Annotated in this window: 208 protein-coding genes, 2 tRNA genes and 6 pseudogenes (2 of these 216 only partly in view); 96 read left to right on the top strand and 120 right to left on the bottom strand. The window is 70.3% G+C overall.

All coding sequences use genetic code 11. The features are described 5' to 3' along the window. Positions 1-752, top strand: partial view of an RNA polymerase factor sigma-32 gene (locus ACYQPG_RS07480; RefSeq protein WP_007559662.1) — the 3' portion only. The gene continues 124 nt to the left of window position 1, outside the view; 752 of the gene's 876 nt are visible here — the last part of the coding sequence; its start codon lies off the left edge, out of view; the stop codon is at positions 750-752. A 101-nt stretch (positions 753-853) separates the two neighbouring features. Here the strand turns inward: ACYQPG_RS07480 and ACYQPG_RS07475 are convergent, their stop codons facing one another. Continuing rightward, positions 854-2,086, bottom strand: a complete 1,233-nt coding sequence (locus ACYQPG_RS07475; RefSeq protein WP_461230650.1) for an MFS transporter — start codon at positions 2,084-2,086, stop codon at positions 854-856. Positions 2,087-2,654: 568 nt separating this feature from the next. Next, on the bottom strand, positions 2,655-3,155 hold the full coding sequence (secB, locus tag ACYQPG_RS07470) for a protein-export chaperone SecB (RefSeq protein ID WP_147857047.1): 501 nt from the start codon (positions 3,153-3,155) through the stop codon (positions 2,655-2,657). Here secB and ACYQPG_RS07465 point away from each other — a divergent pair. From ACYQPG_RS07465 to mltG, 6 genes are all read left to right on the top strand, one after another. Beyond that, positions 3,154-3,333: a hypothetical protein gene (locus ACYQPG_RS07465; RefSeq protein WP_147957908.1), complete on the top strand. Its 180-nt coding sequence runs from the start codon at positions 3,154-3,156 to the stop codon at positions 3,331-3,333. The genes secB and ACYQPG_RS07465 overlap by 2 nt on opposite strands. 161 nt (positions 3,334-3,494) lie before the next feature. Beyond that, positions 3,495-4,211 (top strand): Tim44/TimA family putative adaptor protein, encoded by a 717-nt coding sequence (locus ACYQPG_RS07460; RefSeq protein WP_461230649.1) that lies wholly within the window; start codon positions 3,495-3,497, stop codon positions 4,209-4,211. Positions 4,212-4,229: 18 nt separating this feature from the next. Further along, a complete protein-coding gene (gene mltA / locus ACYQPG_RS07455; protein WP_461230648.1) occupies positions 4,230-5,423 on the top strand; it encodes a murein transglycosylase A in 1,194 nt (397 codons plus the stop codon). Next, complete coding sequence (locus tag ACYQPG_RS07450) at positions 5,420-6,067, top strand: Smr/MutS family protein (protein WP_147906306.1); 648 nt, start codon at positions 5,420-5,422, stop codon at positions 6,065-6,067. The genes mltA and ACYQPG_RS07450 overlap by 4 nt, the downstream gene beginning before the upstream one ends. Before the next feature lie 120 nt (positions 6,068-6,187). After that, a complete protein-coding gene (gene mutM / locus ACYQPG_RS07445) occupies positions 6,188-7,078 on the top strand; it encodes a bifunctional DNA-formamidopyrimidine glycosylase/DNA-(apurinic or apyrimidinic site) lyase (RefSeq protein WP_461230647.1) in 891 nt (296 codons plus the stop codon). Between the two features lie 258 nt (positions 7,079-7,336). Next, the gene (gene mltG, locus ACYQPG_RS07440; RefSeq protein ID WP_147906304.1) at positions 7,337-8,737 is read left to right on the top strand and encodes an endolytic transglycosylase MltG; all 1,401 of its coding nucleotides are present in this window, start codon (positions 7,337-7,339) and stop codon (positions 8,735-8,737) included. Positions 8,738-9,182: 445 nt separating this feature from the next. On the opposite strand, the gene ACYQPG_RS07435 is transcribed toward mltG, so the two are convergent. Both ACYQPG_RS07435 and ACYQPG_RS07430 read right to left on the bottom strand, forming a co-directional pair. Continuing rightward, positions 9,183-10,175, bottom strand: coding sequence for a zinc-dependent alcohol dehydrogenase family protein (locus ACYQPG_RS07435; RefSeq protein ID WP_461230646.1), 993 nt, complete (start codon positions 10,173-10,175; stop codon positions 9,183-9,185). A gap of 35 nt (positions 10,176-10,210) precedes the next feature. After that, positions 10,211-10,957: an NADPH-dependent F420 reductase gene (locus ACYQPG_RS07430; RefSeq protein WP_147906302.1), complete on the bottom strand. Its 747-nt coding sequence runs from the start codon at positions 10,955-10,957 to the stop codon at positions 10,211-10,213. Between the two features lie 105 nt (positions 10,958-11,062). Between ACYQPG_RS07430 and ACYQPG_RS07425 the strand changes: the two genes are divergently transcribed. From ACYQPG_RS07425 to gmk, 3 genes are all read left to right on the top strand, one after another. Then, positions 11,063-11,449, top strand: a complete 387-nt coding sequence (locus ACYQPG_RS07425; protein ID WP_419829082.1) for a winged helix-turn-helix transcriptional regulator — start codon at positions 11,063-11,065, stop codon at positions 11,447-11,449. 496 nt (positions 11,450-11,945) lie between these two features. Further along, positions 11,946-12,809: a YicC/YloC family endoribonuclease gene (locus tag ACYQPG_RS07420; protein WP_147939068.1), complete on the top strand. Its 864-nt coding sequence runs from the start codon at positions 11,946-11,948 to the stop codon at positions 12,807-12,809. A 50-nt stretch (positions 12,810-12,859) separates the two neighbouring features. Next, positions 12,860-13,525: a guanylate kinase gene (gmk, locus tag ACYQPG_RS07415; protein WP_461230645.1), complete on the top strand. Its 666-nt coding sequence runs from the start codon at positions 12,860-12,862 to the stop codon at positions 13,523-13,525. Between the two features lie 28 nt (positions 13,526-13,553). On the opposite strand, the gene ACYQPG_RS07410 is transcribed toward gmk, so the two are convergent. The 9 genes from ACYQPG_RS07410 to ACYQPG_RS07370 form a co-directional block, all read right to left on the bottom strand. Continuing rightward, positions 13,554-16,169 (bottom strand): histidine kinase dimerization/phosphoacceptor domain -containing protein, encoded by a 2,616-nt coding sequence (locus ACYQPG_RS07410; protein WP_461230644.1) that lies wholly within the window; start codon positions 16,167-16,169, stop codon positions 13,554-13,556. 109 nt (positions 16,170-16,278) lie between these two features. Beyond that, positions 16,279-17,673 carry a dihydrolipoyl dehydrogenase gene (locus tag ACYQPG_RS07405; RefSeq protein WP_461230643.1) on the bottom strand — a complete coding sequence of 465 codons (1,395 nt, stop codon included), beginning with the start codon at positions 17,671-17,673 and terminating at the stop codon, positions 16,279-16,281. A gap of 555 nt (positions 17,674-18,228) precedes the next feature. Continuing rightward, positions 18,229-19,260, bottom strand: coding sequence for a tRNA pseudouridine(55) synthase TruB (gene truB / locus ACYQPG_RS07400; RefSeq protein ID WP_147910547.1), 1,032 nt, complete (start codon positions 19,258-19,260; stop codon positions 18,229-18,231). A 54-nt stretch (positions 19,261-19,314) separates the two neighbouring features. Then, positions 19,315-19,758 carry a 30S ribosome-binding factor RbfA gene (gene rbfA / locus ACYQPG_RS07395; RefSeq protein ID WP_147910546.1) on the bottom strand — a complete coding sequence of 148 codons (444 nt, stop codon included), beginning with the start codon at positions 19,756-19,758 and terminating at the stop codon, positions 19,315-19,317. Positions 19,759-19,906: 148 nt separating this feature from the next. Continuing rightward, entirely contained in the window at positions 19,907-22,855 is a 2,949-nt protein-coding gene (infB, locus tag ACYQPG_RS07390; RefSeq protein WP_461230642.1) for a translation initiation factor IF-2, read from the bottom strand. A 79-nt stretch (positions 22,856-22,934) separates the two neighbouring features. Further along, positions 22,935-23,669, bottom strand: a complete 735-nt coding sequence (locus tag ACYQPG_RS07385) for an RNA-binding protein (protein ID WP_461230641.1) — start codon at positions 23,667-23,669, stop codon at positions 22,935-22,937. A gap of 24 nt (positions 23,670-23,693) precedes the next feature. Next, entirely contained in the window at positions 23,694-25,331 is a 1,638-nt protein-coding gene (gene nusA, locus ACYQPG_RS07380; protein ID WP_461230640.1) for a transcription termination factor NusA, read from the bottom strand. A 75-nt stretch (positions 25,332-25,406) separates the two neighbouring features. Continuing rightward, the gene (gene rimP / locus ACYQPG_RS07375) at positions 25,407-26,231 is read right to left on the bottom strand and encodes a ribosome maturation factor RimP (RefSeq protein WP_147941300.1); all 825 of its coding nucleotides are present in this window, start codon (positions 26,229-26,231) and stop codon (positions 25,407-25,409) included. A gap of 372 nt (positions 26,232-26,603) precedes the next feature. Then, positions 26,604-27,614, bottom strand: coding sequence for an aldo/keto reductase (locus ACYQPG_RS07370; RefSeq protein WP_147910730.1), 1,011 nt, complete (start codon positions 27,612-27,614; stop codon positions 26,604-26,606). Between the two features lie 197 nt (positions 27,615-27,811). Between ACYQPG_RS07370 and ACYQPG_RS07365 the strand changes: the two genes are divergently transcribed. From ACYQPG_RS07365 to ACYQPG_RS07355, 3 genes are all read left to right on the top strand, one after another. Then, positions 27,812-28,759: a protein-methionine-sulfoxide reductase heme-binding subunit MsrQ gene (locus ACYQPG_RS07365; RefSeq protein ID WP_461230639.1), complete on the top strand. Its 948-nt coding sequence runs from the start codon at positions 27,812-27,814 to the stop codon at positions 28,757-28,759. A 52-nt stretch (positions 28,760-28,811) separates the two neighbouring features. Continuing rightward, complete coding sequence (locus ACYQPG_RS07360; RefSeq protein WP_461230638.1) at positions 28,812-29,201, top strand: hypothetical protein; 390 nt, start codon at positions 28,812-28,814, stop codon at positions 29,199-29,201. Between the two features lie 129 nt (positions 29,202-29,330). Then, positions 29,331-29,702 (top strand): hypothetical protein, encoded by a 372-nt coding sequence (locus ACYQPG_RS07355; protein WP_461230637.1) that lies wholly within the window; start codon positions 29,331-29,333, stop codon positions 29,700-29,702. Positions 29,703-29,716: 14 nt separating this feature from the next. Here ACYQPG_RS07355 and ACYQPG_RS07350 read toward each other — a convergent pair whose 3' ends face one another. Next, positions 29,717-29,893 carry a hypothetical protein gene (locus ACYQPG_RS07350; protein WP_007569379.1) on the bottom strand — a complete coding sequence of 59 codons (177 nt, stop codon included), beginning with the start codon at positions 29,891-29,893 and terminating at the stop codon, positions 29,717-29,719. Between the two features lie 149 nt (positions 29,894-30,042). Further along, positions 30,043-30,438: a DUF4174 domain-containing protein gene (locus ACYQPG_RS07345; protein ID WP_461230636.1), complete on the bottom strand. Its 396-nt coding sequence runs from the start codon at positions 30,436-30,438 to the stop codon at positions 30,043-30,045. 108 nt (positions 30,439-30,546) lie between these two features. Here ACYQPG_RS07345 and ACYQPG_RS07340 point away from each other — a divergent pair, with 108 nt between their 5' ends. The 4 genes from ACYQPG_RS07340 (at position 30,547) to ACYQPG_RS07325 (ending at position 33,909) form a co-directional block, all read left to right on the top strand. Continuing rightward, entirely contained in the window at positions 30,547-31,563 is a 1,017-nt protein-coding gene (locus ACYQPG_RS07340; protein ID WP_461230635.1) for an NADP-dependent oxidoreductase, read from the top strand. 168 nt (positions 31,564-31,731) lie between these two features. Beyond that, a complete protein-coding gene (gene ssb / locus ACYQPG_RS07335; protein WP_147910717.1) occupies positions 31,732-32,310 on the top strand; it encodes a single-stranded DNA-binding protein in 579 nt (192 codons plus the stop codon). Between the two features lie 732 nt (positions 32,311-33,042). Further along, positions 33,043-33,345, top strand: coding sequence for a hypothetical protein (locus tag ACYQPG_RS07330; protein WP_147941294.1), 303 nt, complete (start codon positions 33,043-33,045; stop codon positions 33,343-33,345). A gap of 72 nt (positions 33,346-33,417) precedes the next feature. Then, complete coding sequence (locus tag ACYQPG_RS07325; RefSeq protein ID WP_419829068.1) at positions 33,418-33,909, top strand: cache domain-containing protein; 492 nt, start codon at positions 33,418-33,420, stop codon at positions 33,907-33,909. Between the two features lie 10 nt (positions 33,910-33,919). Here the strand turns inward: ACYQPG_RS07325 and ACYQPG_RS07320 are convergent, their stop codons facing one another. From ACYQPG_RS07320 to ACYQPG_RS07305, 4 genes are all read right to left on the bottom strand, one after another. Beyond that, positions 33,920-34,798 carry an SDR family oxidoreductase gene (locus ACYQPG_RS07320; protein ID WP_419829067.1) on the bottom strand — a complete coding sequence of 293 codons (879 nt, stop codon included), beginning with the start codon at positions 34,796-34,798 and terminating at the stop codon, positions 33,920-33,922. A 347-nt stretch (positions 34,799-35,145) separates the two neighbouring features. Continuing rightward, positions 35,146-35,955, bottom strand: a complete 810-nt coding sequence (gene xth / locus ACYQPG_RS07315) for an exodeoxyribonuclease III (protein WP_419829066.1) — start codon at positions 35,953-35,955, stop codon at positions 35,146-35,148. A 27-nt stretch (positions 35,956-35,982) separates the two neighbouring features. Further along, complete coding sequence (locus ACYQPG_RS07310; protein WP_419829065.1) at positions 35,983-36,897, bottom strand: LolA family protein; 915 nt, start codon at positions 36,895-36,897, stop codon at positions 35,983-35,985. Positions 36,898-37,097: 200 nt separating this feature from the next. Next, positions 37,098-40,589, bottom strand: a complete 3,492-nt coding sequence (locus tag ACYQPG_RS07305; RefSeq protein WP_461230634.1) for a DNA translocase FtsK — start codon at positions 40,587-40,589, stop codon at positions 37,098-37,100. Positions 40,590-40,828: 239 nt separating this feature from the next. Here ACYQPG_RS07305 and ACYQPG_RS07300 point away from each other — a divergent pair, with 239 nt between their 5' ends. The 3 genes from ACYQPG_RS07300 (at position 40,829) to ACYQPG_RS07290 (ending at position 43,682) form a co-directional block, all read left to right on the top strand. Next, entirely contained in the window at positions 40,829-42,904 is a 2,076-nt protein-coding gene (locus tag ACYQPG_RS07300; protein WP_461230633.1) for an NAD(+) synthase, read from the top strand. Positions 42,905-43,020: 116 nt separating this feature from the next. Further along, complete coding sequence (locus ACYQPG_RS07295) at positions 43,021-43,251, top strand: hypothetical protein (protein WP_147910161.1); 231 nt, start codon at positions 43,021-43,023, stop codon at positions 43,249-43,251. A 71-nt stretch (positions 43,252-43,322) separates the two neighbouring features. Next, entirely contained in the window at positions 43,323-43,682 is a 360-nt protein-coding gene (locus tag ACYQPG_RS07290; RefSeq protein ID WP_147910160.1) for a PilZ domain-containing protein, read from the top strand. Between the two features lie 66 nt (positions 43,683-43,748). Here the strand turns inward: ACYQPG_RS07290 and ACYQPG_RS07285 are convergent, their stop codons facing one another. Then, positions 43,749-44,186 carry an HIT family protein gene (locus ACYQPG_RS07285; protein ID WP_419829062.1) on the bottom strand — a complete coding sequence of 146 codons (438 nt, stop codon included), beginning with the start codon at positions 44,184-44,186 and terminating at the stop codon, positions 43,749-43,751. A 139-nt stretch (positions 44,187-44,325) separates the two neighbouring features. Between ACYQPG_RS07285 and ACYQPG_RS07280 the strand changes: the two genes are divergently transcribed. From ACYQPG_RS07280 to ACYQPG_RS07270, 3 genes are all read left to right on the top strand, one after another. Next, the gene (locus tag ACYQPG_RS07280) at positions 44,326-45,285 is read left to right on the top strand and encodes a cation diffusion facilitator family transporter (RefSeq protein WP_147910158.1); all 960 of its coding nucleotides are present in this window, start codon (positions 44,326-44,328) and stop codon (positions 45,283-45,285) included. A 180-nt stretch (positions 45,286-45,465) separates the two neighbouring features. After that, positions 45,466-45,789, top strand: a complete 324-nt coding sequence (locus tag ACYQPG_RS07275; protein ID WP_461230632.1) for a DUF6894 family protein — start codon at positions 45,466-45,468, stop codon at positions 45,787-45,789. Positions 45,790-45,885: 96 nt separating this feature from the next. Next, positions 45,886-46,629, top strand: a complete 744-nt coding sequence (locus tag ACYQPG_RS07270) for a Crp/Fnr family transcriptional regulator (protein ID WP_419829060.1) — start codon at positions 45,886-45,888, stop codon at positions 46,627-46,629. Positions 46,630-46,811: 182 nt separating this feature from the next. On the opposite strand, the gene ACYQPG_RS07265 is transcribed toward ACYQPG_RS07270, so the two are convergent. The 4 genes from ACYQPG_RS07265 to ACYQPG_RS07250 all read right to left on the bottom strand — a co-directional run bounded on the left by ACYQPG_RS07265 (position 46,812) and on the right by ACYQPG_RS07250 (position 50,950). Beyond that, complete coding sequence (locus ACYQPG_RS07265; RefSeq protein WP_461232432.1) at positions 46,812-47,666, bottom strand: SDR family oxidoreductase; 855 nt, start codon at positions 47,664-47,666, stop codon at positions 46,812-46,814. A gap of 17 nt (positions 47,667-47,683) precedes the next feature. Beyond that, positions 47,684-47,863 carry a DUF1328 domain-containing protein gene (locus tag ACYQPG_RS07260; protein ID WP_007566531.1) on the bottom strand — a complete coding sequence of 60 codons (180 nt, stop codon included), beginning with the start codon at positions 47,861-47,863 and terminating at the stop codon, positions 47,684-47,686. A 123-nt stretch (positions 47,864-47,986) separates the two neighbouring features. After that, on the bottom strand, positions 47,987-49,360 hold the full coding sequence (locus ACYQPG_RS07255) for a chloride channel protein (RefSeq protein WP_461232431.1): 1,374 nt from the start codon (positions 49,358-49,360) through the stop codon (positions 47,987-47,989). A gap of 201 nt (positions 49,361-49,561) precedes the next feature. Then, a complete protein-coding gene (locus ACYQPG_RS07250; protein WP_461230630.1) occupies positions 49,562-50,950 on the bottom strand; it encodes a deoxyribodipyrimidine photo-lyase in 1,389 nt (462 codons plus the stop codon). Between the two features lie 529 nt (positions 50,951-51,479). Between ACYQPG_RS07250 and ACYQPG_RS07245 the strand changes: the two genes are divergently transcribed. Then, complete coding sequence (locus ACYQPG_RS07245) at positions 51,480-52,604, top strand: NHL repeat-containing protein (protein ID WP_461230629.1); 1,125 nt, start codon at positions 51,480-51,482, stop codon at positions 52,602-52,604. Further along, positions 52,601-53,584 (top strand): NAD(P)H-binding protein, encoded by a 984-nt coding sequence (locus tag ACYQPG_RS07240; protein ID WP_461230628.1) that lies wholly within the window; start codon positions 52,601-52,603, stop codon positions 53,582-53,584. Before ACYQPG_RS07245 ends, ACYQPG_RS07240 begins: the two co-directional genes overlap by 4 nt. Before the next feature lie 20 nt (positions 53,585-53,604). On the opposite strand, the gene ACYQPG_RS07235 is transcribed toward ACYQPG_RS07240, so the two are convergent. Both ACYQPG_RS07235 and ACYQPG_RS07230 read right to left on the bottom strand, forming a co-directional pair. Further along, positions 53,605-55,017 carry a phosphatase PAP2 family protein gene (locus ACYQPG_RS07235; RefSeq protein ID WP_461230627.1) on the bottom strand — a complete coding sequence of 471 codons (1,413 nt, stop codon included), beginning with the start codon at positions 55,015-55,017 and terminating at the stop codon, positions 53,605-53,607. 160 nt (positions 55,018-55,177) lie between these two features. Then, the gene (locus ACYQPG_RS07230) at positions 55,178-56,308 is read right to left on the bottom strand and encodes a TRAP transporter substrate-binding protein (RefSeq protein ID WP_147910152.1); all 1,131 of its coding nucleotides are present in this window, start codon (positions 56,306-56,308) and stop codon (positions 55,178-55,180) included. Positions 56,309-56,478: 170 nt separating this feature from the next. Here ACYQPG_RS07230 and ACYQPG_RS07225 point away from each other — a divergent pair, with 170 nt between their 5' ends. From ACYQPG_RS07225 to ACYQPG_RS07215, 3 genes are all read left to right on the top strand, one after another. After that, positions 56,479-57,060 carry a protein-tyrosine-phosphatase gene (locus ACYQPG_RS07225; RefSeq protein WP_187278941.1) on the top strand — a complete coding sequence of 194 codons (582 nt, stop codon included), beginning with the start codon at positions 56,479-56,481 and terminating at the stop codon, positions 57,058-57,060. A gap of 202 nt (positions 57,061-57,262) precedes the next feature. Continuing rightward, complete coding sequence (locus ACYQPG_RS07220; protein WP_419829055.1) at positions 57,263-57,472, top strand: type II toxin-antitoxin system HicA family toxin; 210 nt, start codon at positions 57,263-57,265, stop codon at positions 57,470-57,472. A gap of 71 nt (positions 57,473-57,543) precedes the next feature. Then, positions 57,544-57,948, top strand: a complete 405-nt coding sequence (locus ACYQPG_RS07215; RefSeq protein WP_419829054.1) for a type II toxin-antitoxin system HicB family antitoxin — start codon at positions 57,544-57,546, stop codon at positions 57,946-57,948. A gap of 10 nt (positions 57,949-57,958) precedes the next feature. On the opposite strand, the gene ACYQPG_RS07210 is transcribed toward ACYQPG_RS07215, so the two are convergent. The 4 genes from ACYQPG_RS07210 to ACYQPG_RS07195 form a co-directional block, all read right to left on the bottom strand. Next, positions 57,959-59,095, bottom strand: coding sequence for a branched-chain amino acid ABC transporter substrate-binding protein (locus ACYQPG_RS07210; RefSeq protein ID WP_419829053.1), 1,137 nt, complete (start codon positions 59,093-59,095; stop codon positions 57,959-57,961). A 162-nt stretch (positions 59,096-59,257) separates the two neighbouring features. After that, positions 59,258-60,427 carry a polysaccharide biosynthesis/export family protein gene (locus ACYQPG_RS07205; RefSeq protein WP_147957905.1) on the bottom strand — a complete coding sequence of 390 codons (1,170 nt, stop codon included), beginning with the start codon at positions 60,425-60,427 and terminating at the stop codon, positions 59,258-59,260. A 179-nt stretch (positions 60,428-60,606) separates the two neighbouring features. Beyond that, a complete protein-coding gene (locus tag ACYQPG_RS07200; RefSeq protein ID WP_147910919.1) occupies positions 60,607-60,849 on the bottom strand; it encodes a Flp family type IVb pilin in 243 nt (80 codons plus the stop codon). 316 nt (positions 60,850-61,165) lie between these two features. Next, positions 61,166-61,417 carry a DUF3072 domain-containing protein gene (locus ACYQPG_RS07195; RefSeq protein WP_147910920.1) on the bottom strand — a complete coding sequence of 84 codons (252 nt, stop codon included), beginning with the start codon at positions 61,415-61,417 and terminating at the stop codon, positions 61,166-61,168. Between the two features lie 195 nt (positions 61,418-61,612). On the opposite strand from ACYQPG_RS07195, the gene ACYQPG_RS07190 reads away from it, so the two are divergent. The 8 genes and pseudogenes from ACYQPG_RS07190 to ACYQPG_RS07155 all read left to right on the top strand — a co-directional run bounded on the left by ACYQPG_RS07190 (position 61,613) and on the right by ACYQPG_RS07155 (position 67,787). Further along, positions 61,613-62,170 carry a gluconokinase gene (locus tag ACYQPG_RS07190; protein WP_419829052.1) on the top strand — a complete coding sequence of 186 codons (558 nt, stop codon included), beginning with the start codon at positions 61,613-61,615 and terminating at the stop codon, positions 62,168-62,170. Positions 62,171-62,173: 3 nt separating this feature from the next. Continuing rightward, on the top strand, positions 62,174-62,995 hold the full coding sequence (locus tag ACYQPG_RS07185) for a Cof-type HAD-IIB family hydrolase (protein ID WP_147941882.1): 822 nt from the start codon (positions 62,174-62,176) through the stop codon (positions 62,993-62,995). A 183-nt stretch (positions 62,996-63,178) separates the two neighbouring features. Further along, a complete protein-coding gene (locus ACYQPG_RS07180) occupies positions 63,179-64,144 on the top strand; it encodes a lytic transglycosylase domain-containing protein (protein ID WP_419829051.1) in 966 nt (321 codons plus the stop codon). Positions 64,145-64,467: 323 nt separating this feature from the next. Continuing rightward, a pseudogene (locus ACYQPG_RS07175) lies at positions 64,468-65,364 on the top strand (helix-turn-helix transcriptional regulator); the annotation flags it as partial. Positions 65,365-65,701: 337 nt separating this feature from the next. Continuing rightward, complete coding sequence (gene cysE / locus ACYQPG_RS07170) at positions 65,702-66,565, top strand: serine O-acetyltransferase (protein WP_461230626.1); 864 nt, start codon at positions 65,702-65,704, stop codon at positions 66,563-66,565. 104 nt (positions 66,566-66,669) lie between these two features. After that, on the top strand, positions 66,670-66,885 hold the full coding sequence (locus tag ACYQPG_RS07165) for a DUF3126 family protein (RefSeq protein WP_147909246.1): 216 nt from the start codon (positions 66,670-66,672) through the stop codon (positions 66,883-66,885). 128 nt (positions 66,886-67,013) lie between these two features. Further along, on the top strand, positions 67,014-67,343 hold the full coding sequence (locus ACYQPG_RS07160; RefSeq protein ID WP_147909247.1) for a DUF6949 family protein: 330 nt from the start codon (positions 67,014-67,016) through the stop codon (positions 67,341-67,343). A 171-nt stretch (positions 67,344-67,514) separates the two neighbouring features. Continuing rightward, positions 67,515-67,787: a type 2 periplasmic-binding domain-containing protein gene (locus ACYQPG_RS07155; protein WP_461230625.1), complete on the top strand. Its 273-nt coding sequence runs from the start codon at positions 67,515-67,517 to the stop codon at positions 67,785-67,787. A 94-nt stretch (positions 67,788-67,881) separates the two neighbouring features. Here ACYQPG_RS07155 and ACYQPG_RS07150 read toward each other — a convergent pair whose 3' ends face one another. Beyond that, positions 67,882-68,589, bottom strand: a complete 708-nt coding sequence (locus ACYQPG_RS07150; protein ID WP_147909249.1) for a transglutaminase-like cysteine peptidase — start codon at positions 68,587-68,589, stop codon at positions 67,882-67,884. A gap of 299 nt (positions 68,590-68,888) precedes the next feature. Between ACYQPG_RS07150 and ACYQPG_RS07145 the strand changes: the two genes are divergently transcribed. After that, on the top strand, positions 68,889-69,167 hold the full coding sequence (locus ACYQPG_RS07145) for a hypothetical protein (RefSeq protein WP_246692847.1): 279 nt from the start codon (positions 68,889-68,891) through the stop codon (positions 69,165-69,167). A 389-nt stretch (positions 69,168-69,556) separates the two neighbouring features. Here ACYQPG_RS07145 and ACYQPG_RS07140 read toward each other — a convergent pair whose 3' ends face one another. The 8 genes from ACYQPG_RS07140 to ACYQPG_RS07105 all read right to left on the bottom strand — a co-directional run bounded on the left by ACYQPG_RS07140 (position 69,557) and on the right by ACYQPG_RS07105 (position 78,415). Further along, complete coding sequence (locus ACYQPG_RS07140; protein WP_147909250.1) at positions 69,557-70,189, bottom strand: transglutaminase-like cysteine peptidase; 633 nt, start codon at positions 70,187-70,189, stop codon at positions 69,557-69,559. A gap of 208 nt (positions 70,190-70,397) precedes the next feature. Continuing rightward, positions 70,398-72,131: an AMP-binding protein gene (locus ACYQPG_RS07135; RefSeq protein ID WP_461230624.1), complete on the bottom strand. Its 1,734-nt coding sequence runs from the start codon at positions 72,129-72,131 to the stop codon at positions 70,398-70,400. Between the two features lie 54 nt (positions 72,132-72,185). Continuing rightward, positions 72,186-72,623, bottom strand: a complete 438-nt coding sequence (locus ACYQPG_RS07130; protein WP_461230623.1) for a hypothetical protein — start codon at positions 72,621-72,623, stop codon at positions 72,186-72,188. A gap of 13 nt (positions 72,624-72,636) precedes the next feature. After that, on the bottom strand, positions 72,637-73,413 hold the full coding sequence (locus ACYQPG_RS07125; protein ID WP_461230622.1) for an enoyl-CoA hydratase: 777 nt from the start codon (positions 73,411-73,413) through the stop codon (positions 72,637-72,639). Then, positions 73,413-74,306: a 3-hydroxyisobutyrate dehydrogenase gene (gene mmsB, locus ACYQPG_RS07120; protein WP_461230621.1), complete on the bottom strand. Its 894-nt coding sequence runs from the start codon at positions 74,304-74,306 to the stop codon at positions 73,413-73,415. Before mmsB ends, ACYQPG_RS07125 begins: the two co-directional genes overlap by 1 nt. Positions 74,307-74,494: 188 nt before the next feature. Beyond that, entirely contained in the window at positions 74,495-75,556 is a 1,062-nt protein-coding gene (locus ACYQPG_RS07115; protein ID WP_461230620.1) for an enoyl-CoA hydratase/isomerase family protein, read from the bottom strand. After that, on the bottom strand, positions 75,556-76,698 hold the full coding sequence (locus tag ACYQPG_RS07110; RefSeq protein WP_461230619.1) for an isobutyryl-CoA dehydrogenase: 1,143 nt from the start codon (positions 76,696-76,698) through the stop codon (positions 75,556-75,558). The genes ACYQPG_RS07115 and ACYQPG_RS07110 overlap by 1 nt, the downstream gene beginning before the upstream one ends. A gap of 220 nt (positions 76,699-76,918) precedes the next feature. After that, entirely contained in the window at positions 76,919-78,415 is a 1,497-nt protein-coding gene (locus tag ACYQPG_RS07105; RefSeq protein WP_147909257.1) for a CoA-acylating methylmalonate-semialdehyde dehydrogenase, read from the bottom strand. Between the two features lie 119 nt (positions 78,416-78,534). Here ACYQPG_RS07105 and ACYQPG_RS07100 point away from each other — a divergent pair, with 119 nt between their 5' ends. Further along, the gene (locus ACYQPG_RS07100; RefSeq protein ID WP_461230618.1) at positions 78,535-79,446 is read left to right on the top strand and encodes a LysR family transcriptional regulator; all 912 of its coding nucleotides are present in this window, start codon (positions 78,535-78,537) and stop codon (positions 79,444-79,446) included. Between the two features lie 88 nt (positions 79,447-79,534). After that, positions 79,535-80,698, top strand: a complete 1,164-nt coding sequence (locus ACYQPG_RS07095; protein WP_461230617.1) for an iron-containing alcohol dehydrogenase — start codon at positions 79,535-79,537, stop codon at positions 80,696-80,698. A gap of 411 nt (positions 80,699-81,109) precedes the next feature. On the opposite strand, the gene ACYQPG_RS07090 is transcribed toward ACYQPG_RS07095, so the two are convergent. After that, a complete protein-coding gene (locus ACYQPG_RS07090) occupies positions 81,110-82,321 on the bottom strand; it encodes an ABC transporter substrate-binding protein (RefSeq protein ID WP_461232430.1) in 1,212 nt (403 codons plus the stop codon). Between the two features lie 296 nt (positions 82,322-82,617). Between ACYQPG_RS07090 and cpaB the strand changes: the two genes are divergently transcribed. The 7 genes from cpaB (at position 82,618) to ACYQPG_RS07055 (ending at position 90,545) form a co-directional block, all read left to right on the top strand. Continuing rightward, complete coding sequence (gene cpaB, locus ACYQPG_RS07085) at positions 82,618-83,448, top strand: Flp pilus assembly protein CpaB (protein ID WP_461230616.1); 831 nt, start codon at positions 82,618-82,620, stop codon at positions 83,446-83,448. A gap of 5 nt (positions 83,449-83,453) precedes the next feature. Further along, the gene (locus tag ACYQPG_RS07080) at positions 83,454-84,977 is read left to right on the top strand and encodes a type II and III secretion system protein family protein (RefSeq protein ID WP_461230615.1); all 1,524 of its coding nucleotides are present in this window, start codon (positions 83,454-83,456) and stop codon (positions 84,975-84,977) included. 24 nt (positions 84,978-85,001) lie between these two features. Further along, positions 85,002-85,748 (top strand): CpaD family pilus assembly protein, encoded by a 747-nt coding sequence (locus tag ACYQPG_RS07075; protein ID WP_147940651.1) that lies wholly within the window; start codon positions 85,002-85,004, stop codon positions 85,746-85,748. A 65-nt stretch (positions 85,749-85,813) separates the two neighbouring features. Beyond that, the gene (locus tag ACYQPG_RS07070; RefSeq protein ID WP_147909263.1) at positions 85,814-87,058 is read left to right on the top strand and encodes an AAA family ATPase; all 1,245 of its coding nucleotides are present in this window, start codon (positions 85,814-85,816) and stop codon (positions 87,056-87,058) included. Positions 87,059-87,112: 54 nt separating this feature from the next. After that, positions 87,113-88,558: a CpaF family protein gene (locus ACYQPG_RS07065; RefSeq protein WP_461230614.1), complete on the top strand. Its 1,446-nt coding sequence runs from the start codon at positions 87,113-87,115 to the stop codon at positions 88,556-88,558. 2 nt (positions 88,559-88,560) lie between these two features. After that, on the top strand, positions 88,561-89,538 hold the full coding sequence (locus ACYQPG_RS07060; RefSeq protein WP_147940653.1) for a type II secretion system F family protein: 978 nt from the start codon (positions 88,561-88,563) through the stop codon (positions 89,536-89,538). Positions 89,539-89,564: 26 nt separating this feature from the next. Then, entirely contained in the window at positions 89,565-90,545 is a 981-nt protein-coding gene (locus tag ACYQPG_RS07055) for a type II secretion system F family protein (protein WP_147909266.1), read from the top strand. Positions 90,546-90,576: 31 nt separating this feature from the next. On the opposite strand, the gene ACYQPG_RS07050 is transcribed toward ACYQPG_RS07055, so the two are convergent. Continuing rightward, positions 90,577-90,810 carry a GcrA family cell cycle regulator gene (locus ACYQPG_RS07050; protein ID WP_147856381.1) on the bottom strand — a complete coding sequence of 78 codons (234 nt, stop codon included), beginning with the start codon at positions 90,808-90,810 and terminating at the stop codon, positions 90,577-90,579. Positions 90,811-91,228: 418 nt separating this feature from the next. Here ACYQPG_RS07050 and sseA point away from each other — a divergent pair, with 418 nt between their 5' ends. After that, positions 91,229-92,074, top strand: a complete 846-nt coding sequence (gene sseA / locus ACYQPG_RS07045; RefSeq protein WP_461230613.1) for a 3-mercaptopyruvate sulfurtransferase — start codon at positions 91,229-91,231, stop codon at positions 92,072-92,074. Between the two features lie 114 nt (positions 92,075-92,188). Here sseA and ACYQPG_RS07040 read toward each other — a convergent pair whose 3' ends face one another. From ACYQPG_RS07040 to ACYQPG_RS07025, 4 genes are read right to left on the bottom strand one after another with little or no spacing between them, the layout of a single operon-like run. Continuing rightward, positions 92,189-93,013, bottom strand: a complete 825-nt coding sequence (locus tag ACYQPG_RS07040; protein ID WP_147854223.1) for an FTR1 family iron permease — start codon at positions 93,011-93,013, stop codon at positions 92,189-92,191. Between the two features lie 30 nt (positions 93,014-93,043). Beyond that, entirely contained in the window at positions 93,044-94,462 is a 1,419-nt protein-coding gene (locus ACYQPG_RS07035) for a 4Fe-4S binding protein (RefSeq protein WP_461230612.1), read from the bottom strand. Positions 94,463-94,472: 10 nt separating this feature from the next. After that, positions 94,473-94,817, bottom strand: a complete 345-nt coding sequence (locus tag ACYQPG_RS07030) for a cupredoxin domain-containing protein (protein ID WP_461230610.1) — start codon at positions 94,815-94,817, stop codon at positions 94,473-94,475. A 34-nt stretch (positions 94,818-94,851) separates the two neighbouring features. Next, a complete protein-coding gene (locus ACYQPG_RS07025) occupies positions 94,852-95,415 on the bottom strand; it encodes an iron transporter (RefSeq protein WP_210248937.1) in 564 nt (187 codons plus the stop codon). Between the two features lie 350 nt (positions 95,416-95,765). On the opposite strand from ACYQPG_RS07025, the gene ACYQPG_RS07020 reads away from it, so the two are divergent. Then, positions 95,766-97,892, top strand: coding sequence for a carbohydrate porin (locus ACYQPG_RS07020; RefSeq protein ID WP_461230608.1), 2,127 nt, complete (start codon positions 95,766-95,768; stop codon positions 97,890-97,892). A 10-nt stretch (positions 97,893-97,902) separates the two neighbouring features. On the opposite strand, the gene lipB is transcribed toward ACYQPG_RS07020, so the two are convergent. Continuing rightward, positions 97,903-98,622, bottom strand: a complete 720-nt coding sequence (gene lipB, locus ACYQPG_RS07015) for a lipoyl(octanoyl) transferase LipB (protein ID WP_461230607.1) — start codon at positions 98,620-98,622, stop codon at positions 97,903-97,905. A gap of 103 nt (positions 98,623-98,725) precedes the next feature. On the opposite strand from lipB, the gene ACYQPG_RS07010 reads away from it, so the two are divergent. After that, positions 98,726-99,031: a FliM/FliN family flagellar motor switch protein gene (locus ACYQPG_RS07010; protein ID WP_147910664.1), complete on the top strand. Its 306-nt coding sequence runs from the start codon at positions 98,726-98,728 to the stop codon at positions 99,029-99,031. A 122-nt stretch (positions 99,032-99,153) separates the two neighbouring features. Next, positions 99,154-99,238: transfer RNA gene (locus tag ACYQPG_RS07005), tRNA-Leu, on the top strand. A 178-nt stretch (positions 99,239-99,416) separates the two neighbouring features. Here ACYQPG_RS07005 and ACYQPG_RS07000 read toward each other — a convergent pair. Further along, positions 99,417-99,740, bottom strand: a complete 324-nt coding sequence (locus tag ACYQPG_RS07000; RefSeq protein ID WP_461230606.1) for a DUF6429 family protein — start codon at positions 99,738-99,740, stop codon at positions 99,417-99,419. Between the two features lie 102 nt (positions 99,741-99,842). Here ACYQPG_RS07000 and ACYQPG_RS06995 point away from each other — a divergent pair, with 102 nt between their 5' ends. The 6 genes from ACYQPG_RS06995 to ACYQPG_RS06970 all read left to right on the top strand — a co-directional run bounded on the left by ACYQPG_RS06995 (position 99,843) and on the right by ACYQPG_RS06970 (position 105,336). Then, positions 99,843-101,789 carry an OPT family oligopeptide transporter gene (locus ACYQPG_RS06995; protein WP_461230605.1) on the top strand — a complete coding sequence of 649 codons (1,947 nt, stop codon included), beginning with the start codon at positions 99,843-99,845 and terminating at the stop codon, positions 101,787-101,789. Positions 101,790-102,159: 370 nt separating this feature from the next. Next, positions 102,160-103,713 carry a DEAD/DEAH box helicase gene (locus ACYQPG_RS06990; protein ID WP_419829036.1) on the top strand — a complete coding sequence of 518 codons (1,554 nt, stop codon included), beginning with the start codon at positions 102,160-102,162 and terminating at the stop codon, positions 103,711-103,713. A 191-nt stretch (positions 103,714-103,904) separates the two neighbouring features. Further along, complete coding sequence (locus tag ACYQPG_RS06985) at positions 103,905-104,090, top strand: YegP family protein (RefSeq protein ID WP_147857947.1); 186 nt, start codon at positions 103,905-103,907, stop codon at positions 104,088-104,090. A 208-nt stretch (positions 104,091-104,298) separates the two neighbouring features. Next, positions 104,299-104,568, top strand: coding sequence for a hypothetical protein (locus tag ACYQPG_RS06980; RefSeq protein WP_007566004.1), 270 nt, complete (start codon positions 104,299-104,301; stop codon positions 104,566-104,568). A gap of 149 nt (positions 104,569-104,717) precedes the next feature. Then, on the top strand, positions 104,718-104,855 hold the full coding sequence (locus ACYQPG_RS06975; protein ID WP_187193523.1) for a hypothetical protein: 138 nt from the start codon (positions 104,718-104,720) through the stop codon (positions 104,853-104,855). 28 nt (positions 104,856-104,883) lie between these two features. Next, the gene (locus ACYQPG_RS06970) at positions 104,884-105,336 is read left to right on the top strand and encodes an acyl-CoA thioesterase (RefSeq protein WP_461230604.1); all 453 of its coding nucleotides are present in this window, start codon (positions 104,884-104,886) and stop codon (positions 105,334-105,336) included. 58 nt (positions 105,337-105,394) lie between these two features. Here the strand turns inward: ACYQPG_RS06970 and ACYQPG_RS06965 are convergent, their stop codons facing one another. Further along, positions 105,395-105,928 carry a superoxide dismutase family protein gene (locus ACYQPG_RS06965; RefSeq protein ID WP_147897397.1) on the bottom strand — a complete coding sequence of 178 codons (534 nt, stop codon included), beginning with the start codon at positions 105,926-105,928 and terminating at the stop codon, positions 105,395-105,397. Positions 105,929-106,038: 110 nt separating this feature from the next. Between ACYQPG_RS06965 and ACYQPG_RS06960 the strand changes: the two genes are divergently transcribed. The 5 genes from ACYQPG_RS06960 to ACYQPG_RS06940 all read left to right on the top strand — a co-directional run bounded on the left by ACYQPG_RS06960 (position 106,039) and on the right by ACYQPG_RS06940 (position 111,409). Next, complete coding sequence (locus ACYQPG_RS06960; protein ID WP_246692742.1) at positions 106,039-106,821, top strand: TlyA family RNA methyltransferase; 783 nt, start codon at positions 106,039-106,041, stop codon at positions 106,819-106,821. Continuing rightward, on the top strand, positions 106,818-108,056 hold the full coding sequence (locus tag ACYQPG_RS06955; protein ID WP_147939716.1) for a class I SAM-dependent RNA methyltransferase: 1,239 nt from the start codon (positions 106,818-106,820) through the stop codon (positions 108,054-108,056). The genes ACYQPG_RS06960 and ACYQPG_RS06955 overlap by 4 nt, the downstream gene beginning before the upstream one ends. A gap of 115 nt (positions 108,057-108,171) precedes the next feature. Continuing rightward, positions 108,172-108,459 carry a hypothetical protein gene (locus tag ACYQPG_RS06950; protein ID WP_419829034.1) on the top strand — a complete coding sequence of 96 codons (288 nt, stop codon included), beginning with the start codon at positions 108,172-108,174 and terminating at the stop codon, positions 108,457-108,459. Positions 108,460-108,623: 164 nt separating this feature from the next. Beyond that, on the top strand, positions 108,624-109,628 hold the full coding sequence (locus tag ACYQPG_RS06945) for a magnesium transporter CorA family protein (RefSeq protein ID WP_147853632.1): 1,005 nt from the start codon (positions 108,624-108,626) through the stop codon (positions 109,626-109,628). A gap of 95 nt (positions 109,629-109,723) precedes the next feature. Beyond that, positions 109,724-111,409: a methyl-accepting chemotaxis protein gene (locus ACYQPG_RS06940; RefSeq protein ID WP_147908985.1), complete on the top strand. Its 1,686-nt coding sequence runs from the start codon at positions 109,724-109,726 to the stop codon at positions 111,407-111,409. 15 nt (positions 111,410-111,424) lie between these two features. Here ACYQPG_RS06940 and ACYQPG_RS06935 read toward each other — a convergent pair whose 3' ends face one another. The 4 genes from ACYQPG_RS06935 to ACYQPG_RS06920 form a co-directional block, all read right to left on the bottom strand. Further along, positions 111,425-113,113 (bottom strand): B12-binding domain-containing radical SAM protein, encoded by a 1,689-nt coding sequence (locus ACYQPG_RS06935; RefSeq protein ID WP_419829033.1) that lies wholly within the window; start codon positions 113,111-113,113, stop codon positions 111,425-111,427. 137 nt (positions 113,114-113,250) lie between these two features. Beyond that, positions 113,251-114,096: an SDR family NAD(P)-dependent oxidoreductase gene (locus ACYQPG_RS06930; protein WP_187193521.1), complete on the bottom strand. Its 846-nt coding sequence runs from the start codon at positions 114,094-114,096 to the stop codon at positions 113,251-113,253. After that, positions 114,093-114,860 carry an enoyl-CoA hydratase-related protein gene (locus ACYQPG_RS06925; RefSeq protein ID WP_147908987.1) on the bottom strand — a complete coding sequence of 256 codons (768 nt, stop codon included), beginning with the start codon at positions 114,858-114,860 and terminating at the stop codon, positions 114,093-114,095. The genes ACYQPG_RS06930 and ACYQPG_RS06925 overlap by 4 nt, the downstream gene beginning before the upstream one ends. Before the next feature lie 10 nt (positions 114,861-114,870). Continuing rightward, positions 114,871-116,610: an acyl-CoA dehydrogenase gene (locus tag ACYQPG_RS06920; protein WP_147939720.1), complete on the bottom strand. Its 1,740-nt coding sequence runs from the start codon at positions 116,608-116,610 to the stop codon at positions 114,871-114,873. Positions 116,611-116,745: 135 nt separating this feature from the next. On the opposite strand from ACYQPG_RS06920, the gene ACYQPG_RS06915 reads away from it, so the two are divergent. Next, on the top strand, positions 116,746-117,744 hold the full coding sequence (locus ACYQPG_RS06915; RefSeq protein WP_461230603.1) for an L-threonylcarbamoyladenylate synthase: 999 nt from the start codon (positions 116,746-116,748) through the stop codon (positions 117,742-117,744). Between the two features lie 142 nt (positions 117,745-117,886). On the opposite strand, the gene wrbA is transcribed toward ACYQPG_RS06915, so the two are convergent. Further along, entirely contained in the window at positions 117,887-118,483 is a 597-nt protein-coding gene (gene wrbA, locus ACYQPG_RS06910) for an NAD(P)H:quinone oxidoreductase (RefSeq protein WP_419829030.1), read from the bottom strand. Between the two features lie 140 nt (positions 118,484-118,623). Between wrbA and ACYQPG_RS06905 the strand changes: the two genes are divergently transcribed. After that, complete coding sequence (locus tag ACYQPG_RS06905) at positions 118,624-119,496, top strand: LysR family transcriptional regulator (RefSeq protein WP_461230602.1); 873 nt, start codon at positions 118,624-118,626, stop codon at positions 119,494-119,496. 3 nt (positions 119,497-119,499) lie between these two features. Here the strand turns inward: ACYQPG_RS06905 and greA are convergent, their stop codons facing one another. The 5 genes and pseudogenes from greA to ACYQPG_RS06880 form a co-directional block, all read right to left on the bottom strand. After that, the gene (gene greA, locus ACYQPG_RS06900) at positions 119,500-119,976 is read right to left on the bottom strand and encodes a transcription elongation factor GreA (protein WP_147908992.1); all 477 of its coding nucleotides are present in this window, start codon (positions 119,974-119,976) and stop codon (positions 119,500-119,502) included. A 45-nt stretch (positions 119,977-120,021) separates the two neighbouring features. Then, positions 120,022-121,008, bottom strand: coding sequence for an acrylyl-CoA reductase (NADPH) (gene acuI, locus ACYQPG_RS06895; RefSeq protein WP_461230601.1), 987 nt, complete (start codon positions 121,006-121,008; stop codon positions 120,022-120,024). A gap of 121 nt (positions 121,009-121,129) precedes the next feature. Continuing rightward, positions 121,130-121,729, bottom strand: coding sequence for a hypothetical protein (locus ACYQPG_RS06890; protein WP_461230600.1), 600 nt, complete (start codon positions 121,727-121,729; stop codon positions 121,130-121,132). A gap of 314 nt (positions 121,730-122,043) precedes the next feature. After that, complete coding sequence (locus tag ACYQPG_RS06885) at positions 122,044-123,144, bottom strand: cell wall hydrolase (protein WP_147909002.1); 1,101 nt, start codon at positions 123,142-123,144, stop codon at positions 122,044-122,046. Positions 123,145-123,370: 226 nt separating this feature from the next. Further along, positions 123,371-123,940 (bottom strand): annotated as a pseudogene (locus ACYQPG_RS06880) (MOSC domain-containing protein); the annotation flags it as partial. Between ACYQPG_RS06880 and ACYQPG_RS06875 the strand changes: the two are divergent. Beyond that, positions 123,925-124,047: pseudogene (locus ACYQPG_RS06875) on the top strand (helix-turn-helix domain-containing protein); the annotation flags it as partial. The pseudogenes ACYQPG_RS06880 and ACYQPG_RS06875 sit on opposite strands and share 16 nt — an antisense overlap. A 278-nt stretch (positions 124,048-124,325) precedes the next feature. Here the strand turns inward: ACYQPG_RS06875 and rpoC are convergent. The 11 genes from rpoC to tuf all read right to left on the bottom strand — a co-directional run bounded on the left by rpoC (position 124,326) and on the right by tuf (position 140,749). Further along, positions 124,326-128,534 carry a DNA-directed RNA polymerase subunit beta' gene (rpoC, locus tag ACYQPG_RS06870; protein ID WP_147908996.1) on the bottom strand — a complete coding sequence of 1,403 codons (4,209 nt, stop codon included), beginning with the start codon at positions 128,532-128,534 and terminating at the stop codon, positions 124,326-124,328. 172 nt (positions 128,535-128,706) lie between these two features. Next, positions 128,707-132,831 carry a DNA-directed RNA polymerase subunit beta gene (gene rpoB, locus ACYQPG_RS06865; RefSeq protein WP_147908997.1) on the bottom strand — a complete coding sequence of 1,375 codons (4,125 nt, stop codon included), beginning with the start codon at positions 132,829-132,831 and terminating at the stop codon, positions 128,707-128,709. 243 nt (positions 132,832-133,074) lie between these two features. Next, entirely contained in the window at positions 133,075-133,452 is a 378-nt protein-coding gene (gene rplL, locus ACYQPG_RS06860) for a 50S ribosomal protein L7/L12 (RefSeq protein WP_147897404.1), read from the bottom strand. Between the two features lie 49 nt (positions 133,453-133,501). Continuing rightward, positions 133,502-134,020 carry a 50S ribosomal protein L10 gene (gene rplJ, locus ACYQPG_RS06855; RefSeq protein WP_007566048.1) on the bottom strand — a complete coding sequence of 173 codons (519 nt, stop codon included), beginning with the start codon at positions 134,018-134,020 and terminating at the stop codon, positions 133,502-133,504. An 884-nt stretch (positions 134,021-134,904) separates the two neighbouring features. Beyond that, entirely contained in the window at positions 134,905-136,548 is a 1,644-nt protein-coding gene (locus ACYQPG_RS06850; protein ID WP_461230599.1) for a B12-binding domain-containing radical SAM protein, read from the bottom strand. Between the two features lie 250 nt (positions 136,549-136,798). After that, positions 136,799-137,497, bottom strand: coding sequence for a 50S ribosomal protein L1 (gene rplA / locus ACYQPG_RS06845; RefSeq protein ID WP_007566052.1), 699 nt, complete (start codon positions 137,495-137,497; stop codon positions 136,799-136,801). Between the two features lie 11 nt (positions 137,498-137,508). After that, on the bottom strand, positions 137,509-137,958 hold the full coding sequence (rplK, locus tag ACYQPG_RS06840) for a 50S ribosomal protein L11 (RefSeq protein ID WP_147908999.1): 450 nt from the start codon (positions 137,956-137,958) through the stop codon (positions 137,509-137,511). A gap of 223 nt (positions 137,959-138,181) precedes the next feature. After that, the gene (gene nusG, locus ACYQPG_RS06835) at positions 138,182-138,715 is read right to left on the bottom strand and encodes a transcription termination/antitermination protein NusG (protein ID WP_007566056.1); all 534 of its coding nucleotides are present in this window, start codon (positions 138,713-138,715) and stop codon (positions 138,182-138,184) included. A gap of 54 nt (positions 138,716-138,769) precedes the next feature. Then, positions 138,770-139,066, bottom strand: coding sequence for a preprotein translocase subunit SecE (gene secE, locus ACYQPG_RS06830; protein WP_147897407.1), 297 nt, complete (start codon positions 139,064-139,066; stop codon positions 138,770-138,772). Between the two features lie 184 nt (positions 139,067-139,250). Then, positions 139,251-139,327 (bottom strand) — tRNA-Trp (locus tag ACYQPG_RS06825). 231 nt (positions 139,328-139,558) lie between these two features. After that, entirely contained in the window at positions 139,559-140,749 is a 1,191-nt protein-coding gene (gene tuf, locus ACYQPG_RS06820; protein WP_147853161.1) for an elongation factor Tu, read from the bottom strand. Positions 140,750-141,059: 310 nt separating this feature from the next. Here tuf and ACYQPG_RS06815 point away from each other — a divergent pair, with 310 nt between their 5' ends. Then, positions 141,060-141,923 (top strand): outer membrane protein, encoded by an 864-nt coding sequence (locus ACYQPG_RS06815; RefSeq protein ID WP_147909785.1) that lies wholly within the window; start codon positions 141,060-141,062, stop codon positions 141,921-141,923. A 215-nt stretch (positions 141,924-142,138) separates the two neighbouring features. On the opposite strand, the gene phnN is transcribed toward ACYQPG_RS06815, so the two are convergent. From phnN to phnG, 8 genes are read right to left on the bottom strand one after another with little or no spacing between them, the layout of a single operon-like run. Then, positions 142,139-142,669: a phosphonate metabolism protein/1,5-bisphosphokinase (PRPP-forming) PhnN gene (gene phnN / locus ACYQPG_RS06810; protein WP_419829026.1), complete on the bottom strand. Its 531-nt coding sequence runs from the start codon at positions 142,667-142,669 to the stop codon at positions 142,139-142,141. Further along, positions 142,669-143,805 carry an alpha-D-ribose 1-methylphosphonate 5-triphosphate diphosphatase gene (locus ACYQPG_RS06805; RefSeq protein WP_461230597.1) on the bottom strand — a complete coding sequence of 379 codons (1,137 nt, stop codon included), beginning with the start codon at positions 143,803-143,805 and terminating at the stop codon, positions 142,669-142,671. The genes phnN and ACYQPG_RS06805 overlap by 1 nt, the downstream gene beginning before the upstream one ends. Positions 143,806-143,814: 9 nt before the next feature. Next, positions 143,815-144,519, bottom strand: coding sequence for a phosphonate C-P lyase system protein PhnL (phnL, locus tag ACYQPG_RS06800; RefSeq protein ID WP_147909788.1), 705 nt, complete (start codon positions 144,517-144,519; stop codon positions 143,815-143,817). Further along, positions 144,516-145,289: a phosphonate C-P lyase system protein PhnK gene (phnK, locus tag ACYQPG_RS06795; RefSeq protein WP_147897533.1), complete on the bottom strand. Its 774-nt coding sequence runs from the start codon at positions 145,287-145,289 to the stop codon at positions 144,516-144,518. The genes phnL and phnK overlap by 4 nt, the downstream gene beginning before the upstream one ends. Continuing rightward, on the bottom strand, positions 145,286-146,158 hold the full coding sequence (locus ACYQPG_RS06790; protein WP_187193519.1) for an alpha-D-ribose 1-methylphosphonate 5-phosphate C-P-lyase PhnJ: 873 nt from the start codon (positions 146,156-146,158) through the stop codon (positions 145,286-145,288). Before ACYQPG_RS06790 ends, phnK begins: the two co-directional genes overlap by 4 nt. Next, positions 146,155-147,255 carry a carbon-phosphorus lyase complex subunit gene (locus ACYQPG_RS06785; protein WP_461230596.1) on the bottom strand — a complete coding sequence of 367 codons (1,101 nt, stop codon included), beginning with the start codon at positions 147,253-147,255 and terminating at the stop codon, positions 146,155-146,157. Before ACYQPG_RS06785 ends, ACYQPG_RS06790 begins: the two co-directional genes overlap by 4 nt. A 3-nt stretch (positions 147,256-147,258) precedes the next feature. After that, entirely contained in the window at positions 147,259-147,846 is a 588-nt protein-coding gene (gene phnH, locus ACYQPG_RS06780) for a phosphonate C-P lyase system protein PhnH (RefSeq protein ID WP_147909791.1), read from the bottom strand. A 2-nt stretch (positions 147,847-147,848) separates the two neighbouring features. Next, positions 147,849-148,316, bottom strand: coding sequence for a phosphonate C-P lyase system protein PhnG (phnG, locus tag ACYQPG_RS06775; RefSeq protein ID WP_147909792.1), 468 nt, complete (start codon positions 148,314-148,316; stop codon positions 147,849-147,851). A gap of 79 nt (positions 148,317-148,395) precedes the next feature. On the opposite strand from phnG, the gene phnF reads away from it, so the two are divergent. Further along, entirely contained in the window at positions 148,396-149,139 is a 744-nt protein-coding gene (gene phnF, locus ACYQPG_RS06770) for a phosphonate metabolism transcriptional regulator PhnF (protein ID WP_461230595.1), read from the top strand. Between the two features lie 26 nt (positions 149,140-149,165). On the opposite strand, the gene phnE (ACYQPG_RS06765) is transcribed toward phnF, so the two are convergent. The 8 genes from phnE (ACYQPG_RS06765) to ACYQPG_RS06730 form a co-directional block, all read right to left on the bottom strand. After that, positions 149,166-150,035 (bottom strand): phosphonate ABC transporter, permease protein PhnE, encoded by an 870-nt coding sequence (gene phnE, locus ACYQPG_RS06765; protein WP_147909794.1) that lies wholly within the window; start codon positions 150,033-150,035, stop codon positions 149,166-149,168. Next, positions 150,032-150,913 carry a phosphonate ABC transporter, permease protein PhnE gene (phnE, locus tag ACYQPG_RS06760; protein ID WP_461230594.1) on the bottom strand — a complete coding sequence of 294 codons (882 nt, stop codon included), beginning with the start codon at positions 150,911-150,913 and terminating at the stop codon, positions 150,032-150,034. Before phnE (ACYQPG_RS06760) ends, phnE (ACYQPG_RS06765) begins: the two co-directional genes overlap by 4 nt. A gap of 25 nt (positions 150,914-150,938) precedes the next feature. Next, positions 150,939-151,868, bottom strand: coding sequence for a phosphonate ABC transporter substrate-binding protein (gene phnD, locus ACYQPG_RS06755; RefSeq protein WP_461230593.1), 930 nt, complete (start codon positions 151,866-151,868; stop codon positions 150,939-150,941). Between the two features lie 127 nt (positions 151,869-151,995). After that, positions 151,996-152,844 carry a phosphonate ABC transporter ATP-binding protein gene (phnC, locus tag ACYQPG_RS06750; protein ID WP_147909797.1) on the bottom strand — a complete coding sequence of 283 codons (849 nt, stop codon included), beginning with the start codon at positions 152,842-152,844 and terminating at the stop codon, positions 151,996-151,998. 123 nt (positions 152,845-152,967) lie between these two features. Next, the gene (locus tag ACYQPG_RS06745; RefSeq protein WP_461230592.1) at positions 152,968-153,597 is read right to left on the bottom strand and encodes an LbetaH domain-containing protein; all 630 of its coding nucleotides are present in this window, start codon (positions 153,595-153,597) and stop codon (positions 152,968-152,970) included. After that, complete coding sequence (locus ACYQPG_RS06740; protein ID WP_461230591.1) at positions 153,590-154,276, bottom strand: DUF1045 domain-containing protein; 687 nt, start codon at positions 154,274-154,276, stop codon at positions 153,590-153,592. The genes ACYQPG_RS06745 and ACYQPG_RS06740 overlap by 8 nt, the downstream gene beginning before the upstream one ends. Positions 154,277-154,301: 25 nt before the next feature. Further along, positions 154,302-155,450, bottom strand: coding sequence for a ceramide glucosyltransferase (locus ACYQPG_RS06735; RefSeq protein ID WP_419829018.1), 1,149 nt, complete (start codon positions 155,448-155,450; stop codon positions 154,302-154,304). A 132-nt stretch (positions 155,451-155,582) separates the two neighbouring features. Further along, positions 155,583-158,777, bottom strand: coding sequence for an autotransporter family protein (locus ACYQPG_RS06730; protein ID WP_461230590.1), 3,195 nt, complete (start codon positions 158,775-158,777; stop codon positions 155,583-155,585). Positions 158,778-159,267: 490 nt separating this feature from the next. Between ACYQPG_RS06730 and ACYQPG_RS06725 the strand changes: the two genes are divergently transcribed. After that, positions 159,268-160,896, top strand: a complete 1,629-nt coding sequence (locus tag ACYQPG_RS06725) for an inorganic phosphate transporter (protein ID WP_147940829.1) — start codon at positions 159,268-159,270, stop codon at positions 160,894-160,896. Positions 160,897-161,016: 120 nt separating this feature from the next. Here the strand turns inward: ACYQPG_RS06725 and ACYQPG_RS06720 are convergent, their stop codons facing one another. Both ACYQPG_RS06720 and ACYQPG_RS06715 read right to left on the bottom strand, forming a co-directional pair. Beyond that, positions 161,017-161,244, bottom strand: a complete 228-nt coding sequence (locus ACYQPG_RS06720; protein ID WP_246692155.1) for a hypothetical protein — start codon at positions 161,242-161,244, stop codon at positions 161,017-161,019. A gap of 15 nt (positions 161,245-161,259) precedes the next feature. Next, a complete protein-coding gene (locus tag ACYQPG_RS06715; protein WP_147909804.1) occupies positions 161,260-161,673 on the bottom strand; it encodes a Ros/MucR family transcriptional regulator in 414 nt (137 codons plus the stop codon). A 252-nt stretch (positions 161,674-161,925) separates the two neighbouring features. On the opposite strand from ACYQPG_RS06715, the pseudogene ACYQPG_RS06710 reads away from it, so the two are divergent. From ACYQPG_RS06710 to ACYQPG_RS06700, 3 genes and pseudogenes are all read left to right on the top strand, one after another. Then, a pseudogene (locus tag ACYQPG_RS06710) lies at positions 161,926-162,885 on the top strand (helix-turn-helix domain-containing protein). Positions 162,886-162,923: 38 nt separating this feature from the next. After that, positions 162,924-163,883 carry a helix-turn-helix domain-containing protein gene (locus tag ACYQPG_RS06705; RefSeq protein WP_147957904.1) on the top strand — a complete coding sequence of 320 codons (960 nt, stop codon included), beginning with the start codon at positions 162,924-162,926 and terminating at the stop codon, positions 163,881-163,883. Between the two features lie 340 nt (positions 163,884-164,223). Continuing rightward, positions 164,224-165,183: a helix-turn-helix domain-containing protein gene (locus ACYQPG_RS06700; RefSeq protein WP_461230589.1), complete on the top strand. Its 960-nt coding sequence runs from the start codon at positions 164,224-164,226 to the stop codon at positions 165,181-165,183. 16 nt (positions 165,184-165,199) lie between these two features. On the opposite strand, the gene ACYQPG_RS06695 is transcribed toward ACYQPG_RS06700, so the two are convergent. From ACYQPG_RS06695 to ACYQPG_RS06675, 5 genes are all read right to left on the bottom strand, one after another. Beyond that, on the bottom strand, positions 165,200-166,522 hold the full coding sequence (locus ACYQPG_RS06695; protein ID WP_147909674.1) for an MFS transporter: 1,323 nt from the start codon (positions 166,520-166,522) through the stop codon (positions 165,200-165,202). 100 nt (positions 166,523-166,622) lie between these two features. Continuing rightward, complete coding sequence (locus tag ACYQPG_RS06690; RefSeq protein WP_147909673.1) at positions 166,623-167,546, bottom strand: hydroxymethylglutaryl-CoA lyase; 924 nt, start codon at positions 167,544-167,546, stop codon at positions 166,623-166,625. Next, complete coding sequence (locus ACYQPG_RS06685; RefSeq protein WP_461230588.1) at positions 167,543-168,736, bottom strand: CaiB/BaiF CoA transferase family protein; 1,194 nt, start codon at positions 168,734-168,736, stop codon at positions 167,543-167,545. Before ACYQPG_RS06685 ends, ACYQPG_RS06690 begins: the two co-directional genes overlap by 4 nt. Positions 168,737-168,841: 105 nt before the next feature. Next, positions 168,842-169,732, bottom strand: a complete 891-nt coding sequence (locus ACYQPG_RS06680) for a LysR family transcriptional regulator (protein ID WP_246692154.1) — start codon at positions 169,730-169,732, stop codon at positions 168,842-168,844. 32 nt (positions 169,733-169,764) lie between these two features. Continuing rightward, entirely contained in the window at positions 169,765-170,175 is a 411-nt protein-coding gene (locus tag ACYQPG_RS06675) for a hypothetical protein (protein WP_461232429.1), read from the bottom strand. Between the two features lie 195 nt (positions 170,176-170,370). Here ACYQPG_RS06675 and ACYQPG_RS06670 point away from each other — a divergent pair, with 195 nt between their 5' ends. From ACYQPG_RS06670 to ACYQPG_RS06660, 3 genes are read left to right on the top strand one after another with little or no spacing between them, the layout of a single operon-like run. Beyond that, positions 170,371-171,006, top strand: a complete 636-nt coding sequence (locus ACYQPG_RS06670; protein ID WP_147853989.1) for a LemA family protein — start codon at positions 170,371-170,373, stop codon at positions 171,004-171,006. 19 nt (positions 171,007-171,025) lie between these two features. Beyond that, a complete protein-coding gene (locus tag ACYQPG_RS06665) occupies positions 171,026-171,829 on the top strand; it encodes a TPM domain-containing protein (RefSeq protein WP_147853988.1) in 804 nt (267 codons plus the stop codon). Further along, positions 171,819-172,451: a TPM domain-containing protein gene (locus ACYQPG_RS06660; protein WP_461230587.1), complete on the top strand. Its 633-nt coding sequence runs from the start codon at positions 171,819-171,821 to the stop codon at positions 172,449-172,451. Before ACYQPG_RS06665 ends, ACYQPG_RS06660 begins: the two co-directional genes overlap by 11 nt. Positions 172,452-172,682: 231 nt before the next feature. On the opposite strand, the gene ACYQPG_RS06655 is transcribed toward ACYQPG_RS06660, so the two are convergent. The 3 genes from ACYQPG_RS06655 to ACYQPG_RS06645 are packed head-to-tail and all read right to left on the bottom strand — an operon-like array spanning position 172,683 to position 174,638. Continuing rightward, positions 172,683-173,177, bottom strand: a complete 495-nt coding sequence (locus ACYQPG_RS06655; protein ID WP_419829011.1) for a hypothetical protein — start codon at positions 173,175-173,177, stop codon at positions 172,683-172,685. Continuing rightward, on the bottom strand, positions 173,174-174,046 hold the full coding sequence (locus ACYQPG_RS06650; protein WP_419829010.1) for a hypothetical protein: 873 nt from the start codon (positions 174,044-174,046) through the stop codon (positions 173,174-173,176). Before ACYQPG_RS06650 ends, ACYQPG_RS06655 begins: the two co-directional genes overlap by 4 nt. Before the next feature lie 10 nt (positions 174,047-174,056). Continuing rightward, positions 174,057-174,638 carry a hypothetical protein gene (locus ACYQPG_RS06645; protein WP_419829009.1) on the bottom strand — a complete coding sequence of 194 codons (582 nt, stop codon included), beginning with the start codon at positions 174,636-174,638 and terminating at the stop codon, positions 174,057-174,059. 474 nt (positions 174,639-175,112) lie between these two features. Here ACYQPG_RS06645 and ACYQPG_RS06640 point away from each other — a divergent pair, with 474 nt between their 5' ends. From ACYQPG_RS06640 to ACYQPG_RS06625, 4 genes are read left to right on the top strand one after another with little or no spacing between them, the layout of a single operon-like run. After that, the gene (locus ACYQPG_RS06640; protein ID WP_419829008.1) at positions 175,113-176,435 is read left to right on the top strand and encodes a nucleotide disphospho-sugar-binding domain-containing protein; all 1,323 of its coding nucleotides are present in this window, start codon (positions 175,113-175,115) and stop codon (positions 176,433-176,435) included. Between the two features lie 23 nt (positions 176,436-176,458). Beyond that, positions 176,459-176,671 (top strand): ferredoxin, encoded by a 213-nt coding sequence (locus tag ACYQPG_RS06635; protein ID WP_147857393.1) that lies wholly within the window; start codon positions 176,459-176,461, stop codon positions 176,669-176,671. Continuing rightward, the gene (locus ACYQPG_RS06630; RefSeq protein WP_419829007.1) at positions 176,668-177,975 is read left to right on the top strand and encodes an NAD(P)/FAD-dependent oxidoreductase; all 1,308 of its coding nucleotides are present in this window, start codon (positions 176,668-176,670) and stop codon (positions 177,973-177,975) included. Before ACYQPG_RS06635 ends, ACYQPG_RS06630 begins: the two co-directional genes overlap by 4 nt. 4 nt (positions 177,976-177,979) lie before the next feature. After that, positions 177,980-179,221 carry a cytochrome P450 gene (locus ACYQPG_RS06625; protein WP_461232428.1) on the top strand — a complete coding sequence of 414 codons (1,242 nt, stop codon included), beginning with the start codon at positions 177,980-177,982 and terminating at the stop codon, positions 179,219-179,221. A gap of 128 nt (positions 179,222-179,349) precedes the next feature. Here the strand turns inward: ACYQPG_RS06625 and ACYQPG_RS06620 are convergent, their stop codons facing one another. Further along, positions 179,350-180,462, bottom strand: coding sequence for an alkene reductase (locus ACYQPG_RS06620; protein ID WP_461230586.1), 1,113 nt, complete (start codon positions 180,460-180,462; stop codon positions 179,350-179,352). A gap of 308 nt (positions 180,463-180,770) precedes the next feature. Here ACYQPG_RS06620 and ACYQPG_RS06615 point away from each other — a divergent pair, with 308 nt between their 5' ends. From ACYQPG_RS06615 to ACYQPG_RS06600, 4 genes and pseudogenes are all read left to right on the top strand, one after another. Further along, positions 180,771-181,946 carry a zinc-dependent alcohol dehydrogenase gene (locus ACYQPG_RS06615; RefSeq protein WP_461230585.1) on the top strand — a complete coding sequence of 392 codons (1,176 nt, stop codon included), beginning with the start codon at positions 180,771-180,773 and terminating at the stop codon, positions 181,944-181,946. A gap of 91 nt (positions 181,947-182,037) precedes the next feature. Continuing rightward, a complete protein-coding gene (locus tag ACYQPG_RS06610) occupies positions 182,038-183,219 on the top strand; it encodes an SMP-30/gluconolactonase/LRE family protein (protein WP_461230584.1) in 1,182 nt (393 codons plus the stop codon). Positions 183,220-183,662: 443 nt separating this feature from the next. Next, positions 183,663-184,016, top strand: a pseudogene (locus ACYQPG_RS06605) (PAS domain-containing protein); the annotation flags it as partial. A gap of 732 nt (positions 184,017-184,748) precedes the next feature. Next, positions 184,749-185,423 (top strand): SOS response-associated peptidase, encoded by a 675-nt coding sequence (locus tag ACYQPG_RS06600; RefSeq protein WP_147909660.1) that lies wholly within the window; start codon positions 184,749-184,751, stop codon positions 185,421-185,423. 21 nt (positions 185,424-185,444) lie between these two features. Here the strand turns inward: ACYQPG_RS06600 and ACYQPG_RS06595 are convergent, their stop codons facing one another. The 4 genes from ACYQPG_RS06595 to ACYQPG_RS06580 all read right to left on the bottom strand — a co-directional run bounded on the left by ACYQPG_RS06595 (position 185,445) and on the right by ACYQPG_RS06580 (position 188,116). Then, a complete protein-coding gene (locus ACYQPG_RS06595) occupies positions 185,445-185,705 on the bottom strand; it encodes a hypothetical protein (protein WP_147939507.1) in 261 nt (86 codons plus the stop codon). 106 nt (positions 185,706-185,811) lie between these two features. After that, complete coding sequence (locus tag ACYQPG_RS06590; RefSeq protein WP_461230583.1) at positions 185,812-186,123, bottom strand: hypothetical protein; 312 nt, start codon at positions 186,121-186,123, stop codon at positions 185,812-185,814. Between the two features lie 97 nt (positions 186,124-186,220). Next, complete coding sequence (locus ACYQPG_RS06585) at positions 186,221-186,853, bottom strand: pyridoxamine 5'-phosphate oxidase family protein (RefSeq protein ID WP_461230582.1); 633 nt, start codon at positions 186,851-186,853, stop codon at positions 186,221-186,223. Positions 186,854-186,961: 108 nt separating this feature from the next. Next, positions 186,962-188,116, bottom strand: a complete 1,155-nt coding sequence (locus ACYQPG_RS06580; RefSeq protein ID WP_461230581.1) for a hypothetical protein — start codon at positions 188,114-188,116, stop codon at positions 186,962-186,964. Between the two features lie 214 nt (positions 188,117-188,330). On the opposite strand from ACYQPG_RS06580, the gene ACYQPG_RS06575 reads away from it, so the two are divergent. The 3 genes from ACYQPG_RS06575 to der all read left to right on the top strand — a co-directional run bounded on the left by ACYQPG_RS06575 (position 188,331) and on the right by der (position 191,135). Beyond that, entirely contained in the window at positions 188,331-188,939 is a 609-nt protein-coding gene (locus tag ACYQPG_RS06575; protein ID WP_147939503.1) for an NnrU family protein, read from the top strand. 107 nt (positions 188,940-189,046) lie between these two features. Further along, positions 189,047-189,757 carry a tetratricopeptide repeat protein gene (locus ACYQPG_RS06570; protein ID WP_461230580.1) on the top strand — a complete coding sequence of 237 codons (711 nt, stop codon included), beginning with the start codon at positions 189,047-189,049 and terminating at the stop codon, positions 189,755-189,757. 31 nt (positions 189,758-189,788) lie between these two features. Next, positions 189,789-191,135, top strand: coding sequence for a ribosome biogenesis GTPase Der (gene der / locus ACYQPG_RS06565; RefSeq protein WP_147939502.1), 1,347 nt, complete (start codon positions 189,789-189,791; stop codon positions 191,133-191,135). A 9-nt stretch (positions 191,136-191,144) separates the two neighbouring features. Here der and ACYQPG_RS06560 read toward each other — a convergent pair whose 3' ends face one another. From ACYQPG_RS06560 to ACYQPG_RS06535, 6 genes are all read right to left on the bottom strand, one after another. After that, positions 191,145-192,263: a carboxylate-amine ligase gene (locus ACYQPG_RS06560; RefSeq protein WP_461230579.1), complete on the bottom strand. Its 1,119-nt coding sequence runs from the start codon at positions 192,261-192,263 to the stop codon at positions 191,145-191,147. Positions 192,264-192,324: 61 nt separating this feature from the next. Continuing rightward, positions 192,325-192,732, bottom strand: coding sequence for a dihydrofolate reductase (locus ACYQPG_RS06555; RefSeq protein WP_461230578.1), 408 nt, complete (start codon positions 192,730-192,732; stop codon positions 192,325-192,327). Between the two features lie 63 nt (positions 192,733-192,795). Further along, complete coding sequence (locus ACYQPG_RS06550) at positions 192,796-193,545, bottom strand: SDR family NAD(P)-dependent oxidoreductase (protein WP_147909599.1); 750 nt, start codon at positions 193,543-193,545, stop codon at positions 192,796-192,798. Positions 193,546-193,702: 157 nt separating this feature from the next. Further along, positions 193,703-195,172, bottom strand: coding sequence for an amidophosphoribosyltransferase (gene purF, locus ACYQPG_RS06545; RefSeq protein WP_147909600.1), 1,470 nt, complete (start codon positions 195,170-195,172; stop codon positions 193,703-193,705). Between the two features lie 132 nt (positions 195,173-195,304). Further along, positions 195,305-195,913, bottom strand: a complete 609-nt coding sequence (locus ACYQPG_RS06540) for a CvpA family protein (protein ID WP_147909601.1) — start codon at positions 195,911-195,913, stop codon at positions 195,305-195,307. A gap of 259 nt (positions 195,914-196,172) precedes the next feature. Then, a complete protein-coding gene (locus ACYQPG_RS06535) occupies positions 196,173-196,508 on the bottom strand; it encodes a DUF6968 family protein (RefSeq protein ID WP_461230577.1) in 336 nt (111 codons plus the stop codon). Positions 196,509-197,213: 705 nt separating this feature from the next. Between ACYQPG_RS06535 and alr the strand changes: the two genes are divergently transcribed. Then, positions 197,214-198,296 (top strand): alanine racemase, encoded by a 1,083-nt coding sequence (alr, locus tag ACYQPG_RS06530; RefSeq protein ID WP_461230575.1) that lies wholly within the window; start codon positions 197,214-197,216, stop codon positions 198,294-198,296. 46 nt (positions 198,297-198,342) lie between these two features. Continuing rightward, a complete protein-coding gene (gene radA, locus ACYQPG_RS06525; RefSeq protein WP_147909603.1) occupies positions 198,343-199,779 on the top strand; it encodes a DNA repair protein RadA in 1,437 nt (478 codons plus the stop codon). Between the two features lie 6 nt (positions 199,780-199,785). Here the strand turns inward: radA and moaA are convergent, their stop codons facing one another. Next, positions 199,786-200,844: a GTP 3',8-cyclase MoaA gene (gene moaA / locus ACYQPG_RS06520; RefSeq protein ID WP_419828995.1), complete on the bottom strand. Its 1,059-nt coding sequence runs from the start codon at positions 200,842-200,844 to the stop codon at positions 199,786-199,788. Between the two features lie 81 nt (positions 200,845-200,925). On the opposite strand from moaA, the gene ACYQPG_RS06515 reads away from it, so the two are divergent. The 4 genes from ACYQPG_RS06515 to ACYQPG_RS06500 all read left to right on the top strand — a co-directional run bounded on the left by ACYQPG_RS06515 (position 200,926) and on the right by ACYQPG_RS06500 (position 202,384). Next, a complete protein-coding gene (locus ACYQPG_RS06515; RefSeq protein ID WP_147909604.1) occupies positions 200,926-201,348 on the top strand; it encodes a gamma-butyrobetaine hydroxylase family protein in 423 nt (140 codons plus the stop codon). A gap of 78 nt (positions 201,349-201,426) precedes the next feature. After that, complete coding sequence (locus ACYQPG_RS06510) at positions 201,427-201,654, top strand: hypothetical protein (RefSeq protein WP_147909605.1); 228 nt, start codon at positions 201,427-201,429, stop codon at positions 201,652-201,654. 41 nt (positions 201,655-201,695) lie between these two features. After that, on the top strand, positions 201,696-201,977 hold the full coding sequence (locus tag ACYQPG_RS06505) for a hypothetical protein (RefSeq protein WP_461230574.1): 282 nt from the start codon (positions 201,696-201,698) through the stop codon (positions 201,975-201,977). 80 nt (positions 201,978-202,057) lie between these two features. After that, complete coding sequence (locus ACYQPG_RS06500; RefSeq protein ID WP_147909606.1) at positions 202,058-202,384, top strand: cupin domain-containing protein; 327 nt, start codon at positions 202,058-202,060, stop codon at positions 202,382-202,384. 51 nt (positions 202,385-202,435) lie between these two features. Here the strand turns inward: ACYQPG_RS06500 and ACYQPG_RS06495 are convergent, their stop codons facing one another. Further along, the gene (locus ACYQPG_RS06495) at positions 202,436-203,095 is read right to left on the bottom strand and encodes a L,D-transpeptidase (protein ID WP_147939494.1); all 660 of its coding nucleotides are present in this window, start codon (positions 203,093-203,095) and stop codon (positions 202,436-202,438) included. 237 nt (positions 203,096-203,332) lie between these two features. Then, a complete protein-coding gene (mdoH, locus tag ACYQPG_RS06490) occupies positions 203,333-205,303 on the bottom strand; it encodes a glucans biosynthesis glucosyltransferase MdoH (RefSeq protein WP_461230573.1) in 1,971 nt (656 codons plus the stop codon). Positions 205,304-205,598: 295 nt separating this feature from the next. Here mdoH and ACYQPG_RS06485 point away from each other — a divergent pair, with 295 nt between their 5' ends. Then, entirely contained in the window at positions 205,599-207,107 is a 1,509-nt protein-coding gene (locus ACYQPG_RS06485; protein WP_461230572.1) for an OpgD/OpgG family glucan biosynthesis protein, read from the top strand. 10 nt (positions 207,108-207,117) lie between these two features. On the opposite strand, the gene ACYQPG_RS06480 is transcribed toward ACYQPG_RS06485, so the two are convergent. From ACYQPG_RS06480 to dnaK, 5 genes are all read right to left on the bottom strand, one after another. Next, positions 207,118-207,297, bottom strand: coding sequence for a hypothetical protein (locus ACYQPG_RS06480; RefSeq protein ID WP_419829988.1), 180 nt, complete (start codon positions 207,295-207,297; stop codon positions 207,118-207,120). 142 nt (positions 207,298-207,439) lie between these two features. Continuing rightward, complete coding sequence (gene zwf / locus ACYQPG_RS06475) at positions 207,440-208,912, bottom strand: glucose-6-phosphate dehydrogenase (RefSeq protein ID WP_147909611.1); 1,473 nt, start codon at positions 208,910-208,912, stop codon at positions 207,440-207,442. A gap of 251 nt (positions 208,913-209,163) precedes the next feature. Next, a complete protein-coding gene (locus ACYQPG_RS06470; protein WP_147909612.1) occupies positions 209,164-209,802 on the bottom strand; it encodes a class I SAM-dependent methyltransferase in 639 nt (212 codons plus the stop codon). A 201-nt stretch (positions 209,803-210,003) separates the two neighbouring features. Then, entirely contained in the window at positions 210,004-211,146 is a 1,143-nt protein-coding gene (gene dnaJ / locus ACYQPG_RS06465) for a molecular chaperone DnaJ (RefSeq protein WP_147909613.1), read from the bottom strand. A gap of 277 nt (positions 211,147-211,423) precedes the next feature. After that, on the bottom strand, positions 211,424-213,343 hold the full coding sequence (dnaK, locus tag ACYQPG_RS06460) for a molecular chaperone DnaK (RefSeq protein WP_147909614.1): 1,920 nt from the start codon (positions 213,341-213,343) through the stop codon (positions 211,424-211,426). A gap of 389 nt (positions 213,344-213,732) precedes the next feature. Here dnaK and ACYQPG_RS06455 point away from each other — a divergent pair, with 389 nt between their 5' ends. Then, on the top strand, positions 213,733-214,740 hold the full coding sequence (locus ACYQPG_RS06455; RefSeq protein ID WP_461230571.1) for a hypothetical protein: 1,008 nt from the start codon (positions 213,733-213,735) through the stop codon (positions 214,738-214,740). A 140-nt stretch (positions 214,741-214,880) separates the two neighbouring features. Here ACYQPG_RS06455 and ACYQPG_RS06450 read toward each other — a convergent pair. Together ACYQPG_RS06450 and ACYQPG_RS06445 are read right to left on the bottom strand one after the other, a co-directional pair. After that, positions 214,881-215,255: pseudogene (locus ACYQPG_RS06450) on the bottom strand (tautomerase family protein). Positions 215,256-215,313: 58 nt separating this feature from the next. Continuing rightward, complete coding sequence (locus ACYQPG_RS06445) at positions 215,314-216,012, bottom strand: glutathione S-transferase family protein (RefSeq protein WP_461230570.1); 699 nt, start codon at positions 216,010-216,012, stop codon at positions 215,314-215,316. Between the two features lie 114 nt (positions 216,013-216,126). On the opposite strand from ACYQPG_RS06445, the gene ACYQPG_RS06440 reads away from it, so the two are divergent. Further along, complete coding sequence (locus ACYQPG_RS06440) at positions 216,127-216,702, top strand: TetR/AcrR family transcriptional regulator (RefSeq protein ID WP_461230569.1); 576 nt, start codon at positions 216,127-216,129, stop codon at positions 216,700-216,702. A 216-nt stretch (positions 216,703-216,918) separates the two neighbouring features. Here the strand turns inward: ACYQPG_RS06440 and ACYQPG_RS06435 are convergent, their stop codons facing one another. Beyond that, on the bottom strand, positions 216,919-217,539 hold the full coding sequence (locus tag ACYQPG_RS06435) for a YqgE/AlgH family protein (protein ID WP_461230568.1): 621 nt from the start codon (positions 217,537-217,539) through the stop codon (positions 216,919-216,921). Between the two features lie 172 nt (positions 217,540-217,711). Here ACYQPG_RS06435 and ACYQPG_RS06430 point away from each other — a divergent pair, with 172 nt between their 5' ends. Together ACYQPG_RS06430 and ACYQPG_RS06425 are read left to right on the top strand one after the other, a co-directional pair. Further along, a complete protein-coding gene (locus tag ACYQPG_RS06430) occupies positions 217,712-217,990 on the top strand; it encodes a hypothetical protein (protein WP_461230567.1) in 279 nt (92 codons plus the stop codon). A 103-nt stretch (positions 217,991-218,093) separates the two neighbouring features. Continuing rightward, positions 218,094-218,573 (top strand): peroxiredoxin, encoded by a 480-nt coding sequence (locus ACYQPG_RS06425; protein WP_147910519.1) that lies wholly within the window; start codon positions 218,094-218,096, stop codon positions 218,571-218,573. Positions 218,574-218,646: 73 nt separating this feature from the next. Here ACYQPG_RS06425 and ACYQPG_RS06420 read toward each other — a convergent pair whose 3' ends face one another. Both ACYQPG_RS06420 and ACYQPG_RS06415 read right to left on the bottom strand, forming a co-directional pair. Then, positions 218,647-219,405, bottom strand: a complete 759-nt coding sequence (locus ACYQPG_RS06420; protein ID WP_147941467.1) for a restriction endonuclease — start codon at positions 219,403-219,405, stop codon at positions 218,647-218,649. A gap of 97 nt (positions 219,406-219,502) precedes the next feature. Continuing rightward, on the bottom strand, positions 219,503-219,925 hold the full coding sequence (locus ACYQPG_RS06415; RefSeq protein ID WP_147941466.1) for a Ros/MucR family transcriptional regulator: 423 nt from the start codon (positions 219,923-219,925) through the stop codon (positions 219,503-219,505). 374 nt (positions 219,926-220,299) lie between these two features. Between ACYQPG_RS06415 and ACYQPG_RS06410 the strand changes: the two genes are divergently transcribed. After that, positions 220,300-222,975 (top strand): bifunctional acetate--CoA ligase family protein/GNAT family N-acetyltransferase, encoded by a 2,676-nt coding sequence (locus ACYQPG_RS06410; RefSeq protein ID WP_461230565.1) that lies wholly within the window; start codon positions 220,300-220,302, stop codon positions 222,973-222,975. Positions 222,976-223,222: 247 nt separating this feature from the next. Here the strand turns inward: ACYQPG_RS06410 and ACYQPG_RS06405 are convergent, their stop codons facing one another. Continuing rightward, positions 223,223-224,035: the end of a L,D-transpeptidase family protein gene (locus ACYQPG_RS06405; RefSeq protein WP_461230564.1), read on the bottom strand. It continues 864 nt past the right edge of the window; the window shows 813 of its 1,677 coding nt (coding positions 865-1,677); its start codon lies beyond the right edge, outside the window; its stop codon occupies positions 223,223-223,225.

The following is a 224,035-nucleotide window of genomic DNA, read 5'->3' as shown; positions in this document are numbered from 1 at the left end:
TGCACCGTCTGATTTCAGCCCATATGCGCCTCGTCATCGCCCTGGCGGGGCGTTTTCGTCACTACGGGCTGCCGATGGCAGACCTGGTGCAGGAGGGACATGTCGGCCTCATGGAGGCCGCGGCGCGGTTCGAGCCGGAGAGGGACGTCAGGTTCTCGACTTACGCGACGTGGTGGATCCGCGCATCGATCCAGGACTATATCCTGCGCAACTGGTCGATTGTGCGCGGGGGAACGTCCTCGGCTCAGAAAGCGCTGTTCTTCAACCTGCGCCGGCTGCGTGCCCGGTTGATGCAATCCACTGAGGAGCATGTCGGCGACGAGATCCATCGCCGCATCGCGACCGCCATCGGCGTCTCGCGCGACGACGTGGCTCTGATGGATGCCCGCCTTTCAGGTCCCGACATGTCGCTGAACGCCCCCGTCGGCGAGGACAACGACGCCTCCTCCGAGCGCATGGACTTTTTGGTCGACGGTGCGGCGCTTCCGGACGAGACCGTGAGCGCGACGGTCGACGGCGAACGGCGCCTCAGCTGGCTGCAACAGGCCCTGACGGTCCTGTCCGAGCGCGAGCTGCGCATCCTGCGTGAGCGGCGCCTCGCTGAGGATCAGGCGACCCTCGAAGCCCTGGGTCAGCGCCTAGGCATCTCGAAGGAGCGGGTCCGCCAGATCGAGAACCGCGCCCTGGAAAAACTCCGTCGCGCCCTGGCTGACAGGTTCCCGGCCGCGACCGGGAGCCCGCATATCGGCTGATCCTTCCGACAGGAGCAACCGATCTTTTGAACAAGCCCGGCCTCTCGGCCGGGCTTTTTGCGTTTCCCGCAGGGGGTCCCGAACCTGATAGGCAAGAGTTTTTACGCTCCCTGGCCCGCCGTGCGTCGCCGCTCCCTCCCACGCCTGCGCCGACCGGGCTCCGGCGTCGCGTCGAGCCATATCACCAGCACCAGGGCGATAAGGGCCGGTACGCCGAGGGCGAGGAACGCGCCGGTCCAGCCGAACAATCCGTAGGACAAGCCACCATACCAGCCCGACAGGGCGCCGCCGACGCCCTGCACGGCGTTGACGCTGCCGAGCGCTGTCTGGGTACGCCCGGACCCCCAGGTCAGGTCCGCCACGATCACCGGCACGGCCACGCCGACGATGCCGGAGGCGACACCGTCCAGGACTTCCGCCGTGATGAGCCAGACCGGATCGTCAATCAGACCCGACAGGACGGCCCGCACCGGCAGTACCGCGAACGCCACCATCAGGAGCTGGCGTCGTCCGCGCCGATCCGCCAGGGAGCCGGCGAACAGGGCCACTGGCACCATCACGAGCTGTGCCACCATCACGTAGCGGGCCGTCCATGTCGTCGCGTCGGCGGCGGTGGCCACCAGTTTCTGTCCGAGCAGGGACAGCATGCCGCCATTGCCAAGGTTGAACAGCGTCAGCGCCACGGTGAGCACCAGCAGACGCCGGTTGCCGAGGACCTGACGAATGCCGCTGCGCTGCGGCTCGTCGTCCGCGTCCTCCTCCCAACCGACCGCGCGACGTCGACTCCAGGCGCCGGCCGGGGTCGTTAGCGTCGCGACGATCGCGGCGACCGCCATACCGCCCAGCACCCAGAAGGCGATCGCCGGACCGAATGTTCCAGTGCCGAGGCTGATGCCGCCGGCGGCGATCAGGATGCCAACATGGTTGAACGCCTGGTTGCGGCCCTGTTGTTTAGGGAACCCGTCCTTCCCGACGATCCCGAGGGTCAGCGCGGCGACCGCCGGCAGCAACAGGGTACCTCCCGCCGCGGCGAGCAGCTGCGCCACCAGGACCGCCGGGAAGCTGCGCGCCGGGAGAAGCAGGAGCGTGCCCGCCAGGATCGCCGCGCAGGCGAGCGCCACCAGGAGACGCGGACGTGTAAAGCGGTCGACCATGGCCCCGAACGGGCCGCTCAAGAATAGCGTCGCGATGCCCACTAGGGTGATGACAAAGCCCACCCGCGCCGGACTCCAGGACGCAGCCTGCGCCAGCCACGTCCCCAGGAAGGGGCCGAGGCCACCCTGGATGTCTCCGGTGAACAGGTTGATCAGGGCAAGGTGTGCGGTGGGGCTCATGCGATCCAGGTCTGGCAATGGGCCCCGGACCTGAACGCCGTCCCTCGTACGGTCAAGCCCGGCAGCGAGCGTCCGCCCCCTGCGGCCGCGCCGGCCGGGCGGGCCGTACGGCGTGAGCCCGTCGCCGAACGACCCGTTCTCTGGCGCGACCTCGACCGAGTTCACGAACACGTCTGCTGGCGTCACCCCCGGCTCGCGCCCGAGGGCTATGTCGGCGACTGCTTTTGTGCCGTGGTCCGTGTGGCGTTGCAGGTGATCTGGATGATGACCAGCCCACCACCGCGATGGCTGTCGAGATGGTCAGCCCCGAAGTGGGAGTTCGCCGAGCTACGGATTTCGAAGATGCATGGGCGGGACGAGATCGTGCTGATAGAGGAGAGCCTGCGCTGGTTCCTAGCCCCGGACTTCCCGATCCCACCAGCGGGCGAGCCGTTCCGTCTGTCCAGCTAATCGGGGCCCTGCAACGTCCTGGCGGCGACTGAGCGGGCGCCCTGTAGAAGCGCTGCGAACGCTGGCTGCGGCCTATCGCGGTCCCGGCGGCCACTGACCGCCGGGACGGTTCAGCGCCTCAGGAAGCGAGCGGACCGCTGGCGCCCTGGGCCTCCATCGCCTTCTGGCGGTAGAGCGCAACGAAATCGATCGGATCGATGTACAGGGGCGGGAAGCCGCCGTTGCGCACCGCCTCGGCCACGATCTGCCGAGCGAACGGGAACAGCAGGCGCGGGCACTCGATCATCACCGCGGGATGAAGCTGGTCGGCCGGGATGTTGACCATGCGGAAGACGCCCGCGTACTTCACGTCGAAGGCGAACAGCACTTCGGCCTGGATCTTGGCGTCGCCCTCCAGGGTCAGCTCGACCTCGAAATCGGTGTCGGAGAGCTGCTGCGCGCTGACATTCACCTGAATGTTGATCTGCGGACCCTGACCTTCCTTGGGCTGGAGAGAGCGTGGCGCGTTCGGGTTCTCGAAGGAGAGGTCCTTCGTGTACTGAGCCAGCGCATTGATGGTCGGCGCGTCGCCCTGCGGCATGCCGCCGCCGTTGCCGTTGGCTGCCGGAGAGTCGGCCATGCGGATCATCCTTCTCGATCGGCCGGCAGGGCCGGCCCGGGTTGTCGCGGCGCGAGCCGCGGAACGGCACCGCGATGCGGCCCGGAAGGCAGCGCCGCTAACACGCGCGTCGGAGACGGACAAGCAGCGGGCTGGCGTGGCGCTGGCGGCAGCGGTGTTCGAGACCCATATCGGTTGACGCATGGGGATCGCGGCGTTCCGCATCGGTATAACCGGCTCGCTCCTTGCGCGTTGGTCAGTTATGAGTCGCCTAGACCCGCGAGCGCTTTGCCGGCGCCGCACCGCGCACGACCTCGGCACGGGGCACGAGGTCCCGCCGCGGCCACCATCGGATCGGTGATGCAGGACAGTTTCGACATTACGACGATCATCTTCCTCGCACTCGCAGTCTTCGTGATCTGGCGCCTGCGCTCGGTGCTCGGCCAGAAGACCGGTGCCGAGCGCTCGCCGTTCAAGCCGGTGGATCGAAGCCGTACCGAGCCGCAGGCCCGATCTGAGGGCGACAACGTCGTTCGGTTGCCCGGTGCCGACCGGGTTCAGCCCGCGTCGGCCACAGCGTCTGCGGCGGTACGTGACTGGCGCGGCATCGCGGAGCCCGGCTCCGAGATCGCCCGCGGGCTCGAAGCGGCCGTTCAGGCGGAGCCGAGTTTCGACCCTCGCACGTTCATCGAGGGGGCCAAGTCGGCCTACGAGACGATCATGATCGCCTTCGCAAAGGGCGACCGGAAAACCCTGCGGGGGCTCCTGTCGAAAGAGGTCGGCGAAGCTTTCGAGCGGGCCATCGTCGAGCGTGAGCGCAACCGACAGACCTTGGAAACCACCTTCGTGTCGATCGACAAGGCCGAGATCGTCGCCATCGAGGTGCGTAACCGTGTCGCGCAGATCACCGTGCGGTTCCTGTCGAACCTGATCACCGCCACCCGCAACGCCGAGGGCAAGGTCGTCGACGGCAGCGCCGAGACGGTTGTCGAGGTGCCGGACGTCTGGACTTTCGCGCGCACCCTCGGCTCGCGGGACCCGAACTGGCAGCTCGTGGCCACCGAGGCCGGCGCCTGATTTCGTGACCCCGTTGCCGTGCCAAACTTGCGTGCCTGGTCCGGAGGTATCCCGACCGTCCTCATCCCCGCCCTCTACGCGACGTTCCTAGCCGGCTCGTCCATGGCCGCCTCCGCCGAGGTCGGCGGGGCGGTCCTGACACCCGTGGCGTTCGCAGCACTGCCGGGCTTTCCCGGCCCCGATCCGGCCGCTTCACTCGACGCGTTCCGGAGGGTCTGCGCCGCGCCCCAGCCCGCTACGCCACAGCCGGCGGGGGTCGCTGGCGATCCGGCGGACCTGTCGGCGGCTTGCGCGGCTGCGGTGGGGGTGACGCGCGAGGCGGCAGCCACGTTCTTTCAGGATCGGTTCGAGGCCTACCGGGTGGTGCGGCCAGATGCAGAGCGCCCGGGCTTCCTGACGGGCTACTTCGAGCCGGAGCTGGACGGCTCTCTCACGCAGGGTCCGGACTTCCCGACGCCGGTTCTCGCCCGACCTGACGACCTCGTCTCGCTGGCCCCTGGCGAGACCCGCCCCGGTCTCGACCCGGTCCTGCGCGCCGCCCGCGCCACCGCGGATGGGTTCGGACCCTATCCGGACCGAGCGGCGATCGAGGACGGGGCGCTGGGCGCCCAGGCGCGGCCGATCCTATGGCTGCGCGACGGGGTCGATCTCCTGGTCCTGCAAGTCCAGGGCTCCGGACGCGTCCGCCTGCCCGACGGCCGGGCCGTCCGAGTGTTGTATGACGGCCGCAACGGCCGGCCCTACACGGCCGTGGCCAAGCTGATCGTGCAGGAGGGCCACCTGCCTTTGGAAGGCCTCACGCTGGCCCGTTGGACGACCTGGCTGCGCGCCCATCCCGAGAGTGCGCGACGGCTGATCCGCACCAATGCCTCCTACATCTTCTTCCGCCTGGCCCCGGTGGAGAATCCGGCGCTCGGTCCGCCGGGTGCCGCCAATGCGCCGCTGACGCCGGGGCGTAGCCTCGCGGTGGATAGCGGACTGTGGCGTTACGGCCTGCCGTTCTGGCTGGACGGGCCGTTGCCGGGCGGCGTGCCGGGCGACACCGGACGCCTGGTCATCGCCGCCGACACGGGGTCGGCAATCGTCGGCCCGGCCCGGGGCGATTTGTTCGTCGGGACCGGGGCGCAGGCCGGGGTCGCGGCCGGAAACCTACGCGATTCCATAGGCTTCGTCGTGCTGCTGCCCAAGCCCGCCCGCGGGGTCGCGCCGTGAGGCCGCCGCGCCGCACGCGCCGGCTGAGCGCCGGGGAGGCCCGGCTCTGGGGTGAGATCGCCAAGCTCGTGACACCGCTGACCGGCCGGGCGACGCTGCCGCAGCCCGAGGTCGCGCCGGCGCCGCCGACCGCCACCATGCCGCCGCTGACGGCGCCGATCCTGAAGCCGACCGCGCCTCCGGTGGCCAAGAAAGCGCGCCTGAAACCGCCGCCCAAGCCGGCTGCCGCCCTGCCCCAGAAGGTCACCGCTGCGCCCTATCAGGCGCCGCTCCAGAGCCACGCTGCCCCGTCGGGGCTGGAGCGGCAGGCCAAGGTCGGGCTGCGCCGGGGGCGTCTGGCCGTGGAGGCGCGGATCGACCTGCACGGGATGGTGCAGGCGCAAGCCCATGCTGCGCTGACAGGATTCCTTCTGCGGTGCCGGGCCGCCGGGCATGCCTACGTACTGGTGGTGACCGGCAAAGGGGGCCAGGAGAGAGGAGGCTCGTCCTATCCCGATGCCTTCGCGGAGCGGGGGGTGCTCCGGCGCAGCGTGCCGCACTGGCTGCGCGGCGCCGAGCTGCGCGGCATCGTGCTGGGCTTCGAGGAAGCGTCGCGGCACCATGGCGGCGGCGGCGCGCTCTACGTCAGACTTCGCCGTCGCTGAGCGCCAGCCTTCGCGCGCTCTTCGCGGGCCAGGGCGGCAAACCGCGCCGTTGCCGACTTCTTCGAAGAACTCGATATCCTCAACGCGCGCTCGCGTGGTCGAACGAAAAGTCCGAAAACAATGCCGGAGCTTCCCGAGGTCGAGACGGTGCGGCGCGGCCTGGTGCCCGCGATGGTCGGCGCCCGGTTCAGCCGCGTCACCCTGCGCCGGCCGAACCTGCGCTTTCCGTTCCCGGAGCGATTCGCGGCGCGGCTGGAGGGTCGGACCGTGACCGACCTCACCCGCCGGGCGAAGTACCTCACCGCCGGGCTCGATTCGGGCGAGACCCTGATCATGCATCTCGGCATGAGCGGCCGGTTCGACGTGGCCCTCCCCGACGGGAGCAACCTCTCCCCCGGGGATTTCTACCTGGAGGGGGCGCAGGGCACGCCGAAGCACGACCACGTCGTGATGGCGATGAGCACCGGGGCCACGATCACCTACAACGACGCCCGCCGCTTCGGCTTCATGGACCTCGTCCCGAGCGAGACCCTCGCGACCAGCCGCCACTTCGCCCGGATGGGGATCGAACCGCTCGACGGGCTGACCGGGGCGGTGATCGCCGGCCTGTTCCGGCACAAGATCACGCCGCTGAAGGCCGCGCTGCTCGACCAGAGCCTGATCGCGGGCCTGGGCAACATCTACGTCTGCGAGGCCCTGCACCGGGCCCGCCTCCACCCGGAGACCCCCGCCGGCCTGCTGATCAAGCCCGACGGGCGCCCGACGCCCAAGGCCAACGCGCTCGCCAAGGCGATCGTGCAGGTGCTGCAGGAGGCCGTGAAGGCCGGCGGCTCGACCCTGCGCGACTACGCCCACACCGACGGCAGCGCGGGCGCCTTCCAGCACGCCTTCCGGGTCTACGACCGGGTCGGCGAGCCGTGCCGCCACCCGGGCTGCCGCGGCTCGGTCACCCGGATCGTGCAGGCCAACCGCTCGACCTTCTTCTGCGCGACCTGCCAGCCGCCGGTCTGACCCATCGCCCCGATCGGCCCGCTCTCGCGGCGCGAAACGGCATTTTCGCCACAAACCCGACTAGGGTCGCGGATCTCGACGCGCACACCGGGTTGCGGGCTGCCGGTCCCGGCCCGCGGCGCGGGATCGGTCGCGCGGGCCTGACGCGTCGTCCCGGAAGTCGGATCCGGGACGACGCGTCAGGCCGCTGGTTTTGCATCCTCGTCGTCCCGAAGGCCGCGTGCCGGCGTTCGGGATGATGCTCGTGACAGGAACGCGATGTTCTTCCGCCGCTCAAAGACGCCCGCGCCCGAGACCATCGCGCAGGATCCGACGGAGGGCCCCGCGCTGCCGCAGCGGCTGTCGCCGCGCTCGCCGGGCGAGGCGATCAAGCCGACCGCCGCGCCGCCGCCGCCGGAGAAGCCGGTGCGCGAGCGCAGCGGTCTCGTCGGCATCATCAGCGGCGCCCTCACCTTCGCGGTGGTGATCGCCATCGCGGCGATGATCGGGATCACCCTGTTCCAGCGCCAGGTGCGCGAGCCGGGGCCGCTCGTCGCCGACAAGGTCGTGGTGATCCCGACCCACAGCGGCACGGGCGAGATCGCCGAGACCCTCAAGCGCGAGGGCGTGATCGACCATACCGGCCTGTTCGAGTTCGCCGCCCGCTTCGGCGGACGGCCGGCGCTCCGGGCCGGCGAGTACATCTTCAAGGCGCATGCGAGCATCGCCGACGCCCTCGACACGGTGACCACCGGCCGGCAGGTCCAGCACGCGATCACGTTCCCCGAGGGTCTCACCTCCGAGCAGATCGTCACGCGGCTCAACGACAACGACATCCTCTCGGGCGAGATCAACGAGATTCCCCCGGAGGGCTCACTCCTGCCCGACACCTACAAGTTCGAGCGCGGCGCCACCCGCCAGCAGATCGTGAACCTGATGCGGGCCAAGCAGCGCGAGGTGCTGAACCAGATCTGGCTCCGCCGCAGCGCCGACGTGCCGGTGCGGACGCCGGCTGAGATGGTCACCCTGGCCTCGATCGTCGAGAAGGAGACCGGCCGGGCCGACGAGCGGCCGCGGGTCGCCGGCGTGTTCATCAACCGCCTCAACAAGCGGATGAAGCTGCAATCGGACCCGACCATCGTGTACGGGCTGGTGGGCGGGCGCGGCACCCTCGGGCGCGGCATCCTGCGCTCCGAGATCGACCGGGCGACGCCCTATAACACCTACGCGATCGAGGGCCTGCCCCCGGGGCCGATCGCCAATCCCGGCCGCGCCGCCCTGGAGGCGGTGGCCAACCCGTCCCGCACCAAGGACCTGTACTTCGTGGCGGACGGCAGCGGCGGCCACGCCTTCGCCGACTCGCTCGAAGGCCACCAGCGCAACGTCGCCCGCTGGCGCGCGGTCGAGAAGAGCCGCCAGGCGCCGCCGGACGCGGTCGACAAGGTCGAGCCGGGCCCCGACCCGAGCGTCCCCGGCCGGGCCTCGGCCTTCGCACCGGGCAACGCCCCGAACACCAACGCGGCCTTCGCCCTCGATTCCGGCACGCCGGGCACCCGCGCCTTCGACGCCTCCGAGGGCACCCGCCTCGATCCGCTGAAGAACCGCAGCTACGATCTCGGCTCGCCCAAGACCGTCCCGGCGCTGGCCGACCCGACGCCGGCCCCGCGCGGGCGGCGGTAGGCTGGGAGGCGCCGGGCTCCGCTGAAGCGCGGCGCTTTCCAGAACCAGAACGGATCCACTGCAAATCCACGCGGTGCGTGGGCCTTCTGTCCGCTGCGTCGCCGACGGCTCTCCGTCATGGCGCGTGCAGCGAGCCTGGCGGTGAGAATCCGACGGGTGGAACGCGTGCCGTGGGTCCGCTTCCGACCCTACGGACCTTCGGAATGTCCGCTTCGCAGCAGCATGGCGGAGGATGACCTCCGACTGGGTTGGGTGGATTTCCGCCGGTCCGGTTCCAGGCGGCGCAGGTATCGAAGCGGACATCGCTGTTCCGCCCGTTCTCGGCTCATTACAGAAGCCGGGAACGTACGCTGCCGGGCAGATCGTTCCGCAAGCAGACGGTGCGCCAGCGGAACGCTGTCAGGTGATGTCATGCCGGACCCTGGAGAGCCCAGCATCCTCACCATCAATCGAGCGTAAGGACGATCTTGCCGATCTGCTCGTTGGACTCAAGGAATTGGGTCGCTTCCCGGATCTGGTCGAACGGGAAGGTCCGCGACACCAGTGGATTGAGCTTGCCGCTTTCCAGTCCCTCGATGATGAATGCCTTCGCACGGGCAAGCGCCTCATCATCGCTGACGATCTCGGTGTAGAGGTATCCCTTCAGGGTCAGGCTCTTGCCGAGCACGGCGAACTGCGGGAATGGCCCCTCGTCCGGGCTGAGGGCGCCATACTCCAGGAGAATGCCGCCCACGGCCATGACTTCGGCAAACTGCGCGATGGCAGGGCCACCGATTGGATCGAACACGACGCGGGCCCCCTTGCCCCCGGTGATGTTCTTCACGCGCGCCGCCAGGTCGCCCTCGTCCGTGGCGATCACGTGATGCGCACCGGCATCGATCAGCGCCTGCGCCTTGGCGTTCGTGCGGGTGGTTGCGATCACCGTCGCCCCGACGCTGCGGGCGATCTGGAACGCAGCGATGCCGACGCTGCTCGACGCGGCCGACACGATGACGAAATCGTTGGCGGTGAGTTTGGCCTGGTCGATCAGAGCCCCCCAGGCGGTGACGTACTGCATCCAGGATGCGGCTGCCTTCTCGAACGAAAGGGCGGCCGGATGCTTCACGACGGAGCGGACGGGAATGTTGATGACCTCGCCATAGGTGGGCCAACGCGACATATCGAGCGTCGGGATGACGCTGACGGCGTCGCCCTTGGCGAACCCGGACACATCGCGGCCCGTCGCCTTGACCGTACCGGCTGCTTCGTAGCCGAGCTGCGAGGGGAAGTTCGCTTCCTGCAGGTAAGCGCCCTTGCGGAACATCACCTCCGCACGGTTGAGGCCGATTGCTCGAACCGCAATCTGCACTTCATCGGCGGCAGGCCCGGGAACCTCGATGTCCTCGATGCGCAGCACATCTGCGGAGCCGTATTCGTGAAAGCGGACAACGCGGGTCATCGGTCGTTTCCTTTCGTGAGTGCCGAGGTCAGGCGTCAAAGGCAGATCGTACGCGCGACGCGAACGCCGAACTCGGCGTCCGGATTGGTCTTGCCGTCGCCGACGCGCTCCTGCACCACCGCGACCACGAGGTCGCGCCGCTTGGGCAGGCGGGCCCTGTCGGCTGCCGCGAGTGCGCCCGGCATCTCCTCGCGCGTCAGATCCGTGCAGTAGCCCGGCGCACCGGGTTGTTGGCGCCACGACTCAGCGAGAGACCCCGCATCGAAGGCGTCGAAGCCGGTATCTTCAACCAAACGCATGCCCACGCGACGATCCTCCTCGCGATCGGCCGCAATCGGAATGGCGATGCGTCCCGGCTTACCGGATGGTGAACCCTTCTCGGCCAGCGAGCCCGAACCGATGGCGTTCCAGGCCTTGACGATGGGCCGGCCCAGTTGCTCGGAGACCCACAGGCTCTCGACCTGACCGGCCTCGATGGCGTCGATTGTCCCGTCGCGCATCGGGTAGTAGTTCGAGGTGTCGATGACGATGGTCTTCTCGGAGATCGCCCGGATCAGAGGGGCGATCTTCTGAATGCCGGTCGGCGGGATGGAGAGGATGACGACGTCGACATTCGAGGCCGCATCCTGTGCCGTGACGGCGCGGGCGCCCCACGACAGCACGTCGGCCCCGATGGTTTCAGGACCGCGAGAGTTGGCAACCTTCACATCGTGACCGGCCGCGCTGAGCTTCGTGGCCAGGGACTTGCCGATGTGCCCGGTGCCGATGATGCCGATTTTCATGCCCTGTTCCCCAACCCCGTCAGTTGCGATGCAGCGGGAAATATGGGTAGCTAGAAGTATCAGCAAGAACCTACCAAAAGGTGGGTAGCTTACCTGGAGGTAAGTATGGGTCAGGGGCGCGATTGGTTCTGCGAAGACCCAAAGCAGCAGCTCGTTTGGGCGGCGGCGACCAGCGAGACCCTTCGGGTGCTGGAGGGCAAGTGGAAGATCGTCATCATCGTCCAGCTCTTCGCCGCGAAGGTGCCGCTACGGTTCTCGGAGCTGGAGAAGCGGATCGAGGGCGTGAACCAGAAGATGCTGATCCAGCAGCTCAAGGAGTTGGAGAAGGACGGCATCGTCACCCGGACGGTCTACCCCCAGGTGCCGCCGAAGGTTGAGTATGCGCTCAGCGAGATGGGCGTCGCGCTCGGGCCATCCATCGAGGCACTGATCGACTGGGCCTTCGCCCGCCGGGAGGCCATGGGTGGCGAATCCGTAGACGTCGCCGGATGATGCATTTGGTTCGAGGGCGGAATGTCCGCTTCAGGACGAAGGGCCAGGGTCCTACCTCCACCCCGAGCCGAATTTGCCGGACGGTCGACGGATGACCGCCTACGGGATGCCTCCATGGTAAGCCGGGCGAGCAGGTTGGGTTGGGGCAGGAACGTCCGCTCCAGGGGGAAGGGTCAGGGTCCGCCTGCCAGCCTTCCCGGACTGTTCGGCTGAGGACCACCCGACCGGCGTCATCACGTGGGCTGCGGGATCCCGGGCCGTCACGGATCGCCGGGTCGCGGCGCTGCGTGCACGAGGGCGCCGCGGCAAGGACGTCGCAGCAAGGACCCCGCAGCAAGGACGCCGCGGATCAGCAGCCCCGAAACCTCGGGGCCGTCCGAAATGAACCCCGATCCGGCATCCCCCCTGCCCGTCCGCCCCTTCCCCCCGAAGCGATCCGTGCTACAGGCCCCGATCTTCTTGAGGACGGGGGGTCGGCTTGGCCCAGATCGCGAGCATGACCGGGTTCGCCCGGGCGGCGGGCACCACCGGGGCGGTGCAATGGGCCTGGGAGGTCCGCAGCGTCAACGGGCGCGGGCTCGACGTGCGCGTCCGGGTGCCAGCCGGCTATGACGGGCTCGGCGAGACCGCGCGCGCGGCCCTGCAGAAGACCCTGTCCCGGGGGCAGTGCCAGCTTACCCTGACGCTGACCAAGCCGGACACGACGGCCCGCGTGCGGATCAACGAAGCCCTGTTGGCGAGCCTCGCGCAGGCGGTCGCCCGGGTGCCGCGGCCCGATGGCGTGGCGCCCGCGACCCTGGACGGGCTGCTCGGCGTGCGCGGGGTGATCGAGAGCGACGACGAGGCGGCATCGCCGGAGACGGAGGCGGTCGCCCGGGACCTCGCCGAGGGCGTGGTCCAGGTGGTCGCCGACCTGGTCGAGGCTCGCCGGGCCGAAGGGCGCCAGCTCGCCGACATCGTCACCGCGCAGGTCGACCGGATCGCGGCGCTGACCCAGGCCGCCGAGGACAACCCGGCGCGCAAGCCCGAGGCGGTGCGGGCCCGGCTGGCGGCCTCCATCGCGGCTCTGGGCGGGGCCGGCCTCGATCCCGACCGCCTGCACCAGGAGGCGATGCTGCTCGCCGGCAAGGCGGATGTGCGCGAGGAGCTGGACCGGCTGCACGCCCACGTGGCCAGCGCCCGGGAGCTGCTCGCGGCGGGCGGCGCGATCGGCCGGCGGCTGGATTTCCTGGCCCAGGAGTTCGGCCGCGAGGCCAATACCCTGGGCGCCAAGGCCAACGACATCAGCCTGTCGCGGATCGGCCTCGACCTCAAGGCCGTGGTCGAGCAGTTCCGCGAGCAGGTGCAGAACATCGAATGAGTTTTCGGGACCTGAGGGATGCGGATGGATATCGCGACGGAGCCACGCGGATGAGCGGACCGGCCAACAACGTCTCCGACACGATCGCGCGGCGGGGCTTGATCCTGATCCTGTCGTCGCCCTCCGGGGCGGGCAAGACCACGCTGACGCGGGCGGTCGCGCAGGACCCGGCCTGGGCGCTCGACCTGTCGATCTCGGTCACCACCCGGTCGCGCCGCCCCTCCGAGATCGACGGGCGGCACTACCACTTCATCGACCGGGAGGCGTTCGAGGACCTGCGCAGCCGGGACGACCTGCTCGAATGGGCCGAGGTCCACGGCAACTATTACGGCACGCCCCGCCGGCCGGTGGAGAAGGTCCTGGGTTCGGGCCAGGACATGATCTTCGACATCGACTACCAGGGCACCCGCCAGGTCCGGGCCAAGCTGGCCCAGGACGTCGTGACGGTGTTCATCCTGCCGCCAAGCATGGCCGAGCTGCGCCAGCGCCTGGAGCGCCGCGCCGAGGATTCGGCCGAGACGATCGAGAAGCGCCTGGCCAACGCCCGGACCGAGATCCAGCGCTGGAGCGAGTACGACTACGTCATCGTCAACGAGGACCTGCAGGACGCCTTCCGGGCGCTCCAGGGCATCCTGTCCGCCGAGCGGTTGAAGCGGGCGCGCCGGACGGGTCTGGCGCAGTTCGTGGACGGGCTGCTGGCGGAGGCGGACGCCTGAGGGATCGCGATGGCGGTGGCGATACCGCTCACGCCGTGATCGTGAAGCACGCGCCCGGGTTGTTGGCCACGTCGAGCCGGGCGTTGATCTGGTCGAGCATCGCCCGGATCAGCTTCATCCCGAGGCCCGTGCCCCTGCCGCGCACCTTGGCGTCGGCCCAGTCGTCGGGCAGGCCGGAGCCGTCGTCGCAGACCCGGAGCTGGACCTCGCCGGGGCCGGAGGCCGAGACGCTGACCTCGACGCGGCCGCCGCCGGCGGGGTTGGCGGCGTACTTGAAGGCGTTGGTGACGAGTTCGGTGGCGATCAGCGAGAGCGCCACCGCCTTGCGGTAGGGCACCATCAGGCCGGGCTCGGCCGAGAGGTCCACGGCGTGGCCCTCGCCGGCCAGCCCCGCCAAATCGTTGCACAGGTTCTCGATGGTCTGACCGAGATCGACCTCGTCGAAGCGCTCGGCCTGGTACAGGCTGTCGTGCACGCGGGCGACGCTCATCACCCGGGCGGAGGTGTCCGCGAAGGCCTGGCGGGCGTCGGGGTCGGCGATCTGCCGGCGCTGCATCTGCAGGAAGGCCGAGACGATCTGCAGGGAGTTCTTCACCCGGTGGTCGATCTCCCGGGTCAGCAGGTCCTTCTGCTCGAGCAGGCGCTCCTTCTCGGCGAGCAGGCTGGTCAGCTCGTCGATCTTGCGGCGTTGGCGCAGCACCACGCCCTCGACCGCCTCGGCGAGCGAGCGGGAGAGATGGACCTGCCACGCGGCCCAGGCCGTGGCGTAGCCGGTGCGCTCCTCGACCCAGCGCTCGAACGAGCGACGCGGCAGGAGGGCCACCGGACCGCTGCCGGCGAGCACCGGTTTGCGCGGGTCGCCGCCCCAGGTCACCGTGCTGGGCACCTCAGGCCGGAACCAGATCAGCAGGGTCTCGCGCGACTCGTCCACGAAGGCGGCGAGCACGCCGCTGGCGATCTCCCGGTACGGGGCCGCCTCCAGGTATTCCGCGGTGAAGCTGCTGCTGCTGTAGTCGGTTTCGCCCGGTTGCAGCCCGGTCCGCAGCCAGCGGGCGATCCGGGCGACCACCGCGGGGGGCGGCGCCTGCCCGATGAGGGTGACCCGCTCGCCCGCCACGATGCCGGCGCCGGTGGCGCTGAACAGGTCGAGCAGGGTCGTGGTGCCGCCGGTGAGCGCGGCCACGAAGTCGTCGGACCGGGTCAGGCCGCGGACCAGGCGGCCCTCGACGTCGAGATGGGTCTGCCGCTCCTCCCAGAGCCGGCGCGACTCGATCTCCTGCACCCGCATGGCGAAGGCGTCGGTGAGCACGGTAGCGGCCGAGCGCGTCTCGGGCGTGACATAGTGCGGGCGGCGGTGATGGCCGATCATCAGGCCCCAGAGCCGGCCCTCGACCATGATCGAGATCGACATGGAGCCGTTCACGCCCAGGTTGCGCTGGTACTCCAGGTGGATCGGCGACAGCGTGCGGTGCTGCGCGAAGGTCAGGTCGATCGGGCCGTTGCCGGCGCCGGGGGCCGCGACCAGGCCGACCGGCACGCTGTCCCGGTCGATCACGAAACGGTTCTTGGCCCGGGTGTAGAGGGCGCGGGCCTGCGCGGGGATGTCGGAAGCCGGGAAGCGCAGGCCGAGCAGGCTGCGTGACCAGTTCGGAACCTTGTCCTCGGCCACCGCCTCGCCGTTCCAGTCCGCGTCGAACCGGTAGACCAGCACGGCCTCGAAGCCGGTGAACGCCCGGATCTCCAGGGCGGCGATGCGGGCGGCCTCGGCCAGGGTGTCGGCCTCGCGCAGGCGCCCGACCGCGAGCTCGGTGTCGACCTGGCTGGCGGTGGGGAAGTCGTCGGCGGATTCGGGCTCGAGCTCCAGCTCGACGATCACCCGGCCGGCATGGGCGTGGGCGACCACGTAATAGGGTGCGGCGCGGCCGGTCAGGGTCAGCCGGCGGCGGACGGACAGGCCGTCCGACAGGGTGCCGGCCGAAAGCCGCGCGCGGACCGCCGCGACGAAGTCCCGGGGCAGCACCTCCTCCAGGGGACGGCCGGCGAGCGGCGGATCCACGGGATCCACGATCTCGTCGACATTGGCCGAGTAGGCCAGGACCTGGAGGGTCCCGGCGTCGGCCGCGATCATGACCGCGTTGGGCTGGATCGAGCCCGGGATGTGGATCGGCTCGCGCTCGCAGTGGCTGGCATCCACCGGCTCGGCCCGGGCCCGCCGGCCGATCGCCGCCATGACGGCCTCACGGGACAGGCCGGCGCCGAGGCTCTCCAGCGGATCGATGGTCAGCCACGTGACCGGCCCGGCCTCCGCGGCCTTGCCGTGGCGCATGTGGACCCGCGCGCGCAGGGGCTGGGGCAGCCGGCCGAACACGTAGTCGAAGCTCTCGTCCAGGGCGCCCCTGCGGGTTCCGGAGAGGAAGCGGCCGCGGAAACTCGGCACGTTCGTGCCCGGCATCACCTCGCGGAAATAGTTGCGGCCCAGAACTGATTCGCGCGAGAGGCCCGAGAGGGTGCTCGCGCCCTCGCTGAAGACCACGACCGTGCCGTCCGCGTCGAGGCCGATCACGCCCTCGTCGAGGCGGTCCAGCGCGTCGGACGCGAGCGTATCCAGGTCGGGGCCGCCTTGGGGGGCCTGTTTCGGCGGCATCAGGAAAGCACCCCGCTCATCCGGTCTGATATGACCGGGGGCGCAGTGAAGTGCAATGCTTCCTCAGACACCAAGATGAAACCGGAATCACGATGCCGTTGAACGCAGACTAAGACCGGCAGATCGTGTGTGTGATTTCAGACAATGCCGTCGAAAATCCCTCCTCAACTGTAGGGTGGTATATGGGCTGGTTCAGGACAGTTGCGGCGGTCTTTCCGTCCGCGATCGCGTGGGTCAGCAGATGCGCCAGATGCTCGACCGCGGGTCCGATCATTTCGCTCCCCAGGAGCGTACCGTCCCGGTCGGCCCAGATCCGCAGGCCGCCGCGATTCGCGCCGTCGACCCGGGCGCGGCCCTGGTCGGCGAACTCGACGGTGCCGGTCACGCGGCCGGGGGCGTCGGCCTCGTAGGGCGCGCCGACCACCGCGACCTGCGGATCGGTGAACACCATGGCGAGGCTGGTCCAGGGTTCCGGCTTCGCCACGGCGCAGGACGCAGCCAGCGCCGCCGCGTTGGCGCCGGCGATCCCGCCCTGGCGGCTGGCCTCGTGCAGCACAGGCCGCCAGCCATCGGCGTCACCGGCGATCAGGATCGGGGCGCCCGCACAAACGAGACTGCGCCGGTCGAAATCCGGCACGCCGTCGTCGCCGAGGCGCAGGCCTGCGGCGTCCAGCCCGAGTCCGTCGAGGTTCGGCGCGCGGCCGGTGGCGGCGAGCACCCGCTCGGCCCGCGTCACCTGCGCGTGCCCGTGCCGGTCTGTCCAGGCGAGGCGCACGCCGTCGCCGTCGCGCGTCGCCGATTCGAGCGTCGCGCCGAGATGCAGGTCCAGCTCCGCCCCGAAGATCGCGGCGGCCTGTCGGGCGAGGTCCGGCTGGGACAGCCCGGCGACCGTGTCGCCCGTATCGAGCACCGTGACCCGGACGCCGAGGCGCGTCATCGCCTGGGCGATCTCGATCCCCACCGCGCCGGCGCCGAGCACGGCGAGAGAGCCCGGGAGATCGGGGATCTCGAACAGGGTGTCGGTGGTGAGAAGCCGGTCGCCGAGCCCGTGGAGCGGCTTCGGGATGTTCGGGCTCGATCCCGTGGCGATCACGGCGGCCTTGAAGGCGATGCGCGTGTGGGCATCGACCGTCAGGCTGCGGCCATCCTCAAACCGGGCGGTGCCGGCGATGCGCGCGCTCTCGGGCAGCCCGTCGAGACCGTCGAGAACACTGTCGACGAACCGGTCCCGCTCGGCACGGACGCGTTCGAGCACCGCGCGCCCATCCACCGCGACGCCGGACACCCGGATGCCGAACGGATCGGCGCTCCGGGCCGCGTGGGCGGCCTTGGCTGCCGCGATCAGCAGCTTCGAGGGCATGCAGCCGACCCGGGCGCAGGTCGTCCCCCCCGGGCCGCGCTCGATCAGCACGGCGCTGGCCCCGGCGTCGGTGGCGGCCCGATAGGCGGCGATGCCGGCGGTCCCGGCCCCGATCACCGCCACATCGCACGCGTGTTCGTTCATCGTATTCCCAGGCCGGTTGCCGGGGCCAAAGTCCGCCCGCCCCGGTTCGTTCCGCCTGCGCGGACGCGCCTCAGGTGTAGGGCTGGCGGGTTTGGACGGGATGGGTGCGAAGGAGATCCGGCTGGGATGCGGCCGGCAACCGCCGCCCCCCCCTTGTTTCCGAATGCGCCGCAGGTCGCCGCCCCCGCGCGGATGACGACGGTCACACGCCGTCGTCCGCGCGGGGGCACGAGGCGCTCTCCTACCCTTGTGACACCGGGTCGGACAGGTTGGAATTTTGATCGCTGTTCAGGGCGGAAGGCTCAGTCTTTTCCGCCTTGAGGCTCCGTCGAAAAAGCCACCCGCCGTCATCCCGGGCTCGCCTGCGGCGCCCCGGGATGACGGCGCGGGTCCCCTCTTCGGTACGGGAGAGGGGGTTCGTCGCGCCCTGTGAGCGCCGATGCGTGAACATCCAAACCACGAGGGGGAGGAGAAACGCGTTGTGTTCGAAAGACTTGCGCTGAAAAACCCGAACCGTCGATCCGGCAGCCCACGTCGGTGAAGGTAGGACGGCCGTTACCCGGCGTTGCGCCCCGGCGCCGTGCCGCCGAGGTGGAACACCCGGTGCGGCACCAGTTCGCCGCGCTCGACGTCGCCCACCGCGACCAGGATGCCGCCGCAGGTCGCGAAGGCCTTGCCCTCCACGGGGGCGTCGCGGCCGCGCAGGATGACAGACTGGCCGCGCATCAGGCGCAGGCCCAGGTCGCGCGAGACCGTCACCTCGGGGATCGCGTCCAGCGCGGTCTCGACCGGCCGGAGATGCGCGAGTGCGGCTTCCGGGCCGCCCTCGGTCAAGCCGGCGGCGGAGCACGATTCGGCTTCCGAGAACGGCCCGACGCGGGTGCGGCGCAGGGCCGAGACATGGCCGTAGCAGCCGAGCATACGGCCGAGGTCGCGGGCCAGGGCACGGACATAGGTGCCCTTGCCGCACTCGGCCTCGATCACGGTGCGCTCGCCGTCATGCTCCACCACCGCGAGGCGGTCGATCTGCACCGGCCGGGCCACCAGTTCCACGATCTCGCCCTCGCGGGCCAGGTCGTAGGCGCGCTCGCCCTGGATCTTGATCGCGGAATAGCGCGGCGGGACCTGCTCGATCGCCCCCACGAAGGTCGGCAAGGCCGCCTCCACGGCGGCGCGCTCCGGGCGGGCCTCGCTGGTCGCCACGGCCCGGCCCTCGGCGTCATCGGTGTCGGTCTCGACACCCCACTGCACGGTGAACCGGTAGGCCTTGCGACCGTCCATGACGAACGGGACGGTCTTGGTCGCTTCACCGAGGGCGATCGGCAGGATGCCCGACGCCAGCGGATCGAGGGTCCCGGCATGGCCGGCCTTCTTGGCGTTGAAGGCGCGCTTCACCACCGCGACGGCGTGGGTCGAGGTCATGCCGACGGGCTTGTCGAGGATGACCCAGCCCGACACGTCCCGGCGCTTGGGCCGGTCGGGACGCGGCCCGCGCTGCGGGCGGCGCTCCTCCGGGCCCCGGCGCTCGGCGCCGGGACCGGGTACCGCGCGCTCGGCCGGCGGATGATCTTCGATGGAAACGGTCATAGCCTCGTGTCCCCCGGGGTCGTTGCCCCGTTCCTGTCCGTGTGCCGTCGGGGATCAATGCCCCCGACCGGTCTCCGGTTCGTCGTCCTCATGCCCGTCGCCGTCCCGCTCCGGGACGAGGTCGCGCTGCACCCGCTCGTCGCGGAGCAGCTTGTCGATGCGTGCCGCCTCGTCGAAGGTCTCGTCGCGGAGGAAGCGCAGCTCGGGCGCGAATTTCAGGTTCACTCGGCGCGCCACCTCCTGGCGCAGCACCTTGCGGTGGCGGTCCAGGGCGGCGATCACCGGCGCCTCGTCGACACCGCCGAGCGGCATCACGTAGGCGGTGGCGAGCTTCAGGTCCGGAGACATCCGCACCTCCGGCACGGTCACGACATGCGTGTTGAGCACCGGATCCTGGATGTCGCCGCGCTGGAGCACCTCCGCGAGGGCGTGGCGCACGAGTTCGGCCACGCGCTGCTGGCGCTGCGAGGGGCCGCTGGAGGTTGGTTTCTGGGCCATTCTGTCTCGGGCCGGCGGCGCAGGGCGGCCGGTTCACGTCCAAGAGGGATCACGTCCAAGAGGGGCGCGGTGCGCGAAACGACGCGCGAAACGAAAAGACGGCCGCGGCTGACGCCGCGACCGCCCTGTCCGGATCGGGTCCGGGCTCTCAGAGCGTGCGGCGGATCTCTTCGACCCGGTAGCACTCGATCACATCGCCTGCGCGCATGTTCTCGAAGTTCTCGAAGGCCATGCCGCACTCCTGGCCGGAGGTGACTTCCTTCGCGTCGTCCTTGAACCGCTTCAGGGTCTTGAGCTTGCCCTCGTGGATCACGACGCTGTCGCGGATGAGGCGGACATGCGCGCCACGCTCCACGATGCCGTCCTGCACGCGGCAACCCGCGACCTTGCCGACCTTCGAGACCTCGAAGACCTCCTGGATGGTCGCCTCGCCGAGGCGCTCCTCCCGCAGGGTGGGCGGCAGCATCCCCGACAGCGTGGCTTTGATGTCGTCCACGAGGTCGTAGATGATGTTGTAGTAGCGGATATCGATCCCCGCCCGCTCGGCGGCCTCGCGGGCCTCCTTGAGGGCGCGCACGTTGAAGCCGATCACCACCGCCTTCGACGCCTGAGCCAGGGTGATGTCCGACTCGGTGATGCCGCCGACGCCCGACAGGAGGATGCGGGCCGCGACCTCGCCGTTGCCGAGCTTCTCGAGGGCGCCCGAGATCGCCTCGACCGAACCCTGCACGTCGCCCTTGATGACGACCGGCAGCTCCTTGCGGCCGGCGCCTTCCTTGAGGTCGCGCATCATGTCGACCAGCGAGCGGTTGGCACCGCCGGCGCGGGCATTCTGGCGCTCCCGCTTCTGGCGGGCGCGATACTCGGTGACCTCGCGGGCCCGGGCTTCGCTCGGCACCACGGTCACGCGGTCGCCGGCATCGGGGGTGCCGTTGAAGCCGAGGACCTCCACGGGCACCGACGGGCCGGCGTACTGCACGTTCTCGCCGAGGTCGTCGACCAGGGCGCGCACGCGGCCCCACTCGGCGCCGGCCACGACGATGTCGCCGGTGAACAGGGTGCCGCGCTGGACCAGCACGGTCGCCACCGGGCCGCGGCCGCGGTCGAGCTGGGCCTCGATGACCGTACCCTCGCCGTCGCGCTTCTCGTTGGCGCGCAGGTTCATGATCTCGGCCTGGATCTGGATGCCCTCCAGCAGCTCGGGCAGACCGTCGCCGGTCTTGGCCGAAACCTCGAACTCCAGGGTCTCGCCGCCCATCGACTCGACCTGGATGTCGTGCTGCAGCAGCTCCGTGCGGACCCGCTGGGGGTTCGCGTCCGGCTTGTCGATCTTGTTGACCGCGATGATCATCGGGACGCCCGCCGCCTTGGCGTGCTGGATCGCCTCGATGGTCTGCGGCATCACGCCGTCGTCGGCCGCCACCACGACCACCACGATGTCGGTGACCTTGGCGCCGCGGGCGCGCATCGACGTGAACGCCGCGTGGCCCGGGGTATCGATGAAGGTGATCATCTCGCCGGACGGCGAGGCGACCTGATAGGCGCCGATGTGCTGGGTGATGCCGCCGGCTTCGCCCTCCACCACGTTCGCCTTGCGGATCGCGTCGAGCAGCGAGGTCTTGCCGTGATCGACGTGGCCCATGATGGTGACCACCGGCGGACGGGGATCGAGATCCTCCTCCAGATCCGGCTCGTCGGAGGACAGGCCCTCTTCCACGTCGGACTCGGCGACGCGGCGCACGGTGTGGCCGAGCTCCTCGGCGATGAGCTGGGCGGTGTCCGAATCGATCACGTCGGTGATCTTGTGGATCTCGCCCTGCTTCATCAGCAGGCGGATCACGTCCACGGCCCGCTCCGACATGCGGTTGGCGAGTTCCTGGATGGTGATCGTCTCGGGGATCGTCACCTCGCGGGACAGCTTCTCCTTCTGCTCGACCTGCCCGCGGCCGCTCATGCGCTGCTGGCGGCGGCGGAACGAGGCCACCGAGCGGGTCCGCTCGTCCTCACCGGACGTCGCCGTCGCGATGGTGAGGCGGCCGCGGTTGCGGTCACCGCCCGGCGACTTCGGCGTCTTCGGGGGCGCGATGATCTTGAGCGGCATGCCGGGACGGCGGATGACCCGCTTGGTCTCGGACTCGTCCTCGTTGGTCTGGGCACCGCGGCCGGCGGGACGCGCTGCAGCGGTCGCACCGGCGGGGCGGGCGGCCGTGGTCGGCGTCGCGCTCTTCTCGGGCTCGGGCGCCGGGGCGGGCCGCGCCATGAAGTTGAGGTCGCGGGGCTTGCGCGAATCCGCCGTGATGGTCTTGCGCGGCTCGCCGGTGGCGGGACGGGCGGTCAGCGGCGGACGCGCCGCGGGGGCGGCCGGCGCCGAGGCGGCCGGACGCGCGGGGGCTGCCGCCGGACGGGCACCCTCGGGCTGACGGCCTGAAACGGTGGTCGGACGTGCCGGCATCGGACGCGTCGCCCCGGCCGGACGGGCGGGGGCGGCAGCCGGAGCGGCGGCCGTGGGCGCAGCAGCGGCGGCGGGGGCATCCGGCGCGGCGGCCGGAGCCTCGGCGGCGGCAGCGGCGTTCGCGGCGGCGGCGGCCTTGGCGGCCTCCTCGGCGGCGCGGGCGGCCTCGGCGGCGGCGGCCTTGCGGGCCTCCTCCTCACGACGGCGGGCCTCGGCCTCCTCGCGCTCGCGGCGGACCTGCTCCTCGGCTTCCTTGCGGCGCGCCTCGGCTTCGGCCTCGACCTTCTGGCGGGCTTCGGCCTCGCGGCGCTTCGCGTCGGCCAGGGCGGCGGCGCGGGCCGCGCTCTCCTGCTCGCTCAGCGTGCGCAGCACCACACCCGATGCCGAGCGCTGGGCCGGGCGCGGCGGCGGGGTGGTGGTGGCAGCAGGGGCCGGGCGCGGGGCGGGCGCAGGCTCACGGGCAGGGGCGGCCGGCGCCGCGCCGATGACGCCACGGCGCTTGACCGTCTCGACCACGACCTGCTTGGAGCGGCCATGGGAGAAGCTCTGCCGTACGGTACCCGCCTCGATCGGCCGCTTGAGGGAGAGCGGCTTCGGAGAAGTCCTGTTCAGAGTCTTGTCGCCCGGGTTGTTCGTGTCGCTCATTCAGCCTGAACCCTGAGGGTTTCCATCGTCCCGTGAACCGACGCCCGGTGGCGCCAGCCAAATTCGTCCTGGTGCGTCGTCAACGTGAGGCTTCGTCGATCCCGCCGATTCGGGCTGGACCGGGCTCCTCGGTCGCCGCGGCGGCGCCCTCGAAGGAGCGTAGCCGACGCCAACGCGACAGGCAGCCGGCAGCTCCGGCTCCTGCGACGAGCGCAGCGTGTATCACATGATCCCGACCTAAGGCCATGTCCAATTCATCTTCGGACAGGTCGTCGATGATCGGTATCCTTGACATGGCCTCGCCGTGCCGTCGGTACAAGGCCGCGGCGATCTTGCGCCGGCCGTCCGGACTGGCTTCCGCGGCGTGGATCAGCGCCACCGCGCCGGGCTGGCCGCCGATCGCCGCCTCGACCTTCGAGAAGCCCGCGACCACGCAGCCCGCCTTGTTGGCCATGGCGATCGCCTGCCGCAGATCCTCGCGCAGGCCTGTGACGATCCGGTCCGGGAGGTCGGGGCCGGCCTGGGCCGGTCCCTTGAACGCCCGCGCGAACAGGTTCTTGCGGACCGCCGTCGCGACGGCATCCCGCTTCGCGCTGATCCAGGCGCCGCGCCCGGGGAGCTTGGCCCGCAGGTCCGGCACCACGGCGCCATCCGGGCCGCGCACGAACCGGATCATCGCCTCGGGCGGCTGGACGACGCGCGTGACGATGCAGGTCCGCTGCGGCACGCGCCGGCCGGGGCCACTGTCGAGCCCCCCGGCTTCCAGCGCGTCCTGCGGCCCCTCGTCGGGCAGAGTCTCGCCGACCTCGGCCATGAGCGCGTCCGCCGCGGCCTCCGCTCAGGCCTCGGCCGGGGTGGCGGCGGCCGGCTCGGGCGCCTCGTCGCCCTCGGCGGCCTCTGCACCCTCCTCGGCCTCCGGCTCGGGCAGCGCCTCGATCCAGCCGGCCTTCAGGCGGGCGGCCATGATCAGGCCCTCGGCCTCGGTGCGGGACAGCTCGAAGCCGTCGAGATAGCCTGCGTGGCGCACGGCGTCGGGGCCGCGGCCCTCGGTGTAGCCGACCAGATCGTCGGTGGCGCAGCCGGCCAGGTCCTCGACGGTTTTCACGTCGTTCTCGCCGAGCGCGACCATCATGGGCGTGGTGATGCCCTCGATCTCGCGCAGCTCGTCGGCGACGCCGAGTTCGGTGCGGCGGGTGTCGTGCTCCTGCTCGATCCGGGCGAGGTGATCCTGGGCGCGGGCCTGGATCTCGGCGCCGGTCTCGTCGTCGAGCCCCTGGATGCCGGACAGCTCCTGGATGTCGACGTAGGCGATCTCCTCGACGTTGCGGAAGCCTTCGGCCGCCAGCAGCTGTCCGACGGTCTCGTCGACGTCGAGGGCTTCCATGAACACCTGGGTCCGCTCGGCGAACTCCTTCTGGCGCCGCTCGGATTCCTCGGCCTCGGTCAGGATGTCGATGTCCCAGCCGGTGAGCTGCGAGGCGAGCCGCACGTTCTGGCCGCGGCGGCCGATGGCCAGCGACAGCTGGTCGTCGGGCACCACCACCTCGATGCGGTCGGCCTCCTCGTCGAGCACGACCTTCACGACCTCGGCCGGCTGGAGCGCGTTGACGATGAACGTCGCCTCGTCCTCGGACCACGGGATGATGTCGATCTTCTCGCCCTGGAGCTCGCCGACCACCGCCTGGACGCGCGAGCCGCGCATGCCGACGCAGGCGCCGACCGGGTCGATGCTGCCGTCGCGGGAGATCACGGCGATCTTGGCGCGCGAGCCCGGATCGCGGGCCACGGCCTTCACCTCGACGATGCCGTCATAGATCTCGGGGACTTCCTGGCCGAACAGCTTGGCCATGAATTGCGGGTGCGAGCGCGACAGGAAGATCTGCGGCCCGCGCACTTCCGAGCGCACGTCGAACAGGTAGGAGCGGATCCGGTCGCCCGGCCGGAAGGTCTCGCGCGGGATCATCTCGTCCCGGCGCACGATGCCCTCGCCCCGGCCCAGATCGACGATGACGTTGCCGTACTCGACCCGCTTGACGATGCCGTTGAGGATCTCGCCGATGCGGTCCTTGTACTCGTCGAACTGCCGGGCGCGCTCGGCGTCGCGCACCTTCTGGACGATGACCTGCTTGGCCGACTGGGCGGCGACGCGACCGAAATCGAACGGCGGCAGGGTGTCGGAGATCACGTCGCCCACGAGCGCGCCGGGATTGTAGCGGCGGGCCTGGTCCAGGGTGATCTCGCGGGCATCGTTCTCGACCTGATCGACCACCAGGAGGTGCCGCGACAGGCGCAGCGCCCCGGTCTTGTTGTCGATCTCGGCGTGCACGTCCGTCTCCGCGCCGTAGCGGGAGCGGGCCGCCTTGGCGATCGCCTCCTCCATCGCGTCGATCACGATGGAGCGATCGATCACCTTCTCGCGGGCGACCGCGTCGGCGATCTGGAGGAGTTCGAGCCTGTTGGCGCTGACGACGGCCATCGGTGTCGGTCCTTCTCTTCCGTCAAGTCCTGGTGCCGGGCGCCCGGAGGCGGCCGGCCCAAACCTCAATTCACGTCAATGCAGGTCGTCGCGGCTCTTGAGCCGGGACGCCTTGGACACGACCGGCTTCTTGGGACCGGTGCGCGGCGGTTTCTTGTCTTTCGCGGCCTTCGGGGCCGGCTTGCCGCCGACCTTGGCGGCCTTGACGGCCTTGGCCTTCGGACCCTGCGGCCGGGGCGCCGGCCGGGCCGGGACCGCCGGCGCGTCGTCCGCGTCCTCGTCCTCGTCCTCGTCCTCAGCCGCGTCGTCCTCATCCAGGGCCTCCGCGTCGTCGGCGGGCGGGCCGCCGCGGCGGAGGGATTCGCGAATCAGCTCGTCGGTGAGGACGAGATGCGCCTCGGCCAGATCCCGCAGCGGCAGGTCGACCCGGCTCGGCAGGCCTTCCTTCACGTCGGGCAGATCGATCGGGACGGTCAGCGCCTCCGGGTCCGGAGCGCCGAGGATCCCGCGAAACCGCTTGCGGCCATCGAGCGGCGGGCTCAGTTCGACCTTGACCTCGTAGCCGATCCAGCGGGCGAAATCCGAGACCCGCACCAGCGGCCGGTCGATCCCCGGGGAGGAGATCTCCAGGTTGTAGGCGGTGCCGACCGGATCATCGACGTCGAGGACCGGCGAGATCGCGCGGCTGACCGCCTCGCAATCGTCGATCGAGAAGGTGCCGTCGGGCCGCTCCGCCATGATCTGGACGGTGCAGCCGTTGGTGTTGGTGACCTTGACCCGGACCAGCCGGAACCCGAGGCCCTGGACCGGCCCCTCGATCACCTGCACCACGCGCGCGGCGACCCCGGTCTCTCGGACCAGGCGCTTCTCGGACAGATCCGCTTCGATCTCGGACGACATGGATGGGGGCGTAATACCTTCGCGGCGTCCCGGGTGGCACGTCCCGGCCTGCGGCCTCGCGCATCGAACCCGATGCGGCGAAAAAAAAGAGCGGACCCGGTGGGGCCCACTCCCGAACCGCAGCCTTGCGACTGCCATCAGAACTGTTGGTTGGATAGATAGCCGCGGTCGGTCGTGAGCGCAAGGTGGATCGGGGCTTGTCGTGTCGGCACATCTGTTACGGGACGCCGGCCTCCGAGGTGGGCCCGTTCGTCGTGGGCGTGGCAGCACGACCACGGATCCAGATTGAAGTCCTTCCGCCCATCCCGTCATTCCGGGGCGCCGCAGGTGGGCCCGGGATGACGGGGTGGAAGCCTCAGCCCCAGTCGGGAATCAACGGCCGCGCGGCACCCGTCCCTCCAGCGGATAGGCCGGGTCGTTGTAGCCCGGGGTGGTCGGATGCCCGGCCGCCACGAAGCCGTCCACCAGCGCCTCGTCCTCCGGGGTGAAGGCGTAGTCGAGGGCGCCGAGATATTCCTGCCACTGCGCCTCGGTGCGCGGCCCGGCGATGACGCCGGTGATCAGGCGGTTGTTCAGAACCCAGGCGGTGGCGAATTGCCCGGCCGTGATGCCGCGGGCCTCGGCATGCTCCCTCAAGGTGCGGGCGATGCGCAGGGATTCCGGGCGCCACTCGGTCTGCATCATCCGGGTGTCCTGGCGGCCGGCGCGGGATTCGGCCGGCGGCGGGGCGTCCGGGTCGTACTTGCCGGTCAGCACGCCGCGGGCGAGCGGCGAATACGGGACGACGCCGAGCCCGTAATGGGCGCAGGCCGGCAGGTGCTCGGTCTCGGGCATCCGGTTGAAGGCGTTGTAATAGGGCTGGCTCACCACCGGCCGGTCGATGCCGGCCTCGTCGCAGAGCCGGCAGATCTCGGCGACCCGCCAGGAGCGATGGTTCGAGACGCCGAAATGGCGAATCTTGCCCGCCCGCACCAGGTCGGCCATCGCCCGCACGGTCTCCGCGAGCGGCGTGTCGTGGTCCTCCTTGTGCAGGTAGTAGATGTCGATGAACGGCGTCCCGAGCCGGCGCAGGCTGTCCTCGGCGGCCTTCATCACGTGGACCCGCGACAGGCCGCGGTCGTTGACGCCGGGGCCGGTCGGGTTGGCGACCTTGGTGGCCAGGATCCAGGCGTCGCGCTCGCCCTTGATCGCCCGCCCGGTGATCTCCTCCGAGCGGCCGTCGGTATAGACGTTGGCCGTGTCGATGAAGTTGATGCCCGCCTCCCGGGCGCTGCCGACGATGCGGCCGGCCGTGGCCTCGTCGGTGGGGCCGCCGAACATCATCGTGCCGAGGCAGATCGGCGAGACCTTGAGGCCGGAGCGGCCGAGATTGCGGTACTGCATGGGATCCATCCGGTGTCCGTCCGCCCGCAATTTCGGCGCTTGGGCGGCGAGGTCAACCGTGCCGGCGTAACACCGGAGACATCCGCGACGAACCGACCCGCGCGGGGAGCGATCCCCACGAGCGCCGGTTTCGCACCCTGAGACCCTGGCCCGAGGGCCACGCCGGTTCCGATATTCAGAACGCCGAGTCCGAAAGAATGATCGACCGCCTGGCTGTTCCCCTCGGTATCCCCCTCCCCTGGCTCGACCGGGCCGGACGCCTCTCGTGGCTGAAGCTCACGGTGTTCCTGGCCTGCATCGCGCCGGCCCTGTACCTGGCGGGCGCCTACCGGCTCGACGCGCTGGGCGCCAAGCCGATCACCGCGCTGATCCACGCCACCGGCGAGTGGGCGGTGCGCTTCCTGCTGTTCTCGCTCGCGATCTCGCCGCTGCGCCGGATCGCCGACTGGGCGAAGGTGCTGGTGGTCCGGCGCATGCTCGGGGTCACCGTGATGGCCTACGCGGTGGCGCACCTCACCCTCTACGCGGTCGACCAGAACCTGATTCTGACCAAGGTCGTCAGCGAGATCGCCCTGCGGCTCTACCTCACGATCGGCTTCGTGGCGCTGATCGGCCTGATCGCCCTGGGGCTGACCTCCACGGACGCGGCGATCCGCAACCTCGGCCCGAACTGGCACCGGTTGCACCGGCTCGTCTACACGATCGCGGTGCTGGCGCTCGTCCACTATTTTCTGCAATCGAAGATCGACGTCAGCGATCCGGTCTTCTCGGCCGGGCTGTTCCTGCTGCTGATGGGCTGGCGGGCGATGCGGCGGTTCAAGCTGCCGGAGCGGCCGTGGTCGCTGCTGCTGCTGGCGATCCTCGGCGGCCTCGCCACCGCGGGCCTTGAAGCGGCGTGGTACGGACTGGTCAGCGGCGTCCCGGCGAACCTCGTGCTGGCGGCCAACCTGGATTTCTCCGGCCCGATCCGGCCCGCCTGGTGGGTCGTGGCGACCGGGCTGCTGATGCCTGCGATCGCGCTCCTGCGCGGCGGGCGCACCGCCGGCAGAGCCGCCAAACCGGGGGCCGGCCGGGACCGCGTGGCCGCGCCGCGCGGGACGGGCCCCCGTGCGGGTGCCGCGCAACCCTTGTCGCCGCCCGCCTGATGCCGCAGAACCCGCGGCCGGCGGATCTCGCCGCAGCGGAGTGACCTGGGCTATGCGCGGCACGCTTCTCCTCATCGCGGGTCTGCTCGCCCCGGCCGTCGCCCTGGCGGCGCCCGCCAAGCCCGCACCCGCCAAGCCGACCCCGGACAAGGCCGCGCCGGCCGCCGCCGGCCCGACGGTCACCGCCTGCAAGCCCCCGGAGGCGCCGCCGGCGGCTTTGCGCCCGACCAAGCCCGTGCTCCCCGAGAAGCCGGCCTGCCTCGACGCCAAGGACGGCTGCCCCGGCTGGGAGGCCTACAGCTTCAACGACGCGGTGAAGGCCTACAATCTGCAGGCGCAGGCGTTCCGGCCGATCGCCGAGTCCTACGCGCAGAAGCTCAACGCCTACGTCAAGGCGAGCGCGGATTACGCGCAGTGCGAGATCAACGCGATGCAGAACTGACGCGCGCTGCGGAACGGAGCCGGCTGAACGGCGGCCAACGGGGGGCGCGGCGGAGGTTCAGCCTGCGCGGCGCAGTCTCCGGCATCGATGGCTGCGATCCCCGCCGCCGCTTCCTGCCGAGGCCGACCAGTGCCCTTCCGTCATACCATCGGGCGCGCCGGATTCTGCGCCCTGCTGTTCGCCGCCGGACCGGCGCTGGCCGCCGACTTCGACGGCCCGCCTCCACCGCACGGCTATGGCGGCCCGGCCGAGGGCTACGAGCAGCGCGACCGGCGGCCCCCGCCTCCGCCCCCGCCGCCGGAACCGGAGTTCCGCAGGCCCCGCTTCTCGGCGGCGCCGCCCGAGGCGTGCCGAGAGTTCGTCCGGCGCCGGTTCGATCCGGACGGCGCGCCGGTGCTGCGCCGGGTCCGGGTTTGCGACGAGCCCGCCTTCGACCGCGGGCCGCCCCCGCCCCCGCCGGAGGACGTTCCGCCCCGCCGCTGGGGCGGGCCCCGCTGGTAGGGCGGCGACCCGGATCAGATCCGGGCCGGGGCCTTCTTGAGGGCGGCCGCGAAGGCCTTGAGCTGGCGGTTCAGATCCGCCAGCTCGTTCAGCGCGATGGTCTTGTGACCGTCGCGGACCGCGCGCTCGATATCCTCGACCTGGAGGCTGACGACGCGGCGGATGGCAGTGGCGACTTGTTCTCGGGTCATCGATGCGAGGGTCTCGTTCGCGCGTCCTGGCGGGCCACAACGGACGGCCGGACCACGGCCGCCGACACCGCCCGGTGATAGGCCGGTAGGCTTAACCGTTGGTGTCCGGAGGCCCCGCCATCCCCGGAAACCGGGTCCGCCGCAGCCCGTCAGCGGCCTCGGATCTCGCCCCGCCGCATCGGCATCGCGTCGATCGTGGCGAACAGTTTTTGGGGCGGGATCGGCGCCGCCTCCGTAAGCTTGGCGCCGCCGTCCTTGCCGACCAGGACCGCCCGGAATTCGCCCGCCGGCAGGGACAGGTGCGCGCGCAAGGCCCGGGCCGCGGCGCCGTCCCCGACCGCCTCCAGCACCACGAGGTCGCGCTCGGCCGCCCCGCCCCGCATCGGGCCGAGCGCCGCCCGTTGCGCCCGCAGGGCCGCGTCGTCCGGATCGGGGGCCGACAGCACCAGCACCCGGGAGCGCCAGCGATAGGCGTCGAGCGGTCCGGCCGTCGCGGCGCCCGCCGTCAGGGCGGCCAAGCCTAAGCCGATCAGGGTCGCGCGCATCGAGCCTCCTTGCCCGCCGATCCCGGTCAACGCGCGGGGCGCCCCATTGGCCGCCGCCGCCTCGCGCCCCAGATCGGGGGTCGCAGGCAGAACACCCGGGAGCCTTTCATGAACGCCGTGAACCGCCGCATCGTCCTGGCGTCGCGCCCGCACGGGGAGCCGAAACCCGAAAACTTCCGCCTGGAGGAGGGGCCGGTGCCGGAGATCGGGCCGGGCCAGATCCTGCTGCGCACGCGCTGGCTGTCGCTCGACCCGTACATGCGCGGCCGGATGAGCGACGCGAAATCCTACGCGACCCCAGTGCAGATCGGCGAGCCGATCACCGCCGAGGTGGTCGGCGAGGTCGTCGCGTCGAAGCATCCGGACATCCCGGTCGGGGAGCTGCGAACGGCCTTCGCGGGCTGGCAGGAATACTTCGCCAGCGACGGCAAGGGCACCCGCCGGGTCGATCCCGACGCCGCCCCGCCCTCGACGGCGGTCGGCGTCCTCGGGATGCCCGGCATGACCGCCTATACCGGCCTGCTCAACATCGGCCGGCCCAAGCCCGGCGAGACCGTGGTGGTGGCCGCCGCCGCCGGGCCGGTGGGCTCGCTGGTCGGGCAGATCGCCAGGCTGAAGGGGGCCCGCGCTGTCGGGATCGCGGGCGGGCCGGACAAGTGCCGCTACCTCACCGAGGAGCTCGGCTTCGACGCGGCGGTGGACCATCGCGGGGCCGACCTGCCGGGGGCGCTGGCCGAGGCCTGCCCCAAGGGCATCGACGTGTACTTCGAGAATGTCGGCGGCGCGGTTTTTTCGGCCGTGATGCCGCTGCTCAACCCGTTTGCCCGGATCCCGGTCTGCGGCCTGGTCTCCGCCTACAACGCCACCGAGGCGCCCGCCGGGCCGGACCGGCTGCCCGGCCTGATGCGCTCGGTGCTCACCAACCGCCTGCACATCCAGGGCTTCATCGTCTGGGATTTCGCCGACCAGGCCGAGACCTTCCGGACCGAGGTCGGGGCATGGATCCGGGAGGGCAAGGTCCGCTACCGGGAGGACGTGGTCGAGGGCCTCGAGAACGCACCCGACGCGTTCATCGGCCTGCTGAAAGGTCGGAATTTCGGCAAGCTGGTCGTGCATATCCCGTGAGCGCGGCTTGCCGCCGGATTGGAACAGAGATAGAACATTGAGGTTCGACAGCATGCGGATAGCGGGCACAAGCCCGCACCGCAGGTTGCCGCCTCGACGGCCCGGGCGCATGAGTCCCCGGCCGCCGGGTGATGAGCCCAGTGAGATCCGTACGGTAAGGAGAGAGCGATGGCGGGCAGCGTCAACAAGGTGATTCTGGTGGGCAACCTCGGGCGCGACCCGGAGATGCGCCGCCTGGGCTCGGGCGACCCGGTCTGCAACCTGCGGCTGGCGACGTCCGAGTCGTGGAAAGACAAGGCCTCCGGCGAGCGCAAGGAGAAGACCGAGTGGCACTCGGTCGTGATCTACAACGACAACCTCGCCCGGGTGGCCGAGCAGTACCTGCGCAAGGGCTCGAAGGTCTACATCGAGGGCCAGCTCCAGACCCGGAAGTGGACCGACAATTCCGGCGTCGAGAAGTACACCACCGAGGTGGTGCTCCAGCGCTTCCGCGGCGAGATGACGATCCTCGACGGCCGCAGCGGCGGCGGCGGCGGCGACTTCGCGGGCGAGGACGAGGGCGGCGGCCAGATCAGCCGCGGCGGCGAGTCCGGCGGCGGCCGGGGTGGCGACCGCGGCGGTGATTTCGGCGGCGGCCGCGCCCAGGGCGGCGGCGGCGGACGTCCGGCCCCGGCTTCATCCGGCAGCGGTGGCGGCGGCGGTGGCGCCCGCGGCGGGTACGACCTGGACGACGATATCCCGTTCTAGGGTTTTCGGGATTTCTTAGACCCGCCGCTCACCGCGGCGGGTTTTTTCTGCGTGATTGTGTAGTTTGCAAACCGACGCACGGTTGCTTGCTCTGGATTGCATCAGGTTCTCCACACGCCCCCGACCCATCCAATCGAAGCCAACCAGGGAAACGCCTCGTCCCGAGATCGCACGCCGCCTTGGGTCGCTTCGCTGTGCTCGCAATGTCGGGTGAGCGGCCGACTGATGGCGATCTACGCCGCTCCCCGTATCGGCGCGCCGCCTGTGACCGGCGCCGCGGCCCCTGCCCTCCCGGGAGCTTCCGCCGCAGCGACACGCCGCCGGTCCCGCCGACCGTCAGGACGACCGGGCGCGGGCCGGCATCGGGGTCGCCCCCATCCTCCAGCCAGGCCAGCCCCTGCCGGAAGGCCCGCCCGGGCGGCGCGCGCTTGGCAGCGCGACGAATTCCATCGACCGCGGCATGCGACATGGATCTACTGTCGGCTACATGGTATATCCGTCCACTCAGCGACGTTCGGCGGCGTTCGCGCTATTTTTTTCGCATGAATATTGAATATTATCCGGCCTATCGATTGCAAAATCGACGACACCGGGATTAAACCTGGGTCCGGACAGGTCCTCGCTCTCGGAGAGGTACCTGCGACGCAAAAAGAACCGCGCGGGGAGACCCGTCGATGCCCGATGTCTAAGCCTGCCAGCGTCGATATCTCCATCGTATCCGGGAGCCGGAAGATGTCAGATCTCTGTGCGATCGAAGATTTCATCACCGAGGCCGAACACCACATCCGACATGCGGAAGCACTGCTGGCTGACCTCGAAGCGATGCGGTCGAGCGAGGGCCGGCGCCTGCGGGCTTGCATGTATCTCACCGCGCTGCAGCGGCTGAAGCGCATGATCGAAACCCACCATCCCGCGGAGGCGGCGGACGATGCCCCGCTTCCGGCCGCCATCCTGGCCGGGCCGAAGCGGCCGCGCTGGTGGCCGGTGCCGCGGATGGCGATCGAGACCGGTTTCTTCCGGCGCCGCGCCGGCTGATGCTCCGGTGATCGACGCCCCCGACCGGGACCGCGATCACCGAACCGAAGGGGGACCGTCAGGGGGGCGACCATGCCCAAGCGAGCGCTGATCGTCAGCCTGCCGATCCTGGTCCTGTTCGTGGTCCTGCCGCTGCGGCGGGTGGCCGGGCGGGATCAGCGCGGCCCGGTCCACCAGGCGGCGGAGATCGAGGCCCTCGTCAACAAAGCGGCCGACCTGATCGAGGGCGAGGGCCGCACCGCCTTCACGGCGTTCCGGCGCAAGAACAGCCCGTGGCGCTACGGCGACGTCTACCTGTTCGTCGTCGACATGCACGGGACCGTGCTGTTCAACGCCGCCCATCCGAACCGCGAGGGCCGCGACCTGCTCCAGGAGCACGACGCGGCCGGCAAGCAGTTCCACAAGGACTTCATCGGGATCGTGCGGGAGTCCGGGTCCGGCTGGGTCGACTACATGTTCCCGCGGCCCCGGCGCAGCACGCCCGAGGTGAAGTGGAGCTACGTCTGCGCCACGACGGTCGAGGACGTCCCGGCGCTGGTGGGCGCGGGCGTCTACGTCGAGTGAGGCCCCGCCCTCACAGCATCGGGATGCCGCCGGTCACCGGCACGAGGGCGCCCGACATGAAGCTGCCCTCGCGCGAGGCGAGCAGGACGTAGGCGCCGGCGAGTTCCGCGGGCTGGCCGGCGCGGCCCAGCGGGGTCTGGGTGCCGAGCTCTTCCAGCTCCTCGGGGCTCTTCACGATCGGCTGAATCGGGGTCCAGACCGGGCCGGGCGCCACGCAATTCACCCGGATGCCCTGGGGCGCGAGCAGGTTCGACAGGCCGATGGTCAGGCTGGCGATGGCCCCCTTGGTGGCGGCGTAGATCAGCATGTTCGCGCCCGCGACCTTGGCCTGGACGCTGGTGCTGTTCACGATTGCGCCGCCCGGCTTCATGTGCGGCACCGCGGCCTGGGCGAGGTAGTACATCGCGAACACGTTGGCCCGGAACGAGCCCTCGATGTCGGCGGCCTTGAGGTCGTCGAGCCCCGCGTTCACCACCTGGGCGGCGGCGTTGTTGACCAGGATGTCGAGCCGCCCGAACGCCGCCATCGTCCGGTCCACCAGCGCCCGGCACTGGGCCTCGTCGCGGATGTCGCCCGGCAGGAGCAGGCAGCGGCGGCCGGCCTTCTCGACCCAGGCCTTGGTGTCCTCCGCGTCCGACTGCTCGACCTCCAGGTAGGAGATCGCCACGTCGGCGCCCTCACGGGCATACGCGATCGCCACGGCCCGGCCGATGCCGGAATCGCCGCCGGTGATCAGCGCCGCCTGCCCGGTGAGCAGGCCCTTGCCGACGTAGCTCTCCTCGCCATGGTCGGGGCGCGGCGTCATCTTCGAGGTGAGGCCGGGCCGCTCCTGTTGCTGGTTGCCGGGAAAGGGCGGCCGGGGACCTGCCTCGCGGGGATCGTCGGTCATCGGGCGCGGAATCCTGAAGGGCGGGGGATCTCATGCGCGCTCCGCTCGGCCATGGCCGCCGGGCGGGCTGCGCAGCGCCGTCGCGAGCGCACGCAGAACAACCGCCCCTCGCCCTGATCCGAGCCGGATGAGGGGAGAGGTCGGTGCGCGTGGATTCGAAGGATGGTCGTGCGGGACGTCAGAACGCCCGGTCGCGGGCGGTGTGCGGGCCGCCGTAGCGGCGGCGCAGGAAGGAGACGACCTTGGGAAGCAGAAGGGCGATCAGGATCTTGCGCATCGGGCGGGCTCGCATCGCAGGTTCGTGATCCGCCAATGCGCCGTGGTCACCGCAGTTCCGTGACGCGCCGTCACAGCTCCAGGGTCAGGGTCACCGGGGCGTGGTCGGAGGGCCGCTCCCAGCCGCGGGCGTCGCGCAGGACCTCCACCGAGCGGACCGTGCCGGCCAGCTCCGGCGAGACCCAGGCATGGTCGAGGCGCCGGCCCTTGTTGGCCCCCGACCAGTCCGGGGAGCGGTAGCTCCACCAGGTGTAGATCTTCTCCGGCTCGGGGGTGAGATGCCGCGCCGCATCGATCCAGCCGGCCTCGCCGCGCAGCAGTTCCAGCGCCTCGGTCTCCACGGGGGTATGGCTCACCACGTCGAGGAGTTGCTTGTGCGACCAGACATCGTGCTCCAGCGGCGCCACATTGAGGTCGCCGACCAGGATCGCCGGGCCGGAGACGCGCTTGCCGCCCCAGGCACGCAGCTCACCCAGGAAATCGAGCTTGTGGGCGAACTTCGGATTCAGCGCGCGGTCGGGCACGTCGCCGCCGGCCGGGACGTAGAAATCGTGCAGCACGATGCCGGCGGCGGCCCCCGCCTCCGGCCCGAGCACCGCCGAGATGTGCCGGGCATCCGGCTTCTCGCAGAAGCCCATCACGCCGCGGGTGTGCAGGGGGAAGCGCGACAGGATCGCGACGCCGTTATAGCCCTTCTGGCCGGCGAACATCACGTGCTCGTACCCTGAGCCGCGCAGGGCCTTGAGCGGAAACGCGTCGTCCGGGCACTTGGTCTCCTGGAGGCAGAGCACGTCCGGCTTGTGCTCGGACAGGAAGCGCAGGACCAGGTCGATGCGCAGCCGCACCGAGTTGATGTTCCAGGTGGTGACGGACAGGCGCACGGGCGAGGTCTCGGGTTACGTGTTCGATCAGTTGGGCTGCGATTGCTGGATCTGCTGCTGCATCGCCTTGTCCTCGGCGCGCCCGTAATTGATGAAGAACAGGCTCGCATCGACACTCTTGGGCCGCTGCAGGTTCGAGAGCTGCACCGTGGTGATGTAGCCCTGCGGGTCGGTGATCCGCCATTGCGACAGGGTCTTCATCTCGGCATCGAAGAACAGCTGGATCTTCGAGGTGCCACCCAAGGTCGCCCGGTCCTCCATGCTGATGCGCACGCCGCCCGGATCGTTGGCGACGTCGGTGACCGAGAGGTCGCGGGCGAGGTCGATCTTCTCGCGCAGCAGGAATTTCAGGGGCGTCTGGGCGATGAAGTAGAGGTCCTGGGTGGCGAGCTTGCGGTCGCGCACCGCCACGGAGGTGCCGTCGGCCACCACCTCCAGCGGCGAGGGCTGATCGTAGTCGAAGCGCAGGCGGCCGGGCTTTGCCAGCGTCAGCTTGCCGCCGATCCGGCGCCCGTCGGCGCCGATCTGCATGAAGCTGCCCGTCAGGGTGTTCATGGCGTTGAAGTAGGCGTTGGCTTGGGCCAGCACCGTCGCGGCGTCGGCCGGCTCGGACGGGGCGAGCGCCGTGGGCGTGCCCACCGCGGCGACCTTGGGCTCGGCGGCCTTGTGGTCCGCCTTGTCGGACGTCTTGGTGCCGGCCTTGGGGCTGCCGGCCTTCGGCGCCTCCTTGGCCGCGGACTCCTTGGCGGGCTTGGCCGCCGGCTTCCGGGGCGCGGGCGCAGGCGCCGCCGGGGCGGCTTCGGGGGCGGGTGCGGGCTCCTCCTTGCGGCCGAACAGGCTGTCGATGAACGCGCCGACCTGTGCCTGCGCCGGGGCGGCGGGGGCGAGCCACAGCCCGGCGGCGATCAGGGAGCCGGCTGTGCGGGTGCGGCGGCCGATCATCGGCAGAACCTCCTGGGCGCCCGGGCGGGCGATCCGGCAGAAACGGGATGGGCGGGCCCGGGATCCGGCCCGCGATGTGACGCGCGCGCTGACGCCGAACCGGCGTCCAATTCGGCGGCGCGCGCTTTAGACCTCCGCCCTGTGGCGAAGATGCGACGCGAGAGGGCCGCGACCGATCGGATCGCGGCCCTGCGGCGGCCTCACTCGTCGTCGTACATCCCGCTCGAGGCGTGGGGCGCCCCGGCGACCAGGATATCGCGCTTGCCGGCATGGTTGGCCGGGCCGACGATGCCCTCGATCTCCATCCGCTCCATGATCGAGGCGGCGCGGTTGTAGCCGATCTGCAGCCGGCGCTGGATGTAGCTGGTCGAGGCCTTCTGGTCCCGCAGCACCACCTCGATCGCCTGCTTGTACAGGTCGTCCGACTCGCCGCCGGTCGCCGCCGCGAAGGCGCCGATGTCGAAGACCGGAGCCTCCTCGTCGGAATCCTCGGAGCGCTCGACCTTCTCGGCTTTGGCGCCGCGACCGGACTTGCCCTCCTTGGCCGGCTCCTCCGGCGAGTCGTCGGTGGTGACGGCGTCGAGGTAGCTCGGGCGGCCCTGGCGCTTGAGGTGGGCGACCACGCTCTCGACCTCGCTGTCCGAGCAGAACGGCCCGTGCACCCGGGTCGTGCGCCCGCCGCCGGCCATGAACAGCATGTCGCCCTGGCCGAGCAGCTGCTCGGCGCCCATCTCGCCCAGGATCGTGCGGCTGTCGATCTTGCTGGTGACCTGGAAGGAGATCCGGGTCGGGAAGTTCGCCTTGATCGTGCCGGTGATCACGTCCACCGACGGGCGCTGCGTCGCCATGATCAGGTGGATGCCGGCCGCGCGCGCCATCTGGGCCAGCCGCTGGATCGCCCCCTCGATGTCCTTGCCCGCCACCATCATCAGATCGGCCATCTCGTCGACCACGATCACGATGTAGGGGAGCGCCGACAGGTCCATCGCCTCCTGCTCGAACACCGCCTCGCCGGTCTCGCGGTTGAACCCGGTCTGGACCGTGCGGGTGATGACCTCGCCGCGCTCGCGGGCCTCCTTCATCCGGGCGTTGTAGCCGTCGATGTTGCGGACCGCGATCTTGGACATCTTCTTGTAGCGCTCCTCCATCTCGCGCACGGCCCATTTGAGGGCGATCACCGCCTTCTTGGGGTCGGTCACGACCGGGGAGAGCAGGTGCGGGATGCCGTCGTAGACCGACAGCTCCAGCATCTTGGGATCGACCATGATCAGCCGGCACTCCTCCGGCTTCAGCCGGTAGAGCAGCGACAGGATCATGGTGTTGATCGCCACCGACTTGCCCGAGCCGGTGGTGCCGGCAACGAGCAGGTGCGGCATCCGGGCGAGGTCGGCGATGATCGGCTCGCCGCCGATGTTCTTGCCGAGGCAGAGGGCGAGCTTGTGCTTGCTCTCATAGAAATCCGGCACCGAGAGCAGCTCCCGGAGATAGACCGTCTCGCGGGTCTCGTTCGGCAGTTCGATACCGATCACGTTGCGGCCGGGGACCACCGCCACCCGGGCCGAGACCGCCGACATCGAGCGGGCGATGTCGTCCGACAGGCCGATGACGCGGCTGGACTTGGTGCCGGGTGCGGGCTCCAGCTCGTAGAGCGTGACGACCGGGCCGGGGCGCACCGCCAGGATGTCGCCGCGCACACCGAAATCCTGCACCGTCTGCTGGAGGTTGAGCGCGTTCTGCTCCAGCACGTCGGCGTCGACTTCCTCGGCGCCGCTCTCGTCCGGCAGGGCGAGCAGGCCGAGCGAGGGCAGCTCGTAATCGGCGTTCTCGACGCTGGCGATCTCCAGGTGACGGCCGGCCGGGATCAGGTGCGCCCGGGGCGCGACCAGCGGCAGGGCGGGGGCGGCGGGCACTGCGGCCAGCTGGGCGGCCGGCGCCTCGACCGGCTCCGGGGCAGCTTCGGCAGAGACGGGCTCGGCGTGAACCGGCTCGGGCTCGGCGGCAACGGGCTCGGCGGCTGGCTCGGGCTGCGGCGCCATCTTGCCGCGCAGCAGCACGGTGCGCGGGGTCATCGGGATCACCACCCGGTCGGCGTCCGAGGGAACCCGGACCGGATCGGCGGACGCAGGCGTCATCGTGTCCGAGACCGGCCGGTGCTCGGGCAGATGCTCGGGCAGATCCTCGGGCTTGGCCACAGGGGCAGCCACGACCGGTTGGCCGGCGGCGCGGATCGCCGCCCGGGCCGCCATGGCGCAGAGCGCGGGGGCGCGGCGGGGCGCCTCGGTGGCGGCGCTGCCGGGACCGAACACCAGCGCGAGGGCGGGCTTGGCCGGCAGGAACGCGTCCCGGATCGCCGCCGTCTCCGCATTCTGCGGGTCGGCCGGCCGATCGTGATCCCGAACGGTGTCCTGCGTGCCCTCGCGCCCGTTGTCCTGGCCGTCCGCCGGACGCGGGGGCTGATCGAACCGCACCAGCCGGTCGAGAACGTAGACCGGGCGCGGCGGCTGCGGGTGCGCGGCCTCGTACAGCGGCTCGGCCACCGGCAGGTCGGGCACCGCGTTGACCGCCGCGATCACCGGAACGGCCGCGACCGCCGCCTCCAGGCCGGCCGCCATGGGCTGGGTCGCCAGCGCGGCCCAGGCCTCCACGGACGACCCGTCGCCGGCATTCCAATCGCTGCCGTCGAACCAGGGCTGGACCTCGGACCAGTCCGGCAGGTCGGACCAGTCGCGCGCCGGCGCCTCGGCGGCAACCTCGGGCATGGCCGGCTCCGGCACAAGAGCCTGGACCGGGACTGGGCCCTGGACCGGCATGGGTTCCAGGACGGGGGCGATCGCCGCCGTCGAGGTGGACAGCTCGACGCTCGGCCGAACCGGGCGCCGGTCGGGGGTACGGAAATAGCGGACGCCCGGGGGCGCCACGAAGGGCTGGCGCCACAGCGGCACCACACCGCCATCCTCGGCGAACTCGGTCGGCACGATCTCGGGCATGGCGGAAAGGGTCGCGACCCGCGCCTGCTCGGCCTGCTCCCGCTCGGCCTGCTCCCGCTCGGCCAGATCCCGGGCCTCCTGCTCGCGGGCTTTGCGCTCGGTCTCGACGGCCTGCGCGGCCGCATGGGCCTCGGCGCGGGCACGCTCCAGGGCGACCCGCTCGGCCTCCAGGGCCCGCTGGCGACGCTCCTGCAGCACCGAATCGGGCGTCCGGGTCCAGCGCGCCGCCGGGGCGGCGGCGGCCTGGACCGGAGACGCGGGGTGCGAATCCTCCGGGGCGATCGAGGCGGGCCGGCGCGGCTGGCGCACCAGCACGCCCGGGGTCGAGGCGCTGCGGTCGATCCGGCTCTCGAAGCGCGGCTCGTCGAGCGCGTCGAGGCTCGCCCGGTCGTCGAAGACCTGGTCCGGCCAGACGTGCTCGGGGGGCGCCGAGGCGCCGGCGCGCGGGCCGCGCTCGAAGCCGTCCCGTCCGACCATGGCGGCCGGGGCGGTCAGCCAGCTCGGCTCCGCGCGGCGGCCGGGGATACCGTAGGCCGGGCGGGCGGGCAGCCCGGCCGGAGTGCCGGACAGGCGGCGGGCGAGGCTCGCCCGCAAAGCCATCAGCCGGTGCGCCAGGGCGCCGAGCGACAGGCCCGAACGGTCGCCGCCGCGGACGGGGCGGGCAGGGTCACGGTGAGAGTACGGAGGCCGTCCCGATGCGCGCATGGGTTCTCGAACGATACTCGAAACAGGGATCCGCCGGTGGCCGGCGGGCTGCCCCGAGTTAGGCCAATTGTCGTTAACGGAGGCTTGTCGGCCCCCCTCGGGCCGGACACCACGATGGGATTTTCGGCCTGTGGCGCGGGGCGAGCGAATGCGGCATTGCAGTGGAGGGATGCGCGTCGCCGGGGCGTGGCCGCGCTCCATATGATACCGGCAGCCACCCCTCACCCGGACAGGCGCCCGTGACCCAGCCGACTTCCGCCTCCCCCACCGATCCGACGGCGCGCTTCCGGTCCCTGTACCGCCACGGCTTCGCCCGGGTGGCGGCCTGCACCGGGCGCAGCCATCCCGGCGATCCCCCCCGCAACGCCGACACGGTGCTCGACCTCGCCCGGACCTGCCACGAGGCCGGGGCGGCGCTCGCGGTCTTCACCGAGCTCGGGCTTTCGGCCTACGCGATCGAGGACCTGCTGCTGCAGCAGACCCTGCTCGACGCGGTCGAGGCCGCCGCCGCCCGGGTGGTCGCCGGATCGGCCGCCTTACGCCCGCTGCTGCTGGTCGGCGCGCCCCTGCGCTGGCGCCACCGGATCTACAATTGCGCGCTGGCGATCCAGGGCGGCCGGCTGCTCGGCGTGATCCCGAAGACGTTCCTGCCGAACTACCGGGAGTTCTACGAGAAGCGCCACTTCGCCTCCGGCGCCGGGATCGTAGGGGAGACCATCCGGGTCGCGGGCCACGACGCGCCGTTCGGCACCGACCTGCTGTTCCCGGCCGAGGACCTGCCCGGCCTCGTGGTCGGGGTCGAGATCTGCGAGGACCTGTGGGTGCCGGAATCCCCCGGCATGCGGGCCGCGCTCGCGGGCGCCACGGTGCTGGCCAACCTCTCGGGCAGCCCGATCACCGTGGGCCGGGCCGAGTCGCGGGCGCTGCTGTCCCGCGCGGCCTCGATGCGGGGCGCCTGCGCCTACGTGTACGCCGCCGCCGGCCAGGGCGAATCGACCACCGACCTGTCCTGGGACGGCCAGACCAGCGTGGACGAGCTGGGGGTGCGGCTGGCCGAGGGCCAGCGCTTCCCCACCGGCCCGGTGGCGACGCTCGCCGACATCGACCTCGACCTGATCGCGCAGGACCGTCTCCAGGCCGGCAGCTTCGACGACAACGTGCCGGGCAGCCCCCTCCCCTACCGGCGGATCGGTTTCCGGCTCGATCCGCCGGCCGACGATCTCGGCTTGATCCGGCGGATCGAGCGCTTCCCGTTCGTGCCCGCCGACCCGTCCCGCCTCGCCCAGGATTGCTACGAGGCCTACAATATCCAGGTCGCCGGGCTCGCCCAGCGGCTGGAGGCCACCGGCACCCGCAAGGCGGTGATCGGCGTCTCCGGCGGCCTCGATTCGACCCACGCGCTGATCGTGATCGCCAAGGCGTTCGACCGCCTGGGCTATCCCCGCTCGGACATCCTGGCCTACACGCTGCCGGGCTTCGCCACCTCGAACGCCACCAAGACCAACGCCCACGCGCTGATGAAGGCGCTCGGCTGCACCGCGGCCGAGATCGACATCCGGCCGGCGGCCAAGCAGATGCTCGCCGACATGGGCCACCCGTTCGCCCGGGGCGAGGCGGTCTACGACGTGACCTTCGAGAACGTGCAGGCGGGCTTGCGCACCGATTACCTGTTCCGTCTCGCCAACCAGGCGGGCGGGCTGGTGATCGGCACCGGCGACCTCTCGGAGCTGGCGCTCGGCTGGTGCACCTACGGCGTCGGCGACCAGATGAGCCACTACGCGGTCAACACCGGCGTGCCCAAGACCCTGATCCAGCACCTGATCCGCTGGGTGATCGGCAACGGCGAGGTCGATCCCGGGGCGAGCCACACCCTCCAGGCGATCCTCGACACCGAGATCTCCCCCGAGCTGGTGCCGGTGGACCAGGACGACAGCCCGCAGAGCACCGAGGCCACGATCGGCCCCTACGCGCTCCAGGACTTCAACCTGTTCTACACGCTGCGCTACGGGTTCCGGCCGTCGAAGATCGCCTTCCTGGCGCTGCACGCCTGGGGCGACAAGGCGCGCGGCCACTGGGCGCCGGACTTCCCCGAGACCAAGCGGGTCGCCTACGACCTGCCCGAGATCCGGCGCTGGCTCGGGGTGTTCCTGAAGCGGTTCTTCGGCTTCAGCCAGTTCAAGCGCTCGGCCCTGCCCAACGGCCCGAAGGTGTCGGCGGGGGGCTCGCTGTCGCCCCGGGGCGACTGGCGTGCGCCGTCCGATGGCTCGGCGCGGATCTGGATCGCGGAGCTGGAGCGAAACGTCCCTGAAACTTGACCGTCACAAACTCGACCGATTGTGCCATTATGAGCACGGTCAAGCCGAATCTATCCAGTCTTCGATCTGGTATTGGATGCATTCGGCAGGCGGGGCGGCCAAGCGGAGGGACTCCGATGCGAAGCTACAACCTGTTCCAGCTAAAGGCCGTCGAGGGCCTGTGCTGCGCGGTGCCGGAGGCCAGCACCGTGCCGCCGTTCATCGGTGCCGGCCGCTGGACCTTCGGAGGCAAGCTCGACGGCGCCAGCCGGCCGCCCCTGGATTTCGACGACCGGGCCGCCGACACCGCCGTGCGCTTCAACGGCTTCTACCTGTTCCAGACGGTGGACCGGCGCTTCATCGCGTGATCCTCGGGAATAGGCGCCAAGACCGTATTGCAGCCAGGAATCCTTAAGGGCTGGCCGGCAGACTGGCCCGCATGACGGATCATCGCAAAGAGACGCGCCAGCGGGTCTTCCTCAAGGGGCGCATCGTCTTCAACAACGGCTCGTCGAGCTTCGACTGCCTGGTGCGCGACCTCTCGGCCTCGGGCGCCCGGCTGGTCCTGAGCGACGCCACGACCCTGCCGCAGGTGTTCGACCTCTACATCCCGCAGCGGGACCGGACCTACCGGGCCAGCCTGTGCTGGCGCCGGGAGGACGGAATCGGCGTCGTGTTCGAGGAGCCGGCCCGGGCGGCCCCGTCCGCCCTCGATACCGAGGCCGCCCTGCGGCAGCGGATCAGCGAACTCGAGGCCGAGAACGCCGCCCTGCGCCGGCTCATCGCCAGCGCGGCCTGAACCGGGTTCCCGAAGGGCGCCACCCTGCACCCGCGAGAGGTCACGGACCTGTCGAACCCGGCAATCTCAGCGACCGGCCTGCAACGCCGTCCGGATGCGCGCGGCGTGCTCGGCCAGCACCGCGTTGTCGGCCATCCCGCCCTCGTGGCGCTTCAGCGGAACGCCCTCGAACCGGGGGATGACGTGGACGTGCAGGTGGAACACGGTCTGCCCGCCCGCCGGCTCGTTGAACTGGAACACCGTCAGGCCGTCCGCCTCGAACGCCGCCTTCACGGCCCGGGCCACCGTCTGGACGCTCGCCATCAGGGTCGCCAGGGCGGCCGGGTCGGCATCGAGCAACCCGCGGGACGGCGCCTTGGGGATCACCAGGGTGTGCCCCTCGCCCTGGGGCATCACGTCCATGAAGGCCAGCGTGTCCGCATCCTCGTGGACGCGGTGGCACGGGATCTCGCCCCGCAGGATCTTGGCGAAAATGTTGTCGGGATCGTACTGCGCGTCGGCCATGCGTGCTCCAAGGCGTCCTGATCGATCTCAGCTTGCACGGGGCACCACCACGCGTCCACACGGGAACCGGTGCCGCACGGCAACGCTTGGGGGGCGAGGCTTGGGCGGCGAGGCTTGGGCGGCGGACACGGAGGCCGGGATGGCGCACGAGAGCACGGGAGCGATCTACGCGGCGGCGGGGGCGAACCTCGCCATCGCGGCGGCGAAGTTCGTCGGCGGCGCGCTCACCGGCTCGACCGCGATGCTCGCCGAGGGCGTGCACTCGGTGGTCGACACGGCCAACCAGGTGCTGCTGCTCGTCGGGATGAAGCGGGCCAAGCGGCCGGCCGATGCCCGGCACCCGTTCGGCTACGGGCGCGAGATCTATTTCTACGCCTTCGTGGTCGCGCTGATGATCTTTCTCGGTGGCGGCGTCTTCGCGGTCTACGAGGGTGTCGAGCGGATCCGCCACCCCTCGCCGGACGCGGACGCGCACCTGTTCGGCTACACCCTGCCGGGGATCTGGGTGAACGTCGCGATCCTCGGCTTCGCCATCGTGGCCGAGGGGATCTCGTGGTTCGTGGCGATGCGCCAGTTCTGGGCCGAGAAGGGCAAGCACTCGGCGATGCGGGCGATCCGCCGCAGCAAGGATCCGACCCTGTTCACGATCCTGGCCGAGGACACCGCGGCGCTGATCGGCCTGCTGATCGCCCTGGCGGGCGTCGTCCTGGCCCATTGGCTCGATAGGCCGAGCCTCGACGGCTGGGCCTCGGTGGGGATCGGCCTGGTACTGGTCGGGATGGCGGTGTTTCTGATGATCGAGACCCACGGCCTGCTGATCGGCGAGGCCGCCGACCCCGCCGTAGTGGCGGCGATCTCGGACCTCGTGCGCGCCGAGCCCGGCGTGCTCCACCTCAACGAGGTGCTGACCCAGCATCTCGGGCCGACCGACATCCTGGTGAATGTCAGCATCGACATGGCCGACGACCTCAGCGCCGGGGAGGTCGAGGGCCTCGTCACCCGCCTCGACAAAGCGCTGAAGCAGCGCAACCCGCAGGTCACGCGGGTGTTCATCGAGATCCAGCCCCAGGCCGACCACGCGGTGCGGGCGGCGGCGTGACGCGGGCGTGACCGCCCAACCGACCCGCCTCGCCGTCGGGACCGAGCCCGCGAGTCGACGCGTTCATTGGCGCCGTCCCGGCATCTCCTTCGGTGATGGCGGCTCTAACGTGCGTTGTTGCGGGTAAATTCGCCCACCAGCAAAACGTTTACAGGCCTCGCTACTTCTTCGACATCTATAATGGCGGTTTGGCCCGCGCATTATGGCCGCGATGACGAAGGCACCGCGCTCGAGGACCTCCCGGCCGTCCGCCAGCACGTCTTGCGCCTGCTGCCGGACATCGCGCGCCACGAGGTGCCGGACGACGGCGACCGCCGCGCGTTCTCGGTGGTCGTGACGGACGAGGACGGCAAGCCGATCTACACCGCCACCTTGAACTGGACTGGCCTGTGGCTGCTCCGCCGAAGCGGTCCCCGTTCTCGGGCACTGGCTGGCGCCGACCCGGTATCGGCGTCGGGCGCTCCAAGCCCGTGCGCAAAAATCGCTTTCACGGGGTCGAGTTGATCTATGTGAATTTCTCTCCCGAAGCTTCCGCTCAAGCTCAGACCTCGATGACTGGCAGAGGCGTGCGCTTCCGTCGAGCAGACGTGACGGGGCGAGATGCAGCTTACGACGACCCATCCGCTTGCGACGCTCGTGGCGCGGCTGTCCCGGGACATGCCGATCTCCGATGAGGCGCAGCGCGCCATCATGGCGCTGCCGGTCTCCGTGCAGGCGCTGGAGCCGAACACCGACCTGATCCATCCCGGTGATCGCTCGGCGAGCTGCTGCTTCGTCCTGAGCGGCTGGATGGGGCGCTTCAAGCTGCTGCAGAAAGGGGAGCGTCAGTTCCTGGCGTTCCACATCGCGGGCGACATCCCCGACCTGCAGAGCCTGCATCTGCCCACCGCCGACCTGGGCATCGGCGCCTTCACACAGGTGACCGTCGCCCTGATCCCGCACGGCGCCCTCCACGACCTGATGGTGCACTACCCAGATGTCACGGCGGCGCTCTGGCGCGAGGTGCTGGTGACCGCCTCGATCACCAACGAGTGGATGATCGGGCTCGGCCGCCGGTCCGGTCCCAGGCGCTTGGCGCACCTGTTCTGCGAACTGTACGTCCGGCAGAAGGCGGCGGGCCTGGTCAAGGAGGAAGGACGCTGCCCCCTCCCGATCACCCAGACGGTCATGGCCGACGCGCTGGGCCTCACCCCCGTGCACGTCAACCGAATCCTGAGGGACCTGCGTGCCGAGAAGATGATCCAGCATCGACAGCGCACGCTGACGATCCTGGACTGGGGGCGCTTGAAGGTCTTCGCGGAGTTCGATGCGCACTACCTGCACGTTGAGCCGCAGCTGATGTGAGGGACGCCCGTCGGAACCGCGCATCCCGACGATGCGGCGCCGGGCCATGTGCAGCACCGGAGCGCGAACCCCCGGATCCCCCGCCGCGCGCCGTCCCGCCATTTTGACCTTGGCCACGACCGAGGCGGCCGGCCTGACCCTGCAGAGCGGAGCACGCCCCCGGCCGGCGCCTCGAAGGCTGCTCAGCCGCCCCGCCCGACCTGCGCGAGGCTCAGCGCCCAGACGCGCTCCTGAACGGCTTCGTCGCGGCTCTCGGCCGACGAGGTCTTTGGCCGGGACCGTGAAAAGTAGCGGCCGGTGACGCCGTCGAGTTCGGGGGCGGTCGCCACGTGGAGCGAGGTCTCGGCGCCCTTTTCGGGCCTGGCTAGGAACGGGCGCATCAGCGACCACGCGGTGCCGAACAGGCCGCCGGTGTTCTTGGCGAAGCCGGTGTCGATCACCCCGGGATGCAGGGCGTTGACCGTGATGCCGTCGGCCCGCACCCGCCGGGCCAGCGCGTAGGTGAACAGCACGTTGCCAAGCTTGGCCTGGGAATAGGCCCGCATCGCGCCGTAGCGCCGGGCGCCCTCGATGTCGGCGAAGTCGACATGCCCGCGTTCATGGGCCGCCGAGGCGACGTTGACGATGCGCGGGCCAGCCCCGGCGGACGCCGAGGCCTTCAGGGTGTCGAGGAGTTCCACCGTTAGCAGCACGTAGCCGAGATGGTCGAGCGCCCAGGTGCGCTCGATGCCGTCGACCGTGAGGACGCGCCGGTCGAAGATCGCACCGGCATTGTTCACCAGCACGTCGAGGCGGGGATACGTCGCGCGAAGGGACTCGGCGAGCCGCCGGATCTCCCCCTGGCTGGACAGGTCCGCGACGTGCGGGTCCACGACGGCGCCCGGGACCGCCGAACGGATCCGCTCCGCGCAGGCCCGCGTCTTGTCGGCATCGCGGCCGACGATGGCGACCCGGGCGCCATCGCGCGCGAGCCCCAGGGCCGTCTCGTAGCCGATGCCGTTGGTCGCCCCGGTGACGAGGCAGACCCTGTCCCGCATCGCGTCCGCCATGCGGCTTAGAACACCGCTTGGCCGACCGCGAAGGCGATGACTACGATCACGATGGCGACCAGCAGGAACAGGCCGAACAGGATGCGCGCCAGCGAGCCGGCGCCCGAGGCGATGCCGGTAAAGCCGAGGCCGCCCGCGATCAGCGAGATCACGAAGCAGATGAGGGCCCATTTCAGCAAGGTCATCGCGTCACTCCGGATGCGCCCGAGACACGGGCGAACTACAATCGATCCCTCAACCGGCCGCAAGCGAGACCGTTCCGCGCGCGCGCGATTCCGACAGCCTTTTAGTCTCAGGCTTTTTCAGCCTCACGCAGTCTTGGCCACCGGCTGGGCCGGTACGTCGGCACGCTCCAGCATCATCTCGGCCAGCGTGTGATAGAGCCCGCCCCGGCAGATCGCCTTCGAGGCGGCGTCGGCGATGACGGCCGCGATCATCAGCGGGATCATCATCGTGTGGTTCTGGGTCATCTCGGTGACGATGACGAAGCTGGTGATCGGCGCCTGAAGCACGCCGGTCAGGTAGGCGACCATCCCGATCAGCACGAGGGCGCCCACCGGCATGTCCGGCAGAAGGCCGTGCACCGTTCCGCCGATCCCGGCCCCGACCGCAAGCGAGGGCGCGAACAGGCCGCCCGGGATGCCGCTGATCGAGCTGAGCACCGTGGCGGCGAATTTCAGCGGCGCGTAGGTCCAGGACGTGGCCGCATCGCCGTGCAGGAACGCCCGGGCCTCCTCGTAGCCGGTGCCGTACGCCGTGCCGTTCGAGGCCAGCCCGCACAGGGCGACGCACAGGCCGCAGAGCGCCGCGAAGACCACCGGCCGCGCCCCGATCAGGCGCCCGGCCGCCCCCGGCAGGCCGCGGGCGAACAGGATGATCAACCGGCTGAACACCCCGCCCGCGAAGCCGCCCAACGCGGCCAGCAGCGGCACGATCCAGCTGGCCGCCAGGGGCAGATCCGCCTGGCTGGTGCCGAAATACGTGTAGTTGCCGAGCAGCCAGAGGGAGGTGAGGCCCGCGGCCACGATCCCGGCGACGATCAGGCCGGACGAGCGGGCCTCGTAGGCCCGGCCCAGCTCCTCGATGCCGAACACGATGCCGGCGAGCGGCGTGTTGAACGCCGCCGCGACCCCGGCCGCGCCGCCCGCGAGCAACAGCCCCGGCAGGCGGTCCGGCGTCAGGCGGCCGAAGGCGGCCATGATCGCGGCGCCGACCTGCACGGTCGGCCCCTCGCGGCCCGCGGAGGCGCCGCAGAGGAGGCCCAGGAACAGGACCAGCACCTTTCCGCACGCCACCCGGGGGGAGATCAGCGAGAACCGGAAGCGCGCGTCCCGGGCGTGCCGGGCCGCGATCACCTGCGGGATGCCCGAGCCTTGGGAGTTCGGGAACACCGTCCGGGCGAGCAGGGCCGCGAGCGCGAAGCCCGCCGGCGTGAGCACCAGCGCGATCAGCGGCGAGGGCGCGGTGAGCCGCCGGAACCCGTCCTGCGCGAGGTCGGCGCCCTTGGCCATCAGCACCGCGGCCAGGCCGACGCAGATGCCGCCCGCGAGGAACAGCAGCCGCCCCCGCCAGAGCGGATAAGCCTCCCGCGACGCCGAGCGCAGGCGCGTGATCGAGCGGCGGTAGCGGGAGCGTTTCGGGCCCGACGCGGCCGGCTCCCTGGTCGTCGGTGCGTCCCGCATCTCGGTCATGAAAAGGCACTTCGTCCGCGCAGCCGGAGCCTGCGGTATAGCGTGGCTTGCGGGGAATGGGGGATCGCCGAGCAGACACAGTCGATCGGCAGATGTCCAAATCGCCCCCTCATCCCGAGGTGCTGCGTATCAGCCTCGCTCAGACCTCAGGATGAGGCAGAGGATGGGACTGCACCGGAGCGAGCAGGCCCCTCACCCCTCGGCCTCGCACAGCCGCTCGACCGCCTTCACGTAGGCCTTCGCGTCGAACTTCTTCAGCGAGTTCTCGCTCTGGTAGCGGACCGTGCCGAAGATCGGGCGGCGCTGCCAGGGGCGGTCATGGAGGCCGTACACCCAGGCGACGTTGGTGAAGGAGTTCGCGTCGCGCCCGTCCAAGAAATAACGGTTGTTGAGCCGCAGCGTCCGGGCAAAACCCTCCTTCGGCGAGGGCGACCATTCCAGGATCTTCTTGCCCCAGTACATGCGCAGCTGGTTGTGCATGTAACCGGTCTCGCGCATCTCGCGCATCGCGGCGTTCCAATAGAGGTCGTGGGTCTCGCCGGCCGCGAGCTGGTCCTCCGAATAGAGGTTCGGTCGCTCGTCCTCGGCCTGCTCGGAGAGCGTCTTGCGCGCCCAGTCCGGCACCGCCGTGTCGTAGTCGTCGTAGCCCTCCGTGAAGAACACGTGGTTCATCGCGAGCTCGCGCCGGACGATCAGCTCCTCCAGGTAGGCGCCGCGGTCGTCGTCGTCGCCGGCCTTGGCCTCCCGCACCGCCAGGGCGATCTCCACGGGCGAGATCTGGCCGAAATGCAGGAACGGGCTCATGTGCGAGGCGGCCGCCGCCTCCGGCATGTTGCGCCCGGCGCCGTAGCCTTCGAACCCGTCCTTCAGGAACGCCTTGAGCCGCTTGCGCGCCTCGGTCTCGCCGCCGACGAAGCGCTTCACCGGGCCGACCTCCCGGTCGAGGCTCATGCCGGCGAGCACCGCCTCCGGATCCGAGACGTCGATCTCACCGTCGGGCGTCGCGCCTTTGGCCGCATGCTTGGGCTTGCGCGGCTTCAGGTCGGCGATGAACGGGTCCCAGAGCCGGTTCAGCTTCGGCCGGAGCGTGCGGGCGGCGAATTCGTGCTTGTTCGACGCCGTCTCGACGGGGACGACCACGTCGCCTTCGACCTGGACGATCCGGGTCTTCACCGCTTTCGCGATCTCCCGGTACCAGCCCTTCTGGATCGCAAGGTAACCCCGGTCCAGCACCAGCAGCGCGGCCTCGGCGGCCAGGTCGATGGCGATCCTGGCGGGCGAGCACTTGCGCATCACGAACCCGATGCCGCGCTTCTCCAGCCCGGCCTTCGCATCCGCGAGACCCTGGAGCAGGAAGGCGTAGTGCCGGGCGTTGGCCTCCGGGAAACCGCTGGCGCCGTCGAGCAGGCCGAAGCAGGCGACCACCGGCAGGCCCAGGCGGTTCGCCTCCTCGATGGCGAGTTCCAGGGCCGGGTTGAACTGGGCGCGGTTGGCCTGCTGGAGGAGATACAGGACATAACGCCCGTCCTTGGCCGGCTCCACGTCGTTGAGAACCCGGATCCGCTCGTCCTGGATCGCCATACCCGCTCGCAGTCCTTCTTTGTCCGTCCCAACGGAGACTTGGCCGGACAGCTAGCGCGGGTAACGAATTCGTCCCTTCACGCGGCCGTCATGAATTGCCGCAGTGGAACGGGATCGCGGGGCCGCGGTTCCGCGCGGCGAAATCCGTGTTTCTCAACGGTTTACGGTGCGCTTTGCCGTCCGGCACCGCGGGAAGTCTGTCCCGCCGGGCCCCGATGCGAATGCGACATTTTCGACACAGCCGGATCGCGATGCGTGTGCGGCCGCACGAAAGGCCAGCCTTTCCGCCCCGACGGGCTTGTAATTTTTCGCGGCGCGAGCAGATTGTGCAGCGCGGGATGGCGATGGCGTCGCGATCCCGCTGCCCTTCTTGGGCGTTTCCTCCCTAGACTTCGGGCCGCTCCTTCGGGAGTGGCCTTTTTTCTGTTCGGTCCCCGGTGTCACCGAACCGGGGCGGGAGCGCTGGCCCCCGGCCGCGCGGGACGCCATGCTGCCTGCGAGCGCCGGGACAGGCGCCGGAGGACACGCCATGAGGATGCTTTCCACCGCGCTGCCGGCTTTGGCCTGCCTGCTCGCCCTCGCAGGGGCCGGGGCGGCCGCGGCGGCCGAGGCGCCGCAGTTCCAGGTCGACCCGTCCTGGCCGAAGCCGCTGCCGAACGACTGGATCCTGGGCCAGGCCGCGGGCGTCGCGGTCGACGCGCAGGACCATGTCTGGGTGGTCCAGCGGCCCCGCACCCTCACCGACGACGAGAAGGCCGCAAGCCTCGATCCGCCGCGCAGCAAGTGCTGCAAGCCGGCCCCGCCGGTGCTGGAATTTTCGCAGGACGGAACCCTGCTGCGCAGCTGGGGCGGCCCCGGCGAGGGCTACGACTGGCCGACCAACGAGCACGGCATCCAGATCGACGGCCAGGGCTTCGTCTGGATCGCCGGCAACGGCGACCAGGACGGCCAGCTCCTCAAGTTCACGGCCGACGGCAAGTTCGTCCTGCAGATCGGCAAGTCCGGGCCGCAGACTGACAGCCAGGACACCAGCCGCCTGGGCAAGCCCGCCAACGTCGATTTCGACATGGCAGCCAACGAGGTCTACGTGGCGGACGGCTACTACAACCACCGCATCATCGTGTTCGACCGGGAGACCGGGGCGTTCAAGCGGATGTGGGGCGCCTACGGCAAGCCGCCCACCGACGACAAGCTCGGCCCCTATGACCCGGCCGCCGCCCCGCGCCAGCAATTCGCCAACCCGGTCCATTGCGTGCGCATCGCCCGGGACGGGCTGGTCTACGTCTGCGACCGCACCAACAACCGCATCCAGGTGTTCCGGAAGGACGGCAGCTTCGTGAAGGAGTTCGTCGTCGAGAAGAACACCCGGGCCAACGGCTCAGTCTGGGAGCTGGCCCTGTGGCCTGACGCCGACGAGACCTTTTTGCTCAACGCCGACGGCGCCAACAACGAGGTCCGCACCCTCGACCGCGCCACCGGCGCGACGGTGGGCGCCTTCGGCCGGAACGGCCGCATGGCGGGCCAGTTCCACTGGGTCCACAACCTCGCGGTCGATTCCAAGGGCAACGTGTTCACCACCGAGGTCGACACCGGCAAGCGGGCGCAGAAATTCCTGGCGGTGGGGAATTTCGTGCTGCTCAAGCGGGTGCCGTGACGGCGGATCGGCCGAACGGCCCGGTCCCGCGGCGCGTCCTCGTCCTCGGCGGCACCGGCACGATCGGCCGCGCGACGGTTCGGGCGTTGGTGTCGCGCGGGCACGCGGTCGTCGTCTGCCTGGTCAGGCGGCCCGCCCCGTTGCCCGCGGGCGCCACCGCCCGGGTCGCGGACGTGACCGACCCGGCCGCGCTCGCCCGCGACGGCATCCGGGGCGAGACGTTCGACGTCCTGGTCTCGTGCCTCGCCTCGCGCACCGGATTGCCCGACGATGCCTGGGCGATCGACTATCAGGCGCAGCTGAACGCGCTGGAGGCCGCAAAGGCGGCCGGCATCACGCAGGTCGTCCTGCTCTCGGCGATCTGCGTCCAGAAGCCGGTCCTCGCGTTCCAGCATGCCAAGCTGGCGTTCGAGCAGGCGCTGATCGGGTCGGGCCTCGCATACACGATCGTGCGGCCGACCGCCTTCTTCAAATCGCTCTCGGGGCAGATCGACCGCGTGAGGCGCGGCAAGCCGTTCCTGGTCTTCGGCGACGGCCTGCTGACCGCCTGCAAGCCGATCAGCGACGACGATCTCGGCCAGTACCTCGCCGACTGCATCGACGACGAAGGCCGGCGCAACCGCGTGCTCCCGATTGGGGGGCCGGGCTCGGCGATCACCCCCAGGGCGCAGGGCGAGCACCTGTTCGCGCTGCTCGGGCGCGAGCCACGCTTCCGGCACGTGCCGGTGGCGCTGCTGGACGCGATCATCGCCGTCCTGGCCACGCTCGGGCGCTCGGTCCCGGCGCTCGCCGCCAAGGCCGAGCTCGCCCGCATCGGGCGCTACTACGCCACGGAGTCGATGCTCGTCCTGGATCCGGCCACGGGCCGCTACGATGCGCAGGCCACGCCGTCGACGGGGTCGGAAACCCTGTTCGCCTACTATGGGCGTCTGGTCCGGGGCGAGGCCGTGGCCGAGCGCGGCGACCACGCCGTGTTCTGACGCCCCTCAGTCGCACCCCGTCAGCGCGTAGCGCTCGCCCCCGCCCGGCTCGCCGCCAGCGCCGCCGCCTTGCCGGAAGCCGCGTAGAGGTTGATCCGCGAATAGACCCCGAACTCCGAGCCGTCGTCGAGGAAGCCGCCGCCGGGGCCCTGCGTCTCGGTCAGGATCGCGTTCGCCTCCGCGAGCGTGAGCGTCGGGAAGGCCGCGGTCAGCAGGTGGCCGGCCTCCGGGGCGATCGTGCCGACATCCTCCCGGGCGTTGGCGGTGGCGTCGTGCACGACCGGCAACCCGTAGGTCTGCGTCGCCTCGTAGAAGGCCGCGTTGGCGGCCGGGTCCTTGAACCGGCCGGTATCCTGCGCCGCGCAGGCCGCCACCGTGCCGCCGCAGCCGGCCGCGAGGGCTTCGGTCATCGCGGCGCGCGCCTCCGTCAGGAGCGCCCGGTAATCGGTGACGCCGACGCGCTTGTCCGCGTCGGCCGCGTTCGCGTCGATCACCGCCGGGTTCCTGCGGATCTGGCCGACATAGGCCGGATCGTTGGCGAGCAGATGCGCCACCGCGTGCAGCGAGGTCGTGCGCCCGCCGATCACGTCCATGGCGTAATGCGCGCCGACGATGATCCGGTCGTTGCCGTATTCGGCCGCGCGGGCGACCATCTGCTGGTAGCGCTCCGGCACCAGCAGGGCGAGGATCAGCGACTCGGTGTAACCGTAGGTCGTGTGCCCGCTGGGATAGGACGGGCTGTCGACGAGATCCTGCTTGGGACCGCGCAGCCAGTCGAACGAGTGGGACGCCGCGCCGAAATAATCCGCGGCGCGATAGGCCTGGAGATGCGGCAGGGTCTGGAACGGGCGCGAATTGCCGAACCGGTCGGCCCCCGGGCTGCCCGCCGGCCGGCCGTAGGCCTTGCCGAACACGTCGGTGACGGTGCCGTCCGTGAGCAGCGCGGCGGCCTCGGCCGAGACCGCGTGCGTGCCGTGGATCGTGCCGTTGGCGAAGAAGTACTTGCCGGAATTCGAGTCCGACTTGGTGACGTTGTTGGTGTAGCCGATCAGGTCGGCCACCGGCTGCGCGACGCTGGTGAAGGTCTTGGAGTCGCTGTAGCGCGCCCGGCCCTGATAGGCGGTGGCGAGCGCCGTGCCGAGGCCGTCGGCGAGGCCCGAGGCGTTGCCGTCGGTGATGAAGCAGTCCCGCAGCGCCAGTTGCTGCTGCTCGGGGAACGGCAGCAGGGTCGGCTGCTTGAGGGCACCAGTCTGGATGTCCCCGGTCACCCGCAGGTTGGCGTCGAGCGCCGCCTTGCCGGCCGGGCTCCCCTGAAGCCGGGCCACCGGGGCCAGCCCGCGCAGGGCGGTGAGGTTGGCGGGCGATTGCGCCAGCGCCGGGAGCGGCAGCGCTGCTCCGAGCAGCGCCAGGCCGAGTCTCAAGGTCCCCATCATGCCGTCTCCTCCCCTGGTCGGCGCGCCCGGATAGCAACAGCAAAGGCCGGGTTTCCAAAGGGCTCAGCCCTTTGGCAGGGTTTGGGGCGGAGCCCCGAAGAAGGAAGGGCTGCGCCCTTCGCCCGCAAAAGGTCGACGACCTTTTGAAACCGAGATTTCGCTATCCTCGGGCCCGGGCCCGAATCATGAAGTTATCGTAGGTGTATTCGGCGACCTGGAACCAGAGATATTCTTCGTTCCGGAAGGTCCGCATCGCCTCGTAGACCCGGCGGAAATCGGCGTTCTTGGCGGCGATCTCGGCATAGACGTCGTTGGCGTTCTTGAGCGCGCCCTCCATCACGTCCTGCGGGAACGGCCGCAGCTGCGCGCCGCCGGCGACCAGCCGGCGCAGGGCCTGCGGGTTGCGCGCATCGTACTTGGCCTGGACCTCGGCCCCGACCTCGGCGGCGGCGGAGCGCAGGATCGCCTGATAGGCTTTCGGCAGGGCCTTCCACTTCTCGGCATTGAACCAGAAGTGCAGCATCGCACCGCCCTCCCAGAAGCCGGGATAATGGTAGACCGGGGCGACCTTCTGCAGTCCGAGCCGTTCGTCGTCGTAGGGGCCGATCCACTCGGCGGCGTCGAGCTTCTTGGTCTCGAGGGCCTGGTAGATCTCGGGGCCGGGGATCGCCTGCGGCTGGACGCCGAACTTCGTCAGCACCTGCCCACCCATGCCGCCGATGCGGAACTTGAGGCCCTGGAGGTCGGCCACGCTCTTGATCTCGCGCCGGAACCAGCCGCCCATCTGCGCGCCGGTATTGCCGCCGGGCAGGCAGACCAGGCCGGACTTCGCGAAGACCTCGGCGAACAGCTCCGCCGCGCCCCCCGCCAGCCACCAGGCGGCGGCGCCCCGTGCGTTGAGGCCGAATGGAATCGCGGTGGCGAGCGCGAAGGTCGGGTCCTTGGCCTGGCCGAGGGTCGCCGGTCCGTGGCCCATCTCGACCGTGCCGGCCGACACGGCATCGAGCAGGGTCTCGGCCGGGACCGGCTCGCCGGGGCCGAGCACCTGGATCTGGAACCGCCCGTCGGTGGCCTCGGCGACGATCCGGCTGAGCGCCTCGGGGGCGCCGAACAGGATGTCGAGGCTCTTGGCGTAGGCCGAGGACAGGCGCCAGCGCAGCTCGGGAGCGCCCTGGGCCAGGGCCGGCGCCGCCAGCGGCGCGGCGATCGCCGCGCCGAGGCCGGCGGTCAGGACCGCGCGGCGGGTTCCGGCGGTACGGGAGGGCGCATCATGGGGCTCGTCCAACGGCATCTCGTCTCAGCGTGTCCAATCCGGCCGGCGGAAGGTCGGCGCGCAGGTAGCACGTCCGCGGCCGTTCTCGAAAGCACCCGCGGCATGCGGAGCTGCCGCCGTGGCGCCATGGCGCCTCGAAACCGCACCGCCCCCGTGATAGGCGCCCGACCATGCGAGCCGATCCCGACATGCCACTCCCCGATATGCCCCTCCCCGACGTCACCCTGCACACCGTGTGCGGCCTGGAGGAGCTGGCCGGGCACGGCGCGAGCGGGGTCAGCCACGTCCTGTCGCTGCTCGATCCCGGCACGCCCGAGCCGGAGGCGTTCGCCGCCTACGGCGCCCATGCCCGCACGACCCTGCACTTCCACGATTGCCTCGGCCCCGGCGACGGCCTCGTGCCGCCCGAGCCCGAACATATCGCGGCGATCCTCGGCTTCGGGCGCGACCTCGACGGTGCCGGCCACCTCCTGGTCCATTGCCATTACGGCCTGTCGCGCTCCACCGCGGCGCTGCTGATGCTGTTCGCCCAGGCCGAACCCGACGTTTCCGCCGAGGCCCTGGTCGCCCGCCTGCACGCCCTGCGCGAGCCGGCCTGGCCCAACGCCCGGATGATTGGCTTCGCGGATGAGAGGCTCGGCCGCGAGGGCCGGCTCAGCGAGGCGGTCCGCCAGCTCCACGCGCTGCAGCTGCGGGTGCGGCCGCACCTGGCCGAGCTTCTGCGCGGGCTCGGGCGCGGTGCGGAGGTCGATGCCGCCGAGCGGGGGTAGGAGGCTCCCCACCTCGGATTGATCGCAGGCTGATGCCAATCGCTATCGTCACGTTCAGCCAGAACGGCTCAAACTCGTTGCGCACACATACACACGTCTGTTGCGCTGCGCGGTGCGTTGTGTAATCTTGTGCCTGTCGGAACTATGAGAGTCCCCTCCTGTCGCAGCAAGCGCGGCGGGAGGGGCGGAGAGTGTTCCAGGCATGTCGAAGAAGGTGCGTGACCGCACAACACGCGGGGTGATCGCGGCGCTTCAGAGGGACGGTTGGTTCGTCGCTCGGAAGGGACCCGGCGATCACGTCCAGTTCAAGCATCCGAGAAAGCCTGGAAAAGTCACAGTCGATACCGGCGAGCCGGAAATACCGACTGGAACCCTACGTAGTATCTATCGGCAGGCTGGATGGACTTGGTGACAGATCAGGCCGCGACCTCTCGGGACCTGCGGCCTGATCCCTCGATGGTGATAGCGACCGAGATGGCGGAAATGGCTCACGTTGTCATGCTGGTGCACCAGGAGGACGGCCGGTTCGGCGCCTCCTTCCCGGACTTCCCGGGAGCGACGACGGTCGCGGGCGATCTCGACACGCTCTATCGGAAGGCCGCCGAGATGTTGGCCTTCCACGTCGCCGGAATGGCGGAGGACGGTGAAGAGATCCCGCGCTTGCGGGCACTGGAGGAATTGCGCGGCGACCCGGGCTTTTGCGAGGACAGCGCCGACGCGATGGTCGCGCTCATGCAGGTCGAGCTTCCAGGCCGGGCCGTGCGCGTCAACATCTCAATGGAGGAAGGCCTCCTCCGACGGATCGACCGGGCCGCCGAGGCGACCGGCGAGAGCCGATCCGCCTTTCTGGCTCAAGCCGCGAAGGCGCGGCTATCGGCCGGGGCTTGAGAGCGAGAACTCACTTCCCGGCGGGCGTGAAGCTGCCGTCCTTCCAGACGTAGAGGACATAGCCCTGGGCGGTGACGTCGCCCTTGGAATCGAACCCGACCGTGCCGAGCACGACGTCGAACCGCTCCGTGTGGAGCGCCTGGGCGATCGGCCTCGGCTCGACCGAATGGGCGAAGTTGCCGGCCGCGACCAGCGCCTGCAGGGCCGCGTAGCCGTAGACGGTCGAGCCGGTGGGATCGACGCCCTCGGCCTTGAACGCCTTCACGACGGCGGCGGCGGCGGGCTGGCGGCTCGGGTCGAGGTAGAAGGTCATCAGCACGCCGTTGCTGGCCGAGCCCGCGACCTTGGCGAAGTCCGGCGTCGCGATCGCCGAGGTGCCGAACCATTGCGGGCGGTAGCCGCGATCGGCGGCGACCTTCACGAGGCGGCCCATCTCGGCGGCGTCGCCGCCGTAATACACCACCTCGATCCCCGCGCCCTTGAGCCGGTCCACCAGGGCGGCGTCGTCGGCGTCGCTCGGCGCGAACGACAGGGACAGGGCCTCGTTGATGCCGATCCGGTTGAGGTTGTCCTTGGTGGCGGCCGCCAGCGTCCGGGAGGCCGGGGTCTGGTCCTGGATCAGCGCGATCTTACGGTCGCGGAACCGCTCGGCGAGCACCGCGGCGGAGAGCCGGGCCTGGTCGTCGTCGCGCCCGCAGACCCGGAAGACGTTCGGCAGGCCCCGGTCCGTGAGCCGGGCCGAGACTGAGGCCGCGCTGATCATCACAATGCCGTTCTGGGCGTAGATGTCGGAGGCCGCGATCGAGGCGTTCGAGCAGACATGGCCGACCACGAGGCGCACGTTGGAGCGCACGAAGTGGTTGGCGACCGCGGTGGCGGTGTTCGAGTCGCAGGCATCGTCCTGCACGTCGAGGGTGACGGGCTGCCCGTCGAGCCCGCCCATGGCGTTGGCATCCCGGGCCGAGGCCTCGACGCCGCGCAGCACCTGCTCGCCCACCGCCACGTAGGGGCCCGAGCGCGGAACCGCGACGCCGACCACGACATCGGCCGCCGCCGGCCCGGCCGACAGGAGCGCGAGACACAGGCTCAAGGGGAACAGCGTGGGCCGGAACAGCCCGCGGGCGGAGACGACGCGTCCGATCTTCATCGGGCTCTTCTAGGCATCCTTGCGCGAGGCAGCCACCGGCGCGGGTGGGTCGCGGCTTCGTCCGGGCGCTCCCGCGCCGCACCAAACCGCACGGGAAGCCCATACGCGAGGACGCGGCGGAACGCGATTGTTTTCCGCCGACGCGTGAAAGTCGTCCCGCGCTTACTTCGCGTAATAGTAAGCGGTCGCCACCGAGGAGACCGGGCCGGTAACGGAGGTGAAGACCGACAGCACCTTCGAGACCTCGGTGAACGGGGCGTTCGAGACGTAGATCAGGTCGCGGTTGCGCATGCGGAACGCCTGGGTGGTGAACAGGCTGTTGGGGTCGCGCATGTTGATCCGGTACACCACCGGCACCAGCGGGGTGCCGGTGAGCTTGGTGGCCGGGTTGAGGCGGCGCACCACGCTGGCGGGCTCGAACCGGAAGATGAAGGTGCCGGCCGGGTCGGCGGCGAAGTCCGACAGGCCGCGCGCCTTGGCGAGCGCCTGGGCCAGGGTGATCCCGTCGGCCTGGAACGGCAGCTCGGTCGCCTGGCCGAGCGCGCCCACCGCCAGGAAGGTCTGCGGATCGCGCACCAGGGTCAGCACGTCGTTGGGCCGCAGGTAGATGTTCTCCTTGGGGTTCGACACCACCGTGGTCAGCGGCACCGTGGCGGTGACCGGCCCGCGCGACAGGCGCACGAAGGTCTCCGAGACCGGCGAGCGGTTGCCGCCCGCCGACGCGATGACGTCGAGGATGCGGTCGCCGTGGCCCGACAGCGGCAGGCGCGCGCCGGCGGCGCCCTCGCCGGTGACGGTCACCGCCTGGCTGATCGGCCGGGTGACCGAGACCAGCACCTGCGGCTGGATCGCCTTGCCGGCGAGCTCGTTCTCGATCAGGCCCTGGACGTCCTGGGGCCGGCGGCCGGCGACCTTGATGCGCCCGGCATAGGGCACCGAGATCGCGCCGTCGCGGCCGACCGGCTGCTCGGGGATGAGGGCGGACTTGGAGCCGGCGGAGAAGCGGTCGGCCACCAGCGGGCCGGAGAACAGGCCGCCGGAACCGGCCTCCCAGACCGAGACCGAGACCATGTCGCCGATGCCGATCACCGGCTCGGTGGAGGGGCGGTGGTCACCGAAGGAGGCGAGCAGGCTGTCGAGGGGCCGGCCGCGCAGGGCCTCGACCACGGATGGGGTGACGTCGATGATTTCGTAGCGGGCGAGCACGCCGCCGTCGGCGGTGGCGACTTCCGCGCCGGCCTGGATCGCGCTCGCCGTCGGACCCGCCGAAGGCAGATACGAGCAGCCCGACATCGCCGTCGCGGCGAGCAGAGCGAGGGAAAGTTTGCGCATCCAGATGTTGCCCATCGGTTTTGCCGAGCCCGTGCCTAGCCCATAGCGGCCGGGGTGTCCGTAGCGGGTGGGCCACACTGCGCCCGCGACGGCCGAGCGGGCGGTTTCATCCTCACTAAGCACAGCTTTTTCGGGGCAGACGGACGAAAACTTTACGGCCGGGGCCGGAACGGCGCCCCTCAATTGGCCTGGCTCACCGTCGTGCTGATGCGCTCGTAGATCGGGGTCATCCGGGAGCCGTAATACCGGATGCTGCCGGCCGCGACGATGAAGATCAGCGCGCCGATCAGGGCGTACTCCATGGCGGTGGACCCGCGCGCGTTCGCGGCAAAGCGCGACAACGCCTGCCGGGCGAGGTCGGCCCCACGGAGGCGGGATCGTCCGGAAGCCGCCCTCGATCCCTCGCAGCTCGGCTCCGCCATCCGTGACTCCGACTTCCGCTGCGCCCGGAACCGCACCCGATCGTATCGCGATCGGGCCCGCCTCCAGGCCCCTGGTTCGACGCGCTTGCGCACGCATCCACCGGTATCCGCGCCGACGTTGAGCGCTCTCGTCGCCCGGCGCGATGGGAACGTCTAACCGGGCTCCCATTGCCGCCGGCTTAATAGTGTCTTCGAAACATCGCCTTCGAGACGTGGGTCCGAACGCCGAAAGGCCGGCGCCCGTGACGGCACCGACCTTTCGACATGTCCGATGACGCGGCCCGGCTTGGTCCAGGACGCGGTGTGCCCGGGTCGCTCAGGCGTGGCCGGCCTTGTGGCGCAGGTCGTCGATCCGCTTGGACGCCTCGGCCTTGTCGATGTCCGAGTCGAAGGCCTCCGGCTCCTTGGCCTCTTCCGACAAGGTCTTGAGATACGAAGCCTGCGCCCCGGTCATCGGCTCACCGCCGGTGGTCCACTGATCCGGATCCTTGATCTGGTTCGAGACGTCCTTCGGATCGGTCTTCGGGTTTTCCTGGGTCGCGTCGTGCTTGTCGGCTGCCTTGGCCATGGGACCCTCGTTCCTGAAATGTTCTGCCGTCGCCGGGGAGAACGTGCCGCCCCATCCGGGGTTCCACGGGATGTCGGCGCATTGCCCCCTGTTCCCCAGAAACCTTTCCTTCCCGCCCGCCGAGCCTATTGATGAAGCCCACGGCGCAGGGTTGCGCCCCGGAGCGGCATGGTCCGGATGAGCTCGGATGGGCGGATGCAGAACGAAGCCGGAGCGGCCGCGCGGGCGGCGCAGGTCCTGGTGGTCATGGGTGTCTCGGGCTCGGGCAAGAGCACCGTCGGCGCGCTGATCGCCGAGCGGCTCGGCTGGATCTTCGTGGACGGCGACAGCTTCCACACCCCCGAGCACGTGGCCAAGATGCATGCGGGCCACGCGCTGGACGACGAGGACCGCGCGCCGTGGCTCGCCCGGATCGCGGTCTGGATCCAGCATCGGCTGGAGGCCGGCGAATCCGGCGTGGTGGTCTGCTCGGCCCTGCGCCGGGCGTACCGGGACGTGCTCACCCGCGGGAGCCGGCGCGTCCGGATCGTCTACCTGGACGGCGACAGGGCCCTCGTGTCCGAGCGCCTCGCCGAGCGCCATGGCCACTTCATGTCGCCCCGGCTGCTGGACAGCCAGTTCGCCACCCTGGAAATCCCCGGCCCCGACGAGCAGCCGATCATCGTGGGGATCGACGCGGCGCCGGTGACCGTCGCCGACCGTGTCGTGGCGCAGCTCGCCGCGGAGGCCCCCCTCCCCGCCGGAAGGACCTGAGCGATGGCGTCCGACGCACCCAAGGCGAGCGGCATCGCCCTGGTGATCTCCGATGTCGACGGCACGCTGGTGACCGACGACAAGCAGCTCGCCCCCTCGACGATCGCGGCGGTGAAGCGCCTGCGCGCGGCCGGGATCGGATTCAGCATCGCGTCGGCCCGGCCGCCTTTGGGCCTGCGGGGCCTCGTCGACGCCCTCGGCCTCGACCTACCGATGGGGGCGTTCAATGGCGCCAGCGTGGTCCGGCCCGATCTCTCGACCCTCGCGGAGCGGCTGATCCCGGAAGCCGCCGCGCGGGCGGCGCTGGAACGCCTTCAGGCCGAGGGTCTCGACGTCTGGGTCTTCGCCGAGGGGGCCTGGTGCCTGCGCGACCCGGAGGGCCCCTACACGGATCTCGAGCGCCGGACGATCGGCGCCGAGCCGCGCGTGGTGGCCGATCTCGGCAGCCTGATGGGGGCAGCCTCGAAGATCGTCGGGGTCAGCCGGGACCACGCGCACCTGGCCGATTGCGAGACCCGGATCGGGACCGCGCTGGCCGGGCGCGCCACGGTGCACCGCTCCCAGGCCTACTATCTCGACGTGACGCCGCCCGGGCTCGACAAGGGGCAGTTCGTGGCCTGGATGAGCGCGCATCTGCGCATCCCGCCCGAGCGGATCGCCACCTTCGGGGATGCCGGGAACGACCAGCCGATGTTCGCCCGCAGCGGATTCTCGGTGGCGATGGGCAATGCCGACCCGGGTGTGAAGGCGGCCGCCAGCGCCGTGACGGACGGCAACGGCGCGGACGGGTTCGCCCACGGGGTCGCGCGCTTCATTTTGCCCTGACTGTCCAGGCCCGCACGCTGTGGATAACCGGGATGGTTAACCGACGGCGCCGCCCTGTGACCGACAAGGCACAGGGGTGCCCGACACTCCACGCGCCCACAGGCTGCCGGATCCGGGCCCCTTTACGGCCTCATTTCCCCGCGACCTAGCTTGACCACAGAACAAGCAGGACCGGGTCTCGGAATGCATCGCCTCTTCCTGGCTGCCGCTCTCGCGGTCGTGCCCGTGGCCGCCTTCGGGCAGGGCGCGCGCGACAACATCGATGCGCTGATCGAGCAGCAGGCCAAGGCGAACGGCGTCCCGGCGAGCTTCGTCCACGCGGTGGTGAAGCGCGAGAGCAATTACAACCCGAAGGCCAAGGGCGGCAGCGCCCTCGGGCTGATGCAGATCAAGCACGCGACGGCGCGCAGCCTCGGCTACACCGGCGACGCGGCGGGCCTCTACGATCCGGCGACCAACCTGCGCTACGGCGTCGCCTACCTGGCGGGCGCCTATCGCACCGCCCAAGGCAACGTCAGCCAAGCCTACCAGTACTACAACCGCGGCTATTACTACGCGGCCAAGCGCCAGGGCATCTCCACCGAGGTCGCCGCGGTGGTGGCCCCCGTCGCGGCCTCGGCCAGCGCGTTGGCGAGCCTGTTCGGCGGCGGCGTCACGGATCCCGGCGCCGCCTCGGGGGCCCTGGCCTACGCCCCCACCGCGGCCGCCGTCGCGGCGGTGCCGAGCGAGACGGTCGAGGTCCCGCTCCCGCCCCGGCGTCCGGACGCCCTCAGCGGCTCCGTCACGTATGCAAGCCTGTCCGTCGAGCCCGCCGCCGCGGGTGCCGCGCCGGCCGCCGCCGTGCAGGTGGCCGCGGTCGAGACCGTGGAGGTTCCGCTTCCGCCGCGCCGCCCGGCAGGCCTTGGCAGCGCGGAGGCCGCGCCGGCCCAGCTCGCCGAATTGCGCCTCTCACCGCAGGCCGAGCCGGCCGGAGCGTTCCAGGGCGCCGCGATGACGCAAGCGGCGGCGACCAGCGGGGTGACCGAGACCGTCGACGTGCCGCTGCCGCCGCGCCGCCCGTCGATCCAGCTGCTGGCCGCCGCCACGCCGCGCCGCGCGCCGCCCGCGGCGGCACCCGTCCGCGAGGCCACGGCCATCCCGGTCGAGTGAGGCGGAGCCGGTCCGATCGGGGCCGGACAACCACTGCTTGTCCAAAATCTGCCCACACGAGGATCCTGCTCAAGGCTTGACCACTGGGCCGATCCGCAACACATAGACGATACGCCAGCAACAGGGTCGGGCCGGTGCGGCCATGGCCCGTGGACCGGTCGAAGCGGCCGGATACAGGCGGCGCAATACAGACTTCAGGGTAGGGTACGCCAGGCTTCGCACGAACGGTCGAGCAAGCACCCGCTCGATCCTAGGTTGCGAATCACAATGCATCTTGAAGTGGCAGACATGCAGGGCAAGCACTCTGCTTTCGGGCTGGCAGGAAAGCGGACGACGCCATGAGCGGCGTGTTGGAACAGGAATCGCTCTTTCTCACGGATCTCGGGCGCCGCGTCAGGCACGCGCGCACCGTGCGTGGCTTGTCGCGCAAGGTGCTGTCCCAGACCTCGGGCCTCTCCGAGCGCTACATCGCGCAGCTCGAGGGCGGACAGGGCAACGTCTCGATCATCCTGCTGCGGCGGGTCGCCAACGCCATGGGCGTGCGCCTCGACGATTTGATCACCGGCAATGACGGCCTGCCCGACTGGCCCGTGGTGCGCGACCTGCTCGGCCAGGCGAATCCGGCCCAGATCGCCGCCGCCAAGGAGGCGCTCTCCGGCGGCAGCCGCTCCGAATCGAGCGGGCGCCTGCGCGTCGCGGTGATCGGACTGCGCGGCGCCGGCAAGTCGACGCTCGGCAAGCTCGCGGCCGAGCGCCTGGGCTGGACTTTCGTGGAGTTGAACGCCGAGATCGAGCGGGAGAACGCGCTCTCGGTGCAGGAGATCTTCGCGATCTACGGCCAGGAGGGCTACCGCCGCCTGGAGCAGGCGGCCCTGCGCCGCCTCACCGAGCATCCCGGCCCGCTGATCCTGGCGACGAGCGGCGGCATCGTGGCCGAGCCGCTGACCTACGACCTGCTGCTCCAGGCGTTCTACACGGTCTGGCTCCGCGCCCGGCCGGAGGAGCACATGAGCCGCGTGCGCGAGCAGGGGCACCTCGCCACCACCGGCGACCATGCCTCGGCGATGCAGGAGCTGCGGGCGGTGCTGGCGAGCCGGGAGCCGCTCTACGCCCGGGCCTCGGCCACGGTCGACACCTCCGACATCCCGCTCCAGACCATGGTCGACCGCCTCGTTTCGACGATCGAGGCGCGGTTCGGCGAAGTGGCCGTCGCCGGCTGAAACAAGCCCGCGCCCGCGACGGAACCGCTGACAGCGACAAAGGCGCGGCCTCTCCCGCACGCCTGCCACCCTTGATCGCTGCGCTGCGGCGCACCACGCTATGGTAGGCGCCGTCACGGGCGGCCACTTGCCGGAACGCACGATGCCCCAGACCAAGCGCCCCGCGCATAGCTCACCCTGTAGGACGACGTGCTAGGATGACCCGCAACGGCGCGGTCGTTCACCGCGTCGGCCGGGATGCCGGAGCTTCGCCGCAGCGCCCGGCTCCACCCGGCCATGAGGCCGGATCCGCGGCAGCGAAGCGCGCACCAGACACCTCGATCGCGAGCCACCGTTCATGAGTGCCAGTCCAGCCCTCAGCCCAGCCTTCGGCCGCGACGCAGGGGACCTCGCCGTCTGCGATCCGGTCTGGTCGCGGCTGCGCGCCGAGGCCGAGGACGTCTTGCGCACGGAGCCGCAGCTCGCCTCGTTCATCGTCGCGACCATCCTGAATCACGCCACCTTGGAGGGCGCGGTCGGCCACCGGGTCGCGGCCCGGCTCGGGCACCCGTCGCTGCCCGCCGAACTGGTCGCGCACGCGTTCCACGAGGCGATCGCGGCCGACCCGACCATCGGAGACGCGTTTCGCGCCGATATCGGGGCCGTGATCGACCGGGATCCCGCGACGCTGCGGGCCCTGGAGCCCGTCCTGTACTTCAAGGGCTTCCACGCGCTCCAGGCCTACCGCCTCGCCCACCACGTCTGGACCCGGGGGCGGCGCGACCTCGCGCTCTACCTGCAGAGCCGGGTCTCCGAGGTGTTCCAGTGCGACATCCACCCGGCCGCCCGCATCGGCCGGGGCGTGTTCCTCGACCACGCCACCGGCCTCGTGGTCGGCTCGACCGCGGTGGTCGAGGACGACGTCTCGATCCTCCACGGGGTGACGCTGGGCGGCACCGGCAAGCAGCGCGGCGACCGCCACCCCAAGATCCGCCGCGGCGTGATGATCGGCGCCGGCGCCAAGATCCTGGGCAATATCGAGGTCGGCGCCTGCGCCCGGGTCGCGGCCGGCTCCGTGGTCCTGCGGCCGGTCCCGGCCAACACCACGGTGGTGGGTGTGCCGGCCCGCGTCGTCGGCACCGCCGGCTGCGACGATCCGGCCCGGGCCATGGACCAGCTGGTCGCCCTCGATCAGTTCATCCACGTGGGCGACGGCATCTGACCCACCGTCGCCGCGCTCGGCCGATGCGCTTGCTGCTCCGCCGCGGGCGTGGCAAGCCCTCCGCCGATCCGGGGCGCCAACGCCGACAGGGGAGGCAAGACAGCGTGACCAAAGCCGAGACCGCGAAGCTGCAGGATTACCTGCGCCGCAAGTTCGCCAACAACAACATCCGCCTGACCGCGATGAAGACGGGCGATACCGCCGAGGTGTTCATCGGCGAGGAGTCGATCGGCGTGATCGCCGACGACAAGGAGGACGGCGACGATTCCTTCGTCTTCCGCATGGCGATCCTCGACATCGATCTCGAGGACGAGGCCTGAGGCACGGCCCGCGGGCCGGGTTCCACCGGCCCGCGCCTGTACACAGGTTAACGCTAACCCGGGCGATTGCTTAACATCCGGTAAATCGTATGGCTAAACTCCGCGCAACCTGTTTAGGAGCGCGAATAATGGTCCTCACGCCCGCCGCCCTGGAGTCGATCCGGACGCTGTGCATCGGCCTGGCGCTGTCCGGGCTGATCGCCAGCGCCTTCGAGTTGTTCGCGGCGCGGCGGGCGAGTTTCAGCCTGCTGGAGCGGGGCGGCCTGCCCGCGGTGGCGGCCCTGCCGATGCTAGCCTTCTCGGCCCCCTTCATCATCCTGCGCAACACCGTGCGCGGCCGGAGGATCGAGGGCCGCCCGATGCCGTTCGTGATGCTGGCGACCGTGATCGCCTGCGGCTGGGGCCTGCTCTCGGGCCGGGTCGCCCTCGATCTGGCGGCGATGCTGGTCGGGGCGTGAGACCGCGGCAGACCGGGGCCGCACGCGGGCGTCCAGCCGCTTGAAAGCCCGGACGCGTCCGATGGCGGGCCCCTGTGGAACGGAGCCGGAGGCGAGCCGCTGCCGCTCATCGCCCTCGAGGCACCCTGCCTGCTGCGCACGCTCGCCTGCGAGCACCTGGACAGGCACGGATTGAGCTGGCGTATCGCCTTCGTCAGTCCGAGCCTCGGAGGCCTCTGGGCGGCCACGGTGGCCGGCCTGGGAATCGCTGTGCGGACCCCGATCGGCCTGCCCTCCTCGGTCGCCATGCTCGAGGCCGCCGGGCATGGTCTTCCATCCTCGCCGTCCCTGGGCCTCATGCTCCGCCGGTCCGACCGGGGAGCCAGCCCGCGCGTCGACGATCTCGCCGCCGCCATCCGGCAGGCCCTGCGCGAGGCTCGCGACGACGCCTGGCTGCCGCCCTGACGCGCCGGGGTCGGCCCCCATGTCCGGCGGTTTTCCCGATGGGTCGGGTCGACTCGCTGGGGTGGACTGCCCTCCGCCTCGGCGAGCGCGCGGTTCACGGCTCCGCGGTGGCCACCTGGGCGGCGCCCTCCTTGCCCTCCAGCGAGACCCAGGCCTGACCGTCCTGGCCCGCGCGCTTGATGAAGCTGTAGCCGGTGCGCCGCCACGGGCGGATCGCGTCGGTCTTGTTGTCGAGGATGAAGTCGCCGTGGTCGGTGCGCACCGTCAGCACCGCGTGGCCGGCATTGGTCTCGTCGATCACGACGGTCATCAGCAGGGCCCGCCGCGAGAGGCCGCGCTCGGCCAGCATCCGGCGCTTCAACAGCTGGTAATCCTCGCAGTCGCCGAAGCCGTCGTCCGGGAAGTCCCAGCGATCGACGACGCCCCAATGCGCCTGATCGGTGATCGGCCGGATGCGCGCGTTGACCCGGCGGTTGACGCTCCGGAGGGTCCGCCACACCGCCACGGTGAGCGGGATTGCGGCGGGCTGCGCGACATCGAGGGTACATTCCTCCGGCAGGCGCCGGCAGAACTCCGTCCAGCCCGCGATCGCACCGACCGGGCCGCTGGCTTCGGGAGCCGGAGTGCCATCGGGGAGGTTCAAGCGGGCATGGGCGCGGGTGTTGGCGCCCCCGAGCATCAGGATCGTGCCCACCAGAGCGAGGCTCGCGGCCTGCCGGGCTCGGCGCAGCGGAGCGGACCATCCGCGCCAGTGGGGCGCCAGGAACGCGAGAGCCGGAATCCCACCATCCGCGTGCCGCATGGATCACGCCCCATCGCCCGATGATGACGGGAGGGTGACACGCGGGCGTGCAACGCACAATGGTTAAAGACGAGGCGATAAACGCGCGAGCCTTCGGATCGGTTCCCATTGAGGGCTGTGTAGCATCCGCGTTGCTGCAGCCCGGAGCATGCGCTGGCGGAATGGCCGCCCTGCTCCCCTCTGGAAAGCCTTGATTCGACCGAGCTTTGCCGGCTTGAGACAGGGGTGGCCCGCGGCGAGATTCGCGGGCGGATCGATCACCTCGCAAGAACCCAGCCATCCCCCAATGGGATCGCCCCATGCCAGAGAAGGATTTCACGATGCAGCCCGCCATCCAGCAGGTGATCAGAGCGCTCGCCGAGGATGGTCGGGCCGGTGCCATCGGCATCGCCGAGCACGCCGTGGAAGCCTACCTGGCCGGCTCGCCCACCGAGGGCGACCGTGCCCTGTCGCGCGACATCCTGGTCCGCGACCTCGCCAGCCTTCGGGGCATCGCCCCGCACCTCGCCGGCTTCATCGGCCGGGTCGAGACCTTCGTGGCCACCCTTGCTCAGCCGTCGCTGAGCCGCGCCGCCTGAACGGGCTCTTTCGAATCTAGGTTTCGAGGTCCGGGGCTCGGGTGTTCCGGGTCCCGAGGGCGGGCAGCGCACTGTCGGACACGCCTTACGGCGCGTAGCCGGTGCATGCAGGCCCTCGATACAATTCCGTCATCCCGGGGCCGCGAAGCGGAGCCCGGGACCCAGACCCGCCGTAACATCCGGATTTTTCGCCGTCGGCGGCTCTAAATCCTAGGCTCGCCTCCGACGCCGCGGGATGACGGAGTGCTGTTTCTGCCTTGGACGTCGGGCAGCCGTGGCGGGACGGTCGCATTGCCACGCGTTTCCCGATCCCGCGTCGCCGCCCCTGAACCTCGCCACAGGGCCGAGCCTTCTGGGCAACCGCGACCGGCTGGAGATCGAAATCCCGATCAGCGGTTGGCGGTGGTGACCGGCGAGGTGACGCCGCCGAGCGAGACCCACGCCGTCGCATCCTGGCTCTCGCGCTTGATGAACACGTAGCCGGTCTTGTGCCAGGCCTCGATCACGCTGGTCTTGTTGTCGAGGATCAGGTCGCCGCGGTCGGTGATCAGGGTCAGGACGGCGTGGCCCTCACCCTTCTCGTCGATCACCACGGTCATGCGCATCGCCCGGCGGGGCAGCCCGGCCTCGGCCAGCAGGTGGCGCTTGAGCAGCTGGAAGTCTTCGCAGTCGCCGATGCCGTCCTCGGCCAGGTCCCAGCGGTCGGCGACATGGAGATGATCCATGTCGGTCATCGGCTCGACCGTCCTGTTCACCCGGCGGTTGACCGAGACGATGGTGGCCCAGACCGCCGGGGTCAGGGTGATGCGCGCCGGCTCGCTCCGGTCCACGGCGCATTCCGCCGCGTAGGACTGGCAGAACGTCACCCAGGCCGCGATCGGCCGCGCGTCGCTGAGCACCTTCGCGCCGGATTCCACCGGGAGGCTCGCCAGGGTCTGGGCCTCCGCGGTGGCCGCGAGGCCGAGCAGCACCAGCGCGCCGGCGAGCGTCACCCGAACCGTCTTGAGAAGCCCCGCGCCCATCGAACCCGTCCTCGTTGTTGAAGACAGGATTGCGCCGCAGAGCCTCCGCGGGGCTGAAGCGGATCCGCGCAATTTTATCGATTCGCCCGCCGCGGCGGGCTCTAGCGCGACAACGTCGACGGGGGACTTGGGAACATCGGCAAATCCGTGGCTTCCGGTTCGGAAACCGGAAACCTTGAGGGCCCCTTACGGCCCCGGCACCCCCGAATCACCCCGCCGTCTGGTCGAGCTTGCGTTCCGTCTCGCCCTTCAGCTCGGGAAAATCCGCCTGCGTATAGGCCCGGCCCCGGTGCGGGTCCTCGGTGACGCCGTCATGCTCCAGCCGGCGCAGCTGAACCCGGCGGATCTTGCCCGAGATGGTCTTCGGCAGCTCGGTGACGAATTCGAGACCGCGCAGGCGCTTGAACGTCGCCAGCCGGGCATTGGTGAAGCGGAAGATGTCCAGCGCCGTCTCCGGGCCGGCCGAGGCGCCCGCCACCAGCGAGACGTAGGCCTTCGGGATCGTGTGGCGCATCGGATCAGGGATCGGCACCACCGCGGCCTCGGCCACGGCCGGATGCTCGATCAGCACGCTCTCCAGCTCGAACGGGCTGATGCGGTACCCCGACGACTTGAACACGTCGTCGGCCCGGCCCACGAACGTGTAGCAGCCCTGGTCGTCCACGAAGGCGACGTCGCCGGTGCGGTAGAGCGCGCCCTCGGCCCCCGACAGGGTGCCGGTGCCGTCGTCGTAGCCCTGCATCAGGCCGGCGGGGCGGTGCGTCCCGAGTTCGAGGCAGACCTCGCCTTCGCTGGCCGGCGCGCCGTCGGCGTCGAGCACACGCACGCGATAGCCGGGCAGCGGCCGGCCGAGGGCGCCTGGCACCACCGGCTGGCCGGGGGTGTTGGCCATCAGGGCCGTGGTCTCGGTCTGGCCGTAGCCGTCGCGGATCGTGACGCCCCAGGCGTCCTTCACCCGCTCGATCACCTCGGGGTTCAGCGGCTCGCCGGCGGCGCAGACCTCGCGCAAAGCCAGCGTCCGGCCGGTCAGGTCCTCCTGGATGATCATCCGCCAGACGGTGGGCGGCGCGCAGAGCGTGGTGGCGCCGGTGCGCTCCAGCTGCGCGAGCAGGGCGGAGGCGTTGAACGGGGCCTGGTTGATCACCAGGATGGTCGCGCCGGCATTCCACGGTGCGAAGAACGACGACCACGCGTGCTTGGCCCAGCCGGGCGAGGACACGTTGCAATGCACGTCCCCGGGCTTGAGCCCGAGCCAGTACATCGTCGAGAGCGCTCCGACCGGATAGGAGCGGTGACTGTGGCGGACCAGCTTCGGCTTCGCGGTAGTGCCGGAGGTGAAGTAGAGCAGCAGCGGGTCGTCGGCCGCGGTGGGCCCGTCGGGCGTGAAGGTCTCGGGTGCGCCGGACGCGTCGTCGAAGGCGCTCCAGCCCGCCGTCGCCGCGCCGGTGACGATGCGGATCGCCTCGCCGGTCTCCAGCCCGGCGAAGCGCCCGAGCTGCTCCGGCCCGGCCACGATCGCCCGGGGCCGGCCGCGGGCCAGGCGGTCGGCGAGTTCGTCCGCCGTGAGCAGGGTGGTGGCCGGGATGACCACGGCCCCGAGCTTCATCGCGGCCAGCATGGTCTCCCACAGGGCCGGGACGTTGCCGAGCAGCAGGAGCAGGTGGTCGCCGCGCTTGAGCCCGAGCCCGCGCAGGTGGTTGGCGACCTGGTTGGACCGGCGCGCCATCTGCCCGAAGGTCAGGCTCTGCTCGGCGCCGCCGGCGGCCTCGACGATGTGGAGCGCGCTGCGGTCGCGGCTCTCGGGGGCTGCGAGCTCGGCGTCGAACCAGTCGAGCGCCCAGTTGAACGGCACCGGGTCCGGCCAGGCGAAGGCCGAAACCGCCGCCGCGTAGTCGGTGCGATGGGCCAGCAACAGATCGCGGGCCTCCCGGAAGCTGGGCATGGTCGTTCCCCCCGTCGTTCTTGTTCGGCCGGCAGATCCGGCCGCATCCCGCCCTCAGGCGGGAATCAGGTCCTCGCCGGCCTGGCCGCGCGCGAGGCGCTGCACCATGCCGGCGTGGAAATGGCGGATCTCCTCGGCGATCGCCTCCACCGCGCGGCCGTTGCGGGGAAAGTCGTCGGCGTTGAGCCCGATCAGGCCGGCCGTGTAGCCGGTCTCGTTGTTCTCGAACGGGTCGGCATAGAGCCAGGTCCACCAGTCCCGCGCCGGGACGAGGCTCGCGCCGGGCTTGACCCGCAGCGCCGCCAGGAACCGGAAGTGCCGGACCAGCTCCTTGCGCCAGACCGCCCGGGTCTCCGGAGCCACGTCGAAGGCCAACAGCTTCACGAGATGCTCGTTGATGGTCTCCTCGCGCCCGCGCACCTTCTGGGCAACGATCGCGCGTGGGAACGCCATCTCGAAGCGCGCTTCGCTATCGCGGTCCAGGACGTCCATCGCCCATCCTCGCTCAGGTGTTCTCGAACCGGGCCGGCCGCTTCTCCACGAAGGCAGCCATGCCCTCCTTCTGGTCCTGGGTGGCGAACATCGCGTGGAAGACCCGGCGCTCGAAGCGCACGCCCTCGGTCAGCGTGGTCTCGTACGAGCGGTTGACCGCCTCCTTGGTCATCATGGCGATCGGCAGCGACATGGACGCGATGATCTCGGCCGCCTTGAGCGCCTCGTCGAGCAGCCGGTCCGCCGGGACCACCCGCGAGACCAGGCCGGCGCGCTCGGCCTCGGCGGCATCCATCATCCGGCCGGTCAGGCACATCTCCATGGCCTTCGACTTGCCGACGAACCGCGTGAGCCGCTGGCTGCCGCCGATCCCCGGCATGACGCCGAGCTTGATCTCGGGCTGGCCGAACTGCGCCGTGTCGGCGGCCAGGATGAAGTCGCACATCATGGCGAGTTCGCAGCCGCCGCCGAGCGCGTAGCCCGCCACCGCGGCGACGATCGGCGTGCGCACGGACGTGAACCGCTCCCAGTCGGCGAAGCGGTCCTGCGCATACATCTCGGCGTAGGTCGCGTGCTGCATCTCCTTGATGTCGGCCCCCGCCGCGAAGGCCTTGGCCGATCCGGTGATGACGATGCAGCCGACGCCCGGATCGGCATCCGCCTCGGTCGCGGCCCGGATCACCTCACGGGTGAGCTGCGCGTTGATGGCGTTGAGCGCCTTCGGGCGGTTGAGGGTGATGAGCAGGACCCGCCCGCGCGTCTCCGTCAGGATCGTCTCGTACGCGTCCATCACGACTCACTCCCCGATCCGCGAAGCATACGGATGATCGCGGAAAAGTCCTCTCCCCCGTGGCCCAGGCCCTCGAACAGCCCGTAGATCTGCGCGGCCTCCGCCCCCAGCGGCGTCGCGGCCCCCGACGCGAGGGCGGCGGCCTGCGCCAGCCGGAGATCCTTGAGCATCAGCGCGGCGGCGAAGCCCGGCTTGTAGCCGGAATTCGCCGGCGAGGTCGGCACCGGGCCCGGGACCGGGCAATAGGTGGTCAGCGACCAGCACTGGCCGGAGGAGACCGAGGCGACGTCGTAGAGCGCCTGATGCGACAGCCCGAGCTTCTCGCCCAGCGCGAAAGCCTCGCTGACGCCGATCATCGAGATCCCGAGGATCATGTTGTTGCAGATCTTGGCCGCCTGCCCGGCGCCGGCCGCGCCGCAATGGAACACGTTCTTGCCCATGGCCTTGAGCAGCGGCTCGGCACGTCCGAAGGCGTCCTCGCTGCCGCCGGCCATGAAGGTCAGCGTCCCGGCCTTGGCGCCCCCGGTGCCGCCGGAGACCGGCGCATCCACGGAGAGGCAGCCGCGCGCCTCGGCGAGGCCGTGGGCCTTGCGCGAACTCTCGACGTCCACGGTCGAGGAATCGATCAGCAGGGTGCCGGCCGGCAGGGCGTCGGCGAGCTGGGTCCAGACCTCGACCACGTGACGCCCGGCGGGCAGCATGGTGACCACCACCTCCGCGCCCTCGGCGGCCTCCAGGGCCGAGCCCGCCACCGCGACCCCCGCGGCACGGGCCGCCTCCAGGGAGGCCGGCGCGAGGTCGAACCCGCGCACCGCGTGCCCCGCCTTCACGAGGTTGGCCGCCATGGGGCCGCCCATGTTGCCGAGACCGATGAACCCGATGGTCTGTGCCATCATACCCCTCCCGTTCGCTTGTTACTGCCCCCCCAACCATCCCCTCATCCTGAGGTGCGGCGAAGCCGCCTCGAAGGAGGGCTCCAGGGATCGCGCGGCGACTGGAGGGCTCCTTCGAGGCCCGGCGATCCTATGGATCGCTGGGCACCTTAAGGGTGAGGTGGGTGGTGGCAGAGGCCGCGCTCACATCACACCGGCCCCGTGCGCGAGCCCGGAAAAACCGGGTCCGCCCGCGTCTCCAGCCAGCGGGCGATGCAGGCCGGATCGACCGCGTCGAGGCGCGGCGGGTTCCAGCGTGGAGACTTGTCCTTGTCGATCACCGCGGCGCGGATGCCCTCGCGGAAATCGCCCTCCTCCAGCAGCGCCAGCGAGGCGTGGAACTCGCGCTCCAGACAGGCTTCGAGGTTGGGCGAGCGCCGGCCGAGGCGCAGCAGGCAGAGCGTCAGGACCAGGCTCGACGGGGACTTGGCCAGCAGGGTCTTCCGGGCCGCCGCCGCGAAATACGAGCCGTCCGCCGCCAGGGCAGACAGGATCTCGTCGACCATGTCGAAGGCGAAGCACCGGTCGATGAGTGCGCGATGCTGCGCCAGGGGCGGTTCGCCGGGGTCGCGCGCCAACCGGCCGAGCACGTCGCGCACGCCCGCGTCGCCGGCCTCGGGCTGCAGAGCCGACAGCGCGTCGATCAGGTCGGGCAGCGCCTGCACGGGCACCAGCAGGTCGGCGAGCCCGCAGTAAATCGTATCGGCGGCGCCGACCGGCTCTCCGGTCAGGCCGAGATAGGTGCCGACCTGTCCGGGCGCCCGGGGCAGCAGCCAAGTGCCGCCGACATCCGGCAGGTAGCCGATGCCGGTCTCCGGCATGGCCACGCGCGAGCGCTCGGTGACGATCCGGTGGGCGGCATGCCCCGCGAGGCCGACGCCGCCGCCCATGGTGATGCCGTCCATCACCGCCACGAACGGTTTTTCATAGGCGGCGATGCGGGAATCCAGCCGGTACTCGTCCCGCCAGAAGGCTTCGGCGAAGGCGGTGCCGGCGTTATCGTAGAGGCCGCGCAGGTCGCCGCCGGCACACAGACCGCGCTCGCCCTCGCCGGTGAGCAGCACCGCGGCGATGCCGGGATCGGCGGAGAACTGGTTCATGGCGGCGTCGATCTCCAGGACCATGCCGTGGGTCAGGGCGTTCAGGGCCTTCGGCCGGTCGAGGCGCAGGCGCCCCAGCGCGCCGACGCGCTCGACGATCACATCGCTCATCAGCGTCCCCCGGTCAGCGCGCGGGCGATGATCACCCGCATGATCTCGTTGGTGCCTTCGAGGATCTGGTGCACCCGCAGGTCGCGGACGATCTTCTCGATGCCGTACTCGGCGAGATAGCCGTAACCGCCGTGGAGCTGCAGGGCCTGGTTCGCGACCTCGAAGGCGGCGTCGGTGACGTGGCGCTTGGCCATGGCGCAGAGCTGCGTGGCGGCCGGATCCTTGGCGTCGAGCGCCGCGGCGGCGTGGCGCAGGAAGGTGCGCGACACCTCCAGGGACGTGGCCATGTCGGCCAGCAGGAACTGGAGCGCCTGGAAATCCGTGAGCTTCGCCCCGAAGGCGCGCCGGTCGGCCATGTAGGCCAGGCTCTTGTCGAGGGCCGACTGGGCGCCGCCCAGGGCGCAGGCGGCGATGTTGAGCCGGCCGCCGTCGAGGCCGCTCATGGCGATCCGGAAGCCCTGGCCCTCCGCGCCCAGGCGGTTGGCGACCGGGACCCGGCAGCCGTCGAACCGCACGGCCCGGGTCGGCTGGGCGTTCCAGCCCATCTTGCGCTCCTCCGCGCCGAAGGAGAGGCCGGGCATCCCCTTCTCGACCACGATTGCCGAGATGCCCTTCGGCCCCGCCTCGCCGGTGCGGACCATGCAGACGTAGAGGTCGCTGACGCCGGCGCCCGAGATGAACTGCTTCTCGCCGGTCAGCACGTAATCGTCGCCGTCCCGCTCGGCGCGGGTGCGCAGCGCCGCCGCGTCCGAGCCCGAGCCCGGCTCGGTCAGGCAGTAGCTGGCGATCGTCTCCATGCCCATCAGGCCCGGGATCCAGCGCCGGCGCTGGTCCGCGTCGCCGTAGGCGTCGATCATCCAGGCGCACATGTTGTGGATCGACAGGAACGCCGCCACGGTCGGGCAGCCGGTGCTCAGCGCCTCGAAGATCAGGGCGGCGTCGAGCCGCGACAGGCCCGAGCCGCCGACATCCTCGCGGACGTAGATGCCGGCCATGCCGAGCGCCGCGGCGGCCCGCAGGGTCTCGACCGGGAAGGTCTTGTCCCTGTCCCAGTCCAGGGCATGCGGCGCGATGTGCTCGGCCGCGAAGCCGAGCGCCATCTCGCGGATCGCGGTCCGGTCCTCATCGAGCCCGAAACTCATGGGCATCACTCCAATAGGTCAGAACGGACGCTTCCCTCCCCCTCTGCGGGGGAAGATGGCCCCTGCGTCAGCAGGGGTCGGGACGAAGTCCCGCAAGAGGGGAGCGACGTTTCCGGACAGGTCGCGACGGGCGCGAGATCCTGCACCGTCGCGTTGCCCCTCTCCCGCCGCGCCTCCGCGCGGCACCCTCCCCCGCAGAGGGGGGAGGGTTGAAATGCCCCTACCGCATCGTCGGGATGGAGAACTCTGCCCCGCTCTTGATGCCGCTCGGCCAGCGCTGCGTGACGGTCTTGGTTTTGGTGTAGAAGCGGATCGAGTCCGGCCCATGCTGGTTCAGGTCGCCGAAGCCCGAGCGCTTCCAGCCGCCGAAGGTGTGGTAGGCGATCGGGACCGGGATCGGCACGTTGACGCCGACCATGCCGACGTTCACCCGGGCGGTGAAGTCGCGCGCCGCGTCGCCGTCCTGGGTGAAGATCGCGACGCCGTTGCCGTACTGGTGGGTCGAGGGCAGCGCCAGCGCCTCCTCGTAGTTCTGCGCCCGCACCACCGAGAGGACCGGACCGAAGATCTCCTCCTTGTAGATCGTCATGTCGGGGGTGACGCGGTCGAACAGCGAGCCGCCCATGTAGAAGCCGTTCTCGTAGCCCTGGAGCTTGAAGCCGCGGCCGTCGACGGCCAGATGCGCGCCCTCGGCGACGCCCTGGTCGATGTATCCCGCGACCTTCCGGACCGCCTCGGCTGTGACCAGCGGGCCGTAATCGGCCGAGCCGTCATGCGACGGGCCGATCTTGAGTGACTCGACCCGCGGGATCAGCTTCTCCATCAGGCGGTCGGCGGTGGCCTCGCCCACCGGCACCGCCACCGAGATCGCCATGCAGCGCTCGCCGGCCGAGCCGTAGCCGGCGCCGATCAGCGCATCGACCGCCTGGCCCATGTCGGCGTCCGGCATGATGATCATGTGGTTCTTGGCGCCGCCGAAGCACTGGGCGCGCTTCCCCGTCTGGGCGGAGCGGACGTAGATGTACTCGGCGATCTGCGAGGAGCCGACGAAGCCCACCGCGCGGATGTCCTCGTCGTCGAGGATCGCGTCGACCGCTTCCTTGTCGCCGTTGACGACGTTGAGGATGCCCGGCGGCAGCCCGGCCTCCAGGAAGATCTCGGCGATGCGCAGCGGCACGCTCGGGTCGCGCTCGGACGGCTTCAGGATGAAGGCGTTGCCGCACGCGATGGCGGGGGCGCATTTCCACAGCGGGATCATCGCCGGGAAGTTGAACGGCGTGATGCCGGCCACGACGCCGAGCGGCTGGCGCAGGGAGTAGACGTCGATGCCCGGGCCGGCGCCCTCGGTGTACTCGCCCTTGAGCAGGTGCGGGATGCCGCAGGCGAACTCGACCACCTCGACACCGCGCTGGATGTCGCCCTTGGCGTCGGGGACGGTCTTGCCGTGCTCGGAGGCGAGCAGCTCCGCCAGCGCGTCGTGCTCGCCGCGGATCAGCTCCAGGAAGCGCATCATCACCCGGGCGCGCTTCTGCGGGTTGGTGGCCGCCCAGGCCGGCTGAGCCGCCGCGGCGTTCTCGATGGCGGCCCGCATCTCGGCCTTGCTGGCCAGCGCGACCTGGGCCTGGACCTCCCCGGTCGAGGGGTGGAACACGTCGGCGAATCGCCCGCTCTCGCCGCCCACGGTACGGCCGCCGATGAAGTGCCCGATCTTGCGCATGCGCGCCTCCCTGATGTCGTGTTGGGTTTGGTTTTGGCGCAGCCTAGCAGGATCGCTTGAACGATAAAGCCGGATGCGCTTACATCCGTCGTGCATCGATGCACAGCGGGTTTGCGACCATGAGCCGGGCCGGACGCAACTGGGACGATCTGCGCTTCTTCCTGGCGGTGGCGCGCACCGGCACCCTGAGCGCCGCCGCGACCCGGACCGGCACCGAGCACACCACCGTGGGGCGTCGGATCCGCGCGCTGGAGGAAGGCCTCGGCGCCCGCCTGTTCCACCGCAGCAACGTCGGCTACGCGCTCACCGAGGACGGCGCCAACCTGATGGCCGTGGCCGAGGCCATGGAGAGCGCCTTCCTGTCCGCCAGCGCCGCCACGGAGGCCGGCGCGCAATCCGTCTCCGGCACCGTGCGGATCGGGGCCCCGGACGGGTTCGGCAGCGTGTTCCTGGCCTCGCGGATGCACCGGCTGACCGAGCGTCACCCGGGGCTGGAGGTCGAGATCATGGCCACAGCCCGGATCTTCAGCCTGTCGAAGCGCGAGGCCGACATCGTCATCGGGCTGTCGACCCCGCAGCAGGCCCGGGTGGTGGCGCGCCGCCTCACCGATTACCGGCTGTTCGTCTACGGATCCGAGGCTTACCTCACGGCAGCGCCCGCGATCGCCGGCATCCCGGACCTCACGGCGCATCCGTTCGTCGGCTATATCGAGGACATGCTGTTCGCGCGCGAGCTGAACTATCTCGGCGCGCTCGAGACGGCGGTCTCGGCGCGGCTGCGCTCGACCAACCTGCTCGCCCAGGTCCACGCGACGCTGAACGGCGCCGGCTTGTGCATCCTGCCGGCCTTCATCGCGGCGGCCCATCCCGGGCTGGCGCCGGTCCTGCCCGGGGCGGTGTCGCTGACCCGCTCGTTCCACATGCACATCCACGAGGACCACCGGAAGGCGGCCCATATCCGGGCGGTGGCGGGCTTCATCGCCGGCGAGGTCGAGGCGGCGGGCGCGCTGTTCGCCGGGCCGTCCGTGTAAGCGCCGGCGGTTTCGCGGCGGCGGCCCAAGTCCTAAGATCGACAGTTACCGGAAGGCCCGAACCGTCTCTAAGCCAAGGATCAATAACATGGTTGCCTCGATCGCCCTGCCGCGGCTGATGCGCATCGGCGCCGGCGCCTCGCGGCTGCTGCCGGAGATCCTGGGCCAGCTCGGCCTGTCCCGCCCCTTCGTGGTCACCGACCCCTATCTCGTCAGCAGCGGCCGCACCGACACGCTGCTCGAACGGCTCGCCAGCGCGGGTGCCCGCGGAACGATCTTCTCCGAGACCGTGCCGGACCCGACCGTGGCTTCCGTGGAGGCGGCGCTCGCCGCGCTCAAGGCCGGCGACTTCGACTGCGTGGTCGGCTTCGGCGGCGGCAGCCCGATGGACACCGCGAAGGCGGTGGCGGTGCTCGCCCGCCATGGGGGCCACATGCGCGACTACAAGGCGCCCCGCCTGCAGGATGAGCCCGGCCTGCCGATCGTGGCGATCCCCACCACGGCCGGCACCGGCTCGGAGGCGACCCGCTTCACCATCGTCACCGACGAGACCTCGGACGAGAAGATGCTCTGCATCGGGCTGGCCTACCTGCCGGTGGCCGCGCTGGTCGACTACGAACTGACCCTGACCAAGCCCAAGCGCCTCTCCGCCGACACCGGCATCGATGCGCTGACCCACGCCATCGAGGCCTACGTCTCGCGCAAATCCAACCTGTTCTCGGACGGGCTCGCGCTCCAGGCGATGCGCCTGATCGCGCCGAACCTGCGCCGGGTCTGGACCGACCCCAGCGACCGGGCGGCCCGGGAGGCGATGATGCTCGGCGCGACCCAGGCCGGCATCGCCTTCTCGAACGCGTCGGTGGCGCTGGTCCACGGCATGAGCCGGCCGATCGGCGCACATTTCCACGTGGCCCACGGGCTCTCGAACGCGATGCTGCTGCCGGTGGTGACGGCCTTCTCGGCCCCCGCCGCGGTGGCGCGCTACGCCGCCTGCGCCCGGGCCATGGGCATCCCCGGCCTCGACGGCGACGACCGGGCCGCCGTCAACGCCCTGGTGGCGGAACTCGAAGCCCTTAACGACGACCTCGACGTGCCCGGACCCCGGGAATACGGGATCGACCCGGCCCGCTGGGAGGCCCTGATCCCGACCATGGCCGCGCAGGCGCTCGCCTCCGGGTCCCCCGCCAACAACCCGGTCGAGCCGAGCGCGGAGGAGATCCAGGCGCTGTACCGGCGGGTCTGGGCGGCCTAATCGTCGCTGGTGAAAAGCGCTGGTCTCCTCGCCCGTACGAGCTTGTGGATTCACACATCGGGTCGGCAGAACACACGGGAGACACCGCGGCTCCCCCTCCCCCTTTGCGGGGGAGGGTGGCCCCCGAAGGGGGTCGGGAGAGGGGAGCGACGGTGCAGGAGAAAGCGCCGGCCTTCACCCCTGCGCGGCCTTCTTCCGGAAGCCGGGTTCCCCTCTCCCGACCCGGCCTGACGGCCGGCCCACCCTCCCCCGCAGAGGGGGGAGGGAGACGCGTCTGGGGTTAGCCTTGGCCCAAATCCGGCAGCGATGTGAGAATATCGTAGCCCGTGCGGGGAAGGGAGCGCGTCGCGTTCTGCAAGAGCAAGGGCCTTCAAATCCTTGACGGCCCTCGCCTCACGATAAGAGCGCCTATTACTTTGCCGCCGCCGTCAGCGGGCAGCCGCTCTCGGCCGGGCTCGCGTAGGCTTCCTTGCCCGGGATGGTCGCGAGTTGCTTGTAGAGGTCCCACGGGCCCTTCGACTCGGCCGGCTTCTTGACCTCGAACAGGTACATGTCGTGCACCATGCGGCCGTTCGGCTGCACCGTGCCGCCGTGGGCGAACACGTCGTCCACCGGGAGCGCCTTGAGCTTGGCGTTGACCGCCTCGGTCTCGTCGGTGCCGGCGGCCTTGACGGCCTTCAGGTAGGACAGCACGGCCGAGTAGGTGCCGGCCTGGATCATGTTGGGCATCCGGCCGGTGCGCTTCATGTAGCGCTGGCCGAAGGCGCGGGTCTCGTCGTTGGCATCCCAGTACCAGCCCTCGGTCAGGGTCAGGCCCTGCGCGACCTTGAGGCCGAGCCCCTCCACCTCCGAGAGGGTGAACAGCAGGGCCGCGAGCTTCTGGCCGCCCTCGACGATGCCGTACTCGGCCGCCTGCTTGATCGCGTTGGAGGTGTCCAGCCCGGCATTGGCGAGCCCGATCACCTTGGCCTTCGAGCCCTGCGCCTGAAGCAGGAACGAGGAGAAGTCCTGGTTCGAGAGCGGGTGGCGGACGCTGCCTAGCACCTTGCCGTTGTTGGCCAGCACGACGCGGCTGGTATCGGCCTCCAGAGCCGAGCCGAAGGCGTAGTCGGCGGTGAGGAAGAACCAGGTGTCGCCGCCGGCCCGGGTCAGCGCGCCGCCTGTGCCGACCGCCAGCGCCCGGGTGTCGTAGGCCCAGTGGTAGCCGTAGGGCGTGCACGCCTTGCCGGTGAGGTCGCTGGAGGCCGCCCCGGTGGTGATCGTGATCTTCTTCTTCTCGCGGGACAGGCCCTGGACCGCCAGCGCCACCGACGAGGTGGTCAATTCCATGATCGCGTCGACGCCGTCGCGGTCGTACCATTGCCGGGCGATGCCCGAGGCGATGTCCGGCTTGTTCTGGTGGTCGGCCGCGAGGATCTCGATCGGCACGCCGTCGATCTTGCCGCCGAAATCCTCCACCGCCATGCGGGCGGCCTCCACGGAGCCCTGGCCGCCGAACTGGGCATAGAGGCCGGACTGATCGTTGAGCACGCCGATGCGCAGCGCGTTGCCCGAGAAGGCGCCGGCCGCGGCACCCTGGGCGGCCGCCGGGCCCGAGCCCAGAGCCAGGGCGGTGACCAGCACCGCACCGCCAAATGTCCTGATCATGTCACTCCCCGGCATGTTTTGCCCGGATGATCCGAGCACCCGATTCTGACGCGGGTTCGGGCGAAGACTATTGCAGCCGCGGATGCTGCGCCACGGCCAGGATTGGGCCGCAGGTGAGAGATCGCGCCGGTTGTGACAGGCCCGGCAACCGCCCCGTTTCCGGACCGTATCCGACCGGCGCAGTTATAATACCTTAACCATAAGTACACGAATGGCCCCCCAGGGTCCGGGGATGGACGGCAATTCGGCCGTCTCCGGCGCGTGGCGATGCGATGAATCCAGCCCGTCTCGCCGTCCTCGGCATCGCCCTCGCAGCGGGCAGCGGGGCGGCCTTCCTGATGAGCGGCGGCGACCCGCCTCCGCCGCCGCCGGCCCCGAAGGCCGAGCAACCGCCGCCGGCCCCGACGACCGAGGTGCTGGTGGCCGCCGCCGACATGCCCATGGGCCAGGTGCTGCGGGCCGCGGACCTGCGCTGGCAGCCCTGGCCGGATGCCGCCATGACGACCGGCTACATCAGCCGCAAGGACAACGCGAAGGCGCTGGACGAGACGGTCGGCGCCTCCGTGCGTTCGGGCTTCCTCGCCGGCGAGCCGATCCGGGCGCAGAAGCTGGTCCGGCCCGACAGCGGGTTCATGGCCGCGATCCTGCCCTCCGGGATGCGCGCGGTCGCCATCGTCACCGACAGCCGCGGCACCAACTCCGCCGGCGGCTTCATCCTGCCCAACGACCGCATCGACGTGATCCGCACCTTTCGCGACGACGCGAACTCGCGCGCCAACAACAGCGAGGTGCAGCTCTCCCAGACGATCCTGACCGATATCCGCGTCCTCGCGATCGGTCAGCTGATCCAGGAGAAGAACGGCACCAACGTCGTCACCGGCGAGACCGCCACGCTCGCCGTCACCCCCGCCCAGGCCGAGACGCTGACGCTCGCCCAGAAGGTCGGCACGCTGTCGCTGTCGCTGCGCAGCCTCGCGGATGCGGGACGCCCCCCCGAGGCCCAGCCGGTCGAAGCCCATCCGGGCGAGGCCGCGATGGCGCAGACGCCCGAACCCGGATTGACCGTCGTGCGCTTCGGCGTCGCGCGGCAGCAGACGCCGTGACCCCCATGACCGACCTGCCGACCCTCCTCCGCCCGGCGCGCGTCCTCGCGCTGCTCGCCCTGGTGGCCGGGGGCCCCGCCCTCGGGCAGGGGCGGCCGACGCTCGGGCCCGCGCCGGTGCTCACCGTCGGGTCGGCGGAGGCCGCCTCGTCCCGCCGGGTCGAGCTGACCGCGGGCCGCTCGGTGATCGTCGACCTGCCGCGGGACGCCAAGGAGGTGTTCGTCGCCAACCCGGCGGTGGCCAACGCGGTGGTCCGCTCGACCCGGAAGGTGTTCGTGATCGGCATGGCCGACGGCGCGACCTCGATCTTCATCCTCGACGTCGAGGGCCGCCAGATCGCCGCCCTCGACGTGACCGTGGCCCGGGACCTGAACCTCGGGACTTTGCGCGAACTGCTCGGCCAGAGCATCCCGGGCGGTCGCTTCGACGTGCGCTCGTCGGGCGCCTCGGTGCTGCTGTCGGGCTCGGTCAACTCCTCCTCGGACGCCCAGCAGGCGATCGACATCGCCAACGCCTTCGTCGGCCTGGGCGGGGCCGCGGCCGCCACCGGTGCGCCGAGCGGCGGCGTCTCGGCCGGGGCGCGGGGCGCGGTGATCAACAACCTGACGATCCGCAACAAGGACCAGGTGATGCTGCGCGTCACCGTGGTCGAGGTGTCCCGCACCGTACTGAAGCAGTTCGGGATCAACATGACCGGCAATTGGTCGGCGTTGAATCCGCTCGGCTCGGCGGCGTCGCCGGCCCTGACCAACAACCTGCCATTCCCGATCACGGGCGGAACGACACCCACCGGCAACCAGATCCAGGCCTCGGTCCAAGGCGCCGGCTTCTCGCTGCAGGCAACCCTCAAGGCCTTCGAGCAGGCCGGTGTCTCACGGGTTCTGGCGGAGCCCACGCTGACCGCGATCTCCGGTGAGGCGGCGAAGTTCTTGGCCGGCGGCGAGTTTCCGGTACCCTCCGCGGCATCGAGCTGTGTCGGCGGCATCTGTTCTGCGCCGGGGATCACCTTCAAGCCCTACGGTGTGGCGTTGAGCTTCACCCCCGTTGTTCTGGCCGACAACCGCATATCGATCCGCGTCGCCACCGATGTGACCGAGATCGATCCACAGAACAGCTTCAACTACACGAACGACGGCGTCACCACCGCCATCCCGGGCACCCGGGTGCGCCGCTCCGAGACCACGGTCGAGCTGCCGTCGGGCGGCGTGATGATGACCGCCGGCCTGATCCAGCAGGTCAACAAGCAGGCGATCACCGGCCTGCCCGGCCTGGTGAACTTGCCGATCCTCGGCGCGCTGTTCCGGTCCCGGGACTACCAGCGCATGGAGACCGAGCTGATGATCATGTGCACCCCGTTCATCGCCCGAGCGATGGAGCCCAAGCAGGTGACCCGGCCCGACGACAACTTCGTCGACGCCACCGACGGGCAGGCGGTGCTGCTCGGGCAGGTCAACCGCCTCTACGGCAAGGTCGGCGCCGCCCCTCTCGGGCGCACCTATCGTGGCCGCGTCGGCTTCATCGTCGAGTAGCGCCCCGCTTCCAGGACCGGATCCATGACCCGACGTTCCCTGCCCCGACGTTCCCTGCCCGCCCAGTCCAACCTCCTGGCCGCCTGCGCGCTCGGATTGCTGGCCGCCGCCTGCAAGGGCGAGCCCGCCACCACCGGGGGTATCGACCTGTCGGATTACCGGGCGCGCCACCCGATCGTCCTGGCCGACGGCACCCGCAGTCTCGACGTGTTCGCCACCGGGCCGGGCCATCTCGACCCGCGCCAGGCCGGCGACATCGACGCCTTCATGCTGGAATACCGCCGCTACGGCCGCGGCGGGATCCTGATGGAGGTGCCCCGGGGCCTGCCGCCGGCGCAGGCCGCCGCCGTGGAGCGCACGGCCGCGGCCTTGAGCCGGCGCGGCACCGAGGACGGCGTCGGCGCCCGCGAGGTCACCCTGTCGGCCTATCCGGTCGCGGCCCCCGGCCTCGCCGCGCCGATCCGCCTAAGCTTCCAGCGCATGCAGGCCAAGGTCGCCGACCAGTGCGGATTATGGCCCCAGGATCTCGGCACCTCGAACTTCGCGTCCGATTACGGCAACCGCCCGAGCTGGAATCTCGGTTGCGCCACCCAGGCCACGCTCGCCGCCCAGGTGGCCGATCCCGTCGACTTGGTGCGCGGCCGGCCGGAGGGCCGGATCGACACGGTCAAGCGCGTCCGGGACATCGGCCAGTTGCGGGAAGGCAAGGATCCGTCAACCACATGGCGGCAAGATGGGACCAACGCCGTCAAGTCCCAAGTCACCAACTAGGACGAACGGTGCGCGCCCCCTGGTCCCCGACGCCGCGACTCGACCACGAACCCGAAAGTGCCGTCATGGCGGACCCGTCCGAGACATCCGAGCGCACGATCGCCCCGGTGCCCCGGATCACGATCCAGGCCTTCTGCGAGACCGGCGAGACCGCCGCGATGATCGAGGGCGCAGCCCTCGACCGGCGCATGCAGAAGGCCCAGGTCAAGGTCCGCATGGGCGGCGGTGCCGCCGCGATCGAGGCCTACCGGCACGCGCCGACCCCCAACGTCGTCGTCATCGAGACGCAGGGCGTGCGCTCGAAGCCGGTCGAGTGCCTCGATGCCCTGGCCGAAGTCTGCGACGAGGGCACCCGCGTCCTGGTGATCGGCCACGTCAACGACGTGACCCTGTACCGGCAGCTGATCCAGCGCGGCGTCTCCGACTACCTGATGGCGCCGGTGGATCCGCTGACCCTGATCGCGGCGATCTCCGACCTGTTCACGGCGCCGGGCGTCAAACCGGTGGGCCGCACCGTGGCGGTCTACGGCGTCAAGGGCGGCATCGGGGCCTCCACGGTGGCGCACAACTTCGCCTGGTCGGTCGCCCGCAACCAGGGCGTCCAGACCGTAATCGCCGACCTCGACATCGCCTTCGGCACCGCCTCGCTCAACTTCAACCAGGACCCGCCGCAGGGCATCGCCGAGGCGGTATTCGCCCCCGAGCGCCTGGATTCAGCCCTGGTCGAGCGGCTGCTGTCGAAGTGCAGCGACAACCTGAGCCTGCTCTCGGCCCCGGCGAGCCTCGACCGGACCATCGACCTGTCCGAGCCGGCCTTCGATTCCCTGATCGAGTACCTGCGCGCCAGCGTGCCCTGCGTCGTCCTCGACATCCCGCACCAGTGGAACGCGTGGTCGAAGCGCGTGCTCACCGCGGCCGACGAGATCCTGATCGTCGCCGGGCCCGACCTCGCCTGCCTGCGCAACGCCAAGAACCTGCTCGGGGCGCTCAAGCACGGTCGCCCGAACGACCAGCCGCCCCGGATCCTGCTCAACGGCGTCGGCATGGCCAAGCGGCCGGAGATCGGCACGGCCGAGTTCGCCAAGGCCCTGGACGCGCCGATCGCGGCCACGATCCCGTTTGAGCCGACCCTGTTCGGCACCGCTGCCAACAACGGCCAGATGATCGCCGAGATCCAGGCCGGCTCGAAGGTGGCGGAGCTGTTCAACGACCTGGCGGCGGTCACCCTCGGGCGCCCGGAGACCCGGCGCAGCAAGTCGAGCCTGCTGGAGCCGCTGCTGGCCAAGCTCGCCGGCCGCAAGGCCTCGTGATGCGCGAGACCGTCGCCGGGACGATGCCACGCGCGGGCGCCTTGGAGCTGACCCATGTTTGGTAGGCGACAATCCGGAGCCGCCCCGACGGCGCCCGCACCGGTCCCGCACGCGCGGGCCGCCGTGCCGACGGCGCCGGTGCTGCGCGACTCCGCCCCGCCGCCCAAGCCGCCGCCCAAGCCCGCCGCCCCGGTGGCGGTCGAGAACCCGCGCTCCGAGGATTATTACCGGACCAAGAGCCTGATCTTCGGCGCCCTGATCGAGGCGATCGACCTCACGCAGCTCTCGCGCCTCGACGCCGAGACCGCCCGTGAGGAGATCCGCGACATCGTCACGGAGATCATCGGGCTCAAGAACATCGTCCTGTCGATCGCCGAGCAGGAAGAGTTGCTCGACGACATCTGCAACGACGTGCTCGGCTACGGCCCGCTGGAGCCGCTGCTCGCCCGCGACGATATCGCCGACATCATGGTCAACGGCGCCAACCGGACCTTCATCGAGGTCGACGGCAAGATCCAGCTGACCAATGTCCGCTTCCGCGACAACCAGCAGCTGATGAACATCTGCCAGCGGATCGTCAGCCAAGTCGGCCGCCGGGTCGACGACGCCTCGCCGATCTGCGACGCGCGCCTGCCGGACGGCTCCCGCGTCAACGTCATCGCACCGCCGCTGTCCATCGACGGACCGGCGCTCACGATCCGCAAGTTCAAGAAGGACAAGCTGACCCTCGAACAGCTCGTGCGCTTCGGGGCGATCTCCCCGGAGGGTGCCGAGGTCCTGAAGATCATCGGCCAGTCGCGCTGCAACGTGGTCATCTCGGGTGGCACCGGCTCGGGCAAGACCACGCTGCTGAACTGCCTCACGGCCTTCATCGAGCACGACGAGCGGGTCATCACCTGCGAGGACGCGGCGGAGCTGCAGCTCCAGCAGCCCCACGTCGTCCGCCTGGAGACGCGCCCGCCCAACATGGAGGGCCAGGGACAGGTCACCATGCGCGACCTCGTCAAGAACTGCCTGCGCATGCGGCCCGAGCGGATCATCGTCGGCGAGGTCCGCGGCCCCGAGGCCTTCGACCTGCTGCAGGCGATGAACACCGGCCATGACGGCTCGATGGGCACGCTCCACGCCAACAGCCCGCGCGAATGCCTGTCGCGCATCGAGTCGATGATCTCGATGGGCGGGTTCACGCTGCCGTCGAAGACCCTGCGCGAGATGATCTGCGGCTCGATCGACGTGGTAATCCAGGCCATGCGCCTGCGCGACGGCTCCCGCCGCATCACCCACATCACCGAGGTGCTGGGGATGGAGGGCGACGTCATCACCACGCAGGACATCTTCCTCTACGACATCGTCGGCGAGGACCCGAACGGCAAGCTGATCGGGCGCCATCGCTCCACCGGCGTCGGCCGGCCGAAATTCTGGGAGCGCGCCCGCTACTACGGCCTCGACCGCCGGCTCGGTGAGGCGCTCGACGCCGCCGAGATCGTCGACGGGGCGTGACCATGGCGGATTCGTCCCAGCTCCCGCTCGCCGCCGGCCTGATCGGCATCGCCGTGGCCGCCGTGGCCTACGTGGCGGTGCTGCCGCTGCTCGGCGGTCAGCGCCGGGCGAGCAAGCGGTTGAAGTCGATCGGCGTCACGGCCTCCGGGGCGGCGGTGCGCGGGGTCGCGGTCAACCGGCGGGAGCAGGTCGCCAAGACGCTGAGCGAGATCGAGGCGAAGGCCAAGAACGCCAACACGGCGACGCTGGAGCTGAAGCTCGCCCGCGCCGGCCTGAGCTGGACCAAGCGGACCTTCTACACGGTCTCGGGGGGCTGCGCCGCGATCCTCGGCCTGCTGCTGTTCATCGTCACGGACAGCCCGGTGGCGGCGGCCGGCGCTGCCTTCGCGGGGGGCTTCGGCGTCCCCGCCTGGCTGCTGCGCCACCTGCGGCTCCGGCGCATCGCGAAGTTCAACAAGGAGTTGCCCAACGCGGTGGACGTGGTGGTGCGCGGCATCCGCACCGGCATCCCCGTCGGCGACTGCTTCCGCATGGTCTCGCGCGAGGCCGAGGAGCCAGTGCGCAGCGAGTTCCGGACGGTGATCGAGACCCAGGCGATGGGTCTCTCGCTCGGCGAGGCGGTCTCGCGCCTGTTCGAGCGGGTGCCGACCGCCGAGGTCAACTTCTTCGCGATCGTGATCAACATCCAGCAGCAATCGGGCGGCAACCTGTCGGAGGCGTTGAACAACCTCTCGGTGGTGCTGCGCGACCGGGCCAAGATGCGCGGCAAGGTCCAGGCGATGAGCATGGAAGCCAAGGCCTCGGCCTCGATCATCGCGTGCCTGCCCTTCGGCGTGGCGGGCATCACCACGCTCACCAGCCCGGATTACATCTCGCTGCTCTGGACGACGGATGTCGGCACGATCGCGCTGGTGGGGGCGGCGATCTGGATGTCGATCGGCGTCTTCACGATCAAGAAGATGATCGCCTTCGACTTCTGAGCCCCGTTGGATCCGGATCCCGTCCCATGATCGACGCCATCGCGGAGAAGCTGTTCGATCCCCGCTTCATGGGCACGCTGCTGACCGCCGTCGCGGCGGGCGCGACCGCCTTCGCGGTGGCACAGCCCTTCTTCGAGTCGGACAAGCTCGCCAAGCGGATGAAGATCGTCAGCGACGAGCGCGAGCTCATCCGGCGGCGGGAGCGCCAGGCGGACCGGGCCCGGCCGAACGACCGGGCGACCCTGCGCGTGGCGCCCAAGGCCTACATGAAGTCCATCGTCGACCGGTATCAGCTGCACCGCTGGCTCGGCACCGATACCGCCAAGCGCAAGCTGATGATGGCGGGCTATCGCGGCCAGGGCGCCGAGACGACGTTCCTGTTCTTCCGCCTGATCGTCCCGGTGGCCTCGGTGATCGCGGCCGTATTCTACCTGTTCGTGCTCGAGGCGATCGACGCCACCTACCTGATGCGGATCGGGATGGTGATCGGCGCGGCCTATATCGGCATCAAGGCGCCGGAGCTGTTCCTGGTCAACACCGCCAAGAAGCGGCAGGCCGAGATCAAGCGGGCCTGGCCGGATGCCCTCGACCTGACGCTGATCTGCGTCGAATCGGGGATGGCGGTCGAGAACGCGTTCCGGAAGGTCAGCACCGAGATCGCCACGTCCTCGGTGGTGCTGGCCGAGGAACTCGCCCTGATGACGGCCGAGATGTCGTTCCTGCCCGACAGGCGGCAGGCCTACGAGAACCTGTCGCTGCGCACCGGGCTGGAGCCGGTCAAGTCGGTCGCGACCGCCCTGATCCAGGCCGAGCGCTACGGCACGCCGATCGGCCAGGCGCTCCGAGTGCTGAGCCAGGAGAGCCGCGACCAGCGCATGAACGACGCGGAGAAGAAGGCGGCCAGCCTGCCACCCAAGCTGACTGTGCCGATGATCCTGTTCTTCCTGCCGGTGCTGTTCGTCGTCATCATCACGCCCGCCGTCATCCAGGTCATGCGGACGCAGTGACGGCCAGCGCGGAACCTGATCGATCAGACGCTCAGCGGATACGGCCGGGACGGGTCGGCTCGAACACGATGCGCCGGTGGAACGCGCACCAGCTCTTGCCGTCTGAGACCGGCGCGCCGCAGCAGACGGCGCGGTCGTTCGGCTCGCCGATGATGTACTTGCACACGAAGGCACCGGATTGCGCGAAGGGCACGCGCAGGTCCGCCGACGGCTCCTGGACGCCCTCGGCATCACCGATCTGAGACATGCGGACGAGTTGATTCATGGGGGTGATCGGCTCAATAAGCAGGCTGCACGGTCGGCGCGGGCGCCTCGGCAGAGAGGGAGGATCGAACGCTCCTCCTTCAGGCGGCGGCCCCGTCTCGCGTGTCCGGGACTGGCGTCTCGCGGAACGGCATCGGGGGCGACCCGCCCGAGCCGGCCTCGACGGCTGGCGCGGTGAGCGTCATCGTGTTGTCGTAACTGGGGTTACAACGATTGAAAACAAGACCAGCGTGCATTCGCTGCATCGGACCACGGTGCCGGGTGCGTAGCTGGCCGCGGGATTGCGGCCCCGCGCCGGTCCCCCCGGGGGCCTGACGAAACCGTCCGACCGCGAAGTCTCCGGCCGGCGACCGGGCGTGCAACAGGCTCCGGCCTGTGGTTTGGTGGCCCCTCGCGCGAACAGAGCCGGATAACGGATTATGGCCCACCCGCCCCTCGTCACCCCCGAATGGCTGCACGAGCGCCTCGCGGCGCCCGACATCGTGGTGCTCGACGCCTCGTGGTACCTGCCCGCCGCCGGTCGCGACGCCGCGGCCGAGTATCGGGCCGCGCACATCCCGGGGGCTCTGCGCTTCGACCTCGACGCCATGAGCGACACCGAATCCAGCCTGCCGCACATGCTGCCGCGCTCCGACGTGTTCGCCTCGCGGATGCGGGCGCTGGGCGTCGGCGACGGCATGCAGATCGTCGTCTATGACGGCCAGGGCCTGTTCTCGGCGCCGCGGGTCTGGTGGATGCTCAAGACCTACGGGGTGCGCGACGCGCTGGTGCTGGATGGCGGCCTGCCGGCCTGGATCGCCGCGGGCTACGCCCCCGAGGACGGCGACCCGGCCCCGCGCGAGCGGCGCCACTTCACCGCCCGGCTCGACCACGGCGCCGTGGCGGACGCCAACGACGTCGCCCGGGCCCTGGAGACCGGCTCGGCCCAGGTGGTCGACGCCCGCTCGGCCACCCGCTTCCGCGGCGAGGAGCCGGAACCGCGGCCGGGCGTACGGCCCGGGCACATGCCCGGCGCGCACAACCTGCACTACGCGTCGCTTCAACGGGACGGCCGGCTGAAGAGCCCGGAGGAATTGGAGAACGTGTTCGCAGAGGCCGGCATCGATCCCGACCGGCCGATCGTGACCACCTGCGGTTCCGGCGTGACCGCGGCGATCATCGCACTGGCACTGGAGACCCTGGGCCAGCCCGCCCGGGGCCTCTACGACGGCTCCTGGTCCGAATGGGGCGCCGACACGGCACGCCCGGTAGCGACGGGCGCCTGATCGCGGTTTCGAAAGGTCGGGACCTTTTGCGGGTCGAGGGCGGAGCCCTGGTCTATCAACAGGGCTCTGCCCTGACGACCCGCCAAAGGGCTGAGCCCTTTGGGAACCCGGACATCAGGCGGTGCGCACCGTCCGGCGCTTGTCGGCGGAACTCCACTGCATCAGCCCGACCATCACCGCGATGGTGCCGAGATAGACCAGCCCCTGCAGGGCGGTCGGCCGGTCGGTGTAGCCGACCAGGGCGTGCAGCACCCGGCCCGGCCAGGAATTCTCCGCGATCACCCCGGAGCTGTTCCACAGGGTCTGGCCGAGGACATCCACCACACCGGCATTGGCCAGGAACTGGGCCGCCTGCGCGGCGAGCCCTGCGGCGAGGAAGATGATCAGCACGCTGGTGATCGAGAACACGTAGCGGCTCGGGATCGCGGCGAGGCCGAGATAGGTCACCGCGGAGAGGAGGATCCCGGCGCCGATGCCGGCGAAGGCGCCGAACTGGATGTCCGCGCCCGAGGTGCCCGACGCCACGAGGCCGTAGAGGAACAGCACGAGTTCGGCGCCCTCGCGCAGGATCGCGGCGCCGACGACGATCGAGAGCGCGGCCGCCTCGCGCTCGCCCGAGCGCACCGCAGCGCCGGCCGCCCGCAATTCGCCCGCGAGCTCCTTCCCGTGCTTGCTCATCCAGGTGTTGTGCCAGATCAGCAGCAGCACCGCGACGATCAGCACCGCGGCGTTGAGGATGTCCTGGCCGCTGCCCTCGAAGGCGTCGGAGATCTTTTCCGCGAACAGCGCCACGAGGCCGGCCCCGGCGAGGCCGCCGACGACGCCCAGCAGGACCCAGCGCATCCGCCCGGGGATGCCCCGCGTGGCCGCCAGCACGATCGAGATGATCAGGCCCGCCTCGATGACTTCGCGGAAGGCGATGATGAACGCGCCGATCATGGCGTTCTCCTCAGTTGAACGCGGACCGCGCTACCAGACCCAGAACAGAAGCACCCAGTTGGCGACCGAGAGGGTCACCGCGGAGGCGATGCAGGCCGTGGCCGCGGCCCGCTGAAGGCCACCCGCCCCGAGGCCGGCGACCCGCCAGGCCAGCCACACGCTCCAGAGGCCGGCCCCGATCAGCATGGCGGCCCGGATTTCCGACACGTACGGGATCACGATGCCGTCGCCGCGCAGGAACGTGACGGTCAGCGCCGAGAGGCCCAGGAAGACGCCGCAGCCCGCCACCGGGATCAGCGTCTGCGTCAGGTGATGGAAGCGCCGGAGCGACCATCCACCGAGCGCCACGGTCGCGAGCGCCACGATCCCCGACACCGCAAGGCCGAGAAACACGGTCGCGGCGCCGATGTAGGCCAGGAGCAACCCGCCGTCGAGGAGGGTCATCACGTCGCTGTGGTCGGGGTAGTTCGTCAGGATGAACCACGGCGCGGACATCTCCAGCGGCCATGTCGTCCCGTGCTCGATCAGCCAGGTGGCGGCCAGCTGCTTGGCCTCGACGAACCACGGGCTCGACGACCATTGGAACGCGCCCACCGCGAGGGCCAGCATGCCGAACAGGATCAGCACGGTCTGTTCCAGGCTCGGCTCGCTCCCGGCGACGTGGACGATCTCGTGGTTGGGCGAACGCAGGGCCAAGCGCACCGCGCCGCGATGGCCGCTGCAGCGGCCGCACATGTGGCAGGAGCCCGCGCCGCGCATGACCTTGACCGGAACCAGCGGGGCGCAGTTGAACGTCTCGGCGCCCTGTGCGGGCTTGGGCGAGGCGGCCCAGGCGGCGCGGTCGACCTGGAAGCTCACCGGCGCCAGCTTCGAGAGCACGGCGAAGACGCCGTTGACCGGGCAGAGGTAGCGGCACCAGACCCGCTTGTTGCGGCCGTAGAGCAGGCCCACGACGATCGCCGCGACGGTCGAGCCGCCGAGCACGGCCAGCACCGGCTTCGGATAGCCGTAGACGCTGGTCATCTGCCCGTAGACCGTGGTGCCGGCGAACGCCAGGAACGGCCAGCCCTGCCACGTGATCCAGCGCGGCACGGCGTAGCCCCGGCTCCAGCGGCTGGCGAACTCGCTCAGGGCGCCCTCGGGGCAGAGCACGCCGCACCAGGCCCGGCCGACCAGCACCATGCTCAGGAGCACGAACGGCCACCAGATGCCCCAGAACGCGAACTGCGCGGCCAGCGTCAGGTTGGTCCAGATATGCGCGGTGTTGTCGGGCAGCGGCAGCAGCGCGGGCACGATCACCAGCACCCCGTAGACGCCGACGATCACCCACTGCACGGCCCGGATCATCCAACCGTGCTGCCGCAGCCAGTCGCCGAAGCGGGCGAGCCGCTCGTCGAGCAGGTCCCGGCGCGAGGGCGCCTCCGCGAGGAGGGTCGGGGCAGTCACCATCGGGACCCGCTCACTTGGCCACCAGGGTGGCCTTCGCCTCGGGATGGAAGTCGTCGAACACCTGGTAGGTGCCGGGATCGAGGGTGCGGAACACGATCGACGAGGTCGAGCCGGCGGCCAGAGCCTTCTCGCGCTTGAGCTCCGTGCTCTCGAACTCCACCGGCGACTGCCCGGTATTCGAGATCTCCAGCTTGAACCGGGTGTTGGCCGGAACCTCGATGGTCGCCGGCAGGATCACGCCGTCGCGCATCTCCACCTTGATGACCGGCATGTCCTCGGCGCGCACGGGGAGAGCCGCGCAGGAGACGGCGAGGAACGCGGCGGCGAAGCGGACGGGGCGCGACGAGCGTGACACGGATATCCTTACGGTTCAGGAGGCGCCCGCCTTGTCAGTAGGCGCCCTTCTTGCCGACGCCGGCGAAGGTGAAGTCCTGGGTCACGTCGAAGGGCTCGAACCAGGGGCCGACCCCGGTCTCCTTGTCGACGTGGCGGCCGAAGTGACTGTCCTTGCCGGGGGGGGCCACCGTGACCGTCAGGCGGTAGCGGCCGGGACCGAACAGCTTGACGTTGTCGCCGTAATGCGGGCCGTCGTTGGCGACCATCGGCATCAGCTGGCCCGCGACCTTCTGGTCCGTGGGCTTGTCGCCGTCGAGCTTCACCGCCTCGAACCGGACGTCGAGGGCCGGCACCCAATCGCCCTCCGCGAAACCGTTCCGGTTGTCCTTGGCGGCGCGGATGTCGGTCTCGAGATGCAGGTCCGACTGCGCGGCTTGGCGCATCATGCCGGGCGGGTCCATCTCGATCGGCTGCAGGTAGACGGCCGCGACCTCGAGGCCGTTCTTGGTCACGTGCGGACCGATCGGCACCTCCTTGGCCGCGGCGGCCCCCGCCGTCGCCAGGAGGGCACCCGCAGCCAGGCCGCGGAGAATCGGGAAGAGAGTCGGAGCGCGCATGCCGATGCACATAACGCTCCCACGAGGCATTTCAAAGAGGCAAACCGGCACAGATCAAATGATAACAATTCTAATCTGACGCCATTACAGCGCTGACGAGTGATAGTTCTTGGTCTTTACCTGTAGACGTATCAAGTTTCTGCGCGTGGAGCGAAGTTATTCCGCCGGCTGTGTCCGCGCGTATCTTGACCGCCGGAGAGATGTGGAGATCGTCACGGCACTGCCATGCACGGCATCGACAATACGACGCGGGACGAGAAACGATGTGGCCTGTGGTCGAGGCGACCCGAAACGGCTTGCATGTCCGCGAACCTCATTATAGCAAGTGCTATATCTTGTCTGCGAGTCCGATGTCGCCCCGTCCCGCGCCCCTCCTCCGTGCCGCCGCCCTCGTCTTGGCCGCGCCCCTGATCGCGTCCGTTCCGGCGGCCGCGGCCGACCTCGCCGGGCGCCGCCCGGCGCCCGACCTGCCCGCCTATACCGACTGGTCGGGGGGCTATATCGGCCTCCAGGGCAGCGCGGGCGGGTCCTACGGAGCCTATAATTTCGGGCCGACGGCGATCGGGAACCGTGCGGTCCCGGCGTTCAAGAGCGGCGATTCCACCGGCCGCAGCGACCAGGGCCGCAACGCCACCACGGCGGTCGGGGGCCTGTTCGGCGGCTGGAACTGGCAGGCCGGCCCCTGGGTCTACGGAGCCGAGGCGACCCTCGACGTGGCGAACCTGAAGCGGCCGGTGCCCTCGACCATCACGTGCTTCGGGTACGAGGACGCCGACCAGCCCTTCAACATCGTGCGCGCCAAGACCGACCTGTACGGCACCCTCCGGGCCCGGATCGGCTACAGCTTCGACCGGTACCTCGTCTACGGGTCGTTCGGGCTCGCCGGCGCCAACGCGCGGTTCCTGGCGAACTACCCGGATCTCGACGCGGGCGGCCAGAACACGGCGCGTCGCGAACTCGGCTATCTCGGCTTCACCCTGGGCGCGGGCATCCAGTACGCGATCAGCGATTCGCTCGCCCTGGGGATCGACTACCGCTACATCGACCTCGGCGGCAGCCGGCGCTTCTCGCTGGGCAGCGTACCGGGGGACGACGGCGGTCCGGTCACGTCCCGGGCGCGCTTCACCTCGAACCAGCTGTTCGCGCGGCTGATGTGGTTCCCGGGCGGCCTGAAGGCTCCGCCCGATCCGGACGAGACCGCACCGCACGATCCCGACAACGGCGAGACCGGGCGCTTCTCGCTGCACGGGCAGACGACGCTGATCGCCCAGGGGGTGCCGGGCTTCCGCTCGCCCTACGAGGGTGCGCAGAGCCTGATCCCGCACCAGGCCCGGCAGACCACCACGGCCACCATCTTCCTCGGGCTCAAGCTCACCGACAGCACCGAGCTCTACTACAACCCCGAGTTCAGCCAGGGCTTCGGCCTGTCGCGGACGCTGGGCGTCGCGGGCTTCGTCAACGGAGAGGCGCAGAAGGCCGGCGCCCCGTTCCCGAAGCTGCGCTCGAACCGCTATTACGTGAAGCAGACGATCGGCCTCGGCGGCGAGACCGTGGAGGTGCCGGACGGGCCGAACCAGGTCGCCACCCGGTACGATGCGGAGCGGATCACCCTGATCGCCGGCAAGTTCGCCCTGGGCGACTTCTTCGACGGCAACGTCTACGCCCACGACCCGCGGGTCGACTTCTTCAACTGGTCGCTGTGGGGGGCTTCGGCCTGGGACTTCCCGGCCAACCTCCCGGGTTTCACGCAAGGGGTCTACGCCGAATACAACCGGCCGGAGTTCGCGATCCGCGCCGCCTACACGCAGGTGCCCAAGGAGCCGTCGAGCGACGTGCTCGATCCGCGGGTGTTCCGGCGCGCCGGCCTGAACGCCGAGTTCGAGGAGCGCCACGTGCTCCCGTGGCTCGAGCAGCCCGGCAAGATCCGCATCGGCCTGTTCTCGAATGTCGGGGTTTCGGCCAACAACCGCGAGCTCGTCACCCTCACGCAACTCGGCCTGTTCGACAACGGCAGCGATGCCGCCCTCGCGACCCGCAAGCCGCGCCGGAAGACCGGCGGCTACATCAACCTCGAGCAGGCGCTGACGCCCGAACTCGGCCTGTTCGCCCGGGCCAGCCTGAACGACGGGCGCACGGAGAACATCTCCTTCACCGACATCGACCAGAGCTTCTCCGGCGGCCTGTCGCTGAAGGGCAAGGCCTGGGACCGGCCGGACGACACGGTCGCCATCGGCACGGCGATGAACCGGCTCTCGCCCTCTCACCGCGCCGCCTTCGCGGCCGGCTATTACGGCCTGCTGGTCGGGGACGGGCGGCTCAACTACGGCAGCGAGCGGGCGCTGGAGACCTACTACGCCCTGAACCTGACCAAGTTCGTGACCCTGACCTTCGACTACCAGTTCGTGAACAACCCCGGCTACAACCGCGACCGCGGGCCGGCGCACTTCTTCGCGTCGCGATTGCACGCGGATTTCTGATCGCCGGTAGCTACTCCGCCGCCTCGCTCACCGTGGCCCCAAAAATCCCTTCGAACGCGGCGCGCAGCTGCATGTCCACCTCCGCCAGGCTCACGGGCAGGCCGAGATCGACCAAGCTCGTCACCCCGTGCTCGCGCACGCCGCACGGCACGATGCCGGCGAAGTGCGACAGGTCCGGCTCGACGTTCAGGCTGATCCCGTGGAAGCTGACCCAGCGGCGCACCCGGATGCCGATGGCCGCGATCTTGTCCTCCACCCCCGGCCCCTTCTCGGGGCGGCGCACCCAGACGCCGACCCGGTCCTCCCGGCGCTCGGCCCGGACGTTGAAGGCCGCCAGCGTCTCGATCAGCCAGCCCTCCAGGCTCGCCACGTAGGCGCGCAGGTCCCGGCTCCGGCGGTCGAGGTCCAGCATCACGTAGGCGACCCGCTGACCCGGGCCGTGATAGGTGTACTGGCCGCCCCGGCCCGTGGCGTGGACCGGGAACCGATCGGGCGCCACGAGGTCCTCGGACCGCGCCGAGGTGCCCGCCGTGTAAAGCGGCGGGTGCTCGAGCAGCCAGACGCATTCGGGCGCCGCGCCCCGGGCGATCCGCTCGACGCGCGCCTCCATCCAGGCCACCGCGTCCGCGTAGCCCACGGGCGCGTCGCTCACGCGCCAGCCCACCGGATCCGAGCCGGGCCGCGTCGGGAAGGCATGGGGCGAGACCGTGAGACGGGGCGCGTTTACCAAGGGTTCACCATCCTGCGTCGATGGTCGAAGCCTTCAACATCCGCGGCCGGCGGTTGCAAGCTTTGGGTGCACCAGGTCGGCGGCGAGACGGGATGGGCGAGCGGTGGCGGTCTTCGAGACCCTGAAGGTCGATCTGACGGTGGTGCTGGGCCGGGCCCGGATGCCGCTGCACATGCTCCTGCGCATGGGCCGCGGCGCGGTGATCGAGCTGGAATCCAGCGACAGCGACATGGTCGAGATCCTGGCCAACGACCACCCGATCGCCCGCGGCCAGATCGTGGTCACCGGCGACCGCATCTCCGTCGAGGTGACCGAGCTGATCCGCAAAGCGGCGGCGATCATCGAGCCCGGCACCACGATCGGCGACAGCGCGACGCCGTTCCTGGACGACAACTACGCGTCCGTTTGAGCGCGGCGCTTGTCGGCGGCGGATCGATCTGTTATCCGCTGCGCCGCCCGACATGACGGCGGCCCGAGGGTTTCCCCGGAGGTCGCATCGGTCGGGCGAACGGGCGGATCTTCGCGTCCGATGCGGCCATGGCGGAATTGGTAGACGCGCTAGCTTGAGGTGCTAGTCCCGCGAGGGGTGGAGGTTCGAGTCCTCTTGGCCGCACCACACGTTTGTTGTAGTGTTTTTTCTCCGATCGCTCGGCGCTCCGTCGGGTTCACGGCTTCAGCCGTTGATTGTGTCGGACCTTCGTTTTGCGGCCAGCAGCCCTGCGCTCGGCCGCAGGGGCGAACCGTTCAATCGTTGCGGGTGAACAGCGCTTCGGATCGGCGCAGGCCTTCCCCAGTCAGAACCACGCCAGCACCACGGACTTGGCCCGGCCGACCGGATCGGCGCTCGGCCCCTTCGCGTGCAGGCGGCAGAGCGACTCACAGTCGAACCCTTTCCTGGCCCGGCATCCGTGGTGGAACGTCAACCACAGACGGGCGGACACCGCCTCGGCAAGGCGCTCGTCATCGCCCGGCAGTCTCGACGCTCCGACCACGCCCACGGTGCGGGGCGTTCGTGCGAGGCTAGATGTTCGATCGCATAAAACATTGATCGTCCAATATCGGAACCATAATTTTTGTCTTCCGGCGTATTTTTTGATGTTGCTGATATAAATAATCACATCGATATCGGATAAATGCTTACACGGACACGGGAAGGACGGTTGCATCTCTCAGCCGCCTATCGATAAAATCGGGACCTTGGCTTCCGGAACCCGATTCGCATGTCCAGCGGCGCTCAACCGGCCGAACTGACCTGGCGCGGCCTCCTGCTCGGCGGCGCGCTGACGCTGCTGTTCACCGCCGCCAACGTCTATCTCGGCCTCAAAATCGGGCTCACCTTCGCCACATCGATCCCGGCCGCGGTCATCTCCATGGCGGTGCTGCGGCACCTGCCCGGCGCGACGGTGCTGGAGAACAACATCGTCCAGACTGTCGCCTCGGCGGCCGGCACGCTCTCGTGCATCATCTTCGTGCTGCCGGGCCTGGTGATGATCGGCTTGTGGCACGGGTTCCCGTGGCTCACCACTGCGGGGATCACCGCCACGGGCGGGATCCTGGGCGTGATGCTGTCCGTGCCGCTGCGCCGCGCCCTCGTGGTCGATTCGGACCTCCCCTACCCCGAGGGGCGGGCCGCCGCGGAGGTGCTGGCGCTCGGCACCCAGGGCGCCGCCGGGCAGGCGGACAGCGCGCTGGGCCTGCGCATCCTGGTCTGGAACAGCCTGGCCTCGGCCGGCTTCGCGGCGCTGGCGCAGACCCGGCTGGTGCTCGACAGCGCCGCGCTCTGGTTCCGCGTCGGCGCGGGCGCGACCGGGATCGCCGGCAACCTGTCCCTCGCGCTGCTGGGCGTCGGCCATTTGGTCGGCCTGTCGGTGGGGGCCGCGATGGCGCTCGGGCTGGCGATCGGCTGGGCCGTGCTGGTCCCGATCCTGACCGCGCAGCAGCCGATGCCGGACGTCAGTATCGAGGCCTGGGTCGGCGCGGCGTTCCGGCAGGAGGTGCGGTTCTTCGGCGCCGGCGTGATGGGCGTGGCCGCGCTCTGGACGCTGATCCGGATCGCGCGCCCGGTGCTGGGCGGCATCCGCTCGGCCTTCGCGACCGGGCGGGCGCGCCACGCCGGCGCGACGCTGGCGCTCGAGGAGCGCGACCTGCCGATCGCGGTCGTCCTCGTGGTCTCGGCGAGCCTTCTGCTGCCGATCGGCTGGCTGCTGTGGGACGTCCTCGCCGGCACGAGCCTGGAGCGCTATGGCGTCCTGCTAGTCGCGGGCGGCCTGCTGTTCGTCCTGGTGATCGGGCTCGTGGTGGCCGCCGTGACCGGCTACATGGCCGGGCTGATCGGCTCGTCCAACTCGCCCCTCTCGGGGATCGGCATCCTGGCCGCGCTGGCGAGCTCGGCGATGCTGCTGGGGCTGCTCGGCCGCGACGGGGATGCGCAGAGCGGCGGGGCGCTCGTCGCCTACGTGCTGACCGTCACCGGCATCGTGTTCAGCATCTGCGCCATCGCGAACGACAACCTGCAGGATCTCAAGACCGGCCAATTGGTCGGGGCCACGCCGTGGAAGCAGCAGGCGGCGCTGGTCGTCGGGGTGGTGTTCGGGTCGGCGATCATCCCGCCGGTACTCAACGTGCTGGCGACGAGTTTCGGCTTCGTAGGGACGCCCGGGGCCGGGCCGAACGCGCTGGCCGCGCCGCAGGCCGGCCTGATCTCGACCCTGGCCAAGGGCGTGCTATCGGGCGAGGGCAACTGGCGCATGCTGGGCTGGGGCGCGGCCGCCGGCCTGGGGCTGGTCGCGCTGGACGAGACCCTCGGCCGGCTGAAGCGTCTCCGCCTGCCCCCGCTGGCCACCGCCTTCGGGATCTACCTGCCCATGACGCTGGTCGTGCCCCTGGTGGCCGGCGCGGTGATCGGCACGGTCTACGAGCGCTGGGCGCGCCGCCGGGCCGATCCGGAGCGGGCGGTCCGGCTGGGCATCCTGACGGCGACCGGCCTGATCGTCGGCGAGAGCCTGTGGGGCGTCGCCTTCGCGCTGATCGTCTACATCGCGGGCAACGATGCCGTCCTGGCGCTGGCGGGCGATGGGTTCGCGGGCCCCGCGCTGATCGGCGGCCTGGTGCTGTTCGCGGGTCTGACGGTGGGCCTCTACCATCAGACGCGGCGCAAAGCGGCCTGAGCCTGCCCGGCATTGCGGGATCCGGCAGCGATCGCGCGAGCGATCCACCTCGGACAGGCCTAGCGGCGGCGCCGAGCCGTGCACCCAGGCGATCGGTGCCATGTCATCCCGCGCCAAGCGATGCATTGACTTCGCAGGCGCACACCCGCATATCGGCGGTGCAGCGTCAGCGGCCGTCATGGCCCGCTTGAGGGGGCTGCGTGACGGATCGGGCGCCTTCCGGCGTGATCCGGCCCCCCTCTTCATAACGTGCATGCACCCGGGCCGCCCCATCACGCGGGCTGCCCCCTGCCAACGGACCGACCAGATTTCTGCGCTGCTCGCACCGAACGCGAAGCGCCCGGCCGGCCCTGCTGCATCGGATATTTCTTTGACCCAATTCACCGATTTCGGCCTTGCCCAGCCCGTGCTGCGGGCGCTCGGCGAGGCTGGCTACGTCACGCCGACCCCGATCCAGGCCCAGGCGATCCCGCCGGCCATGGAGGGCCGCGACCTCTGCGGCATCGCCCAGACCGGCACCGGCAAGACCGCGGCCTTCGCGCTGCCGATCCTGCACCGCCTCTCGCTCTCGGACCGCCGGGCCCCGCGCCGCGGCTGCCGGGTGCTGGTGCTCTCGCCGACCCGCGAGCTCGCCAACCAGATCGCCGAGTCCTTCTCGGATTACGGGCGCCACCTGTCCTACACCACCACGGTGGTGTTCGGCGGCGTCACCATCAGCCGCCAGGAGCGGGCGCTGGCTCCGGGCGTCGACATCCTGGTCGCCACCCCGGGCCGCCTGATCGACCTGATCGAGCGCCGCTCCCTGACCCTCGAGGGCGTCGAGATCCTGGTCCTCGACGAGGCCGACCAGATGCTCGACCTCGGCTTCATCCACGCCCTCAAGCGCATCGTGAAGCTGCTGCCGGCCCAGCGCCAGAGCCTGTTCTTCTCGGCGACCATGCCGAAGAACATCGCCGGGCTCGCCAGCCAATACCTGAAGGATCCGGTGCAGGTCGCCGTGACCCCGGTCGCCACCACGGCCGAGCGCGTCGAGCAGACGGTCATCTTCGCCCATACCGGCGCGAAGCAGGCGCTGCTCGCCCACATCCTACGGGATCCGGCCATCGACCGCGTCCTGGTCTTCACCCGCACCAAGCATGGCGCGGATCGGGTCGTGCGCGGCCTCGACAAGGCCGGCATCGCCGGCGCCGCGATCCACGGCAACAAGAGCCAGCCGCAGCGCGAGCGGGCGCTTCAGGCCTTCCGGGACGGCGATTGCCGGGTTCTGGTGGCCACCGACATCGCGGCCCGCGGCATCGATGTCGACGGCGTCAGCCACGTAATCAACTTCGATCTGCCGAACGTGCCGGAGAGCTACGTCCACCGCATCGGCCGCACCGCGCGCGCCGGGGCGACCGGTCTGGCGATCTCGTTCTGCAACGACGAGGAGCGGGCCTACCTGCGCGACATCGAGCGGCTGACCCGCCAGAGCGTGCCGGTCGCCGGCTTCCCCGAGGGCTTCTCGCCGCCGTCCCGTCAGGAAGCGGCCGAGATCGCCCGCGAGGAGGAGCGTCGGCCCGAGCGCCAGCAGCAGCGTCCGGCCGGTGGCCGTCCGGGTCAGCGGTCCCGTCCGCAGCAGGGCCGTCCCCAGCAGGGCCGTCCGGAAGGCGGCCGCGGCTTCGGCGGCGGCGGCCAGGGTCAGGGTGCGCCGCGCCAGGGCCGTCCGGAAGGCGGCCGCGGCGACGGTCGCGGTCCCGCCCCGCAGGGACGCGAGGCCCGTTCGGACCGGCCCGCCCGTCCGCAGGGCGAGCGCCCGGCCCAGCAGCAGGCGCGCCCGGCGCGGGACAGCCGGCCCCAGCGGGCCGATGCCCGCCCGCGCAGCGCCGGCGGCGGCAACGGCGAAGGCCGCACCATCGGCTGGCTGGAGCGGTCGCCCCGCTCCTGACGACAGGGTTCCACGCCGGAACCACTGAGAGATCCGCAGGGCTCTGCCCTGCTCCCGCGAAAGGTCTCGACCTTTTGAGACCGGGATTCGTCTAGACCGGTACGGACGCCGCCTCGGGGAACCTCCCGGGGCGGCTTCTTTTTTGCGCGGGGCGTCCCATCTCACCGACACGTCGGACGAGAGGCTGCACCATGCGGTTCGAACTCTATCGGGATGCCAAGGGCGAGTGGCGCTGGCGCCTGCGCGCGCGCAACGGCGAGGTGATCGCGGATTCCGGAGAGGGCTACCTTCGCCGCGAGGATTGCGAGCACGGCATCGCCCTCGTCCGCCAGAGCACAGAGGCCCGCATCGAGGACATGACCACCAAGATCGCCTGATCGCGGGGTCGGCGCGGCACGCTGCGTCCCGGCGCAGCGTGCCGCCTACGGGGCCGGGATAAAAATAAACCCTGTCCGAATCTCCGTAGCGGTTACGCTGCAACGCTTCCCATCGCCCGTGCGTTGCAGCGTTTCGGACCGCCGACCGGGCTCTCGTCCCGCGTGCGGTTCGTCGTCGAAGACGCAATCACGCGAAGGGAGTCGAGACGTGCTGAGGAAATTCCTGCTCGCGGCCCTGCTGGTGCTGGGCTTTGCGGCCGCGGCGCCGCAGGGCGCATCGGCCGCGCCGGTCGGTCCGGGCATCGCCCTGCCCGCCGACGCCGCGCCGGCCGTAGCCCAGAAGGCCCAGTACTACTACCGCCGTCGGTTCTATGGCCCGCGCCCGTTCTACCGCCGTCCGTACTACCGCCGCCGGTTCTATTACGGCCCGCGCCCGTTCTACCGTCGCCCCTATTACCGTCGCCGGTTCTTCTACTGAGCGGTCCACGACGCTGACAGGCCCGGCGGCTCCCACGAGCCGCCGGGCTTTTCCATGCGCTGATTCGAGATGCGTAGCCGGTCTCCATGCCGTATAATGCAGGAACGGGACGCGCCGGCGACAGATCGGCCTGCCCGGGAGGAAACCCGATGAACGATATCGCGCAGCGCGCCGAGCCCACGGCCGCGACGCCGGACCTCTGGCAATCGATCCCGTTCGAATGCATCCTGGGCGCAGCCGCCATCTTGCTGGCGGCCGGGCTCAAGCTCGCCGGCATCCTTTCCTGACGGCGCGCGAGACAGGCGGATGGACGGCATGCAGCACGTCGCACGCGCGAACCTCGAGGGTGAGCAGGCGCCGCCCCCCAACGCGGACCTGCCGCGGGGGGACCTGACGGTCCGGACCATCGCGATGCCGGCCGACACCAACGCCAACGGCGACATCTTCGGCGGCTGGGTGCTGACCCAGATGGATCAGGCGGGCGGCATCGCCGGCGTGGACCGGGCCCAGGGCCGGGTCGTCACCGTGGCCCTCGACGCGATGACCTTCATCCGCCCGGTACGGGTCGGCGACGTGCTGTGCGTCTACACCCGGGTCTCGCATGTCGGCCGCACCTCGATGAAGATCGAGGTCGAGGCCTGGGCGCGCCGGTTCTGCACCCAGGTCCGCGAGCGGGTGACGCAGGCCACCCTCACCTTCGTGGCGATCGACGAGGCCGGGCGCCCGCGCCCGATCCCGCCCCTAGTGCCCTCGCCGAACGCCGCCTGACCGGCGCTCGCGCATCGCCGCGTCCCGAAAGCCGAAATCCGCCGTTCTGGACGAGGCCCTACTTGATCACCGCGCAGGCGACCCGGTCGCCGGCGCCGCCGATCGGCTGGGTCGTGTGGTCGTCCTCGTTGGCGTGGATGATCAGCGCCGAGCCGTCGCCGTCCTTGAGGCCGCCCTCGCCGGTGAGCGGCGTCTCGCTGGTCACCTCGGCATTCCCCGAGCCGTCCTGCGCCACGTAGAGGTTCGGCAGGTCGCCCTCGTCGGGTCCATCCGGATTGAGCAGGCCGTGCTTGCTCTGGTCGTGGTTCACGTGGGCCTTCGAATTCAGGAATTTCGGATCCGAGCAATCGCCGACCGCGTGGAAATGCATGCCGTGCCAGCCGGGCGGCAATCCGCCGGGCTGGATGGCGACGCGCAACACGAGGCTGTTGGCGCCGTCGCGGATCGCGATCGTGCCGATCGGGTCGCCCTTGGCGTTCTTGACCGGCGCCTGGAACGTCTCGGTCGGCTTGGGGGCTGCCGGCTCCTGGGCGAAGGCACCGCTCGCCGCGAAGGGTCCCAGCAGCGCGAGCAGCGGCAGGATGCGTGTCATACGGTGGCTCTCCTCTCCAGCCCGGTCTAGGTAGGGGGCACGCCGCCCCTTCGACAGGGCCGGCCCCCGAAACCTTTGCCGTAGCCCTGACGCGAGCCTGTAAAGCCCTGATGACCGGAGAACGGCCCATACCGGCAGGCGGAGCGCCCGCGCACCGCGCGCCTGCGCCAAAGCGGGCCGACCTGTTCCTGGTGGAGCACGGCCATTTCGAGAGCCGCGCGCGGGCGCAGGCCGCGATCCGGGCCGGGCTGGTGCGGGTGGACGGCCGGCCGCTGGCACGGCCCTCGGAGGCGATCCCCCCGGGGGCGCGGATCGAGGCCGCCCCCGAGCACCCTTACGCTTCCCGGGGCGGGCTGAAGCTCGCGGCGGCGCTGGACGCGTTCCGGCTGGATCCCGCGGGCCTCGTCTGCCTCGACGTCGGCGCCTCGACCGGCGGCTTCACGGACGTGCTGCTCGCCCGTGGCGCCGCCCATGTCCACGCGGTCGATGTCGGCCGCGGGCAGCTGCATCCGCGGCTGGCCGCGGACTCCCGCGTCACCAGCCTGGAGGGCACCGATATCCGCGCCCTCGATCCGGCGCGGCTCGTGCCGCGGCCCGCAATGGCGAGCGTCGACGTGAGCTTCATCGGCCTGCGGCTGGTGCTGCCGGCCCTGCCGGCGCTGCTCGCTCCCGGCGCCGCGATCGTCGCGCTGGTCAAGCCGCAATTCGAGGCCGGGCGCGAGCGCGTCGGGCGCGGCGGCCTCGTGCGCGATCCGGCCGTCCACGCGGAGGTCTGCGATGCCGTCCGCTTCGTGCTGGAGGGGCTCGGCGCGACGATCCTGGGCCTGATCGATTCGCCCGTGCCGGGTGGCGACGGCAATTCCGAATTTTTGATCGGCGCAAACCTGTCATGAGCGAAACGGTCACGATCCGGGAGCTCGGTGCCCGTGGCGACGGCATCGCGGAGGACGGGATCCTCGTCCCCTACACGCTGCCCGGCGAGCGTGTGACGATCCGCCGGGAGGGAAAGCGAGCCGAACTGGTCGGCATCGTGCAGCCCTCCCCCGACCGGGTCGAGCCGTTCTGCCCCTATTACATGCGCTGCGGCGGCTGCCGGACGCAGCATCTCGCGCCCGCCGCGGAGCTGTCCTGGAAGCGCGGCCTCGTCGCGCAGGCCCTGTCACAGGCCCGTCTCGGCGTCGAGCCGGGGGCCGCGATCGACGCGCACGGGGCCGGGCGCCGCCGCATCACGTTGCACGTCCGGGAGATCGACGGACAGGGCGAGGCCGGCCTGATGGCGGCGCGCAGCCACGCGCTCGTGCCGATCGACCATTGTCCGATCACGGTGCCGGCCCTGCATCCGGCCCCCGCGGTGGCGCGCCGGCTCGCCGGGCCGCTGGGCCACGGCCGCAAGCCCCTGGACGTCGCCGTGACCGCCACCGACCAGGGCCTCGACATCGACCTGCGTGGACACGGCCCGGTGACCGGCGGTGTTGCCTCCGCGCTGGTTCGGATCGCGGGCGAGCTGGGCTTGGCCCGGCTGTCGCTCCACGGCGAGCGCCTTATGGAGGCCGAGCCGGTCTCGGTCACGGATGCCGAAAGCCGCCTCTATCCGGCGCCCGGGGGCTTCCTGCAGGCGACTGCGGCCGGGCAGGCCATCCTCACCGCGCTGAGCGTGGCGGCCTTGGGGCGCCGTCCGCGGCGGGTCGCCGACCTGTTCTCGGGCTGCGGACCCCTCGCCCTGGCGATGGCGCGGACAGCCGCGGTCCACGCCGTCGAGGCGGATGCGGCGGCGCTCGGCGGGCTCGACCGGTCGGCCCGGGCCGCGACGGGCCTGCGCCAGATCACCACCGAGCGCCGGGACCTGTTCCGCCGGCCGCTGCTGCCCACGGAACTCGACGGGTTCGACGCGGTCGTGTTCGACCCGCCCCGCGCCGGCGCCGAGGCCCAGGCCCGGCAGATCGCCGCGTCGCGGGTGCCGGTGGCGATCGGCGTGTCTTGCGATACCGGCACCTTCGCGAGGGACGCGGCGACGCTCACGGCCGGCGGGTTCCAGCTCGAATCGGTGACGCCGGTCGACCAGTTCCGGCATTCGGACCATGTCGAGATGGTCGGCGTGTTCCGGCGCGAGGCCCCGCGCCGTCGCTGAGGCGAGCAAGATCGAGAGGCTCACAAGATTGAGAAGCTTGCGGCGGGAAGGATTGCGGATTGCAGGCTTGCAACTTGCTGTAGATTCTGACCTTCTCACGATGACTGGAGGTGTCATGACCACAGCCTCGATCCGCCTGTTCGCCCTCGTCGTGCTGAGCCTCCCCGCGCTGAGCCTCGCCTTGCCGGCCACGCTGGCGGCTCAGCCGCGCGCCGCCGATGAGACCGGCATCGGCGGAGGGCCGCAATCGACGATCACGGCGCCGAACACCAACAGCCTCGGCGTGACGATGCCGCCCGGTACGTCGCTGGGCGCGGGCGAGGTTCCGTCGCGGCGGGAGCAGCGGCGCGAGCGCGCCCTGACCGACAAGATCGAGGACAGCGTCTGCGAAGGCTGCAACTGAACGTCGGGCCTGACGGCACCGCTTCGTCGATGCGGGCCGCGATGTCACGGAAGCGTCAGAAAACAACGCCACACCCACGGCACAGCTTGCGCTTGGAGCCGCCGTGCCGGATGCGGATCGGACCCGGCGCCGCCCAGTGACCGTTTTGCACCCGAGACACCGTCGTGATTTTCATCCACCAGCCCTCAACCGGCGCCGGATCCTCGCTGCTTGAGCGCCGAATCGTCGATCTCCAGGACACGATCCCCGAGGACACCGTCTGGCTCGACCTGATTCGCCCGAGCCGCGAGGAGGAACTCAAGGTCGAGGCCTTCGCCGGCATCGAGGTGCCGACCCGCGAGGAGATGAAGGACATCGAGCCCTCGGAGCTGCTCTACGTCGAGGAGGGTGCCCGCTACATGACCGGGCGGGTGCTCTCGAAGGTCAGCGATGCCGAGGAGCCCGGGCTGGCCGGCATCACCTTCATCCTGCGCGGCAGCCGCCTCGTGACCGTGCGCCACGAGGAACCCCAGGCCTTCCGGATGTACACCCAGCGGGCCGGCCGCACGACCGGCAACGGCAGCGCCTCCGCGGTCTCCGGCGAGGCCATCCTGGCCGGGCTGATCGAGGCGGTGATCGACCGGGCCGCGGACGTGCTCCAGCTCCAGGGCGAGCGGATCGATCGGCTGTCGGGCAAGATCTTCGAAGTGCAGGACGACCCGTCCGCCCGCAACACCGCCCTTCAGGATACCCTGCGGGCGCTCGGACGCCATGGTGACCTGATCTCGAAGCAGCGCGAGAGCCTGGTCTCGATGGAGCGGATCCTGCTTTCGCTGTCGGCGACCTATCGGACCAACAAGGCACCCCGCGACCTTCGGGAGGATGTCCGCTCGACCCTGCGCGATCTTCAATCGCTGGAAGAGCACGCCACCTTCCTGTCCACGAAAATTCAATTCCTGCTTGATGCGACGCTCGGCCTAGTCAACCTCGAGCAGAATAACATCATCAAGCTGTTCTCGGTCATGGCCGTCGTATTCATGCCGCCGACGCTGATCGCCTCGATCTACGGCATGAACTTCAAGTCCATGCCGGAACTGGAACTGCCGTTCGGCTACCCCATGGCCGTGGTGATGATGTTCGTTGCCGCGATCCTGCCCTACGTTTTCTTTCGCTGGAAGAAGTGGCTTTAGTCGCGAATAGTTTCCGGCCGCAGATAAAACGTTAAGATATATCCCGGAGATCCTTGCACCCGGAAGCGCGGCTGGCCGCGACGACGGAAGCCCCGATGCGATTCTCTCTGAAGACCGTCCTTTGCGGAGCCATCGGCCTGCTGGCCCTCGCGGCTGCGGGCCAGGGGGTCGTCAGCGTCGTCCGCCTGTCCGAGATCGAACAGGACGCCAAGGAGGTCTCGCAGGTCTGGCTTCCGGCCCAGAACGAGGCCGAGGCCATCGGCATGGCGGTGCGCGACGTGCGGCTGAAGCTGTACCGGCTGGTCGCGGGATCGCCGGACTTCGCGACCCTCGACAAGAACCAGACGGCGCTGACCGACGGCCTCGGGGCGTTGTCCGAACTGCGCCAGGCCTACCAGGGCCGCCTCGCGACTCCGAAGGCGCGCGAGACCTACGAGCGGTTCACCGGCGCCTGGAACGCCTACCAGAACATCCAGCTCCAGGTTGTCGAGCTGATGATCGCCGGCGACCGGGACGGCGCCCTCAAGCTCGTCCTCGACCCGGAGACGGGCGCCCAGAACGATGCGGCGGTCGGCAGCCTCACCGAGGCGATCGCGCTGGCCCGGTCGCAGACCGACGGGAACGTCGCCGCCACCGCCGACAATGCGACCTCGGCCAAGCTCACCGCCCTGGTCGCGACCGCGGTGGCGCTGGCGGTCGCGGCGGCGGCGATGCTGTTCGCCCTGTTCGGCATCGCCCGCCCGATCCAGCGGATGACCGGCGCCATGGGCCGCCTGGCCGAGGGCGACGCCGCCGTGGCGATCCCCGGCACCGGCCGCCGGGACGAGATCGGCGCGATGGCGGCGGCCGTCCAGGTGTTCAAGGACAACCTGATTCACACCCGCGCCCTCGAGCAGGAGACGGCGCTCGCCCGGGCCGGCGCCGAGGCGCAGCGGCGGCGGGCCGTCCAGGAGATGGCCGATGGCTTCGAGGCCGCGATCGGTGGTGTCCTGGCGGCGGTGACGGAGGCGGCGCTCGATCTCCGCTCCAATGCCGAGGCCATGACCAGCACGGCGACCCGCACGGCCGAGCGCTCGGCCACGGTGGCGAGCGCCGCACAGGAGGCGACCGCCCATGTCGGCACGGTGGCGGTAGCGGCCGAGGAGCTCGGCGCCTCGGTGCAGGAGATCGGCCGCCAGGTCGACGGCTCCGCCGACCTGGCCCGGGGCGCGGTCGGTCAGGCCGGCCGGACCGCCGGCCTGGTTCAGGAGCTGAGGGAGGCCGCGGGCCGGATCGGCGACGTGGTGCGGCTGATCTCCGACATCGCCGGCCAGACCAACTTGCTGGCCCTGAACGCCACGATCGAGGCAGCCCGGGCCGGCGAGGCCGGGCGCGGCTTCGCGGTCGTGGCGTCCGAGGTGAAGGCGCTGGCCGCGCAGACCGCCAAGGCGACCGACGAGATCACCGCGCAGGTCGGCCGGATCCAAGGCGCGACCGGCCAGACCGTGGACGCCATCGACGGCATCACCGGCCGGATCCGCGAGATCGACGGGGTGGCGACGTCCATCGCGGCGGCGGTCGAGCAGCAGGGCGCGGCGACCCAGGAAATCGCCCGCAGCATCGCCGACGCGGCCGCCGGGACCGGTTCGGTCACCGGCACGATCGACGCGGTCGCCCGCGCCGCCGACGAGACCGGCACGGCCGCCACCCGGATGCTCGCCTCGGCCGAGAGCCTGTCGGCGCAATCCGAGGCCTTGCGCCGGGAGATCGGCGCCTTCCTGCAGACGGTGCGCGCGGCGTAACGCCGGCGCGGCCGGTCAGGCCACCGCGGCGAGGTGCTTGACCTCGGCGCGGGCGACCACCTTGCCGACCGGGGCGGCCTTGGCGCCGCTGTCTTTTTCGGGGGCCAGGATCGGGGGCGACACCCAGCGGCCGGCTTCGAGTTCGGCGATCCGGCCGTTGATCTCGCGGATCACGTAGCGCGAGAACGGGTAGACGTGGAGGTAGATCACCATGTTGGTGACCACCGCCTCCAGGGCCGCCGGATTGTGGCGGGCGGTCTGCAGGAACACGCCCCAGAAGTGCTTGGCCAGCTCGGGCCGTCGCACGGTCATCCGCCAGCAGATCCGCAGCAGCGACCCCAGATCGCGCGCGACGTGGCGCCAGTCGAGCTTGTGGGCCGCGAATTTGGGCCGCTTCACCCGGCGGGAGATCTCGCGGACGCGCGCGAAGAAGTTCGGCGGGTCGTAGATCTCAGCCAGCACGTCCCGGTAATCGGCGAGCACGTCCTGCTGCGGGCGCAGGGTCACGAAGTTGAGCCCTTGCGTGCAGTGGTCGCCTTGCTCGGCGGTGGTGTAGGCGAAGTTCTCGAACAGGCGGCCTTCCTTGCGCAAGCGGCGCGAGAGCTGGGTGTTCGGCATCGCGTAGAGGAGGCCGACCATCGCGATCGGGATGCCGGTCTGGCTGATGCACAGCGACATCGCCTTGCTGATGCTGTCCTTCTCGGTGTCGAAGCCGACGATGAATCCGGCGGTGACGAACATGCCGTGCTCGTAGAGCTTGTGCACGCTGTCGGCGATCGACCGCTTGGTGTTCTGCTTCTTCTGGGTCTGGATTAGCGTCGCCTCGTCGGGCGTCTCGATCCCGGTGAACAGGGCGAAGAAGTTCGCGTCCCGCATCATCCCGAGCAGCTCGTCGTCGTCCGCGAGGTTCAGCGAGGCCTCGGTGGAGAACTTGAACGGGTAGCCGTGCGCCTCCTGCCATTTGATGAGGTGCGGCAGGAACAGCTTGATCGCCTTCTTGTTGCCGATCAGGTTGTCGTCCACGAAGTCGACATGGCCGCGATGGCCGAGGCTGTGGAGCCGGTCGAGTTCCGCCAGCATCTGCGGCGTGGTCTTGGTGCGCGGCGAGCGACCGTACAACTCGATGATGTCGCAGAACTCGCAGGTGAACGGGCAGCCGCGCGAGAACTGGACACCGATATACAGGTAGTGGCTGAAATTCAGGAGGTCGAAGCGCGGGATCGGGCTGGTCGTGACGTCCGCCTTGAACTTCTCCGCGGTGAACCGGCCGCGGCGGGCGCCGGATTCCCAGGCCTCCACGAAGGTGGCGAGGATGCCTTCGGCCTCGCCCAGCACCAGGAAGTCGGCCTTGTCGTAGATCTCCGGGGTCGAGGTCGGGGCCGGGCCGCCGACGCAGACCGGGACGCCGAGCGCCGCGCATTTGTCGATCACGACGAGGCAGTCCGGCTCCTGGGGGAGCATGCCGCCGGTCATCACCAGGTCGGCCGCCAGGATCTGCGCGTCGGTGAGGTCCTCGCAATTGCGGTTGACCAAGCTCACCTGCCAGGCCGGCGGCAGCATCGCGGCCAGTGTGATCAGGCCCAGCGGCGGCGCGGGTGCGCGGGCCCCCTGCAGCTCCATGGCCTCCTTGAAGTTCCACATCGAGTTTTCGTAGAACTTGGGGAATACCATCAGCACGCGCGGGGCTGTATTCGCATCCGACATGCTTGTTTTCCTCGTCGCACCGAAGTGAGCCGGCTCAAACACCGAAGTGCCGAAGCGGCCAATTACGGACGAGCGTGCCGGAGAATTAAGGCCGTTTTTCGCTCCCGCGGCGGGTCGAACCGGTTTCGGCGGGGCGGTCAGGGCCCGACGCGGAAGCGCTCCGGCTGGGTGCCGTCGGCATCGCTGAAGCCGTAGATCCGGGCGAGGTCGCCCGCGTGCAGCACGGCTCCGGCCCGGGTGGCGACGTCTGGGTCGGCGGCCAAGGCGGCGAGCGCCCGGCCGGCATAGAGCGGCCCCTCGGTGGCCCGCTCGTCCTGCCCGAGATCCCGGGCCCGCTCGGTGGCGACGAAGCCCGGCGAGAGGCCGAGCGCGGTCACGCCGTAGGGCGCGAGGTCCTGCCCGAAGGCGAGCGCCAGCCGGTTGGTGGCGGCCTTGGCGGAATCGTAGAACACGTCGCCGAGGTAATCCTCGGTCCCGAACGAGACCAGCGCGATCAAGCCGGACCGCGCCGCCACCATGGACGGGGCGACCGCCCGGGCGAGCAGCAGCGCCGGCAGCGGCCCGGCCTGGAGGAACCCCAGATACGGTTCTGCCGACCGGCGCCAGAACGGCGTGCCCCAGCCGGCCCCGTCCGGGTAGCGCTCGCCGTCGTAGCCCTCGTTGCCGCCCCAGACGCTGCAGGCCGCGACATCGATCCGCCCGAACCGGCGCAGCGCCCAATGAATCAGCTCATCCGTGGCCCGCTCCGAGCGGTGGTCGCAGAGGTAGTGATGGCCGCGCCCGCCGGCTGCATCGACCAGGCGGGCGGTGTCCTCGATCGATTCCGGCCGCATCTCGGTGCGCGGGCCGGTCTCGCTGGAGCGGGCGGTGACGATCACGGTGGCCCCGGCCTCGCCGAGGGCCCGGGCCAGGCCCCGCCCGACGCCCCGGGAGGCACCGGCGACCAGGCAGATCTTGTGGGACAGATCGGGGGGCGTGCTCACGCCGACGCGGCGGGCTTGGCACGCGTCAGGAAGGCCGCGAGCCGCTCCTGGGATTCGGGCGAGCGCAGCTGCGCGTCGAAGGCCCGCGCCTCCGCCTCCAGGGCCGCTTCGACCTGCGCCTGGTCACCGCGGATCAGCGCCCGGGACGCCGCCAGCGCGCCGCGCGGCAGGGCCGCGAGCTTGGCCGCCTGGGCGATGGCCTGCTCCAGAAGCATGTCGGCCGGCAGCACCGCGTTGACGAGGCCCAGTGCCAGCGCCTCGTCGGCGTCGAGCGGGCTGGACAGGAGCAGCAGCTCCGTCGCCTTGAGGCGCCCGACCCGCCGGGGCAGCAGGTAGCTCGAGGCCGCCTCCGGCACGAGGCCGAGTTCCACGAACGGCATGCGCAGCCGCGCCGCCGGGCTGGCATAGACGAGGTCGCAATGCAGGCTGAGCGTCGCCCCGATGCCGACCGCAATCCCGTCGATCGCCGCCACCATCGGCGTGCGGGTGCGGGCGAGCTGGCGGATGAAGGCCAGGGCCGGCGAGGCGCTGAAACCGCCCGCGGCGCTGCCCATGAAGTCGGCAAGGTCGTTGCCGGCGCTGAACATCCCGGGTTGCCCGGCGAAGACCACGGCGCCGATGCCCTCGGACGCATCCGCCTCCGCCAGGGCCGCGCGCATCGCGTCGTACATCGCCCCCGTGAGGGCGTTCTTCTTCTCCGGCCGGTTCAGGGTGATCAGGCGGACGCCGCCTTCGAGGTCGGTGATCGCGATGGTGTCGGCCATGTCCGCCCCCTCAAACCGCCAGCGCCAGCGCGGCATCGTCGGTGAAGGTCCCGCCTTCGACGACGCTCTGCTCAAGCCCACCCGAGGCTACCAGAAGATTCTCGGCGTAGAACCGGGCCAGCGCGATCCGGGCGGCCAGGGCCGGGTCCGTCTCGCCGGCCTTCAGGTCGGCGGCGGCCGCGAGCGCGCTGCGGGCGAGGCAGGCGCCGCCGAGGGCGAGGCCGAACAGGCGCAGATACGGGGTCGCGCCGGCGAGCGCCGCGTTCGGGCGGTTGGAGGTCAGCGCCGCGAGCTGGTGGCTGGTCGCCCGGTCGAGGCTGCCGATCCCGTCGCGCAGCCGCGCCGCCATGTGGCCGAAGGCGGGATCGCCCGCCTTGAGCAGCCCCTCCGCGGCCCGCCGCATCCAGGCAATCTGCGACCGGACTGTCGCGCCGCCGTTCAGCGGCAGCTTGCGGGCGGTGAGGTCGATGGCCTGGATACCGTTGGTGCCCTCGTAGATGCCGAGGATGCGGGCGTCGCGCATCAGCTGGGCCGCGCCGGTCTCCTCGACGAAGCCCATGCCGCCATGGACCTGCACGCCGAGCGAGGTCACCTCGTTGGCGAGATCCGTCGAGAAGGCCTTGGCCACCGGGGTCAGCAGGGAGGCCCGGTCGAGGGCGGCCTGCCCCTCCGGGCCCCGGGAAGCGTCGAGCGCGGCGGCCGTGAGGTAGCAGATCCCGCGCGCCGCCGCCGTATAGGCCTTCATGGTCAGCAGCATCCGCTGCACGTCCGGATGCGCGACGATCGGGCTCGTCGGCTCGGCCGCGCCCACCGCCCGGCCCTGCCGGCGCTCCTGCGCGTAGGCGAGCGCCCGCTGGGTCGCGGCCTCGGCGACGCCGACGCCCTGCAGGCCGACATTGAGCCGGGCCGCGTTCATCATCGTGAACATGCAGGCCAGCCCCTTGTTCTCCTGCCCGATCAGCCAGCCGACCGCGCCGCCGTGATCGCCGAACGCCATCGAGCAGGTCGGCGAGGCGTGGATGCCGAGCTTGTGCTCGACGCCGGAGCAGCGCAGGTCGTTGACGGACCCGTCCGGCAGCACCTTGGGCACAAGGAACAGCGAGATGCCGCGGGTGCCGGCCGGCGCGTCGGGCAGGCGGGCCAGCACGAGGTGGACGATGTTGTCCGCCAGGTCGTGCTCGCCGTAGGTGATGTAGATCTTGGCTCCGGTGATCCGGTAGGTGCCGTCGCCGGCGCGCTCGGCCCGGGTGCGCAGCAGGGCGAGGTCCGAGCCCGCCTGCGGCTCGGTCAGGTTCATGGTGGCGGGCCATTCGCCGGTGATGAGCTTTTCCAGGTAGCGCGCCTTCAGGTCCTCGGAGCCGTGGGCCGCGAGTGCCTCGATGCCGCCCTGGGTCAGCAGCGGGCAGAGGCCGAAGGCGAGGTTGGCGCCGTTCCACATCTCGGTGCAGGCGGCCTCGACCAGCTTCGGCAGGCCCTGGCCGCCATGGTCGGCCTCGGCCGAGAGGCCGTTCCAGCCCCCGTCCGTGAAGGTGCGGTAGGCCGCGCGCCAGCCGGGGGGCGTGGTGACGGATCCGTCGGCAAACGGGGTGCCGTGCCGATCGCCGACCCGGTTCAGCGGCGCCAGCACCTGTCCGGCGATCCGCCCCGCCTCGGTGAGGATCGCCTCGGCGTCGGCCGGGTCGAATCCGTCCAGCCCGGCCACGTGCCGGAGGGTGAACAGCATCTCGGGAACGGGGGCGCGGTAGCTCATCGGGTCGTCGCTCCTCTCGGCCCGCCCGCTTGATATCCCGGGGCGGGTTTGACCGCGCCCGGGCACCGGGGCTACGGCGGCCCCAGGATAGGCGCGCGACGGGCGCGCCGCCATCACTTCGCGACGGCTTCCCGCATGAACGATCCCGGGGCAACGGTCCCGGCCGCGACCCGGCGGCTCGACCCCGACACCGCCGGCCTCGCCCAGGCCGCGGCGCTGCTGCGGGCGGGCGAGCTCGTGGCCTTCCCCACCGAGACGGTCTACGGGCTCGGCGCCGACGCCACCGACGCCGCCGCGGTGGCGCGGATCTTCGCCGCCAAGGAGCGGCCGCGCTTCAACCCGTTGATCGCCCACCTGGCCGACATCGATGCGGCGCTCGCCGAGGGCCGCTTCGACGGATCCGCGCAGCGCCTCGCCGCGGCGTTCTGGCCGGGGCCCCTGACCCTCGTGGTTCCGGCCGGACCGGGTACGCGGGTCTGCGACCTCGCCCGGGCCGGCCTGTCCAGCGTCGCCCTGCGGGTCCCCGGACATCCGACCGCCCGCGCCCTGCTGGAGGCCGTCGGCCGTCCGGTGGCGGCGCCCTCGGCCAACCGCTCGGGCCGCGTCAGCCCGACCCGGGCCGATCACGTGCTCGACGACCTCGCCGGGCGGATCGCCGCCCTGCTCGATGGCGGGGACACGCAGGTGGGCGTCGAATCGACGGTCGTGGCGTGTCTCGACGGCATCCCGCGCCTGCTGCGCCCGGGCGGGATCACCCGGGCGGCGCTGCGCGCCGTGCTGGGCTTCGAGCCGGTGGGTCCCGTGATGGACGATGCCGAGCGGCCGGCGGGCCCCGGCATGCTCGCCTCGCATTACGCGCCCCGGGCGCGGGTGCGCCTCGACGTGACGCGCGTGGAACCGGGTGAGGCCCTGCTGCTGTTCGGGGCCGGGCGGCCCGAGGGTCACGCGGAGGCCCGCGTGAGCCTGAACCTGAGCCCGGCAGGCGATCCGGCGGAGGCGGCGTCCCGCCTCTTCGGGGCGCTGCGCACGCTCGATACCTCCGGGGCCGCCACCATCGCGGTGGTGCCGATCCCCCCGGACGGCCTGGGCGAGGCGATCCGCGACCGCCTTGCCCGCGCCGCCGCACCCCGTTGAGGGCGACGGTTATTTTTATCGGCGCCGTGGAACGGATGACGCCGCGACCCGTTCACTGCTCACGAAGGCCTTCTCAGCCCCCAAATGGCCTTTTTCCTTCAAGGCTCGGAGCAATCCGAGCCTTTTTTCTTGCGCTGTCCTGTCAGGCCAGCTTGGCCGCGATCCCGGCCACGTGGCGGCCCTGGAACCGGGCCCCGTCCAGCTCCACCGCGCTCGGCTGGCGCGAGCCGTCGCCGTCCGCGATCGTGCTGGCGCCGTAGGGCGTGTTGCCCTTGACCGCCTCGACGCCCACCTGGCCCGGGAACGCGTAGGGCAGGCCGACCACCACCATGCCGTGGTGGAACAGCACGGTGTGGAAGCTCGTCAGCGTCGTCTCCTGGCCGCCGTGCTGCGAGGCCGTGGAGGTGAAGACCGAGCCGACCTTGCCGACCAGCGCACCCTTCATCCACAGGCCGCCGGTCTGGTCGATGAACTGTTTCATCTGCGCGGCCATGTTGCCGTAGCGGGTCGGCGTCCCGAAGATGATCGCATCGTACTGAGGCAGCTCATCCACGGTGGCGATCGGCGCGGTCTGATCGAGCTTGAAGTGGTTCTGCCGGGCGACCTCCTCGGGCACCAGCTCCGGCACGCGCTTCACAACCGCCTCGGCGCCGGCCTCCCGGGCGCCCTCGGCGACGGCATACGCCATCTGCTCCACGTGTCCGTAGGTCGAGTAGTACAGCACCAGGACCTTGGCCATCGAACGATCTCCCGTCTCGGGTTGCGGAGCGCCGCCGAGATCCTCCGGGCGGCGCGGTGGCATCTCCATCGCGCGTTTTGTGCTTTGCAAAAATGCCCCGCCACGCAAGAACGCCCTTGCAGGGATGCAAGGAGGCGGGCGTGTCGCTCGACTGGGACGAGTTCCGCTTCGTGAAAGCCGTCGCCGACCGGGGCGGCCTGACCGCGGCCGCGACGCAGCTCGGGATCAATCATTCCACGGCGTTCCGGCGCCTCGGTTCGATCGAGGCCCGGCTCGACGTGCGCCTGTTCGAGCGCCTGCGCACCGGCTACGTGCCGACCCCGGCCGGCGTGGCGATGATCGAGGCGGCCGGCCGGATCGAGACCGACGTGACCCGGTTCTCCCGAACGGTCGCCGGCCAAGGGCAGACGCCCTCCGGGGAGTTGCGCGTGACGGCGCCGGTGAACTTCGCGACCGGGATCCTGATGCCGATCCTGGCGTCGTTTTGCGCACGCTACCCGGAGATCCGTATCGACCTGATCCTGGCCGAGGAAGCGCTGAACCTATCGCGCCGGGACGCCGACGTGGCGATCCGCGCGAGCCGGAGCCCGAGCGAGTCCCTAGTCGGGCGCCGTCTCACCGGTCTCGCCTGGGCCATCTACGGACGCGCCGGGCAGACCTATGGCGATCTCACCGACGAAGCCTGGGTGGTTCCAGGGTCGACGGTGGGGGGCGGCCTGTTCGCATCCTTCCTCCAGACGCGGGCACCGCCGGAGAAAGTTCGCCTGCGGATCAACACGGTGACGGGGCTGAAGGAGGCGGTGACGACCGGACTGGGGATCGGGCCGCTGCCGTGTTTCGAGGCGGATACCGATCCCGCCCTGCGCCGGCTCTCCGGCCCACACCCGGAGATCGGGGCGGACCTCTGGGTTCTGACCCACCCCGACCTGCGCCATGCCGGACGGGTCCGGGCCTTCATGGAGCATCTCGCCGAGGCGATCCTGCCGCTCCGTGCCCGCTTCGAGGGCCGTTAAGGTTCAGGCGCGGATCTCGACGACCTCGACTTCGCTGCCGTTGACCTCGACCACGTCACCCACGCTCTTGCCGGTGATCGCCTGAGCGAGCGGGGCCACGTAGGAGATCGAGCCCTTGTGCGGGTCGGCCTCGTCCTCGCCGACAATACGGAAGGTCTGCTTCGTCTCTTTCCCGGATTCGTCCTCGCGCAGGATCGTGACGGTGGCACCGAAATGCACCGTCTGGCCGTCAATCGGCTCGACCACCTGCGCGGTGTTCTTGCGGGCGAGCCAGTATCGCAGATCCCGCCCAATCCGGGAATCCTCCGCCTTGTCGGCGTGATCCAGGGTGCCGAGTTCCCGCTCCAGACGCGCGACCTCGGCCTCGATCTGCGTCAGGCCGTCCGGCGTGACGAAGTTCGTGTGCGGCGAGATGGGACGGTCGGGAAGATTCTCGAAGGCTTCCCCGCCCTCGGGCTCTTTGACGAATGCTACGCTCATAAGAGATGCAATGCGGCGGGAACGGCAAGGGTTCCAGGCGAAGCTTCAGCCGACCTCCACCACGGTCCGCCCGCGGATCCGGCCGGCCAGGATCTCCGGCCCGAGCCGGCCGACCTCCTCCAGGCTGACCCGGCGCGTCATGCTGGCGAGCTTGTCGAGATCGAGGTCCCGGGCCAGGCGCGCCCAGGCCGCGCGGCGCTTCGCCTGCGGGGTGGTGACGCTGTTGATCCCGAGGAGCGAGACGCCGCGCAGGATGAACGGCGCCACGGAGGTCGGCAGGTCCATGCCCTGGGCCAGCCCGCAGGCCGCGACCGCGCCGTCGGAGCGGGTCTGGGCCAGCACGTTGGCCAGGGTGGTGGAGCCGACCGCGTCGATGCCGGCCGCCCACCGCTCCTTGCCCAGCGGCTTGCCGGGCTTGGACAGTTCCGTGCGGTCGAGGATCTCGGCGGCGCCGAGGCCCTTGAGGTAATCGGCCTCGCCGTCCCGCCCCGTGGAGGCGATCACGTGCCAGCCGGCCCGCGCCAGGAGCGCCACCGCCACCGATCCGACACCGCCCGACGCCCCGGTGACGATCGCCGGCCCGTGCGCCGGCGTCAGCCCGTGGGCGTCGAGGGCCATCCGGGCCAGCATCGCGGTGTAACCGGCCGTACCGATCGCCATGGCCTGTTCGGGGCTGAGCCCCTCGGGCAGCGGCACCAGCCAGTCGCCCTTGACCCGGGCACGCTGCGCATAGGCGCCGAGATGCGTCTCGCCGACACCCCAGCCGGTGAGGACCACGGCGTCGCCGGGCTTGTACTCCGGGTGATCCGAGGTCTCGACCACCCCGGAGAAATCGATCCCCGGGATCATGGGAAAGCGGCGCACCACCGGCGATGTCCCGGTGAGGGCGAGCCCGTCCTTGTAGTTGAGGGTCGAGTGGGTCACCCGGACGGTGACGTCACCGTCCATCAGCTCGGACTCGTCGACATCGCGGAACGCGAGGCTCTGCCCAGCCTCGCCCTTGTCGACCACCCAGGCCTTGAACGTCCCCATCGTCACCTCCCGTCTATCCACGGAGAGGTGTCGCCGGGATGCCCGGAATCAAGGCAGCCCCGTCAAACGCCGAGGCCTCGTCCCGGGGGCGCGCTCCAGGACGAGGACGTCGATCGACCGATCAGTAGCCGTCGTAGCGGCTGCCCGTGGAGAAGCCGAGGCCGACGCCGATATCGGCGGAGCTCGCACCGGTGATGCCGACGGCATCCGGGATCGAGCCGACCAAGGGACCGCCATAGGCGGCTGAGCGGTAGCCGCCCGCATAACCGCCGTACCCGCCGCCGGCCGGCACCCAGCCGGAACGGGCCGGCGCCACCAGGACGCGCCGGCTGACGGTGGCGTATTCCGGCGGGATGGTCTCGGGGATCGACTGCGCGGGCCGCACGAGGACGGTCCGGCTGCGCACGGCGAAGCGCGGCGGCGTATCGATCCAGCAGCCGATCAGCTCGCCGCCGGGGCCGCGGCTCGTCTGCCAGACGCGGCCGCCGGGGGCGACCATCACGCGCTCGGACACGGTGTCGTAGACCGGCGGCGTGGTGCGATAGACCGTGCGTGGCGGCCGGACCAGCACGTTCTCCTGCACGGTATCGAAGACCGGCGGGGTCGTGACGTGGCGGTAGCATGCGGAGCCGTAGCAGCCGCCGGCCTGCGCGGGGGCTGCGAACAGCAGGCCGCCGAAGGCGGCGGCGAGAAGGTTGGAGCGTGCGACCGGCGCGGTCATGGAAGTCCTCTGGTACGCGGTACGGGCGAGATGCTGCGCAAAGGCGGCGCTGGTCTCGACGCACTACAGGCCAGAGTCGTTGCCCGACTCGCAAGCAGAGTTCGGAATGAAGGTAAAATTAACCCTCGGTTTGGACTGCTTAGCGATCCACTACCTAGGTAAGATGCGATCGAAGATCGGTGCTAATCCTTAACGCTGCCCCAGAAGCGGCGCCACGGGGTCCGGCAGCGGCTCGCCCCGAGCCTGATCAGCGCTCCACCAGCCCATTGCGCCTCAGTATGGGGGCGAGGACCGGCAATCCGGCCGACAGACCCTCACGTCTGCCCAGGCTTGAGCTGGTAAAAAATGTGCCGCCCGATGACGTCCATCTTGCGCAGGCGGCGCGCCCAGCCCGGCCGCACGTAGTCGGCGTGATAGTGGGTCGCCGCCCCGACCTCGGCGAGGTAGGTCCGGCCCTCGATCACCGAGCGGGCGATCCGGGTGGCGGATTCCCATGCGCCCGCGTCGGTGATGCGCAGGGACTTGCCCTCGCAGGCGAAGGAGAACTGGCAGCCCATGTAGTGGTGCCGGTTCTGGTAGACGACGCCGCAGACGCTGCTCGGATAGAGGCCGCTCTTCACGCGGTTCAACACCACCTGAGCCACGGCGGCCCGGCCGGCCTCTGATTCGCTTCGGGCCTCGAAATAGACCGCCTCCGACAGGCAGCGCTGCTCCTTGTCAAGGGATTCCGGGTCGATCAGGTCGGCGTAGCGCCGGCTGGCATCCTCCGGGACCGACTGGAGGATCCCGGGTCGCTCGGGGCGGATCGCGAAGTCGGGCAGCGCCAGGCTTGCGGCCGCCACCTCGATCGGGATCGCGTCCGCGGGCGCAGGTGTGGTCGACGACAGGGCGACCGCCCGGGGTACCGGCGGGGTCGAGCCGTCGTAGCGGCGCTCGGTTTCGCCATCCCCGGTCAGGTCGGCGCTGCTCTCGCCCGTGGAGGCGGCGCTGCCGGACCCCGTGGTCAAGCCGAGATCGGGCACCGGCACGAAGCCGGCCTCCGGCTCGGCCTCCGGGTCCCAGACCGCCGAACCCGCGCTCAGCACGCCGCTGACGCTGCCGGTCACGTCGCCGAACACCAGGGCGGCCCCGGTCTCGCGCAAGGCGGCGGCGCGGCTGGCGAAACTCGCGGCCGGCGGCCGGAACGGGTCACCCTTGGTCTGGCGCTGCACAACCGGGAAGACGTGGGCGCCGGTCTTGAACACGCCCTGGAGTGGCTCGTCGGCGCTGCGCCGCAGGGCGGACCCGATCAGCGCGGTGCCGGGCGGCAGGGCCGGCACCGTGAAGGCGTCGATCGCCCCGAGCCGGCTCGAGCCGATGGCGTTCTCGGTTCCGGCATCGGCCGTGAACGAGACCAGCAGGCCGAGCCCCGCCATCCAGGGCGTCAGGGCGGCCGAGAGCCAGCGCAGGCTCGATTCCCGTCGTCCTCGTCTCACGCCCACGGCTACAGACCCGTCTTACTCAACCCCATCCGCGATCCCGCCCACCGATGACGGCGGTTCCGGTGCGGTCCGGGATTTATCCGCCGGCATGGTTGAGGTCGGGTTAAGCGCGACTTTGGACGCACACCCGAATGGGGACGGCATTCCGACCCGCGCCCCCTCAACCGCGGGGCGTTTCGATCCACCCCGTCCAATCCTCGGCCCTGCCGCTGTCGAGACGCCGCCGGGCCAGCTCCCGCCAGGACGGCGACAGCGCAGCGAGATCGGCGATGCCCGCGAGGGCATCGCGATCCAGCCGGTCCACGTAGAAGACGCGCAGAAGCCGGGCGAGCGGCCAGACCGGATGCGGACGTTCGATCAGGCGCAGGCGATCACCCGGCACAATCATCCCCGGCTCGGCGATGCGGGAGTACCAGCCGGTCCGCCCGCTCGCCTGGACCCGGCGGGCCATGTCGGCGATGGCGAAGCGGTGATTGAGCTTCCAGCAGGGCTGCAGGGCCTGGCTGACTTGCAGCAGGGTCGAACCGGCGCGCCACAGGTCGCCGACGCAGATGTGGCGTTCGGTCAGGCCGGACGTCGACAGGTTCTCGCCGAAGGCTCCGGGCGGCGCGAGGAGCGACGGCTCCACCTCCGGTAGTTCCAACCGCAAGCCGGCGTAACGATCGAACGCGTACCGGTGCACGGCCTTCTCGGGACCGCCGTGATGGCGCCGGTCTGCTTGCTCGTCGCCGTCGCGCCTTCCGCCACCGCCGCGGTCTGACCCTCGAAGCGTTCGCGGCCGCCGCCGGCACCCACAAGGGGCACCCGTCCCGGATCGAGCGCGGCGAGAAAGCGCCCTCGGTCGGGACGCTGGAGGCGATCGCCCAGGCGCTCGGTGCCCAGATGGCGGAACTGTTCGGGGAATCGGCCGCCGCCGCCGACTTGGCGGTGGCCGACCGCCTCATCGCGCTCGGGGCGGGCGATTGCGCACCTACGATGGCAGCCTGCCCCATCGCTTGCGGGGAAACGGCGCGCAGGTGGCGTCCGTGCTGGTCTTCGTGGCCGGCTGATCAAAGCCGGCAAAAGAAGGGGCGGCCTCTCGGCCGCCCCTTCTTGCGTCTGCGCTCCCGTACCGATCACTCGGCGGCGGGCGGCAGGCCTTCCATCGGATCCGCGGCGCTGCCGGCCTGCTTCTGCTGCAGGATCATCGCGTCGCGACGGCGCGCCACAGCGCGGATGTCGGCCACCATCGAGCCCGTGCCCGCCGGGATGAGCGAGCCGACGATGACGTTCTCCTTGAGGCCTTCCAGATGGTCGACCTTGCCGTTGACCGCCGCCTCGGTGAGCACCCGGGTCGTCTCCTGGAACGAGGCCGCCGAGATGAACGACTTCGTCTGCAGGGACGCCTTGGTGATGCCGAGCAGGACGGGGACGCCCTGGATCGGCTTCTTGCCCTCGGCGAGCAGCTTCTCGTTGAACTCGGTCAGCTCCGTGCGGTCGATCTGGTCGCCCGCCAGGATGTCCGAGTCGCCGCCGTCGGTCACTTCGACCTTCTGCAGCATCTGCCGGACGATCACCTCGATGTGCTTGTCGTTGATCGACACGCCCTGAAGCCGGTAGACCTCCTGGATCTCGTTGACGAGGTAGGCCGCGAGTTCCTCCACGCCCTTGATCGCCAGGATGTCGTGCGGCGCCGGGTTTCCGTCGACGATGTAGTCGCCGAGCTCCACCACGTCGCCGTCCTGCAGGTGGATGTGCTTGCCCTTCGGGATCAAGTATTCCACCGCCTCCGAGCCGTCATGCGGCGTCAGCGTGAGCCGGCGCTTGTTCTTGTAGTCGCGGCCGAACGCGATGGTGCCCGACTTCTCGGCGATGATCGCCGCGTCCTTCGGGCGCCGTGCCTCGAACAGCTCCGCCACCCGCGGCAGACCGCCGGTGATGTCGCGGGTCTTGGCCGAGTCGGTCGAGACGCGGGCCAGGATGTCGCCGGCCTGCACCTTGCCGCCCGGATCGAAGCCGATGATGGCGTCGACGGGCAGGAAGTAGCGGGCATCCGAGCCGCGCGGCAGCTTCACGGGCTTTCCGTCCCGGTCCACCACCACCATGGCGGGCTTCAAGTCCGAGGTCCGGGCAGAACCGCGCCAGTCGACGACGACGCGCTTGGCGATGCCGGTCGATTCGTCGGTTGTCTCGGTCATGGACTGGCCATCGACCAGATCCTCGTAGGCCACGATGCCGTCGACCTCGGTGAGGATCGGACGGGTGTAGGGGTCCCACTCGGCGATCCGCTGGCCGCGCTTGATCTTGTCGCCCTCGTCGACCCGGAGCTTGGCGCCGTATTGCAGGCGGTGGACCGCCCGCTCGACCCCGTCCGACCCGACGATCACGACCGCCACGTTCCGGCCGGTGGCGATCAAGTCGCCATCGGTGTTCTTGGCAATCGCGCGGTTGCGGATCTTGATCGTGCCCTCGAAGCTCGACTCGATGAACGACGAGTCGGCGATCTGCGCCGCACCACCGATGTGGAAGGTGCGCATGGTGAGCTGGGTGCCCGGCTCGCCGATCGACTGCGCCGCGATGACCCCGACTGCCTCGCCCATGTTGACGGGCGTGCCGCGGGCGAGATCGCGCCCGTAGCAGGTGGCGCAGACGCCGCTCCGTGTGGCGCAGACCAGCACGGAGCGGATCTTCACCTCCTGGATGCCCGCAGCCTGGATGGCCGGCAGGTGCCGCTCCTCGATGGTCTCGCCGGTCTTCACGATCACCGTGCCGTCGGCCGAGACCAGATCTTCGGCCGTGGCGCGGCCGAGGATGCGGGTCGCCAGCGTCGCCACGACCTGACCGGCATCCACGATGGCGCGCATCTTGATGCCGTTGGTCGTGCCGCAATCGACCTCGCGGATGACCGCGTCCTGAGCCACGTCGACGAGGCGGCGGGTCAGGTAGCCGGAGTTGGCGGTCTTCAGGGCGGTGTCGGCGAGGCCCTTACGGGCACCGTGCGTGGAGTTGAAGTACTCCAGCACGTCCAGACCTTCCTTGAAGTTCGAGATGATCGGCGTCTCGATGATCTCGCCCGACGGCTTGGCCATCAGGCCGCGCATGGCGGCGAGCTGCTTCATCTGGGCGGGCGAACCACGGGCGCCCGAGTGGCTCATCATGTAGATCGAGTTGACCTGCTTGTCGGCGCCGTTCTCGTCCTTCTGGACGCTCGAGATGCGGTTCATCATCTCGGCGGCCAGCTTGTCCGAGCACTTGGCCCAGGCATCCACGACCTTGTTGTACTTCTCGCCCTGGGTGATCAGGCCGTCGTTGTACTGCTGCTCGTAGTCCTTCACGAGCGTGCGCGTGGTGTCGACGATCGACCACTTGTTGTCCGGCACGACCATGTCGTCCTTGCCGAACGAGATGCCGGCCTTGAACGCGTGGTTGAAGCCGAGGCCCATGATCCGATCACAGAAGATCACCGACTCCTTCTGACCGCAGTGGCGGTAGACGGTGTCGATCATCGCCGAGATCTCCTTCTTGGTCATCAGCTTGTTGACGACGTCGTAGGGAACCTTGGCGTGCTTCGGCAGCGCGCCGGACAGGATCACCCGGCCGGGCGTGGTGTCGTAGGTCTTGGTCAGCGGCTCGCCGTCCGGGCCGATACCGGTCCAGCGCCACTTGATCTTGGTGTGCAGCGACACGGTCTTGGCCGCGAGCGCATGCTCCAGCTCGCCCATGTCCCCGAAGACGCCCTGCATCGGGTTCTTGGGATTGTCCGGATTGAACGCCCCCTTCGAGCCCTCGGCCACGATCGACAGGTAGTAGAGGCCGAGCACGATATCCTGCGACGGCACGATGATCGGCTGACCGTTGGCCGGGTGCAGGATGTTGTTGGTCGACATCATCAGGACGCGGGCTTCCAGCTGCGCCTCGAGCGACAGCGGAACGTGCACGGCCATCTGGTCGCCGTCGAAGTCGGCGTTGAACGCGGCGCAGACCAGCGGGTGCAGCTGGATCGCCTTGCCCTCGATTAGCTTCGGCTCGAAGGCCTGGATGCCGAGGCGGTGCAGGGTCGGCGCGCGGTTCAGCATCACCGGGTGCTCGCGGATCACCTCATCGAGGATGTCCCAGACCTCCGGCTTCTCCTTCTCGACCAGCTTCTTCGCCTGCTTCACCGTTGCGGAGAAGCCCTTGGCGTCCAGCCGCGCGTAGATGAACGGCTTGAACAGCTCGAGCGCCATCTTCTTCGGCAGGCCGCACTGGTGCAGCTTCAGCTCGGGGCCGACCACGATGACCGAACGACCCGAGTAATCGACGCGCTTGCCGAGCAGGTTCTGGCGGAACCGGCCCTGCTTGCCCTTCAGCATGTCGGCGAGCGACTTCAGCGGGCGCTTGTTGGCACCCGTGATGACCCGGCCGCGGCGGCCGTTGTCGAACAGCGCGTCCACCGCCTCCTGCAGCATCCGCTTCTCGTTGCGGATGATGATGTCGGGGGCGCGCAGTTCGATCAGCCGCTTCAGGCGGTTGTTGCGGTTGATGACGCGGCGGTAGAGGTCGTTCAGGTCGGAGGTGGCGAAGCGGCCGCCATCCAGCGGGACCAGCGGGCGCAGGTCCGGCGGGATCACCGGGACGACGGTGAGGATCATCCACTCCGGCTTGTTGCCGGACATCTGGAACGCCTCGATGATCTTGAGGCGCTTCAGGAGCTTCTTCGGCTTCAGCTCCGAGGTGGTGACCGCGATCTCCTCGCGCAGATCGTTGGCGATCTTGTCGAGGTCGAGTTCCTGGAGGATCCGGCGGATGGCCTCGGCGCCGATCATGGCGGTGAAGCTGTCCTCGCCGTACTCCTCCTGGGCGCGCAGGTACTCCTCCTCCGACAGGAGCTGACGCTCCTTGAGGGGGGTGAGGCCCGGCTCGATGACGCAGTAGGACTCGAAGTACAGGATCCGCTCGAGGTCCTTGAGGGCCATGTCGAGCAGGAGGCCGATGCGCGAGGGCAGCGACTTCAGGAACCAGATATGGGCGACCGGGGCGGCCAGCTCGATATGGCCCATGCGGTCGCGCCGGACGCGCGCCAGCGTCACCTCGACGCCGCACTTCTCACAGATGACGCCCTTGTACTTCATGCGCTTGTACTTGCCGCACAAGCACTCGTAATCCTTGATCGGCCCGAAGATGCGCGCGCAGAACAGGCCGTCGCGCTCGGGCTTGAAGGTCCGGTAGTTGATGGTCTCGGGCTTCTTGATCTCACCGTACGACCAGGAGAGGATCTTCTCCGGCGACGAGATCGAAATCTTGATCTGATCGAAGCTGACCGGTGTGGCCTGCTGGTTGAAAAGGTTCATGACCTCTTGGTTCATGATCCGCTCCTTGTTGACGCCGATCGCCCCGCGCCGGGCCATCGTGTCCTGAAAAAGATCCGGCGCCGCGCCCCGTTCGAGCGCCGCTGGCCGTCGTCATGGGAGGCCCCGCCCCTCCCCGCTCGACCGTGGCGGCCCGACGCCGCCACGGGAGGTTGTCGTGCGACCGCCGCTACTCGGCGGCGTCGGCCGGCGGCTCGAGCTGGTCGTTCGCGGCCTTCTTGGAGGACGTCAGCTCGACGTTGAGGCCGAGCGAGCGCATCTCCTTGACGAGCACGTTGAACGATTCGGGGATGCCGGCCTCGAAGGTGTCGTCGCCGCGGACGATCGCCTCGTAGACCTTGGTGCGGCCGGCCACGTCGTCCGACTTCACCGTGAGCATCTCCTGCAGCGTGTAGGCCGCGCCGTAGGCCTCCAGCGCCCAGACCTCCATCTCGCCGAAGCGCTGACCGCCGAACTGCGCCTTGCCGCCCAGCGGCTGCTGGGTGACGAGCGAGTACGGGCCGATCGACCGGGCGTGGATCTTGTCGTCCACCAGGTGGTGCAGCTTCAGCATGTAGATGTAGCCCATCGTCACCTTGCGGTCGAAGGGCTCGCCGGACCGCCCGTCGTAGAGCGTCGACTGAGCCGAGCGGTCGAGGCCGGCCATCTCGAGCATCTGCTCGATGTCGGCCTCCTTGGCGCCGTTGAACACCGGAGTGGCCATCGGCACGCCGCGACGGACGTTGTTGCCGGCCTCCGCCAGCTCCTCGTCGGTCAGGCCGTCGAGTTCGCCCGGGGAGTAGATCGCCTCCATCTCCTGACGCAGCGGCGCGATGTCATGCGACTTCAGATAGGCATCCACCGCCTTGGAGACCTTGCGACCCAGGCCCGCAGCCGCCCAGCCCAGGTGCGTCTCCAGGATCTGGCCGACGTTCATGCGCGAGGGCACGCCCAGCGGGTTGAGCACGATGTCGGCATGGGTCCCGTCCTCCAGGAACGGCATGTCCTCGATCGGCACGATCCGCGACACGACACCCTTGTTGCCGTGCCGGCCGGCCATCTTGTCGCCCGGCTGGATCTTGCGCTTCACCGCCACGAAGACCTTGACCATCTTCATGACGCCGGGGGGCAGCTCGTCGCCGCGCTGCAGCTTCTCGACCTTGTCGAGGAAGCGCTGCTCGAGACGCTTCTTCGACTCGTCGTACTGCTTCTGCATCGCCTCCATCTCGGTCATGAGACGGTCCTCGATGACGGCGAACTGCCACCATTGCGAGCGCGGGTAGTCGTTGATCAGCTCACGGGTGAGCGTGGTGTCCTTCTTGAAGCCCTTCGGGCCGGCCACCGGCGCCTGACCGATCAGCACGTCCGCCAGGCGGGCGTAGGTGTTGCGGTCGAGGATCGCCTGCTCGTCGTCGCGGTCCTTGGCGAGCCGCTCGATCTCCTCGCGCTCGATCGCCTGGGCGCGCTCGTCCTTGTCGACGCCGTGGCGGTTGAACACACGGACCTCGACGATCGTGCCCGTGACGCCCGGCGGCACCCGCAGGGAAGTGTCGCGCACGTCCGAGGCCTTCTCGCCGAAGATGGCGCGCAGGAGCTTCTCCTCCGGCGTCATCGGGCTTTCACCCTTCGGGGTGATCTTGCCGACCAGGATGTCGCCGGCATTCACCTCGGCACCGATGTAGACGATGCCGGCCTCGTCGAGGTTCTTCAGCGCCTCCTCGGAGACGTTCGGGATGTCGCGGGTGATTTCCTCCGGCCCGAGCTTGGTGTCGCGGGCCATCACCTCGAACTCCTCGATGTGGATCGAGGTGAACACGTCATCCTTCACGATCCGCTCGGAGAGCAGGATCGAGTCTTCGAAGTTGTAGCCGTTCCACGGCATGAACGCGACGAGCACGTTCCGGCCGAGCGCCAGCTCGCCGAACTCGGTCGAGGGACCGTCGGCGATGATCTCGCCCTTCTTCACCGGCTCGCCGACGCGGACCAGCGGCTTCTGCGTGATGCAGGTCGACTGGTTGGAGCGCTGGAACTTCTGCAGGCGGTAGATGTCGACGCCCGGCTTCGTGGCGTCGGCCTCCTCGGTGGCCCGGATGACGATACGGGTGGCGTCCACCTGATCGACGATGCCGGAGCGGCGCGCCGCGATGGCGGCACCGGAATCGCGGGCGACCACCGCCTCCATGCCGGTGCCGACGAACGGCGCGTCGGCACGGACCAGCGGCACGGCCTGCCGCTGCATGTTCGAGCCCATGAGGGCGCGGTTGGCGTCGTCGTTCTCGAGGAACGGGATCAGCGCCGCGGCCACCGAGACGAGCTGCTTGGGCGAGACGTCCATAAGGTCGACGCGCTCGGGACCGACGACGATCACGTCGCCGGCGCGGCGGCAGACCACGAGGTCCTCCGTCAGCTTCTTGTTCTCGTCCATCTGGGCGTTGGCCTGGGCGACGTAGTACTTCGCCTCCTCCATGGCCGAGAGGTAGGCGACCTCATTGGTGACCACGCCGTCGCGCACGCGGCGGAACGGGGTCTCGATGAAGCCGTACTTGTTCACCCGAGCGAAGGTCGCCAGCGAGTTGATCAGACCGATGTTCGGGCCTTCCGGCGTCTCGATCGGGCAGATGCGGCCGTAATGCGTCGGGTGCACGTCGCGCACCTCGAAGCCGGCGCGCTCGCGGGTCAGACCGCCTGGGCCGAGCGCCGACAGGCGGCGCTTGTGCGTCACCTCGGAGAGCGGGTTGGTCTGATCCATGAACTGCGAGAGCTGCGACGAGCCGAAGAATTCGCGCACCGCCGCGGCCGCCGGCTTGGCGTTGATCAAGTCCTGCGGCATCACCGTGTCGATATCGACCTGGCTCATGCGCTCGCGGATCGCGCGCTCCATGCGGAGCAGCCCGAGGCGGTACTGGTTCTCCATCAGCTCGCCGACCGAGCGCACCCGGCGGTTGCCGAGGTGATCGATGTCGTCGATCTCGCCCTTGCCGTCGCGCAGCTCGACCAGCGCCTTGACGACCGCCAGCATGTCCTCCTTGCGGAGGGTGCGGACGGTGTCGGCAGCGTCGAGGTCGAGACGCATGTTCATCTTCACGCGGCCGACCGCGGAGAGGTCGTAGCGCTCGGAATCGAAGAACAGCGAGTGGAACATCGCCTCGGCGGTGTCGAGCGTCGGCGGCTCGCCCGGGCGCATGACCCGGTAGATGTCGAACAGCGCGCCTTCGCGGTTGGAGTTCTTGTCCACCGCCAGCGTGTTTCGGATGTAGGGGCCGACATTGACGTGGTCGATGTCGAGCACCGGCAGCTCGATGATGCCGACCTCGTCGAGGCTCTTCAGGAGCTTCTCGGAGATCTCCTCGCCGGCCTCGGCCCAGATCTCACCGGTCTCGGTGTTGACCAGGTCCTCGGCGATGTACTGGCCGACCAGATCCTCGTCGGTCGCCTTGAGGTACTTGGTGCCCTTGTCGGTGATCTGTCGGGCGTTGCGGGCGTTGAGCTTCTTGCCGGCCTCGAGCACGACCTCGCCGGAATCGGCGTCGATCAGGTCGACCGTGGCCTTCATGCCCTTCATCCGCTCGGGGTCGAACGGCACGCGCCACTCGGCGCCGTCGCGGTCGTAGACCACGCGGTTGTAGAAGGTCGAGAGGATCTCTTCGCCGTCCAGTCCGAGCGCGTAGAGCAGCGACGTCGCCGGCAGCTTACGCTTCCGGTCGATACGGACGTGCACGATGTCCTTGGCGTCGAACTCGACGTCGAGCCAGGAGCCGCGATACGGGATGATGCGGGCGGCGAACAGGAGCTTGCCCGACGAGTGGGTCTTCCCCTTGTCGTGGTCGAAGAACACGCCCGGCGAGCGGTGCATCTGCGAGACGATGACGCGCTCGGTGCCGTTGACGATGAAGGTGCCGTTCTCCGTCATCAGGGGCATGTCGCCCATGTAGACGTCCTGCTCCTTGATGTCCTTGACCGACTTGGCCTGGGTGTCCGGATCGACATCGAACACGATCAGCCGCAGGGTCACCTTCAGCGGGGCCGCGAAGGTGATGCCGCGCTGGCGGCACTCGTCGACGTCGTATTTCGGCTGCTCGAAGGTGTAGCGCACGAACTCGAGCAGGGCCGTCGCGGCGAAGTCCGAGATCGGGAACACCGACTTGAACACGCTCTGGAGGCCCTCGTCACCGCGGCCGCCCTCCGGCTCGTCGACCATGAGGAACTGGTCGTAGGATGCCTTCTGAACCTCGATGAGGTTCGGCATCTCGGCGACTTCCTTGATCTTGCCGAAGAACTTCCGAATGCGCTTGCGACCGACCAGCGTGTTGGCCATGTGAACTCGCTCCATCCCGCGTGCCTCGCGCCCGGGGAAGCGTTCCCGAAAGGGACCTCCCGCGCCGGGCCGTAACGCGCGCCCCGCCGGACCGCGCCACCGAACCGAATCTCTCTGGCCCGTTTCAGGGCCCTCCGCCGAAGCGGCCTAAAGCCCGCGGGTGCTGCACCCGCGGGCTCCAGTCACGATAGGCCCAGGACGGACCCCCGTGGGGTGATGGGCCGGATATGGCCCATCGTCGACTTACTTGAGCTCGACCTTGGCGCCGGCCTTCTCGAGCTGGGCCTTGAGCTTCTCGGCCTCGTCCTTGGTGACGCTCTCCTTGACCGGCTTCGGAGCGCCCTCGACGAGGTCCTTGGCCTCCTTGAGGCCGAGGCCGGTGATCGCGCGGACCTCCTTGATGACCTCGATCTTCTTGTCGCCAGCGGCGGCGAGCACGACCGTGAACTCGGTCTGCTCCTCGACGGCGGCAGCGGCGCCACCGGCGGCCGGGCCGGCAGCGACGGCGACGGCGGCGGCAGCCGAGACGCCCCACTTCTCTTCGAGCATCTTGGCCAGGTCGGCGGCCTCGAGAACGGTCAGCGAGGACAGGTCGTCGACGAGCTTGGCAAGATCAGCCATTATCAATTCCTCTCAGATATCGGTTCGAACGATGGGTTTTTGAAGGGCCTCAAGCGGCCTCGTCCTTGGTGGCATAGGCCCCGAACACGCGGGCGAGTTTGGCCGCCGGCGCATTGACGACCTGAGCGATCTTGGTCGCGGGCGCCTGTACCAGGCCCACGATCTTGGCGCGCAGTTCGTCGAGGGACGGGAGCGAGGCGAGGGCCTTCACGCCGTCCGGGTTCAGGGTTGTCTTCCCCATCGCGCCGCCAAGGATCACGAGCTTGTCGTTCGTCTTGGCGAAATCGACCGCGACCTTCGCGGCTGCGACCGGGTCGCCGGAATAGGCGAGCAGGGTCGGGCCCTTCAGTAGCGGCTTGATGGAGGCGACGTCCGTACCATCGAGTGCGATGCCGGCGAGGCTGTTCTTGGCGACCTTCACGGTGGCGCCGGCCTGCTTCATCTGCGAACGCAGCTTCTGCATGTCGGCGACCGTGAGGCCCTTGTAGTGGGCCACGACGACGACGGCGCTCTGATTGAACACGCCGTTGAGCGTCGAGACGAGGTCAGCTTTAGCTGTCCGGTCCACTGGGCTCTCTCCGGTTGGCGGAACCCGAAATCGGGTCCGCCGGTTGCACATGCCGCCCGGACGTCGTCTCGGCCTTCAAGAGACCGGGAACGTCCGAACGACGCTTCGCGGCCCTGTCCCCGCACGTGCCCGTGAGGGCCGTTTCGGGTGAGTTGGTTCAAACCGACACCCCTCCGCGGCATATGCCGAAGCGAGGCTTTTCCTAAGTTCGGTCTTCCCCGTCTGTGCAGGTTGGGCGTGGATTAAGCCGGCGAACCGGCACCTGCAGTCTCGGACAGGACATAGCCGGACAAGGCTCCGCGGGGCTCATCGCCCTCAGGATCCTGCCGGCTATTGCCACCCGGTTGCCCGGGCGACATTTCATGCGGAAACCGGCCGATTGGCCGTCTCCTTCCGTGAGGATGAAATGCGTAAGGCGCGGTGTATAGAGGCTAGCAAGCCACCTGCCAAGGGCTGAAGCGCGACTTTTCCGCCGCAGGCAAGGGCCGGAGCGGAGAATTCGCTCGCGACGCCGTGCATCCGTCGATCCCGGCCCGCGGCATTCTTGAGAGGGGGCCCGACGTCCCGCCCTCGATCGATGATCCGCAGGGTGCCGATTCGATCGCGTCGCACCGCATCGACGATCACGAGACGCCGGTCAAAGGCGATGAGCCGAAGGCTGCGTCTCAGGCCGTCGCGAGCCCGCCCAATATTCGTCATTGCGGAAAACCGTTCGCAAGGCACGCGGAACCGGCGGACGAACCCGATCGACCGTCCGGGGCCGTCCGGCCCGATCGGGTCGCAGAGCGCATCAGAGCCGGCTAACGCCCCGCCTGCAGCGCGCCCCCCAAGACTCACGGCCGCCCTTAGCCGGCGCACATGCCGCGGGCGGCGCCGTTTGCGGGCTAGGCCGCCTCCCGCTCCGGTGCCAGCTTGCGCCGGGCATTCTCCCACCACGAGCGCCGCCGCGCATCCTCGGCCTCCGCGGCTTTGGCCGCGTAGAACGAGGCGTTGTGCTCGCCCCGCAGGGCCTCGCGGGTGAAGCGGATCAGGTGATGGGCAACGAAGCCCATGTTGAACACCGCCTCGATCTGCCCGCGCTTGAGCGCGTAGCCGGCGGCGCTCCAGAACGGCCTTCGGTAATCCGAGAGCAGACCGACCCGCGTGATGATGTTGAACCCGAGGATGAGGCCGCGGCGCAGGTTCGTGAAGGTCAGCTTGCCCTTGGCCGGAGTCTTGATCCGGTTCGGGTAGGTGGTCTGGCACTGGTGCTTGAACCGGGAGAAGAGCTGATCCGGCTCGTAGGCGTGGGCGATCGCCCGGCGCCAGCTCGACACGACGGTGTCGTGCGGGCGCTTGAACAGGACGTTCGATTCCAGCGCCGCATCGTGGACCAGACGCCCCTCGCGCTCCAGCCGATCCCACAGCGGGGTCTTGGGCAGGGCCTGGAGCAGGTTGATGGTCAGGACGGGAATCGCCGACTTGTCGATGAAGTCGATCAGGTTCTGCTCGGACTTGTCGCTGTCGGTATCGAGCCCCAGGATGATGCCCGAGGTGACTTCGAGCCCGTAGGAGTTGAGCGTCTCGATCGCCTCGTACATCGGCACGGCGGCGTTGTGGGTCTTGTCGATCCCCTTGAGCGCGTCCGCCTCGGGCGTCTCGATCCCGACGAACACGGTCATGAAGTTGGCCTGGCGCATCAGCTCGAGGATCTCGGGCTGCTTGGCCATGTTCAGCGTCGCCTCGCAGGCGAATTGCAGCGGGTAGTCGTTCTTCTTCTGCCACGCCACGAGATGGGGCAGCATCTCGCGGGTCGCCTTGCGGTTGGCGATGAAGTTGTCGTCCACGAAGTAGACCACCGCCGGGTGCCCGGGCTGGCTGATGATCGCGTCCAGCTCTGCGCACATCTGCTCCGGGGTCTTCAGCCGGGGCTGGCGGCCGTAGAGCTGCGGGATGTCGCAGAACTCGCAGCGATACGGGCAGCCGGACGAGAATTGCAGCGAGCCGATCAGGTAGCGCTTGAGCGGCGCCGCCTCGTAGGCCGGGGCCGGGAAGTCCGACAGTGCGAGCCGTTCACCGGTCTCGAACACAACCTGCTGGGTCGGACGGGCGACGTCGACGTCGAGCCGCTCGATCAGCCGGTCGGTGGCGTCGCCGATCTCGCCGACATGGAGATAATCGAAGTCCGGATATTTCTCCCGGGCACCGGACACCGAGGGGCCGCCAAGCGCCGCGACCTTGCCGGCGGCGTGGGCGCGCCGGCCGATGTCGTGAATCTGGCCCTCCTGGATGTGCATCCCCGAGACGAACACCGCGTCGGCCCAGGCGAAGTCCTGGGCGGAGGCGCGCCGGATGTTCTCGTCGATGAAGCGGTACTCCCAGCTCTCGGGCATGTAGGCCGCGATCACCAGGAGGCCCTGCGGGGGCATGAACGCCTTGACGCCCCCCATCAGCGGGTAGGCGTGCGAGAATGTGCCGAACGAGGGCGTGTAGGCGGGAAAGACGCAGAGGATGCGTCGGCGGGTCGTGACGGAGACTGTGCTGCGCATGGGGCCTATCTAGCACAGCCGCGCGGGATGGCGCCCCCTTCCATGTTGAGAATGACGTGAAGGACAGTGCGAAAAAGCCGCTGCGCGGCAGGTCCCATGCTGGATCCCAGGCCAAGCTCCGCCGCGCTCCACCGACCCGGGACAGGGGCGCGTTTTCTCCAGCCCGGGGCTGGGTGCCGGGGCATGCAACGCAAAACGCCCGGCCGTTTCCGGCCGGGCGCTTCTGGAGCGGTTGGTTTGAGGCTCAGCCTCAGGCGGTCAGGACCGTGTTCGGCTCGACCTTTACGCCCGGGCCCATCGTCGAGGTGACGGCGATGCGCTGGACGTAGGTGCCCTTGGCGCCCGCCGGCTTGGCCTTGGCGACCGCGTCGGCGAAGGCCTTGATGTTCTCGACGAGCTTGTCGGCATCGAACGAGACCTTGCCCACGCCGGCATGGACGATGCCGGCCTTCTCGACGCGGAACTCCACCGAGCCGCCCTTGGCGCCGGCCACGGCGCTCTTCACGTCCATGGTGACGGTGCCGACCTTGGGGTTCGGCATCAGGCCGCGCGGGCCCAGCACCTTACCGAGACGACCGACCAGCGGCATCATGTCCGGGGTGGCGATGCAGCGATCGAACTCGATCTTGCCGCTCTGGACGATCTCCAGGAGATCCTCGGCGCCGACGATGTCGGCCCCCGCCGCCTTGGCGTCGTCCGCCTTGGCGCCGCGGGCGAAGACCGCCACGCGGACCGTCCGGCCGGAGCCGTTCGGCAGGTTGCAGACGCCGCGGACCATCTGGTCGGCGTGGCGCGGATCGACGCCGAGATTCATCGAGACCTCGACGGTCTCGTCGAACTTCGCGGTCGCCCGCTCCTTGACCAGCTTGATCGCCTCGTCGAGCGGGTAGAGCTTGGTCACCTCGATGCCCTCGCGGGCCGCGCGGATGCGCTTTCCTTCGCGTGCCATGATGTCCTCCCTCAGGCCGTGATTTCGAGGCCCATGGCCCGGGCAGAGCCGCGGATCATGGCGACGGCCGCTTCGACCGAGTCGCAATTGAGGTCGGGCATCTTCTTCTCGGCGATCTCGCGCAGCTGCGCCTCGGAGATCTTGCCGACAACCGGGCCCTTACCGGGGGTCTTCGAGCCGGAAGCCGGCTTCTTGCCGATCTTCAGGCCGACGGCCTTCTTGAGGAAGAAGGTGACCGGCGGCTGCTTCATCTCGAAGGTGAAGGAGCGGTCCTGATACGCGGTGATGATCACCGGGATCGGGGTGCCCTTCTCCATCTGCGCGGTCTTCGCATTGAAGGCCTTGCAGAACTCCATGATGTTGAGGCCGCGCTGACCGAGCGCGGGACCGATCGGGGGCGACGGGTTCGCCGCGCCGGCCGGGACCTGAAGCTTCACGTAGCCCGTGATCTTCTTCGCCATGGGATACCTCCCAAACTGCGTCCGCCGCCGGGCTGCCTAGGCGCGGGCGGGTCGGACGATGACAGGTCGCGGTGCGATCCGTGGATCCCGGAGGCGAGGCCGGGCGGATCTTCCGCGGGTGAGACCGCCCCTTTTGGAGGGTACGGCCGCTTCACGGCCGAGGCGGAACGCCGGCCGGAAGAGGAGGGACGGCCGAAAACCGGCCGCCGAAAACGTGCGTGCCTCAGGCTTTCTCGACCTGGGCGTATTCCAGCTCCACCGGCGTGGCGCGGCCGAAGATCGACACGGCCACCTTGAGGCGGGAGCGGGCCTCGTCAATCTCTTCGACGGTGCCGTTGAAGCTCGCGAACGGACCGTCGGCGACCCGAACGGTCTCGCCGATCTCGAACGCGATCGACGGCTTGGGCCGATCGACGCCCTCGGCAACCTGGCCCTTGATCCGCTCGGCCTCGGCGTCAGGAATCGGAACCGGCTTCGACTTGTCGGCCCCGAGGAAGCCCGTGACCTTCGGGGTGTTCTTGATGAGGTGGTAGACCTCGTCGGTCAGGTCGCACTTCACCAGCACGTAGCCGGGGAAGAACTTGCGCTCGGCATCGACCTTCCGGCCGCGGCGCACCTCGACGACCTTCTCGGTCGGGACCATCACCTCGTCGAACAGCTCGGTCAGCCCGCGCTGGGCCGCCTGGTCCTTGATGGACTGCGCGACCTTGTTCTCGAAGTTCGAGTAGGCGTGGACGATGTACCAGCGCTTCGACACGGTTCCGTTCAACTCCGACACGTCCGCGAGGTCTCCCCCGATCGATATTGCCCCTCAGAGGCCGAGCACGAGGCCGACCACGAAGCGCAGGGCCTGGTCGACCACCGTGAAGAACAGGCTGGTGACCACGACCATCACGAACACCATGATGGTGGTGATCGTGGTTTCCCGGCGGGACGGCCAGGTGACCTTGCGGGCCTCGTCGCGGACCTGGGAGAAGAACTCGCCGGGCGTCGCGCGCTTCTGCGGCACCTTGGCGGGCGTGGCCGGGCGGGCCGGCGGCGTGTTCGCGGGACCGCGAGCCGCGCCGCGCGCCACATCCACCTTCTTGGTCGCTTCGTTCGATGCCATGGCGCCAGTGTTTTTTGCGAGCGCGGGCCCGAGGCAGGGCCTGCTTCCGGGAACGCGAACATCCGGCGCCGAGAGCCTGGGCAGGCCCGCACCGACGGTCGCTTCAGATCTCGGATTGCGCCCGCTCTAGCGCAACTCCGCCGGCTTGTCGACCGGGCGACCGCGCGGGGTTGGGTGAGATGTCTGGCAGGAGTGGAGGGACTCGAACCCGCAACCTCCGGTTTTGGAGACCGGCGCTCTGACCAGTTGAGCTACACTCCTAGCGTTCCGCCAAATGCCCGATCGCGGCGTCGCTTGCAAGAGGTTTGCGGCCGGTTCCTGAGGACTTTCAGGGGGCTGCAGCCCGAAAGCGGCGTCGCGGGTGGGTTCGGGCCTGCGGGAGCCCGACATGGCGGCGCCGGCCTCCGTGGGGACGGAGGCCGGCGCCGATCCGATCACGCGCGACAGCGGCCCGATGACGGGCCGGGCCGAACGGGATCTCAGCCCGGGGTCTCAGTCGTTGATGGCGGCGACGACGCCGGCACCGACGGTGCGGCCGCCCTCGCGGATGGCGAAGCGAAGCTTCTCCTCCATGGCCACCGGCACGATCAGCGTGACGTCCATGGTCACGTTGTCGCCCGGCATCACCATCTCGGTGCCCTCCGGCAGCTCGCACACCCCGGTCACGTCCGTGGTCCGGAAGTAGAATTGCGGCCGGTAGTTGGTGAAGAACGGCGTGTGGCGGCCGCCCTCCTCCTTGGTCAGGATGTACGCCTCGGCCTTGAACTTGGTGTGCGGCTTCACCGAACCCGGCTTGCACACGACCTGGCCGCGCTCCACGTCCTCGCGCTTGGTGCCGCGCAGCAGCACGCCGACGTTGTCGCCCGCCTGGCCCTGGTCGAGCAGCTTGCGGAACATCTCCACGCCGGTCACCGTCGTGGTCGTGGTCGCCCGGATGCCGACGATCTCCACCGTCTCGCCGACCTTGACGATCCCGCGCTCGACGCGACCCGTCACCACCGTGCCGCGGCCCGAGATCGAGAACACGTCCTCGATCGGCATCAGGAACGGCAGGTCGATCGGACGCTCCGGCTGCGGGATGTAGGCATCCACCGTCGCCATCAGCGCCAGCACCGCCTCCTTGCCGATCTTGGGCTCCTTGTCCTCCAGCGCCATCAGCGCCGAGCCCTTGGTGATCGGGATGTCGTCGCCCGGGAAGTCGTACTTCGACAGAAGCTCGCGCACCTCCAGCTCGACCAGCTCCAGGAGTTCCTCGTCGTCGACCATGTCGACCTTGTTCAGGAACACCACCAGCGCCGGCACGCCGACCTGGCGGGCGAGCAGGATGTGCTCGCGGGTCTGCGGCATCGGGCCGTCGGCCGCCGACACCACCAGGATCGCGCCGTCCATCTGGGCGGCACCCGTGATCATGTTCTTCACGTAGTCGGCGTGGCCGGGGCAGTCGACGTGCGCGTAGTGACGGTTGGCCGTCTCGTACTCCACGTGCGCGGTCGAGATCGTGATCCCGCGCGCCTTCTCCTCCGGCGCCTTGTCGATTTGGTCGTAGGCCGTGAACGTCGCACCGCCCGTCTCAGCCAGGACCTTCGTGATCGCCGCCGTCAGCGACGTCTTGCCGTGGTCGACGTGACCGATCGTGCCGATGTTGCAGTGCGGCTTGGTGCGAGCGAACTTTTCCTTGCCCATGATTCCCATTCCTGCGGCGGGGACCACGCTGTTCCCCGGATCCTGGACGGCCGCCCCGAACGCGGAAGCGGGGCGAAAAACGCGGTTCGCTTAGAGGGTCGGCCGCTTGCGATCAAGGTCCGGCGCGCACGGGACCCTCGGGACGACGGCGTCTGTCAAGCGCCGAACCGCCACATTGGGCGGCCTGAATATTGATGCCCACCACTTCCGGTGGACACTTTCGAGACACAGTGTGGCCCGCAGGGCATAGCGGACCTGGAGCAGCCGAGCTTAAGTGGGGACAACCACTGGTCACCCGGGTTCCGCGAACATGATGAAGAAGCTCCTCCTCGCCAGCGCTGCCACGGCCCTGGTCTCGACGGCCGCCGTCGCTGCCGACCTGCCGCGCCGCGCCGCGCCGCCGCCGGTCTTCACCCCGGTGCCGGTCTTCACCTGGACGGGCTTCTACGCGGGTCTCGAGTCCGCCTACACCTTCACCGACAACCAGCGCATCACCACCGTCGGCGTCCTGCCGGGCAACGCCAACAACGTGGCGCTCGGCCGCCGGCCGCTCCTGACCTCGACCTCGCAGGACGGCTTCGCCAACATCGGCGGCACCGCCGGCTACAACTATCAGTTCACGCCGGGCTCCGGCATCGTCGTCGGTGTCGCCAACAGCATCGACTGGACCGACATCACCAAGAACCGTGTCGTCCTCGGCACCGGCAACGTCGCGGGCGGCCCGCCGAACATCAGCCAGTTCCGCCAGAGCCTCGACTGGCTCGGCACCCTCACGGGCCGCGTCGGCTACGCGTTCGACCGGGTCATGGTCTACGGCATGGGCGGTCTCGCCTACGGCAACGTGTTCCACGATGCGAACTTCTACACCCCGGGCGGCGCCCTGCAGTTCGCCGGCCGCTACGACGACTTCAAGACCGGCTTCGCCTACGGCGGCGGCATCGAGTTCGCCATCCCGACCGACAGCTTCCTGAACACCTTCGCGGTCGGCAAGTACTTCGGCATCAAGTACGACGCCGTGACCATCAAGGCCGAGTACCTGCACTACGATCTCGGCAGCCAGAGCGTGCTCGTCGGCGCCATCCCGGGCGTCGGCACCGGCTCGTACATCTCGCGCTTCCGGACCGAGGGCAGCATCGTCCGCGCCGGCTTCAACTACAAGTTCGGCGGCTTCTAGGACTTCGCCACAGACACCGGCCCGGGAGCGATCCTCCCGGGCCATCCTTCGAGGGCGCGTGCCGGGACCGGTGCGCGCCCTTTTTCGTTGTGTTGTGGTCGGTTGCTTGCTGAGTACGCGAGAGCCGTGCCCGACCGCGTTGGGTCGGGCACGGCTCTCGGCTCTTGGTTTGACGCGCTCTCCGACGAACCGGAGCCACTTCGTCGAAGAGCGCTTTAGCGGGCGCGCAGATGCGCGATCAGCCGGGCCGCCGCCTCTTGCGGCGCGCCCGTGTTGAGGATGGAGAGGTCGGCCGAGACCCGGACCTCGCGGGCCAGGCGCGCGGCGACGTCCCCGTCCTCCGGCCGGCCCCGGGCCGCGATCCGGCGTGCCAGGACCTCGGCAGGCGCCGTGACCTCGACCACGCTGACCGGCAGGCCGCTGCCCCGGGCCTCCTCGACGATCCGGCGGGAGACGTTGCAGACCACCACGCGATCGCCGCGCGCGCATTCGGCGGCCTGCGCCGGGATCGCGTAGCCCAGGCCGTGCGCCCGCCAGTGCAGCGTGAACACGCCAGCCGCACAGCCCCGTGCGAAGGCGGCCTCGTCGATCTCGTCGTTGTCCTCGTCGCCCGACGGCGGCCGGGTCACCAGGCGGCGCGGGAAGACGTAGCGCGGGTCGCCCGCCAACTCCGCCCGGGCGAGCCGGATCAGCGTATCCTTGCCGGCCCCGCTCGGGCCGACCACCAGGACCAGGCAGCCCGCCATCAGGCGACCCGCCGGCCGGTGCGCCAGACCTCGCGGACCACTGGAACCCCTTCGGCGCGCTGGACCCGCACGAGGTCGGCCCGCAGGCCGGGCGTCAGGGCGCCGCGGTCGGTCAAGCCGGTGGCGCGGGCTGGGTTGGCCGTGACGGTGGCCAGCGCCTGCGGCAGCGAGATCCCGGATGCCTGCTCGGGCAGCAGGAACGCGGCCATCAGCAGGCTCGCGGGCACGTAATCCGACGACAGGATGTCGAGGTGGCCGGCCTCGGCCAGCGCCAGGGCGGCGACGTTGCCGGAATGCGACCCGCCGCGGATCAGGTTCGGCGCGCCCATCATCACGGTGATCCCCCGCCCGTGCGCGGCCTCGGCCGCCTCCAGGGTGGTGGGGAACTCGGCGAGCGCCACCCCCTCCCCGGCCGCGAGTTCCACATCGGCCAGGGTCGTGTCGTCGTGGCTCGCCAGGGGTATGCCCATGTCTTTCGCGAACTGGACCAGGGCTGGGCGGTTGCGGCCGTTGAGGGCCTTGCCCTCCCGGATCTTGCGCTCGGTGTTGAGCCGGATCTCCTCCAGGGTCCGGCCGCCCCGCGTGGCGTAGGTGTAGTACTTCTCCATGTCGCGGAACTGGCGCTGGCCCGGGGTGTGGTCCATCAGCGAGATCAGGCCGATCGTGTACTGCGCCTTGAACTCGGCCACCGTGTCGAGGACGTCCGCCGAGGGCAGCTCGCAGCGCAGATGCGTGAAGTGCTCGGCCCGGAACAGGTTGCCGGCCCGCGCGGTCTCGATCGCGGCGGCCAGCTGTTTCAGCTCGGAGCCGAGGCCGCTGCCGTCGGGGTCGCTGCCGGCGCGCAGGGAATCGAACACCGTGGTGATGCCCGAGGCGGTGATCTGCGCGTCGTAGGCCAGCACCGCACCGAGCGGATGCCAGCGGACCTTGGGCCGGGGCGCGAAGTGGCTCTCGAGGTGGTCTGTGTGCAGCTCGATCAGCCCGGGGATCAGGTGGTCGCCGCCGAGGTCGAGGCCGCGCTCGGGCGCGCGCCCGGTGCCGATCTCCGCGATCCGGCCGTCGGCCACGGCGAGCCAGCCGTGCTCGACGCGGTCCGGCAGGACCAGGCGCGCGTTCTCGAGAATCAGGTCGCTCATCGGGTCTCCTCAGGCCGCCCGGGCTTGCGCGAAGCGGGTCACGTCGACGATTCGCGTCGCCACGGCATCACGCATCTCGCCGTCGTGGAAGATGCCGAGCACGCCGGCCCCCGCGGCCAGCTTCTCGCGGACCAGCTCGGCGACCACGGCGCGGTTGCTGGCGTCGAGGGACGCGGTGGGCTCGTCGAGCAGCAGCAGCGGCCGGTCGGCGATCAGCCCCCGGGCGATGTTGACGCGCTGCTGCTCGCCCCCCGAGAAGGTTGCGGGCGGCAGGCCCCACAGCCGGTCGGGCAGGTTCAGCCGGGCGAGCAGGGTCTTGGCCCGCGCGCGGGCTTCGTCCTCGGACAATCCGCCCTCGCGGCCGGCGGCCTCGACCACGTCGAGGGCCGAGACCCGCGGGATCACCCGCAAGAACTGCGACACGTACGCGATGACCCGGGCACGCAGCGACAGGATGGTGCGCGGGTCGGCCCGGACCACGTCGATCGCGGCGCCGCCGTCGCGGACCAGGATCGTGCCGGCATCGCAGCGGTAATTGCCGTAGGCCATCTTCAGGAGCGAGGACTTGCCGGCGCCCGAGGGTCCGCCGAGCACCACGCACTCGCCCGGCGCCACCGCGAGGCTCACGCCGCCCACCACCGGGAGCACCACGCCGCCGCGCAGGTGCAGGGTGAAGCTCTTGGCGACGTCCTGGAAGGTCAGAAGCGCGGTCATGCGGCGAGCACCGAGGAGACGAGGAGCTGGGTGTAGGCGTGCTCGGGGTCGTCGAGCACGCGGTCGGTCAACCCGGTCTCGATCACCCGGCCGGCCCGCATCACGGCGATCCGGTGGGAGAGCAGGCGCGCCACCGCGAGATCGTGGGTGACGATGATCACCGCCAGACCGAGCTCGGCCGAGAGCCGCCGGATCAGGTCGAGGAGCCGGGCCTGGACCGAGACGTCGAGCCCCGAGGTCGGCTCGTCCATCAGCACCAGCCGGGGGCCGGTGACGAGGTTGCGGGCGATCTGCAGGCGCTGGCGCATGCCCCCGGAGAACTGGCTCGGCGGGTCGTCCACGCGGGCCGCCTCGATCTCGACGCGGCCGAGCCAGTCGAGCGCCTGGCCGCGGATCCGGCCGTAATGGCGCTCGCCCATGCCCATCAGCCGCTCGCCGACATTGCCGCCGGCCGAGACCGCCATGCGCAGGCCCTGGCGGGCGTCCTGCCGGACGAAGCCCCAGTCGGTGCGCATCAGCCGGCGCAGTTCGGCGGGGCCGAGGTCGGCGAGGGTACGGCTCTGCCCGTCGCGCATCCGGTAGCGGACGCAGCCGGAATCCGGCGCCAGCTCGCCCGCCAGCAGGGACAGGAGCGTCGACTTTCCGGAGCCGGATTCGCCCACGATGGCGAGCACCTCGCCCTCGGTGACGTCGAGATCGACCCCCGCGCAGGCGAGCCGCGCCCCGTAGGCCTTGGTCAGGCCGTGGGCGGAAAGCAGCGGCGTGCTCATCGGGCGGCCTCCGCGACGCGGGTCTCGCAGATGTCGGTGTCCGAGCAGACGTACATCCGCCCCCCCGTGTCGTCGGTGACCACCTCGTCGAGGTAGTGGCCGCGGGCGCCGCACAGCGCGCAGGGCTCGGTGAATTCCTGGATCCGGAACGGATGGTCCTCGAAGTCGAGGCTGCGCACCGCGGTGTAGGGCGGCACCGCGTAGATGCGCCGCTCGCGCCCCGCCCCGAACAGCTGGAGCGCCGGGCAATCGTCCATCTTGGGGTTGTCGAATTTCGGCGTCGGCGAGGGGTCCATCACGTAGCGGCCGGCCACCTCCACCGGGTAGGCGTAGGTGGTGGCGATGTGGCCGTGGCGGCTGATGTCCTCGTAGAGCTTGACGTGCATGGCCCCGTACTCGGCGAGGGCGTGGAGCTGGCGCGTCTCGGTCTCGCGCGGTTCGAGGAAGCGCAGGGGCTCGGGGATCGGCACTTGGTAGACCAGCGTCTGCCCCTCGGAGAGCGGCGTCTCCGGAATGCGGTGGCGGGTCTGGATGATCGTCGCCTCGGTGGTGCGCGTGGTGGTGGCGACTCCCGAGGTCCGTGCGAAGAAACGCCGGATCGAGACGGCGTTGGTGGTGTCGTCGGCGCCCTGGTCGATCACCTTGAGCACGTCGGCCCGCCCCAGGATCGCGGCCGTGACCTGTACGCCGCCGGTGCCCCAGCCATAGGGCATCGGCATCTCGCGCGAGGCGAACGGCACCTGGTAGCCCGGCACCGCGATGGCCTTGAGGATGGCCCGGCGGATCATCCGCTTCGTGCCCTCGTCCAGGTAGGCGAAGTTGTAGCCGGCGTCCGATCGGCTCGGTTCGGGCATCGCTGTCGCGCTCATTCGGCCGCCTCCTGCATGCTGTCTGAGTCTCGGAAGAACTCGGCGCGCAGGCGCCGGACCAGCTCCAGCTCCGCCTGGAAATCGACGTAGTGGGGCAGCTTCAGGTGCTCGACGAAGCCGGTCGCCTGCAGGCTGTCGCAATGGGCGAGGACGAATTCCTGGTCCTGGGCGGGGCTCGCCACCGGCTCGCCGAGTTCCTCCGCCCGCAGCGCCCGGTCGACCAGGGACATCGCCATCGCCTTGCGCTCGCTCTGGCCGAAGCTGAGCCCGTAGCCGCGGGTGAACTGGGGAGGCGTCGTCCCCGAGCCCTTGAACTGGGTGACCATCTGGCACTCGGTGAGCCGGATCCGGCCGAGCGGCACCGGGAAGCCGAGTTCCTCCGGCACGAACGCCACCGCCACGTCGCCGACCCGGATCTCGCCCACGAACGGGTGGGTGCGGCCGTAGCCCCGCTGGGTCGAGTAGCCGAGGCCGAGCACGAAGCCCTCGTCCCCCCGGGCCAGGGCCTGGAGGCGCAGGGCCCGGTCGGCGGGGTAGTCCACCGGCTCCCGGGTGAGGTCGCCCACGGGGGCGCCGTCGTCCGGGGGCGAGGGCTCGATCAGGCCGTCCTGGGCCAGGACGTCGGTGACCCTGGGGCAGGTGCCGGCATCCCCGCGCGGCTCGGCCTCGGCGGCGGGCTCGACCGCGCCCTCGGCGGCCAGCGCGAAGTCGATCAGCCGGTGCGTGTAGTCGAAGGTCGGCCCCAGAACCTGGCCGCCGGGCAGGTCCTTGAAGGTCGCCGAGACGCGGCGGGCCACCGCCATGGCGCCGGTATCGATGGGTTTGGAAGCGCCGTAGCGCGGCAGAGTCGTCCGGTACGCCCGGACCAGGAACACCGCCTCGACCACGTCGCCGCGGGCCTGCTTGAGGGCCAGCGCGGCGAGGTCGGGATCGTAGAGCGAGCCCTCGGCCATAACCCGGTCGACCAGGAGCGCCATCTGCTCCCGGATCTGCGCCACGGAGAGTTCCGGCACGGCCGGGTCGCCGCGGCGGGCCTCGGCCAGGAGCCGGTGGGCGTTATCGATGGCGGCTTCGCCGCCCTTCACGGCCACGTACATCGGTCAGCTCTCCGTGACGGCGGTGGAGCGCGGCAGACCGGCGACGAGGCCGGGCGCGGTGAGGATCAGGTCGATCCCGAGGGGGAAGCCCGCGCGGTTCGCCGCGAGCTGCGCCACGAATCCGTCCGGCATGGGCGCCAGGGCGATGCGGGTCGCACCCCTGATTCCGGGCCCGGTCAGGCGAAGCCCCTCCCCGGCCGCGATCCGGTCGAGGGCGAGGACCAGTGTGGTCGCGGTGTCGGGATAGGCCGGCGTGCCTTGCGCGAACCGGTCGAGCGGCGGGCAGCGGGCCGGATCGCACATCAGCGCGAAGGCCGCCCGGGCCGGGTCGTCCGTGAGCGGCGCGCCGGTGTGGAAGCGCAGGTAGGCGGCGACCTCGGGTGCGGCGGCGAGGCCTGGATCGAGCCAGACCGGCGTGTCGGCGTCGGTCAGCGCCAGCGCGACCGCGGCGAGTTCCGGGGTCAGCGGCGCGGGCGGCGCGAGCCGGATGTCGAGCCGCCGGGGCAGGCCGGGGCGGGCGAGCGCGTCCATCACCGCGCGGAACGTGCCCTGCGCGTCGTGGACCGGATCGGCGAAGCCGGGTGCGAGCATGCTCAATCCTCCCCGCGGACCAGCGTCAGGAAATCGACCCGGGTGGCGGCGCTGCGTCGGGCCGCCTGTCGGCCCGCGGCCTCGGCCCGTTGCGCGGCGGGCCGCAGGGCGGCCTCGACCCCGGCGCGTCGGGCCGGATCCTGCCAGAGCGCGTCCAGCGTGGCCGCGAGGCGCGCCTTCGTCCGGTCGCGGCCGAGATGATAGGCGAAGCCCGTGGCGCCATCCGGGAGCCGGATCGCCGCCCGGGTCACGCTCACCTCACCGAGGTTGAACGGCCGCCCGTCGCCGCCGATCCGGCCCGTCGCCATGACGAGGCCGGTCTCCGGGGGGCGCAGGTCCTCGGGGGCCGGGGCTTCGAGCGCCCGCAAGGCGGCGTCGAGGTCGTCCCGGCTGGCCTCGGCGCAGAGCGCCATGACGGCCTGCCGGGCCGCGATATCGTCTGGTCCCGAGTGGTGCGGGCTCGTCGCCATAGCGAATCCCTTTGTCGAGCTGTTGTCTAGTCGTGTAGACAACTAGCGCGCCGGGCGCAAATGAAGTTTGGATGACAGCATGGATGCACAGGAGCGGGCGCCCGGCCTCGTCCGGGGAGAGGGGCTGACGGCGTGGCGGCAGATCGCCGACGCGCTGAGCGCCGACATCGCGGCCGGGCGTTACGCGCCGGGCCAGCAGATGCCGACCGAGGCGGCGCTGGCCGCGCGCTTCGCCGTCAACCGCCACACGGTGCGGCGGGCGCTGGCCGCCCTGGCGGAGGGCGGCCTCGTGCGCGCCAGCCAGGGGCGCGGCACCTTCGTGGAGGAGGCGCCGCTGGCCTATCCGATCGGCCCACGCACCCGCTTCTCGGAGATCGTCACCGGGGCGGGGCGCGAGGCCTGGGGCGACCTGCTCGCCGCCGCCACCGTTCCGGCCGGGTCCAGGCAGGCGGCGGCCCTGGCGATCGAGCCCGGCGCGCCGATCCTGGAACTGCTGACGACCCACCGGGCGGACGCCGCCCCGATCTCGACCGCGCAGACCTGGCTGCCCCTGCCGCGATTCGCGGACTTCGCCGCGGCTTACGCGGAGCGCGGCTCGATCACCCGGGCCTTCGCGGCCTGCGGCGTCCACGACTACACCCGGCTCTCGACGCGGATCCGCGCCCGGCCGGCCGATGCCCAGGAGGCAGAGCGCCTCGATATCGCCCCCGGGCGGGTCGTCATGGTGGTGTCGAGCGTCAACATCGACTCCGCTGGCGTGCCGATCCAGGCGAACCGCACCCTGTTCGCCGCCGACCGGGTCGAGTTGGTGATCGGCGGCTAAAGCGCGCGCCGCCGAGTTGGAGCCGGTCAGCGCGCCGCCGGCCCGATGATCGCCCGGCGCAGGCGGGTCGAGACCCAGTCGATCGCCGCCACGGTGGCGAGGATCATCAGAACCAGGAAGGCGACCTGCTTCAGCTCCAGCATGCGGATCAGCTCGGTGAGGTACTGGCCGATGCCACCCGCCCCGACGATGCCGATGATCGTCGCCGAGCGGGTGTTCGATTCGAAGAAGTACAGCACCTGGCTCGCCAGCACGGGCAGCACCCCCGGGATCAGCCCGAAGCGGATGCGGTGCAGGGCCGAGCCCCCCGAGGCGACGACCCCCTCACCGGGTTTCCGGTCGCAGGTTTCGATCGCCTCGGAGAACAGCTTGCCGAACGCCCCGAAATCCGAGCACGCGATGGCGAGCATGCCCGCGAAGGGGCCGAGGCCGACGACGTTGATCCAGATCAGCGCCCAGATCAGCACGTCCACGGAGCGCATCACGTCGAGGCCCCGGCGCACGGCGAAATGCGCGAACGGATTGGGCACGACGTTGCGGGCGGCCAGCAGCGCCACCGGGAAGGCCAGGATCGCCGCCGTCAGGGTGCCCAGGAAGGCGATGCCCAGGGTCTCGCCCAGCGCGTGGACGAAGGTGCCGAGATGCCCCTCCGGCGAGGGCGGCAGCATCAGCACCGCGAAGGTGCCGAGCCGGCCGAGCCCGTAGAGGATCCGGGCCGGCGACATCTCGAACTGCCAGGCGCCGAAGCCGGCCAGTCCGGCCAGGCCCGCGAGAACCGCCAGCCGGCGCAGCCGCGCGGCCCGATCGGTCCGGAACTGCGCGGGATAGCGGGCCCGCAGGCGCGCGAGATCGGCCCGGGCGGCCGCCCGCAGGGTTTCGGTTCCGCCGCCGCTCATCGGGCCTCCTCCAGGCCGGTCAGCCGGTGCCGGACCTGCTCGGTGGCGAGGTCGATGCCGACGACGGTCAGGATGATCAGCCCCAGGATCGCGCTGACATCCGCGTAGTAGAAGTTGCGGATCGCGGCCAGGAACTCCTGCCCGATGCCGCCGGCGCCGACGAAGCCCAGCACCGCGGCCCCGCGCACGTTGATCTCGAAGCGCAGCAGCGCATAGGAGACGAAGTTCGACAGCACCTGCGGCAGCACCGCGAAGCGCACGGTCTCGAGCCAGCTGGCGCCCGAGGCGGACAGGCCCTCCACCGGGCGCATGTCGATATTCTCGACGACCTCGGAGAACAGCTTGCCGAGCGCCCCCGTGGTGTGGATCGCCAGGGCCAGCACGCCGACCATCGGGCCGAGGCCGAAGGCGATCACGAACAGCAGCGCGAACACCACGTCGGGAATCGTGCGGCACACCTCCAAGACGCGCTTGGCGAGGAAGCGCACCGGGGCCGACGGGACCAGGTTGGCGGCCGCGACGAAGCTGAGGGCGAAGCCCGCAACCGCCCCGAGCAGGGTTCCGAGATACGCCATCAGCAGCGTCTCGCCGAGCAGGGCGAGCCAGCCCGGCAGGCCCCAGTACCAGGCGCGCATGTCCGCCATTGGGTGATCGAGGCCGATCGGCGGCCAGATCTGCTCGATATAGGCGGTGAACTTGCCGATGTTCGCGACGAGGACCAGCGGCCGGACCTCGGCGACGAGCCCGGCCAGGAGCGCCAGCACCGCCAGGACGGCGAAGCTCGCGAGGGTGCGGCGGCGGGCGGAGCCGCTCGCCGCCGCGTACAGGCCGGAGAGGGCGGCGACCCGCTCCGGCGGCAGGGGTGTCAGGCCGCGCAAGGCCGGCGCCTCCTCAGCAACGCGATCAGGACTTCTTGCGCTGCTCGTCGTTGAATTTCAGCATGTCGATGACCGGCTGGTAATCCTTGAGCGTCACCGGGGTGAGGCTGAGATCCTTGCCGTCGGACAGCCGGTCGAACGCCGCCTTGTCGGCCTTCGGCAGGTCGAGGAAGGCCTGGCGGATCTTGGCCTTCAGGTCGTCCGGAAGGCTCGCCAGCACGGCGTAGGGGCCCTCCGGCAGGAAATCAGACTTGAACACCACCCGGAAGTCCGACTGCTTCATCGGCGTGCCGTCCGGGTTCTTCAGGACGCCCTTGGCGACCATGCGGGTCACCATCGTGTCGGTCTCGGAGTTCCACAGGTTGGCGGCGGCCTCGACGGTGCCCTGGGTCAGCGCCAGGACCGCGTTCTCGTGGCTGCCGGCGAAGACAGCCTTGCCGAAATACCGGTCCACGTCGTAGCCGGCCCGCTTGAGGAAGAAGCGCGGCGCCTGGTTGCCGGAGGTGGAGTTCGGGTCGACCAGGGCGAGGTTCTTGCCCTTCAAATCCGCCACCGTCTTGTACGGGCTGGAAGCCAGCACGTAGAGCACCGAGTAATAGCCCGAGGCGCCGGTCTCGTGCTGCGGGTTCACGAGCGGCTCGATCTTCACGCCGGTCATCACGGCCCGGCCGAACGAAGCGGCGCCGTAGAACGCGATCTGGATGTTGCCGGCCCGCTGGCCCTCGATCACCGCGGCGTAGTCGCTGGCGACCCGCAGCTTGACCGGCACGCCGATCGTCTTGGTCAGGTAGTCGGCCAGGGGCGCGTAGCGGTCGTTGGTGCCGCTGGCATTCTCCATCGGGATGACCGCGAGGGTCAGCTCGGGATACTTGGCCTTCCACTCCTGGGCGGCGGCCGGAAGGCTGAAGAGGGCGAACGACGCCGCGGCGGCGGCAAGGGTGCGTCGGGTGATCATCGGGTGGTCCTCGGGTCTGTTCAAGCGCTGGATTGGCCGGCCGCGCGGTCGGCGCGTCCGGTCGGGCGTTTCCATCCGTCGTTGTTGGAGGCCTCGAGCCCGGTGCGCCGGCGACCGGCGCCCCAGCTCAGGCGCCGATGGCGGCCTCGCGGATGGGCTGGGCCGGGACGAGGCCGGGCAGCCCCGGCAGGGCCGCCCGCTGCTCGGCCTCGCGCTCCGGGGAATCGTCCAGCACCTCGCCCGCCTCCAGGCCGTAGAGCCGGCGCGCCACGTCCTCGGTGAGGTCGAACGGGCCGCCCTCGAACACCACCCGGCCTGCGGCGAGCCCAACGAGGCGGTCGCAATAGGCCCGGGCGAGATCGAGGGAATGCAGGTTGCACAGGACCGTGATGCCGTAGCGCCGGTTCACGGCCGCCAGGGCATCCATCACCAGCCGGGTGTTGCGCGGGTCCAGGGACGCCACGGGCTCGTCGGCGAGCAGGATCTCGGGCTCCTGCACCAGCGCCCGGGCGATGGCGACGCGCTGCTGCTGGCCGCCCGACAGGCCGTCGGCCCGCTGGCCGGCGAACTCGCCCATGTCGAAGCTCTCCAGGGCGGCGAGGGCCATGGCCCGATCCTCGTCCGACCACAGCCGGAGCAGGGAGCGGTGGGTCGGCACATGGCTCAGCCGGCCCATCAGCACGTTGGTCATCACGTCGAGGCGGCCGACCAGATTGAACTGCTGGAAGATCATGGCGCAGCGGGTGCGCCATTCGCGGAGCGGCCGACCGCTCAGGCCGGTGATGTCGCGGCCGTCATAGAGGATGCGCCCGGAACTCGGATCGGCGAGTCGGTTGATCAACCGCAGGAGCGTTGATTTGCCGGCTCCTGATCGGCCGATCACACCGACGAAGCTGCCGCGCTCGATCCGCAGCGAGACTTCGTCCACGGCTCGACGGCCGCCGTACTGACGCGTGAGATCCTCTACGACGAGCATAAACATCCATCCGCTGCGGGGTGGAGGCAGCTAAACGCCTCTTCCACGACGGTTGAATGACGAATACAAAATGATTTCTTTAGTCGGCGCACCAAATCCGATGTTGCGCGCCCCGGCGTCTCCCTACGTGCCCGACCGACTGGTGTACCGCTCCAGGAAGTCTTCGATCGGCAGCGCGCGGAAATCCGGAAGCGCCTTGCGCAGGCGGTCGTGGTCCCAATCCCACCAGGCGAGGCGCTCCAGCCGCTCGGCGACCGGCTCGGGGAAGCGGCGGCGCACCGGTCGAGCCGGGTTGCCGACGACGATCGTGTAGGCCGGGACGTCCCGCGTGACGATCGCGCCCGCCCCGACCACGGCGCCGGTGCCGATGCTGCGGCCGGGCAGCACCACCACCCCATGGCCGATCCAGACGTCGTGGCCGATGGTCACCGGGCTTGCCCGGCGGCGCGCGAAGAACGCGTCCTCGTCCGCCTCCTCGGGCCAGTAGGCCTGAGCCCGATAGGTGAAATGCGCCTGGCTCGCGCGTTCCATCGGGTGGTTGCCCGGGTTGATCCGCACCGCGGCGGCGATCGAGCAGAACTTGCCGATGGTGGTGTAGATCACCTCCCCGTCCTGGGCGATGTAGGAATAATCGTCGAGGACGGTCTCGGTCAGGCGCGTGCGGGCGCCGATTTGCGTGTAGCGGCCGAGATGGCAGTCGACGATCCGGGCGCTGGGGTCGACGGCCGCCAGGCCGAGATGCTGGTCAGCCATGCGCGTCTCCGAAAGGCAGGCGCGCCAGCAGCCGGAACGGCTCGGCCCCGTCCTGCACGAGCACGCTCAGGGCGTCGATCACCACGGGCTCAGGTCGCGTGGCCGCGTAGGCGTCGGACAGGCGGCGCAGCCAGGCGGCGCGGTCGGGATCCGGCAGCGCGTCGGTCAGCGTCATGTGGAACTGGAAAGCCTCGAAGACATACGGATAGCCCCAGCGGGCGAGCAGGGTGCGGCCGCGCGGATCGAGGCGCTCCGGGCGGCGCTTGGCGCGCTCGCTCTCCGACAGCGGCGCCCGCCACGGGTCCAGGGCGGCGACGCATTCGGCGGCGAGCAACCCGAGCTCCGGCGGCGGAGCCGCGGGGACCAGCGCCAGGAACGGCCCGAGCGCCGCGACGGCCAGCGGCCCGAGCGCCACCGGCGGGTGCCCGATTGCGAGGTCCCGCACCGCCGCGACGAGGTCCGCCTCCTCGGTGCCCGGGGCGAGGCGCATCGGCGCCTTCAGGGTCGCATGGAACCCGTAGACCCGGGCGCCCGCCGTGACGGCGGCGAGGTCGCCGAGGGCCTGCGGATGCGGCACCGGCGCGCCGGCGGCGTTGTCGTAGCCGAGCACGGCGTTACCGAAGGCGGCCAGGCCCGAGCCGGGCGGGGGGAGCCAATAGAGAGCGTAGCGGCGCGTCATGTGATGACCTCCGGCCTCCGCGCGGTCACGCCGTCGGCGCGCAGGCGCGGTCGACGCTGGCGCGGCGCGGGCGCACATCCATGGCGTTGCCGCGCCAGACGATGGCGCTCTGCACCCAGGCGGCGAGCCACAGGGCCGGGATCAGCGCGTCGCGCACCAGGAACGCCGCCAGCATGCGCGGCCCGCGTTGCCAGCCCGCGCGGACCGCGAGCCGGTACTCGGCCCCATAGCACAGCCCGATGAGGCCGGCAGCGCCCGCGAGGCCGGCCGGGCTGCCGGCCCAGAGCGCCACAAGCAGCGCCGGCAACAGGACCCCGCTGCCGATCTCCGGGATGAAGAACAGCGCGAAGGTCACCCGGCGCAGGCGCGCCCAGCGCAGCTGCCGCGCCCAGACATCGCGGAAGCCGCGCCGTCCCAGCGGCTGCTCGAACGGGCTCGAAACGAGGTGGACGCGCTTGCCGGCGGCGCGCACCAGCTTGGTGGCGGCTGCATCCTCGGCGATCTCGGAGGCCAGCGCCTGAAGGCCGCCCCGGGCCTCCAGGAACGGCTTGTGCCAGAGCATGCTCTTGCCCTGCGCGAAGCCCAGGCCGAACGCCTCGGCCGCGTATTGCCAGCGGGCCTGCAGGGTGTTGAGGAAGGCGCATTCCACCTCGGCCATGAAGCTGCCCGGCCGGGCGCCCGCCGGGGTCGAGCAGACCAGGCCGGTGTCGGACCGCCAGGCCGCCTGCAGCCGCTGAAGATAATCCGGCGGCATCGCGACGTTGGAATCGGCGAGCACGATCCAGTCATGCGCGGCGGCGCGCCAGCCGCGGACGCAATTGTTCAGCTTGGGATTGTCGCTCACGCGCTCGTCACCGAGGATCAGCCGGGCCGGCACCTGCGGGTGGTCGGCGATCAAGCGCTGCACCCGCGGGACGATCGGATCGGCCGGGTCGGCCACGCAGAAGATCAACTCGTAGGCCGGATAGGCGAGGCGGAAGCTGCGGACCAGCATCTCGTCGCTGAACGCCTCGACCCCGTGGAGCGGCCGGACCAGGGAGACCGGGGCACCGGCCGGGAAGGTGGATGCGCCGTGGACCGTCCCGATGCGCCGGCCCGCGATCGCGATGCTGGCGATCTGGATCAGGGCCAACAGCGCACCGAGGGACAGGGCCGACACCGTGGGGTCAATCATGCGGATCCCTCGTTCACGCTCGTGATCGGCCCGGATCGTCGGCGAGTGCGCGTGGCATCAAGGATTTCGAGCCGCACCCGGTCGGGCGCGGCTCTAACGGCCGGACCGCGTCAGCCGTGTGACAGAGGCCCCTCAGAACCGAAGGGTCAGGTTGCCCTTCACGGCCTGGTCCTGGGCCCGGGCGCCGACTTGGCCGGTATAGGCCACGCCGAGCGTCGCGTTCGGCGCCACCGCCAGGTCGAGCCCGGCGCCGGCCACCAGCGCGTCCCGGTCGATCGGCACCCCCGCGCTCAGGAAGGCGGGGCCGGTGCCGAAGCTCAGCAGGGCCGCCGGCACGACGTCGCCGAACGCCCGCCGGTAGCCGAGCAGGCCGTGCGCCGTCACCGGAACACCGAAGCCGAGATCGAAGCCCGTCTGCCCCCGCACGCCGACGGTCGCCGCGCCGAGGTCGTAGCCGCGCCCGTAGCTGACCAGCGCCGCTGCGCCGCCGGTCTCGGCGAACCCGTCGCGCCGGATGCCGACATAGGCCGCGCCCACGAACGGCTCGATGTAGGAGGCCGCCGCCCGTCCGTCCCGCGACGCCGGGGCCGACGGCACGCTCAGCGTGAACCGGTAGCCGATCTCGCCGAAGCCCTGGACGGTGTGGCCGCCGCCATGCCCGGTCGGGCTGTCCGACAGGCCGTACAGGACGCTGCGCCGGGTGCGGGTGTCGGTGTCGGCGTAGAGGGCGCCCAGCCGCACTTCGATCGGGCCGAACGCGGTGCCGCCGTAGACGCCGCCGAAGCCGCTCTTGAGCGTCGCGCTCTCGGATGGGCTGGCGGCGCCCAGCCGCGCGCGCCCGCCCTGCCGGCCGACGCTGTCGAGGTTGGCCTCGGTGTAGCCGCCGACCAGGCCGAACCGGACCCCGCTCGGCAGCCGGATGTCGGCGCCGAGCGCGAAGCCGGCGATCTGCCGGTCGAGGTCGAAGGCGTTGCCGCCCCCGCCGGCCGTGCCGAACGCGCCGAAGCCCTGGCCCCAGAGCCCGAACACCCGCGGGTCGAGGATCCGCGTCGGCACGCTCGCCACCACGGGCGTCCGGCCCGGCAGGTCGGCGCTGTAGGCCGCCGGCACGCGGCCGTCGTCGAGGCTCGGGGCCGACCCGCCCCAGCGCAGCCGGTCGAGCACCGCCTCGCGCACGAAGAACGCCGTCTCGTAGGCGGTCGACACCGTGCTGACGTGGATGTCGCCGGCGAGCGCCCGGAAGCCGTCGGCGGCCTCCGCGGTGGTGAACGCCAGGGCGGCGTCGTAGGCCCGGCCGGACCCGGCCGCCTGGAGCGCGTTGGCGGACGCGACGCCGTTGCGCCCGGTGGCGCCGGCGGCCAGCGGGACGTCGTTGCGGGTCAGCGTCAGGGCGACGTCGTTGGGCAGGTAGCGCAGGCCGGGGCTGAGGAAGGCGAGGTTCGTCGTGACCCCGTCGAACCGTCCCGAGACGCCGCCGGCCGCGCTCAAGATCGCGTAGGTTGTGCGCGGGCCATAGGCCCCGGAGGCAGCCACGACCTGCACGGTGCCGCCGCCGAGCGTCACGGCGCCGCCGGCCGCGATCTTGTCGGCTTGTCCGGCGGCGTTGGCCTCGACCCGGTAGACCGAGCCCGGCGCGAAGGCGACCGCGCCGGCGACGTTGAGGGTGCCGATCGAGTTCCCCGGCGCCACGGTGCCGCCCGAGAGGGCGTTGAGGCCGCCGAGCGTGCCCGAGCCGCCGAGCAGGCCGCCGGCCCCGACCGAGACGGTGCCCGCGATGGTGCCGTTGGCGTAGAGCACGCCGCCGTTGCCGACGCCGACATCGATGCCGAGGCGGTCGCTCGTGTCCATCCGCAGGGTGCCGGTGACGGCTCCGAAATAGCCGGCGGCGGAATAGAGGTCGATGCGGCTCCAGTAGCTGAGCGGGCTGCCGTAGAAGGCCGCGAGCGCGTTGGTCTGCGTGTTGACGACGATCTGGTTGATCGTGGCGGTCGAGAGCTGGCCGTAGAGGCCGCCCTGCGGGGCGAGCGTGCGGGCGGCGGCGGTCGATCCGCCGTAGAGCGGCGCCAGCAGGATCGCGGCGTCGGGTCCGCCAGCGGGGGCCGCCTCGCGCGGGGCCTGGGCGAAGGTCAGGGTCGGCAGGCCGTAGGTCAGGCGCTGCTGGTAGGCGGCCTGGTTGGCGGCCGACGGGAGATAGGGGTTTCCGGCGCTGTTGGCGGCGCCGCTCGCGCAGGCCGCGACGGTGTTGCCGCATTGGGCGGCGAGATAGGCCTGAAGCTGCCCCTGCGCCTGCACGAACTGGTTCGGCAGGTTGATCGCCACGCCGGTCACCGCGGCGTTGTTGACGTAGGCCGGGTTCGTGAACGCCTGGGCCAGGTCGTAGGCCGCCAGCGCCCGGCTGCCGATCACGTCGAGGGGGTAGTGGACGCCGAGCACGATCCGGCTCTCGCCGTACTCGGAGGCCCGCAGCAGCACGTTCTGGTATTGCTGCGGCACCAGCATCGCCAGCAGGTAGCCGCTGGTGAACGCGTAGGTGGTGTGCCCGCTGGGGAAGGAGGCGTTGGTCGCGAGGCCGGTCAGCGCCGTCGGATCGAACGGGTTGATGCGGCCGGGCGCGACCTGGACCGGGCGCGACGAGCCGTAGACGTCCTGGCCCGGCTGGGTGTTGGTGACCCCGTAGGCGCGGTCGTAGACGCTGTTGGTGGTGTTGGGCAGGCCGTCATACGTCGGCAGCCCGTAGCCCGCGGGCGCCACGGCCGGCACCGCCACGTAGTTGGCGGGTGTCACGCTCGGGTTGTTGGCCGCGCCGTTGGCGAAGTAGTTCTTCGCGACGCCGAGGTTGTTGCCCGTGAACGTGTTGGCGTTGACCAGCAGGTTGACCACGCCGCCGAGGGCGCCGTTCACGCCCTGGGCGGTCCCGCGCTGGTAGATCGGGCCGAGCTGCGCACCGAGGCCGCCGACCCGTTGCTGCGGGACGATGCCGTTGATCGGCGTCTGTCCGGGCAGGCCGCCGGCGATGTTGGCCGCGACGCCGTAGCTGCCGAGCCCCGAGGACGACAGGGCGTTGCTCGCCGCGCTGAGCAGGTTCTTGTCGCTGATCGCCACCTGCTGCCGGGCGAGGTCCGCGCCGGTGTTGAGGGCGATCGTCTGCGCCAGGTTCAGGCTCAGCGTCGCCTGCCCGGCCGCCGTTGCGTTGAGCGCCAGGTACGGCGCCAGCAGGTTGAGCACGTTGACGTCGGAGGCCGTGGTGTTGACGGTCTGCGCCTGCACCCCCGACCCGCACGCGGCGACCATCAAGGCCGCGATCGAGACCCCATAGCGAACGCTCATTCCTGGCCCCCAAGCCTGCGGCCCTTCGGCCTGCGGCGGGAGATTTAGCCACTTCCGCGAACGCGAATGCGTCATAATCCATTCACAAAGCCCTGAATCATCGCGTGTATCCTGTCAGCAACAGCCAGACATCTTAGCCGGCGCAAATCCAGGGCCATGTTCATCTTGCGCTTTGCTTCCAGCGCCGCGGCCGCGGCTCCGCAAACGCGTCACGCGGCACTCCAGGCCGGACGCCTCCCCGTCGATCGGTGCGGGCCATCGCCGGACGGATGTCCGGTACCGGAACCGGGCGCGGTCGTATCAGTAAACACCCCGGCCCAGACCTCGAAGTGGGCGGAATAGACTTCGTGCAGATTGATATTTTCGGATCGTCGGCGGTAGGCGCACGAATATAATGCTTCGCTGAATACCTTCGGTAAAACGTCACTGAAACGTCATCCCACAATCTTAATCCCGCTTCGCTTCCGAAGACGATTCAACGCGAGGGCCCATGTCCGATTCCGCCGTCATTCCGCAACACGGGGTGGGGAACAGGCCCGCGGGCGGTCCGCGCCTCGAGCACGGGATCCATCTGGGGGGCGTCGTCGCCTTCCTGGCGGTTCTGGTGGCCGGGCTCGGCTACGCGGTGGTGAGCCTCATCGCCGACATGAACGCCGTTGGCGAGGCGCCGCTGGCCTACGGGGCCTTCGCGCTGCTCGGGCTCGCGCTGCTGATCGCCCTCGCCTTCGAATTCGTGAACGGGTTCCACGACACCGCCAACGCGGTGGCCACCGTCATCTACACCCACTCGATGCCGCCGCTGGTGGCGGTGGTCTGGTCGGGCTTCTTCAACTTCCTGGGGGTGATGCTGTCCTCGGGCGCGGTGGCCTACGCCATCGTCACCCTGCTGCCGGTAGAGCTGATCCTGCATGTCGGCTCGGGAGCCGGCTACGCGATGATCTTCGCGCTGCTGCTCGCCGCCATCATCTGGAACCTCGGGACCTGGGCCTTCGGCCTGCCGAACTCCTCGTCGCATGCGCTGATCGGCTCGGTGCTGGGCGTCGGCCTCGCCAACCAGCTGATGGGCGGCGGCGACGGCACCGCCGGCGTCGACTGGAACCAGGCGTTCAATGTGTTCAAGGCGCTGCTGTTCTCGCCCCTGTGCGGCTTCGCCCTCGCGGCGCTGCTGCTGCTGGCCCTGAAATTCGCGGTGCGCCGCAAGGACCTCTACGAGGCCCCCAAGGGCGAGGCGCCGCCGCCGCTGTGGATCCGCAGCCTCCTGATCCTGACCTGCACGCTGGTGTCGTTCTTCCACGGCGGCAACGACGGCCAGAAGGGCATGGGCCTGATCATGCTGATCCTGATCGGCGCGGCGCCCACCGCCTACGCGCTGAACCGCACCATGTCGGACGACACGACCCCGGCCTTCATCCAAACCTCGGCGGCGGCGAGCCAAGTGTTCTCCGCCCGGGCCCCCGGCGCTCCCCAGCCGGAGACGGCGCAGGCGCGCCGGACGGTGACGGACGCCCTCAAGTCCAAGGACCTGAACCGGCCGCCGGTCTACGCCGCGCTCTCCGCGCTCGCGACCGACATCGCCGCCAGCGTGAAGAATTACGGCGCGATCCGCACCGTCCCGGCCGCCCAGACCGAGAACCTGCGCAACGCCATGTACCTCACCGCCGACGCGGTGCGGCTGCTGCCCAACGCCGGGGCTGATCTGTCCGAGGCCGAGAAGTCGACCCTGAAGAGCTACACCGGGCTGCTCAACAACGGCACCCGCTACATCCCGGGCTGGGTGAAGGTCTGCGTCGCCCTGGCGCTCGGCCTCGGCACCATGGTCGGCTGGAAGCGCATCGTCGTCACGGTGGGCGAGAAGATCGGCAAGACCCACCTCACCTACGCCCAGGGCGCGTCGGCCGAGATGGTCGCCGCGGGGACGATCGGGCTTGCCGAACTCTACGGCCTTCCGGTCTCGACCACGCACATCCTGTCCTCGGGCGTCGCCGGGACGATGGCGGCCAACGGCTCGGGCCTGCAGATGGCCACGGTGCGCAACATGGCCCTCGCCTGGATCCTGACCCTGCCGGCCGCCATCACGCTGGCCGCGACCTTGTTCTTCCTGCTGCGCCACGTGTTCTGACGCCGCGGGTATCGGCGGGGCCGAGCCCCGCAATCCACGGACAAGCATGACGACGGACAGGGCCGTTTCCGCACCCCGCGGAAACGGCCCTGTCCGTTCCGGCCCCGGTTTCCCGAGGCCTCAAGGGCGCGCCATGGCACGCACGAAGGCGAGGCAGGTGCGGCGCGCGGCGACGGTCTCGATCGCCATGAAGGCCGTCACGAGATCCGCCGCCTGAGCCACGGCCTCGCGCGGCTCGGGCTCGTCCGGCAGGAAGGCGGCGACCGGCATGCGGAGCGTTCCGGCGATCCGCTCGAGGATCTCCACGGAGCGATCCGCCTCGGGCAGCCCGTGAACCGGATGGGTCATGGCGCAGGCCATCGTTCAGGCCGCCTGGTTACCGAGCTGGATCGCCCGGGCGATCTCCGAACGCCGCTTGGCGTAGCCGGGAGCCACCATCGGGTAGTTGGCCGGCAGGCCGAACTTGGCGCGGTAGCGCTCCGGGGTGAGACCGTTGGCGGTGAGGTGGCGCTTCAGCGTCTTGTACGACCGGCCGTCGATGAAGCTGATCAGGCCGTTCTCGCCGATCGAGGCCTCGACCTCCGCGGCGGCCGGGCCGGTCCAGGACCGGGCGGAGCCGGCGGGATTGCGCTGGAGCACCGAGATCGCGGCATGGACCTGATCGATCAGCACCGGCAGATCCCCTGCCCCCACAGGGTTTCGCGACACGTAAGCGGCGACGATCGCGCCGACTTTCTCGAGCAGGAAGGAAGAGCGGGCTTCGGGTTCGTTGATCATGTCAGGATCTGCTGTTCAATCTCGCGTTATCAAAACCCCGCCTCTGTCGAACGACGGCCCGAAGGTCCGCCCCAGTGATCGACATCCGCGAAGGCCCCCACCGGCGGTGAGTTGCCAATTTCACCTCAGGTTGCTCAAATGCATCCCTTGAGGCTGAAAATAATATACAATATGTATCGGACGGCGCTTGTCCGGCGACGCGGATCCCTTGTTCCGGCCGCGCGAAATGCCGGTCGATCGAAAAATTTACTTATGGAAGCATTGTTTTCGACCGAGGGTCTTAACCCCCTGCACAGCTTTCGGCGCTGGCGGGAGGCGCTTGTCAGCCGGGGTGTCCCCCTCGAGCAGACGCGCCTCGACGACCGTCCCTTCCGGGCCAAGCTCGAAGCCGCGAGCGTCGGCCCGCTGGTGCTGACCCGCGTCACGCACGGCGCCATGCGCAGCGAGGCGACGCGCGGGCTGATCCGGCGCAACGGCAAGGACGGCACCGTCGTGGTGATCTTCAAGGTCGCCGGCACGTCGAAGCGCAGCCAGGATGGCCGTAGTTCGGTGCAGCGCCCCGGCGAGGTCGTGGTGATCGATCATCGTCCGGCCGCGCACGAGTCGAGCACGGACAGCCAGTCCCTGTTCCTGGAGCTGCCCCGGGAGCGCCTGGAGAGCGTGCTCGGGTCCACCCGGCGCTACACATCCCTGACGATGGGCGCCGACGTCGTCTCGACGGGGCTGACGGTCACGTTCTTCCAAGAGCTTGTCCGGTTGCGCGACCGGCTCGACCCTGACTCGGCCACCCGGATGGCGTCGGTCGGCGTGGACCTGATCGTCGCCAGCATCGCCGAGCGCCTGACGCTCGACGTGTCCCAGCCCCTGCACGGCACCGTCGTGGTCCAGCGCGCCAAGGCCCATGTCGAGGCCCATCTCGGCGACTCGACCCTCGACCCGCCCCAGCTCGCGGCGGCGGTGGGCGTGTCGCTGCGCCGGCTCTAGGAACTGTTCCAGGCGCGCGGCCAGCACATTTCCGACTGGATCTGGCAGCGCCGCCTGGAGGCGTCGGCCAAGCGCCTCGCAGACCCGGGCTGCGCCCAAATGCCGATCGGATCCCTGGCCTTCGGCTGCGGCTTCGCCAACCAGGCCCACTTCTCCCGCCGCTTCAAGGAACGCTACGGCATGGCTCCCCGGGAGTATCGCCACGCGGCCTTCGTGGGCACCCCGTAGACCACCGCATCGCCCGGCATCGCCAGGGGACAGCACCCGTGCAGCCCGTATTCACGACCGACAACCTCCACGCGAAGGACCGCTTCAAGATCTGGCGGGAGACGCTGTTCGAGCGGCTGGTGCCGATCGAGATCGCGCGCCTCGACGACAGCCCGTTCGCCGGCAAGATGGAGTTCGCCAACGTCGGCACCCTGCGAATGACGCGGGTCACGCAGGGCGCGCTGCGCAACGAGACGACCCCCAACGCCGCGCGCCAGCACGAGCGGGCCGGCATGGCCGTCGTGCTGTTCAAGCTCTCCGGCACGTCGACCTGCCTTCAGGACGGCCGGGACTCGGTCCAGAAGCCCGGCGACATCGTGGTGCTCGATCATCGGCCGTCCGTGGTGACGACGAGCCCGGGCAGCCAAGCCGTGTTCCTGGAATTGCCGCGCGAACGCCTCGAGAGCGTGCTCGGGCCGACCCGGCTCTACACCGCGCTGTCCATGGGGGCGGAACTGGCCACGACCAGCTTGGCATCGACGTTCTTCCGCGAGCTGATCCAGATACGCCACCGGCTCGATCCGGACTCGGCCGAGCGGATGTCGACGATCGGACTGGACCTGATCGTGGCCTGCATCGCCGAGCGGATGGCCAAGGAGGTGCCGCAGCCGCTGCACGGGACCGTCGTGGTCCAGCGCGCCAAAGCGTTCGTCGAGGCCAACCTCGGCGACCCCACCCTCGACCCGCCCCAGCTCGCGGCGGCGGTGGGCGTGTCGCTGCGCCGGCTGCAGGAGCTGTTCCACGAGCGCGGCCAGCAGATCTCCGACTGGATCTGGCAGCGTCGTCTCGCGGCGGCCGCCAAGCGCCTGGCCGACCCGAGCTGCGCCCACCTGCAGATCGGCGCCGTGGCCTTCGGCTGCGGCTTCGCCAACCAGGCCCATTTCGCCCGCCGGTTCAAGGAATGCCACGGCCTGTCGCCGCGGGAATACCGGATCGCGGCCCTTATCGGCACCCTGTAGCGGCCCACCGGTCCATCGCAACGAAGGCAAGGCTCGCGCGCGATCGCATCGCCGTCGCGACACGCCGTCCTGCTTCTGTTCCAAGCAGCGTGAGACGGGTCAGGGATTGTCCCGCCCGCGCGACGTGAATCCGCATCGGCCATGCTGCGCCGTGCTTGCATACGCAATGAAATTTTTTGTATACATTGCTGCAACACCTTTCTCGTAGCCTCATAAGTCTGACAAGTATTAAATCCAGCAGGATAAATTTCGATCATAGATCAAGGCTCGGCTCAAATACTTTGGAGATCCGTGGCGCCGTTGTTCAGCGTGTACCATCGTCGAGAACGGAATTTTACCTATGAAATTATTGTTTTCGACCGATAATATTCCTATCGATGCGCGTTTCAAACGCTGGCTGGAGACCCTGGAAGAGCAGCGCCTACCCCTTGAACAGCAGCAGCTCGACGCCGCGCCCTTCGAGGCCCGGCTGGAGATCGCCACGCTGGGCCCGCTCACCTTGACCCGGGTCTCGGAGGGTCCACTGCGCAGCGAGGCGACACCCGGCAAGATCCGCCGCCTGGGTGACGCGGGCTGCATCAGCGTGGGCCTCACGCTCGCCGGCACCACGACGGTCGAGCAGCGGGATCGGGTCTCGACGCAGCGGCCGGGCGACCTGGTGGTGATCGAGCATCAGCCGACGGTGATGACGACGAGCCCGGGCAATCAATCCTTGTACCTGAAGATGCCGCGCGAAAGGCTGGAGGACGTGCTCGGGCCGGCACACCGCTACGCGGCCCGGACCGTCGGCGCGGACCTGGCCACCGCGAACCTGGCGACGGGCTACTTCGTGGAGTTGAGCCGCATGCATCACCAGCTCGACCCGGTCGCGGCCGCCCGCATGGGGTCGATCGGCGTGGACCTGATCGTCGCGAGCATCGCCGAGCGGATGGCGCTGGACCTGCCGCAGCCGCTGAGCGGCAACGTGCTGGTCCAGCGGGCCAAGGCGCATGTCGAGGCGAACCTCGGCGATCCGACCCTCGACCCGCCGCAGCTGGCGGCCGCGGTCGGCGTGTCGCTGCGCCGGCTCGAGGAACTGTTCCACGAGCGCGGCCAGCACGTTTCCGACTGGATCTGGCAACGCCGGCTCGAGGTCGCGGCCGACCGCCTGACCGACCCGGCCTTCACCAACCTGACGATCGCGACCCTGGCCGCCGGCTGCGGCTTCACCAGCCGGGTCTACTTCACGCGCCGCTTCAAGAACCGCTTCGGCCTGACGCCCAGCGATTTCCGCTACGCCGTCGGGCTGAGCCCGGAGTAGCGGCTCGGCAAGCCGTTCAGGGGCCGCGGTCGCTCCGGCGCAGGCTCGCCGGCATGGCGAACAGCAGGAGGCCGGCCGCCACCAGGCAGAGCGACCCGATGACGTAGAGGGCCGGCGTGGTCGATCCGGTCAGGTCCTTGACCCAGCCGACCATCACCGGGCTGACGATGCCGCCGAACTGGCCGAGCGTGTTGATCAGCGCGATGCCGCCGGCCGCGCCGACGCCGGTGACGAGCTTGGCCGGTAGGGTCCAGAAGGTCGGGATCGAGGCGACGATGCCGGATCCGAGCAGCGCCAGCGCGATCATCAGCGGCACGATCTGGCGGTCGAACAGGCCGGCGGTGAAGAACCCGATGGCCGCGGCGATCGCCAGCGCGGCGACGAATTTCGGCCGCTCGCCGGAGGCGTCTGACAGGCGCCCGACCACCACCATGCTGATCGCGCCGCAGATGTACGGGACCGCCGTGAGGAGGCCGACATAGGCGGCGCTGCTGCCGCTGGCGGTCTTGATCAGGTCCGGCCCCCAGAAATTCAGTCCGTATGAGCCGATCTGGAGGAGGAAGTAGACCAGCCCGATCATCAGGAAGCCGGGCTGGCGGAGGGCGCCGAGGAGCGAATGGTCGCCGATCTCGCGGTTGTGGTGGGCGATCCGGGCGGACAGCAGGTCCTTCTCCGGCTGCGACAGCCAGCGCGCATCGGAGATCCGGTCGTCGAGGCGCATCAGCACCAGGGCGCCGAGCACGAGGCAGGGCAGGCCGCCGGCCAGGAACAGCCATTGCCAGCCGGCGAGCCCGGCGACGCCGTTGAGGCCCCCGAGGATCAGGCCGGCCACCGGGGCCCCGAGGATGCCCGAGAACGCCGAGGCCACGAACAGGAACGAGGTGATCCGCCCGCGATGCGAGGCCGGGAACCACAGGGTCAGATAGTACAGGATGCCGGGCGCGAAGCCGGCCTCCATGGCGCCGATGATGAAACGCAGGGTGTAGAAGTGCCATTCCGTGCGGATGAAGATCATCAGCGCGGTGGCGATCCCCCACGAGATCATGATCCGGGCGATCCAGCGGCGCGCGCCGACCCGGTACAGGAACAGGTTCGACGGCACCTCGAAGATGACGTAGCCGACGACGAACATGCTGGCGCCGAGCCCGTAGGCGACGTTGCTGAAGCCGAGGTCGCTCTGCAGCTGGAACTTGGCGAAGCTGATGTTGATCCGGTCGAAGAACGCGAACAGGTAGCAGACCATGATCAGCGGCATCAGCCGCCACGCCACCTTCCGGACGATGCCGGCCTCGGTCACATCCTCTGGGCGCGCGGGGGCGCCGGTCACCGCGATGGCCATCGTGTTCCTCCCTGGAGAAGTCCGGCTGCCCCGTCGCGGACGAGCCGGATGCGCGGGGCCGCCTTCGGTGAGCGGCTTTTTCGCGCTGTGATCGTCGGTGTCAGGCGGCCCGTGGGACCGGGTGCAGGTCGCAGGGCCGGCCCGCCTGGGCGACCTGACCGGGCACCGGGTGGCCGACCAGCCGGGGCAGGTCCCGGGACAGGGCGATCAGGGCCGGCAGGTCGAGGCCGGTCGGGATCCCCATCTCGTGGGCCATGCTGACCAGATCCTCGGTGCAGATGTTGCCGGTGGCGCCCGGGGCGAACGGGCAGCCGCCCAGGCCGCCGAGCGCCGCATCGAAGCGGCGCGCGCCCGCCTGCCAGGCCGCCAGCACGTTGGCGAGGCCGACCCCGCGGGTGTTGTGGAAATGCAGCGTCAGATGCTCGGCCGGGACGATCTGCAGGACGCGGGCGACGAGGCGCTCGACCTGGCGCGGGTTGGCCATGCCGGTGGTGTCGGCGAGCGTCACGCCGGTGATGCCGAGCGCACGATAGCGCTCCACCTGCGCGACGACCGCGTCGGCCGGCTGGTCGCCCTCGAACGGGCAGCCGAAGGCCGTGGCGACCGTCGCATTGGTCAGGACGGCCGAGCCCGTCACGGTCGCCATGATGCGGGAGAAGCCCGCGATCGAGTCGTCCGGGCTCATGCCCATGTTGGCGCGGTTGTGGGTCTCGCTCACCGAGGCGACGAGATTGATCTCGCCGACCCCGGCGGCCAGCGCCCGCTCGGCGCCCTTCGGGTTCGGGACGAGCGCCACGTAGACCGTGCCGGGCCGGCGGCGGATCCCGGCGAAGACCTCGGCGGCGTCGCGCAGGGCCGGTACCGCCCTGGGAGAAACGAAGGACGAGACCTCGATGCGGGAGAAGCCCGCATCCGAGAGCGCGTCCACCAGGGCGATCTTGTCGGCGGTCTCGACCCAGGCCGCCTCGATCTGCAGGCCGTCGCGGGGCGCGACCTCCTGGACCAGCATCGTGGCCTCGCTCATTTCACGGCTCCCGCATCGCGCAGCGTCTGGATCGCGACCGCGTCCAGGCCGAGATCGGCCAGGACCGCGTCGGTGTGGGCGCCGAGCGCCGGCCCCGGCCAGCGCACCGCCCCGGGGGTGCCGGACAGCTTCGGCACGATGCCGGGCATCTTCACCTGGGTGCCGCCGGGCAGCTCGGCCTGAAGGATCATGTCGCGGGCCTGGTAGTGCGGGTCGGCGACGATGTCGGCCACCGAGTAGATCCGGCCCGCCGGCACGTCCGCGGCGTCCAGGGCGGCCAGCGCGTCCGCGACGCTCCTTGCCTTCGACCAGTCTCCGATCACGCCGTCGAGCATCGCGGCGTGCTGCGAGCGGCCCTCGTTGGAGCGCATCCGCGGGTCCTCGGCGAGGTCGGGGCGGCCGATGGCCTGCATCAGTCGGCGGAAGATCGGGTCGCTGTTGCCGGCGATCACGACGTAGCCGCCATCCTGGGTCGGGTAGGTGTTGGACGGGGTGATGCCGGGCAGCGCGCCGCCGGTGCGGGTGCGGATCTCGCCCAGCAGGTCGTATTCGGGGACCAAGCTCTCCATGACGTTGAACACGCTCTCGACCAGCGAGACGTCCACCACCTGCCCGGCGCCGCCGTTGACCTTGACGTTCAGGATCGACATCAGCGCGCCGATCACGCCGTGGAGCGAGGCCAGGGTGTCGCCGATGCTGACGCCGACCCGGGCCGGCGGGCTGTCCGGGGAACCGGTGGTGTAGCGCAGCCCGCCCATGGCCTCGCCGATGGCGCCGAAGCCCGGCCGGTCACGGTACGGCCCGGTCTGGCCATAGCCGGAGATGCGCACCATCGTGAGCGACGGGTTGAGGGCCGAGAGCACGTCCCAACCCAGCCCCAGCTTCTCCAGGCCGCCGGGCCGGAAGTTCTCGACCACCACGTCGGCGCTGGCAGCGAGGCGCTTGACGATGTCGAGCCCCTCCGGGGTCTTCAGGTTGACCGCGATCGACTTCTTGTTGCGCGACTGGAGATACCACCACAGCGAGGTGTCGCCGTGCATCTTGCGCCAGGTGCGCAGGGGGTCACCGCCGTCGGGCGCCTCCACCTTGATCACCTCGGCACCGAACTCGGCGAGGAGCTTGGTGGCGAAGGGCGCGGCGATGAGCTGGCCGAGTTCCAGCACACGGATCCCGCTGAGCGGACCTGACACCGTCGTTCTCTCCCTGTCTTTGCTCGGAGGATACGACCGGCTTCCGGGCGATGTCCAAACGCCATGCGCGAGCCTGCGTTCTCCGCACGCGAACGGAGGCGCCTCCTATCCCCCGGCCGTGCGCAGGTGATCCAGCAGCAGGGCGGCGGCGGGCGGCAGGGCGCCGGGGCGGACCACCAGGGTGAGCGTCCGCGTCGCCCAGGGGTCGGTCAGCGGCACCGCGGCGAGGTTCAGCTGCGGCCCGAGCAGGGCGAAGACCCCCTCGGGGATCGTGCCGAGGCCCATCCCGGCCTGCGCCATCCGGCAGATCCCGTCGAAGCTGGGAACGTGGATCCGCAGGCGCAGGGGCCGCCCGAGGCGCCGGGCCTCGTCCCGCAGGGCGGCGTAGATCGAGCTCTCCACGTGCAGGCCGACATGGTCGTAGTCGAGGGTGTCGGCGAGGGCGACGGCGGCGTGCCCGCTCAGCGGATGGTCGGCCGGCATCACCAGGACCAGGCGGTCGCCGCGATACGGGTAGGCGGTGAGCGAACGGGTGTCGGTGCCGCCGGCGCAGATCCCGAGATCGGCCGCGCCCTCCTCGACGCCCAGCACCACGCCGCCGCTCGGCCGCTCCGCCAGATCGACGCGGATCTGCTCCTGCGCAGCCAGGAAGGCCTGGAGGTCCTCGGGCAGGAACTGCACGATCGCCGACAGGTTGGCGAGCATCCGGACGAAGCCGCGCACGCCGTGCGCGTGCTCGGCCAGTTCGAGCGCCATCTGCTCGGCGCTCGCCAGCATCCGGCGGGTGTGGTGCAGCAGCGTCTCGCCGGCCGGCGTCGGGCGCATCCCCCGGGGCTCGCGGGTGAGGAGGGCGCAGCCCAGCGCGCGCTCCAGCTCGGCCAGGCGCTTGCTCACCGCCGAGGGGGCGATCGCCGCCCGCCTTGCCGCGCCGTTGAGCGTCCCGGCCTCGCAGATCGCCGCGAACAGGCGCAGCGTCTTGAGGTCGAGGCGGCTCACGGTCGCCGCGGTCGGACGCGTCTCGCGAATGCCTACGGCCTCGTCTTGGCGGCCCCCGGGGGGCCGCGCCAGTCCCGCGCGCCGACCGGCTGGCCATACGCGCCGTGACCGAGCTTCGCGCCCTGCCGGTTGACCACGCCGAAGCGCAGAACCGCCTGCTCCAGGTAGTCGATGGCGTCCACGAGATCGGCGCGGGCGGCCGCGACCGCGTCCTCCCCCTCCTCGCCCGGGGTCTCGGCGAGGTTCACGGCGGCGATCAACACCCGGTCGCGCTCCTCCTCGATCCGCCGATCGCGCTCGACATGGCCGCGGACCCGGGCGTCGAAGGCCTCGATCACCGACCAGGGCAGCGCATCCTTGTCCACAGGCGCACGGAAGGCCAGCGCGTGGCGCCTCGCCGCCGCCGCCGCGGCCCTGACGTGGTCGGCGAGTTCTGCATCCATCCCGGGTCCCCGTGCGGTCTCGCCCATGCTGTCTCGAACGCGCGCCGGTCGCGGCCGTTGCCGAGGCCCTTACCGGGTCGCCCCCGGGGCCCTCAAGCCGGAATCCGGCGCGGCCCTGACCTTGACAAGGCGCGGCCTTATCTCTCGGAACTGTGATCGGTGTACCGGGCCTCGCCCGGAAGGGAGTTCCCCGGAATGGTTTCGATGCTGAATGCCGGCGCCCTGCGCCCCTCCTCCGCGGCGGCGCGCCTGCTGAGCGCGCTCACGGTCCTGCTGGTTGCCACCGGCCTCTCGGGCTGCGGCGCGATCAACCGCGTGCCGACCCTGGAGGAGCAGGCGAAGTCGTCCTGGAGCGAGGTGCAGAATCAGTACCAGCGCCGGGCCGACCTGATCCCCAACCTCGTCGAGACCGTAAAGGGCTACGCCCAGCAGGAGAAGGACGTGCTGATCGGCGTGACCGAGGCCCGCGCAAAGGCGTCGAGCGTGAAGGTCGACGCCTCGACGGTGAGCGACCCGCAGAAGTTCAAGGAATTCCAGGACGCGCAGAACCAGCTGTCCGGGGCCCTCGGGCGCCTGCTGGTTACGGTGGAAAAGTACCCCGACCTGAAGTCGAACCAGAACTTCCTGGCTCTGCAATCACAGCTCGAAGGCACCGAGAACCGCATCGCCGTGGCGCGGCGCGACTATATTGGGGCGGTCCAGGCCTACAACACCGAGCTGCGCACCATCCCGGGCCGCTGGATCGCCGCGATCATGTATCCGGAGTCCAAGCCGATGGAGACGTTCTCGGCCACGCCCAACTCCGACCGTCCGCCGAACGTGAAGTTCTAGAGACAGCGCGGATAGATCGATGCGGCTCATGGGCTTGAGCCTCACCACGGTGGTGCGGCTCCTCCTCGCGCTGGTCGTGCTGTTCGGGTGCCTGGCCGTCTACGCGGTCGGCGCGCTGGCAGCCGACCTGACCTTCCCGCCGCTGACCGGCCGCGTGGTCGACGCGGCCGGCATCCTCACGCCGGACCAGCGCGGGACGCTCGAGGCCAAGCTGAAGGCGCACGAGGACAAGACCTCGGACCAGGTCGTGGTGGCGACCGTGCCCAACCTGCAGGGCACGACCGTCGAGGATTACGCCAACCGCCTGTTCCGGGACTGGAAGCTCGGGCAGGCCAAGACCAACAACGGCGCCCTGCTGCTGGTGGCGCCGAGCGAGCGCAAGGTTCGGATCGAGGTCGGGTACGGGCTCGAGGGCGCACTGACGGACGCGCTGTCCCGGGTGATCATCGCCAGCGCGATCACGCCGCGCTTCAAGACCGGCGACTATTACGGCGGGATCGATGCCGGCGTCGACGGGATCCTGGGGATCCTGTCGGGGGATGCGCAGGAGTGGCAACGCAAGCCGCAGGTCCGCAGCGACGAGGTCGATCCCGGGCAGGTCGCGATCTTCATCGCCCTGTTCCTGATCGTCCTGTTCGTGGCCTGGCGCATGAACCGGGGCGGACGGGCCGGGCGGGGCGGCGGCATCGTGTTCCTGCCCGGCCCGGGCTCGGGCGGATGGAGCGGCGGCTACTCGGACGGCGGTTCGTCCGGCGGCTTCGGCGGCGGATTTTCCGGCGGGGGCGGCTCCTCCGGCGGCGGGGGAGCCTCGGGTGACTGGTAGGATCGCGGACGTTCTCCCCCCGGGGGCGCGCGCACGCCTCGCCCAGGCGGTGTCCCGGGCCGAAGCCGGCACGTCCGGCGAGATCGTCGTGATGGTCGGCCGGCGCGCGGGCGCCTACCGCTCCGTGGTGCTGCTCGCCGCCCTGATCGCCGGGCTGATCCTGCCCTGGCCGCTGATCGCGCTGACCGGCTGGAGTGCGGTCACGATCCTGCTGGCGCAGGCGGCCCTGGTCGCCGCGATCCTGGGCCTGAGCCAGATCGAGCGGCTGCGCCTCGCCCTGGTGCCGCGCCGCCTGCGCAGCGCCCGGGCCCGGGAGGCCGGGCAGCGGGCGTTCTGGTCCCGGGGCCTGAGCCGGACCCGGTCCCGCACCGGCGTGCTGCTCTACCTGTCCCTGGCCGAGCGCCACGCCGAGATCGTCACGGATCTCGGCGTGCTCGGGCGCATCCCGGCGCAAGCCTGGGACGGCATCCTGGCCGAACTCGGCGGGGCGCTGGCGCGCGGCGAGATCGAGGGCGGCTTGACCGTGGCGGTGGAGCGCATCGGCGCCTGCCTGGTGCAGCACCTCCCGGCCGGCCCCCACGATCCGGACGAATTGCCGAACCGAGTGATCGTCGCGGATTAGGGCGTCCCCCTCGCGGATGATGCGCGACCCTTTCCCGGACACCCGGACCGTCAGGGAAGGCGATCCCGGAACAGGCCCCGCGCGAGCGGACATGCCGGGCGGCGCATGTCTCCGCCGAAGCCCGGGTCGAGGGCATCGTCCGGAAGGGTTGCGGCCGGCTTTCCAGAAAAAAAGATGATGCGAACCAAGGAGTTCGTGCATCGCACCGGTCCCGACATCCAGTACGATGCGCTAGCCCCGCACCCGCCGCAATGCGGCCATGGCCTCGTCCGGCGCGGTGTCGCATCCCGCCGGCACGACCAGCTTCACGGCCAGCGCGGTCCGCGCCGAGGCCGAACGCATCCGCAGGACGGCGCCGGCCCGGTGCACAAAATGCAGGACGCCCAGCGCCATCGCGGCCCGGGGACCGTCGAGAGTCCAGCCCCGGTAGACGTAGACGACGCGGTCGTTCGGATCGCGCGGCGCGGCGAGGGACGTGTCCGTGCCATGGGGCGAGGGCTCGACGAAGTCGGCCACCACCGGGCGCGGGCACGCGGCGGTCCAGATCACCCGGCGCACGGCCTCGGCCCGGGTCAGGACCACGCCCGCGCCGAGATCGACCGCCGCGACGGCGGCGGCCGGTTCCGGGGTGGGCGCGCCGGTCCCGTAGGCCTGGACCCGCATCGAGACCGACAGGGCGAGCAGCAGGCACAGGGCGCCCAGGCCCGCGCGGTCGGCTCTGGTCAAACGGGACGCGCGACCGGGCACGGCGACCTCTCGACATGGATGATGATCGGCAGCAGCGAGGCCGCCACCGAGACCAGCGCCACGGTCACCGAGCCGGCCCCGTCGTGCCAGTGATGATAGGCCTCGGCCGACGGCAGCATCGCCAGGATCCGGGCGATGTTGATCGCGACGACCAGGATTGCGCTCGCCGCCAGGGCTCCCAGCGCCCCGCGGCCGATCGGTCGCCCGGCGATCTTGAGCACGCACAGCCAGATCAGGGCCGCCAGCGACAGGTTGTGGAACGCCGAGCAGCCCTCCAGCATCACGATCGACCAGTCCGGGCGGGTGCTGAGATAGACGCCGGTGGCGTGCAGGCCGGGAAACGCGAGGCGCCCGACCCAGGCCATCACGGCCACCTCGAACGGCTCGATGGCGTGGTAGAACAGCTTGAAGACGAGCTTGCTCCACAATTCGCACACCGACAGCGCCAGCCAGATCTGACCGATATCGGCGAGCAGACGGTCTTCCGAGCGCCGGACGAGGAACCACGCCGCGACGAGCGTCATGCCGGCGTAGACTGCGTGGGGCTCGGGCAGGAACCACGTGAGCGCACCGGCGACCAGGATACCGAGGTCGGACCGCGTCAGCGCTGGGCGGACCTCACGGGCGGTGAACAGGAGGACCGCCGTCGCCAGCGCTGCGAACACCTCGCCGAACTTGAGTTCGACGAGGCGCTGAAGGCCCGGATCGGGCTCGAGCAGCAGGCGCTGCAGGGCGGCCGACAGGGAGGTGCCGCAGGCAAAGACCAGCAGGCTCCAGCGCGCGGCGTGGACCGGCGGGCTCGACGGGCGCGCGAGGGCCATACCCGGCCCGGCCAGGATGTCGGCCACGGCGGCGCTCTCAGGCGGCGGCCGGCCCGGACTGTTCGCGACGCCTGCGACGCAGGAAGGTCACGGTGCCGCCGGCGAGCGCGAGACCCAGGATCGCGTTGATCTCGGGCGAGGGCGCGCCACCGGACGCGCCACCGGCACCGGCAGCGGCGCTGGATTCGAACAGGCCGGCAAACGCCCCGCCGGCTCCGTAGGGGCTCGCCTCGGCAAACCCGCCGGCCGTGTAGGTGCCGGCGCTCAGGTGGATCTGCGCCGAGCTGAAGGCGGGATTCTGCAACGCGTCTAAAGCCGAGCCCGCGTAACTCCCGAGCGCGGGCGTGGATGTGAGCCCTGAGAAGATCGTCACGCCCGTTGATGATGTCACGTTGATCCGGAACTGATCACCGCTGAGATAGGAATCCACGATCGAGAACGTTCCCGGCCCGGCCAGGCTGAAGGAGAACGTCGGCAGCCCCGAGCCCTGACCGCCGAAATCGAAAGATTGGTACCCCGCACCGAGGGCGAGATCGATCGTTTGCGCCCGCGCCGGCAAGGCCTGCGCCGCCATGGCCAGGGCCATCACAGCGACGACACGTGAAAGGCTCTTCCTCATCTGCCGCTCCCCTCAGCTGGCATCAGCCCCGTCGCCTCGCCATCGAAATGAATAACGAACCTTAGGGTATTAACCAATATTTTGTTATATCAGTATTTGATGATATGACTGGCGCAAACGAGCGCGGTCAAGGGTGGCTATCTACTTATTAAGCCCGCAATAGCCACTACTACTTTCGAGGGCGTGCCTGCGAACAGTGTCGGCGGATGCGCGGCTTGAACCGGCGCAGGCAATTGCGTGAATACGACCTTCGCAAGCTCCGCCCGGAGGCAGTGACAGTCTTCGCGAAATTTCACGGTGGCAGGATTTGTGCGTTGCCGCACGAACCCGGATCTGTACCGGTAACTCGGCCCGTCCGTCGACGATTCTCCCTGACAGAGGGAGCGGGCCGAGCCGCGCCTTCGGCGTCCGCACGTGGGACGCCGAGATCGACAGGGCGCGCGGGCATGGCCGGCGTCGCCCGAGGAGGCCGTGATGAAGATCCTGATTGCCGCCACGCCGCTCACCGGCCACGTGAACCCGCTGCTCGCCATCGGCCGCGCCGCCGCCGCCCGGGGCGACACCGTGCGGGTGCTGACCGACCCGGCCTTCCGGGCGAAGGTCGAGGCGGCAGGCCTGGGCTTCGCGCCCTACGCGGACAACGATTCCGCCAGCTTCCTGGAGACGACGCTGCCCGCCGGTCCGGAGCGGTTCCGGAGCGAATTCCAGCGGCGCTTCATCGATCCCATGCCGGTCCAGACGGCCGCCCTGCGGGCCCTGATCGCCGAGGATGCGCCGGACGTGATCGTAGCCGGCAGCATGTTCCTCGGCGTGCTGCCGCTGCTCCTCGACAGGGCGCCGCGCCCGCCGATCGTCACCGCCAACATCAGTTTCCTGTTCCTCGAGCGGCCCGACCACGCTCCGATCGGCCTGGGCCTGCCGCCCGCCCGCGACCCGTCCGAACTCGCCCGCTACGCCGCCCTGAAGGCGGGCATGGATGCCGCCTTCGCCAATCCGGTCCGGGCCTACGCGGACGCGCAGCTCGCGCGGCTGGGCGCGGCGCCGCTGCCGGCGTCCCTGCCGCACGCGGTGGTGGTCCTGCCCGACCTGTTCCTCCAGCCGACCGTGCCGGGCTTCGAGTACGATTACGGCACGCTGCCGCCGGGCGTCCGCTTCATCGGCCTGCTCCAGCCCCCGGCCCCGCCGGCGCCCCTGCCGGATTGGTGGCCGGAGCTGGAACGGGCCAACGCCGACGGCAAGCCCGTGGTGCTGGTCACCCAGGGCACCCTCGCCAACGCCGATTTCGGCGCGCTGGTCGAGCCGACCCTGGCCGCCCTCGCCGACCGGGACGACCTTCTGGTCCTCGCCACCACGGGCGGCCGCCCGGTCGAGGCGCTGCGCGGGCCGATCCCGGCCAACACGCGGGTCGCGCGGTTCCTGCCGTTCCGGGAGCTGCTGCCGCGGGTGAGCGTGCTCGTCACGAATGGCGGCTACGGCAGCGTCTCGCAGGCGCTCTCGAATGGCGTGCCGATCGTCTCGGCCGGCCTGACCGAGGACAAGGCGGAGGTGAACGCCCGGATCGGCTGGTCGGGCGTCGGCCTCAACCTCGCCACCAACACGCCGGGGGTCGAAGCCCTGCGGGACGCCGTGGCGCGGGTGCTCGGCGAGCCGGGCTTCCGGCAGCGGGCCATGGCCCTGCAGGAAGCCTTCGCGGCGCGGGACGCCATGGCCGGCATCCTGGGGGCGATCGACGCGCTGGTCCGCACCGGCCCGGCACACAACAGCGGCACGGCTGTCCCGATGGCGAGGTCGGCGTGAAGCCGGCGACCGATCATCCGGCGCTGCGGGTCGTGGTCGACCTCAACCGTTGCCAGGGCTACGCCCAATGCTGCTACGCGGCCCCGGACGCCTTCGCGATCCGGGGCCACGAGATCCTGTTCTACGATCCGGCCCCGCCGGCCGAGCGGCGTGGCGCGATCGAGCGCGCCGTCCAGGCCTGCCCGGTTCGCGCCATCAGCCTGCAAGCCGGGCCGGATGACGGAGATCTGCCGTGACCGCCGAGCCCGCCGGTATCGTGGTGATCGGCGCCTCGCTGGCGGGCCTGCGCGCCGCCGAGGCCCTGCGGCACGGCTCCTATGACGGGCCGCTGACCCTGGTGGGAGCCGAGCCGTATCGGCCCTACGATCGTCCGCCCCTGTCGAAGCACGTGCTCGCCGGAGAGCTGAGGCCGGAGGCGACCCGGCTGCCGGAGCGCACGCGCCTGCGCGCCCGCTGGCGGCTGGGGAACGCGGCCGTGTCCCTCGATCGGAAGGCCCGCACGCTCCGCCTCGCGGACGGTACGGAGCTGGCTTATCAAAAATTGCTGATCGCCACCGGGGCCGATTCCCGTCCCTGGCCGGTCGAGACCGGCGGCGGGCTCGCCGGCATCCACACCCTGCGCGGCCGTGACGACGCCGCGTCCCTCCGGGCGGACCTCCTGGCCGGGCCCCGCCGAGTCCTCATCGTCGGGGGCGGGCTGATCGGCTGCGAGGCGGCCTCCTGCCTGCGCGACCTCGGCCTGCCGGTGACCCTGGTCGATCCCAACCCCGCCCCGTTGGCCCGGTCTCTCGGAACCTGGGTCGGCGGCGTGATCGCCGCGCGCCTGCGCGAGTCCGGTGCGGTGTTCCGCCCCGGCGCCCAGGTACTGCGATTCGAGGGCGACGCGGCCGGCCGGGTCGCCCGGGCCCGCCTCGCGGACGGCGGCACCGTGGAGGCCGACCTCGTGATCGCCGCTCTGGGCGCGACCCGCGCCACCGGCTGGCTCCGGGGCGCCGGCCTGACGGCGGATCCCGGCGGCGTCACCTGCGACGCGGCCTGCCGGGTCCTGGACACGGACGGAGTGCCCTGCCCCGACATCTACGCGGCCGGTGACGTAGCCCGTTGGCCGATCCGGCTCTACGGCGACCGGCTGGTCTCGGTGGAGCATTGGGGCAACGCCGTCGAGCAGGCGGCCCACGCCGCCCGCAACATGCTGGCCGCCCCGGACGACCAGCGCGCCTACGTGCATCTTCCGGCCTATTGGTCCAGCCAGTTCGGGATCAACATCAAGGCCGTGGGTCTCACCGAGGGCGCCGACGCCGTCGCGGTGGTGCAGGGAACGCGCGCGTCCCGGCGCTTCCTCGCGGTCTACGGCCGGGCCGGGCGCAGCATCGCGGCGGTCTCGTTCGACCAGGCCCGGTGGCTGCCCGCCTATGCCGAGGCGATCGAGGCGGGCGCCGCCTTCCCCCCGATCCTCGACGCCACGGACCAGCCCCGGATCGAGACCGCAGCGCCGGGCTTCCCGCCGGCGCGTCCTTCCGCCGAGGCCGCCCATGGCTGACCCGATGTCCGACGAGGCCCTGTTCGCCGCCGTGACGGACCCGGCCAACCGGGCCGATCCCTACCCGCTCTATGCGCGGCTGCGGCAGCGCCCGGTCTGGCGCCAGCCAGACGGCAGCTATGTGGTGACCGGCCACGCGGCGATCCGCGGGCTGATCTTCGATCCGCGCCTCAGCTCGGAGGACCTGCCGCCACCCCGCCGGCCGCGCACCGGCAACCCGCTCAAGGACCTCATCCTCAACCCGATCAAGAACCGCATCACCGCCACCCACCGGCCGCTGATCTTCCGCGACCCGCCGGACCACGACCGCCTCCGCAGTCTGGTCATGCGCGAGTTCTCCATCACCCGGGTGCTCGGCCTGCGCGACCGGATCGCCCGCGAGGTCGATCAGCTCATCGACGCCTGCCGGGGGCGCTCCGAGATCTGCCTGGTGAGCGACCTGTCGTACCCGTTGCCCGTCACGGTGATCTGCGAACTCCTCGGCGTCCCCGCGGCGGACGAGCCGCGCTTCCAGGTCTGGGCGACGCAGCTCGCCACCGCGGTGGAGCCGGATGCCCACCACGATGCGGAAACCCGCCGTCAGATCGTCGGGGCCTTCGACGCGATCGCCGCCTACATGCGCGCCCTCATCCGCGAGAAGCGCCGACGTCCGGCCGACGACATGCTCAGCGGGCTGGCCGCCCCCGGTCCGGATGGCCGGAAGCAGCTCAGCGACTTCGACCTGATCGCCACCGCGGTCCTGCTCCTGGTCGCGGGCCACGAGACCACCGTGAACCTCATCACCAACGCGATGCTCACCCTGCTGCGCCACCCGGGGGAACTCGAACGCCTGCGCGCCGACCCGGAGCGGGCGCCGCAGGTGATCGAGGAGGTGCTCCGCTACGAGCCGCCGGTGCATTTTCGAACCCGCAAGGCGTTGGGTTCGATCACGATCGCCGGCGAGACGATCCCGAAGGGGGCCCCGGTGATCCTGCTGTTCGCCGCGGGGAACCGCGACCCGGAACGGTTCTCCGACCCCGACCGGTTCGATTCGGACCGAGCGGACATTCAACATTTCGGCTTCGGCGGCGGCCTGCACTACTGCATCGGCGCGCCGCTCGCCCGGATCGAGGCCGAGATCGCCCTGGTGGCGTTGAGCCGCCGCCTCGTGGCACCCCGCCTGCTGCGCGACCCGCCGCCCTACCGGCCTGGCGCGTCGCTGCGCGGGCCGGAGCAGCTCGGGATCGGGATCGACGGGATCATTTGAGCGCCCGTCGCCGCGGCTGGATCGCGAATGGGTTACGAAACGGGAAACGCCGGAATGTTTCCCGTGAAACATTCACAGGCTCCACACCCGATCGGCGCCCGGACGGAGGAGCCGTCGATCCCGTGCGATCAGCGCCGCACCGGGACCGGACCGTTCATGCCGGGCCAGTCGGAGTAGCCGTTGGTGCCACCGCCGTACCAGTAGGCCTTGGGCGCCTCGGCCAGGGGTGCGCCGCTGGCGAGGCGATCGACGAGGTCGGGGTTCGCGATGTAGGGCCGGCCGAAGCTGAACAGGTCGGCCCGGCCTTCGGCCAACTCGGTCTCCGCGAGATCGAGGGTCAGCTGGTTGTTGCCGATATAGGCGCCCTTGAACCGGCGGCGGAGGTCGAGGAAGTCGATCCCGTCCGGAACATCGCGGGTCTGCTGGGTCACGCCCTCGATCGTGTGGACGTAGAGCAGCCCGAAGCCGTTCAGCGCGTCGACATAGGCGCCGTAGGTGGCATGCGGATCGGAATCGAGCGGCGTCTCGCCGGGCTGCGTGGTGGCGGGCGAGAGCCGGATGCCGACGCGGGCGCCGCCGCCCCAGACCTCGGTGACCGCCCGGACCACCTCCAGGGGAAAGCGCAGGCGGTGCTCGATCGACCCGCCGTACCGGTCGGTCCGCTTGTTGGTGGAATCGCGGACGAACTGCTCCAGCAGGTAATTGTTGGCCGAGTGGATCTCGACGCCGTCGAAGCCGGCCCGCTTGGCGTTCTCCGCGGCCCGTCGGTAATCGGCGACGATCCCGGGGATCTCGTCGGTCTCCAGCGCCCGCGGCGTCTCGTGGGGCTTCATGCCGTCCTCGGTGAACGCGGTCCCCTCGGGCTTGATCGCGGAGGCCGAGACCGGCAATGCGCCGCCCGGCTGCAGGTCGGGATGGGAGATCCGGCCGGTGTGCCAAAGCTGCAGGAAGATCCGCCCGTCATTGGCGTGGATCGTCCTTACGATCCGCGACCAGCTCTCGACCTGCGCGTCGGACCAGATCCCCGGCGTGTAGGCGTAGCCGACGCCCTGCGGTGAGATGTTGGTCGCCTCGGAGATGATCAGCCCGGCATTCGCGCGCTGCCCGTAATAATCGGCGGCAAAATCCGGCGGCACGCCCTCGTTGTTGGAGCGGCTGCGGGTCAGCGGTGCCATCACCACCCGGTTCTTGAGCGTCAGGTCGCCGATGGTGACGGGTTGAAGGATCGGGCTGTTCGGCATGGGGCCTCGCACACGGCATCGCGCAAGGACGATGGCCGGAACGGCTCGCCCAGGCTCGGAAGGGATGGCCGATAACCCGTCGAGGCCCGTCCGGGGTTCCACGGTCGCACCAGGATCGATCGAATCGGCCGCGATCGCGGGTCGGCGGCATGGGATGCTTCGGGAACCGGATTCCGGAGGCCGCCTCGCGCTCGCTGGCGGCACGGCCCTGCGCGTCACCGCAGCGGAACTTGACCGTACGGCCGGGCGCTTGCCCTGGCGAGGCCGCACAGCGCGGCCGTATTTCCCCGATCTGGAGAACCGTCCCGATGAAGGCACTCTGCTGGCACGGCAAGAACGATATCCGCTGCGACACGGTGCCGGACCCGGTGATCGAGGATGCCCGCGACGTCATCATCAAGGTGACGAGCTGCGCGATCTGCGGCTCGGATCTCCACCTGATGGACGGCCAGATGCCGACCATGAAGTCCGGCGACGTGCTGGGCCACGAGTTCATGGGCGAGGTCGTCGAGGTCGGCCAGGGCTTCATTAAGTTCAGGAAGGGCGACCGCATCGTCGTGCCGTTCAACATCAATTGCGGCGCCTGCCGCCAGTGCAAGCTCGGCAACTGGTCGGTCTGCGAACGCTCGAACCGCAACGGCGAGATGGCGGCCGCGCAGTTCGGCTACCCGACCGCGGGCCTGTTCGGATACTCGCACCTCACCGGCGGCTATGCCGGCGGGCAGGCCGAGTACGTGCGCGTGCCCATGGCGGACGTGGCGCCCATGAAGGTGCCGGACGGCATGGACGACGAGTCGGTCCTGTTCCTCACCGACATCCTGCCCACCGGCTGGCAGGGCGCCGAGCATTGCGAGATCCAGGGCGGCGAGACCATCGCGATCTGGGGCGCGGGGCCGGTCGGCCTGTTCGCGATCCAGTCGGCCAAGATCATGGGGGCCGGGCGCATCATCGCCATCGACACGGTGCCCGAGCGCCTCGCCCTCGCGAAGAAATCCGGCGCCACCGACGTCATCGACTTCATGAACGAGGACGTGTTCGAGCGGATCCAGGAGATCAGCAAGGGTCAGGGCGCGGACGGCGTCATCGACTGCGTCGGCATGGAGGCGAGCGCGGGCCATGGCGGCCTCACCGGCGTGCTCTCGACCCTCCAGGAAAAGCTGACCTCCACGGAGCGGCCCTACGCGCTGGCCGAGGCGATCAAGGCGGTGCGCCCCTGCGGCATCGTCTCGGTGCCGGGCGTCTACGGCGGGCCGGTGCCGGTCAATATGGGCTCGATCGTGCAGAAGGGCCTGACCCTCAAGAGCGGCCAGACCCACGTGAAGCGCTACTTGGAGACGCTGACCAAGCTGATCCAAGAGGGCAAGTTCGACATGACGTCGATGATCACCCACCGGTCCACGAACCTCGCCGACGGCCCGGACCTGTACAAGACCTTCCGCGACAAGAAGGACGGCTGCGTGAAGGTGGTGTTCCACCCGAACTGACCCGCGCGCGGCGCGTTCCCCGCCATCGAGACGGCCCCGGTCTTCAGGGACCGGGGCTTCGACTGCCGATGCTTCTCAGGACCGATCCCGTATGACGATGCCGGCCGCCCACACCCTTCTGCCCCTCCTTCTCTGCACCCTCGCCGGCCCGGCCCTGGCGCAGGAGCCCGTGGCCGCCACCTCGCCGCCGCCGGCCGGCTCGACCGCGCTGACGCAGGTCGCGCACTTCCAGCATCAGGTCACCGGCGTGACGGTGGCGCAGGACGGCCGGATCTTCGTGAACTTCCCGCGCTGGACCGAGGATTCGCCGGTCTCGGTGGCGGAGATCAAGGACGGCAAGCCCGTCCCGTATCCCGATGAGGCGTGGAATTCATGGCGCAACGCCCGCAAGGGCGAGATCGACCCGAAAACCCACTTCGTCTGCGTGCAGAGCGTGGTCGCCGACCGGCAGGGCCGGCTCTGGGTCGTCGATGCCGCCGCCCCCGCGATGGCGGCCGTGGTCAAGGATGGCCCGAAGCTCGTGGCGATCGACCTGAAGACCAACACGGTCGCCAAGACGATCGCGTTCGACGAGACGGTGGCCCCGCAGGGCTCCTACCTGAACGACGTGCGGATCTCGCCCGACGGCAAGACCGCCTACCTCACCGATTCCGGTGCCGAGGGCGCCCTGGTGGTGGTCGACATCGACTCCGGGAAGGCCAAGCGGCTGCTCGCGGGCGTGTCCGCGACCATGCCCGATCCGGCCGTGACCGTGACGTATGACGGCAAGCCCCTGCGGCGGCCGGACGGGCGCGGCGTCGAGTTCTCGGCCGACGGCATCGCCCTCTCACCGGACGGCAAGACGCTGTACTGGCAGGCGATCAAGGGCAAGACCCTGTACAGCCTGCCGACCGACGCGCTGACCGGCTGGGTTACGGCATCGCTGGTGCCGGAGATGCTGGCCGACAAGACCCTCGCCGGCAAGGTCGTCACCGTGGGGGAGAACGGGCCGGCCGACGGTCTGCTGATCGATCGCGACGGCAGCCGCATGTACGTGACGTCGCCGCAGGACGATTCCATCAAGGTCCGCGACCTCGCGTCCAAGGCGTCCGGGGTGACCACGCTGATCCAGGATCCGCGCCTGCGCTGGCCGGACACGTTCAGTCAGGGACCGGACGGGACGGTCTACGTCACGACCTCGCACATCCAGGATTCCGCCTTCTACAAGGAGGGCGCCCCGATCGCGCTACCGACGGAGTTGTGGAGCTTCAAGCCGACGGCGTCCCCGCGCTGAGTCGGCAACGCGTCTGACACCTCCGGCTGACGCAACCGGCCGGAGGTCCCGACGCCTTTCGGCGCCGGCCAGCAAGCGCATCACCCAAAGCAAGAAAGGACCGATCGCGCCGAATTGCCGGTCCGTCCGGGGCATGATCCACACACCAGAAACAGACCCGTCAGCATAAACCTGCGCGCCTCGGCATGCCGCGCGGGGCCGTCGCTTATAAAATCATCGATGGTCGAATTTCGGCGGTCCATCTATTCAAGATAAAAATTGTTTTCATCTTGTGAAACAAGACTGATTTTATCAGCCATAAGAGCACAAAAAATCAATTGCCTCAGGATTAAAATCTGATATTAACGCTCCGTTCATGAAATATTACATACCTAATCGACCTATTTCCTTGTTCGGAATTTTCCGAATCGTATCACAGCCGTCGAGATCTCGTAACAGGGACGATGCGTGCAAGGGCCGTACTGTTCGATAAGGATCTCCGCTCGAAAGTAGAGGCCTTGGACCGGTCTCAGGCCGTCATCGAGTTCGCGCTCGACGGCACGATCCTGGCGGCCAACACGAACTTCCTCGACGCAGTCGGCTACCGGCTCGACGAAGTTCGCGGCCAGTCCCACGCGATGCTGGTCGCCCCGGCCTTCCGGGAGACCGAGGCCTACCGCGCGTTCTGGGCGGCGCTCAGGCGCGGCGAGTTCCAGGCTGGCGAGTTCAAGCGCATCGGCAAGGACGGTCGCGAGATCTGGCTGCAGGCGACCTACAATCCGATCCTCGACCGACGCGGCAAGCCGATCAAGGTCGTCCTGCCCCGCAAGCCGGCAGCCGCCGTTCGGGACGGCAGTCTAGGCGGTCGTGCGGCCCGACAGCTTGGTCGCGACCTCCCGCCCCGCGCCATCAGGCGTGAATCCAAGGCCAGAATCAGCGTCGTCGATAGCGTAGGCGCCGTCTGCAGGGCCCGACGGGCGGCCATCGTCGCTCGAACCGCCCTTGCACCAGGACGATCCGGCACGCACCGCCGACCGGCGCCGTCCGGAACATCGTGTGCACGGGGCCGTCCTCCCGGTGAAGCCCCTGGATCGGCTCGATGAAGGCCGTGCGATCCTCCGGATGCCCGAACGCGGCGCCCTGCGCGAGCGGCAGACCTGCGGCACACCCCACGGCGGGAAGGCCCAGGATGCGGGCGGCCCGACGGGAATACCGCAGGCGATAGCCCGCGTAGCGCCAGAGACCCGCCTGTGCCGCCTACAGGGGTGTCCGTCCGACCACGCGCCTGGTCTGCGTGGGCGCATCTGGCGGCAGATCCGGCAGTTGCGGCATGGTACGTTCCGCGGAATGGGCCCGCGGTTCCGGCTGCGCAATGTACCGCCGAACAATCGCTCAGCGAACGATCCTGATCCATATCAGTTTTCGCTCACGTGGTCCGGTTCCTGTATTTGCTCACACCCAGCTGGCGACAGGGTCCGTCACGAAGCTGCGCCGATCATTTCACCGCCGTCCGAACCGGCCGAGATCTCCCAGAGCCCCAGCCAGCCCTCATGTGCAACCTCTACAGCCTGCGCACCGGCCCCGCCGGGTTGCGCCGCGCCTTCGAAACCACCAGCGACCGCACCGGCAACCTGCCGCCGCTGCCCGCGATCTTCCCCGACCAGATGGCCCCGGTGGTCTGGAACGGCGCGGAGGGCCGGGAACTCGCCCTGATGCGCTGGGGCATTCCCGGCCCCAAGGCCTTCGGCGAGCATCCCGTCACCAACGTCCGCAACGCCGCGAGCCCGCACTGGCGGCCCTGGCTGGGCCCGGCCCATCGCTGCCTGGTGCCGGCCAACGCCTTCAGCGAGTACGCCGACACGAAGCCGCGCAAGATCCCGGTCTGGTTCGCCCGCGACGAGGACCGTCCGCTGTTCGCCTTCGCGGGGATCTGGCGGTCCTGGACCGGCGTGCGCGGGACCAAGCGGGAGAACCCGGACCGCGTCCCCGAGGAGCACCGCCTGTTCTCCTTCCTGACCACGGAGGCGAACGGGGTCGTCGGCCCGGTCCACCCGAAAGCGATGCCGGTCGTCCTCACCGAGCCGGAGGAATGGGCGGCCTGGCTGGAGGCTCCCACCGCCGAGGCGCTCAAGCTGCAGCGCCCGTTGCCGGATTCGGCCCTGCGCGAGGTGGCCCGGGGCGAGCGCTCGGACGGCGCCGCGCCGGATGCCGAGCCCGAGGCGTGACCGCGGGCGGCGGCGTTCCAATCACTGGATCGAGCCGCCGTCCGGCGTCTGCAGCAGCCGCAGGGCCTCGCCCAGCACCGCGTGCAGGTCGGCCGCGCCCTGCAGGCTGAGGGGAAGCCCGACCCGCTGACCGAGGATCGTATCGAGGACGACCATGGCGAGGTCCTCGCCCACGAGCAGGCTGGGCTTCGGCAGGCAGAGCGGCAGGACGAAATCGCCCTCCATCTCGCCGAGGACGTCGATGGCGTCGCCAGGTCGGAAGGGCTTGGTCCTGTCGTTCATCGCGGCCTGACCTCGCGGGCATGTCCGATATGACGGATGAAACGCTACGCGATCGGGAGCCCGCGGGCCAGCCTCGGGCGCGGGCGATCACCCGGAGGATGATGCGTCAGCGCTCCGCGTCCGGGAGGCGCAGCGTCCGAACTGTCAGCGTATCGATCTCCAGGGATCGCACCGTCAACGATTCCACCTTCAAGGATCCCACCTCCAGGGCCCCGACCCGGGCACGGCCGACCGACAGGCGGCCGATCGCGAACGCGCCGAGCGCCACCGCCCCCAACGCCAAAGCCCCCACCGCGAAGGCTCCAACGGCTCCCGCTCCAACGGCTCCCGCTCCAACGGCCCCTGCCCCGGGCGCGGCCGGGTCGCGGGACCGGGCAGCTCCGGCTTCGGCCGGGCGGTGCGTCATCTCCTCGGGCATCCGGGATCCTCTGGCGGCAGGCACTGAGGTATCGCCCTCCCTCCGGAGCACGGCAAGGCCGGAGCGCGTGCGGCGCCCCCGAGACGAGGCGCCCCCGTCAGTAGAGCCGCGTGCGGTAGGAATCCGCGATCTGCGCCTCGGCGTCCGCGACCCCCGAGGCCGCGGTCTGCTCGGCCAGGATGCGCCCGAGGCTTGGAAAGGTATCGCGGGCGACGTGGCGCGCCGGATCCCAGAGCTGCGCGCGCATCAGCGCCTTGCCGCAATGGAAGAACGCCTCGCGCACCCGCACGATCAGCCCGATTGTCGGCACCGTGCCTTGGGCGGCCAGCGGCTCGAGCAGGGCGTGGTCCTGCGTCACCGCGGCGGTGCCGTTCACCCGAAGGGTCTCGTCGATGCCCGGCACGAAGAAGATCACCCCGACGCCGGGGTTCTCGATGACGTTGCGGAAGCTGTCGATCCGGTTGTTGCCGCGTCGATCCGGGATCACCAGGGTTCGGGCATCGGGAACGGCCACGAAGCCCGGCGCGTCGCCCCGGGGGCTCGCGTCGGCCTGGCCGGCCGCGTCCGCGCTCGCCAGCACCAGGAACGGCGCGAGGGCGATGAACCGGCGTGCGTAATCGTCGAGGTGGTCGAGCACCTTGCCGGCGGCCAGCGGTCCGACCGCGCCGAACTGCGCGCGCAGCGCCGGAGCCTCCAGGATCGTCGACGGCTCCCGGGTTTCGGCGTCCATGAGATCCTCGTGGTAGCGGGCCGGGCCCGGCGCGATTCGCGCTTGGCCTTCAGGTGGCAGCATCGTCTCGCACGATCGCCCGGGGCTTTCCCGACGAGGCCGCGCCCCTCACGGCCAGACCCGGATCGCCACCGGGCGGCGCAGAAGGTCCCGGTCGGAGGTGATCGTGCAGCCCGCGACGCGCAGGGTCGCGTAGGTCAGCAGCGCCCCGTCGCCGACATCGTCGAAGTTGCGCCCCCGCGACCCCGGATCGAGGAGCGACGGGTAGGCGATCAGCGGCGCGGTCGCCGTGCAGGGATCGTCGTACAGGGTCGCGCCTTCGAGGAGCAGGCGCGGCGCGTCCCAGCCGAGCAGGTCGCGCGAGGTCGTCCAGTAGAAGCCGGAACGTGCGAAGGTGCCGCCGGCCTTGGCCATGAACACCGCGATCCAGGCCCCCGTGGCCCGGTGCCGGACCACCGCGCCGACCGGCCCCGGGAACGGCCCAACGGGCCGGCAGGTGGCCGGCGGCGTGACGGAGGCGCGGTACGGGTCCGGGAAGGCGGCGGTGAAGCCGGCGCCGGTCCAGGCGCGCCACCGGGTCGGATCGGCCGGATCGTCGCTGCGGAACAGGCAGACGCCGGCCGCTTGGTCGCTGCCGGGCCGGTCCCAGCCCGTGGTCGAGGCCAGGAAGTAGCGCCAGCGCCCGTCCGCCACGATGTTCGACGGGTTGAAGAAGCCCCGGTGCCGGCCCTGGTCGACCTCCTGCCGGAACGGCGCGCCGGCCACCACGGCGGGCGGGCTCCGCCGCAGGATGCTGCGCCCGCCATCCGTCGAGGCGCCGGCCGTGATCGTGTTGTACCAGCACGCCATGTAGGACCCCGCCGGGCAGCGGCCGGGATGCTCGTTGGCCTGGTACTCGTGGTGCAGCAGCGCGGCGACGCGGCTGCCGTCCTCGGTCCAGGTGGCGGTGATCCAGGACCTGTCGTCATAGGCCGCCGGGTCGGCCTTCTCGCCCGAATCGAGCACGACGGTGCAGTCGAGTTTGAGGTGGTCGAGGTCCGGCCCGCGCAGGGCGCGGTTGCGGTAATGCATCCCGAACACCGCCACCGCCCCGGCGGCGTCGCGGAACGCCCGGGCCGGCGCGTCCGGGACGTCGGCGCCGTCGCAGGCATCGCGGCCGGCCTTGAACACCACGGCGGGCGGCCCGACCAGGGTCAGGGCGGACAGGGGCGGCTCGGCGGCGGCCAGGGCCGGCCGGGGGGTGAGGAGGGCGAGCGCCAGCATCACGGCCGCACGTCCGACGCGCGACCCCTTCCCTCCCGCCTCTGCGGGGAGTGGAAGACGCGGCGCCGCACCGCCCCCCGCTCCAGCCATCCTGTACGCCGAGCCCATGGACGAAATCCGGGTGCGTCCCGGCCACGCCTGGACAAAGCACGCCAGATTCGCTTGAGAACGGTTACAGAGTACTTGCCGACCGGCTGTCGCCCGAAAGTCCTTCATGCTTCTCCTGATCCTCGGGCTCGTGCTGTTCCTCGGCACGCATGCCTTCTCCATGGTGCGCTCCCAGCGGGCCGCGATCGTCGGACGGGTCGGCGAGGGCCGGTACAAGCTCGGCTACACCGCCCTGTCGCTGCTCGGGCTGGTGCTGATCGGGGTCGGCTTTCACGATTACCGACTCAGTGGCTACATCGCGGTCTGGGATCCGCCGGTCTGGACGCGCCACCTCGCCCTGACGCTCGTCTGGCTCGCCTTCGTGTGCCTCGCCGCCGCCTACCTGCCCGGCCACATCCGGGCGAAGGCCAAGCACCCGATGCTGCTCGCGGTGAAGATCTGGGCGACCGCCCACCTGCTCGCCAACGGCGATCTCGGCTCGATCCTGCTGTTCGGCGGCTTCCTGGCCTGGGCGGTGGCGGCGCGGATCAGCGCCAAGCGTCGGGCGCTCGCCCCGGGGGCGGTCGTCGCCCAGCACGGCGGCGCCGTCGCGGCCCCGCATGGCTGGCGCAACGACATCCTGGCCGTGGTGATCGGGACGGCGGCGTGGTTCGTGTTCTCCCGCTACCTGCACTACCCGCTGATCGGCGTCTCGGTCTGGCCCGGCACGGCCTGAGGGCATCGCCGACCACACCCGCTGTCGCCAACCCGGCGCCCGTGTGTTAGGCGCGGGGTTCGAGTGTTGTGCAAGGTGGCCGGCGGACAAGCGCGGGCCGGGAAATGATGGCCGAGAGCAACGAGTTCATCCGCGAGGTCGACGAGGATTATCGCCGCGACCGGATCCTCCAGATCTGGAAGCGCTACAGCGGCGTGATCATCGCGCTCGCCGTGCTCCTGGTGGTGGGCGTGGCCGGCTGGCGCTACTGGCAGAATCAGCAGCGCGTGGCCGCTGAGACCGCCTCGGTGCAGTTCGACGAGGCCAACCGCCTCGCCCGGGACGGCAAGGTCGCGGAAGCCGACACGGTCTTCGACGCGCTGGAGCAGCAGGGCCCGGCCGGCTACCGCCTGCTCGCCCGGTTCCGCTCGGCCGCGGAAACCGCCAAGCGCGACCCGGAGGCGGGCGCGAAGGACTTCGATACGCTGGCCGGTGACAGCGGCCTCGGCGACGGCCTGCGCGACCTCGCGCGGCTGCGCGCGGCGCTGCTGCGCCTCGACAGCCCGAACCCGGACCCGGCTCTGGCCAACCTCCAGGGGCTCGCGGCCGGCACGCCGTTCCGCCACACCGCCCGTGAGATGCTCGGTCTCGCAGCCCTGAAGAAGGGCGATTTCGAGGAAGCCGGCCGCTGGTTCGACCAGCTCTCGGCCGATCCCGAGACACCCCGGAATCTGCGTGAGCGGATCGAGGTCTACGCGGCGCTCGTAGCGGGCGGCCCGGTCACAGTGACCGAGGCCAAGCCCGAGGTCGCCGCCCCGCCCCCGCCGATCACGCGCTGATTTTTTTTCGTCGACCATTTCGAGACAGACCATGGATATGCCGACCGTCGCGATCGTCGGGAGGCCGAACGTCGGCAAGTCGACCCTGTTCAACCGCCTCGTGGGCAAGAAGCTCGCGCTCGTGGACGACCGGCCGGGCGTGACCCGCGACCGGCGCGAGGGCGATGTCGCGTTCGGCGGACTCCACTTCCGGGTGATCGACACCGCCGGGCTTGAGGAATCGGACGCCGCCACCCTGACCGGCCGGATGCGGATGCAGACCGAGGCGGCGATCCTCGCCGCCGACGTGGTGCTGTTCGTGATCGACGCTCGCGCCGGCGTGCTGCCGGCCGACCAGCCCTTCGCCGAGCTGGTGCGTCGGGCCGGCTGCCCGGTCATCCTGATCGCCAACAAGGCCGAGGGCGGCACCGGGCTGGCCGGGGCCTACGAGGCCTTCACCCTCGGTCTCGGCGACCCGATTCCGTTCTCGGCCGAGCATGGCGAGGGCCTGGGCGAGCTGCACGAGACGCTCAAGGGAGTCCTGCCCAAACACGACGAGGACGACGAGGATGAGGACGCCCCCGGCGGCCGCTCCCTGAAGGTCGCCATCGTGGGCCGCCCGAATGCCGGCAAGTCCACGCTGATCAACCGCATGCTCGGCGAGGACCGGCTGCTGGTCGGCCCCGAAGCCGGCATCACCCGCGATTCGATTTCCTTGGACTGGGAATGGCGCGGGCGGAAAATCAAGCTGCACGACACGGCCGGGATGCGCCGCCGCGCCCGGATCGACGACAAATTGGAAAAGCTCGCGGTCTCGGACGGGTTGCGCGCCGTGCGCTTCGCCGAGGTGGTGGTCGTGCTGCTCGACGCCACGATCCCGTTCGAGAAGCAGGACTTGACCATCATCGACCTGGTCGAGAGCGAGGGCCGGGCCGTGGTGATCGGCCTGAACAAGTGGGACCTCGTGGCCGACCAGCCGGGCCTGCTCAAGCAGCTGCGCGAGGATTGCACCCGCCTGCTGCCGCAGGTGCGCGGCGTCGCGGTGGTGCCGCTCTCGGGGCTTGCCGGCGACGGCCTCGACAAGCTGATGCAGGCGGTGGTGCAGGCCTCGGAGGTCTGGGACAAGCGGATCTCGACCTCGCGCATCAACGACTGGCTGAACGAGGCGACCTCGCGCAACCCGCCCCCGGCGGTGTCGGGCCGGCGGATCAAGATCCGCTACGCCACCCAGGTGAAGAGCCGGCCGCCGCATTTCGCGCTGTTCGGCAACCAGCTCAACGCCCTGCCGAAATCCTACACTCGCTACCTCGTGAACGGCCTGCGCGAGGCATTCGAGCTGCCGGGCACGCCGATCCGGCTGAGCTTGCGGACCTCGCAGAACCCGTTCGACAAGGGCTGAGGCGACCCGTCAGCGCGACGCCTCGGCGATCCAGTCCACGGCGGCCGACAGCGCGGCGCGCTCGTCCTTGTCCGCAGCTAAAGCCGCCTCGAAGGCCCGAACCTGCCCGTCGGCGCTGGTGCCGTCCGCGACGATCGCCCGGGCGCGGGCGACGTCCGCCGTGCAGCCGAGCGCGTCCGCATCCTCCGCCACCAGGACGAGGACCGCCTCCAGCGCCTCGGCGAACGGCACCGCCTCACCCTGCGCCTCGTCGATCAGCGTCGCGCGCACGCCGCTGTGCTGGGCGCGCCACAGGTTCTCGGAGGCCAGGGCCCGCGAGACGCCGTCGAGGCCGGCATTCAGCTCCGGCCGCCGCACGCACAGGCGCACCAGGCAGCGATACAGGGCGGCGATGCAGAACGAATCATCGAGCCGGGTGCAGGCGTCGGCGATGCGCAGCTCCAGGGTCGGGAACTTGATGGAGGGCCGCAGCGACCACCACAGGAAGCTCGCATCCGCGATGGCGCCGGAGCGGGTCATGATCTCCACGAACCGGGCATGCGCGGCCGAATCCGAGAAGATCTCGGGCAGGCCGGTGCGGGGCAGCTCGCCGAACACGCTGAGCCGGTAGGCCATCAGCCCAGTCGCTTCGCCCTGCCAGAACGGAGAGGAGGCCGAGAGCGCCAGCAGCAGCGGCTGGAACGGCAGCAACCGGTTCATCAGATCGACGCGGGCGTCCGGGTCCGGCACTTCGACATGGACGTGCATGCCGCAGATCAGCGCCCGCCGCGCCGCGATGCCGACATCCGAGAGGATGCCCTTGTAGCGCGCGCCGTCCGTGGCGGTCTGCCGGGACCAGCGCGCGAGCGGATGGGTGCCGCAGGCGAGCACGCTCAAGCCGTTCTCGGCCGCGATGCCGGCGAGCTGCGCCCGCTGGCCGCCGAGGTTTTCTCGCGCCGCCTGCGCGTCGTCCAGCGGCGGCGTGCAGACCTCGACCTGCGCGGCGACGAGTTCCCGCCCCGTCTCGGGCAGCTCCGCCTGCACCCGGGCATGGAAGCCGGCCAGGTCGCCCCGGGGCGTGCCGCGGGTCTCGGCATCGGCGAGGAAATACTCTTCCTCGATGCCAAAGCGGTAGCTGTGGGCGCTCATCTGCGTCTCCGGACACGCAACTCGCACGCTAACGCGCCGGGCTGCCCGAAGATGCCGCTCCTCAGGGCCGCAGCGCCCCGCCGACCAGCCAGGCCGGGTCGAACCAGCGGTCGGCCTCGCCGTCGTAGGGCAGGCGGGTGATGTCCCAGTTCTGGATGTACTTGGCGTAGACGTTCCACACCGCGATGCCGCCGCCGACGAAGATCCGCCGGCCGGGGTAGCGCTTGAGCACCTGCTCCGGATCCTCGTGGCTGCGGATCACATCGATGGTGCGGTCCTTGAAGGCGAAATCCGGCACCGAGGCCACGGTCTTCGGGCCGGCGATCAGCACGTGGCCCATGGTGAGCGCGAAGAAGCGCGTCACGTCCTCTACGAACAGCGGATCGGTGTTGCCCTCCCAGGGCAGGTGGCCGTTGAGGCCGAGCTGGCCACGTTGGCCGATCGCACAGATGCAGCGGACGTCGATCATCGTAAATCCCAAACCCTGCGGGCTCCGCCCGCAACCCGCCGGGGCCGCAGGCCCCGGACCCCTCTACTCGGGCGCGCGGAACTGCATCACCCGGTCGGTGGGAAAATCGTAGAGCTTGCCGGTCTCGGTCCAGTCCGGTGCGGCGAGCCGCACGAAATGAGGGGCGAGATCCTCGGGGGTCTTGAGGGTCTCGGGATCCTCGCCCGGCATGGCCGAGCGGCGCATGCCGGTGCGCAGCGGGCCGGGGTTGAGCAGCATCGCCCGGATGGCGGTGGTCTCGTTCTCGGCCGCGTAGGTCCGCACCAGCGCTTCGAGGGCCGCCTTCGAGACCGAATACGGCCCCCAATAGGCCCGGCATTTCGAGGCCGCGCCCGACGAGACGAAGATCGCCCGGCCGGCATCGGACATGCGCAGCAGCGGGTCCAGCGAGCGGATCAGGCGCCAGTTGGCGGTGACGTTGACCTGCATCACCTGGTCCCAGACCTTCGGGGTGATGTGGCCGATCGGCATGAGGGCGCCAAGGATGCCGGCATTGCCGACCAGGATGTCGAGGCGCTTCCAGCGATCGTTGATCGCCGCGCCCAGCCGGTCGATCGCGTCGTAATCGGCGAGGTCGAAGGGCACCAGCGTGGCGCTGGACCCGGCCGCCCGGATGGCGTCGTCCAGCTCCTCGAGGGCGCCGACCGTGCGGGCCACCGCGACCACGTGGGCTCCGGCCCCGGCCAGCGCGAGGGCGGCGGCGCGCCCGATGCCGCGGGACGCCCCGGTGACGACCGCCACGCGGCCTTCGAGCTTTCGTTGAGGATCAGCCATAGCCAGCAGCTAACGCATTTCCGCGCCAGGTGGATCGAAAAAAGACCGGATTCAAAAGGTCCGTGACCTTTTGCGGGTGCAGGGCAGAGCCCTGCAAGGACCCAGGGGCGCCGCCCCTGGACCCCGCCAAAGGGCTCGCCCTTTGGGAACCCCGGTGTCAGTCCGCTTCGGCGAGCATCGCGAAGCGCTTCGGGCCGGCGATGGAGAGGTCGGTCAGGCCGGTCGGGTATTCGCCCGTGAAGCAATGGTCGGTGTATTGCGGGCAGGCGGCGTTCCGCTCCTCCTCGCCCATCGCCCGGTACAGGCCGGGGATCGACAGGAAGGCGAGCGAATCCGCGCCGATATACTTGCGCATGGCCTCGAGATCGTGGGTCGCGGCGAGCAGCTTCTCCCGCTCCGGCGTGTCGATCCCGTAGAAGTCCGGGTAGGTGATCGGCGGCGAGGCGATCCGGAAATGCACCTCGGCGGCGCCAGCCTCGCGCATCATCCGGACGATCTTCACCGAGGTCGTGCCCCGCACCAGGCTGTCATCGACCAGAACGATGCTCTTGCCCTCGATCGCGGCGCGGTTGGCCGAATGCTTCATCCGCACGCCGAGCTCGCGCACCGACTGCGTCGGCTGGATGAAGGTCCGCCCGACATAGTGGTTGCGGATGATGCCCATCTCGAACGGGATGCCCGTCTCCTGCGCGAAGCCCAGCGCCGCAGGCACGCCGGAATCCGGCACCGGCACCACGATGTCGGCGGGGGCGGCGGCCTCGCGGGCGAGCTCGCGGCCGATGGCCTTGCGCACCGCGTAGACGCTCTTGCCGTTCACGACCGAGTCAGGCCGCGCGAAGTAGATGTACTCGAAGATGCACGGGCGCATCGGCACGGCGTCGGCGAAGCGGATCGACTCGACGCCCTCCTCGGAGATCACCACCACCTCGCCGTTCTCGATGTCGCGGACGTAGCGGGCGCCGATGATGTCGAGGGCGCAGGTCTCGGAGGCCAGCATGTAGCGGCCGTCGAGTTCGCCGAGCACCAGCGGGCGGATGCCCAGCGGGTCGCGGGCGCCGATCAGCTTCTTGTTGGTAAGCGCCACGATCGCGTAGGCGCCCTGGATCGCCTGCAGGGCGTCGATGAAGCGCTCGACGATCCGGGGCTTCCGCGAGCGGGCCGCGAGGTGGAGGATCACCTCGGTGTCGGAGGTCGACTGGGTGATCGCGCCGTCGCGCACGAGGTCGCGGCGGATCGACAGGGCGTTGGTGAGGTTGCCGTTGTGGGCGACCGCGAGGCCGCCGCTGGCCAGCTCGGCGAAGAGCGGCTGCACGTTGCGCAGGATCGTCCCGCCGGTGGTCGAGTAGCGCACGTGCCCGATGGCGGCGCGACCTTTCAGCCGGGCGATGGTGTCGCCGTCCGAGAACGAATCGCCCACGAGGCCGGGGCGGCGCTCGGAATGGAACACCGACCCGTCGAACGAGACGATGCCGGCCGCCTCCTGGCCGCGGTGCTGCAGGGCGTGCAGGCCCAGCGCGACGATGGCCGAGGCCTCCGGGTGCCCGAAGATGCCGAAGACGCCGCACTCCTCGCGCAGCGTATCGCCGTCGAGGTCGAAATCGGCGGCATAAGCGTCGGATTGGGACATGGTGCGATCGATCACTTCACGGGTCCCGGCGGCGACGGGCCGGCGCGCCGGTCGTCGCGGATATCATCCGATCGTCTCCGGAACCGCTATCTAGGCGCTCCACGCAGACCGACCAACGGCGAATGCCGCAGGTCAGCGTCGCGTCGGGCTCGGCGCGGTCTCAGTGCGGCGCTGGGGCGCCGGGTCGGTCTCGGCGGGGGCGTCGGCCGCCTCGTTGGGCGGCGTGACGACCTTCGGCTTCTTGAACTGCTTCAGGAAGCCCTCCGGATTCTCAGGGAGCTGGGCCACCAGGGCGTCGCCGGACTTCTCCAGCATCGAACGCGTGCGCGCCTGAGCCGCCCAGTCCGGCACCTTGCCCTGCACCAGCCAGGACAGGAACACCCAGCCGATCACGCAGATCAGGAAGCCGCGGCCTGCCCCGAACAGGAAGCCCAAGGAGCGGTCGACCGCGCCGATGCGCGAATCGAGCACCACGTCGGAGATCTTCACGGTGATGATCGAGACGACGATCAGCGTGCCCAGGAAGATCGTCGCGATCGAGGCGACCAGCGCCACGGTATCGCTGTTGACGTGCTGCTTCACGAGCGGAAGCAGCATCGGATAGAACGACCACGCGACGGCGGCGGCGGCCACCCAGGCGATGATGGCCAGCACCTCGCGGGTGACGCCACGCACGGCCGCGAGCAGCGCGGAGACCGCGACGATGCCGAGCACGACGAGATCCAGGACGGTAAACGGCATCTGTGAACTTTAGGCACCAGTGGGGATGCCGCGGCGTCCATGCGGCTCCCCAGGACCGCGGGGGAGGTATACCAAGCCGAACCTCGGCCGTCACCCTCGGCCACCGACCTCCCGGCGGCCTGTGCCGTCCGTGCATCAGACCGGGTCGGGGCAGCAGGGTGGCCGAATGCCAGACTGGGGCACCGCGGCGTTTTGCAGGTCACCCCGTTGGGCGCGACCGTTCGACGCCCACGCAACGCAGAGAATCACACACCCATCGTCAGCCCGCGAACGACTTATCTGCACCGACGAGCATATCGCGCCCATTCTTGGGCACCGGGAAGCCATACCCGTCCCCGGTTTTTTCCCACCTTAAGTCGTCGGACAGGTGATAGGGACTGACATACAATTCCATACCTATCTTCTGTAAGGCTAGATGAAGGGCCTGAATCGAGTCGGCTCCCGCAGCAAAACTCGCCCTGTTTTGATTTGGCCACCCAATTTGATATCGACACATCAAGACTCCATCTTGCAATTGTGGAGCATGAATAGATATCTCCACTCGGTTATCACCGGACGGCGAACGCACCGCTAGATTTCTTTTTGCGATGATCATGGCAGCGTCCTCAGAGGTTTAGGGGCGGAATCGAATGCCCACGCTCGCATGCAACAAGTCTAACCATAGCTTGGGCACAACATGCGCGTAGATCAGTAAATTTGCAACAATCAAGTCGCGGCGATACTGCTCGTCTCAGTCTTGTTGAGATGTAACAAGAGAGTACAGGGGTACCTTGCGAGCATTTACGATCTTTGGGCGCGGGGGTAAGTTGGTTGTTCCGCCGTCTGTCTATCGCCCACCGCCTGTATGCCTTGCAGGGATGCGAGGATGATTTGGATTGTATTCCTTAGAGGTAATTTCTTTTTCGATGAGTACCCTCCTTATTTCAAGACGGCATAACTCTATCTGTCTGCTAGCGACCGCACAGGCGACTTTTGAGTCGTTTCGCATGTACAGGCTTCTTAATCAGGGCATCCCTGTCTGAATAAATTCCTATTTTTAAGCAGCCTATTAGTAGAGCATCCGTTTGCCGGCCCCGTGGCACCGGCGCTGTCAACAGATTGCACGCCGAATGACGCCCTGTGCCAACCGTCGACATGCAACGAGCGTTACTCCGGCGGACTCCCGCCGTTCAAACGTCGGACAATTTCTTTTCTGCAGACGACTGTTTTGCTATGAACCGCGGACAAACATCCGTCTCGGAAATCCATTATGCATCTTGCATGTCCGCTCGGGACCGATTGGACCGTAGGCGTCCGGTAGATGACCAAATCCCAAACGATTGACGGCGCCCACGGCGCCCGGCTGACCATCGATCTCGGGGCGATCGCCGCGAATTGGCGATCGCTGGCCGCCCGGGGCGCGGATTGCGCCGCCGTGGTGAAAGCAGACGCCTATGGCTGCGGCGTCGCCCGGGTCGGGCCGGCCCTGTGGGCGGCCGGGTGCCGGACCTTCTTCGTCGCCCACCTGTCCGAGGCCATCGCGGCCCGGGCCGCCCTGCCGGAGGCCGCGCTCTACGTCCTGAACGGGCTGCCGCCCGGTGCCGGCGCGACCTTCGCGGCCCACGGCCTGCGCCCGGTGCTCGGCAGCCGCGAGGAGATGACGGAGTGGGCGGCGGTCTCGGGCGGGCGCCTGCCGGCGGCGCTCCACGTCGATACCGGGATGAACCGCCTGGGGCTGCCGGTGCCGGAGGCGCTGGCGCTCGCGGGCGACCCGTGCATCGCGGCCTGCGGGATCGACCTGCTGATGAGCCACTTCGTCAGCGCCGAGAAACCGGCCGACCCGGTCAACGCCCGGCAGATCGCCGACTTCGCCCGGGTCCGGGCCGCCTACCCGGGCCTGCTTGCGTCGCTCGCCAATTCATCCGGCGTCTTCCTCGACGGCGCCCGGTACGACCTGCTGCGCCCGGGCTATGCCCTGTTCGGCGGCAACCCGACGCCCGGATCCGCCAACCCGATGCGCCCGGTGGTGCGGCTGGAGGCCCTGATCGCGCAGGTGCGGGACGTCGAGGCCGGAACCAGCGTCGGCTATAACGGCCGCTGGACGGCCCCGGCCCCGAGCCGGCTCGCCACCCTGTCGCTCGGCTACGCGGACGGCTTCCCCCGGGCGATCAGCGGGCGCGGCCAGGCGCTGGTCGGGGGCGTGCCCTGCCCGATCCTGGGCCTCGTCTCCATGGACCTGATCATCCTCGACGTCACCGCGGCCCCCGCCGCCCGGCGCGGCGCCACCGCGGTGCTGATCGGCGACAGCCTGGACGTCGACACCGTCGGCCGCGCCGCCGGCACGATCGGCTACGAGATCCTGACGGGGCTGGGTTCGCGTTATGTTCGAACTTATGTAGGGTGATCCGAACCCACCTTACGAATGCCGGACCGGCGGCGCGCGGACCCGAATGGCCAAGATCCACCAGACCTTCGTCTGCCAGTCCTGCGGGGCGGTCTACAACCGCTGGCGCGGGCGCTGCGAGGCCTGCAACGGCTGGAACACGATCGTCGAGGAGGCCGCTGCGGCGCCCGGCCAGTCCGGGCCGGTCGCGACGCGGCCGTCCCGCGCCCGCGGCCGGGTGTTTCCGCTCGAGGGCCTGACAGGCGAGACCAAGGAGGCGCCGCGCATCCCCTCGGGGATCGGCGAGCTCGACCGGGTCACCGGCGGCGGCTTCGTGCGCGGCTCGGTGATCCTGCTCGGCGGCGATCCCGGCATCGGCAAGTCCACCCTGCTGATGCAGGCCTCCGCCGCCATGGCGGGGACCGGCGAGCGGGTCGCCTACATCTCCGGCGAGGAGGCGGTGGGGCAGGTGCGCCTGCGGGCCGAGCGGCTGGGCTTGAGTTCCCGTCCGGTGGATCTGGCCGCCGAGACCAATGTCGAGGACATCATCGAGACCCTCAGCCAGGGCCGCCCGCCGGCGCTCGCGATCATCGATTCGATCCAGACCATGTGGACCGAGACCGTCGAATCGGCCCCCGGCACGGTCACGCAGGTGCGCTCCTCGGCCCAGGCGCTGATCCGCTTCGCCAAGACCACCGGCACCGCGGTGATCCTGGTCGGCCACGTCACCAAGGACGGACAGATCGCCGGCCCCCGGGTGGTGGAGCACATGGTCGACGCGGTGGCCTCGTTCGAGGGCGACCAGGGCCACCATTTCCGCATCCTGCGCGCCGTGAAGAACCGCTTCGGCCCCACCGACGAGATCGGGGTGTTCGAGATGACCGATGCGGGGCTCGCCGAGGTGCCCAACCCTTCGGCCCTGTTCCTGGCCGGGCGCGACCACCAGGCCGCCGGCACCGCGGTCTTCGCCGGGATGGAGGGCACGCGGCCCCTGCTGGTGGAGATCCAGGCGCTGGTGGCGCCGTCCTCGCTCGGCATGCCCCGCCGGGCCGTGGTCGGCTGGGACCCGAACCGGCTGTCCATGGTGCTGGCCGTGCTGGAGGCCCATGGCGGCATCCGGCTCGGCACCCACGACGTTTACCTGAATGTCGCCGGCGGCCTGCGCATCACCGAACCGGCCGCCGACCTCGCGGTGGCGGCCGCCCTGGTCTCGTCCCTGTCGGGGGCGGTGCTGCCGCCGGAGACCGTCTATTTCGGCGAGATCGGCCTGTCCGGGGCGATCCGCCCGGTGGCGCAGGCGGGCGCCCGGCTGAAGGAGGCCCAGAAGCTCGGCTTCGCCAAGGCGCTGATCCCCCAGGGCCGCGGCGAGGGCGACAAGGCTCTGGCGGTGGAGACGCTGCGCCACATCGCCGACCTGGTGGCGGGAATCAGCGCCGGGGCGCCGCGGAGGGGATCCGGACAGCGCGGACGAGCGCAGTCGCGCTACGCCGACGAGGAGATGTGACGCGCGCTACCCGCCCGTCACGCTCATGTGGCGCGGCACCGCGGCCGGGCGCTGGCGCTCGATGACGAAGTCGTGGCCCTTCGGCTTGCGCGTGATCGCCTCGACCACCGCCGCCGCCAGCACGGCATCATCCGGGGAGGCGCGCAGCACGGCACGCAGATCCGCGGAATCCTCCTGGCCGAGGCACAGGTAAAGCTGGCCGGTGCAGGTCAGGCGCACCCGGTTGCAGCTCTCGCAGAAATTGTGGGTCAGCGGCGTGATGAAGCCGAGCTTGCCGCCGGTCTCCTCGACCCGGACGTAGCGCGCCGGGCCGCCGGTGCGGTCGGAGAGCGGGGTCAGGGTGAAGCGGCTCTCCAGGCGCTGCCGCGCCACCGAGAGCGGCAGGAACTGGTCCGTGCGGTCGGCCTCGATCTCGCCCAGCGGCATGACTTCGATCAGCGTCATGTCCATGCCCAGACCGTGGGCCCAGGTGATCATGTCGGGGATTTCGTCGGCGTTGACGTCGCGCAGGGCCACCGCGTTGATCTTGACCTTCATGCCGGCCGCCCGCGCGGCCGCGATGCCGTCGAGCACCACCGGCAGGTCGCCCCGCCGGGTGATCGCCCGGAACTTCTGGGGATCCAGCGTATCCAGGGACACGTTGATCCGGCGCACCCCGAGGCTCGCCAGCTCGGCGGCGTAGCGCGTGAGCTGTGTGCCGTTGGTGGTGAGCGTCAGCTCCTCGAGCGCGCCGGAATCGAGGTGGCGCGACAGGCGGCGGAACAGGTGCATGATGTCGCGGCGGACCAGCGGCTCGCCGCCGGTGATCCGCAACTTGCGCACGCCCCGGGCGATGAACACGCCGCAGAGCCGGTCCAGCTCCTCCAGGGTCAGAAGGTCGCGCTTGGGCAGGAACTGCATGGTCTCCGACATGCAGTAGGCGCAGCGCAAATCGCAGCGATCCGTCACGGAGATGCGCAGGTACGAGATCGCCCGCTGGAACGGGTCGATCAGCGGTGCGGGGTTCGGCGCGCGGGGCGCCGCGGCCGAAAACCCCTGCGGCGTGCTGGAGATGTCATCGAGCATGATTGAGCATATGATGCCCGATACGGTCGTGGGCAAGCCGACCCCGGGCCGCGGCCCCGGAATGCTTGAGGAGTGTGACCCGTGAACGAGGATCTGTGGCCGACCGAGATCCGCCTGTCGGCCGACCGGCGGGTGCTGAACGTCGCCTTCGAGGACGGAGCGCGCTTCGCCCTGCCGGCCGAGTACCTGCGGGTGTCGAGCCCGTCGGCCGAGGTGCAGGGACATTCGCCCCTGGAGCGCAAGGTGATCGGCGGCAAGCGCGCCGTGGCGATCCTGGCCGTGGACCCGATCGGCAACTACGCGGTCAAGCTCGGCTTCGACGACATGCACGACACCGGGATCTACGGCTGGGAATACCTCCACATCCTCGGCCGCGAATACGAATCCCGGTGGCAGACCTACCTCACCGAACTGGCCGAGCGCGGGCTTGACCGCGAGACCGCGCGCACCGCCCCGGTGAAGCAGACCGGGGGCTGCGGCTCGGGCTCGTGCGGCTGCCATTGAGGTCGACTGGTCAGAAAGCCGGCAGCTTCTGCGCCAAGACGACTTCTCTCGGCAATGATTCTGACGCACGATGACGGCATGACGGAGCTTCTCGACCGAGCCATCGCGCGCGTGCGCATGCTGCCCTCCGAAACCCAGGACGAGCTGGCCGGCGTCCTCCTGCGCCTCGCCGGCGAGGACGAGCCTGTCTACCGGATCAGCCCGGAGGAAGAAGCGTCTTTCGTGAACTCGCGCGCCCAGGCGGCGCGGCGTGATTTCGCTTCGGATGAGCAGATCCGGGCGATCTGGGCGAAGCACGGGCTTTGAGACTGCGCTTTACCGCGGATGCGGCGGCGGAACTTCAGCGTGTGCTCTCGGAGATCGCGCAGGCATCGCCTCAAGGGGCACGACGCGTTCAGGGCCGGATCCAGATTGTCCTCGATTTCCTTCTGGATCAGCCGAGAAGCGGCCGGTTGACGAGCCTAAAAAATCTCCGGCGCATCGCAGTGCGACCCACCCGTATTTCATTTTCTACGAGGCTTCCGAAGACGAAGTCGTCATCATCGGAATCCGCCATGGTGCCCGTGCCCCCTCCTCGATGCCGGGAGCGCCGTGACGCGCGGTCGGGCCGATCGGGCGTTCAGATCTGACCGGCTCTTCGGCCGGCGATCGCATCCTCATCTTTGGACGTTCGGTGCGAGCCGGACGTCCCGCCAGCCCCGGAGCCACCATGGCCTTCACCTGCACGATCCCCGCAGTGCCCACGATCCAGCAGGACGATGCCACGGTCCGCATCACCCGCTGGGATTTCTCGCCCGGGGCGGTGACCGGCTGGCACGAGCACGGCTGGCCGTATTTCGTGGTGATGCTGGTCGAGGGCGTGCTGCGCGTCCATGACGGGGCGGCGGTCAGCGAGACCCTGCTGGCGGCCGGGCAATCCTACATGCGCCCGGCCGGAATCCGGCACGACGTGATGAACGGGTCGGAGCACCCGATCGCGTTCATCGAGATCGAGGTGAAGCGCCCCGACGCGCTGGTGACATTGCCCGAGGCCTGAACGCAAAAGGGCCGGCCTCGCGGCCGGCCCCATCCAAAAAGTCCCAAAACATCAGCGCTGGACGATGACCTTCGTGCCGACCTTGGCGCGGGTGTAGAGGTCGGTGACGTCGTCGTTCGTCATGCGGATGCAGCCCGAGGAGACGGCGGTGCCGATGGTCTCCGGCTCGTTCGAGCCGTGGATCCGGTAGATCGAGCCGCCGAGATACATGGCGCGGGCGCCGAGGGGGTTCTCGATCCCGCCCTTCATGTAGCGCGGCAGGTCGGGCCGGCGGCGCAGCATGGTCGACGGCGGACGCCAATCCGGCCACTCGCGCTTCATCGTGATGGTCTGCACGCCGCCCCAGGTGAAGCCTGGACGGCCGACGCCGACGCCGTAGCGCAGGGCCTGACCGCCGCCCATCACGTAATAGAGCCGCCGCTCGGCCGTGGAGACCACGATCGTGCCGGCGCCGTAGGGGCCGCTATACGCCACGGTCTCGCGCGGGATCGCCGACATCTGCGGCACCGCCGCGTCCATGGGGTCGGCCGGGTTGAGGGAGGCGTTGGCCACCGGCACCGCCACGGTCTCGACGGCCTGCGGACGCACCCGCACGGACAGTGCATCGTTCAGAGGCTGACGGGTCAGCGGGTCGATCTCGTAGGCGAACGCCGGCGCGGTGCAGGCGACCGCGCCGAAGAGCCCTACGAGGGCGGGAAGGAAACGACGCATCAAAGCCTCTCGGGGCAGGCGCGAAATGGAGTGGGAACGCAGCGAATTACTGGGGCACGATGCCGTGCCGATCCTCGCCAAGGGGTAAACGCTCGCGTCCCAAAACCAAGTCTCAAACCGCCCCGCTCGGCCGGTTCCGCTCCTCCGTGACTCGATGGCAACACTGTGGCAGCTTGGCCATAAGCGCGGGATGGACCGGGGCGTTTACGCGTATCCGCCCCGGTCCGGCGCCGACGCTCACGCCTCGTCGGCGGCGAGCCAGATCGTGGGCTCCAGGGCCGCCGCGCGGACGAGGGCCGGCGCGGCGGCCGGGAGGCCGCGGATCTGGCTCAGCTCGGCCAGCTCGGGCGCCTGCGCGGTGTCGTCGGCGGTGAGGAACAGGCCCCGGGCCCGGGCGGCGCGGCCGAGATCGGCCCGGCTGGTCCAGACGCTCTGCGCCGGGCTCGTGAGCAGCGCGAGCGCCAGGGGCGCCAGCCACAGGCCGAGCCAGGCATCGCCGGCCCAGACCAGGGCGAAGACGATCAGCGCCCCGACCACCACGGCGTCGGCCTGCAGCCGGAACGCCTCCGACCAGGAGACCTGCCGGTCGTCGCGGTCCTGGGTCTCCCAGCGCACCACCCGGCCCAGGAAGGTCGAGACCACGGCGCCGGCGGTGAACAGGGTCAGCACCGGCCACAGGATCACCCACACGGCCTGCTCCAGGGCGGCACTCGCCAGCAGCGCCCGGGTGCCGCCGAACGCCGCCCGGCGCCCGGGCGAGGCGAGGACGTGGCCGAGGCTCAGGACCTTGGGCAGCGCCAGCACGGCGAGGCTGAGGGCCGCGAGCGCGTGGGCGGCAGCGCCGTGGCCGGTCAGCCCGTAGGCGAGCAGGCCGAGGTCGCCGGTGCGGGCCGCCTGCCAGGAGGCCAGACCCAGGAAGGCGATCCAGAGCGGCAGCATGCCGTAGGCCAGGATGCCGACCGCGAGGTGCCAGCGGCTGGCCGCGTGCAGCCCGGCCCAGGGCAGGACGCGCAGGTGCTGCAGGTTGCCCTGGCACCAGCGGCGCTCGCGGCCGAGCAGGTCGACGAGGTTCGTGGGCATCTCCTCCCAGGTCCCGCCCATCTCGGGCAGCAGGCGAACCTCCCAGCCGGCCCGGACCATCAGGGCGCCCTCGACGATGTCGTGGCACAGGATCTCGCCGCCGAGCGGCGCCCGGCCGGGCAGGACAGGCAGCTGTGCGTTCTGCGCGAAGGCCTCGATCCGCAGGATCGCGTTGTGGCCCCAGTAGCTGCCCTCCGGGCCCTGCCAGGTCTCCAGGCAGCGCAGGGCCAGCGGCGCGTAGAGGCGCACGGCGAATTGCTGGATCCGGGCGAACAGCGTGTCCCGGCCCGCCGCGTACGAGACGGTCTGGATCAGGCCGGTGCGGGGGCTCTCGTCCATCAGGCCCACGAGCCGGGTCATGGCGGCGCCGGTCATCAGGCTGTCGGCGTCGAGCACGATCATGTAGGCGTAGTCCGCGCCGTGGCTGCGGCAGAACGCGCCGATGTTGCCGGCCTTGCGGCCGGTGTTCTCGGTCCGGCGGCGGTAGCGGATCCGCGGCAGGGCCGGGTCGGCCTCCGCCCAGGCCAGGATGCGGGCGAATTCGTGTTCCTCGACGGCCGCGATCGCGCCGTCCCGGGTGTCCGACAGGACGAAGATGTCGATGGCTTTCCCCGAGCCCTTCGCCTGCTCGCGCGCCAGCGAGCGGGCCATCACCCGGAGCCTGGCGAACACCGCCACCGCGTCCTCGGCGTGGATCGCCACCACGGCGGCGGTCCGGCCGGAGCCCGCGGCGGGCGCTTCGGCGGCCTCCGCCCGGCGCTCCAGCACCGACTTCGCCCGGTCGCCCAGGAGCGTGGCCACGAGCCCGTAGACGTATTGGCAGGCGACAAACGCCTGCCAGCCCATCAGCAGGCCGAACAGGACAAGGAGGGTCCAGGCCAGCGGGCTGCCGCCGGCCGGGTAGGCGGTGGCCGCCAGCCATGCGAGACCGCCCGCGGTGGCGAGGCTCGGGACCGCCAGGGCGAGGCGCCGGGCCAGCAGGGCCCGGCGGCGGCCGGCCCAGGCCTCGGGTTCGGGCGGAACCGCGCCGGTCCGTACAGGCTGGGGATCGGGAATGCCCGGACAGGCGTTCCGGTGCGGCCGCTCGGCGGAGGCGGTGACGCGTGAGGAGGGGACGCGTGAGGACATGGCGCGAGGAACTCGACCGTGGAAGCCTGCCGGCTGCCTCGCCGCGGGCGGGCGGGAACCGATGAGCGTGGACACCGATATGCGGGGCGAGGACACGCAGCCGACCCGGCCGCACAGGCAGCCGGAGGCCGAACGGATCGATCCCCCCTCCCGACGCCGCGTTCTCAGGACGGCCCTGACCGCGGCTGCCGGCAGTATTCTACCTAGCGCTATAGATCTGAATGGCGCCCGAACATGGGCCGGACCGGCGCTTCAGCCGCAGGGACCGGTCTCCGGGGCTTCCGAGGACGCCCCGATGACCTTCGAGACCCTGGTGGCGCAGGCCGAGCGCCTGGCGGCCGCCCCCTACGCGGCCCCGCCCAGCGAGCTGCCGCCCGCGCTGACCGGGCTGGATTACGACGGCTACCGGAGCATCGTCTTCCGGCCATCCGAGGGGGTGCCGCTGGGCCGCCATTTCAGCGCGCAGCTGTTCCACCGCGGCTTCCTGCAGCGCAAGCGCGTGGCGCTCTACCTCCAGCCGCGCACCGGCCCAGCCCGGCCGATCCCGTACGAGAGCCGGATGTTCGACCTCGGCGGGCGGCTCGCCGGCCAGGGTTTTCCGGCCGATCTCGGCTTCGCGGGCTTCCGCCTGCACTACGCCTTCCCGGACACGCCGGCCTGGCGGGCCAAGGGCTTCCAGGAGGAGTTTCTGGTATTTCTCGGCGCCTCCTATTTCCGGCTGCGCGCCGCCGGCCAGGAATACGGGCTCTCGGCCCGGGGGCTCGCCATCGGCACCGGTGCGCCGGAGGGCGAGGAGTTTCCCGACTTCGTCGCCCACTGGCTGTGCGAGCCGGAGCCGGAGGCGCGCACCCTCACGGTGCTGTCGCTCCTCGACAGCCCGAGCGTCTCCGGCGCCTATCGGTTCGTGATCACCCCCGGGGCCCCGGCGCGGATCGCCGTCACCGCGTCGCTCCACCCGCGCACCGCGATCCCGCGGCTCGGGCTGGCGCCGCTCACCAGCATGTTCCTGTACGGCCAGAACGGGCCCGGCGCCCGGGGCGCCAAGCCGTTCGACGACTTCCGCCCGCAGGTGCACGATTCCGATGGGCTGTGCGTCGCCACCCCGGGCGACCGGCTGTGGCGGCCGCTGGTCAACGGACGTCGGCAGCCGCAGATCTCGGCCTTCGGGGCGAAGCCGCTCACCGGGTTCGGGCTGCTGCAGCGGGAGCGGAGCTTTGCCGCCTATCTGGACGTGGAGGCGCGCCAGGAGGCCCGGCCCGGCCTGTGGGTGTCGCCCGACCAAGGGCGTGCCTTCGCGGAGGGCGCCGTGCAGCTCTACGAGATCCCCTCGGACGAAGAGTACATGGACAACATCGTGGCGGCCTTCGCGCCGGCCGATCCGGTGCAGCCGGGCACGGCCCTGCGTCTCGCCTACGGCCTGACCACCGTGGGGGCGGAGCCCGCGGACGCGATCCCACAACCCGCGCTCGCCCGGGTCACCGAGACCCGGTTCGGTTCGGCCGAACGCCTGCGCCCGACCGTCCCGCCGAGGCCGGAGCGGCGCCTCTGCATGATCGATTTCGAGGGTCCGTCACTGCCGAAGGGTCCGGACGAGGCGGTCGCCGCGGAGGTCTCGGCCAGCGCCGGCACGCTGCACGAGCCGGTGGCCAACTTCGTGCCGCAGACCGGCGGCTGGCGCGTCTACGTGGAGTGGCGGCCGCCCCAGCCGATGCCGGCGGGGGACATCGTGCTGCGGGTGCGGCTGATCCGCAAAACCACGCCGCTCAGCGAGCCGCTCAGCGAGACTTGGGACGCGGTGGTCTGATGATCCCCGCTCAGGCGCTGCGCCGCTCGCGCTCCAGGCGTTTTGCGAGGCGGGTGGCGCCGTAGACCTCGCTCAGGCGGCGGCGGGCGGCGGAGATCGGCGGCGCCTGCCGCTCGACATGGGCGGCCGCGATGACCCGCAGGGCGGCGTCGACCGAGCGCTCCAGCCGGCGTTCGGCCGAGCCGGCCATGCCTGGATCCGTGTTCAGCATGCGATGATCCCTCGTGCGAGGCCGGGCCCGCCCTCTCGCGGGGCGGTGACCGGCGGCGGGGACCAATCTCGTCATCCGGCTTGACCGCATCAAGGCAGCTTGGCCGTAAGCCGCCGCGCCGTTACCGCAGCTCCTCGTGCCAGGTCCGCCCGTCGCGCTCGATCAGCGCGATGGCGGCGGTGGGCCCCCAGCTCCCGGCCGGGTAGGGCCGCGGCGCCTCCGGACGGTCGGCCCAGGCCTTGAGCACGCCGTCGGCCCAGGCCCAGGCAGCCTCGACCTCATCGCGGCGCATGAACAAGGTGGCGTTGCCCCGGACCACGTCCATCAGCAGGCGCTCGTAGGCGTCCGGGTAGCGCTGCTTGAAGGTCTCCTCGAAAGAGATGTCGAGGTCGGTCGGGCGCAGCCGCAGGCCACCGGGGCCCGGATCCTTGGTCATCACCTCGAGCTTCATGCCCTCCTGCGGCTGCAGGCGGATCACGAGGCGGTTGGGCTCGCGCCCGAACGCCTCCTCGGGGAAGATCGAGAACGGCGAGGCCCGGAACTGGACCACGATCTCCGACAGCTTCTGCGGCAGGCGCTTGCCGGTGCGCAGGTAGAACGGCACCCCGGCCCAGCGCCCGGACTGGATCTCGACCTTCATGGCCACGAAGGTCTCGGTCCGGCTCTCGTGGCCGAGCTCGGCGAGGTAGCCCTCCACCGGCTTGCCGTCGACGGCGCCCGCCACATACTGGCCGCGGACCGTGGCGAACTGGATGTCGTGGGCGGTGATCGGCTTGAGGGCGCGCAGCACCTTCAGCTTCTCGTCGCGCACCGAGTTGGCCTCGAGGTTGAGCGGGCTCTCCATGGCGGTGAGGCACAGGAGCTGCAGGATGTGGTTCTGCAGCATGTCGCGCATCGCGCCCGAGGTGTCGTAGTAGCCGGCCCGGCCCTCGACCCCGACCGTCTCGGCCACGGTGATCTGGACGTGGTCGATCACGTCCGAGGTCCAGAGCCGCTCGAAGATCGTGTTGGCGAACCGCAGGGACAGCAGGTTCTGCACCGTCTCCTTGCCGAGGTAGTGGTCGATCCGGAAGATCTGCGATTCGGGGAAGACCTCGCCGACCGCGTCGTTGATCGCACGGGCCGATTTCAGATCCTTGCCGATCGGCTTCTCCAGCACGACCCGCGACTTCTCGCCCACGAGCCCGTGCGCGGCGAGGTTGCGGCAGATCGAGCCGTAGAGGTCGGGCGAGGTGGCGAGATAATAGGGCCGGACCTGGTCGGGCCGCTCGTCGAGCTTGGCCACGAGGTCGGCCCAGCCGCTCTCGCCGGCCCCGTCCACCGCGACGTAATCCACGTGGTCGAGGAAGGCGTGGAGCGCATCCTCGGCGAGGTCCGAGGCGGGCACGAAGCGCTTGAGCGCGTCCCTCGCATGCTCCCGGAACGCGTCGGTGGACAGCTCCGAGCGCGAGGCGCCGATGATTCGGCTGGTCTGCGGGATCTGCCCGTCCCGGAACCGGTAGAACAGCGCCGGCAGCAGCTTGCGCGCCGTGAGATCGCCGGTGGCGCCGAACACGACGCAGTCGAACGAGGCAACGGGGATGATCGTGGCCAAAAGAGCGGCTCCCTGGTGTCGTGCGCGGGTGCAGCGCGGCGGGCGCGCCGCACTGACCTAACCTGGGTGCAAACGCTTCGCCAGACGAGGGGGGACCGTCAGCAAGGTCCGCGGCGCATGCCTCCGGATGAAGAGCTGAACGCCGGCTCGGTCCGATGCAGGCCTGTCAGCGCAGCTCAGCGAAGCAACCGAGGGCTCCGCGCGGCGCGGCGTTCCGCTCGATGGGACAGTTGGTGGCAACAAGAGGTGTCCTACGGCCGGCGATACACCCAGACCCGCGCGGGCGGCAGGTTCAGCCAGACCCGGTTCGAGCGGTCCGCCGTGTAGCTGCCGGCCTCACAGCGGGCCGGGATCGGCGGCACCACCGCGTAGGTGAACTGCACGAACGGCGCGCCCGGCTGCATCAGGTCGTGGGCGGCGTTGAGCAGGTCGAGGCGCTGCTCCAGCGGCTTGGTGAACAGCGGCAGGCTCGAGATGGTCGCGGCGGCGGGCTGGGCCAGCGCCGTCTTGAGGGTCGCGCGCATGTCGTAGGCATCGCCGCGGATCACGGTCACACCCGGGAAGCGCCGGGTCAGCAGGCGGCAGAAATCCGGGTTGAACTCCACCAGGATCAGCCGCGAGGGCGCGATGCCCCGGCGGATCAGCGCCTCCGTGACCGGGCCGGTGCCGGGGCCGAGCTCGACCACCGGGCCTTCGCGGCGCGGATCGACGTAGGACGCCATGGTCCGGGCCAGCATCTTGCCGGACGGAGTTACGGCGCCGGTCACGAGCGGCCGCTCGAACCAGGAACGGAGGAAGCGGGCTTCGTCCTCCAGGGGGTCGCGCCGCGGCCCAAGATTGTCCCCCCTGGCGGCAGGGGCCTTCGCACTGGGACGGCGGAGCGGCGGCAAGTCCTGGATTCCTCGAAGCCGATGGGAATGGAAGGCTAAGGCAACGCGCCGTCTTACAGTCAAGCCGGGCCGGCGCCTAGGGTAAGCATGCCACGCTCGCCGGATGCATAACGGGCGTGCACCGGTTCGGATCCGGCCCGACGCGCCCGCCGCCGACCGGGATGCCGATTCGACCCCGGCGAGCGCGTCGGATCGGCGTTCCTAGGGTCGAACGGCGCTGCCGAAGAAATCCCGCACCTTGGCGAAGAAGCCCGCTGATTCCGGGTGATTCTCCGGCAAGGCCGATTGGTCGAACTCCTGCAGCAGCTCGCGCTGGCGCTTGGTCAGGTTCTGCGGGGTCTCGACGAAGACCTGGATGTAGAGGTCGCCGACCTCCCGGGAGCGGAGCACCGGCATGCCCTTGCCCTTGATCCGGAACTGCTTGGCGGTCTGCGTCCCGGCCGGGATCCGCACCTGGGTCTGCGAGCCGTCGATCACCGGCACGGTGATCTCGCCCGCGAGCGCCGCCGTGACCATCGAGATCGGCACCCGGCAGAACAGGTCGGCGCCGTCGCGCTGGAAGAACTCGTGCTGCTTGATCGACAGGAACACGTAGAGGTCCCCGGGCGGGCCGCCGCGCAGCCCGCTCTCGCCCTCGCCGGCCAGCCGGATGCGCAGGCCGTCATCGACGCCCGCCGGCACGTTGATCGAGAGCGTGCGCTCGCGGTTGACCCGGCCGGCGCCCTGGCAGGTGGCGCAGGGGTCGTCGACGATCTCGCCGCGGCCGTGGCAGTTCGGGCAGGTCCGCTCGATGGCGAAGAAACCCTGCGCGGCCCGCACCCGGCCGTAGCCCGCGCAGGTCGGGCAGGCGCGCGGCTTCGAGCCCGGCTTGGCGCCCGAGCCGTCGCAGGCCTCGCAGGTCACCGAGGTCGGGATCCGGATCGTCTCGGCCTTGCCGATGAAGGCCTCTTCGAGGGTGATCTCGAGGTTGTAGCGCAGGTCTGAGCCGCGCTCGCGGCCCGGCGTCCCGCCGCCACGGCCGCGCTGGGCGCCGCCCCGGCCGTCGCCGAAGAAGTTGTCGAAGATGTCCGACATGAAGTCGCCGAACTCGTTGCCGAATCCGGGGCCGCCCGCACCCTGGCTGAAGGCGGCGTGGCCGAACTTGTCGTAGGCCGCGCGCTTCTGCCCGTCCGAGAGGCACTGATAGGCCTCGTTCAATTCCTTGAACTTGATCTCGGCTTCCTTGTCGCCGGGATTGCGGTCGGGATGAAAGGTCATCGCGAGCTTGCGGAAGGCGACCTTCAGCTCACCTTCCGTCGCGGTCTTGGCGCATCCCAGGATCTCGTAATAGTCCCGCTTCGACATCCCACCCAGTCTCCGGACACTCAGAAGGCGCTGTGTTCCCTGGACCTGTCCCCAGGACCCGCCGGGGCGGGCCGTTCAGGGGGCGGTCTCGAGCAGGGTGAGCGGGCCGAGGCATCGCCGCGATCGTGGCGACCCCGGCGCTCTAGCATGAGCCGGCCGGTCCGAGGTTGAATTCGGACGATATCCGGGTCCTGCGGCGCCCGCGCAACAGCGCGTCTCACAAGCAGAGGCGGGGCCGGATCGCTCCGGCCCCGCACGGTCCTGTCGAAACGACGCCTCAGGCGCGCTTCTTCTGGTCCTTCTCGTCGACCTCCTGGAAGTCGGCGTCGATGACGTCGTCCTTCTTCTCGGAGGCGCCCGCCTCGGCACCGGCCTCGGGGCCGGCACCCTGCTGGTTGGCGCTGTACATCGCCTCGCCGAGCTTCATCGAGGCCTGCATCAGGTCCGTGGTCCGGGCCTTGATGGTCTCGACGTCCTCGCCCTCGAGCGCGGTCTTGAGCGCGGTCATCGCGGTCTCGATCGCGCCCTTGTCGGCGGCCGGGACCTTGTCGCCGTACTCCGCGACCGACTTCTCGGTGGCGTGGACCAGGCTCTCGCCCTGGTTCTTCACCTCGACCAGCTCGCGGCGCTTCTTGTCCGCCTCGGCGTTGGCCTCGGCGTCCTTCACCATCCGGTCGATGTCGGCGTCCGAGAGGCCGCCCGAGGCCTGGATGCGGATCTGGTGCTCCTTGTTCGTCGCCTTGTCCTTGGCCGTCACGTTGACGATGCCGTTGGCGTCGATGTCGAAGGTCACCTCGATCTGCGGCATGCCGCGGGGTGCCGGCGGGATGCCGACGAGGTCGAACTGGCCGAGCAGCTTGTTGTCGGCCGCCATCTCGCGCTCGCCCTGGAAGACCCGGATCGTGACGGCGTTCTGGTTGTCCTCCGCCGTCGAGAAGGTCTGGGACTTCTTGGTCGGGATCGTGGTGTTGCGGTCGATGAGCCGGGTGAACACGCCGCCCAGCGTCTCGATGCCCAGCGACAGCGGGGTCACGTCGAGCAGCAGCACGTCCTTGACGTCGCCCTGGAGCACGCCCGCCTGCACGGCGGCGCCGATCGCCACGACCTCATCGGGGTTGACGCCCTTGTGCGGCTCCTTGCCGAAGAAGGACTTCACCACCTCCTGGATCTTGGGCATCCGGATCATGCCGCCGACCAGCACCACCTCGTCGATCTCGGAGGCCGACACGCCGGCATCCTTGAGCGCCTTGCGGCAGGGCTCGATCGTGCGCTGCACCAGGTCGTCCACCAGCGACTCGAACTTCGCCCGGCTGAGCTTCAGCGCGAGGTGCTTCGGGCCGGTCTGGTCGGCGGTGATGTAGGGCAGGTTGATCTCGGTCTGGGTGGCCGAGGACAGCTCGATCTTCGCCTTCTCGGCGGCCTCCTTGAGGCGCTGGAGGGCGAGCTTGTCCTTGGTCAGGTCGATGCCCTGCTCCTTCTTGAACTCGGCGGTCAGGTACTCGACCACGCGGTTGTCGAAGTCCTCGCCGCCCAGGAAGGTGTCGCCGTTGGTGGACTTCACCTCGAACACGCCGTCGCCGATTTCGAGGATCGACACGTCGAAGGTGCCGCCGCCGAGGTCGTAGACCGCGATGGTGCCGGCCTTCTTCTTGTCGAGACCGTACGCGAGGGCGGCCGCGGTCGGCTCGTTGATGATGCGCAGCACCTCGAGGCCCGCGATCTTGCCGGCGTCCTTGGTCGCCTGGCGCTGGGCGTCGTTGAAGTAGGCCGGGACCGTGATGACCGCCTGCGTGACCGGCTGACCGAGATGCGACTCCGCGGTCTCCTTCATCTTCTGGAGCGTGAAGGCGGAGATCTGCGAGGGCGAATACTTCTTGCCGTCGGCCTCGACCCAGGCGTCGCCGTTGTCGCCGCGGACGATCGTGTAGGGGACGAGGCCCTTGTCCTTCTGGGTCATCGGGTCGTCGAAGGTGCGCCCGACGAGCCGCTTGATGGCGAAGAACGTGCGCTCGGGGTTCGTGACCGCCTGACGCTTGGCCGGCTGGCCGACGAGCCGCTCGCCGTCGTCCGTGAAGGCGACGATCGACGGCGTGGTGCGGGCGCCTTCAGAATTCTCGATGACCCGGGGCTGCGTGCCTTCCATGACGGCCACGCACGAATTGGTGGTGCCCAGATCGATACCGATAACTTTACCCATGGTGGGATCCCTCTTCTGTCGCGTTCAAGCAGACCGCCGAGCCCCGAAGCAGCTCGGCCCATGGCGGATGTGCATGTGATGTGAGTATGGGACCCGGGCCGGATCAAGGGCCGTGAACGGCTGAAATCCAGCGCGTAATCCCGCGTCGAGGGCGATATAAGAACCCCCGGACGGGCTCGCAAGGCAAAGCCGGCCCGTTGGCCCCGGCGATCGGATTTTCTGCCAACGCGTTGGCGCTCCTGAAAAATCCTGCCGTGACGCCGGCCCTGCCCGAATGGCGTCGATGCATTTTGTTGCTCTGCTGCCACGTCAAGGCCATCGATGGCGTGTTAACGGTTCGACAAGGGGTTGAGCGTGGCCCCGCCACCTCGTCCTCTCGTCAGAGCCAGATGCCTCGGACCCGCAGCCCCCTGCTCCCCCGCCTGCTCCCCGTCCTGGCGGCCGCGATCGCGGTTCCCGCGCTGCTCGGCGCCCCGCCGGCGCAGGCCCAGAACTTCTTCGAGCGCCTGTTCGGGATCAAGCCCGAACGGCCGCCGGTGCCGCCCCGCGGCGTGCCCGAGGGTCCGCCCGCGGCCCCCGCCCCGGGGGAGCCCGGCCCCGCCCCATCGTCGCCCCCCGAGGCGAGCCGGCCCGCTCCGGCCCCCGCCCGCCCGGTGGTGCTGAAGGCCCCCTCCGAGGACGGGGTGATCGGGCCGGAGCTCCAGCTCAACGGCATGTCCGGCACCCTGAAGCTGGAGCGGGCCGGCACCGCCGTCACGGCGCGGATCAAGCTGCCCGGCACCAAGATCTCGCAGCCGGCGGAATCCTGCACGGTGCCGCTCGCCAACGGCAACCCCATTACCCTGTCCTCCGAGGGCAAGCCCGAAGGCGCGCCGCGCTTCGAGGCTGCCGGGGCCGAGTGCCCGCTGCGCTTCGACGTGGTCGAAGGCGGGATCCTAGTCACGTCGCTGGGCCAGGGACCGATCTGCACCTTCTCGAATGCCGATTGCGCGACCACCCCCGTGGGGCTGTGGGGGCCGGCGGGCGCTAGCCTGATCCCCCGGGCCGGGGAGTTCGACACCGGCCGGGGCGTCGCCGACAAGGCGGTACGCGACAATTACAAGTTGATGACCCAGCGCGCCCGGCGCGAGGACGTGCGCCCGATTGTGAGCGAGCAGGCGGCCTTCTCGGCCGACCGGGAGCAGCTCTGCCGCAACTACGCCCGCGAGGGCACGCACGGCTTCTGCCACCTGCGGGTCACCGAGAACCGGGCCCTGGCGCTCGCCACCCGCCTGGGCGCCAACACGGCGGTTCCGACCGCCGCGGCGGCCCCGCGCCGGTCCCGGCCCAGGCCCGCCGCGGAGCCGGCCGTCGACGGGGTGAACCCGGACACCGCCGGCGAGATGCCGCCGGAATAGGGTCAAGATCCGGTCGGGCCCGGCCGTGCGAAGGGCTGCTTGCGACCCAACGCAGCCGCCCGAACCGCCGTCGGCGCTTCCCCAAAGCGGTCATCAATCCGCGGCCCTTCAGTTGTGGGCCGCGGTGATATCGGAAGTCGTTACCACGGCTGACCATCACCGAACGACCAGTCCTCCTTCTCGACAAAGACCATGTTGATCATGATGTCGTCAGGTCGGACCCCCTATTTCGATTTCAGGTCGCCGGCAACGAAGCGTTAGAAGGCGAACTTGGTGTCGTTCTTGTTGCCGGCAGTGCTCGTCACCTGGATCAAAATGGAGTTCGAAGACCGACCGAAGCCAACACATTGCGGATCATAGACAATATTATCGGCTTTGTGCTCGCCGATAACTACGAAGCGGTCGCCATCAGGCGCTTCGAGGATGTCGACGATGCCTTGATCGACGATGTCCGCCACGGCAGCGCGGTACTCGGGGCTTTTCCCCGCGATCAAATCGATACGTGCAAAAGGCATGATGACCGCCTCGGGCAGGATTGCGGTCGGACCCCGGCCGGGACCGACCGCTGAGCGCTCACGTCCGGTTGTCGATCTCCGGCACACCGCTGCTCCTGTCCGCATAGGCAGCGATGAAGGTCGGCCGAGACTGCCAGCGCCGCCAGAAGGCATCGAGATGCTCGAAGCGCTCATCGAGCGGAGTGGCGTTCACCGGGAACTTGGAGAACGCGATCGCCGTCGCCAGCGTGATGTCCGAGAACGTCGGTTGATCGCCTCCCAGCAGCCACGCACGGCCGTCGGCGAGATGCCGATCGACGAGACCGGCATGCGCCAGTGCCACCTTGCGGGAATGCTCGCCCCAGGCCGGATTGCTGGTCAGTTCGAGCTTCGGGCCCAGGCCCTGATGCAGGACATGGAATGCGGCGACGATGGGATAGAGGATGTGCACCCACACCCGGTTGTCCCACATCTGATCGAGGCCGCGCTCGTGCGCCGTCTCTCCCATGATCTTGCGGCCTTCGAACGTGTCGTCGAGGTAGCGGGCGATGGCGGAGGTCTCGCTCAAGTAAGAGCCGTCGGCGAGCGCGAGGGTCGGTGTCTCGCCCCAAGCGTTCATCTTCAGGTGCTTCCAACCGCGCTGCTCGCCGACCGGTGACATGTCGTAGACCGTCTCGTCGAAGTGATCGGCGATGCCCTTCTCGTGCATGAAGATCCGCAGACGCTGCGGGTTCGGGAAGGCCGAGGGTGAGGTGAAGAGCTTGAGCTTGTCGGGCATCGTCGTCGCGCCTTCCTGAAGAGCTTGCCTGTCTGTCAGATGACAGATTGCAAGCTAAGACCGGCGTCTTGTGCCGTCAACCCCTGTCTGCCATATGACAGGTGGAGGTTGAGAATGGCAGCGACGTTGAAGAGGGATGTGCGTGAGGCGATCCTCGTGGCCGCGAGGGAAGCAGCGATGGCCTATGGATACGGCGGTATCAATTTCCGCGACCTCGCGGAGGCCGTTGGCATCAAGGCCGCCAGCATCAACTACTACTTCGCCAATAAGGCCATCCTCGGCGAGGCAGTCGCGCGCCGCTATTGGGAAGACATTGCCCGCGCTCTTGAAGCTATTTCAACAGATGCGCAAAGCCCGATGGACGCGCTGCGGCAATATCCCGGCATTTTTCGCCTCTCTCTGGAACGCAACAATCGCATGTGCCTCAGCAGCTTCATGGCGACAGAGTATGACGCGTTGCCTGAGCAGGTCCTGAAGGAGGTCCAGTCTTTTGCAGACGTCAATACGGCCTGGCTACGCGAGCAGCTGGTTGCCTCGAAACTCGTTGAGCCAAAGGACGGGGAGACGAGAGCCCGTGCCATCTATGCTGCTGTGGCCAGAGCTCAGATCATCGCTCGAAGCCGTTCGGACGTAAATCTGTTCGACTCGTTGGTGAGGAGCTATCAAGAGGCGGGACTCCTGCCGAACTGATCGAAAGCCTGCACGAAGAGAAGGGCCGCTTCCAAGCCCTGCCGCTCAGAAGCAGATCGGCGGAAATCCACCCTCAACGGATCGGCGCACGGTCAAGCCGATTGGGTCTGAACCCGGGAGCATCGTCCCGGACATCGGAACCTGCACGACGCACCAGATCCGTGTTCTCGCACCGTCGTGTTCCGAAAGCCGGCAGCCGCCGTTCGGGCCGACGAGTCAGGCCCGCCCGGCGGTCATCGACAGCATGGCGGGGTCGATGCCGATGGCGCGCAGGGCCAATTCGTACTTGGCGTCGAGGTCGGTGTCGAAGATCAGCGCCGGGTCGGCCGGGCAGTTGAGCCAGCCGTTGGCCATGATCTCGCTCTCGAGCTGCCCCGCCTGCCAGCCGGCATAGCCCAGGGCCAGCACGGCGCTGGCCGGGCCCTCGCCGCTCGCGATGGCGCGCAGGATCTCGACCGTGGCGGTCAGGCAGATGCCGTCGTCGATGATCAGCGTCGATTGCTGGATGTGGAAGTCGTCGGTGTGCAGCACGAAGCCGCGCCGCCCCTCCACCGGGCCGCCCATCAGCACCGGCATGTGCCCGACCCGCTCGCGCAGCCGGATCGCGTCCGCCTCCGGGGCGACGTCGAGCTGGACCAGCAGGTCCGGCATGCTGATGTCGGTGGCCGCCTTGTTGACGATGATGCCCATCGCGCCGTCGGCCGAATGGGCGCAGACGTAGATCACCGAGCGGGCGAAGCGATCGTCGGCCATCCCGGGCATCGCCACGAGGAACTGGCCGTCGAGGAAGCTCGAGCCGGTGAGCGCGGATTGCGCGGGCGAGGCTGGGTTCGACATGCGCGTATGCTACGCGGCCCCCTCGCCTTGTCCAGCGGACAAAGCGCGCGCCGCCCCGGCCCTACCCGGCTGGAAAGGCGCTGTCGAATCTGCGGGCGGATCGCTATATATCCTCGCCCCCGGGCATTGGAATTTGCACAGGCCTGATCTGGCCGCGAGAAGGAGGCGTCCCATGACGGACGCTGCATCCCCGGCTGCCTTCGACATCGAGGCACAGCGCGCCCAGATCCAGCGGGCGCAGGAGGAGACGGGCAAGTTCGTCGCCGAGCAGCGCAAGCTGATGGCCGAGGCAGCCAAGCTGGCCACAGAGCAGCTCAAGATGTCGGCCGAGGCGGCCAAGCTCAGCCGCGACCGGGCGCTGGCACCCTGGCAGGTCGCGCTCTCGGGCATGGCTGCCGGCGCGGCCTTCTTCGGCGCCGGCGCCGCCTTCATCAAGCCCCTGGGGCCTTGAGCGCGTCGGCGCCCGACCGTCCTCGACAGGCGCGGTCCATCACGCTAGGTCAGCCGCGATTGTTCAGCGCGCGATCGGAGCGCGCAGCAACGAGGGACCCGCGATGATTCAGGTCGGCGATCACCTGCCCCAGACCACCTTCCGGGTGACTGGCCCCGAGGGCCCGCTCGCCCGCACCACAGACGACGTGTTCAAGGGCCGCCGCGTGGTGCTGATCGGCGTGCCGGGCGCCTTCACGCCGAGCTGCCACCGCAACCACCTGCCCGGCTTCGTCTCGAAGAAGGACGAGATCACGGCCCGCGGCGTCGACGCCATCGCGGTCACCAGCGTCAACGACGTGTTCGTGATGGACGCATGGTCGAAGGCCAGCGATGCCGAGGGCCTGGAATTCCTGGCCGACGGCAACGCCGACTTCGCCAAGGCCATCGGCCTGGAGATGGACGGCACCGGCTTCGGCCTCGGGATCCGCTCCAAGCGCTATTCGATGCTGGTCGAGGACGGCGTGGTGAAGATCCTCAACGTCGAGGAGACCCCCTCGAAGGCCGAGGCGTCCGGCGCCGAGGCGCTGCTCAAGGTCCTCTGAGGCCATCGGGGCTTCGCGCCCCGATACCTCGCCGAAGGGCCTCGGCCCTTCTGGATCTCGGAACCCGCCCCCGCTACGCCCGGTGCGCGCCGGCGAGGTCGATGTCGTCCAGCGCGTCGTGGTGCAGGAGCAGCACGCCGGTCGCCGCCGCCAGGCGGCGCGCCGCCGGGGTGAAGCCGGCATTCGACACCACCGCCGCCCGGTCGCCGGCCCAGTAGCGCAGGGCGGCCGCCGCCTCCTGCACGGCGGCGTTGCCGACGGGCTTGGCCAACCGCTTGCACTGCACGATCAGCCGGAGCCCGTCGCGCACGGCCACGATGTCGGCGCCCTGGTCGCCGCTCGGCGGGGTCCGGTGCGCCCGCCAGCCCGCCCGGGCCAGGCGGTCGGCGCAGTAGCGCTCGTAATCGATCCCGTCGCCCGGCGCCTCGTCCTCCTCGGGCAGCGCGATGGCGGCGGCCTCCGCCTCCACGATCGCCAGCATCCGGGCGCGCTCCGACTCGGCGAGGTCGGCAAACCGCGGCCCGACCTGCGGCAGGACGGTGCGGTCGAGGAAGTACGCCCGCTCCCGCAGCCAGCCATCCTCGATCCGGTTGCCGTAGGCGTCGGAAAAGCTCTCCTGCCGCCGTCGCAGCGCCAGAGTCTCGCCGTGGGCCCGGGCGATCCGGCGCACCCGGGCCCGGAACCGGCGGGGCCGTCCGAGGTGGCGCCCGAGGACCAGCACGAGGGCGAGCCCCGTGGCCGCGAAGGCCGGCGGTCCGTACCAGAGCCCGAGCGGGCAGCCGATCACGGCCGTCCAGAACAGGCGGGCGACGGGGTTGGGCTTGCCGGGCATCGGATCTCGGGTCGCGGATGAGCCCGCCGACCCTGGCAAGCGCCCCTTGCCCGATGCTGAATCCCGGCGGGAAAGCTGTGGACGCCGGCCCGCGGGCCTAGCCCGTCTGGCCCTTCCGGCGCTGGTGGCCGAGCCCCATGCTCTTGGCAAGGCTCGAGCGCGCGGCGGCGTAGTTCGGTGCCACCATCGGGTAGTCGGGGGCGAGCCCCCACTTCTCCCGGTAGGCTTCGGGCGTCAGGTCGTACCGGGTGCGCAGGTGCCGCTTGAGCGACTTGAACCTCTTCCCGTCCTCCAGGCACACCAGGTAGTCGGGCTGGATCGAGCGCCGCACCGAGACCGCCGGCCGGAGCTCCTCCACCGGCGGCGCCGGCGGCTGGCTCAGCCCGTGCAGGGTGGCGTGGACCGCGGCGATCAGCCCGGGCAGCTCCGGCACCGGCACCGGGTTGTTGCTCACGAAGGCCGACACGATGCCGACGGACAGCGTCAGATAATCCAGGTCCTCTCCGACCGTGGCGTCCATCCCGAAACCTCCCGTCGCTTCGTCTCGGCCGCCATCGTTCGGCGTGTGCCGGCCAGAATCTGTGTCTATCGAGGCTGATACAGGCCTATAAAGCGGCAGGTACTATGATGTGATCAATATAAGGGCAAGACCAATTTATAAGCGATCACAACAGCCATCGTGATAGCAGCCTGCATTGTCGGATACTGTACAAAGCCGGCTCATCCCGTGGCGGCCGGCGCGGATCCTGCGCGGCATCGGTGCATCCGGGCGTTGCAGCTGCGGGAGATTGTGCCATCTGGTAGGGTGGCGGGCGCGCCGTGGCACGCCTTGCCCAAGCGCGTCACCCAGGCGAGGGCCCCCATGCGCGCGCACAGATTCGGGCCTGCGGCGCCGTGAGCACCTACCGCTTCGACAAGCTCCTGGCGCCGCGCTCGGTCGCGCTGGTCGGCGCCGTGGCCCGCGAGGGCTCCCTCGGGCGCAGCGTGCTCGACAGCCTGCGCCGGGCGGGGTTTCCCGGCGCGATCCTGCCGGTCCAGCCGGAGCACGAATCCGTGGACGGCCTGCCCTGCGTGCCGCGGGTCGCCGACCTCACCGTGGTGCCGGACCTTGTGCTGATCGCGGTACCGCCCGCGAGCGTGCCCGAAGTGGTCGCCCAGGCCGCCGCAATCGGTGCCGGGGCGGCCGTGATCCTCACCGCCCGGCTCGGCCGCGGGCCGGACGATCCCGGGCCGGTGGCGCACCGGATCGCCCGCGCGGGGGGCCTGCGCCTGCTCGGCCCCGACAGCGCCGGCCTCGCGGTGCCCGCCGCCAAGCTCGATGCCAGCCTGTTCGCCCACGCCCCGGCGGCGGGGGACCTGGCGCTGGTCTCGCAATCCGGCACGGTGGCGGCCGCCATCGTCGAATGGGCCGCCCGGCACGGGACCGGCTTCTCCGCGGTCCTGTCGCTCGGCAGCGTGCTCGATATCGGCGTCGCCGACTGCCTGGACCATTTCGCCGCCGACTACCGCACCCGGGCGATCCTGCTCTGCCTCGACCGCGTGGCCGACGCCCGGCGCTTCATGTCCGCGGCCCGGGCCGCCGCCCGCGCCAAGCCCGTGGTGGTGCTCCGCGCCGGCCGGCACCGGCCGGACACGCGGGCGGCCGTGACCCATACCGGCGCGCTCGCCCGGCCCGACGCGGTCTATGCCGCGGCCTTCCGCCGGGCCGGCCTGCTCGCCGTGCCGGATCTCGACGCGATGTTCTCGGCGGTCGAGGCCCTGGGGCGCCAGCGCCCGTTCCCGGGGGACCGCCTGGCGATCCTCACCAACGGCCGCGGCATCGGGCTGCTCGCCGCCGACCGGCTGACCGACCGCGCGGGCATCCTGGCGGAGGTCCCCGAGGCCGAGGGCCGGCCGGCCGGCAATCCGATCGATCTCGGCATCGATGCCGGCGGCCCGGCCTTCTCGGCCGCCCTGGCGCCGCTGCTGGCCGACCGGAGCAGCGACGCGGTGCTGGCGATCCACGTCCCCACGGTCCGGTCGGATGCCGGCGCGGTGGCCGGGGCGATCGCCGAGACGGTCACCCGCGCCCGCGCCGGCCAGACCCGAAAGAAGCCGGTCTTCGCGGTGTCGCTGGGCGATGCCGAGGTGGCGCGCGCCGCCTTCGCGGGGGCCGGGATCCCGCATTTCGCCACCGATTCTGAGGCGATCGAGGGGTTTTTGCACCTCGTGCGCTATCGCGAGGCGCAGGACGACCTGATGCGCACGCCGGATTCGCTGCCGCGGGATTTCTCCCCCGACACGGCCCGGGCCCGCTCGATCGTGGCCGCCGCCCTGCGCCAGGGGGCGGCCTGGCTCGACCCGGTCGCCGTGAACGGGCTGCTCGAGGCCTACGGCATCCCGACCGTGCCGATCACCCTCGCCCCCGACCAGGATTCCGCCGCGACCGCGGCCTGGCCGATCATCGCGGCCGGCGGCACGGTGGCGCTCAAGGTCGTCTCGCCCGACGTGGTGCACAAATCCGATATCGGCGGCGTCCGGCTCGATCTCACCAGCGAGGCCGACGTCCGCGATGCCGCGCGCAGCATCCTCGCGCGCGCCCGGCGGGAGCGGCCGGACGCCCGGGTCACCGGCTTCGCGGTGCAGCCGATGGTCCGGCGGGGCCAGCGCCGGGAGCTGATCGCCGGGCTCGCCGAGGACGCGGTGTTCGGGCCCGTGGTGGTGTTCGGCCGAGGCGGCACGGCGGTGGAGGTGATCGACGACCGCGCGCTCGGTCTGCCGCCCCTCGACCTCGCGCTCGCCCGCGATCTGATCGGCCGCACCCGGGTCGCCCGGCGCCTCGAAGGCTACCGCGACGTGCCGGCCGCCGACCTCGGGGCGATCGCCCTGACCCTGGTGAAGCTGTCCCAGCTCGCCGCCGACCTGCCGCAGGTGCGCGAGCTCGACATCAACCCGCTCTTGGCCGACGAGACCGGCGTGCTGGCGCTGGACGCCCGGGTCCGGATCGGCCGCGCGGAGCGGGGATGCCAGGGCCGCGGCCACCCGCGCTTCGCGATCCGGCCCTATCCGGCGGAATGGGTCCGCACCCTCAACCTCAAGGACCGCACGATCCGGGTGCGCCCGGTGCGCCCCGAGGACGAGGGCCTGTTCCTGGCCTTCTTCAAGGGCCTCGACCCGGAGGACCTGCGGCTGCGCTTCTTCGGGCCAGTGCGCGAGTTCAGCCACGCGTTCCTCGCCCGGCTGACCCAGCTCGACTACGCCCGGGCCATCGCGTTCGTGGCCACCGAGGTCGATCCGCAGGGCGGCGAGCGCATGCTCGGCGCCGTCCGGCTGCACGCCGACGCCAACCACGAGAGCGGCGAATACGCCATCGCGGTCGGCCGCGACGCGCGGGGCACCGGCCTCGCCTTCGCGTTGATGCGCCTGATGATCGACTGGGCCCGCTCCGAGGGCGTCGGCCGGGTCGAGGGCATGGTGCTGGCCGAGAACCGCCCGATGCTGGCGGTCTGCCGCCGCCTCGGGTTCAGCCAGGGGCGGGACCCGGAGGATCCGGGCCTGGTGCAGGTGAAGCTGGAGCTTGGGGTGGGGTAGGAGGCGGCATCCGAGAAGGATGCCGATTTCGGAAAAGGTGCTCGCAGGACGAAACACCTGCGTCGTTCCGGGGCGCCGAAGGCGAGCCCGGAACCCAGGGACGCCGACGGTGCAAATGCTTGAGCTGTCAGCGGTTATGGATCCCGGGCTCCGCTTCGCGGCCCCGGGATGACGGGGCGGGCCATCAAGCGCGCCCGGTCACGAATCGTCGTCGCTCGGATGTTGCGGACGACCGACCGGATCAGCTTCAGCGGGGCGGCTGCAGCGCGTCCGGATTGCCGCCCTCCGTTGCCGGCTTCACAACCGTCGCCTTGCTGACCGACGGCTTGGCGGCGACGGGCTTCGCCGTCGCTGACTTGGCTCCCACCGGCTTGGACACCGCCGGCTTCGGAGGCGTTGCCGCGGCTGGCTTCGGCGTCGCTACAGGCGGCACAGCGGCGGCCGGCGCGATCGCCCCGGTTGAGGCGGGCTCGGTGGCCGGCGTGTCGAGGTTGTAGATGTCATCGCGAAAATGCGCCGTCCCGTCCGGTGTGGCGTAGCCCGTCAGGTACACGAAGGTCACCGGCACCGGCTTGACCAGCTTGATGTCGCGGCGCTCCCCGTCGGCGATGCCGGTCTCGATCTCGATCGGCCCCCAGCTCGTGCCGGGCCCGTTGGGGCCGTCGGTGCCCTGCAGCAGCCAGCCGACCAGCTCCTTCACCTGCCCGACCCGGACGCAGCCATGGCTGTGGAAGCGCACGTTGGCGGCGAACAGGGACTTGGCCGGCGTGTCGTGCATGTAGACGGCAAAGCGGTTCGGCATGTCGATCCGCACCTGGCCGAGCGAATTGTCGAAGCCGGAATCCTGGCGCAGCGTGTAGGCCGCCGCCTTGTTGCCGGCCCAGTCGATCCGGGTCGGGTCGACCTCGCCGGCGGGGCCGAGCATGCGGATGTGGTTCCGGGCGAGGTAGCCCGGGTTCTTGCGCATCTGCGGGATGATCTCGTTCTTCACCACCGAGGCCGGCACGGTCCAGGTCGGGTTGAAGTTGATGTCGGTGATCCGGGTCTCCACCGTCGGTGT

It is taken from the genome of Methylobacterium sp. CM6246, assembly GCF_054818005.1.
Note: the sequence above shows the minus strand (reverse complement) of the source record. Positions and strands in the feature narration are given on the sequence as shown.

Bases quoted from the DNA above. Each gene is read 5' to 3' on its own strand.
- ACYQPG_RS07475 (WP_461230650.1), bottom strand. From the start codon at position 2,086: ATGAGCCCCACCGCACACCTTGCCCTGATCAACCTGTTCACCGGAGAC.
- ACYQPG_RS07465 (WP_147957908.1), top strand. From the start codon at position 3,154: ATGCGGATCATCCTTCTCGATCGGCCGGCAGGGCCGGCCCGGGTTGTC.
- secB (WP_147857047.1), bottom strand. From the start codon at position 3,155: ATGGCCGACTCTCCGGCAGCCAACGGCAACGGCGGCGGCATGCCGCAG.
- ACYQPG_RS07460 (WP_461230649.1), top strand. From the start codon at position 3,495: ATGCAGGACAGTTTCGACATTACGACGATCATCTTCCTCGCACTCGCA.
- mutM (WP_461230647.1), top strand. From the start codon at position 6,188: ATGCCGGAGCTTCCCGAGGTCGAGACGGTGCGGCGCGGCCTGGTGCCC.
- mltG (WP_147906304.1), top strand. From the start codon at position 7,337: ATGTTCTTCCGCCGCTCAAAGACGCCCGCGCCCGAGACCATCGCGCAG.
- ACYQPG_RS07435 (WP_461230646.1), bottom strand. From the start codon at position 10,175: ATGACCCGCGTTGTCCGCTTTCACGAATACGGCTCCGCAGATGTGCTG.
- ACYQPG_RS07430 (WP_147906302.1), bottom strand. From the start codon at position 10,957: ATGAAAATCGGCATCATCGGCACCGGGCACATCGGCAAGTCCCTGGCC.
- ACYQPG_RS07425 (WP_419829082.1), top strand. From the start codon at position 11,063: ATGGGTCAGGGGCGCGATTGGTTCTGCGAAGACCCAAAGCAGCAGCTC.
- ACYQPG_RS07420 (WP_147939068.1), top strand. From the start codon at position 11,946: ATGACCGGGTTCGCCCGGGCGGCGGGCACCACCGGGGCGGTGCAATGG.
- gmk (WP_461230645.1), top strand. From the start codon at position 12,860: ATGAGCGGACCGGCCAACAACGTCTCCGACACGATCGCGCGGCGGGGC.
- ACYQPG_RS07410 (WP_461230644.1), bottom strand. From the start codon at position 16,169: ATGCCGCCGAAACAGGCCCCCCAAGGCGGCCCCGACCTGGATACGCTC.
- ACYQPG_RS07405 (WP_461230643.1), bottom strand. From the start codon at position 17,673: ATGAACGAACACGCGTGCGATGTGGCGGTGATCGGGGCCGGGACCGCC.
- truB (WP_147910547.1), bottom strand. From the start codon at position 19,260: ATGACCGTTTCCATCGAAGATCATCCGCCGGCCGAGCGCGCGGTACCC.
- rbfA (WP_147910546.1), bottom strand. From the start codon at position 19,758: ATGGCCCAGAAACCAACCTCCAGCGGCCCCTCGCAGCGCCAGCAGCGC.
- infB (WP_461230642.1), bottom strand. From the start codon at position 22,855: ATGAGCGACACGAACAACCCGGGCGACAAGACTCTGAACAGGACTTCT.
- ACYQPG_RS07385 (WP_461230641.1), bottom strand. From the start codon at position 23,669: ATGGCCGAGGTCGGCGAGACTCTGCCCGACGAGGGGCCGCAGGACGCG.
- nusA (WP_461230640.1), bottom strand. From the start codon at position 25,331: ATGGCCGTCGTCAGCGCCAACAGGCTCGAACTCCTCCAGATCGCCGAC.
- rimP (WP_147941300.1), bottom strand. From the start codon at position 26,231: ATGTCGTCCGAGATCGAAGCGGATCTGTCCGAGAAGCGCCTGGTCCGA.
- ACYQPG_RS07370 (WP_147910730.1), bottom strand. From the start codon at position 27,614: ATGCAGTACCGCAATCTCGGCCGCTCCGGCCTCAAGGTCTCGCCGATC.
- ACYQPG_RS07365 (WP_461230639.1), top strand. From the start codon at position 27,812: ATGATCGACCGCCTGGCTGTTCCCCTCGGTATCCCCCTCCCCTGGCTC.
- ACYQPG_RS07360 (WP_461230638.1), top strand. From the start codon at position 28,812: ATGCGCGGCACGCTTCTCCTCATCGCGGGTCTGCTCGCCCCGGCCGTC.
- ACYQPG_RS07350 (WP_007569379.1), bottom strand. From the start codon at position 29,893: ATGACCCGAGAACAAGTCGCCACTGCCATCCGCCGCGTCGTCAGCCTC.
- ACYQPG_RS07345 (WP_461230636.1), bottom strand. From the start codon at position 30,438: ATGCGCGCGACCCTGATCGGCTTAGGCTTGGCCGCCCTGACGGCGGGC.
- ACYQPG_RS07340 (WP_461230635.1), top strand. From the start codon at position 30,547: ATGAACGCCGTGAACCGCCGCATCGTCCTGGCGTCGCGCCCGCACGGG.
- ssb (WP_147910717.1), top strand. From the start codon at position 31,732: ATGGCGGGCAGCGTCAACAAGGTGATTCTGGTGGGCAACCTCGGGCGC.
- ACYQPG_RS07330 (WP_147941294.1), top strand. From the start codon at position 33,043: ATGTCAGATCTCTGTGCGATCGAAGATTTCATCACCGAGGCCGAACAC.
- ACYQPG_RS07325 (WP_419829068.1), top strand. From the start codon at position 33,418: ATGCCCAAGCGAGCGCTGATCGTCAGCCTGCCGATCCTGGTCCTGTTC.
- ACYQPG_RS07320 (WP_419829067.1), bottom strand. From the start codon at position 34,798: ATGACCGACGATCCCCGCGAGGCAGGTCCCCGGCCGCCCTTTCCCGGC.
- ACYQPG_RS07310 (WP_419829065.1), bottom strand. From the start codon at position 36,897: ATGATCGGCCGCCGCACCCGCACAGCCGGCTCCCTGATCGCCGCCGGG.
- ACYQPG_RS07305 (WP_461230634.1), bottom strand. From the start codon at position 40,589: ATGCGCGCATCGGGACGGCCTCCGTACTCTCACCGTGACCCTGCCCGC.
- ACYQPG_RS07295 (WP_147910161.1), top strand. From the start codon at position 43,021: ATGCGAAGCTACAACCTGTTCCAGCTAAAGGCCGTCGAGGGCCTGTGC.
- ACYQPG_RS07290 (WP_147910160.1), top strand. From the start codon at position 43,323: ATGACGGATCATCGCAAAGAGACGCGCCAGCGGGTCTTCCTCAAGGGG.
- ACYQPG_RS07285 (WP_419829062.1), bottom strand. From the start codon at position 44,186: ATGGCCGACGCGCAGTACGATCCCGACAACATTTTCGCCAAGATCCTG.
- ACYQPG_RS07280 (WP_147910158.1), top strand. From the start codon at position 44,326: ATGGCGCACGAGAGCACGGGAGCGATCTACGCGGCGGCGGGGGCGAAC.
- ACYQPG_RS07275 (WP_461230632.1), top strand. From the start codon at position 45,466: ATGGCGGTTTGGCCCGCGCATTATGGCCGCGATGACGAAGGCACCGCG.
- ACYQPG_RS07270 (WP_419829060.1), top strand. From the start codon at position 45,886: ATGCAGCTTACGACGACCCATCCGCTTGCGACGCTCGTGGCGCGGCTG.
- ACYQPG_RS07265 (WP_461232432.1), bottom strand. From the start codon at position 47,666: ATGCGGGACAGGGTCTGCCTCGTCACCGGGGCGACCAACGGCATCGGC.
- ACYQPG_RS07260 (WP_007566531.1), bottom strand. From the start codon at position 47,863: ATGACCTTGCTGAAATGGGCCCTCATCTGCTTCGTGATCTCGCTGATC.
- ACYQPG_RS07255 (WP_461232431.1), bottom strand. From the start codon at position 49,360: ATGCGGGACGCACCGACGACCAGGGAGCCGGCCGCGTCGGGCCCGAAA.
- ACYQPG_RS07250 (WP_461230630.1), bottom strand. From the start codon at position 50,950: ATGGCGATCCAGGACGAGCGGATCCGGGTTCTCAACGACGTGGAGCCG.
- ACYQPG_RS07245 (WP_461230629.1), top strand. From the start codon at position 51,480: ATGAGGATGCTTTCCACCGCGCTGCCGGCTTTGGCCTGCCTGCTCGCC.
- ACYQPG_RS07235 (WP_461230627.1), bottom strand. From the start codon at position 55,017: ATGATGGGGACCTTGAGACTCGGCCTGGCGCTGCTCGGAGCAGCGCTG.
- ACYQPG_RS07230 (WP_147910152.1), bottom strand. From the start codon at position 56,308: ATGCCGTTGGACGAGCCCCATGATGCGCCCTCCCGTACCGCCGGAACC.
- ACYQPG_RS07225 (WP_187278941.1), top strand. From the start codon at position 56,479: ATGCCACTCCCCGATATGCCCCTCCCCGACGTCACCCTGCACACCGTG.
- ACYQPG_RS07220 (WP_419829055.1), top strand. From the start codon at position 57,263: ATGTCGAAGAAGGTGCGTGACCGCACAACACGCGGGGTGATCGCGGCG.
- ACYQPG_RS07215 (WP_419829054.1), top strand. From the start codon at position 57,544: ATGGCTCACGTTGTCATGCTGGTGCACCAGGAGGACGGCCGGTTCGGC.
- ACYQPG_RS07210 (WP_419829053.1), bottom strand. From the start codon at position 59,095: ATGAAGATCGGACGCGTCGTCTCCGCCCGCGGGCTGTTCCGGCCCACG.
- ACYQPG_RS07205 (WP_147957905.1), bottom strand. From the start codon at position 60,427: ATGCGCAAACTTTCCCTCGCTCTGCTCGCCGCGACGGCGATGTCGGGC.
- ACYQPG_RS07200 (WP_147910919.1), bottom strand. From the start codon at position 60,849: ATGGCGGAGCCGAGCTGCGAGGGATCGAGGGCGGCTTCCGGACGATCC.
- ACYQPG_RS07195 (WP_147910920.1), bottom strand. From the start codon at position 61,417: ATGGCCAAGGCAGCCGACAAGCACGACGCGACCCAGGAAAACCCGAAG.
- ACYQPG_RS07190 (WP_419829052.1), top strand. From the start codon at position 61,613: ATGCAGAACGAAGCCGGAGCGGCCGCGCGGGCGGCGCAGGTCCTGGTG.
- ACYQPG_RS07185 (WP_147941882.1), top strand. From the start codon at position 62,174: ATGGCGTCCGACGCACCCAAGGCGAGCGGCATCGCCCTGGTGATCTCC.
- ACYQPG_RS07180 (WP_419829051.1), top strand. From the start codon at position 63,179: ATGCATCGCCTCTTCCTGGCTGCCGCTCTCGCGGTCGTGCCCGTGGCC.
- cysE (WP_461230626.1), top strand. From the start codon at position 65,702: ATGAGTGCCAGTCCAGCCCTCAGCCCAGCCTTCGGCCGCGACGCAGGG.
- ACYQPG_RS07160 (WP_147909247.1), top strand. From the start codon at position 67,014: ATGGTCCTCACGCCCGCCGCCCTGGAGTCGATCCGGACGCTGTGCATC.
- ACYQPG_RS07150 (WP_147909249.1), bottom strand. From the start codon at position 68,589: ATGCGGCACGCGGATGGTGGGATTCCGGCTCTCGCGTTCCTGGCGCCC.
- ACYQPG_RS07145 (WP_246692847.1), top strand. From the start codon at position 68,889: ATGCCAGAGAAGGATTTCACGATGCAGCCCGCCATCCAGCAGGTGATC.
- ACYQPG_RS07140 (WP_147909250.1), bottom strand. From the start codon at position 70,189: ATGGGCGCGGGGCTTCTCAAGACGGTTCGGGTGACGCTCGCCGGCGCG.
- ACYQPG_RS07135 (WP_461230624.1), bottom strand. From the start codon at position 72,131: ATGCCCAGCTTCCGGGAGGCCCGCGATCTGTTGCTGGCCCATCGCACC.
- ACYQPG_RS07130 (WP_461230623.1), bottom strand. From the start codon at position 72,623: ATGGACGTCCTGGACCGCGATAGCGAAGCGCGCTTCGAGATGGCGTTC.
- ACYQPG_RS07125 (WP_461230622.1), bottom strand. From the start codon at position 73,413: ATGGACGCGTACGAGACGATCCTGACGGAGACGCGCGGGCGGGTCCTG.
- mmsB (WP_461230621.1), bottom strand. From the start codon at position 74,306: ATGGCACAGACCATCGGGTTCATCGGTCTCGGCAACATGGGCGGCCCC.
- ACYQPG_RS07115 (WP_461230620.1), bottom strand. From the start codon at position 75,556: ATGAGCGATGTGATCGTCGAGCGCGTCGGCGCGCTGGGGCGCCTGCGC.
- ACYQPG_RS07110 (WP_461230619.1), bottom strand. From the start codon at position 76,698: ATGAGTTTCGGGCTCGATGAGGACCGGACCGCGATCCGCGAGATGGCG.
- ACYQPG_RS07105 (WP_147909257.1), bottom strand. From the start codon at position 78,415: ATGCGCAAGATCGGGCACTTCATCGGCGGCCGTACCGTGGGCGGCGAG.
- ACYQPG_RS07100 (WP_461230618.1), top strand. From the start codon at position 78,535: ATGAGCCGGGCCGGACGCAACTGGGACGATCTGCGCTTCTTCCTGGCG.
- ACYQPG_RS07095 (WP_461230617.1), top strand. From the start codon at position 79,535: ATGGTTGCCTCGATCGCCCTGCCGCGGCTGATGCGCATCGGCGCCGGC.
- cpaB (WP_461230616.1), top strand. From the start codon at position 82,618: ATGAATCCAGCCCGTCTCGCCGTCCTCGGCATCGCCCTCGCAGCGGGC.
- ACYQPG_RS07080 (WP_461230615.1), top strand. From the start codon at position 83,454: ATGACCGACCTGCCGACCCTCCTCCGCCCGGCGCGCGTCCTCGCGCTG.
- ACYQPG_RS07075 (WP_147940651.1), top strand. From the start codon at position 85,002: ATGACCCGACGTTCCCTGCCCCGACGTTCCCTGCCCGCCCAGTCCAAC.
- ACYQPG_RS07070 (WP_147909263.1), top strand. From the start codon at position 85,814: ATGGCGGACCCGTCCGAGACATCCGAGCGCACGATCGCCCCGGTGCCC.
- ACYQPG_RS07065 (WP_461230614.1), top strand. From the start codon at position 87,113: ATGTTTGGTAGGCGACAATCCGGAGCCGCCCCGACGGCGCCCGCACCG.
- ACYQPG_RS07060 (WP_147940653.1), top strand. From the start codon at position 88,561: ATGGCGGATTCGTCCCAGCTCCCGCTCGCCGCCGGCCTGATCGGCATC.
- ACYQPG_RS07055 (WP_147909266.1), top strand. From the start codon at position 89,565: ATGATCGACGCCATCGCGGAGAAGCTGTTCGATCCCCGCTTCATGGGC.
- ACYQPG_RS07050 (WP_147856381.1), bottom strand. From the start codon at position 90,810: ATGAATCAACTCGTCCGCATGTCTCAGATCGGTGATGCCGAGGGCGTC.
- sseA (WP_461230613.1), top strand. From the start codon at position 91,229: ATGGCCCACCCGCCCCTCGTCACCCCCGAATGGCTGCACGAGCGCCTC.
- ACYQPG_RS07040 (WP_147854223.1), bottom strand. From the start codon at position 93,013: ATGATCGGCGCGTTCATCATCGCCTTCCGCGAAGTCATCGAGGCGGGC.
- ACYQPG_RS07035 (WP_461230612.1), bottom strand. From the start codon at position 94,462: ATGGTGACTGCCCCGACCCTCCTCGCGGAGGCGCCCTCGCGCCGGGAC.
- ACYQPG_RS07025 (WP_210248937.1), bottom strand. From the start codon at position 95,415: ATGCGCGCTCCGACTCTCTTCCCGATTCTCCGCGGCCTGGCTGCGGGT.
- ACYQPG_RS07020 (WP_461230608.1), top strand. From the start codon at position 95,766: ATGTCGCCCCGTCCCGCGCCCCTCCTCCGTGCCGCCGCCCTCGTCTTG.
- ACYQPG_RS06995 (WP_461230605.1), top strand. From the start codon at position 99,843: ATGTCCAGCGGCGCTCAACCGGCCGAACTGACCTGGCGCGGCCTCCTG.
- ACYQPG_RS06985 (WP_147857947.1), top strand. From the start codon at position 103,905: ATGCGGTTCGAACTCTATCGGGATGCCAAGGGCGAGTGGCGCTGGCGC.
- ACYQPG_RS06975 (WP_187193523.1), top strand. From the start codon at position 104,718: ATGAACGATATCGCGCAGCGCGCCGAGCCCACGGCCGCGACGCCGGAC.
- ACYQPG_RS06970 (WP_461230604.1), top strand. From the start codon at position 104,884: ATGCAGCACGTCGCACGCGCGAACCTCGAGGGTGAGCAGGCGCCGCCC.
- ACYQPG_RS06965 (WP_147897397.1), bottom strand. From the start codon at position 105,928: ATGACACGCATCCTGCCGCTGCTCGCGCTGCTGGGACCCTTCGCGGCG.
- ACYQPG_RS06960 (WP_246692742.1), top strand. From the start codon at position 106,039: ATGACCGGAGAACGGCCCATACCGGCAGGCGGAGCGCCCGCGCACCGC.
- ACYQPG_RS06955 (WP_147939716.1), top strand. From the start codon at position 106,818: ATGAGCGAAACGGTCACGATCCGGGAGCTCGGTGCCCGTGGCGACGGC.
- ACYQPG_RS06950 (WP_419829034.1), top strand. From the start codon at position 108,172: ATGACCACAGCCTCGATCCGCCTGTTCGCCCTCGTCGTGCTGAGCCTC.
- ACYQPG_RS06940 (WP_147908985.1), top strand. From the start codon at position 109,724: ATGCGATTCTCTCTGAAGACCGTCCTTTGCGGAGCCATCGGCCTGCTG.
- ACYQPG_RS06935 (WP_419829033.1), bottom strand. From the start codon at position 113,113: ATGTCGGATGCGAATACAGCCCCGCGCGTGCTGATGGTATTCCCCAAG.
- ACYQPG_RS06925 (WP_147908987.1), bottom strand. From the start codon at position 114,860: ATGGCCGACACCATCGCGATCACCGACCTCGAAGGCGGCGTCCGCCTG.
- ACYQPG_RS06920 (WP_147939720.1), bottom strand. From the start codon at position 116,610: ATGAGCTACCGCGCCCCCGTTCCCGAGATGCTGTTCACCCTCCGGCAC.
- ACYQPG_RS06915 (WP_461230603.1), top strand. From the start codon at position 116,746: ATGAACGATCCCGGGGCAACGGTCCCGGCCGCGACCCGGCGGCTCGAC.
- wrbA (WP_419829030.1), bottom strand. From the start codon at position 118,483: ATGGCCAAGGTCCTGGTGCTGTACTACTCGACCTACGGACACGTGGAG.
- greA (WP_147908992.1), bottom strand. From the start codon at position 119,976: ATGAGCGTAGCATTCGTCAAAGAGCCCGAGGGCGGGGAAGCCTTCGAG.
- acuI (WP_461230601.1), bottom strand. From the start codon at position 121,008: ATGGGGACGTTCAAGGCCTGGGTGGTCGACAAGGGCGAGGCTGGGCAG.
- ACYQPG_RS06890 (WP_461230600.1), bottom strand. From the start codon at position 121,729: ATGACCGCGCCGGTCGCACGCTCCAACCTTCTCGCCGCCGCCTTCGGC.
- ACYQPG_RS06885 (WP_147909002.1), bottom strand. From the start codon at position 123,144: ATGGCGGGGCTCGGCCTGCTGGTCTCGTTCACGGCCGATGCCGGAACC.
- rpoC (WP_147908996.1), bottom strand. From the start codon at position 128,534: ATGAACCAAGAGGTCATGAACCTTTTCAACCAGCAGGCCACACCGGTC.
- rpoB (WP_147908997.1), bottom strand. From the start codon at position 132,831: ATGGCCAACACGCTGGTCGGTCGCAAGCGCATTCGGAAGTTCTTCGGC.
- rplL (WP_147897404.1), bottom strand. From the start codon at position 133,452: ATGGCTGATCTTGCCAAGCTCGTCGACGACCTGTCCTCGCTGACCGTT.
- ACYQPG_RS06850 (WP_461230599.1), bottom strand. From the start codon at position 136,548: ATGCGCAGCACAGTCTCCGTCACGACCCGCCGACGCATCCTCTGCGTC.
- rplA (WP_007566052.1), bottom strand. From the start codon at position 137,497: ATGGCACGCGAAGGAAAGCGCATCCGCGCGGCCCGCGAGGGCATCGAG.
- rplK (WP_147908999.1), bottom strand. From the start codon at position 137,958: ATGGCGAAGAAGATCACGGGCTACGTGAAGCTTCAGGTCCCGGCCGGC.
- secE (WP_147897407.1), bottom strand. From the start codon at position 139,066: ATGGCATCGAACGAAGCGACCAAGAAGGTGGATGTGGCGCGCGGCGCG.
- tuf (WP_147853161.1), bottom strand. From the start codon at position 140,749: ATGGGCAAGGAAAAGTTCGCTCGCACCAAGCCGCACTGCAACATCGGC.
- ACYQPG_RS06815 (WP_147909785.1), top strand. From the start codon at position 141,060: ATGATGAAGAAGCTCCTCCTCGCCAGCGCTGCCACGGCCCTGGTCTCG.
- phnN (WP_419829026.1), bottom strand. From the start codon at position 142,669: ATGGCGGGCTGCCTGGTCCTGGTGGTCGGCCCGAGCGGGGCCGGCAAG.
- ACYQPG_RS06805 (WP_461230597.1), bottom strand. From the start codon at position 143,805: ATGAGCGACCTGATTCTCGAGAACGCGCGCCTGGTCCTGCCGGACCGC.
- phnL (WP_147909788.1), bottom strand. From the start codon at position 144,519: ATGACCGCGCTTCTGACCTTCCAGGACGTCGCCAAGAGCTTCACCCTG.
- phnK (WP_147897533.1), bottom strand. From the start codon at position 145,289: ATGAGCACGCCGCTGCTTTCCGCCCACGGCCTGACCAAGGCCTACGGG.
- ACYQPG_RS06790 (WP_187193519.1), bottom strand. From the start codon at position 146,158: ATGAGCGCGACAGCGATGCCCGAACCGAGCCGATCGGACGCCGGCTAC.
- ACYQPG_RS06785 (WP_461230596.1), bottom strand. From the start codon at position 147,255: ATGTACGTGGCCGTGAAGGGCGGCGAAGCCGCCATCGATAACGCCCAC.
- phnH (WP_147909791.1), bottom strand. From the start codon at position 147,846: ATGCTCGCACCCGGCTTCGCCGATCCGGTCCACGACGCGCAGGGCACG.
- phnG (WP_147909792.1), bottom strand. From the start codon at position 148,316: ATGGCGACGAGCCCGCACCACTCGGGACCAGACGATATCGCGGCCCGG.
- phnF (WP_461230595.1), top strand. From the start codon at position 148,396: ATGGATGCACAGGAGCGGGCGCCCGGCCTCGTCCGGGGAGAGGGGCTG.
- phnE (WP_147909794.1), bottom strand. From the start codon at position 150,035: ATGAGCGGCGGCGGAACCGAAACCCTGCGGGCGGCCGCCCGGGCCGAT.
- phnD (WP_461230593.1), bottom strand. From the start codon at position 151,868: ATGATCACCCGACGCACCCTTGCCGCCGCCGCGGCGTCGTTCGCCCTC.
- phnC (WP_147909797.1), bottom strand. From the start codon at position 152,844: ATGCTCGTCGTAGAGGATCTCACGCGTCAGTACGGCGGCCGTCGAGCC.
- ACYQPG_RS06745 (WP_461230592.1), bottom strand. From the start codon at position 153,597: ATGGCTGACCAGCATCTCGGCCTGGCGGCCGTCGACCCCAGCGCCCGG.
- ACYQPG_RS06740 (WP_461230591.1), bottom strand. From the start codon at position 154,276: ATGACGCGCCGCTACGCTCTCTATTGGCTCCCCCCGCCCGGCTCGGGC.
- ACYQPG_RS06735 (WP_419829018.1), bottom strand. From the start codon at position 155,450: ATGATTGACCCCACGGTGTCGGCCCTGTCCCTCGGTGCGCTGTTGGCC.
- ACYQPG_RS06730 (WP_461230590.1), bottom strand. From the start codon at position 158,777: ATGAGCGTTCGCTATGGGGTCTCGATCGCGGCCTTGATGGTCGCCGCG.
- ACYQPG_RS06725 (WP_147940829.1), top strand. From the start codon at position 159,268: ATGTCCGATTCCGCCGTCATTCCGCAACACGGGGTGGGGAACAGGCCC.
- ACYQPG_RS06720 (WP_246692155.1), bottom strand. From the start codon at position 161,244: ATGACCCATCCGGTTCACGGGCTGCCCGAGGCGGATCGCTCCGTGGAG.
- ACYQPG_RS06715 (WP_147909804.1), bottom strand. From the start codon at position 161,673: ATGATCAACGAACCCGAAGCCCGCTCTTCCTTCCTGCTCGAGAAAGTC.
- ACYQPG_RS06700 (WP_461230589.1), top strand. From the start codon at position 164,224: ATGAAATTATTGTTTTCGACCGATAATATTCCTATCGATGCGCGTTTC.
- ACYQPG_RS06695 (WP_147909674.1), bottom strand. From the start codon at position 166,522: ATGGCCATCGCGGTGACCGGCGCCCCCGCGCGCCCAGAGGATGTGACC.
- ACYQPG_RS06690 (WP_147909673.1), bottom strand. From the start codon at position 167,546: ATGAGCGAGGCCACGATGCTGGTCCAGGAGGTCGCGCCCCGCGACGGC.
- ACYQPG_RS06675 (WP_461232429.1), bottom strand. From the start codon at position 170,175: ATGGATGCAGAACTCGCCGACCACGTCAGGGCCGCGGCGGCGGCGGCG.
- ACYQPG_RS06670 (WP_147853989.1), top strand. From the start codon at position 170,371: ATGGTTTCGATGCTGAATGCCGGCGCCCTGCGCCCCTCCTCCGCGGCG.
- ACYQPG_RS06665 (WP_147853988.1), top strand. From the start codon at position 171,026: ATGCGGCTCATGGGCTTGAGCCTCACCACGGTGGTGCGGCTCCTCCTC.
- ACYQPG_RS06645 (WP_419829009.1), bottom strand. From the start codon at position 174,638: ATGAGGAAGAGCCTTTCACGTGTCGTCGCTGTGATGGCCCTGGCCATG.
- ACYQPG_RS06640 (WP_419829008.1), top strand. From the start codon at position 175,113: ATGAAGATCCTGATTGCCGCCACGCCGCTCACCGGCCACGTGAACCCG.
- ACYQPG_RS06625 (WP_461232428.1), top strand. From the start codon at position 177,980: ATGTCCGACGAGGCCCTGTTCGCCGCCGTGACGGACCCGGCCAACCGG.
- ACYQPG_RS06620 (WP_461230586.1), bottom strand. From the start codon at position 180,462: ATGCCGAACAGCCCGATCCTTCAACCCGTCACCATCGGCGACCTGACG.
- ACYQPG_RS06615 (WP_461230585.1), top strand. From the start codon at position 180,771: ATGAAGGCACTCTGCTGGCACGGCAAGAACGATATCCGCTGCGACACG.
- ACYQPG_RS06610 (WP_461230584.1), top strand. From the start codon at position 182,038: ATGACGATGCCGGCCGCCCACACCCTTCTGCCCCTCCTTCTCTGCACC.
- ACYQPG_RS06600 (WP_147909660.1), top strand. From the start codon at position 184,749: ATGTGCAACCTCTACAGCCTGCGCACCGGCCCCGCCGGGTTGCGCCGC.
- ACYQPG_RS06595 (WP_147939507.1), bottom strand. From the start codon at position 185,705: ATGAACGACAGGACCAAGCCCTTCCGACCTGGCGACGCCATCGACGTC.
- ACYQPG_RS06590 (WP_461230583.1), bottom strand. From the start codon at position 186,123: ATGCCCGAGGAGATGACGCACCGCCCGGCCGAAGCCGGAGCTGCCCGG.
- ACYQPG_RS06585 (WP_461230582.1), bottom strand. From the start codon at position 186,853: ATGGACGCCGAAACCCGGGAGCCGTCGACGATCCTGGAGGCTCCGGCG.
- ACYQPG_RS06580 (WP_461230581.1), bottom strand. From the start codon at position 188,116: ATGCTGGCGCTCGCCCTCCTCACCCCCCGGCCGGCCCTGGCCGCCGCC.
- ACYQPG_RS06575 (WP_147939503.1), top strand. From the start codon at position 188,331: ATGCTTCTCCTGATCCTCGGGCTCGTGCTGTTCCTCGGCACGCATGCC.
- ACYQPG_RS06570 (WP_461230580.1), top strand. From the start codon at position 189,047: ATGGCCGAGAGCAACGAGTTCATCCGCGAGGTCGACGAGGATTATCGC.
- der (WP_147939502.1), top strand. From the start codon at position 189,789: ATGGATATGCCGACCGTCGCGATCGTCGGGAGGCCGAACGTCGGCAAG.
- ACYQPG_RS06560 (WP_461230579.1), bottom strand. From the start codon at position 192,263: ATGAGCGCCCACAGCTACCGCTTTGGCATCGAGGAAGAGTATTTCCTC.
- ACYQPG_RS06555 (WP_461230578.1), bottom strand. From the start codon at position 192,732: ATGATCGACGTCCGCTGCATCTGTGCGATCGGCCAACGTGGCCAGCTC.
- ACYQPG_RS06550 (WP_147909599.1), bottom strand. From the start codon at position 193,545: ATGGCTGATCCTCAACGAAAGCTCGAAGGCCGCGTGGCGGTCGTCACC.
- purF (WP_147909600.1), bottom strand. From the start codon at position 195,172: ATGTCCCAATCCGACGCTTATGCCGCCGATTTCGACCTCGACGGCGAT.
- ACYQPG_RS06540 (WP_147909601.1), bottom strand. From the start codon at position 195,913: ATGCCGTTTACCGTCCTGGATCTCGTCGTGCTCGGCATCGTCGCGGTC.
- ACYQPG_RS06535 (WP_461230577.1), bottom strand. From the start codon at position 196,508: ATGATCATCGCAAAAAGAAATCTAGCGGTGCGTTCGCCGTCCGGTGAT.
- alr (WP_461230575.1), top strand. From the start codon at position 197,214: ATGACCAAATCCCAAACGATTGACGGCGCCCACGGCGCCCGGCTGACC.
- radA (WP_147909603.1), top strand. From the start codon at position 198,343: ATGGCCAAGATCCACCAGACCTTCGTCTGCCAGTCCTGCGGGGCGGTC.
- moaA (WP_419828995.1), bottom strand. From the start codon at position 200,844: ATGCTCGATGACATCTCCAGCACGCCGCAGGGGTTTTCGGCCGCGGCG.
- ACYQPG_RS06510 (WP_147909605.1), top strand. From the start codon at position 201,427: ATGACGGAGCTTCTCGACCGAGCCATCGCGCGCGTGCGCATGCTGCCC.
- ACYQPG_RS06500 (WP_147909606.1), top strand. From the start codon at position 202,058: ATGGCCTTCACCTGCACGATCCCCGCAGTGCCCACGATCCAGCAGGAC.
- ACYQPG_RS06495 (WP_147939494.1), bottom strand. From the start codon at position 203,095: ATGCGTCGTTTCCTTCCCGCCCTCGTAGGGCTCTTCGGCGCGGTCGCC.
- mdoH (WP_461230573.1), bottom strand. From the start codon at position 205,303: ATGTCCTCACGCGTCCCCTCCTCACGCGTCACCGCCTCCGCCGAGCGG.
- ACYQPG_RS06485 (WP_461230572.1), top strand. From the start codon at position 205,599: ATGACCTTCGAGACCCTGGTGGCGCAGGCCGAGCGCCTGGCGGCCGCC.
- ACYQPG_RS06480 (WP_419829988.1), bottom strand. From the start codon at position 207,297: ATGGCCGGCTCGGCCGAACGCCGGCTGGAGCGCTCGGTCGACGCCGCC.
- dnaJ (WP_147909613.1), bottom strand. From the start codon at position 211,146: ATGTCGAAGCGGGACTATTACGAGATCCTGGGATGCGCCAAGACCGCG.
- dnaK (WP_147909614.1), bottom strand. From the start codon at position 213,343: ATGGGTAAAGTTATCGGTATCGATCTGGGCACCACCAATTCGTGCGTG.
- ACYQPG_RS06455 (WP_461230571.1), top strand. From the start codon at position 213,733: ATGCCTCGGACCCGCAGCCCCCTGCTCCCCCGCCTGCTCCCCGTCCTG.
- ACYQPG_RS06445 (WP_461230570.1), bottom strand. From the start codon at position 216,012: ATGCCCGACAAGCTCAAGCTCTTCACCTCACCCTCGGCCTTCCCGAAC.
- ACYQPG_RS06440 (WP_461230569.1), top strand. From the start codon at position 216,127: ATGGCAGCGACGTTGAAGAGGGATGTGCGTGAGGCGATCCTCGTGGCC.
- ACYQPG_RS06435 (WP_461230568.1), bottom strand. From the start codon at position 217,539: ATGTCGAACCCAGCCTCGCCCGCGCAATCCGCGCTCACCGGCTCGAGC.
- ACYQPG_RS06430 (WP_461230567.1), top strand. From the start codon at position 217,712: ATGACGGACGCTGCATCCCCGGCTGCCTTCGACATCGAGGCACAGCGC.
- ACYQPG_RS06425 (WP_147910519.1), top strand. From the start codon at position 218,094: ATGATTCAGGTCGGCGATCACCTGCCCCAGACCACCTTCCGGGTGACT.
- ACYQPG_RS06420 (WP_147941467.1), bottom strand. From the start codon at position 219,405: ATGCCCGGCAAGCCCAACCCCGTCGCCCGCCTGTTCTGGACGGCCGTG.
- ACYQPG_RS06415 (WP_147941466.1), bottom strand. From the start codon at position 219,925: ATGGACGCCACGGTCGGAGAGGACCTGGATTATCTGACGCTGTCCGTC.